Annotated in this window: 253 protein-coding genes and 2 tRNA genes (2 of these 255 only partly in view); 113 read left to right on the plus strand and 142 right to left on the minus strand. The window is 31.9% G+C overall.

The window, feature by feature from the left end; genetic code table 11:
• The 4 genes in view from Y592_RS05790 to Y592_RS05805 are tightly spaced (at most 36 nt apart) and all read left to right on the plus strand, a layout consistent with a single transcriptional unit that may run on beyond the window.
• Positions 1-616, plus strand: partial view of an outer membrane lipoprotein-sorting protein gene (locus Y592_RS05790; RefSeq protein ID WP_075666053.1) — the 3' portion only. The gene continues 140 nt to the left of window position 1, outside the view; 616 of the gene's 756 nt are visible here — the last part of the coding sequence; its start codon lies beyond the left edge, outside the window; it ends in the stop codon at positions 614-616.
• A gap of 13 nt (positions 617-629) precedes the next feature.
• The gene (locus Y592_RS05795) at positions 630-1,820 is read left to right on the plus strand and encodes a hypothetical protein (protein ID WP_075666054.1); all 1,191 of its coding nucleotides are present in this window, start codon (positions 630-632) and stop codon (positions 1,818-1,820) included.
• 36 nt (positions 1,821-1,856) lie between these two features.
• Entirely contained in the window at positions 1,857-2,345 is a 489-nt protein-coding gene (locus Y592_RS05800; protein ID WP_077287565.1) for a polyhydroxyalkanoate synthesis regulator DNA-binding domain-containing protein, read from the plus strand.
• Positions 2,346-2,349: 4 nt separating this feature from the next.
• Complete coding sequence (locus Y592_RS05805) at positions 2,350-3,096, plus strand: N-acetyltransferase (RefSeq protein ID WP_077287567.1); 747 nt, start codon at positions 2,350-2,352, stop codon at positions 3,094-3,096.
• Here the strand turns inward: Y592_RS05805 and Y592_RS05810 are convergent.
• The 4 genes from Y592_RS05810 to alr are packed head-to-tail and all read right to left on the minus strand — an operon-like array spanning position 3,081 to position 7,775.
• Positions 3,081-3,572 carry a chromate transporter gene (locus tag Y592_RS05810; protein WP_077198372.1) on the minus strand — a complete coding sequence of 164 codons (492 nt, stop codon included), beginning with the start codon at positions 3,570-3,572 and terminating at the stop codon, positions 3,081-3,083. The two genes, Y592_RS05805 and Y592_RS05810, sit on opposite strands and share 16 nt — an antisense overlap.
• Positions 3,573-3,581: 9 nt before the next feature.
• Positions 3,582-5,672: a type I DNA topoisomerase gene (topA, locus tag Y592_RS05815; RefSeq protein ID WP_077198373.1), complete on the minus strand. Its 2,091-nt coding sequence runs from the start codon at positions 5,670-5,672 to the stop codon at positions 3,582-3,584.
• 1 nt (position 5,673) lies between these two features.
• Positions 5,674-6,684, minus strand: a complete 1,011-nt coding sequence (locus Y592_RS05820; protein ID WP_075666059.1) for a 3'-5' exoribonuclease YhaM family protein — start codon at positions 6,682-6,684, stop codon at positions 5,674-5,676.
• The gene (alr, locus tag Y592_RS05825) at positions 6,681-7,775 is read right to left on the minus strand and encodes an alanine racemase (protein ID WP_075666060.1); all 1,095 of its coding nucleotides are present in this window, start codon (positions 7,773-7,775) and stop codon (positions 6,681-6,683) included. Before alr ends, Y592_RS05820 begins: the two co-directional genes overlap by 4 nt.
• Positions 7,776-7,901: 126 nt before the next feature.
• Here alr and Y592_RS09315 point away from each other — a divergent pair, with 126 nt between their 5' ends.
• The gene (locus Y592_RS09315; protein ID WP_255362970.1) at positions 7,902-8,024 is read left to right on the plus strand and encodes a hypothetical protein; all 123 of its coding nucleotides are present in this window, start codon (positions 7,902-7,904) and stop codon (positions 8,022-8,024) included.
• An 80-nt stretch (positions 8,025-8,104) separates the two neighbouring features.
• On the opposite strand, the gene rpmB is transcribed toward Y592_RS09315, so the two are convergent.
• From rpmB to Y592_RS05885, 11 genes are all read right to left on the minus strand, one after another.
• Positions 8,105-8,314: a 50S ribosomal protein L28 gene (gene rpmB / locus Y592_RS05835; RefSeq protein ID WP_075666062.1), complete on the minus strand. Its 210-nt coding sequence runs from the start codon at positions 8,312-8,314 to the stop codon at positions 8,105-8,107.
• 118 nt (positions 8,315-8,432) lie between these two features.
• The gene (locus tag Y592_RS05840; protein ID WP_233120234.1) at positions 8,433-10,919 is read right to left on the minus strand and encodes an ABC transporter permease; all 2,487 of its coding nucleotides are present in this window, start codon (positions 10,917-10,919) and stop codon (positions 8,433-8,435) included.
• 78 nt (positions 10,920-10,997) lie between these two features.
• Positions 10,998-12,110, minus strand: coding sequence for an RNA polymerase sigma factor RpoD (rpoD, locus tag Y592_RS05845; RefSeq protein ID WP_075666063.1), 1,113 nt, complete (start codon positions 12,108-12,110; stop codon positions 10,998-11,000).
• Between the two features lie 14 nt (positions 12,111-12,124).
• Positions 12,125-13,714: a DNA primase gene (gene dnaG, locus Y592_RS05850; RefSeq protein WP_075666064.1), complete on the minus strand. Its 1,590-nt coding sequence runs from the start codon at positions 13,712-13,714 to the stop codon at positions 12,125-12,127.
• Positions 13,715-13,783: 69 nt separating this feature from the next.
• Positions 13,784-14,182: a 30S ribosomal protein S9 gene (rpsI, locus tag Y592_RS05855; protein ID WP_075666065.1), complete on the minus strand. Its 399-nt coding sequence runs from the start codon at positions 14,180-14,182 to the stop codon at positions 13,784-13,786.
• A gap of 18 nt (positions 14,183-14,200) precedes the next feature.
• A complete protein-coding gene (gene rplM, locus Y592_RS05860; protein ID WP_075666066.1) occupies positions 14,201-14,650 on the minus strand; it encodes a 50S ribosomal protein L13 in 450 nt (149 codons plus the stop codon).
• A 2-nt stretch (positions 14,651-14,652) separates the two neighbouring features.
• A complete protein-coding gene (locus tag Y592_RS05865; RefSeq protein ID WP_075666067.1) occupies positions 14,653-15,195 on the minus strand; it encodes an ECF transporter S component in 543 nt (180 codons plus the stop codon).
• 12 nt (positions 15,196-15,207) lie between these two features.
• On the minus strand, positions 15,208-15,465 hold the full coding sequence (rpmA, locus tag Y592_RS05870) for a 50S ribosomal protein L27 (protein ID WP_088368975.1): 258 nt from the start codon (positions 15,463-15,465) through the stop codon (positions 15,208-15,210).
• Positions 15,455-15,766 carry a ribosomal-processing cysteine protease Prp gene (locus Y592_RS05875; RefSeq protein ID WP_075666068.1) on the minus strand — a complete coding sequence of 104 codons (312 nt, stop codon included), beginning with the start codon at positions 15,764-15,766 and terminating at the stop codon, positions 15,455-15,457. Before Y592_RS05875 ends, rpmA begins: the two co-directional genes overlap by 11 nt.
• Positions 15,763-16,083, minus strand: a complete 321-nt coding sequence (rplU, locus tag Y592_RS05880; RefSeq protein WP_075666069.1) for a 50S ribosomal protein L21 — start codon at positions 16,081-16,083, stop codon at positions 15,763-15,765. The genes Y592_RS05875 and rplU overlap by 4 nt, the downstream gene beginning before the upstream one ends.
• Before the next feature lie 175 nt (positions 16,084-16,258).
• Positions 16,259-16,912 (minus strand): DUF3298 and DUF4163 domain-containing protein, encoded by a 654-nt coding sequence (locus Y592_RS05885; protein ID WP_075666070.1) that lies wholly within the window; start codon positions 16,910-16,912, stop codon positions 16,259-16,261.
• Positions 16,913-17,005: 93 nt separating this feature from the next.
• Between Y592_RS05885 and Y592_RS05890 the strand changes: the two genes are divergently transcribed.
• From Y592_RS05890 to Y592_RS05915, 6 genes are all read left to right on the plus strand, one after another.
• Entirely contained in the window at positions 17,006-18,106 is a 1,101-nt protein-coding gene (locus Y592_RS05890; RefSeq protein ID WP_075666071.1) for an MFS transporter, read from the plus strand.
• A gap of 1 nt (position 18,107) precedes the next feature.
• The gene (ruvC, locus tag Y592_RS05895) at positions 18,108-18,581 is read left to right on the plus strand and encodes a crossover junction endodeoxyribonuclease RuvC (RefSeq protein WP_075666072.1); all 474 of its coding nucleotides are present in this window, start codon (positions 18,108-18,110) and stop codon (positions 18,579-18,581) included.
• An 11-nt stretch (positions 18,582-18,592) separates the two neighbouring features.
• Entirely contained in the window at positions 18,593-22,672 is a 4,080-nt protein-coding gene (locus Y592_RS05900) for a PolC-type DNA polymerase III (RefSeq protein WP_075666073.1), read from the plus strand.
• 123 nt (positions 22,673-22,795) lie between these two features.
• The gene (locus tag Y592_RS05905; protein WP_075666074.1) at positions 22,796-23,071 is read left to right on the plus strand and encodes a stage V sporulation protein S; all 276 of its coding nucleotides are present in this window, start codon (positions 22,796-22,798) and stop codon (positions 23,069-23,071) included.
• A 7-nt stretch (positions 23,072-23,078) separates the two neighbouring features.
• On the plus strand, positions 23,079-23,312 hold the full coding sequence (locus Y592_RS05910) for a hypothetical protein (RefSeq protein ID WP_075666075.1): 234 nt from the start codon (positions 23,079-23,081) through the stop codon (positions 23,310-23,312).
• A gap of 30 nt (positions 23,313-23,342) precedes the next feature.
• A complete protein-coding gene (locus tag Y592_RS05915) occupies positions 23,343-24,200 on the plus strand; it encodes a DUF1385 domain-containing protein (RefSeq protein ID WP_075666076.1) in 858 nt (285 codons plus the stop codon).
• A gap of 27 nt (positions 24,201-24,227) precedes the next feature.
• Here Y592_RS05915 and lysA read toward each other — a convergent pair whose 3' ends face one another.
• Both lysA and Y592_RS05925 read right to left on the minus strand, forming a co-directional pair.
• Positions 24,228-25,373, minus strand: coding sequence for a diaminopimelate decarboxylase (gene lysA / locus Y592_RS05920; protein ID WP_083638868.1), 1,146 nt, complete (start codon positions 25,371-25,373; stop codon positions 24,228-24,230).
• Positions 25,373-26,464, minus strand: a complete 1,092-nt coding sequence (locus Y592_RS05925; protein WP_075666078.1) for a M20 family metallopeptidase — start codon at positions 26,462-26,464, stop codon at positions 25,373-25,375. The genes lysA and Y592_RS05925 overlap by 1 nt, the downstream gene beginning before the upstream one ends.
• Positions 26,465-26,560: 96 nt before the next feature.
• On the opposite strand from Y592_RS05925, the gene pheS reads away from it, so the two are divergent.
• The 9 genes from pheS to Y592_RS05970 are packed head-to-tail and all read left to right on the plus strand — an operon-like array spanning position 26,561 to position 34,274.
• Positions 26,561-27,538 carry a phenylalanine--tRNA ligase subunit alpha gene (gene pheS / locus Y592_RS05930; RefSeq protein ID WP_075666079.1) on the plus strand — a complete coding sequence of 326 codons (978 nt, stop codon included), beginning with the start codon at positions 26,561-26,563 and terminating at the stop codon, positions 27,536-27,538.
• A gap of 1 nt (position 27,539) precedes the next feature.
• Positions 27,540-28,454: a tRNA pseudouridine(55) synthase TruB gene (truB, locus tag Y592_RS05935; RefSeq protein ID WP_075666080.1), complete on the plus strand. Its 915-nt coding sequence runs from the start codon at positions 27,540-27,542 to the stop codon at positions 28,452-28,454.
• A gap of 46 nt (positions 28,455-28,500) precedes the next feature.
• Positions 28,501-29,562, plus strand: a complete 1,062-nt coding sequence (gene ychF, locus Y592_RS05940) for a redox-regulated ATPase YchF (protein WP_075666081.1) — start codon at positions 28,501-28,503, stop codon at positions 29,560-29,562.
• A gap of 10 nt (positions 29,563-29,572) precedes the next feature.
• Positions 29,573-29,809 carry a DUF370 domain-containing protein gene (locus tag Y592_RS05945; RefSeq protein ID WP_083638869.1) on the plus strand — a complete coding sequence of 79 codons (237 nt, stop codon included), beginning with the start codon at positions 29,573-29,575 and terminating at the stop codon, positions 29,807-29,809.
• Positions 29,800-30,993, plus strand: a complete 1,194-nt coding sequence (locus Y592_RS05950; RefSeq protein WP_083638871.1) for a TIGR04013 family B12-binding domain/radical SAM domain-containing protein — start codon at positions 29,800-29,802, stop codon at positions 30,991-30,993. Before Y592_RS05945 ends, Y592_RS05950 begins: the two co-directional genes overlap by 10 nt.
• The gene (locus Y592_RS05955; RefSeq protein ID WP_075666083.1) at positions 30,968-31,762 is read left to right on the plus strand and encodes a carbon-nitrogen hydrolase family protein; all 795 of its coding nucleotides are present in this window, start codon (positions 30,968-30,970) and stop codon (positions 31,760-31,762) included. Before Y592_RS05950 ends, Y592_RS05955 begins: the two co-directional genes overlap by 26 nt.
• Positions 31,759-32,499 (plus strand): ZIP family metal transporter, encoded by a 741-nt coding sequence (locus tag Y592_RS05960; protein ID WP_075666084.1) that lies wholly within the window; start codon positions 31,759-31,761, stop codon positions 32,497-32,499. Before Y592_RS05955 ends, Y592_RS05960 begins: the two co-directional genes overlap by 4 nt.
• Positions 32,500-32,511: 12 nt before the next feature.
• Positions 32,512-33,591 carry a Gfo/Idh/MocA family protein gene (locus Y592_RS05965; RefSeq protein ID WP_075666085.1) on the plus strand — a complete coding sequence of 360 codons (1,080 nt, stop codon included), beginning with the start codon at positions 32,512-32,514 and terminating at the stop codon, positions 33,589-33,591.
• On the plus strand, positions 33,588-34,274 hold the full coding sequence (locus Y592_RS05970) for a YjjG family noncanonical pyrimidine nucleotidase (protein ID WP_075666086.1): 687 nt from the start codon (positions 33,588-33,590) through the stop codon (positions 34,272-34,274). The genes Y592_RS05965 and Y592_RS05970 overlap by 4 nt, the downstream gene beginning before the upstream one ends.
• Here Y592_RS05970 and Y592_RS05975 read toward each other — a convergent pair.
• The 13 genes from Y592_RS05975 to Y592_RS06035 form a co-directional block, all read right to left on the minus strand.
• Entirely contained in the window at positions 34,248-35,546 is a 1,299-nt protein-coding gene (locus Y592_RS05975) for an HD domain-containing phosphohydrolase (RefSeq protein WP_075666087.1), read from the minus strand. The genes Y592_RS05970 and Y592_RS05975 overlap by 27 nt on opposite strands.
• Positions 35,546-36,751: a sensor histidine kinase gene (locus tag Y592_RS05980; RefSeq protein ID WP_088368920.1), complete on the minus strand. Its 1,206-nt coding sequence runs from the start codon at positions 36,749-36,751 to the stop codon at positions 35,546-35,548. The genes Y592_RS05975 and Y592_RS05980 overlap by 1 nt, the downstream gene beginning before the upstream one ends.
• Positions 36,741-38,114 carry a substrate-binding periplasmic protein gene (locus Y592_RS05985; RefSeq protein ID WP_075666088.1) on the minus strand — a complete coding sequence of 458 codons (1,374 nt, stop codon included), beginning with the start codon at positions 38,112-38,114 and terminating at the stop codon, positions 36,741-36,743. The genes Y592_RS05980 and Y592_RS05985 overlap by 11 nt, the downstream gene beginning before the upstream one ends.
• Before the next feature lie 127 nt (positions 38,115-38,241).
• Positions 38,242-39,381: an amidohydrolase gene (locus tag Y592_RS05990; RefSeq protein ID WP_075666089.1), complete on the minus strand. Its 1,140-nt coding sequence runs from the start codon at positions 39,379-39,381 to the stop codon at positions 38,242-38,244.
• Between the two features lie 82 nt (positions 39,382-39,463).
• Positions 39,464-44,416, minus strand: a complete 4,953-nt coding sequence (locus Y592_RS05995; RefSeq protein WP_075666090.1) for a DNA-directed RNA polymerase subunit beta' — start codon at positions 44,414-44,416, stop codon at positions 39,464-39,466.
• 22 nt (positions 44,417-44,438) lie between these two features.
• The gene (gene rpoB, locus Y592_RS06000; RefSeq protein ID WP_075666091.1) at positions 44,439-47,957 is read right to left on the minus strand and encodes a DNA-directed RNA polymerase subunit beta; all 3,519 of its coding nucleotides are present in this window, start codon (positions 47,955-47,957) and stop codon (positions 44,439-44,441) included.
• A gap of 135 nt (positions 47,958-48,092) precedes the next feature.
• Positions 48,093-48,482, minus strand: coding sequence for a 50S ribosomal protein L7/L12 (gene rplL / locus Y592_RS06005; protein ID WP_075666092.1), 390 nt, complete (start codon positions 48,480-48,482; stop codon positions 48,093-48,095).
• An 18-nt stretch (positions 48,483-48,500) separates the two neighbouring features.
• Complete coding sequence (gene rplJ / locus Y592_RS06010; RefSeq protein WP_075666093.1) at positions 48,501-49,043, minus strand: 50S ribosomal protein L10; 543 nt, start codon at positions 49,041-49,043, stop codon at positions 48,501-48,503.
• 234 nt (positions 49,044-49,277) lie between these two features.
• Positions 49,278-50,444, minus strand: a complete 1,167-nt coding sequence (locus Y592_RS06015; protein WP_075666094.1) for a flagellin N-terminal helical domain-containing protein — start codon at positions 50,442-50,444, stop codon at positions 49,278-49,280.
• An 88-nt stretch (positions 50,445-50,532) separates the two neighbouring features.
• Complete coding sequence (locus tag Y592_RS06020) at positions 50,533-53,091, minus strand: glycosyltransferase (protein ID WP_075666095.1); 2,559 nt, start codon at positions 53,089-53,091, stop codon at positions 50,533-50,535.
• A 3-nt stretch (positions 53,092-53,094) separates the two neighbouring features.
• Positions 53,095-53,574, minus strand: coding sequence for a pantetheine-phosphate adenylyltransferase (coaD, locus tag Y592_RS06025; protein WP_075666096.1), 480 nt, complete (start codon positions 53,572-53,574; stop codon positions 53,095-53,097).
• Between the two features lie 3 nt (positions 53,575-53,577).
• Positions 53,578-54,915 (minus strand): replicative DNA helicase, encoded by a 1,338-nt coding sequence (dnaB, locus tag Y592_RS06030; protein WP_075666097.1) that lies wholly within the window; start codon positions 54,913-54,915, stop codon positions 53,578-53,580.
• 297 nt (positions 54,916-55,212) lie between these two features.
• A complete protein-coding gene (locus tag Y592_RS06035) occupies positions 55,213-56,394 on the minus strand; it encodes a TM0106 family RecB-like putative nuclease (protein ID WP_075666729.1) in 1,182 nt (393 codons plus the stop codon).
• Between the two features lie 208 nt (positions 56,395-56,602).
• On the opposite strand from Y592_RS06035, the gene Y592_RS06040 reads away from it, so the two are divergent.
• Both Y592_RS06040 and Y592_RS06045 read left to right on the plus strand, forming a co-directional pair.
• A complete protein-coding gene (locus Y592_RS06040; protein ID WP_075666098.1) occupies positions 56,603-56,974 on the plus strand; it encodes a Rid family detoxifying hydrolase in 372 nt (123 codons plus the stop codon).
• Positions 56,971-57,624, plus strand: coding sequence for an endonuclease III domain-containing protein (locus Y592_RS06045; protein WP_075666099.1), 654 nt, complete (start codon positions 56,971-56,973; stop codon positions 57,622-57,624). The genes Y592_RS06040 and Y592_RS06045 overlap by 4 nt, the downstream gene beginning before the upstream one ends.
• Here the strand turns inward: Y592_RS06045 and Y592_RS06050 are convergent.
• Complete coding sequence (locus tag Y592_RS06050) at positions 57,594-58,844, minus strand: SLC45 family MFS transporter (RefSeq protein ID WP_075666100.1); 1,251 nt, start codon at positions 58,842-58,844, stop codon at positions 57,594-57,596. The two genes, Y592_RS06045 and Y592_RS06050, sit on opposite strands and share 31 nt — an antisense overlap.
• 81 nt (positions 58,845-58,925) lie before the next feature.
• Here Y592_RS06050 and Y592_RS06055 point away from each other — a divergent pair, with 81 nt between their 5' ends.
• Genes Y592_RS06055 through asnS form a run of 4 tightly spaced genes read left to right on the plus strand, consistent with a single transcriptional unit; the run spans position 58,926 to position 62,072 of the window.
• Positions 58,926-59,309 (plus strand): methylglyoxal synthase, encoded by a 384-nt coding sequence (locus Y592_RS06055; protein WP_075666101.1) that lies wholly within the window; start codon positions 58,926-58,928, stop codon positions 59,307-59,309.
• A 1-nt stretch (position 59,310) separates the two neighbouring features.
• On the plus strand, positions 59,311-60,108 hold the full coding sequence (locus Y592_RS06060) for a Cof-type HAD-IIB family hydrolase (protein ID WP_075666102.1): 798 nt from the start codon (positions 59,311-59,313) through the stop codon (positions 60,106-60,108).
• Positions 60,068-60,757: a hypothetical protein gene (locus Y592_RS06065; RefSeq protein ID WP_232218168.1), complete on the plus strand. Its 690-nt coding sequence runs from the start codon at positions 60,068-60,070 to the stop codon at positions 60,755-60,757. The genes Y592_RS06060 and Y592_RS06065 overlap by 41 nt, the downstream gene beginning before the upstream one ends.
• A gap of 19 nt (positions 60,758-60,776) precedes the next feature.
• Positions 60,777-62,072 carry an asparagine--tRNA ligase gene (gene asnS / locus Y592_RS06070; protein ID WP_075666103.1) on the plus strand — a complete coding sequence of 432 codons (1,296 nt, stop codon included), beginning with the start codon at positions 60,777-60,779 and terminating at the stop codon, positions 62,070-62,072.
• A 28-nt stretch (positions 62,073-62,100) separates the two neighbouring features.
• Here the strand turns inward: asnS and Y592_RS06075 are convergent, their stop codons facing one another.
• The 7 genes from Y592_RS06075 to Y592_RS06105 are packed head-to-tail and all read right to left on the minus strand — an operon-like array spanning position 62,101 to position 67,915.
• The gene (locus Y592_RS06075; protein ID WP_075666104.1) at positions 62,101-63,570 is read right to left on the minus strand and encodes a carboxypeptidase M32; all 1,470 of its coding nucleotides are present in this window, start codon (positions 63,568-63,570) and stop codon (positions 62,101-62,103) included.
• Between the two features lie 12 nt (positions 63,571-63,582).
• Positions 63,583-64,431: a GNAT family N-acetyltransferase gene (locus tag Y592_RS06080; RefSeq protein WP_075666105.1), complete on the minus strand. Its 849-nt coding sequence runs from the start codon at positions 64,429-64,431 to the stop codon at positions 63,583-63,585.
• Positions 64,403-64,750, minus strand: a complete 348-nt coding sequence (locus tag Y592_RS06085; RefSeq protein ID WP_075666106.1) for a L7Ae/L30e/S12e/Gadd45 family ribosomal protein — start codon at positions 64,748-64,750, stop codon at positions 64,403-64,405. Before Y592_RS06085 ends, Y592_RS06080 begins: the two co-directional genes overlap by 29 nt.
• A gap of 2 nt (positions 64,751-64,752) precedes the next feature.
• The gene (gene folE2, locus Y592_RS06090; RefSeq protein WP_075666107.1) at positions 64,753-65,532 is read right to left on the minus strand and encodes a GTP cyclohydrolase FolE2; all 780 of its coding nucleotides are present in this window, start codon (positions 65,530-65,532) and stop codon (positions 64,753-64,755) included.
• A 2-nt stretch (positions 65,533-65,534) separates the two neighbouring features.
• Positions 65,535-65,744 (minus strand): hypothetical protein, encoded by a 210-nt coding sequence (locus tag Y592_RS06095; protein WP_075666108.1) that lies wholly within the window; start codon positions 65,742-65,744, stop codon positions 65,535-65,537.
• Positions 65,745-65,748: 4 nt separating this feature from the next.
• Positions 65,749-67,044, minus strand: a complete 1,296-nt coding sequence (locus Y592_RS06100) for a glycosyltransferase (protein WP_075666109.1) — start codon at positions 67,042-67,044, stop codon at positions 65,749-65,751.
• A complete protein-coding gene (locus tag Y592_RS06105; protein ID WP_075666110.1) occupies positions 67,025-67,915 on the minus strand; it encodes a carbohydrate kinase family protein in 891 nt (296 codons plus the stop codon). The genes Y592_RS06100 and Y592_RS06105 overlap by 20 nt, the downstream gene beginning before the upstream one ends.
• A 75-nt stretch (positions 67,916-67,990) precedes the next feature.
• Here Y592_RS06105 and dnaN point away from each other — a divergent pair, with 75 nt between their 5' ends.
• The 4 genes from dnaN to Y592_RS06125 are packed head-to-tail and all read left to right on the plus strand — an operon-like array spanning position 67,991 to position 70,688.
• The gene (gene dnaN, locus Y592_RS06110) at positions 67,991-69,094 is read left to right on the plus strand and encodes a DNA polymerase III subunit beta (RefSeq protein WP_075666111.1); all 1,104 of its coding nucleotides are present in this window, start codon (positions 67,991-67,993) and stop codon (positions 69,092-69,094) included.
• 13 nt (positions 69,095-69,107) lie between these two features.
• Positions 69,108-69,533, plus strand: a complete 426-nt coding sequence (locus Y592_RS06115) for a type II secretion system protein (protein ID WP_075666112.1) — start codon at positions 69,108-69,110, stop codon at positions 69,531-69,533.
• Entirely contained in the window at positions 69,530-70,303 is a 774-nt protein-coding gene (locus Y592_RS06120; RefSeq protein ID WP_075666113.1) for an ABC transporter ATP-binding protein, read from the plus strand. Before Y592_RS06115 ends, Y592_RS06120 begins: the two co-directional genes overlap by 4 nt.
• Complete coding sequence (locus Y592_RS06125) at positions 70,293-70,688, plus strand: GNAT family N-acetyltransferase (protein ID WP_075666114.1); 396 nt, start codon at positions 70,293-70,295, stop codon at positions 70,686-70,688. The genes Y592_RS06120 and Y592_RS06125 overlap by 11 nt, the downstream gene beginning before the upstream one ends.
• Before the next feature lie 40 nt (positions 70,689-70,728).
• Here Y592_RS06125 and Y592_RS06130 read toward each other — a convergent pair whose 3' ends face one another.
• A complete protein-coding gene (locus Y592_RS06130; RefSeq protein WP_075666115.1) occupies positions 70,729-71,889 on the minus strand; it encodes a flagellin N-terminal helical domain-containing protein in 1,161 nt (386 codons plus the stop codon).
• Between the two features lie 117 nt (positions 71,890-72,006).
• Between Y592_RS06130 and amrS the strand changes: the two genes are divergently transcribed.
• Genes amrS through Y592_RS06155 form a run of 5 tightly spaced genes read left to right on the plus strand, consistent with a single transcriptional unit; the run spans position 72,007 to position 76,086 of the window.
• Positions 72,007-72,987 (plus strand): AmmeMemoRadiSam system radical SAM enzyme, encoded by a 981-nt coding sequence (gene amrS / locus Y592_RS06135; protein WP_075666116.1) that lies wholly within the window; start codon positions 72,007-72,009, stop codon positions 72,985-72,987.
• Entirely contained in the window at positions 72,960-74,015 is a 1,056-nt protein-coding gene (locus Y592_RS06140; RefSeq protein ID WP_075666117.1) for an FAD:protein FMN transferase, read from the plus strand. Before amrS ends, Y592_RS06140 begins: the two co-directional genes overlap by 28 nt.
• 12 nt (positions 74,016-74,027) lie before the next feature.
• Complete coding sequence (locus Y592_RS06145) at positions 74,028-74,369, plus strand: YbaB/EbfC family nucleoid-associated protein (RefSeq protein ID WP_075666118.1); 342 nt, start codon at positions 74,028-74,030, stop codon at positions 74,367-74,369.
• An 8-nt stretch (positions 74,370-74,377) separates the two neighbouring features.
• The gene (locus Y592_RS06150) at positions 74,378-75,043 is read left to right on the plus strand and encodes a rhomboid family intramembrane serine protease (RefSeq protein WP_088368921.1); all 666 of its coding nucleotides are present in this window, start codon (positions 74,378-74,380) and stop codon (positions 75,041-75,043) included.
• 2 nt (positions 75,044-75,045) lie between these two features.
• Positions 75,046-76,086: a hypothetical protein gene (locus Y592_RS06155; protein WP_088368922.1), complete on the plus strand. Its 1,041-nt coding sequence runs from the start codon at positions 75,046-75,048 to the stop codon at positions 76,084-76,086.
• An 18-nt stretch (positions 76,087-76,104) separates the two neighbouring features.
• On the opposite strand, the gene Y592_RS06160 is transcribed toward Y592_RS06155, so the two are convergent.
• On the minus strand, positions 76,105-76,632 hold the full coding sequence (locus tag Y592_RS06160) for a hypothetical protein (protein ID WP_088368923.1): 528 nt from the start codon (positions 76,630-76,632) through the stop codon (positions 76,105-76,107).
• A gap of 172 nt (positions 76,633-76,804) precedes the next feature.
• On the opposite strand from Y592_RS06160, the gene Y592_RS06165 reads away from it, so the two are divergent.
• Positions 76,805-78,037: a L,D-transpeptidase family protein gene (locus Y592_RS06165; RefSeq protein ID WP_232218169.1), complete on the plus strand. Its 1,233-nt coding sequence runs from the start codon at positions 76,805-76,807 to the stop codon at positions 78,035-78,037.
• A gap of 1 nt (position 78,038) precedes the next feature.
• Positions 78,039-78,665 carry an SDR family oxidoreductase gene (locus Y592_RS06170; RefSeq protein WP_075666123.1) on the plus strand — a complete coding sequence of 209 codons (627 nt, stop codon included), beginning with the start codon at positions 78,039-78,041 and terminating at the stop codon, positions 78,663-78,665.
• Here Y592_RS06170 and glgX read toward each other — a convergent pair.
• The 7 genes from glgX to pdo form a co-directional block, all read right to left on the minus strand.
• On the minus strand, positions 78,638-80,827 hold the full coding sequence (gene glgX / locus Y592_RS06175) for a glycogen debranching protein GlgX (protein ID WP_075666124.1): 2,190 nt from the start codon (positions 80,825-80,827) through the stop codon (positions 78,638-78,640). The genes Y592_RS06170 and glgX overlap by 28 nt on opposite strands.
• Before the next feature lies 1 nt (position 80,828).
• Positions 80,829-81,254 (minus strand): OsmC family protein, encoded by a 426-nt coding sequence (locus Y592_RS06180; protein ID WP_088368924.1) that lies wholly within the window; start codon positions 81,252-81,254, stop codon positions 80,829-80,831.
• 14 nt (positions 81,255-81,268) lie between these two features.
• Complete coding sequence (locus tag Y592_RS06185; RefSeq protein ID WP_075666125.1) at positions 81,269-81,907, minus strand: cytochrome c biogenesis CcdA family protein; 639 nt, start codon at positions 81,905-81,907, stop codon at positions 81,269-81,271.
• Position 81,908: 1 nt separating this feature from the next.
• Positions 81,909-82,580, minus strand: a complete 672-nt coding sequence (locus tag Y592_RS06190; RefSeq protein WP_088368925.1) for a thioredoxin family protein — start codon at positions 82,578-82,580, stop codon at positions 81,909-81,911.
• 139 nt (positions 82,581-82,719) lie between these two features.
• Positions 82,720-82,962 carry a glutaredoxin family protein gene (locus Y592_RS06195; protein ID WP_075666127.1) on the minus strand — a complete coding sequence of 81 codons (243 nt, stop codon included), beginning with the start codon at positions 82,960-82,962 and terminating at the stop codon, positions 82,720-82,722.
• Positions 82,963-82,974: 12 nt separating this feature from the next.
• Complete coding sequence (gene trxB / locus Y592_RS06200) at positions 82,975-83,925, minus strand: thioredoxin-disulfide reductase (protein ID WP_075666128.1); 951 nt, start codon at positions 83,923-83,925, stop codon at positions 82,975-82,977.
• 12 nt (positions 83,926-83,937) lie between these two features.
• Positions 83,938-84,600: a protein disulfide oxidoreductase gene (gene pdo, locus Y592_RS06205; protein WP_075666129.1), complete on the minus strand. Its 663-nt coding sequence runs from the start codon at positions 84,598-84,600 to the stop codon at positions 83,938-83,940.
• Positions 84,601-84,769: 169 nt separating this feature from the next.
• Here pdo and Y592_RS06210 point away from each other — a divergent pair.
• The 5 genes from Y592_RS06210 to Y592_RS06230 all read left to right on the plus strand — a co-directional run bounded on the left by Y592_RS06210 (position 84,770) and on the right by Y592_RS06230 (position 86,702).
• A tRNA-Ser gene (locus tag Y592_RS06210) sits at positions 84,770-84,859 on the plus strand.
• A gap of 69 nt (positions 84,860-84,928) precedes the next feature.
• On the plus strand, positions 84,929-85,468 hold the full coding sequence (locus Y592_RS06215; protein WP_075666130.1) for an NUDIX domain-containing protein: 540 nt from the start codon (positions 84,929-84,931) through the stop codon (positions 85,466-85,468).
• Entirely contained in the window at positions 85,465-86,064 is a 600-nt protein-coding gene (locus Y592_RS06220; protein ID WP_075666131.1) for a hypothetical protein, read from the plus strand. The genes Y592_RS06215 and Y592_RS06220 overlap by 4 nt, the downstream gene beginning before the upstream one ends.
• A gap of 13 nt (positions 86,065-86,077) precedes the next feature.
• Positions 86,078-86,488 carry a flagellar export chaperone FliS gene (gene fliS / locus Y592_RS06225; protein ID WP_075666132.1) on the plus strand — a complete coding sequence of 137 codons (411 nt, stop codon included), beginning with the start codon at positions 86,078-86,080 and terminating at the stop codon, positions 86,486-86,488.
• 13 nt (positions 86,489-86,501) lie between these two features.
• Positions 86,502-86,702 carry a hypothetical protein gene (locus Y592_RS06230; protein ID WP_075666133.1) on the plus strand — a complete coding sequence of 67 codons (201 nt, stop codon included), beginning with the start codon at positions 86,502-86,504 and terminating at the stop codon, positions 86,700-86,702.
• Between the two features lie 23 nt (positions 86,703-86,725).
• Here the strand turns inward: Y592_RS06230 and Y592_RS06235 are convergent, their stop codons facing one another.
• From Y592_RS06235 to Y592_RS06260, 6 genes are all read right to left on the minus strand, one after another.
• Entirely contained in the window at positions 86,726-87,958 is a 1,233-nt protein-coding gene (locus Y592_RS06235) for a DUF1015 domain-containing protein (protein WP_075666134.1), read from the minus strand.
• 164 nt (positions 87,959-88,122) lie between these two features.
• The gene (locus Y592_RS06240; RefSeq protein WP_075666135.1) at positions 88,123-89,127 is read right to left on the minus strand and encodes an ABC transporter ATP-binding protein; all 1,005 of its coding nucleotides are present in this window, start codon (positions 89,125-89,127) and stop codon (positions 88,123-88,125) included.
• Positions 89,108-90,112, minus strand: coding sequence for an ABC transporter ATP-binding protein (locus tag Y592_RS06245; protein ID WP_075666136.1), 1,005 nt, complete (start codon positions 90,110-90,112; stop codon positions 89,108-89,110). Before Y592_RS06245 ends, Y592_RS06240 begins: the two co-directional genes overlap by 20 nt.
• Positions 90,113-90,118: 6 nt before the next feature.
• Entirely contained in the window at positions 90,119-92,641 is a 2,523-nt protein-coding gene (locus Y592_RS06250) for an ABC transporter permease (RefSeq protein WP_075666137.1), read from the minus strand.
• Between the two features lie 13 nt (positions 92,642-92,654).
• The gene (locus Y592_RS06255) at positions 92,655-94,088 is read right to left on the minus strand and encodes an ABC transporter permease (protein WP_075666138.1); all 1,434 of its coding nucleotides are present in this window, start codon (positions 94,086-94,088) and stop codon (positions 92,655-92,657) included.
• 52 nt (positions 94,089-94,140) lie between these two features.
• The gene (locus Y592_RS06260) at positions 94,141-95,964 is read right to left on the minus strand and encodes an ABC transporter substrate-binding protein (protein ID WP_075666139.1); all 1,824 of its coding nucleotides are present in this window, start codon (positions 95,962-95,964) and stop codon (positions 94,141-94,143) included.
• A gap of 149 nt (positions 95,965-96,113) precedes the next feature.
• Here Y592_RS06260 and rsmD point away from each other — a divergent pair, with 149 nt between their 5' ends.
• Positions 96,114-96,653 (plus strand): 16S rRNA (guanine(966)-N(2))-methyltransferase RsmD, encoded by a 540-nt coding sequence (rsmD, locus tag Y592_RS06265; RefSeq protein WP_075666140.1) that lies wholly within the window; start codon positions 96,114-96,116, stop codon positions 96,651-96,653.
• Here the strand turns inward: rsmD and Y592_RS06270 are convergent.
• The 7 genes from Y592_RS06270 to Y592_RS06300 form a co-directional block, all read right to left on the minus strand.
• Complete coding sequence (locus tag Y592_RS06270) at positions 96,636-97,406, minus strand: ABC transporter permease (protein WP_075666141.1); 771 nt, start codon at positions 97,404-97,406, stop codon at positions 96,636-96,638. The genes rsmD and Y592_RS06270 overlap by 18 nt on opposite strands.
• The gene (locus Y592_RS06275) at positions 97,403-98,212 is read right to left on the minus strand and encodes an ABC transporter permease (RefSeq protein ID WP_075666142.1); all 810 of its coding nucleotides are present in this window, start codon (positions 98,210-98,212) and stop codon (positions 97,403-97,405) included. Before Y592_RS06275 ends, Y592_RS06270 begins: the two co-directional genes overlap by 4 nt.
• Positions 98,213-99,304 (minus strand): ABC transporter ATP-binding protein, encoded by a 1,092-nt coding sequence (locus tag Y592_RS06280; protein WP_075666143.1) that lies wholly within the window; start codon positions 99,302-99,304, stop codon positions 98,213-98,215. It abuts the gene before it with no gap.
• Between the two features lie 11 nt (positions 99,305-99,315).
• Positions 99,316-100,338, minus strand: a complete 1,023-nt coding sequence (locus Y592_RS06285) for an extracellular solute-binding protein (protein WP_088368926.1) — start codon at positions 100,336-100,338, stop codon at positions 99,316-99,318.
• 71 nt (positions 100,339-100,409) lie between these two features.
• On the minus strand, positions 100,410-101,291 hold the full coding sequence (gene speE, locus Y592_RS06290; protein ID WP_075666732.1) for a polyamine aminopropyltransferase: 882 nt from the start codon (positions 101,289-101,291) through the stop codon (positions 100,410-100,412).
• 30 nt (positions 101,292-101,321) lie between these two features.
• Positions 101,322-101,714, minus strand: a complete 393-nt coding sequence (gene speD / locus Y592_RS06295; protein ID WP_075666145.1) for an adenosylmethionine decarboxylase — start codon at positions 101,712-101,714, stop codon at positions 101,322-101,324.
• Positions 101,715-101,735: 21 nt separating this feature from the next.
• On the minus strand, positions 101,736-102,269 hold the full coding sequence (locus tag Y592_RS06300; RefSeq protein ID WP_075666146.1) for a helix-turn-helix domain-containing protein: 534 nt from the start codon (positions 102,267-102,269) through the stop codon (positions 101,736-101,738).
• 201 nt (positions 102,270-102,470) lie between these two features.
• Between Y592_RS06300 and Y592_RS06305 the strand changes: the two genes are divergently transcribed.
• A complete protein-coding gene (locus tag Y592_RS06305; protein WP_088368928.1) occupies positions 102,471-103,892 on the plus strand; it encodes a phospho-sugar mutase in 1,422 nt (473 codons plus the stop codon).
• Between the two features lie 12 nt (positions 103,893-103,904).
• Here the strand turns inward: Y592_RS06305 and Y592_RS06310 are convergent, their stop codons facing one another.
• The 19 genes from Y592_RS06310 to Y592_RS06395 all read right to left on the minus strand — a co-directional run bounded on the left by Y592_RS06310 (position 103,905) and on the right by Y592_RS06395 (position 118,406).
• Positions 103,905-104,678 (minus strand): Rossmann-like and DUF2520 domain-containing protein, encoded by a 774-nt coding sequence (locus Y592_RS06310; RefSeq protein ID WP_075666148.1) that lies wholly within the window; start codon positions 104,676-104,678, stop codon positions 103,905-103,907.
• Positions 104,679-104,692: 14 nt separating this feature from the next.
• Positions 104,693-105,382: a DUF554 domain-containing protein gene (locus Y592_RS06315; RefSeq protein ID WP_335743681.1), complete on the minus strand. Its 690-nt coding sequence runs from the start codon at positions 105,380-105,382 to the stop codon at positions 104,693-104,695.
• A gap of 7 nt (positions 105,383-105,389) precedes the next feature.
• Complete coding sequence (gene ybeY / locus Y592_RS06320; RefSeq protein ID WP_077198448.1) at positions 105,390-105,797, minus strand: rRNA maturation RNase YbeY; 408 nt, start codon at positions 105,795-105,797, stop codon at positions 105,390-105,392.
• Complete coding sequence (locus Y592_RS06325) at positions 105,784-107,142, minus strand: HDIG domain-containing metalloprotein (protein WP_075666151.1); 1,359 nt, start codon at positions 107,140-107,142, stop codon at positions 105,784-105,786. The genes ybeY and Y592_RS06325 overlap by 14 nt, the downstream gene beginning before the upstream one ends.
• Positions 107,129-108,085 (minus strand): PhoH family protein, encoded by a 957-nt coding sequence (locus Y592_RS06330; protein ID WP_075666152.1) that lies wholly within the window; start codon positions 108,083-108,085, stop codon positions 107,129-107,131. Before Y592_RS06330 ends, Y592_RS06325 begins: the two co-directional genes overlap by 14 nt.
• A 68-nt stretch (positions 108,086-108,153) precedes the next feature.
• A complete protein-coding gene (meaB, locus tag Y592_RS06335; RefSeq protein ID WP_075666153.1) occupies positions 108,154-109,032 on the minus strand; it encodes a methylmalonyl Co-A mutase-associated GTPase MeaB in 879 nt (292 codons plus the stop codon).
• The gene (locus tag Y592_RS06340; RefSeq protein WP_075666154.1) at positions 109,029-109,430 is read right to left on the minus strand and encodes a cobalamin B12-binding domain-containing protein; all 402 of its coding nucleotides are present in this window, start codon (positions 109,428-109,430) and stop codon (positions 109,029-109,031) included. The genes meaB and Y592_RS06340 overlap by 4 nt, the downstream gene beginning before the upstream one ends.
• 10 nt (positions 109,431-109,440) lie before the next feature.
• The gene (locus Y592_RS06345; RefSeq protein WP_075666155.1) at positions 109,441-109,848 is read right to left on the minus strand and encodes a biotin/lipoyl-containing protein; all 408 of its coding nucleotides are present in this window, start codon (positions 109,846-109,848) and stop codon (positions 109,441-109,443) included.
• Positions 109,821-110,141: an OadG family protein gene (locus tag Y592_RS06350; RefSeq protein WP_077198449.1), complete on the minus strand. Its 321-nt coding sequence runs from the start codon at positions 110,139-110,141 to the stop codon at positions 109,821-109,823. The genes Y592_RS06345 and Y592_RS06350 overlap by 28 nt, the downstream gene beginning before the upstream one ends.
• Positions 110,142-110,151: 10 nt before the next feature.
• Positions 110,152-111,690 (minus strand): acyl-CoA carboxylase subunit beta, encoded by a 1,539-nt coding sequence (locus Y592_RS06355; RefSeq protein WP_075666157.1) that lies wholly within the window; start codon positions 111,688-111,690, stop codon positions 110,152-110,154.
• Between the two features lie 14 nt (positions 111,691-111,704).
• Positions 111,705-112,112 (minus strand): methylmalonyl-CoA epimerase, encoded by a 408-nt coding sequence (gene mce / locus Y592_RS06360; RefSeq protein ID WP_075666158.1) that lies wholly within the window; start codon positions 112,110-112,112, stop codon positions 111,705-111,707.
• A gap of 64 nt (positions 112,113-112,176) precedes the next feature.
• Positions 112,177-112,494, minus strand: a complete 318-nt coding sequence (locus Y592_RS06365; RefSeq protein WP_075666159.1) for a cyclic nucleotide-binding domain-containing protein — start codon at positions 112,492-112,494, stop codon at positions 112,177-112,179.
• The gene (locus Y592_RS06370; protein WP_077198452.1) at positions 112,481-113,197 is read right to left on the minus strand and encodes a hypothetical protein; all 717 of its coding nucleotides are present in this window, start codon (positions 113,195-113,197) and stop codon (positions 112,481-112,483) included. The genes Y592_RS06365 and Y592_RS06370 overlap by 14 nt, the downstream gene beginning before the upstream one ends.
• Before the next feature lie 4 nt (positions 113,198-113,201).
• Positions 113,202-115,769 carry a preprotein translocase subunit SecA gene (gene secA / locus Y592_RS06375; RefSeq protein ID WP_075666161.1) on the minus strand — a complete coding sequence of 856 codons (2,568 nt, stop codon included), beginning with the start codon at positions 115,767-115,769 and terminating at the stop codon, positions 113,202-113,204.
• Positions 115,766-116,383 carry a septum site-determining protein MinC gene (minC, locus tag Y592_RS06380; RefSeq protein WP_075666162.1) on the minus strand — a complete coding sequence of 206 codons (618 nt, stop codon included), beginning with the start codon at positions 116,381-116,383 and terminating at the stop codon, positions 115,766-115,768. Before minC ends, secA begins: the two co-directional genes overlap by 4 nt.
• Before the next feature lie 12 nt (positions 116,384-116,395).
• Positions 116,396-117,442 (minus strand): YfbR-like 5'-deoxynucleotidase, encoded by a 1,047-nt coding sequence (locus Y592_RS06385; RefSeq protein WP_232218170.1) that lies wholly within the window; start codon positions 117,440-117,442, stop codon positions 116,396-116,398.
• Between the two features lie 29 nt (positions 117,443-117,471).
• The gene (locus tag Y592_RS09280) at positions 117,472-117,807 is read right to left on the minus strand and encodes a HesA/MoeB/ThiF family protein (RefSeq protein ID WP_250636767.1); all 336 of its coding nucleotides are present in this window, start codon (positions 117,805-117,807) and stop codon (positions 117,472-117,474) included.
• A 26-nt stretch (positions 117,808-117,833) separates the two neighbouring features.
• Positions 117,834-118,124 carry a HesA/MoeB/ThiF family protein gene (locus tag Y592_RS09285; RefSeq protein WP_250636768.1) on the minus strand — a complete coding sequence of 97 codons (291 nt, stop codon included), beginning with the start codon at positions 118,122-118,124 and terminating at the stop codon, positions 117,834-117,836.
• A gap of 63 nt (positions 118,125-118,187) precedes the next feature.
• A complete protein-coding gene (locus Y592_RS06395) occupies positions 118,188-118,406 on the minus strand; it encodes a hypothetical protein (RefSeq protein WP_083638873.1) in 219 nt (72 codons plus the stop codon).
• 60 nt (positions 118,407-118,466) lie between these two features.
• On the opposite strand from Y592_RS06395, the gene Y592_RS06400 reads away from it, so the two are divergent.
• Genes Y592_RS06400 through fliE form a run of 5 tightly spaced genes read left to right on the plus strand, consistent with a single transcriptional unit; the run spans position 118,467 to position 121,113 of the window.
• Entirely contained in the window at positions 118,467-119,156 is a 690-nt protein-coding gene (locus Y592_RS06400; RefSeq protein WP_077287692.1) for a metallophosphoesterase family protein, read from the plus strand.
• A complete protein-coding gene (locus Y592_RS06405) occupies positions 119,153-119,986 on the plus strand; it encodes a DMT family transporter (protein ID WP_075666165.1) in 834 nt (277 codons plus the stop codon). Before Y592_RS06400 ends, Y592_RS06405 begins: the two co-directional genes overlap by 4 nt.
• A 25-nt stretch (positions 119,987-120,011) precedes the next feature.
• Positions 120,012-120,395, plus strand: a complete 384-nt coding sequence (flgB, locus tag Y592_RS06410) for a flagellar basal body rod protein FlgB (RefSeq protein ID WP_075666166.1) — start codon at positions 120,012-120,014, stop codon at positions 120,393-120,395.
• A gap of 11 nt (positions 120,396-120,406) precedes the next feature.
• Positions 120,407-120,820 carry a flagellar basal body rod protein FlgC gene (gene flgC / locus Y592_RS06415; RefSeq protein ID WP_075666167.1) on the plus strand — a complete coding sequence of 138 codons (414 nt, stop codon included), beginning with the start codon at positions 120,407-120,409 and terminating at the stop codon, positions 120,818-120,820.
• A 5-nt stretch (positions 120,821-120,825) separates the two neighbouring features.
• Positions 120,826-121,113, plus strand: coding sequence for a flagellar hook-basal body complex protein FliE (gene fliE, locus Y592_RS06420; RefSeq protein ID WP_075666168.1), 288 nt, complete (start codon positions 120,826-120,828; stop codon positions 121,111-121,113).
• Positions 121,114-121,144: 31 nt separating this feature from the next.
• On the opposite strand, the gene Y592_RS06425 is transcribed toward fliE, so the two are convergent.
• The 21 genes from Y592_RS06425 to Y592_RS06525 all read right to left on the minus strand — a co-directional run bounded on the left by Y592_RS06425 (position 121,145) and on the right by Y592_RS06525 (position 140,543).
• Positions 121,145-121,573 carry an Hsp20/alpha crystallin family protein gene (locus Y592_RS06425; RefSeq protein WP_075666169.1) on the minus strand — a complete coding sequence of 143 codons (429 nt, stop codon included), beginning with the start codon at positions 121,571-121,573 and terminating at the stop codon, positions 121,145-121,147.
• 16 nt (positions 121,574-121,589) lie between these two features.
• Complete coding sequence (dnaK, locus tag Y592_RS06430; protein WP_077287694.1) at positions 121,590-123,380, minus strand: molecular chaperone DnaK; 1,791 nt, start codon at positions 123,378-123,380, stop codon at positions 121,590-121,592.
• Positions 123,381-123,529: 149 nt separating this feature from the next.
• Positions 123,530-123,862, minus strand: a complete 333-nt coding sequence (locus Y592_RS06435; protein ID WP_075666171.1) for a YbjQ family protein — start codon at positions 123,860-123,862, stop codon at positions 123,530-123,532.
• Between the two features lie 14 nt (positions 123,863-123,876).
• A complete protein-coding gene (gene estD / locus Y592_RS06440; protein ID WP_075666172.1) occupies positions 123,877-125,076 on the minus strand; it encodes an esterase EstD in 1,200 nt (399 codons plus the stop codon).
• A 2-nt stretch (positions 125,077-125,078) separates the two neighbouring features.
• On the minus strand, positions 125,079-125,822 hold the full coding sequence (locus tag Y592_RS06445) for an ABC transporter permease subunit (RefSeq protein ID WP_077287698.1): 744 nt from the start codon (positions 125,820-125,822) through the stop codon (positions 125,079-125,081).
• Complete coding sequence (locus Y592_RS06450; RefSeq protein ID WP_088368930.1) at positions 125,819-126,631, minus strand: ABC transporter ATP-binding protein; 813 nt, start codon at positions 126,629-126,631, stop codon at positions 125,819-125,821. The genes Y592_RS06445 and Y592_RS06450 overlap by 4 nt, the downstream gene beginning before the upstream one ends.
• Complete coding sequence (locus Y592_RS06455; RefSeq protein WP_075666174.1) at positions 126,582-126,950, minus strand: GntR family transcriptional regulator; 369 nt, start codon at positions 126,948-126,950, stop codon at positions 126,582-126,584. Before Y592_RS06455 ends, Y592_RS06450 begins: the two co-directional genes overlap by 50 nt.
• A gap of 107 nt (positions 126,951-127,057) precedes the next feature.
• Complete coding sequence (locus Y592_RS06460) at positions 127,058-128,260, minus strand: acetyl-CoA C-acetyltransferase (RefSeq protein WP_075666175.1); 1,203 nt, start codon at positions 128,258-128,260, stop codon at positions 127,058-127,060.
• Between the two features lie 19 nt (positions 128,261-128,279).
• Entirely contained in the window at positions 128,280-128,924 is a 645-nt protein-coding gene (locus Y592_RS06465; RefSeq protein ID WP_075666176.1) for a 3-oxoacid CoA-transferase subunit B, read from the minus strand.
• Complete coding sequence (locus tag Y592_RS06470) at positions 128,921-129,571, minus strand: CoA transferase subunit A (RefSeq protein WP_075666177.1); 651 nt, start codon at positions 129,569-129,571, stop codon at positions 128,921-128,923. Before Y592_RS06470 ends, Y592_RS06465 begins: the two co-directional genes overlap by 4 nt.
• A 144-nt stretch (positions 129,572-129,715) precedes the next feature.
• Positions 129,716-131,092 (minus strand): NADPH-dependent glutamate synthase, encoded by a 1,377-nt coding sequence (gene gltA, locus Y592_RS06475; RefSeq protein WP_075666178.1) that lies wholly within the window; start codon positions 131,090-131,092, stop codon positions 129,716-129,718.
• Positions 131,083-131,919, minus strand: a complete 837-nt coding sequence (locus tag Y592_RS06480; RefSeq protein WP_075666179.1) for a sulfide/dihydroorotate dehydrogenase-like FAD/NAD-binding protein — start codon at positions 131,917-131,919, stop codon at positions 131,083-131,085. Before Y592_RS06480 ends, gltA begins: the two co-directional genes overlap by 10 nt.
• Positions 131,920-131,932: 13 nt before the next feature.
• Positions 131,933-132,760 (minus strand): carbohydrate kinase family protein, encoded by an 828-nt coding sequence (locus Y592_RS06485; RefSeq protein ID WP_075666180.1) that lies wholly within the window; start codon positions 132,758-132,760, stop codon positions 131,933-131,935.
• A complete protein-coding gene (locus Y592_RS06490) occupies positions 132,738-133,667 on the minus strand; it encodes an ROK family protein (RefSeq protein WP_075666181.1) in 930 nt (309 codons plus the stop codon). Before Y592_RS06490 ends, Y592_RS06485 begins: the two co-directional genes overlap by 23 nt.
• Complete coding sequence (locus tag Y592_RS06495) at positions 133,664-134,425, minus strand: radical SAM protein (RefSeq protein WP_075666182.1); 762 nt, start codon at positions 134,423-134,425, stop codon at positions 133,664-133,666. Before Y592_RS06495 ends, Y592_RS06490 begins: the two co-directional genes overlap by 4 nt.
• Entirely contained in the window at positions 134,419-135,276 is an 858-nt protein-coding gene (locus tag Y592_RS06500) for a radical SAM protein (RefSeq protein WP_075666183.1), read from the minus strand. Before Y592_RS06500 ends, Y592_RS06495 begins: the two co-directional genes overlap by 7 nt.
• Position 135,277: 1 nt before the next feature.
• Positions 135,278-136,537 carry a methyl-accepting chemotaxis protein gene (locus Y592_RS06505; RefSeq protein WP_075666184.1) on the minus strand — a complete coding sequence of 420 codons (1,260 nt, stop codon included), beginning with the start codon at positions 136,535-136,537 and terminating at the stop codon, positions 135,278-135,280.
• A 24-nt stretch (positions 136,538-136,561) separates the two neighbouring features.
• Positions 136,562-137,113: a chemotaxis protein CheB gene (locus Y592_RS06510; RefSeq protein WP_157648507.1), complete on the minus strand. Its 552-nt coding sequence runs from the start codon at positions 137,111-137,113 to the stop codon at positions 136,562-136,564.
• A complete protein-coding gene (locus Y592_RS06515; RefSeq protein ID WP_075666186.1) occupies positions 137,106-138,869 on the minus strand; it encodes an ATP-binding response regulator in 1,764 nt (587 codons plus the stop codon). The genes Y592_RS06510 and Y592_RS06515 overlap by 8 nt, the downstream gene beginning before the upstream one ends.
• A 4-nt stretch (positions 138,870-138,873) precedes the next feature.
• Positions 138,874-139,557, minus strand: coding sequence for a hypothetical protein (locus tag Y592_RS06520; protein ID WP_075666187.1), 684 nt, complete (start codon positions 139,555-139,557; stop codon positions 138,874-138,876).
• Positions 139,558-139,562: 5 nt separating this feature from the next.
• On the minus strand, positions 139,563-140,543 hold the full coding sequence (locus Y592_RS06525) for a CheR family methyltransferase (RefSeq protein ID WP_075666188.1): 981 nt from the start codon (positions 140,541-140,543) through the stop codon (positions 139,563-139,565).
• Positions 140,544-140,605: 62 nt separating this feature from the next.
• On the opposite strand from Y592_RS06525, the gene Y592_RS06530 reads away from it, so the two are divergent.
• Genes Y592_RS06530 through rny form a run of 10 tightly spaced genes read left to right on the plus strand, consistent with a single transcriptional unit; the run spans position 140,606 to position 150,009 of the window.
• Complete coding sequence (locus Y592_RS06530; protein WP_075666189.1) at positions 140,606-141,532, plus strand: DNA polymerase III subunit delta; 927 nt, start codon at positions 140,606-140,608, stop codon at positions 141,530-141,532.
• Complete coding sequence (locus Y592_RS06535) at positions 141,533-143,614, plus strand: efflux RND transporter permease subunit (RefSeq protein WP_232218171.1); 2,082 nt, start codon at positions 141,533-141,535, stop codon at positions 143,612-143,614.
• 7 nt (positions 143,615-143,621) lie between these two features.
• Positions 143,622-144,149, plus strand: a complete 528-nt coding sequence (locus Y592_RS06540) for a hypothetical protein (protein WP_075666190.1) — start codon at positions 143,622-143,624, stop codon at positions 144,147-144,149.
• Entirely contained in the window at positions 144,137-144,676 is a 540-nt protein-coding gene (locus Y592_RS06545) for a DUF4416 family protein (RefSeq protein WP_075666191.1), read from the plus strand. The genes Y592_RS06540 and Y592_RS06545 overlap by 13 nt, the downstream gene beginning before the upstream one ends.
• Before the next feature lie 4 nt (positions 144,677-144,680).
• Positions 144,681-145,967 carry a 30S ribosomal protein S12 methylthiotransferase RimO gene (gene rimO, locus Y592_RS06550; RefSeq protein WP_075666192.1) on the plus strand — a complete coding sequence of 429 codons (1,287 nt, stop codon included), beginning with the start codon at positions 144,681-144,683 and terminating at the stop codon, positions 145,965-145,967.
• A 1-nt stretch (position 145,968) separates the two neighbouring features.
• A complete protein-coding gene (gene pgsA / locus Y592_RS06555; RefSeq protein WP_075666193.1) occupies positions 145,969-146,490 on the plus strand; it encodes a CDP-diacylglycerol--glycerol-3-phosphate 3-phosphatidyltransferase in 522 nt (173 codons plus the stop codon).
• Between the two features lie 6 nt (positions 146,491-146,496).
• Positions 146,497-147,066 (plus strand): RNA 2',3'-cyclic phosphodiesterase, encoded by a 570-nt coding sequence (gene thpR / locus Y592_RS06560; protein ID WP_075666194.1) that lies wholly within the window; start codon positions 146,497-146,499, stop codon positions 147,064-147,066.
• Positions 147,059-148,108: a recombinase RecA gene (gene recA / locus Y592_RS06565; RefSeq protein ID WP_075666195.1), complete on the plus strand. Its 1,050-nt coding sequence runs from the start codon at positions 147,059-147,061 to the stop codon at positions 148,106-148,108. Before thpR ends, recA begins: the two co-directional genes overlap by 8 nt.
• Positions 148,086-148,475, plus strand: a complete 390-nt coding sequence (locus Y592_RS06570) for a regulatory protein RecX (protein ID WP_075666196.1) — start codon at positions 148,086-148,088, stop codon at positions 148,473-148,475. Before recA ends, Y592_RS06570 begins: the two co-directional genes overlap by 23 nt.
• A gap of 1 nt (position 148,476) precedes the next feature.
• The gene (gene rny / locus Y592_RS06575; protein WP_075666197.1) at positions 148,477-150,009 is read left to right on the plus strand and encodes a ribonuclease Y; all 1,533 of its coding nucleotides are present in this window, start codon (positions 148,477-148,479) and stop codon (positions 150,007-150,009) included.
• A gap of 23 nt (positions 150,010-150,032) precedes the next feature.
• Here the strand turns inward: rny and Y592_RS06580 are convergent, their stop codons facing one another.
• Complete coding sequence (locus tag Y592_RS06580) at positions 150,033-151,136, minus strand: ABC transporter ATP-binding protein (RefSeq protein WP_075666198.1); 1,104 nt, start codon at positions 151,134-151,136, stop codon at positions 150,033-150,035.
• Between the two features lie 11 nt (positions 151,137-151,147).
• Positions 151,148-151,402 (minus strand): type II toxin-antitoxin system Phd/YefM family antitoxin, encoded by a 255-nt coding sequence (locus tag Y592_RS06585; RefSeq protein ID WP_232218172.1) that lies wholly within the window; start codon positions 151,400-151,402, stop codon positions 151,148-151,150.
• A 141-nt stretch (positions 151,403-151,543) separates the two neighbouring features.
• On the opposite strand from Y592_RS06585, the gene Y592_RS06590 reads away from it, so the two are divergent.
• From Y592_RS06590 to Y592_RS06605, 4 genes are all read left to right on the plus strand, one after another.
• Entirely contained in the window at positions 151,544-152,992 is a 1,449-nt protein-coding gene (locus Y592_RS06590) for a radical SAM protein (RefSeq protein WP_075666200.1), read from the plus strand.
• Positions 152,993-153,033: 41 nt separating this feature from the next.
• Entirely contained in the window at positions 153,034-153,588 is a 555-nt protein-coding gene (locus tag Y592_RS06595; protein ID WP_075666201.1) for a TetR/AcrR family transcriptional regulator, read from the plus strand.
• Between the two features lie 73 nt (positions 153,589-153,661).
• Positions 153,662-153,871 carry a 50S ribosomal protein L31 gene (rpmE, locus tag Y592_RS06600; protein ID WP_075666202.1) on the plus strand — a complete coding sequence of 70 codons (210 nt, stop codon included), beginning with the start codon at positions 153,662-153,664 and terminating at the stop codon, positions 153,869-153,871.
• A gap of 63 nt (positions 153,872-153,934) precedes the next feature.
• Complete coding sequence (locus tag Y592_RS06605; RefSeq protein WP_075666203.1) at positions 153,935-154,306, plus strand: S1 RNA-binding domain-containing protein; 372 nt, start codon at positions 153,935-153,937, stop codon at positions 154,304-154,306.
• Positions 154,307-154,407: 101 nt separating this feature from the next.
• Here the strand turns inward: Y592_RS06605 and nuoF (Y592_RS06610) are convergent, their stop codons facing one another.
• The 20 genes from nuoF (Y592_RS06610) to metG all read right to left on the minus strand — a co-directional run bounded on the left by nuoF (Y592_RS06610) (position 154,408) and on the right by metG (position 173,601).
• A complete protein-coding gene (nuoF, locus tag Y592_RS06610) occupies positions 154,408-156,018 on the minus strand; it encodes an NADH-quinone oxidoreductase subunit NuoF (RefSeq protein ID WP_075666204.1) in 1,611 nt (536 codons plus the stop codon).
• A complete protein-coding gene (locus Y592_RS06615) occupies positions 156,015-156,497 on the minus strand; it encodes an NADH-quinone oxidoreductase subunit NuoE family protein (RefSeq protein ID WP_075666205.1) in 483 nt (160 codons plus the stop codon). Before Y592_RS06615 ends, nuoF (Y592_RS06610) begins: the two co-directional genes overlap by 4 nt.
• A 20-nt stretch (positions 156,498-156,517) precedes the next feature.
• The gene (nuoF, locus tag Y592_RS06620; protein ID WP_075666206.1) at positions 156,518-158,326 is read right to left on the minus strand and encodes an NADH-quinone oxidoreductase subunit NuoF; all 1,809 of its coding nucleotides are present in this window, start codon (positions 158,324-158,326) and stop codon (positions 156,518-156,520) included.
• A gap of 15 nt (positions 158,327-158,341) precedes the next feature.
• Positions 158,342-158,719, minus strand: coding sequence for a (2Fe-2S) ferredoxin domain-containing protein (locus Y592_RS06625; RefSeq protein ID WP_075666207.1), 378 nt, complete (start codon positions 158,717-158,719; stop codon positions 158,342-158,344).
• Positions 158,719-159,213, minus strand: a complete 495-nt coding sequence (locus tag Y592_RS06630) for an NADH-quinone oxidoreductase subunit NuoE family protein (protein ID WP_075666208.1) — start codon at positions 159,211-159,213, stop codon at positions 158,719-158,721. Before Y592_RS06630 ends, Y592_RS06625 begins: the two co-directional genes overlap by 1 nt.
• Before the next feature lie 171 nt (positions 159,214-159,384).
• On the minus strand, positions 159,385-160,290 hold the full coding sequence (ftcD, locus tag Y592_RS06635; protein ID WP_075666209.1) for a glutamate formimidoyltransferase: 906 nt from the start codon (positions 160,288-160,290) through the stop codon (positions 159,385-159,387).
• Complete coding sequence (locus Y592_RS06640; RefSeq protein ID WP_075666210.1) at positions 160,287-161,054, minus strand: inositol monophosphatase family protein; 768 nt, start codon at positions 161,052-161,054, stop codon at positions 160,287-160,289. Before Y592_RS06640 ends, ftcD begins: the two co-directional genes overlap by 4 nt.
• Complete coding sequence (locus Y592_RS06645; RefSeq protein ID WP_075666211.1) at positions 161,047-162,651, minus strand: penicillin-binding transpeptidase domain-containing protein; 1,605 nt, start codon at positions 162,649-162,651, stop codon at positions 161,047-161,049. The genes Y592_RS06640 and Y592_RS06645 overlap by 8 nt, the downstream gene beginning before the upstream one ends.
• The gene (gene gltX / locus Y592_RS06650) at positions 162,641-164,023 is read right to left on the minus strand and encodes a glutamate--tRNA ligase (protein WP_075666212.1); all 1,383 of its coding nucleotides are present in this window, start codon (positions 164,021-164,023) and stop codon (positions 162,641-162,643) included. Before gltX ends, Y592_RS06645 begins: the two co-directional genes overlap by 11 nt.
• A gap of 5 nt (positions 164,024-164,028) precedes the next feature.
• Complete coding sequence (locus Y592_RS06655; protein WP_077287717.1) at positions 164,029-164,538, minus strand: hypothetical protein; 510 nt, start codon at positions 164,536-164,538, stop codon at positions 164,029-164,031.
• The gene (locus Y592_RS06660; protein WP_075666214.1) at positions 164,535-165,176 is read right to left on the minus strand and encodes an initiation factor 2B; all 642 of its coding nucleotides are present in this window, start codon (positions 165,174-165,176) and stop codon (positions 164,535-164,537) included. Before Y592_RS06660 ends, Y592_RS06655 begins: the two co-directional genes overlap by 4 nt.
• On the minus strand, positions 165,169-166,119 hold the full coding sequence (locus Y592_RS06665; RefSeq protein ID WP_075666215.1) for an elongator complex protein 3: 951 nt from the start codon (positions 166,117-166,119) through the stop codon (positions 165,169-165,171). The genes Y592_RS06660 and Y592_RS06665 overlap by 8 nt, the downstream gene beginning before the upstream one ends.
• Positions 166,116-166,547: a GatB/YqeY domain-containing protein gene (locus Y592_RS06670; protein WP_075666216.1), complete on the minus strand. Its 432-nt coding sequence runs from the start codon at positions 166,545-166,547 to the stop codon at positions 166,116-166,118. The genes Y592_RS06665 and Y592_RS06670 overlap by 4 nt, the downstream gene beginning before the upstream one ends.
• Positions 166,540-167,496, minus strand: coding sequence for a histone deacetylase family protein (locus tag Y592_RS06675; RefSeq protein ID WP_075666217.1), 957 nt, complete (start codon positions 167,494-167,496; stop codon positions 166,540-166,542). The genes Y592_RS06670 and Y592_RS06675 overlap by 8 nt, the downstream gene beginning before the upstream one ends.
• A 1-nt stretch (position 167,497) precedes the next feature.
• On the minus strand, positions 167,498-167,935 hold the full coding sequence (gene rpiB, locus Y592_RS06680; protein ID WP_075666218.1) for a ribose 5-phosphate isomerase B: 438 nt from the start codon (positions 167,933-167,935) through the stop codon (positions 167,498-167,500).
• A 12-nt stretch (positions 167,936-167,947) separates the two neighbouring features.
• A complete protein-coding gene (locus Y592_RS06685; protein WP_075666219.1) occupies positions 167,948-168,286 on the minus strand; it encodes an STAS domain-containing protein in 339 nt (112 codons plus the stop codon).
• A gap of 12 nt (positions 168,287-168,298) precedes the next feature.
• Complete coding sequence (lexA, locus tag Y592_RS06690) at positions 168,299-168,898, minus strand: transcriptional repressor LexA (protein WP_075666220.1); 600 nt, start codon at positions 168,896-168,898, stop codon at positions 168,299-168,301.
• Positions 168,895-169,263, minus strand: a complete 369-nt coding sequence (locus Y592_RS06695) for an archease (protein ID WP_075666221.1) — start codon at positions 169,261-169,263, stop codon at positions 168,895-168,897. Before Y592_RS06695 ends, lexA begins: the two co-directional genes overlap by 4 nt.
• Positions 169,256-171,679, minus strand: a complete 2,424-nt coding sequence (gene gyrA / locus Y592_RS06700) for a DNA gyrase subunit A (protein WP_075666222.1) — start codon at positions 171,677-171,679, stop codon at positions 169,256-169,258. The genes Y592_RS06695 and gyrA overlap by 8 nt, the downstream gene beginning before the upstream one ends.
• 14 nt (positions 171,680-171,693) lie before the next feature.
• Positions 171,694-173,601, minus strand: coding sequence for a methionine--tRNA ligase (gene metG, locus Y592_RS06705; RefSeq protein ID WP_075666223.1), 1,908 nt, complete (start codon positions 173,599-173,601; stop codon positions 171,694-171,696).
• A gap of 217 nt (positions 173,602-173,818) precedes the next feature.
• Here metG and Y592_RS06710 point away from each other — a divergent pair, with 217 nt between their 5' ends.
• From Y592_RS06710 to Y592_RS06730, 5 genes are read left to right on the plus strand one after another with little or no spacing between them, the layout of a single operon-like run.
• Complete coding sequence (locus Y592_RS06710) at positions 173,819-175,318, plus strand: ABC transporter substrate-binding protein (protein ID WP_075666224.1); 1,500 nt, start codon at positions 173,819-173,821, stop codon at positions 175,316-175,318.
• Between the two features lie 47 nt (positions 175,319-175,365).
• A complete protein-coding gene (locus Y592_RS06715) occupies positions 175,366-176,373 on the plus strand; it encodes an ABC transporter permease (protein WP_075666225.1) in 1,008 nt (335 codons plus the stop codon).
• 11 nt (positions 176,374-176,384) lie between these two features.
• Positions 176,385-177,257 (plus strand): ABC transporter permease, encoded by an 873-nt coding sequence (locus tag Y592_RS06720; RefSeq protein WP_075666226.1) that lies wholly within the window; start codon positions 176,385-176,387, stop codon positions 177,255-177,257.
• 4 nt (positions 177,258-177,261) lie between these two features.
• Complete coding sequence (locus tag Y592_RS06725) at positions 177,262-178,224, plus strand: ABC transporter ATP-binding protein (RefSeq protein WP_077287720.1); 963 nt, start codon at positions 177,262-177,264, stop codon at positions 178,222-178,224.
• Positions 178,221-179,195 (plus strand): ABC transporter ATP-binding protein, encoded by a 975-nt coding sequence (locus Y592_RS06730; RefSeq protein WP_075666228.1) that lies wholly within the window; start codon positions 178,221-178,223, stop codon positions 179,193-179,195. Before Y592_RS06725 ends, Y592_RS06730 begins: the two co-directional genes overlap by 4 nt.
• A 17-nt stretch (positions 179,196-179,212) precedes the next feature.
• Here Y592_RS06730 and Y592_RS06735 read toward each other — a convergent pair whose 3' ends face one another.
• A complete protein-coding gene (locus tag Y592_RS06735; protein ID WP_075666229.1) occupies positions 179,213-180,778 on the minus strand; it encodes a bifunctional aspartate carbamoyltransferase catalytic subunit/aspartate carbamoyltransferase regulatory subunit in 1,566 nt (521 codons plus the stop codon).
• 56 nt (positions 180,779-180,834) lie between these two features.
• Positions 180,835-181,860 carry an HD-GYP domain-containing protein gene (locus Y592_RS06740; protein ID WP_075666230.1) on the minus strand — a complete coding sequence of 342 codons (1,026 nt, stop codon included), beginning with the start codon at positions 181,858-181,860 and terminating at the stop codon, positions 180,835-180,837.
• Positions 181,861-182,113: 253 nt separating this feature from the next.
• Here Y592_RS06740 and Y592_RS06745 point away from each other — a divergent pair, with 253 nt between their 5' ends.
• Genes Y592_RS06745 through Y592_RS06775 form a run of 7 tightly spaced genes read left to right on the plus strand, consistent with a single transcriptional unit; the run spans position 182,114 to position 185,639 of the window.
• Positions 182,114-182,524 carry a Fur family transcriptional regulator gene (locus Y592_RS06745; RefSeq protein ID WP_075666231.1) on the plus strand — a complete coding sequence of 137 codons (411 nt, stop codon included), beginning with the start codon at positions 182,114-182,116 and terminating at the stop codon, positions 182,522-182,524.
• Position 182,525: 1 nt separating this feature from the next.
• Complete coding sequence (locus Y592_RS06750; protein WP_075666232.1) at positions 182,526-183,164, plus strand: peroxiredoxin; 639 nt, start codon at positions 182,526-182,528, stop codon at positions 183,162-183,164.
• A gap of 19 nt (positions 183,165-183,183) precedes the next feature.
• Positions 183,184-183,345 carry a rubredoxin gene (rd, locus tag Y592_RS06755; RefSeq protein WP_075665548.1) on the plus strand — a complete coding sequence of 54 codons (162 nt, stop codon included), beginning with the start codon at positions 183,184-183,186 and terminating at the stop codon, positions 183,343-183,345.
• A 44-nt stretch (positions 183,346-183,389) separates the two neighbouring features.
• A complete protein-coding gene (locus Y592_RS06760; protein ID WP_075666233.1) occupies positions 183,390-184,547 on the plus strand; it encodes an FprA family A-type flavoprotein in 1,158 nt (385 codons plus the stop codon).
• Between the two features lie 15 nt (positions 184,548-184,562).
• Positions 184,563-185,072: a ferritin gene (locus tag Y592_RS06765; protein ID WP_075666234.1), complete on the plus strand. Its 510-nt coding sequence runs from the start codon at positions 184,563-184,565 to the stop codon at positions 185,070-185,072.
• 4 nt (positions 185,073-185,076) lie between these two features.
• Positions 185,077-185,262 carry an HTH domain-containing protein gene (locus tag Y592_RS06770; RefSeq protein WP_075666235.1) on the plus strand — a complete coding sequence of 62 codons (186 nt, stop codon included), beginning with the start codon at positions 185,077-185,079 and terminating at the stop codon, positions 185,260-185,262.
• Positions 185,259-185,639, plus strand: a complete 381-nt coding sequence (locus tag Y592_RS06775) for a desulfoferrodoxin (protein WP_075666236.1) — start codon at positions 185,259-185,261, stop codon at positions 185,637-185,639. The genes Y592_RS06770 and Y592_RS06775 overlap by 4 nt, the downstream gene beginning before the upstream one ends.
• A gap of 23 nt (positions 185,640-185,662) precedes the next feature.
• Here the strand turns inward: Y592_RS06775 and Y592_RS06780 are convergent, their stop codons facing one another.
• Positions 185,663-187,318, minus strand: a complete 1,656-nt coding sequence (locus tag Y592_RS06780; RefSeq protein ID WP_075666237.1) for an HD domain-containing phosphohydrolase — start codon at positions 187,316-187,318, stop codon at positions 185,663-185,665.
• A gap of 109 nt (positions 187,319-187,427) precedes the next feature.
• On the opposite strand from Y592_RS06780, the gene Y592_RS06785 reads away from it, so the two are divergent.
• The 4 genes from Y592_RS06785 to Y592_RS06795 all read left to right on the plus strand — a co-directional run bounded on the left by Y592_RS06785 (position 187,428) and on the right by Y592_RS06795 (position 190,908).
• Positions 187,428-187,790, plus strand: coding sequence for a PadR family transcriptional regulator (locus Y592_RS06785; RefSeq protein WP_075666238.1), 363 nt, complete (start codon positions 187,428-187,430; stop codon positions 187,788-187,790).
• Positions 187,791-188,237: 447 nt separating this feature from the next.
• Complete coding sequence (locus tag Y592_RS09105) at positions 188,238-188,426, plus strand: hypothetical protein (RefSeq protein WP_077287733.1); 189 nt, start codon at positions 188,238-188,240, stop codon at positions 188,424-188,426.
• A gap of 132 nt (positions 188,427-188,558) precedes the next feature.
• Entirely contained in the window at positions 188,559-189,113 is a 555-nt protein-coding gene (locus tag Y592_RS06790; RefSeq protein WP_075666239.1) for a thymidine kinase, read from the plus strand.
• Positions 189,114-189,117: 4 nt separating this feature from the next.
• Positions 189,118-190,908 (plus strand): 5'-nucleotidase C-terminal domain-containing protein, encoded by a 1,791-nt coding sequence (locus tag Y592_RS06795; RefSeq protein ID WP_075666240.1) that lies wholly within the window; start codon positions 189,118-189,120, stop codon positions 190,906-190,908.
• 28 nt (positions 190,909-190,936) lie between these two features.
• Here the strand turns inward: Y592_RS06795 and Y592_RS06800 are convergent, their stop codons facing one another.
• On the minus strand, positions 190,937-191,578 hold the full coding sequence (locus Y592_RS06800; protein WP_077287735.1) for a lactate utilization protein: 642 nt from the start codon (positions 191,576-191,578) through the stop codon (positions 190,937-190,939).
• A gap of 13 nt (positions 191,579-191,591) precedes the next feature.
• Positions 191,592-192,215 (minus strand): redox-sensing transcriptional repressor Rex, encoded by a 624-nt coding sequence (locus Y592_RS06805; protein WP_075666242.1) that lies wholly within the window; start codon positions 192,213-192,215, stop codon positions 191,592-191,594.
• A 299-nt stretch (positions 192,216-192,514) separates the two neighbouring features.
• Here Y592_RS06805 and Y592_RS06810 point away from each other — a divergent pair, with 299 nt between their 5' ends.
• The 15 genes from Y592_RS06810 (at position 192,515) to Y592_RS06880 (ending at position 203,872) form a co-directional block, all read left to right on the plus strand.
• Positions 192,515-192,997: a Na+/H+ antiporter subunit E gene (locus tag Y592_RS06810; protein ID WP_075666243.1), complete on the plus strand. Its 483-nt coding sequence runs from the start codon at positions 192,515-192,517 to the stop codon at positions 192,995-192,997.
• Positions 192,994-193,251, plus strand: coding sequence for a cation:proton antiporter (locus Y592_RS06815; RefSeq protein ID WP_075666244.1), 258 nt, complete (start codon positions 192,994-192,996; stop codon positions 193,249-193,251). Before Y592_RS06810 ends, Y592_RS06815 begins: the two co-directional genes overlap by 4 nt.
• Entirely contained in the window at positions 193,248-193,568 is a 321-nt protein-coding gene (gene mnhG / locus Y592_RS06820) for a monovalent cation/H(+) antiporter subunit G (protein WP_075666245.1), read from the plus strand. The genes Y592_RS06815 and mnhG overlap by 4 nt, the downstream gene beginning before the upstream one ends.
• Positions 193,565-193,804: a Na(+)/H(+) antiporter subunit B gene (locus tag Y592_RS06825; protein ID WP_075666246.1), complete on the plus strand. Its 240-nt coding sequence runs from the start codon at positions 193,565-193,567 to the stop codon at positions 193,802-193,804. Before mnhG ends, Y592_RS06825 begins: the two co-directional genes overlap by 4 nt.
• Complete coding sequence (locus Y592_RS06830; protein ID WP_075666247.1) at positions 193,801-194,520, plus strand: Na(+)/H(+) antiporter subunit B; 720 nt, start codon at positions 193,801-193,803, stop codon at positions 194,518-194,520. The genes Y592_RS06825 and Y592_RS06830 overlap by 4 nt, the downstream gene beginning before the upstream one ends.
• Before the next feature lie 2 nt (positions 194,521-194,522).
• Entirely contained in the window at positions 194,523-194,864 is a 342-nt protein-coding gene (locus Y592_RS06835) for a sodium:proton antiporter (RefSeq protein WP_077287737.1), read from the plus strand.
• Positions 194,861-196,210 carry a complex I subunit 5 family protein gene (locus tag Y592_RS06840; RefSeq protein ID WP_075666249.1) on the plus strand — a complete coding sequence of 450 codons (1,350 nt, stop codon included), beginning with the start codon at positions 194,861-194,863 and terminating at the stop codon, positions 196,208-196,210. The genes Y592_RS06835 and Y592_RS06840 overlap by 4 nt, the downstream gene beginning before the upstream one ends.
• Positions 196,211-198,052, plus strand: a complete 1,842-nt coding sequence (locus Y592_RS06845; RefSeq protein WP_077287739.1) for a proton-conducting transporter transmembrane domain-containing protein — start codon at positions 196,211-196,213, stop codon at positions 198,050-198,052.
• Between the two features lie 3 nt (positions 198,053-198,055).
• Positions 198,056-198,937, plus strand: coding sequence for a respiratory chain complex I subunit 1 family protein (locus tag Y592_RS06850; protein WP_075666250.1), 882 nt, complete (start codon positions 198,056-198,058; stop codon positions 198,935-198,937).
• A gap of 12 nt (positions 198,938-198,949) precedes the next feature.
• Positions 198,950-199,492: a NuoB/complex I 20 kDa subunit family protein gene (locus Y592_RS06855; RefSeq protein ID WP_075666251.1), complete on the plus strand. Its 543-nt coding sequence runs from the start codon at positions 198,950-198,952 to the stop codon at positions 199,490-199,492.
• Complete coding sequence (locus Y592_RS06860; protein WP_075666252.1) at positions 199,473-200,003, plus strand: NADH-quinone oxidoreductase subunit C; 531 nt, start codon at positions 199,473-199,475, stop codon at positions 200,001-200,003. The genes Y592_RS06855 and Y592_RS06860 overlap by 20 nt, the downstream gene beginning before the upstream one ends.
• Positions 199,996-201,099 (plus strand): NADH-quinone oxidoreductase subunit D, encoded by a 1,104-nt coding sequence (locus tag Y592_RS06865; RefSeq protein ID WP_075666253.1) that lies wholly within the window; start codon positions 199,996-199,998, stop codon positions 201,097-201,099. Before Y592_RS06860 ends, Y592_RS06865 begins: the two co-directional genes overlap by 8 nt.
• Positions 201,100-201,111: 12 nt before the next feature.
• Positions 201,112-202,962, plus strand: a complete 1,851-nt coding sequence (locus tag Y592_RS06870) for an FAD-dependent oxidoreductase (protein WP_075666254.1) — start codon at positions 201,112-201,114, stop codon at positions 202,960-202,962.
• Positions 202,962-203,465 (plus strand): ferritin family protein, encoded by a 504-nt coding sequence (locus Y592_RS06875; protein ID WP_075666255.1) that lies wholly within the window; start codon positions 202,962-202,964, stop codon positions 203,463-203,465. Before Y592_RS06870 ends, Y592_RS06875 begins: the two co-directional genes overlap by 1 nt.
• Positions 203,466-203,560: 95 nt before the next feature.
• Positions 203,561-203,872, plus strand: a complete 312-nt coding sequence (locus Y592_RS06880; RefSeq protein WP_075666256.1) for a ferritin family protein — start codon at positions 203,561-203,563, stop codon at positions 203,870-203,872.
• Here the strand turns inward: Y592_RS06880 and Y592_RS06885 are convergent.
• From Y592_RS06885 to Y592_RS06925, 9 genes are all read right to left on the minus strand, one after another.
• Complete coding sequence (locus Y592_RS06885) at positions 203,869-204,441, minus strand: nucleotidyltransferase family protein (protein ID WP_075666257.1); 573 nt, start codon at positions 204,439-204,441, stop codon at positions 203,869-203,871. The genes Y592_RS06880 and Y592_RS06885 overlap by 4 nt on opposite strands.
• A gap of 62 nt (positions 204,442-204,503) precedes the next feature.
• Complete coding sequence (locus tag Y592_RS06890; RefSeq protein ID WP_075666258.1) at positions 204,504-204,770, minus strand: 4Fe-4S binding protein; 267 nt, start codon at positions 204,768-204,770, stop codon at positions 204,504-204,506.
• A 4-nt stretch (positions 204,771-204,774) separates the two neighbouring features.
• Positions 204,775-205,098, minus strand: coding sequence for a NifB/NifX family molybdenum-iron cluster-binding protein (locus Y592_RS06895; RefSeq protein WP_077287743.1), 324 nt, complete (start codon positions 205,096-205,098; stop codon positions 204,775-204,777).
• A 9-nt stretch (positions 205,099-205,107) separates the two neighbouring features.
• Positions 205,108-205,452 carry a NifB/NifX family molybdenum-iron cluster-binding protein gene (locus Y592_RS06900; protein ID WP_075666260.1) on the minus strand — a complete coding sequence of 115 codons (345 nt, stop codon included), beginning with the start codon at positions 205,450-205,452 and terminating at the stop codon, positions 205,108-205,110.
• Positions 205,449-206,330 carry an ATP-binding protein gene (locus Y592_RS06905; RefSeq protein WP_075666261.1) on the minus strand — a complete coding sequence of 294 codons (882 nt, stop codon included), beginning with the start codon at positions 206,328-206,330 and terminating at the stop codon, positions 205,449-205,451. The genes Y592_RS06900 and Y592_RS06905 overlap by 4 nt, the downstream gene beginning before the upstream one ends.
• A complete protein-coding gene (locus Y592_RS06910; RefSeq protein ID WP_075666262.1) occupies positions 206,327-207,175 on the minus strand; it encodes an ATP-binding protein in 849 nt (282 codons plus the stop codon). Before Y592_RS06910 ends, Y592_RS06905 begins: the two co-directional genes overlap by 4 nt.
• A gap of 128 nt (positions 207,176-207,303) precedes the next feature.
• Positions 207,304-208,647 carry an FAD-dependent oxidoreductase gene (locus Y592_RS06915; protein ID WP_075666263.1) on the minus strand — a complete coding sequence of 448 codons (1,344 nt, stop codon included), beginning with the start codon at positions 208,645-208,647 and terminating at the stop codon, positions 207,304-207,306.
• Positions 208,648-208,789: 142 nt separating this feature from the next.
• Entirely contained in the window at positions 208,790-209,140 is a 351-nt protein-coding gene (locus Y592_RS06920; protein WP_075666264.1) for a PadR family transcriptional regulator, read from the minus strand.
• Positions 209,141-209,142: 2 nt separating this feature from the next.
• Positions 209,143-209,592 (minus strand): methylated-DNA--[protein]-cysteine S-methyltransferase, encoded by a 450-nt coding sequence (locus Y592_RS06925; protein ID WP_075666265.1) that lies wholly within the window; start codon positions 209,590-209,592, stop codon positions 209,143-209,145.
• 99 nt (positions 209,593-209,691) lie between these two features.
• Between Y592_RS06925 and Y592_RS06930 the strand changes: the two genes are divergently transcribed.
• The 14 genes from Y592_RS06930 (at position 209,692) to Y592_RS06995 (ending at position 223,156) form a co-directional block, all read left to right on the plus strand.
• A complete protein-coding gene (locus tag Y592_RS06930) occupies positions 209,692-211,494 on the plus strand; it encodes a beta-N-acetylhexosaminidase (RefSeq protein WP_075666266.1) in 1,803 nt (600 codons plus the stop codon).
• An 89-nt stretch (positions 211,495-211,583) separates the two neighbouring features.
• The gene (epsC, locus tag Y592_RS06935; RefSeq protein ID WP_075666267.1) at positions 211,584-212,150 is read left to right on the plus strand and encodes a serine O-acetyltransferase EpsC; all 567 of its coding nucleotides are present in this window, start codon (positions 211,584-211,586) and stop codon (positions 212,148-212,150) included.
• Between the two features lie 16 nt (positions 212,151-212,166).
• Positions 212,167-213,021, plus strand: coding sequence for a PLP-dependent cysteine synthase family protein (locus tag Y592_RS06940; protein WP_075666268.1), 855 nt, complete (start codon positions 212,167-212,169; stop codon positions 213,019-213,021).
• A 187-nt stretch (positions 213,022-213,208) separates the two neighbouring features.
• Positions 213,209-213,661, plus strand: a complete 453-nt coding sequence (gene purE, locus Y592_RS06945; protein ID WP_075666269.1) for a 5-(carboxyamino)imidazole ribonucleotide mutase — start codon at positions 213,209-213,211, stop codon at positions 213,659-213,661.
• A 12-nt stretch (positions 213,662-213,673) separates the two neighbouring features.
• Complete coding sequence (locus Y592_RS06950) at positions 213,674-214,360, plus strand: phosphoribosylaminoimidazolesuccinocarboxamide synthase (RefSeq protein WP_075666270.1); 687 nt, start codon at positions 213,674-213,676, stop codon at positions 214,358-214,360.
• On the plus strand, positions 214,336-214,584 hold the full coding sequence (gene purS / locus Y592_RS06955) for a phosphoribosylformylglycinamidine synthase subunit PurS (protein WP_075666271.1): 249 nt from the start codon (positions 214,336-214,338) through the stop codon (positions 214,582-214,584). Before Y592_RS06950 ends, purS begins: the two co-directional genes overlap by 25 nt.
• A complete protein-coding gene (gene purQ, locus Y592_RS06960; protein WP_075666272.1) occupies positions 214,581-215,213 on the plus strand; it encodes a phosphoribosylformylglycinamidine synthase subunit PurQ in 633 nt (210 codons plus the stop codon). The genes purS and purQ overlap by 4 nt, the downstream gene beginning before the upstream one ends.
• A complete protein-coding gene (purL, locus tag Y592_RS06965; RefSeq protein WP_075666273.1) occupies positions 215,210-216,988 on the plus strand; it encodes a phosphoribosylformylglycinamidine synthase subunit PurL in 1,779 nt (592 codons plus the stop codon). The genes purQ and purL overlap by 4 nt, the downstream gene beginning before the upstream one ends.
• Positions 216,989-217,411: 423 nt before the next feature.
• Positions 217,412-219,034 carry a phosphoenolpyruvate carboxykinase (ATP) gene (locus Y592_RS06970; protein WP_232218173.1) on the plus strand — a complete coding sequence of 541 codons (1,623 nt, stop codon included), beginning with the start codon at positions 217,412-217,414 and terminating at the stop codon, positions 219,032-219,034.
• A 41-nt stretch (positions 219,035-219,075) separates the two neighbouring features.
• Positions 219,076-219,828 (plus strand): protease complex subunit PrcB family protein, encoded by a 753-nt coding sequence (locus Y592_RS06975; protein WP_232218174.1) that lies wholly within the window; start codon positions 219,076-219,078, stop codon positions 219,826-219,828.
• 11 nt (positions 219,829-219,839) lie between these two features.
• Positions 219,840-220,718, plus strand: a complete 879-nt coding sequence (locus Y592_RS06980) for a pseudouridine-5'-phosphate glycosidase (RefSeq protein ID WP_077288053.1) — start codon at positions 219,840-219,842, stop codon at positions 220,716-220,718.
• A gap of 99 nt (positions 220,719-220,817) precedes the next feature.
• Entirely contained in the window at positions 220,818-221,369 is a 552-nt protein-coding gene (gene yfcE, locus Y592_RS06985; protein WP_075666276.1) for a phosphodiesterase, read from the plus strand.
• The gene (locus tag Y592_RS06990) at positions 221,366-221,959 is read left to right on the plus strand and encodes an IMPACT family protein (protein WP_075666277.1); all 594 of its coding nucleotides are present in this window, start codon (positions 221,366-221,368) and stop codon (positions 221,957-221,959) included. The genes yfcE and Y592_RS06990 overlap by 4 nt, the downstream gene beginning before the upstream one ends.
• 3 nt (positions 221,960-221,962) lie before the next feature.
• Entirely contained in the window at positions 221,963-223,156 is a 1,194-nt protein-coding gene (locus tag Y592_RS06995) for a pyridoxal phosphate-dependent aminotransferase (RefSeq protein ID WP_075666278.1), read from the plus strand.
• A gap of 12 nt (positions 223,157-223,168) precedes the next feature.
• Here Y592_RS06995 and purB read toward each other — a convergent pair whose 3' ends face one another.
• Positions 223,169-224,446: an adenylosuccinate lyase gene (purB, locus tag Y592_RS07000; RefSeq protein ID WP_075666279.1), complete on the minus strand. Its 1,278-nt coding sequence runs from the start codon at positions 224,444-224,446 to the stop codon at positions 223,169-223,171.
• A 143-nt stretch (positions 224,447-224,589) separates the two neighbouring features.
• Here purB and Y592_RS07005 point away from each other — a divergent pair, with 143 nt between their 5' ends.
• The 5 genes from Y592_RS07005 to Y592_RS07025 all read left to right on the plus strand — a co-directional run bounded on the left by Y592_RS07005 (position 224,590) and on the right by Y592_RS07025 (position 227,398).
• Entirely contained in the window at positions 224,590-224,880 is a 291-nt protein-coding gene (locus Y592_RS07005) for an ArsR/SmtB family transcription factor (protein ID WP_231450368.1), read from the plus strand.
• On the plus strand, positions 224,873-225,748 hold the full coding sequence (locus Y592_RS07010; RefSeq protein WP_075666281.1) for a cation diffusion facilitator family transporter: 876 nt from the start codon (positions 224,873-224,875) through the stop codon (positions 225,746-225,748). The genes Y592_RS07005 and Y592_RS07010 overlap by 8 nt, the downstream gene beginning before the upstream one ends.
• Positions 225,749-225,774: 26 nt before the next feature.
• Positions 225,775-225,851, plus strand: a tRNA-Pro gene (locus tag Y592_RS07015).
• 67 nt (positions 225,852-225,918) lie between these two features.
• Complete coding sequence (gene queD / locus Y592_RS07020; RefSeq protein ID WP_075666282.1) at positions 225,919-226,287, plus strand: 6-carboxytetrahydropterin synthase QueD; 369 nt, start codon at positions 225,919-225,921, stop codon at positions 226,285-226,287.
• Positions 226,280-227,398 (plus strand): MalY/PatB family protein, encoded by a 1,119-nt coding sequence (locus Y592_RS07025; protein ID WP_077287756.1) that lies wholly within the window; start codon positions 226,280-226,282, stop codon positions 227,396-227,398. Before queD ends, Y592_RS07025 begins: the two co-directional genes overlap by 8 nt.
• Here the strand turns inward: Y592_RS07025 and Y592_RS07030 are convergent.
• The 5 genes in view from Y592_RS07030 to tpiA are tightly spaced (at most 49 nt apart) and all read right to left on the minus strand, a layout consistent with a single transcriptional unit that may run on beyond the window.
• Positions 227,388-228,869: a TrkH family potassium uptake protein gene (locus tag Y592_RS07030; protein WP_075666284.1), complete on the minus strand. Its 1,482-nt coding sequence runs from the start codon at positions 228,867-228,869 to the stop codon at positions 227,388-227,390. The two genes, Y592_RS07025 and Y592_RS07030, sit on opposite strands and share 11 nt — an antisense overlap.
• A gap of 1 nt (position 228,870) precedes the next feature.
• Complete coding sequence (locus tag Y592_RS07035) at positions 228,871-229,530, minus strand: potassium channel family protein (protein WP_075666285.1); 660 nt, start codon at positions 229,528-229,530, stop codon at positions 228,871-228,873.
• A complete protein-coding gene (locus Y592_RS07040) occupies positions 229,527-229,952 on the minus strand; it encodes a potassium channel family protein (RefSeq protein ID WP_075666286.1) in 426 nt (141 codons plus the stop codon). Before Y592_RS07040 ends, Y592_RS07035 begins: the two co-directional genes overlap by 4 nt.
• Entirely contained in the window at positions 229,939-230,529 is a 591-nt protein-coding gene (locus Y592_RS07045; protein ID WP_075666287.1) for a response regulator, read from the minus strand. The genes Y592_RS07040 and Y592_RS07045 overlap by 14 nt, the downstream gene beginning before the upstream one ends.
• Before the next feature lie 49 nt (positions 230,530-230,578).
• On the minus strand, positions 230,579-230,686 hold the end of the coding sequence (gene tpiA / locus Y592_RS07050) for a triose-phosphate isomerase (RefSeq protein ID WP_088368932.1). 1,845 nt of this gene lie beyond the right edge of the window; only the last 108 of its 1,953 coding nucleotides appear in the window; its start codon lies off the right edge, out of view — the gene reads right to left on this strand; its stop codon occupies positions 230,579-230,581.

Genomic DNA, 230,686 nt, shown 5'->3' on the forward strand with positions numbered 1-230,686 from the left:
TGATGAAAAGGGAAACGTACAACGAAAAGAATTTACTATTTACATGTACAAAAAAAGTGAAGATGTTGTATATGCGATAATTAGATTTAAAAAACCTGCATCTGATAGAAATTTAACGTTATTGGTAAGAGGTTCGGACAATATATATTTGTACATGCCGGCATTTAGAACCACAAAGCGTATAAGTGGTGCGGCAAAAAACGATAGATTTGCAGGTTCAGATTTTACATATAAAGATATTGAGCTTGTTTATAAGGTAAGTGATAGAAATTATAATGCAGAGTTAACTAAAGAGGATGAAAATTATTATTATTTACATATTACACATAACGATTCAGAACTTGATTTTAAAGAGTTAAATATGAAAATTGATAAAAAATTACTTTTACCAGTTTACATAGAATTTTTCAACTGGCAAGGTGAAAAGTATAAAACTATAACGTTTGAAAAAATTCAAAACATAGATGGTTATAACGTCCCAACAAGTATTGTTGCAAGAAACTTAAAAGAAAATACAGTAACAGAAATTATCCTTAAAGATGTAGAGTTTGATATAGGTATTCCTGAAAAATTCTTTTCGCCGATTACTATATCAAAACCCATTTTAAGGTATTAAGGAGGTGTAGTTTATGAAAAAATTATCTGTATTATTCTTATCAATTTTAGTTGTTTACGCATTTTCATTTACTTTGAACTTGGAAAGTGGGTATCTTTATCTTGATACAAATTTAGTTGATATAGGACAGTATAAAATGTATTTTCCATTAACATTTAGTAGTGATACAAAGTTTGATAGGACTTTTTATACAAAATCAACACTTATTTTTGATCAGGTTTATGATAGTTCTTATATTTATTTTGAAGGGGATTTCTATTCAATTTTATATCCTGCACCATTAACTTTAACCACTTTAAAAGAAGCATATGCGGAAGCTTATACAAAATTTGGTGATATAAGGGTTGGAAAATTTATTGAGAGATTGCCTGATTCAGAGATTTTCAAAGTTTATGACAAAGTTGGAAAATTTTTTGAAAGTGAAAAACTTCCAACAATAGGTGCAAGGTATATGTATAATACTGATTTTGGAAGTATAAGGTTAAATGTTTTTTCAAATTTTGTCCAATTTGAAAGACCTGCAACTTATACGTATACAGTTAAAACAGACTTACCCGACGATTCACTAATTTTAGCCTTGTTGAACACACCTTCAACTCCCGTTTTAGATGGATTAAGGCCCATGTTATCGTATGGAATGGGTTGGTTTGGTAATATTCTTGGTGTGGATTATTCTCTATACCTTACATACAAAGGAGCAGATTATTTTGTAGTAGATAAAATTTCAGAAGAAGGGTTAGTTGTTAAAAGACCTTTTGTTTTTACAATTTCAAATAGTTTAGTCTATCAGATCCCAAAGACTTCATTTTTGGTACATAACTATTTAGGTTTTGAATCTGGAAATGTTTCAGATTTTGAAATACCTGTTTCAGGTGTTGGAGATGTAAAAATTGAAGAGAAAGTACCAAGCTTGTTAGAAAACGTTTCAGGAGTTGAATATCAAATAGGTAGTAATGGATTAGTAGGTGTTGATGGGTATATTAAGTTAGTAGACCTTAAATACGATAGTTTTTTAGTGGGAATATATGGCAATTACTCAAAAGATAACTTTAATGTAAAAGGTATGGTAAAATATAATTTAGAGGATTTTGATGCGTTATACGAATTGGGCTACAACTTTGATGATTATACAGGTATTTTCTTAAGAGGTAAATGGAACAAGGATATAACTTTAGTAATGGTTGGACTAAAGTCAGAAATATAAAACCTGCGGTTTTTTTGGTTTACTATGGAGGGAACATTGCGGTTAATAAAAAAATATAAAAATAGGAAGTTATACGATACCTTAGATAAGCAATTTATTACATTGGATGATATTGCTAATTTTGTTAGAAATGGTGAAGTTATAAAAGTTGTGGATAACCTGGGTAATGATATTACCCAGGAAATTTCTTTAAAAGCGAGAATTAAGGGAAAAGTATTTGGTGGGTTAAAAAGGGAGATTGTTGAAAAATTGATACATGCTTTTATAAGGTTTTTTAATGGAAGTTCTGATGAATTTGTTGAGATTTTGTTGGATCTTGTTGATCAAGGTGTTTTAACGTCTGAAATGGCAAAGGACATAGGAAATTCGGTTATTAAACATTTTAACGAATTTAATGATAAATTAAAAGCGGATATATTAAGCGTTATAAGTTCTGCAGGTTTTGTTCCAAAGGAAGAATACGAGAAGTTAAAATTAGAATATGAGGAATTGAAAAAGAGATGCGGTAAATTAGAAAGGAAGTGAAAATTTGTATATTTCAGATAAGGCAAAGATAGGAAAAAATGTTAAATTTGGGCACAATGTGGTAATTGAAGATGGTGTCATTATCGAGAACAATGTGCAAATAGGTCATAACGTAGTTATTAGAGAGGGAACTATCATAAGGGAAGGTTCTGTTGTTGGTGATAACACAGTTCTTGGAAAGAAGCCATTTAAAGCCAAAGTATCTGCAACAACGGAGGAAAAAGAATTACCACCACTTGTTATTGGAAATTTTGTTACAATAGGGGCGTTATGCGTAATCTATAGAGGTGCAATTTTAAGTGATTTTGTTTTTGTAGGTGATCTTGCAAGTATACGCGAAGATGTGAAAATAGGAGAGTATACTATCATTGGTAGAGGGGTAACGGTAGAAAATAAAACACAAATAGGAAAGTATGTAAAAATTGAAACAGAGGCATACATAACTGCAATTTCAAATATTGAAGATTTTTGTTTTGTTGCTCCTGAAGTAACGTTTACAAACGATAATTTTTTAGGAAGAACTGAAAAGCGAAAAAGATACTTTAAAGGACCTACTTTAAAAAAAGGTGCGAGAATTGGTGCAAACGCTACAATTCTTCCAGGAATAGTAATTGGTGAAGATGCATTGGTAGCTGCAGGTGCAGTTGTTACAAAAGATATACCTTCTAAAAAAGTTTATGCAGGAGTTCCGGCAAGAGAACTAAAGGATGTGCCTGCAGATGAGTTATTGGAAAATCAAAAAAGAAAGTAGCCAATTATTCCAGATAGAAGTATAATGTATATCGGATCAATTTTTGTTTTCGTAAATAGTATAAAAGCCAACAATATCAGTATTATTTGAAAGGCATTATCAATACGCAAAGCAAGAGATTGAATGGTAAGAATTATTAGAAAAATTACTCCAAATTTTAAAGCATTTATAAGCTTGTTGGAAACTTTATTCCTAATTAGGAAAAATATAGTGGTAAAAGTAATAGGTGCAACAAGGACTGAAAAGGAATTTAATATAGCCCCCTTTATACCGTACATTTTAAGTCCCAAATATGTTGCAAGGTTCAAAAAAACAGGGCCCGGGGTCATTTGGGCCACTGATAATATTTCTTTAAATTGTTGTGGAGTAAGCCAATTATTAGACAAAACGGTACTTTGAATGATTCCTATTATTGACCATCCACCACCAAATGCTAAAAATCCAATTTTTGCAAAGGTCATGAATAGTTTTAACAAATGATCACCTCATTTGGGTTCATTCCATGACATATAATCACAGTCTGGATTTGCGCATGCCCAATATGTTTTTCCATTTTTGCTTCTTTTCATTACTACTATTGAGTTGCATTTGGGACATTTTCCGCTTGCAATTTTATAACCAGATATAGTGAAATCACAAGAATCACATTTAAAGTAATAACCAAATTTTCCTTTTTTTCTTGTAAGATTACCACCGCATTTTGGACATGCGTTTTCAGAAACTGTTATAGAGATGTGGTTCTCAATTGCTTTGTTAATATAGGCTTTATTTTCTATTATTACTGCATTTATTGTGTTATCAATACTTTTATTTTTTTGGCATGATTCACAATTTAAATACAGGCCAAATTTTCCTATTTTCAGTTTATAAGTACCTTCACAGTCTTCGCATTTTAAATCAGTTTCGTAGTTTACGGTGTAAAATTCTTTTTGTGCTTTTGAAAGGTACTTTGAAAAATCTGAATAAAATTCGTTAAGTACGCTTTTCCACTGCTTTTCACCAGTCTCTATTTTATCCAGTTCTGCTTCCATTGTTGCGGTAAAATTTTTGTCTACTATTTCTGGGAATTTTTTTGTTAAAAAGTCTTCTACTACAAAGCCAAGAAGTGTCGGAAGAAGTTCTTTCTTTTCCTTTATTACATATTTTCTTTGCAAAAGAGTGGAGATTATCGTTGCATAAGTACTTGGTCTTCCTATTCCTTCTGTCTCTAATTTTTTTACAAGTGTTGCTTCTGTAAACCTTGAAGGAGGTTTTGTCATGTCTTTTTCGGTGTTTACCTTTGAAACGTTATATGTTTTGCCTACTTTAAGATTTAATTCATTTTCTTTTTTTTCCTTTGTATTGTAAATTATCTCAAATCCATCAAATATACGGTGAGATATTGTGGTTCTAAATTCGTATTTTCCACTTTGAAATATATAAGTTTTGTCTTTATAAATTGCGTGTTTCATTTGCGAAGCAAGAAATCTTTCCCATATAATTTTATATAACTTGTATTCATCTTGATTTAATAAGTTTTTGGCAATTTCCGGAGTTATTTCTATGTTTACAGGTCTTATACATTCATGGGCATCCTGAACTTTCTTTTTCTGTTTTTTTGTTTTTTTTCCGCCTTTATATTCATTTCCAAATTTCTTTTCAATAAAATCTGTTGCCATGTTTTTTGCTTCTTCAGAAACGCGTGTAGAGTCTGTTCTCATGTAAGTAATAAAGGCAATGTGTTGACCATCTTTTGTATTTACGCCTTCATATAGTGATTGTGCTATTTTCATGGTTTTAGATACGGGGAACCCCAGTCTTGTTGCTGCATCTTGTTGAAGTGTACTTGTTATATATGGTGAGGGAGGTGATTTTTTTCGTTCTTTTTCTATAATGTCTTTTAAAATTACTTCTTTAACATTTTCTTTTATATCATTTGCTATTTTTTCCGTTACATTTTCTTGTTTTATCTTTTTTCCAGAGATACTCCACAAGCTTGCTTTAGTTTTTTTTACCTCAATAGAGACCTTGTAAAACTCTTTTGGTTTAAAGACGAATCTTTCTCTTTCTCTATCGCAAATTATTTTTAAGGCTGCAGATTGAACTCTTCCGGCACTCATTGCACCTTTTATAATTTTCCATAATAGAGGACTTATTTTGTAACCAACTATTCTATCTAAAATTCTTCTTGCAAGTTGTGCGTTTACTTTTTTTATATCTATCTCTCTTGGAGATTGTACGGATTTTTTAATAGTATTTGGTGTAATTTCGGTAAATATTATTCGATTTTTTCCGGAAAGGTTTAATATATTGGAAAGGTGCCATGCGATAGCTTCACCTTCCCTATCCATATCTGAGGCTATTAAAACTTCTTTTCCTTTTACTTCTCTTTGTATCTGTTCAACAACCTTTTCTTTGCCAGGGATTATTTCAAATTCAGGTTCGAAATTTTCGAGATTTACTCCAAATTTCTTTTGAGGTAAGTCCCTAACATGTCCTTTTGATGAAATAACTTTGTAATCTTCCCCAAGTATTTTTTCGATAGTTTTTGCTTTAGCAGGTGATTCTACTATGATTACCTTTTTTTTCTTTCCCACGTTATCCCCTCTCAGTGTGTTTTAGTAATAATCTTCTTCCTAGGTTTGGATCAAAATCGCTCCATTTTTTATTTGGATTTGTTTCCAATTCTTTTTCTTTTATATTTTGGATTCTATTTAATTTGGAGTCTAAATTTTCAATCATGTGTAATACAAAAGCTTCCGGCGTTTTTGGGAGAATAGGAGAACCCCATTCTAATTCTCCGTGATGTGAAAGGATCATATGGAGAAGTTTTTCCGAGATTCCTCTTAGGTTTAATTTTTTTATTTTTTCGTTAACTATTTCATATCCCATAACAATATGACCTATTAATTCACCTGTTTGGGTAATTTCTATACCCTTTGAATTGATCTCATAATCGTAAATTTTTCCTATATCGTGCAAAAGTGCACCAGTTATTAAAATGTCTCTGTCAAGCCATGGATATATCTTTGCTACATTATCACACATTTTTGCCACTGTTATGGAATGTTCGGCAAGACCTCCTATATAGTTGTGGTGTACTTTTAATCCCGCCGGTGAATTTTTAAATTTATTAAAAAGCTCCTTGTCATTTTTAAATATTTCCTCTAAAAGTTGTTTTAATTTTTTATTTCTTATAGATTCGATAATTTCGAAGAGCTTACTTATAATTTCATCTACGGGAATTTTTGATTCAGATACGAATCTTTCATACGAATATTCATTTTCATTTAATACAATTAAATCCGAGTCTTGATGAACGTTTAATTGAAGTCTTCCATCGTATAAAACAATTTTGCCGTTTACCCTTACCACATTGCCAACATCCACTTTTGAGTTGTTTTTTTCTGCGTTAAACCAGTCAATAGCTCTTAAAATCCCTGTTTTATCTTCAAAAGTTATTAGTAAATATTTTTTACCATTTTTATTCTCTAGGAGTCTTTTGCTCTTTACTTTTACAATTAATTCAACATCTGAGTTTATATAATTTTCGAGTTCAGATATGAAAGGTTCTTTGAATTTTTCTATCAATTCTTTGGGTAATTTCAAAATTCCACCCCTTTGTATATTTTTGGGACTCTACTGGATATTCTGCAGGTTACTTCGTAATTTATTGTTCCCACTTTTTCTGCAATTTCTTCTGCACTTATTTTTTCTTTTCCTTGCATACCTATTAATACTACTTCATCACCTATTTTCACATCATCATCGACTTCTACTACAAATTGATCCATGCAAACCCTGCCCAAGATTCTTCTTCTTTTGCCGTTTATCAAGACCTCTCCTTTGTTTGATAAATGCCTCCAATATCCATCTGCATATCCAACGGGAATTGTTGCAATTTTCATTTTTTTTGGTGCTTTAAATGTTCTACCGTAACTTATTGTTTCTCCTTTTTCAATATATTTTACGTGAGAAACCATACTTTTCCATGAAAGTACAGGTTTGAGATTTTCATCTGTTACTTGTAAACTTGGCATAAGACCGTAACTTGCAATTCCAACTCTTATATAGTTTTCCATGGGTACTAGCTTTGAGATTGCACCTGCACTATTGTTTACGTGTTTTATTTTAACATCTAAATTTGTATTGGCAAATAATCTATATTGCTTTTTTGTAAACTCTATATCTTCTTTATCTTTGGAATCTGCAACGGCAAAGTGAGTGTATGCACCTTCAACTTCAAAATTATTTTTAATAAGTGCCTTGAAAAACCTTTGAGCTTCATTTGGTTTAATTCCTAGCCTATTCATTCCGGTATTGATGTTTATGTGAACTTTTGGTTTTCTTTTTAAGTTTTTGTATAATTGAAGTTGTTCCCAAGAAAACATTGTAATGGTTATATTATTTTTTACGGCAATTTCGACAAAATCTTTATCTATGTAGTTAAATACAAGTATATTTGCTTTAATTCCATTTTCTCTTAATGTTAATGCCTCTTCTAAAAAAGCCACGGCAAAATAGTCAATTCCAATTTTTTCCGCTGCCTTTGCAAGGAAAACAGCACCATGGCCATACCCATCAGCCTTTACTACAGGCATTATTTTTGCAGGAGCACATTCTTTTTCAAAATGTTTTAGATTATGTATATAATTTTTAAGATTTATTTCGGCAAAAGTTCTTCTACTTTCCGTAAATATCCCCCCATTGGTGGAAAAGCATAAGTTTTACCTTCAGACCTTATTTTAACACAAAATATAGAATAACGAAAATATTCGATTTTTGATATAGAAATGGATTTTTCGTAAAAGAGAGAACTAATTTCAATGAAATCTCTATTGAGATTAACGGAAAAAGTAACGGCTTCCAAAAAGAGGGAAGTTATAGTAAAGTATGAGGAAAAAGTTATCACAAAAACAGGAAAAGAAATGGGGAATTTTAATATGTAGTATAAAGGATAGTGTGAAGATAAGAAAAATAAAATTACCAATATTTTGTACATAAAAACAAAGCGGGGAATACCCGCTTATTACGCCTCCACGCTTTTGCTAACGTATCTTCTAACTTTCCCCGCGCTTAGACAGCTCGTACATACCCACATTCTCTTTACTTTTCCTTCATCTGTTATTACTCTTACTTTTTGTAGGTTAGGTTTGAACCATCTATTTGTTTTTCTGTTTGAGTGTGAAACGTTCTTGCCGGTAACGGGTCCTTTACCACAAATTTGACATCTTGCCATTTTCATTCTCCCCTTTCTTTTTTATTTTATCTTTATATATTTTCTACTTTAATACAAACTATATTTTACACTTTTGTTTTCAATGTGTCAATTTTAGAAATGTAAAAAGTGTGTTTCATTAATCGAAAACCCTAATTGCTTCTGATGCTTTGATTTTTTGAGCAAGATTTGCAGGATATATGGTAAATATAGTTGTAATAAGATAAACGCCCAATAGTACTAATGAAATTTGTCCCCAAGGAATTGTTATTTTGAAATTAGGTATTTCAGAAGATATCATTTTAAAAATATCAAGCGTTATAAAAATATTTGTAAATATTGCCGTGATGATTGCTATCGTGACTATCAAAAAGGTTTCCGTCAAGAAGGATTTGAATATGATTTTTTTATTTACACCTATTGCCTTTAGTGCACCGATTATCCTTCTTCTTTCATGTACATTTTTTAAACTTAGTATGGTTAGTCCGGAAAAACCACTAATAAATCCAAAATAAAAAAGTTGAATTGCTATATTAACAAAATACTTTATACCGGAAAATATCTTGTTTAATTCTTCTGTTATGTACAAAGGAGAATCAAATTTTTCGTATACAATTTTCTTTGCCTTTTCAGCAAATTTTTCTTTTATTATCCCTGCATATCCCGTAAGTGCTCCGGAAATTTTTTTGTCGTAAACAAATATTGCATCAAGTGGTACAAGTAGTTCTTTTGGATCATATGTATCAACTACGTTAAATGTTTCATTAAATCTTGCACTTATACCAGGTAGTATACCTGTTAGAAGGATGGTATTTGTTCCATTTTTAAGTATGTTTTTATTTCCTAATCCATCTTTTAACTTTAATTTTGGGATATCTTTTCCTTTTATCTTTAAACTTTTACATATATTTTCTGATGCTAGTATTACTACCAGGTGTTTTCCATTTTTCCTTGCGTTGACAAGTTGTATTTTTGAGATATTTTTAAACATAGATTTAAATTCTTCATCATAATTTGAAAAGCTAAGGAAACTTTTTAATGGATTTTCGATTATAATAAAATTGTGTCCTAGTATACCAGTGTTTAGCTTTTGGTTGATATATTTAAAAATGCTTGTGGGTATAATAGCGGTTAGTATGATTACGAGTGTAATGATTGCATAGACAAGGAAAACAACGTAATTTCTTAATTTTTGTTTTTCAATGTATGAAATTGAAAGTATAGATGTTATGCTGTGAAATTTTTTTAAGATGCTCTTTAATATATCTAAAATCGAAAAAACTAGATATATACTTGCAATTAAAAATATGATAGAACGTATTAAATAGTCCCAATTAACCCCAGTTCCTATTTGAAGGAGTGTCAATAATATAGCAGAAATTCCAGAAATTACCAGGATATAGTTTTTTTTAATGAATATTGGAAGTGTTAAAATTAAGAATATTAAGAAGTAAAATCTGTTGAAATTTAAAATAGTTAAAAGTCCCACAAATAAAAGGAAATACAAGTATTTTTTCTTTGGTAAAATTTCTGTATTGGAAAGTAACACAACAGGAGGTAATTTTGAAAAAGAAATTGAACGAAAGATAAGTAGTAATAATGGTACAACTATAGAAACTGATATTCCCAATAATATGGTTTTTGTAGTTATAAAGAAAGTTATCTTTTCTGGAATCATAGTATTAGATGATAATATTTCCGGTGCTTTATTTACTAAGCTTAATAAGTATTTTCCAAAAAGTATTCCCAAAGTAGCCCCTATTAAAGACGAGAAAATTATATATATAGCTCCTTCTAAAAACAACAATCCTCCAATTTTGTATTTGGAAAATCCCAAAGCCCTTAAGGTACCAAATACCTTTTTTCTGTCTTCGGCTAGTACACCAAAAAAGTTTGAAACAAATAAAAAACTACTTAAAAGTGCAAAGCCACTAAATCCTAAAAATAAATAGCCAATAACTTTATTAAGAGGAGAATACCTTAAATTATACTTAGTAGGAGTAGTTCTAAGATTTGTAAGTTTTGATATTTCTGCTGAAATTTTAAGATGATTTTTTATAGGACTTTTTAAAGAAATAAATACTGTATTTGGTTCTTTATACGTGTAAATTTTGAGGTTTAACATAAGATCTTTAGGGAGAAATATGCTTCCATTTGTCATACCAGTTTCGCCTCTAAAATTAAATTCTTCAGCTCCTATTTCGTTTATTTCCACAACTTTTTTTCCGTTAAGGGTGATTAAATTTATTTTATCACCTTTTTTTACGTTTAAAGTTCCTGCTAGGTCTTTTGATATTATTACTCCATTAACAATTTTTTTGGAAAAATTAAAAAAATTTTTATCGTATCCTATTGCGAATACATCTATAAATTTTTCATCAAATTGTATTCTAGTGGATATAAGATTAACGAATGTGTAGTCTTTTATTTTTTCTTTCTCTTTAAGTTTGTCAAGATACTTAGATATCTTTGTGATATTGAGTGTTTTTGGAAAGAAAAATGTATCACTTTTGTCCTTTGCCACTATGTCTATATTTCCAAAATTGTTTTTAATTTTGTTTGCAAACCAATTATTTACAGAGTCATTTAGTGATAGTGCTCCCACCACTAACATAGTTGCAATCATACTTCCGAGAATTACCAAAAGGGATTTTTTCCAATTTTTAATTACATTTCGAAAGGGTATTTTAAACATTGCTCTCACCTATGATTCATCAGACATTTTAAATAAAAGTTTTAAATATCTGCTTCTAGATGGATGCCTTAATTTTCTAAGGGCCTTGACTTCTATTTGTCTAATTCTTTCACGTGTTACGTTAAAGTATTGTCCCACTTCTTCAAGGGTTTTTGATTTTCCATCAATTAAACCATATCGCATCTTTAAGACCAATTTTTCCCTATCATTTAATGTTTCTAATACTTTTTCCACTTCTTCTCTAATAAGCATTCTCATAGCCTCTTTTCTAGGGGAAGCTATACTTTCGTCTGCAACAAAATCACCTACAGTAGAATCCTCATCTTCTCCAACAGGAGCTTCAAGTGAGGTTGTTTCTTTAGCAGCTTGGAGTATTTCTTCTACTTTTTCAACGGGTTTCCCAATTTCTTTTGCGATTTCTTCTAGAGGCATTTCAGTTCCGTGTTTTTGATAATAATCTCTCATTATCTTTTGTACTTTGTTTATAGTTTCAACCATGTGGACAGGGACTCTAATAGTTCTCGCTTGATCTGCTATAGCCCTTGTTATAGCTTGTCTAATCCACCATGTGGCATATGTTGAAAATTTATATCCTTTTCTCCAGTCGAATTTTTCTACTGCTTTTAGTAACCCCACATTTCCTTCTTGGATTAAGTCAAGAAATGACAATCCTTTTCCGATGTATCTTTTTGCAATACTTACAACTAATCTTAAGTTTGATTCAACTAATTTTTGCTTGGCTCTTTCATCACCTTGTTGGGCGCGTCTTGCAAGTTCTCTTTCCATTGATTGACTGAGAAGAGGTATTTTTCCTATGTCTTTCAAGTACATTTTTATCAAATCCTTAGTTGCCATGTTATCGTAAAATTTTGGGGATTCTTCTAGAAAATCATCTAATGAAACTTCATCTATTTGTTCATGAGGATTTGTTTCGGTTATTAAGATGTTATTTTTTTCTAGTTCTTCGTAGACTTTTTCTAAAATGTTTCCATCAAAATCGTCGGTTTTATCGGGCGGAAATGTTTTATCAATATCATCGTATGTTACGAAACCTTTTTCTTTTCCGATTTTTACTAGTTTTTCTATTTGTTTATCCACGGAAAACTTTTTGCTTCTTGCCATCAGGAGATCACCTCCTAAATATTTTTGAGCTTTCGAATAAGCTCTATTCTTGTTTGTAGAAGAATTCTTTTTTCATCATCACTTGCGTTCTTTATATATTGATCTATTTCCTCTATTCTTTTTTCAATATTTTTTCTTTTGATTTGTTTCTTTATGTTTTTAATAAATTCTTCAGTAATTTCCACATTCTCCATTTTTTTTAATACGTCTTTTACATATTCTTGCAAATCTTTAGACATGTTTTCAAAGGAAAAGTTTTTTAAATATTTTAAAATTTCTTGTAAACGTTTACTTAATATTTTTGGGTTTAAATCCAATTCTATATCTGGATAGTTTATTATGAGATAGATTATCATATCATCTAGTGTTGGGAGGTTTGAATTTTTTTGGATTATTCTTCTTGTAAAGATGTTGCTTCCGGATATTTCTTTTACTTTATCTTTGAATATTTCTAGTTTTTTTGGAAATTTCTCAAAAATAATCTCCCAATTCCTTATTTCACTGATAAATAGTGAAATTGCGTTTGGATTTTCAAGGTTGTAATTTTTACTTAGTGCAATGGGAATAAATTTTTCTGCTGGGATAGATTCTTTTATAAAATTATAAAGACCATCTTTTCCGCTCGATTTAAATATTTCATCGGGATCTTTTTTTGAAGATTTATTTGCCACCATTACGTTAAAGTCCATAGTAAGAAGGATTTTTATGCTTTGCAAAGTAGCCTTTATGCCAGCTTTATCCGTATCAAAAGAAAGTACTACATTTTGTGTAAGTTTTTTTAGTTTGTATGCGTGAAATTTTGTAAAGGCAGTGCCGAGTGTTGCAATAGAATTTTTAAGATCTGCTCTATGAAACGCAAGTGCATCGAAATATCCTTCACATACAATTGCAAAATCTGCATTTTTGATTTTTTCCTTTGCCCTATCTAACAAGAATAAGGTCTTTGATTTTTTGAATAAATCTGTATCAAATGAATTTAAATATTTAGGTTGACCTTCGCCCAATAATCGGCCGCCAAATGCAATTGTTTTACCGTATTCATCTTTAATAGGGATAATTAATCTTCCTTCGAATAGATCCTTTGAGGTGAATCCAAATTTTCTCAAAATTTTTATTCCCAATTGTTGTGATATCTTTAATGGTATAGAGGAATTTAAAGGAGAAAATCCAAATTCGTATTCTAGTATTTCCTCATTTGAAAACCCTCTATTTTTAAGATAATCTAGTGCAATGGTACTTATTTTCAATTGATTTTTATACTCTTGGTGTACAAGTGAATAGAACTTGTAGTATAATTGTTGAAAAGTAGAAGTTTTAACGTCTATTTTTACATTTGCTTCTTTTGCTAGTTTTTGAAGAGCCTCGCTAAAGGATATATTTTCTATTTTTTCCAAGAAGCTAAACACATCCCCTGACGCACCGCAACCAAAGCAGTGGAACGTCCGAAAGGATGGGTTTACGTAAAATGATGGTGTAGTTTCGGTATGGAAAGGACAGAGCCCACGATAATTATTTCCTACTTTTTGTAGGCTAACATATCTTGAGATAAGTTCAACGATATCAATTTTTGATTTGATTTCCTCAATAATTTGCTTGGAGTACATAGATCACCTCTTTATTTAAAACAACAAACGTGGCAGCAAAAAGCTGCCACAAAGGAAAATGTGGGAATATTAACGTTTGGAGAATTGTGGAGCGCGTCTTGCTTTTCTAAGGCCGTATTTTTTCCTTTCTACCATTCTCGGGTCTCTGGTTAGCAGACCTTTTTCTTTTAATGTAGGTCTTAAATCTGGATTGTATTGTAAGAGTGCTCTTGCGATTCCCAATCTAATTGCTCCTGCCTGACCTGACTTTCCTCCACCATTTACTCTAATTAACATATCAAAGGAACCTTCTAGACCAGTCACTTTTAAAGGTTCCATCGCATGAAGGGTCCAGACGGAGTTTTCAAGATAACCATTTAGATCTTCGTACTCTTTATCATTAACTATTACTTTTCCATTTCCCTCTTTTAAATATACCCTTGCAACTGATGTTTTTCTTCTACCGGTTCCCATGTAGTATTCAGCCATCTTCCTTTCCCCTCCTTATTAAAAACTCAATTCAACTGGTTTTTGAGCTTGATGTGGATGCTCTGAACCTGCGTAAATTTTAAGTCTTTTTAGTGCTCTTCTACCTAGAATTGTTTTTGGGAGCATTCTCTTAACTGCAAGTTGAATTAATTTTTCTGGGTTTCTTTGTAAAAGTTGCCTTGCGGTAAACTCCTTAATACCACCAGGATATCCTGTATGTCTGTAATATTTCTTTTGAGTCCATTTCTTACCTGTAAGTTTTATTTTATCGGCATTAACAACGACTACAAAATTTCCGCAATCTACATGAGGAGTCCAATTTGGTTTATTTTTTCCCATTAAAACTAGTGCAATTCTTGTTGCAAGTCTTCCAAGTGTTTGTCCTTCGGCATCTATTACATACCAATCTCTCTTGACTTCTTCTTTCTTTAAAAGTGTTGTTTTCTGTATAGGCAAAGGTCTTGCCATTGTTATTCCTCCCTCCTTATATTTTCGTCAGGTTCTAATATTCCTTTAACTTTTTTGTGTATTATTGCGTTTACGACCGAGTCTATGAAAAACTTTATTGCGTTAAATCCTATTATCCATGGTAATAATTTAAAAACATCAGATAAAGAAATTTTCCAATAATATGGTACAACTACTATGTTTAGAAGTGCCATACCACCCGTTGCAGCTGTTATACCAACTATATACCCTAGTATTTCTCTAACTCTCCCCTTATTTGCATATATCATGGCTGTTGGAACTATAAAAAGTGCGCCTGCAGCAAAGTTCATTGCAATTCCTACTATATCTCCTGATTTAAATATGAAAAATAATATATCCTTTATTGCAAGTACTATTAATCCTACTGTTGGGGAATATATGAAAGAAACTAATAATGCAAGTATATCACTTGGATCGTATTTTAGAAAATTTACAGCTGGAAATATGGGAAATTCTATATACATTACAACAAATGAAAGCGCAGCAAACACCCCGATAATTGCCACTTTTTTGGCATTTTTCACCTTTAATCCCCCTTAATACACGCTAACGTATTTTCTGTTATCTCTTACTTCAAATTTTACTTTCCCATCTTTTAGGGCAAATAATGTGAAATCTCTTCCCATTCCTACGTTTTTACCTGGCCATATTTTTGTTCCTCTTTGTCTAACTATTATAGTACCTGCGGTTACTACTTGACCATCAGATTTTTTTACACCTAGATATTTTGGATTACTGTCACGACCGTTTCTTGCGGTACTACTCTTTGCAAAGAGTTGTATGTTAATCTTCATCATTGGTCACCTCCATTTTTATAAATTTAGAAAATTGCAAAGAAAGATCTAAAAGCGTTTCCGTTAGTTCTTTAACAAAAATTTGAGATATCTCGTCGTTTGGAATTTTTTCTACCATTAAGTATCCATCTTTAATAGTTGCTTTTGCACCTTGTTTTTCTAAAAAACGTGCCGTATGTTGAGAAACAGTACTTACCGCTGCGCAAATTATGTCTTTTCCTTTTTCTTCATACATAGCATGTCCTGTTATTAAAAAGTTTTCAAATACCCCGTTCTTCTTTGTGAAAATACACTTAATCATTTTACCTCTATATTTTCAACCTTTATAGCGGTATACCATTGTCTGTGACCTTTGATTCTTTTGTAATTTTTCCTTGGTCTGAATTTTCCAACTATAATCTTTCTTGCTCTACCATGTTCAACAATTGTCCCAGTTATTGAAACATTTTCAAGGTATGGTTTCCCGACTAGAACTTTTCCATCATCGGTTTTTACCATCAATACCTTGTCTAGCGTTATAGAGTCTCCTTCGTTTTTTCCTAGAACTCTTTCTGTGAAGAATATTTTTCCAGGTTCTACACGAAACTGTTTTCCACCACTTTCAACAATAGCGTACACAAACTTCACCTCCTCGATATTTTTGAAATAAACACACGCTGGAACATGTAGCCCTCTTGGCATTTACGACACGTTCCAGGCGTCTATAACCTCAAATATTTTACCACTTTTAACAAATTGAAATAAAAAAATTCTGTTAATGTTATTTTTCTAAAAGCTTAACGTTATTCTTTTTTCATTTTTTTAGCTGTATATCTTCTAGTTTAAACGTAAATTCTGGGATCCCGGAAGAATATGGTGCAATTTCATACTGGTTAAAATATACTACCAAACCTTTGTTTGTGAAATAAAATTGCTCAGAAGGTAATTCATCGAGTAGGGTTTGAAAATATCTTTTTTTGTCTAATTTAATTTGATTATTTATGTATTTTAACATTTTTTCAATAGAATCACGTGTTACTACATCGTGTAATTTTAATAATTTCCCTTTGATTATATCAAAATTGTATGCTTTTCTTTTTGTATTTCCGTGGGCACCACCGGTATATTCGTAGTAGTCTATTACCAAACTTATTATATTATCCTTTAAATATGTGACTTTATAATTTACAACTACATTACCAGGTCTGTATTGTATATCGTACTTTTTTGCATCGTGATACGAATAATTCAAAAAATCGTATAAATTCCTTATGTAGTTGTAAATATCATTATAAATCATATCGTTTATGTACTTTTCTACTGCAAAGTTTTCCACGTCGAAGAACATGGGGTATTTTACATTTAACCTCCAAATTTCGTTATCAAGTGTGGATGAAAATTCAACATATTGAATGGAAAATAAAAAGAGTGTTTGAAAAATTAATAATAATATAACAAGTTTTTTCATAAAATCCCTCCTTTGATTAGCTTTGCGAAATATATGGACATGTTAGATTTTCGTTGTTATAATTATTATATCAGAAAAAGGAAGGTGATAAAGATGGAGTTTGTAACGGCTATTTTTCATTTTTTTGCGGATTTTTTTAATGCTTTTGTCAAACCGCTTGCCCCATATTTTATTGAAAATTTAAATATAGACAATAGGACTTTTGCTAGTTTTATGGCACTTTTAGGGGGGCTTACTTCCTTATTTCAAGTATTTTTTGGAATGTATTTTGATGGTAAAAAGAGAGACGGTTTGTACATAAGCGTTATAGTGTTACTTGAAATCTTCTTTGTTTCATTTTTAGGATTTGTAAACTCTGTGTTTTTATTTTTCTTTCTTGTTGTTATAATAAGGGTTTTAAATTCTATTTTTCATCCAATTGGTGCTAGTTTTGCTGGAAAGAGTGAAAAGGGAAAACATATTGCCATTTTTTCGGTAGCAGGGACATTGGGTGCAGGGCTTGCGCCACTTTTTATAACAATTTTTCAGGGATATGTAGGGATAAAAAAATTGTATATTTTAACGTTTAGTGTTTCTATTTTCCTTTTAGTATTATCAAGAACCATATTACATTATGAAAAAAAGGCAGTGAGAAAGAATTTGTCTTTTAGGGGTGATATTCTAAAGTTATGGCCTATATTTTTGATAGTGGCTTCAAGAAGTTTTTCTATGGATATTTTTCATACGTATATACCTATTTATATGAATGAAGTTGGAAAATCTTTGATAATTGGTGGTTCAATACTAACATTTGGTATGATTCTTGGTGTATTTACCAATTTTTTTGGTACAATTGTGCTTGAGAAGACAAATGATATATTTACAAATACTGTGGGATTTTTGGGAATGGGATTTTTTGGTTTATTATTTGTACTTGTTCCGAATTTATATCTAAAGATTGTATTTTTCATTCTATTTGATGGTTTTAGCTTTTTTACCATGTCTTCTAACATAGTTTCTGCTCAAAAACTATTACCCAACAATAAGGCATTGGCTTCTTCAATTTCTATGGGGTTCTCATGGGCAATTGGTAGTTTTTTGTCTAGTGGTTACGCCGCAATTTTTGGTAATAATACCATGCTTATGTTTTTAAGTGCAAGTGTGTTACCTGTTTTAACAATCTTTGTTTATAATCTTTCATTGCGGAGGGAATAACTTGATAATAATAGGTATTGATCCGGGATATGGTATACTAGGGTATGGAGTTTTGGAAAAAAATAGAAATAAGATTTCTCATGTAGCTCATGGAGTTATTACAACAGAAAAAGATATTTCCATGTCAAAGAGACTCCAAATTATATACGAAGAATTTGTTAAATTACTTGAATATTATTCTCCAGATGCGTGTGCAATCGAAAGTTTGTTTTTTTATAAAAATGTAAAGACTGCTATCCATGTAGGTGAAGCAAGAGGAGTAATATTACTTGCAACATCTCAAAGAAATTTGCCGTTATATGAGTTTACCCCGTATCAAGTAAAAAATAACATTACCGGTTATGGAAGATCTGATAAAAAACAAGTACAAAAAATGGTAAAAATGCTTTTGAGATTGGATAAAATTCCGAGACCTGATGATGCAGCTGATGCATTAGCTGTCGCTTGGTGTTTAGCAGTGGCATTAAGGTTGTAAGGAGGTATGTTATGAAGTACGTTTTTGATGAACTAAGTTATCCAATTACAAATATAGCTGAATATTTTAATATTGAGATAGATGGTGAAGTTACAAAAGTGATTTACGACCAAAGTAACCGCCTTTTGATTTTCTATATAAAGAAGGGAGTTGGGGATTTTCAGTTACTTAGGGAAAAGTTAAGGGTTTTTTTTGGAATCGATGTTGAATTTGAATATGAACTTCTTGAACTAAAAAAAGAGGAAATTTTAGAACTTTTGAATGGAACGGCGCCTTACGTAAAAGATGTGGAGGTATTTGAAAATGAGATTTTGGTAAAAACTTTTAGTGAATTTGCCGTGAAAAAAATAGAGAAAAAGTTAAAGAACATAGAGAAAATTACGGGCAAACCTGTAAAGATTGAATTTGTTAAAGAAAAATTTGAACCACCAAGAGTTGTTGAAGAAAAAATAAAAACTTTTACCGATAAAGAGAGATATTATTTTCCATCCAATATACCTTTGAATGCTAAAAAAGTATTTTTAAGGGGAAAGGTGTTCAAGTTAGAAAAGTCAGATTATTTATCAACTATTTTAGTATATATCACCGATAAAAAGGAGTCTGTTTTGGGAAAGATTTTTGATGAAAAATTTGAGTCAACACTTAGTGTGGGAAATTGGTATTATTTTAAAGGTTCTATGAATGTCAGCAAAAAAGGAGAATATTATTTTGGGATTTCTGAGATCTATGAAGATCCAAACCCTATTGAACGACAAGATATTTCGGATATGAAAAGAGTAGAATTACATCTTCATTCAAAAATGAGTGATTTAGATGCTATTATAGATATTAAAGAATTGGTAAAAAAAGTAAAAAGATGGGGTTGGAATGCAGTTGCAATTACGGATCACGGTAATGTACAGTCCATTCCTTATTTGTTTGAGGAAGCGGAAAAAAATGGTATTAAACCTATATTTGGTACGGAAATGTACATATTAAATGAAACAGGGGATATAGTAAAAAATTTATCGGATGATTTTGATTTAAGTGAGGTTACATACACTGTATTTGACCTTGAAACAACGGGTACGAATGCTAGATTTGATGAAATTATTGAAATAGGTGCGGTAAAGTATAGAAATGGGGAGATTATCGATAAATTTTCTACTTTTGTAAAACCTACAAAAAAAGTCTCAGATTTTACTCAAAAGCTTACAGGTATTACAAATGAGATGTTAGAAGATGCAAAGGATATATATGAAGTTTTTCCAAAATTTTTGGAATTTATTGAAGGTACAGTTTTAGTAGCACATAATGCAGATTTTGATTATGGATTTATAAGAGAAGTTTATAGAAAGTTACACAAAAAAGACTTAGTTCTTCCCTATTTGGATACTTTGAAACTTTCCAAAGAAGTTTTAAGAGGGAAGGTAAAATCTTTTGGACTTGGAAGGCTTGTGGAATACTTTAAATTAGGCCCATTTAAACATCATAGGGCTTTTGACGATGCCAGTGTAACTGTAAAGTTGTTTGAAAAATTATTAGAACTTGTTATAAGACGCGGTATAAGGACTTTAAAACAAGTAAATAACTTAAAGAGTAGCTCTTATTCTAGTATTAGAACAAAGAGACAATTTAATCATCTGACTATACTTGTGAAGAATAAAGTGGGGTTAAAAAATCTATATAAACTTGTATCTGACGCGCATGTAAAATACTTTAAATATGTACCATTTATTCCAAAGAAAGAGTTGATAAGATACAAAGAAGGACTTTTATTTGGTACTGGATGTGAAAATGGTGAGATTTTTCAAGCATTAACGGGTTCTTCAACAGATGAAGAAATTTTAGAAATGCTAAAAGAGTATGATTTTGTGGAGATTTTTCCGATAGATACCGTAGTAAATGTTGAAAAAGATGTTGCAAAACAGGTTTTTAGAAGGTTATACAATTTAGCCAAGAGATTGGATTTACCCGTGGTTATGGTTAGTAATGCACATTTTTTAGAACCAGAAGACATCAAAGCAAGACATGTACTACTTGCACCAGTGGAAAAAAGTAATCCAAATGATGATGATTTAAAAGATAAAAATGCAATGTTGTACCTTAGAACTACTCAAGAAATGCTAAAAGAGGCAATGGAAATTTTTGAAGATGAGGATATAGCAAGAGAAGTTGTAGTTGAAAACACCAATAAAATTGCAGATATGATTGAATATGTAAAACCAGTGAAAAGAAAATTGCATCCTCCAATTATTGAAGGTGCTGATGAAAATGTAAGGAATTTATCTATTACCCGCGCAAAGGAACTTTACGGTGAGCCGCTTCCAGAGATTATTGAAAAACGTTTGGAAAAAGAATTAAAAAGTATAATCGACAACGGCTACGCGGTGTTGTATGAAATTGCACACCTTATAGTTAAAAAGGCAAACGAAGACGGTTATGTAGTTGGCTCGCGTGGTTCAGTTGGTTCTTCGTTTGTCGCATACCTTATGGGAATTACAGAAGTTAATCCTCTACCGCCTCATTATCTTTGTCCTGAATGTAAATATTTGGAATTTTCAAAAGAAGTAGGTTCTGGATATGATTTGCCTAGTAAAAAGTGTCCAAAATGTGGAGTAGAGCTTGTGAAAACGGGGCAGGATATACCTTTTGAAACTTTCATGGGATTCAAGGGGGATAAAGTACCTGATATAGACTTAAATTTTTCTGGAGAATATCAAGATAGAGCTCATAACTATATTGTTGAACTTTTTGGAAAGGACAACGTTTTAAGGGCGGGAACTATTAGTACAATAGCGGAACGAAGTGCTATTGGTTATGTGAAAAGTTATATGGAGGTAAAAGGTGAAAGTTTACAAACTGCAGAGCAAATTAGATTAGCTGAAATGGTTGCCGGTGTTAAGAGGACAACCGGTCAGCATCCAGGTGGATTGATGATAGTTCCAAAAGATATGACTGTGTATGATTTTACACCTATACAGTATCCCGCAAATAAGAAAGATTCAGGAATGTGTACAACGCACTTTGCATATGAATCCATACACGATGATTTGGTGAAATTGGATGCATTGGGCCACGATGATCCCACAATGTTAAAGCTTTTGCAAGAATATACAGGTATTGACCCTACAAAAGTCCCAATGGATGATAAAGAAACATTGCAAATATTTTCTTCTTTAAAGTCTTTGAAGATCAAGGCGAATGATTTAGGTACTGATGTTGGAACGATAGGTATTCCAGAATTTGGAACAGATTTTGTGCAAAAAATGTTGAAAGAAACTAGACCAAAAACATTTGCAGAACTTGTAAGGATTTCTGGACTTTCACATGGCACAGATGTATGGCTTAATAATGCACAAGATATAATAAGTTCTGGAAAAGCAACTCTTTCAGAAGTGATATCATGTCGCGATGATATAATGATATATCTCATAGATGCAGGGGTTGATGAGTCTAGAGCATTTAAGATAATGGAAAACGTGAGAAAAGGAAAGGGTATTTCAGAAGAAGATGAACAAATAATGAGGGAAAAGAATATCCCAGAATGGTTTATACAATCTTGTAAAAAAATAAAGTATCTTTTTCCTAAAGCCCATGCTGTTGCTTATGTAAGTATGGCCTTTAGAATAGCGTATTTTAAGGTGCACTATCCACTTGCATATTATGCTGCGTTTTTTTCTATAAAAGGTGATGAATTTTCTGTGAAAACTATTCTAAAAGGTAAAAAGGCAATAAAAAAACGACTCGTAGAATTAGGTGCACAGATAAAAAAAGATGTAAAAGAGAAAAATGAAGAAAAAGTACTAGAAGCAGCTCTTGAGATGTATTTAAGGGGATTTGAATTTTTGCCTCCTGATATATTTAAGAGTGATTATAGAAGATTTATTATTGAAGATAATAAATTAAGGATACCTCTAAATAAAATTCCAGGCGTTGGAGATAGCGTTGCTCTATCCATTTTACAAGCAAGAAAAGGAAAGGCCTTTACTTCAATTGAAGATTTAAAAAGAAGAACTAAATTAAGTAAAGCACATATTGATACTATGAAAAAATTAGGTGTTTTGAAAGATTTACCTGAGACTGATCAATCTTCTTTGTTTGATTTTTAGGTTTTTATCAGATTAAAATAAAAAAATTTTTGGTAAAATTTTGTTTTTTTGTAATTTTATGTTAAAATATACTTGTGTTGTTACAGTTCTATTAATATTTGTTCAAGGAGGAGTGGTATAGCTATGGAAACACTTAAGGTTAGTTCGAAATCAAATCCTAACAAGGTGGCAGGTGCTATTGTAGGTTCGCTTAATAAGAATGAAAAACTTGAGATTCAAGCAATTGGTGCTGGGGCTGTTAACCAGGCGTCGAAGGCTTTAGCAGTGGCAAGAAGATTTTTAGCGGAAGAGGGAAAGGATCTATATGCAGTACCTGGGTTTATAGAAGTTGAAATTGATGGTGAAACAAGAACGGGGATTTCCTTTAGAGTATATCTTACTAAAAAGAAGGCGGAATAAATCTTGAATGGGTGAATTGGAGTATATAGCTCGAAATTGTAGAGATGATAAAAGGTTGTTGAATATAGTAGAAGATATAGCAAAGATGACGCAGGAAGAGAAAGATGAGTTCGCAAATAAGATGCGTAGTTACTTTATGAATAAAAATACGGAAGAAGATAGGAGTGCGTATAGGTTTTTTAAGGTAGTTTTAGAAAATGATAATGCAAGGAAAATTTTGGAGATGTTGGGGGATATTTGACCCCAATTTCTTTATTATGGGAGGAATGATATGAAAGTAGGAGGACAGGCGATAATAGAGGGTGTCCTAATGATGGGTAAAAAAATAGTTATAGCCGTTAGGAATGAATCTGGGGAAATAGTTAAGGAGGAGATTGGAAAGATAAAAAACAAAAAGATACTAAAAGTTCCATTTTTGAGGGGGTTATTTAGTCTTTTTTACTCAATGTACTTTGGATTGAAGGGTTTAGATAGGTCAGCGGAAATAGCAACAGGTGAGGAAATGAAAAAGTCTGAGACATTTTTTTCTATTTTTCTTGCAATTGTTTTGGGAATAGGATTTTTTGTTATGCTCCCCGTCTATTTAACAGGATTGATAGGAATAAACAATGATGAATTTTTATTTTCAGTGATAGATGGGTTTATAAGGTTGGGATTTTTCCTTTTGTATGTGTGGATAATTTCGTTTATGAAAGATGTAAAAAGGGTTTTTCAATACCATGGAGCAGAACATAAAACTATACATGCGTATGAAAATAATGAAGAATTAACAGTTGAAAATGTAAAAAAATATTCTACTATTCATCCAAGATGTGGCACGAATTTTGTAATGATTTTTTTTATTGTTGCCATAATATTATTTAGTTTGTTTGGAATATACAGACCTTTGACATGGCTTGAAAGGATAGTTGTTAGAATTGTTTTTATTCCGATAATTGCTTCGGTTTCATATGAGCTTTTAAAGTTATTTGATAAGGTAAAGTTTTTGAGATTTTTGGCTTTTCCTGGGCTTCTTTTGCAAAAACTCACTACAGCAGAACCGGATGGATCACAAATTGAGGTTGCAATTGAGTCTTTAAAATTTGCACTTGAGGGTGAAGATGAAGAAGAAGTGGAGTATATTGGTTAAAAAATGGGGCAAATATTTGCCCCATTTCTATATAATTACATTTTTATACAAGTCGGAAATCTCTTCACCTTTTCTTATGATCAAGTCTTTTCCGTCTTTTTTTATCAATATTTCCACAGGTCTGGTTGTCCCATTATAGTTATTTGCCATTGAATATCCATATGCCCCTACGTTCTTAACAATTAAAATATCACCGGGGTTTGGCTTTTTTATTTTCCTGTTTTTAGCAAGAAAATCTCCAGATTCGCATAATGGACCAACCACATCTGCAGTTATGTTATCTTCTTGGTTGTTTAATACCTCTATTTCATGGTATGCGTTATATAATGCAGGTCTAATTAAATGATTCATACCACTTTCCGTTACTACAAAATTCTTGTTTTCTGTTTCTTTTACTAGTATAACTTTGATTGCCAAAATACCTGCTGGAGCGATTATAAACCTTCCAATTTCGTTTATTACCATTTCAAAATTTGTCAAAATAGGTATGATTTCTTTTTTGTATTTTTCAAGGTTTAGTTCATTTTCTTCTTTCTTGTATTTAATTCCCCAACCTCCACCTATATTAATTTTATTTATGTTATATTTTTGTGCAAGTTCTAATGTTTTTTCGATAGCTTCTTTAAATGGTTCAATTGTTGTGATTTGAGAACCAATGTGTATGTGTAAGCCTTGTATTTTTCCGGTTTTAAGTATTTTTTCTGCTAAGTCAAAAGAAACACCAAATTTGTGGTTTTTAAGTCCTGTTGAAATATATGGGTGTGTTTTTGCATCGATATCTGGATTTACACGTAAAAATAAAGTAAACTCGTCATCATTTTTCCAGAGATTTTCAAATTCTTCAACACTATCGATATTTACATATTTTACACCATATTCTTTCATTTTTTCTTTTTGTTTTGTTGTTTTTCCATTTCCATTCCAGACAATTTTATCTCCAGGAATACCTGCAAGTTTACAAGCGTAAAGTTCTCCTTCTCCTAAAATATCCATTCCAAATCCGTTTTTGTGTATTATTCTTAGTAAATTTGGATTGTTATTTGCCTTGACGGCAAATGTCGGGAAGAAATTTACGTTTTTAAATACTTCTTTTACTTTTTTTATCCTTTTTTCTATTACTTCTTCATAGTATATGTAAAGTGGAGTGCCATATTTTTCTATTAATTTTTTCACTATATCAACTCCTTAAGAAATTCAAAAATAACATTTGAATAGTAAGGAATAACATCATCTTTAGGAAGAAATTGTGGATGGTGAAGTCCATATTTTTCACCTGTTCTTGTACCTACCCAGAACATAAGCGATGGAAATTCTTGTGAAAAATATCCAAAATCCTCTCCAGTGAATTTCATACCGCAATCTACAAAGTTTATTTCTTTTTCTACCAAGAAGTCTTTAAATTTTTCGTACAATTCTTTATTTACTACAACAGGAGGATATTGACTGCCTTTTTCTATATAAAAACTTCCATTTGTTTTCTCTGTTACTTCTTGTGCTAATTGTGCTAATGTGTTAATTATTTTTTCGGTGTTTTGAACGGATATACTTCTTATGCTTCCCATCAAGGTTGCTTCAGGAGAAACGATATTTCTTGCATTTCCACCAACTATTTTTCCAAAACCAACTAATGAATTTTCAAATTTTGTAGAGTAAAATTTACTTAGAAAAAATGTAGCCATTTTTATCGAGTCTATTCCTTTATCGTAGAAGGCTATGTGAGAAGGTTTCCCTTGAAAAACGATATCTATTTCTGTTGCAGCTGCGAAAAGTATCCCATTTGTTGTGGCAATAGTTTTAAAATCGTATTCGTCTGTTACGTGCAATGCAATAGCGTATTTTACTGGAAGTTGTTCTATTTCATCTAAAACATATCTTGCACCTGCGCCCGTTTCTTCTCCGGGTTGAAAAATAAAGGCAAAGTTTTGTTTTAGATTGTATTTTAAAATTTTCTTAATTAAATCAAATGCGATTGCCATGTGTATATCATGACCACAAGCGTGCATGTTGGAATTTTTTGATGAAAATTCCCAATTTGTTTTTTCATATATGGGAAGTCCATCTATATCCGCACGGTAGATTATAAACGGTTTATCTTTTTCAACCTCATATAGTGCAATCACACCTGTACCGGCAATTTTATAAATTTTTAATCTATTGTCATTTAACGATTTTAATGCATCTAGTAATATTTTTTGCGTTTCAAATTCTCTAAAAGAGACTTCTGGATTTTGGTGTAAAAGATGCCTCAATTCGATTGCATCCATTATTTTCACCTCCTTATTTTGTTTTAATAATAGCATATGTATGTTATAATTACTATTGAATTTCGTTTCATATAAGTTAAATTTGGAGGTGTTTTAATGAAAGAAGTAAAAGAACTTTTGATAGAAGCTAAAGATGAGATATCTTCTGCTAACGATATGGCTTCTTTAAACAATATAAGAATCAAATATTTGGGAAAAAAAGGTCTTGTTACTTTGGAAATGAAAAAATTAAAAAAACTTCCACAGGAAGAAAAACCAAAATTTGGTGCGGTTATCAATAAAGTAAGAAATGAAATAGAGAAATTATTAAATGAAAAGATGGAGGAGATAAGGAAAAATGAAAAGATTAAAAAGTTTGAAAAAATTAGAGTGGATGTAACATTACCAGGTGCAAAAAGGGATAAAGGTCATTTGCATATATTAACGAAGGTTCAAAGGGAACTTGAAGATATATTTATTTCCATGGGATTTGAAGTGGTTGAAGGTCCTGAGGTAGAAGATACATGGCATAATTTTGATGCTTTAAATACTCCAGAATGGCATCCTGCAAGGGATGCTCAAGATTCATTTTATTTTGACGAAAAAACGTTACTTAGAACTCATACATCACCTATACAAATAAGGACTATGCTTGAAAGAAAACCACCGCTTGCTATAATTTCACCGGGAAGGGTTTTTAGAAGGGATTATGATTCAACTCACCTTCCAATGTTTACCCAGATGGAGGGGCTTTATGTGGATAAAAATGTTACCGTTAGACATTTAAAATACACTTTAGAGGAAATGGCAAGAAGAGTTTTTGGAGAGTCTGCCAAAGTTAGGTTGAAACCTAGCTTCTTCCCATTTACAGAACCAAGTTATGAAGTAGACGTGTGGTTTCAAGGTAATTGGCTCGAAATATTAGGTGCAGGGATGGTGGATCCAAATGTATTTAGGAATGTGGGGTATGATCCAGAAACTTGGTCTGGATTTGCCTTTGGGCTTGGACTTGAGAGGATTGCAATGGTAAAATACGGTATTAAAGATATAAGAGATTTTATAAGAAATGATGTGAGATTTCTGGAGAATTACTGATATGATGGGCTTTTTAAACGTGTACAAACCAAAAGGTGTTACTTCGCATGACGTTATAGATGAAATAAGAAAAAAATTAGGTACAAGAAGAGTAGGACATGCAGGAACATTAGATCCCTTTGCAGAGGGAGTTTTGGTGGTTGGAATAGGAAGTGCAACAAGACTCTTAGAATATTTGCAAGTAGAGAGAAAAAAGTATTTTGTAAAGATACTTCTTGGGATTACAACGGAAACTTTTGATATAACAGGTGAAGTTGTCGAAGAAAGGGTATGTGATAAAGCAGAAGAAGAGATAATAGAGACAATAAAATCATTTAAGGGAAGGTACAAGCAAGTTCCCCCTGCATATTCTGCAAAAAAGTATAAAGGTGAAAGGCTTTACAAACTTGCACGAAAAGGAAAAATAATTTCTCTTCCACCTGTTGAAGTAGAAATATATTCGATAGAAAACATCAAAATAAATATACCACATGTAACACTTGAAGTGGAAGTTTCAAAAGGAACGTATATAAGAAGTTTATGTATGGATATAGGTTATAAACTTGGATGTGGTGCAACGGCGGAGGAATTAGTGAGAATAAGCGTTGGAGATTTTGAATTGAAAAATTCTATAAATCCATTTGAAACAGGAAAAGACAAACTACTAAAAAATATGTTAAATGTTGAAAAGGTTTTAAATTTGCCAAAGGTTGAAGTTTACAAGGATTCTGTGGAAAAAATCTTCAACGGAATTCAACCGACAATGGATTTTCTAAAAACAATATTTGATGATTTTCCAAAAGAGCAAGATGTTATGTTATTGTGTGAAGGAGAATTAATTGCTGTTGCAAGGGCAGAAAGAAGTTCAAAATTTATTGAAAAGAATTATCCAAAGGGAAAGATATTTAAATTGAAGAAAGTTTTTAGGGAAATATGAAAGGAGGTGTGTCTGTTACCAAGGTAAATTTGGTAACAGGAAAATCTTGAAGATAGGAATTATAGGGCTTCCACAATCTGGTAAAACTACAATTTTTTCTTTGTTAACTGGTATTGATGTTGATCCTTATTCGCCTGTTCATCAGAAAGGTGTGGCAAAGGTTTATGATAAAAGGGTTGAACTACTTTCAAATATGTATAATCCCAAAAAAACCACATACGCTACTTTAGAATTTTATGATACACCTTCACTTGATCCTTCTGATAAAAAGAGTAGGACACAAGTCTTTAATATGGTTCAAAGTGCAGATGCGTTACTTTTAGTTTTAAGGGCTTTTGAAAATGAAAATGTGCTTTTTCCAGAGGAAAATGCCTATAAGCAGTTGAGAGTAGCCCTAGACGAATTTATCTTTAGAGACCTTGAAATAGTTGTGAATAGAATTGAAAAACTTGAGAACTCAAAAAGAAAATTAGACAACAGAGAAGAAATAGAACTAAAACTTTTAAAGGAATTGAGGGAAGTTTTAGAAAATGAAGAATTTTTATCTAAGCATGAATTAACTGAAGAACAAAAGAAGATGATTTCAAGTTATTCTTTAGTTACGTTGAGACCAATAATTATTGCTGTAAATTTAGATGAGGATCAATTTACAAAAGGAAAGTATCCTGAAAAAGAAAGAGTTTTAGATTTAGTGAAAGATTATAATTTTGCGTATATAGAATTATGTGGATTGATGGAAAAAGAGATACAGGAGCTTAACGAGGAAGAACGTCAGGAATTTTTGAAAGATTTGGGAATAGAAGAAAGTGGTATAGAAAGACTTTCTAGGGTTGTATATGAGCAACTTGGCCTTATTTCATTTTTCACGGTAGGTCCAGATGAAGTTAGAGCTTGGACTTTAAAAAAAGGAAGTAGCGCCGTTGAAGCGGCAGGAGTTATCCATACGGATCTTGCTAGAGGATTTATTAAAGCAGAAGTTATAAAATATGAAGATTTAATAAATTATGGTAGTGAAAAAGAAGTAAAAGAAAAGGGATTAATGAAATTAGTTGGTAAAGATTACATAGTTGAGGACGGAGATATTCTTACCATAAGATTTAATGTTTAGGGGGGGAATTGTGAAGCAAGTGATTAAAATTTCCAAAAACTTATTTATTCCAAGAAATAGAATTATTGCAATATTGCCTGTTTCTTCAACCGTTGCTAGGAGATTAAGGGGAATGAATAAAGTTGGTGGGAGAATTGTTAACATGACTTTTGGTGAAGAGTCAAAAACTATTTTGATTATGGATAGTGGTCATGTTTTTGTGATAGCTAAGACTTTAGAAGAGGTTGATGAGGCCTTGTGGAGTTAAAAAGAATATTATTTAGATACACACAGACAAATAGATACAGTATTACTGCACTTGTTGCATCTATCTATTCTTACAAAAAAATTGTGAAAATGTATGAGATAAGGAATTTTGATGATATTTTTTCTTTTTCTAGAGAGGGGACAGTTGTCCTCTATTCTTTCATGAGTTTTGACCTTAAAAATGTAATATCCGAAGTGAGAATATTAAAAGAAAAGGGTTACATGGTTATTGCCGGAGGACCACATGCAACGGCAAATCCTACGCAACTTTTAGATATAGGTATTGATTACGTTTTTACAGGTGATGGTGAGGAAAATATAAGGAGATTTTTGGATGGTTTTTTCCCGAAAAATCGCATATTTGATGGTGTGAAAAATAGAGTTGATCTTTCAAAATATCCACCTTTTTGTCCGCAAAAGAATTTATATATGCCTATTGAAATAACACGTGGTTGTCCATTTTCATGTGGATATTGTCAAACTCCTAGACTTGCCGGGAAGATAGTTAGACATAGACCTGTGGAACAGATAGTGGAATATTCTAGACTTGGAGTGAAAAACGGCAGAAAAATTGCAAGGTTTATTTCACCAAATTCATTTGGATATGGTAGTAAAAATGGGGTAACGCCAAATGTGAAAGTAGTTGATGATCTTTTATACAATTTGAAAAAAATAGGTGTTGAAGAGATTTATTTTGGAACTTTTCCGTCAGATGTAAGACCTGAAAGTGTAAGTAGAGAGATCTTGAAAGTTATAAAAAAATATGTGAACAACAAGTATATTGTTATAGGAGCGCAGAGCGGAAGTGAAGATGTATTGAAAAGGATACGCAGAGGGCATAATTTAGATGAGATAGAACGTGCTTTAGATTTGTTAAAGGAATTTGGTTTTATACCAAGAGTAGATTTTATTTTTGGTTTCCCATTTGAAACCGAGAAAGATGTGGAAGAGACGTTTGAGTTTATAAAAAAAATAGTTAAGAAATACGATGCAAAGGTACATGCACATACTTTTATGCCTCTTCCGGGTACGCCACTTGCAAATGTAGGACCTGGAAGACTAACCAAAAAACATTATAAATTTCTCGGATTATTAACTTCACAGGGCTATCTTGATGGGTATTGGTTGAAACAAGAAGAACTTGCAAGGAGGGTTGCAAATGTTAATAGCAGCAGCCCAATTTGAACCTAAACCTGGAAAATTTGAATATAATTATTTAAAACATGTACAATTTATAGAAGAAGCCGGAAAATTGGGAATAAGATTGATATTGTTTCCGGAGTTATCTATTTCGGGATACACGTATGATAAAGATATCTTGCTTTCTTCTGTGAAATTTTTCAAAGAAAAAGAAGAAGAGTTAATATGGCTTTCTAGAAAGTACAATATAGCTATAGTAGGTGGCGTACCTCGAGTAGTACTTTCAGAAATTAGAAATTCTGTATTTGTTGTAAAAAAGAAAAAAGGTGTTTTATTTTACGATAAAACACATCTTTTTAGAAAAGAAAAAGATGTTTTTTATCCTGGGGAAAAGTTTTTGGTTTTTAAGTTTGATGGTGTAAGGTTTGGTATATTAATATGCTATGAAATAGGATTCCCTGAGATATCCAGGATTTTGACAATAAATGGTGCGCAAGTTTTACTTGCACCATTTGCTTTTGGAAGGGAGAGAAAACACATATATGATATTGCTACAAAGGCGCGAGCATTGGAAAACGGAGCATTTTTAGTAACGGCCTCTACATCTGGAAAGGGTTTAATGAACTTTATAGGTAGTTCAAGAATAGTAGGGCCAGATGGTAATGTAATTATTAGTGCGAGAAAAAAAGAACAGTTAATTTATCACGATGTGGACGTAAAAACTTTAGATTATTTTAGATTTGAAGAGAAAGGAATCTCACATGCGTACTTTTTAAATAGAAAAAAAGAACTATATAGGGGGTTAGCAAGATGAATCGCTTCCTTTATGGAATTTTGTTAAGTTCAGTCGCAGGTATGGCAACATCCCTCGGTGCAATTCCATTTTTGTTTTTTAGAAAAGGAGTAAATGAAAAATTTATAGACGCACTTTTGGGAATGGCAGCTGGTATAATGCTTGCCGCAAGTGCATTTAGCCTGGTTGCTCCATCAATAGAGTTAGGAGGTCTTTTGAGATTTGCATTTGGTTTTTTCTTAGGAGCAATTTTAGTTGATTTGATGGATAAGTATTCACCCCATGAACACTTTTTAAAAGGACATGAGGGAGCAGAATTAAAGAGGCTAAGCAAGATATGGCTTTTTGTAATTGCAATTACCATTCATAATTTGCCTGAAGGAATGGCAGTAGGTGTTAGTGCTTTTTCCGATCAAGCTTTAAATATTGCATTTGCGATAGGTGCTCAGAATATTCCTGAAGGAGCAGCAGTTGCTGCTGCACTTTTAAATGCTGGATATTCCATTAAAATTTCTTTTTTTGTTTCTTTTTTGACTGGTCTAGTTGAGATTTTTGGTGGGTTACTTGGGGCTGGTATTGTAAGTATTTCTCAGTCATTACTTCCATACATGATGGCTTTTGCTGGTGGAGCAATGATCTTTGTAATCAGTGATGAGGTTATACCTGAAACACATCTTAGGGGGAACGAAAGGTTATCTACCTATTTTTTGATTATTGGCTTCTTTTTAATGGCTGCGCTTGATGTAGCTTTGGGCTAAGGAGGAATAAAGATGTTAAGAATGGCATTAATAGGATGCGGAAGGATAGGAACAAAGAAACATATAGAGGCATTGATTCAAAACACGGATAGAATTGAAACAGTTGTACTTTGTGATATAGAAAGAGAAAGGGCAGAAAAGTGTGCAGAGATAATAGAAAAGAGGATAGGTAGAAAGCCTGAGGTTGAAAAAGACTATGTGAAAATCTTAAAAAGAGGAGATATAGATGCAGTTGCGATAGCAGCAGAGAGTGGAAAGCACTATGAAATAACGATGGAAGCATTAATAAACAACAAACATGTACTTGTGGAAAAGCCAATAGCACTATCCACAAAACATGCAAGTGAAATGATAGAGCTTTCGAAAGAAAAAAACTTAAAATTGGGTGTTTGTTTTCAAAACAGATTTAATCCTCCAATACAGGAACTAAGAAAAAAAATAGAAGAAGGGGCATTTGGAAAGATACACTATGGAGTTGCAACAATAAGGTGGAATAGGAATGAAGAATATTACAAACAAGCAAATTGGAGGGGAACATGGGCTCAAGATGGAGGTGCATTAATGAATCAATGCACACATAATATAGATTTGTTGCAGTGGATGTTAGGAGGAGAGATAGAGGAAGTATATGGAATAATTAAAAATTTTAATCATCCATATATAGAAGCAGAAGATTTTGGAGGAGCAATAGTAAAATTTAAAGACGGGAAAGTAGGAATAATAGAAGGTACGACAACGATATATCCAAAGAACTTACATGAAAAATTAGGGATATTTGGAGAAAAAGGAACAGTGGTGATAGGAGGACTTGCGGTAAACAGGATAGAAGAGTGGAGATTTAAGGGCGAAGAAGGACATCCTTTTATGAATTTGCCTGATCCAGATACGGTATATGGATTTGGACATGTACCGTTATACAAAGACTTTTACGAAGCAATAGAAAAAGATAGAAAACCATATATATCAGGAGAAGATGGGAAGAAGGCGGTAGAAATAGTACTTGCAATATATAAATCTGCTTTAGAAGGAAAACCTGTAAAGTTTCCTTTCAATTTTTCCACCAACGATATGAAGGGAGTAATATTAAAATGAAGAAAATGATTTACTTTGATTTGGATAATACTATTTTAGATTTTGATAAATCCGAGGAGTATGCTTTAAGAAAAGTGTTTGAACATATTGGTGTTTTGTATAAAAAAGAATATTTAGAAATTTATAGACCGATAAATGAAAAATGGTGGAGGCTTTTTTCAGAGGGAAAATATGAGAAAGAAATTATAGTTGTTGAGAGATTTAGGGAATTTTTTGAAAATGTAGGTATATCTTTGAAGGATTATAATGAAATTGCAAAAATTTACCTTGAGGGTCTTTCAAATTCTGCATTTTTTATAGATGGTGCAGAGGAATTTTTGGGAAAGTTGAAAAAATTACAATTGAAAATGGCTGTTTTAACTAACGGTGTTGAATATGTGCAACAAAGACGTTCAAAACTTGCAAGGTTAGATAGATTTTTTGAATTTATTTTAACATCGGAAAAAGTCGGAAATCCAAAACCAAATCCAGATATTTTTTACTATGCACAAGAGCTTTCAAATGTACCTTTGAAAAATTCTATATATGTTGGTGACAATGTAGAGACGGATTTTGAAGGTGCAAAAAATGCAAATGTAGATTTTATCTTGTTTGACTATAAAGGTAGGTATAAAGAAGTAAATTGTAAAAAAGCTAAAGATTATGAGGAACTTTATTTAAAGCTCCTTGATTTTATCAGATAAATCAAAGAAAATTTTTACTAGTTTTGGATTAAATTTTTTCCCAGAATTTTCCTTTATATATTTAAATACTTTTTCTTTTGGCCATGCCTTTCTGTATATTCTGTCATTACTTAGTGCATCATAAACATCGGCTATGGATACAATTTGTGATTCAATTGGAATCTCTGAATTTTTCAATCCTTTTGGATAGCCGCTTCCATCCCAATTTTCATGATGGTAAAGGGCTATATTTGCGGCAATTTTGAACAATGAATTTTCAACAGAATTTAAAATTTTGTATCCTATTTCAGTATGAGTTTTCATTATTTTCCATTCTTCATCTGAGAGCTTATTAGGTTTATTTAAAATTTTATCAGGGATGGCTATTTTTCCTATATCATGAAGCATAGAAGCAAGACTTACAGTTTCTATATGTTCTTTGTTATCAAATATTTTTTCTGATATGAGTTTTGTTATTGTACTAACTCTTTTAACATGTTCCCCGGTTTCCAGTGAGCGAGTTTCTGTTATTTCAGAAAGTATGTATATGAGTTGGTATAAAGAATTAATTCTTTCTTTATAGAGTATGTTGTTTTCAAGATCTAAAATTAATTTTTCAAAAGCAATGGTGAATAAGTCTCTGTTATCCATATTGTTTGAAAAGTTTATTGTATAACTTCTTTTATTTATTTTAAACAAAATTTTATTGTTGTCTTTCCAATATATTTTATTTTTTATATCTTTATCAGTTTCAGCCTTTGTTATAACGACTGAAGTATTCAAAGTATCCTCAAGAATCCTTTTTAAATCGTTTATAGACACAATTTTACTTGAATCTATAGTATCGAATTTTTCTAATAAATTTTTTTGAGAATATAACTTTTTTATTTCAGAGTATTCCCTAAGCCTTGCAATGACCATTGTAAAAAGACCGTTGCTTGATAATTCACTTTTTTCTCTATAGTCATTGATGTTGTATTTTAATATGATATCACGTGGAGGAGCATATCCTGGTTGACCTGTTCTTATTACTATTCTCATAATTTGGTTATTTAAAGTTTCTCTAATAAATTTTACTAACTCAAGTCCAGAGTTTTCATTCTCCATTACTATATCAATTATTGAAAGAGAAACATCTTTTTCTTTTATTAATAACTCTTTTGCTTGTTTGGCAGAATAGGCACTTAGTAATTTTATACGTTTATTTTTAAATTTAATGTCTTTTAAGATTATTGATGTTAAAGCGTGAATATCCTCTTCATCATCGACAAGTAAAACTTTCCATTCATCCATTATTTCACCTCTACGGGAATAATTATTTTAAAAATAGTTCCTTTACACTTTTTACTTTCAACATTAATAACACCTTTTAGTATTTCTGTCACAAGGTGGTACACAATGCTTAAGCCTAAACCACTTCCTTTTTCTTTGGTAGAATAAAAAGGTTCGAAAATTTTTCTTTGAATTTTTTCATCTATTCCCTTACCATTATCCTTTATGGTTATTTCTAATTTTTTAGATGAGATTATATGTGCGGAAATGGTAATAATATTGTTATTTTTTTTGTCAAAGGCATGAAAGATTGCATTGTCTATTAGATTAATCAAAATTTGTGAGATTGCTCCTGGATTTGAATATACAGACACATCATCTATATCTTTGATTATCTTTATATTTTTTTCTTTTAATTTTGGTGAGATAGTTGTGATTATATCATCTACAAACTCTTTTATATTAATTTTAGACTTTTCATTTGTTATTTCGTAAAATGTTGTTTTTTTTAGACTCTTTATTAAATTTGATATTTTTTGGGAGTTTTTAATAATTATTTTTACAAGTTCTTTTAGATCATCATCATTTATTCTATTTTCAATTTCAGTTGCTGCAGAATATATAATACCAATTGGAGTGTTTATATCATGGGCTATGCTTACCATTAATTTTCCAATAGCCGCCATTTTCTCTGAAGTGACAAGAGATTGCTGTGTTCTTTCAAGTTCTTTTAAATTTTCTTCAAGTTCTTCATTGGTTTCAAGTAACTCTTCATTTGTTTCAAATAATTTTTCGTTTATGTTTACATTTTTCAATAGTAGTAAAGCTATGATATAAAAGAGTGCAGATATAAATATTAAATATGCAGAGGTAAATATAACTTTTTTATAGGATACATAAAATATTACATTTCCTATAAAGATATTTTCAAAATAAATAGGAAATGAGTAATTACGATAAATTACTGGTAGATTTTTTATTTTTTTAATTAATTTATTGCCGTTAAAATTAAATATTTCAACGCCAAGTATTTCACTGTCATTTGTGATTAGTTTTAGCGTTCTTTCCAGCTCTTCATTATCTAAAAGCCAAAGAGGATATTCAATGGATTTTGTGTAAATTTTTAGTTTTTCATTAATTTGATTTTTCCAAAAAGAGAAATATAAAAATATTGTAATAACAGTGATTAAAACAACCAAAAATGTCAAAGATTTTTTATTTACCATTTTTATCCTCCTGGAATATTAAATTGTATTTTTGATATATTTTTTCATATGTACCATCTTTTCTAAATTTTAAAAGGACACCTGAAATTTTTTCTGATAAGAATTTTCCTAAGTAACTTTTTGAGAAACCTACGTAATATTTAAAGTAATCTATTGGAATGGAATATTCAACATCTATATTTAATTCTTTTGCGTAAAACAAACCAACGTACAAATTTGAAACAAATAAATCTATTCTCTTTTTTGAAAGCAGCAACATACCGTTAAAATCATTATTAACAGAAACTAATTTGTATCCCATTTTGAATATTTTTTCATTGTAGGCGTATCCTTTAACATAACCGAGTATTTTTTTTTCTTTATTATTTTTTATTGAAAAAATAACATCTATACCATAGCTAATAGGAATTTTCGTAAAATATATATATTTACTTCTTTCTTCTGTGTTGCGTAATGTTAAAGTTCCGTCTATTGCTTTTGATTTTATTAAATTAAGACATCTTTGCCAGGGATATTTTTTTGTTACTAGTTTAAATCCTAAGTTTTCGAGAGAAACTTTGAGTAACTCATAGTCGATACCTTTCCATTCACCATTTTCTTTGTATTCGTACGGTGGCCAGTCAATTAGAGCAAAATATACATTATTTCCAGGTGAAAAACCTGAAAAATCTTTGAATATATTGTTATATTCATGGGAATTGTATAATTCTTTTATAGCGTTGTTAATTATGTTTACTATTTGATTATCAACATTTTTTGAAAATGCTATGTATTGTCTGTATCTTTCAGATTCAAATGGGATGATTTTTAGAGAATAAATTTTTGTATAATAATTTAAAATTCCGCCGTTGTATGCGACATAGTCTATTTCTTCGTTTAATAGATCCTTTATTGCAAGTTGGATATTTTCATAAGATTTAATAGCTAAATTAGGAAAGATATTTTGGAATAAAGTTTTCGTTTTTGATGAATTTATTAGTCCTATTTTTTTATTTTTTTCCGTTAGTGTTTTTTCTTTTTTTGAAATTATTAAAAGCTTTGTATTCCAGAGTGGGAAAGTTGTAAATTTGAATTTTTTGATTCTTTCTTGTGTTTTGGAAAGCCCTACAAATATTTGAATTTCGTTATTTTCAAGTGAGGAGAGAATTTCAGAAAGAGATTTGGGTGCGTTTGATTTAAATTCGATTTCAATGTTGTAGTTTGAAAGCTTTTTGTTGAGTATTTCTATAATTTTACAACTTATACCATTAAGATTTCCATCTTTATCTAAAAACTTTGCAATAGTATCTTGAGGATATGTGTAAAGAGTTATGGAATAAAAGATAGTATAAATCAGAAGAAATACAACGATTAATTTTTTCATTAACTCACCCCTATAATAATATTCTACCACAAATTTTGTGATATGATAAAGGTTTGATAGGAAGTGAGGGGAGAACAGAAAATTTAAATGTACTTATAAAATAAACGGGAGATTGTGTTCTCCCGTTTTAATCTTTGTAAACTATTTTTCCTTCTATGAAGACCATTTCTGCTTTTGCTTTGAAATCAAAAGGATGGGTATTCCAAACTACAATATCTGCATCTTTTCCAACTTCAAGTGAACCTACCTTGTTATCTATTTTTAATATTTTGGCAGGGTTAATGGTTAGCATTTTTAAAAGATCTTCTTCTTTGGCACCGTATCTTAATGCAGTAGCTGCTTGAATATTGGTGTGTTCTAAATGTATTACGGGATGGTCACACATTAAAGCAGCAAGAATTCCATGTTCATTGATAATATTTATGGCTTCATATGTTAAATCTGTGAGTTCTAATTTTGTTCTAAATCCAAATAAAGGTCCAAGTACAACTGGGATTTTCTTTTGCTTTAAAAATTTTGCAATTTTATATCCTTCTGTTGCGTGTTCAATAACAATGTCAAAATTAAATTCTTCAGCTATACGTATTGCAGTAACAATGTCATCTGCTCTGTGTGCATGACATCTTGCTGGAATTTCTTTTTTTAATACTTTTACTCCCACTTCCAATTTAAAATCTATTGGGGTCTTTGGGTCTTCCTCCCTTTTTTTCATATAATCTTTTACTTTCGAAAAATATTCTCTAATAATTGCTGCAACGCCTAGTCTTGTTGTTGGCATTTTGTTTTTTGAACCGTATACTCTTTTTGGATTTTCGCCAAATGCCATCTTTAATCCCGCAGGTTGTCTTACAATCATTTCATCTACAATGTCAGATTTGAACTTTAATATAAAACCCTGCCCCCCTATAGGATTTGCGCTTCCTGGGACTACCATTACCGTTGTAACGCCCCCTGAAAGAGCCCGCTTTATAGCACTGTCACCTGGATAGAAAGCATCTAATGCTCTAACATGAGGAGTTAAAGGATCTGAATATTCATTACCATCTTGATAATAAAATTCTCCAACACCTTCTTCAAATACTCCAATATGAGAATGTGCGTCAATAAATCCAGGGAAGATGTATTTTCCACTTACATCAATAACTTCTGTTCCTTTTACTTCAAGGTTTTCGCCAATTTCTTTTATAACTCCATCTTCAATTAGAATATCCCCTTTAAATGGTTTCTTTGTTATAGGATAAATTGAGCCATTTTTTAATAATACCATATTTCTCACCTCCGATAATTATTATACCATATTGTTCGGTATCCAAACAAATATCCCCCTCTTTAAAGAGGGGGATATTTGTTTACGCCATTTTTTCTTTATCTTTAGTAGCCATTCGAGGTGTTTCTTCAATTTGTATATTTGCGAACATGTCCAACCCAGTTCCTGCAGGTATTAGTTGTCCTACAATTACGTTTTCTTTTAGACCTAGTAATAGATCTTCTGAACCTTCAATAGCTGCTTCAGTTAAGACTTGAGGTGTTTGTTGGAAACTTGCTGCACTTAACCATCCAACTCTTTCAAGTGATGCTTTTGTTATTCTAAGTAATTTTCTCTTGTATTTTATAGGTTCTTTTGGTAATATTTGATAATTTATTACTTCGCCTTCGCCGTTTTGAACAATGATTTCTTTTATTCCCAACTTTATAGCTTTTTCAAGTATTTCCTCGGTGATTTCTGCTCCTTCTGGAGCAATTTCAACTATCTGACCATTCTCATCTTCAGCTATTAGGTGTTGATGTAATATCTTTCCTATTACCCGTTTTCTGTTTGTTTCCACATGTGTATTTCCTTCGAGTAATTCTCTATTTATTCTTTTTACAGTTTGAAGTCTTAAAAGATCTCCAGGTAAGTAATCTGTATCACCTGGATCAACAACCTCAACTTTGTCGAGCATTTGTTTTATTATAATCTCAAAATGTTTATCGTGAATATCCACACCTTGTTCGACGTAGACCTTTTTAATCTCTTTTAGCAAGTAAAGAGCTGTTGCATCAACGTCAAGTGTTTCAAGTATCTTCCTAGGTCTAATTGCGCCTGTAGATAAAGATTGTCCTGGAAGTACTTTTTGACCTTTGTTTACTGCTACTTTTACCTTTGTTGGAATTTCGTATTCGTGGATATCTCCTGCTTCATCTTCAAGATAGATTTTTTTCTTACCAGTTTCGTCTTCAACAATATCTTTTACATAACCTTTTACTTTTGAGAATACACCTTCTGGTTCTTTTAGTTTCTTCCTAGCTTCGAATAGTTCTTCTGCTCTCGGAAGACCTTGTGTAATGTCTGCAGTAGTGGCAATACCACCTGTGTGGAATGTTCTCATTGTAAGCTGTGTGCCTGGCTCTCCTATTGATTGTGCAGCTACTACACCTACTGATTCACCAACTCCTATTATTTTGTGATTTGAAAGGTCCATACCGTAACATTTTGAACATACGCCATGTTCTGATTCACAGGTTAATACAGATCTTACAATTATTTCAGGTCTTACCAATACGGATTTCACGTTGTTTTCTTCTAATATTTTTGCGGTTGTTGGCATTATTAATTCTTCATCAACTATTAATTGTTTCATGTCTTTTTGATTTACAATTGTTTCAACTGAAACTTTTCCAACAATTGGATACTCTTTAACTTTTAAACTTGTTATGCCAGCATTTCTTGCTTTTCTTATGATATCCCAGTTTACTTCTGTTCCGGCATCGTAATGTATGTCTTCATATATGAAATCATCTATTAGTTCACAGTAGTTTTCAGGAAGTTCTGGATTTTCAATATTAAGTACTACTTCTCTTGATACAGGAATTCTTACCGAGTAGTTTCCTAAGAATTTTGCATCATCATCGTCTATCATAGTATTTCTTGTGTACTGTTTACCATTTTCAGGATTTGTAAGTATGTTATTTGTCTTTGGATCAAATACATCTTTTGCAAGAACTCTTCCAAATAGGAAGTTTTCTAGCTTTTCAACTGTTAATCCATCACTGCTTTTTAGAACAGTTGCTCTTATACCATTTTGTGTACCACAATCTGTAGTAGTTACAACAACTGATTGAGCAACATCGACAAGTCTTCGTGTAAGGTATCCTGCAGAACTTGTCCTTAATGCTGTATCAGCTGAGCCTTTTCTGGCACCATGGGTACTGATAAAGAATTCTAGCACAGAAAGGCCTTCTCTAAAGTTTGAGATAATTGGGATCTCAATAGTTCTTCCAGATGGATCAGCCATAAGACCGCGCATACCTGCAAGTTGTTTGAGTTGGTCCTTGTTACCTCTTGCACCTGAATCTACCATTATGTATACTGGGTTAAATGGATCCTTTCCTATATATTTGAATGTAGCTTCTTGGACTTTTTCTGTCGCATCTGCCCATATTTTTATTGTTTCTCTATATTTTTCTTCATCTGATAGGAATCCTAGAGCAAATAGTTCTTCAACTTCAGAGATTTTCTTTTTAGCATTTTCAATTATTTTTTTTCTTTCAGGTGAAATGTAAAAATCAGTTATACTTACCGTAAGTCCAGAAATTGTTGCATAGTGAAATCCTAAATCTTTTATATCATCTAATAGATCTGCTGTTCTATCAACTCCATATTTTTTGAATGTTTTATAAACCAAATCTTTAATAGCACCTTTTCCATATGTTTTGTTATAATCTCTAAATTCCTTTGGAACAATATTTGTAAATACAAGCCTTCCATATGTGGTTTTAATAACTTTATTATCAACTTTAACAAGTATAGGATCGTGGAGATTGATATAACCAAATTCATATGCAAGTTCTGCATCATCTATAGAAGAGAATTTCCATTTTATATTTTCCTTTTCAATTTCATCAAAATTTTTGTCAACCATTGTTAAATAATAGACACCTGCTACAATATCTTTTCCAGGCATGGATATAGGTTTGCCGTGTGCCGGGGAAATTATATTGTACCTTGAGAGCATCAAGAATTTTGCTTCAGCTTGTGCAGCAGCGGATAGAGGTACATGAACTGCCATCTGGTCGCCGTCAAAGTCTGCATTGAATGGCGGACAAACAAGAGGATGCAACTGGATTGCGTTACCTTCGATTAGTTTAGGTTCAAATGCTTGTAATGACATTCTGTGTAATGTAGGTGCCCTGTTGAGAAGTACCGGATGCCCTTTGATTATTTCTTCTAGTACTTCATATGCTTGAGGCATTTCTTTTTCAATTATTGCCTTTTTCATTTTTCTTGCTGTTTTGCTTGTTTCATCATCTTTGTTTAAAAGTTCTGCCAAGACAAATGGTTTGAAAAGTTCCATAGCCATTTTCTTTGGAAGACCACATTCGTGAATTTTTAGGTGTGGACCTACAACGATAACGGCACGTCCGGAATAATCTACACGTTTACCTAGAAGGTTTCTTCTAAATCTTCCTTTTTTACCTTTTAAAAGATCAGTAAGTGATTTTAGAGGTCTTCCGTTTCTATCTGTAACTGCTTTACCCATTCTACCGTTGTATATAAGACTATCTACAGCTTCTTGGAGCATTCTTTTTTCATTTTTGACTATGATTTCCGGTGAATTCATTTCGTATAATTTTTTTAACCTGTTGTTTCTGTTAATAACTCTTCTGTAAAGGTCATTTAAATCAGTAGTAGCAAATCTCCCACCTTCAACTTGTATCATAGGTCTAATATCAGGTGGTACCACAGGAATTGCTTCCAAAACCATCCATTCAGGTTTTGTTTCGCTTTTTAATAAATCTTTTACTATTTTTAATCTCTTTAGAAGTTTTTTGGCTTTACCGCTACTTTTAGAAAGCCTCTTTAATTCTGCTTCTATTTCCGCTTTTAATTTTTCAAGATCTAAATTTTGGAGAAGTTTCTTTATTGCAGCTGCTCCAGATTCGGCTTCTATCTTTTCTCCATAAAGCGTTTTATATGCGCTGTATTGGTGATCCGTTATTATATCTCCGACTTTTAAATTAGTTTCAACCGAAACATCATCATCTATTTTTGTAATTACGACTATGGGTCTATCATTTTCCACTTCTGATTCTGCGGTAAACATAGCAGGATAATGTTGTTCAAATATTTTATATTCTTCAAGTGTTAGATATTCATCTTCAAATAAAAACCTATCTGCGATTGTTTGACCTTCTGAAACTTCATCACCATCTTTTACGTAAACAAAGGCACCTTCAAACAAAGGATAATGTTTTTCTTCTACAATATTTTCAACATATACATTTCCGCTTGTTAATACTTCATATTTCCCATTTTCAAGAGGCCTAATGTTAAGTTCTTTTCCAAAGCTTATTGTCCCACTTACAGATGCAATAACAGCAGGCAAAACTGTTCCATTTGTTAATTGGTCTCCTTTTTTTACTTTACTACTGTTTGAAATTAAGGGTTTTACGCCATATGGCAAAGAAAAGGTAACAGGCATATCTTTACTTGTAGTAAGAGGTCTAACAGTTATAGTATTTGAAATTTCATCTATCTCAATTGTCCCATCAAAAGGGGCATATATTGGGTCAACTTGCATTTCAGAAACAATTTCATCACCTTGATTTACGTAATCACCGTTTTTCACATTTAAAACCATTCCAGTATACACTCTGTGCTCTGCTCTTGAAATTTTTCTTATATCAATCCAGGTGATTTCTCTATCTGTATGAGTTTTTTCGTGTCTTATTTTTACTTCACCTGATATATCCGATATAACTGGGGTAGTAGGGGACTTAATGATAACTCCAGGCATTACCTCGAAATCTAACTTTTGACTGTAAACTTCATACTCTGTTTGGTAGAGAAGCGACCCTTTGATGAAATCTGTATCTTTGGGATCAGTAACGATTAATATCTTTTCAATTATTCTTTTACCACCATAATATATGACGTTTTCAAGTTCTTTCGCTTGAATATCAAGCAACGCTGATAGTATACTTGGACTACTTTTTAAGTACCATACATGAACTACTGGGGCAGACAAATCAATATGTCCCATTCTTTTTCTTCTTGCTTCTTTTGATTCGACCCTTACTCCACATCTTTCACACACGGTACCTTCGTATTTTTTTCCTTTATATTTACCACATGCACATTCGTAATCTTTTGTTGGACCAAATATTTTTTCACAAAATAAACCATCTTTTTCCGGTTTGAATGTTCTATAGTTTATAGTTTCGGGCTTTTTAACTTCACCACTTGACCAACTTCTTATAACTTCTGGTGAAGCAACTTTAACGGTAACTTTAGCGATTTTTCTCTTAAAAGTTGAACCCATTTTTTTCCCTCCTTATGGGGCATTATAACTTTTCAATATCTATCTCATTACCTTCTTCATCGTATACTCTAACATCTAGAGCGATTCCCCTTAGTTCTCTTATAAGCACTTTGAAACTTTCAGGAAGACCAGGTTCTGGTATATTGTTCCCTTTCATTATTGCTTTGTATACTTCATTTCTTCCCCTGATATCGTCACTTTTTACCGTTAACATCTCGTTTAGAGTGTGTGCAGCACCATATGCTTCTAATGCCCACACTTCCATTTCACCAAATCTTTGACCGCCAAATTGTGCCTTACCGCCAAGTGGTTGTTGGTGAATAAGTGAGTATGGACCTGTGGATCTTGCATGTATTTTATCCCTTGCTATGTGAATGAGCTTCATTACATACATGTAACCTACCAAGATAGGATGATCAAATTCTTTTCCAGTTCTACCATCGCGCAAAATTACTTTTCCAGACGGATTTTTTTCATTATCACCTGCTTCAAGTCCCATTTTTTTTCTTGCTTTATATAGCTCAGGTAAGATATCTTTTTCTTTTGCACCATCAAATACGGGAGTTGCAAACCATCTATTTGTTAGAACTGCTAACCATCCAAGACTTGTTTCTAGTATTTGTCCAACATTCATACGTGATGGAACACCAAGAGGACTTAATACTACTTGTACAGGTGTACCATCTGGTAAGAATGGCATATCCTCTTTTGGCAATATCTTTGAAACGACACCTTTGTTACCATGTCTTCCTGCTAATTTATCACCGACTTCAAGGGGTTTCCTGATTGCAACATATACCCTTATTAATTTGTTAACACCTGGGCCTAAATCTCCATCTTTTTCCTTATCAAAAACGTGAACAGCAATTACCCTTCCTTCTATTCCATGTGGAACCCTTAACGAAGTATCTTTTACTTCTTTACCTTTTTCTCCAAAAACTGATCTTATTATTTTTTCTTCTGGGGTTGTATCACTTTCACTTTTTGGTGTTACTTTACCAACTAAAATATCTGTTTCCTGTACGTATGCGCCTATTCTGACAATACCATCTTCATCCAAATTTCTTAGTTTTTCCTTACTAACATTGGGAATATCAGGTGTTATTTCTTCAGGACCAAGTCTTGTATCTCTTGCTGTTGTTTCATACACTTCAATATGTATGGAAGTATACGTTTCTTTTTCTAAAAGTTCTTCACTTATTAAAATAGCATCTTCAAAGTTGTAACCTTCCCAAGGTACAAAAGCCACAAGTACGTTTTTTCCAAGGGCTAACTCTCCCATATCTGTTGCAGGACCATCTGCTATTGGTTCGTCTTTTTTGACAAACTCTCCAACATTAACTATAGGTCTTTGATTAATACAAGTATCTTGGTTCGTTCTTGTGAATTTCATGAGTTCGTATATATCAAGAATTGGATTTCCCATAGAATCGTACATTTCTTTTCCATTTTTATCTATTCTGTGTATAATTATCTTTCTTGCATCTACTTTTTTAACTATTCCATCGTGTTTTGCAAGGATAAGAGTACCAGAATACTTTGCAGCGTTCCATTCCATTCCTGTACCTACTCTAGGTGCTTCAGTTTCAATCAATGGAACACCTTGTCTTTGCATATTAGACCCCATTAGCGCTCTGTTCGCGTCGTCGTGTTCTAGGAATGGAATTAAAGAAGTGGAAACACTAACGATCTGGTTAGGAGCAACATCTAAAAATTGTACGTTGTTTTTATTCACGTAAAGTACTTTTTCTTCGTATCTTACAGTAACATTTTCTGGAATGATATTTCCATTTTCATCAACAGGAGTTGTTGAAGGTGCTATTTTGTAATTTTCTTCTTCATCTGCTGTTAAATAGACTACCTCATTAGTAACTTTACCTTTTACTACTTTAACGTAAGGTGTTATCAAAAATCCGTATTTATCTATTGAAGAGTAGACTGATAAAGAGGTAATAAGACCTATGTTTGCACCTTCAGGTGTTTCAATAGGACACATTCTTCCATAATGGGAATGGTGGACGTCACGTACTTCGAATCTTGCGCGTTCTCTTTTTAAACCTCCAGGTCCAACGGCAGTTAACCTTCTTTTGTGTGTTAATTCTGCAAGTGGATTAGTTTGATCCATAAATTGTGAAAGTGGATTTGTTGCAAAAAATGAATTTATCGTTGCAATAATTGATTTAACGTTAATTAAGCTTTGTACTGAAATTTTATCAAGTGATGTATATGTTGCAAGTTTTTCTTGAATCATGAAAACAGCTTTTGAAAATGCCCTTTCAAATTCGATTCTTATAAGTTCACCAACGGTTCTTACTCTTTTGTTTCCTAGATGATCTTTTGTATCCATAGTTCCAGGGTGTTTGTCTATTTCTATTAAATTTCTTGATGCAAGCACGATGTCCATTGGAGTTAAAACGTTTGAAGTTTCTGTATACTTAGTATTTTCAACTTCTTCGGGTTTTTTTCCTTCGACATCTATCAAGTATTTTCTATAAGCTTCTTCGAGTCTGTTATTCATTTTGAATCTTCCGACTTCTGAAAGTTCAAACCTTTCTTCGTTGAAATAAAGGTTTTTTAAGAATATTTTTGCGGCATTTATTCTTGGAAGTTCACCAGGTCTTAATTTTCTGAAGATTTCTATATATGCTCTATTTTCTTCTACATTTTCTCCATACATATGTTTTAATTTTTCTAAAGTATTTACCGCATATCTGTGAGCAACTTTAATCTTTTCGATATTTGAATTGGAGAGTTTTTCAATAAGTCCTTGTGTAATAACATCTCCACGTTTTGCCAATATTTCGCCGTTTTTCATTTTAACATCTTCAAGTATTACAAGTCCTTCTGAATGTAATAAAGTATATTCGTCTTCAACATCGATCCAATGTGGGAACAACGATAGTAATTCCAAGTCATCTCCATATCCAAGTGCTTTTAGGAGTAAAAATAAATTTATCCTTCTTTTTCTATCAATTCTTGCGTAGAATACCTCATCGTTTAAATTGAGTAATATTTCAAGCCAAGCACCTCTTACTGGTAAAAAGTGGGCAACGTATATAGGTCTTGTCCCAGAAGTTTTTTTGGCTTCTTCCACAAAATAAATTCCAGGGCTTCTTACTAATTGATTTACAACTACCCTCTCTGCTCCGTTGATTATGAAGGTAGTTCTTGGAGTCATGTAAGGAATATAGCCAAGAAATGCTTCTTCTTCAATCATTTCGTTAGTACTGTTATCAGTTATACGAACTGTTGTATAAACCGGAACAGTATAAGTTAATAGTCGTTCTTTACATTCTTGAACAGTGTTTTGAGGTTCTCCGATTCTTACAGAGATAAATTCCAGGGAGAATCCCTTTTCTTTTCTTAGATCGGATTTTGATGAAGTTATGGGTGAGAATTTTTTGAGAACCTTAAGTATCCCATTCTCGAGGAAATCTTGGTAAGATTTTGTCTGTATTTCCACGAGGTTGGGAACTGGGATAGGTGCTTGGACCCTACCAAATGAATAGCGGGTCCTTTTTCCACTTTTAATTTCTTTCATCCTATCACCTCAGTTAGAAAAATTTAGGGGGGTAAAATTACACCAATTATATATTAAAACACAAAAAAACCCCCTACACAATACTGTGTACGGGGTTGATACAAAATCTTTTCTTTTTAGAAACTTATGTTACTATTATTTAAGTTCTACTTCTGCTCCAGCTTCTTCAAGTTTTTTCTTGATTTCTTCTGCTTCGTCTTTGTTAATGCCTTGTTTAATAACAGCATCAGGTGTGCCTGCTTTTTCAACTAATTCTTTTGCTTCTTTAAGTCCAAGACCTGTGATTTCTCTTACTACTTTTATAACGTTAATCTTCTTTGCACCGAAGCTCTTGAGTACTACATCAAATTCTGTTTTTTCTTCTGCTGCTGCACCTCCACTTGCAGCTGCACCTGCGACTGGCATTGCCATTACTGGTGCGGAAGCACTTACACCGAATTTGTCTTCTAACATCTTTACAAGTTCTGCAAGTTCTGCAACTGTTAATTGTTCAATTTCATTTACAATTTGTTCTAATTTTTCCATGAATAAACACCTCCTGAATTATTCTGATTTTTTATCCTTAATAGCATTAAGAGCATAAAGTAAGCTTTTAAGAGTGCCTGAAAGTACGTTAACAAATCCTCTAATTGGTCCTTGTACTCCACTAACAACCATTGCAAGAAGCTGTTCCTTGGATGGAAGTTTGGAAAGATTTTCCACTTCGTCTGCTCCGAAGAATTTACCATCTAAATAAAGACCTTTAAAGGATGGGAGTCCTTTCATTTCTTTTGAAAAATCGTAGATAATCTTGATAGCTTCTATTGGGTCACCATCTTCAACGTATAGTATTGCAAGTGGTCCCGAAAAAACGTCTTCGATTTCCTCTACGTTGTATCCAGCCTTTTTTAATGCAAGATACGCAACACTATTCTTGATAACTCTGTACCTTGCACCATCTGCTAATTTTTCTCTTAAATTTCTTCTTAGTTTTGTAATTTGCTCAACGTTTAATCCTTTATAATCTGAAAAAAGGATTAGCGAGGATTTTTCAAATACATCGCTTAATTCTTCAACAAGTTGCTCTTTTTGTTTTCTTGTCAGCAATTCTGTCACCTCCTAAAAAAAATAAACGACCTCGGGTACCTCCGAGGCAAAAAACAAGGAAGAAACTCTTCCTCTTCTGCCTCGGGCAGGCGGCACAAGCCATTATCTAACCTACCGTCTTCAGCATCGCCTAAATTTTATCATATATTTTTCTTTTTACAAGTATATATTGTGTAAACAATATGTAAAAATAAAGTGGGCATTTTGCCCACTTTATTTTTGATAAACTAACTATTATCTTAACAATTGCAATACATTTTGTGGTTGAGCATTTGCCTGTGCAAGCATTCCCATACTGCTTTGTAAGAGTATCTGTTGTTTGGTAAATTCCATCATTTCCTTTGCCATATCTGCATCTCTTACACGGCTTTCTGCTGCTGTTAAGTTCTCTGCTGCTACTCCTAAGTTGGATATTGTATGCTCAAGTCTGTTTTGTACAGCACCTAATGCCGCCCTTTGTGAACTTACTTTGTGTATTGCAGCATCTACTACCATTATTGCTCTTTCTGCTCCATCTTGCGTTGTGACATCTAAAGAGGTTGTTGTAAGCCCAAGAGCTGTTGCACTCATATCATCAATACCTGTGAGCATATTGTGACCTTCGTTAGCACCAATTTGGAAGATTAATTGATTTGCAGCTGTATTTATAGCTTCTACTCTGACAACTGCACTGTCTATCACTTCACCCTTTGGTAATGCACCACCAAAATCTGAAAGGCTAAATACACTTGAATCCCATTTAAAGGAAATATTTCCAAATGAAGCGGAATTTGCACCAAGTGTTGTAATTGTAGAACTTAGTGAGCCGGAGTTGTCAATAAGCGTAATCTTAACATCTAAAGCTGATGTTTCAGAACCATTTAATTGTCCAACTTCAACAACATATGTTCCTTCTTTTGCTGCAGAACTGACTGTACCGAGTTGCAAATTAACGTTACCACCAGTAACAACTTTTGCATCAACATTTGCCCTAAAACTTTCCAATTTACCATCGAGTAATTTTTTGGTGTTGAATTCAGTAGTTCTGGCGATTCTGTCTATTTCTTCTCTTAATTGGTCAAGTTCAGCTTGGATTTGGTTTCTATCAACATCGGTGTTTGTATCAGATGAAGCTTGTACAGAAAGTTCTCTCATTCTTTGCAAGATAGAGTGAACTTCAGTTAAAGCACCTTCAGCGGTTTGAATTAAAGAGATAGCATCTTGAGAATTTTTGATAGCCATGTTGATACCTTTTATTTGGCCTCTCATTTTTTCACTGATAGCAAGACCAGCGGCATCATCACCAGCTCTATTAATTCTAAGACCAGAAGAAAGTCTTTCAAGAGTTTTAGACATAGCAGTATTTGTTTGACCTATACTTCTCCAAGCGTTTAACGCACTTATGTTATGATTAATTCTCATACCTTACCCACCTCCGTGTGTGTTATTTTTTAGCCCAAGGCACTCTGCAAGAATATTATCGGAAGTACAAAAGGAAACTTTAATTTTTTTAAAATAGTATCACTCTAAAATATTTTTTTGAAATTATTTCAGATATCGTAAACCCCATTTTCTCAAGTTCTAAAGCTATTTGTTTTGTAGATTTTAAGATCCTTATTTCAGGGTTATACCATATGGGGTTATTTTTATCATTAAAATCTGGCATCAAATAAATCAATGCACCTTTTTTTGTATTTTTTGGTAAGATAATTTTCGGATTTGTATTTATTATATTCATTCCCAACACCGCTTCGCTTTCTTCGTCTATTATTGAAAGTTCGTTTAATATATTTTTTGGTACTTTTTCATCAATGAAGTTTATTTTGTTACTTTTTAACTTTTGAAGAATTTCAAATAGTAGATCATTGTCGATATCAAATGGCCATTTATCTATAATTTTTTTTCTTCTTTCTTTTACGAGTTTAATTGAATCATTTGTGGGATATGGATAAGTATACAAGAAATTTGAAGATCTTTTCCATACACGTATGGGATTAATTATTCCGAAACCAGAGAATTTTTCAGAGATATTCCCACACCATATTATTTCATCGCTACTTTTTGAAAATTTTGGTGTTGTATATAAATAAAATCCATCGTATTCGTATTTTCCAAGTGACAGATCTCCAATTTTTGGATTTTTTTCACAGGATTTTATGTGATATTCAAATGCCTTTTTAAAATCTTCCTTTTCTTCAAATATTTTTGCAAGTCTGTAGTAGTAAAATGGAAAATCATCAATATTTTTTATATTTGATAGTAATCTTTTCTTTCTTTCAAGGTCTTTTGTGTTAAGTGCTGCAACGTATTTTGCATAATCTGAATCCGATATTAAGTTTAGGTATTCTAGTTCTTCATTTTGAGCATTTATTTCAAAAATTAATTCCTTTAATGAACCAAAATAGTCCATTATTTCTTCAAATGTTCCATCTATGTTTTTATCGAGTTTGGTTTTTAAATCATCGATGACGGGTTTGATAAACTTTGAGACAGTTTTATTTAATTCAATTGCCTTTTTGTAATATGATATTGCTGCGTTAAAGTTTCCAAGTTTTAAATAAACGTCACCGATTAAAGAAAGTATAATTCCCTGATTTTCTTCGTCGAATTTTTTTCTTATATTTGCAAGTATTTTAAGTAGTTTTTCTTTATTTTCAGAGTAATACTTAAAGAAGAACAAAATTTCTTTAATTGAATGGATATCCTCTTCTGGTTTTTCAAATATAAAGTTAACTAGGTAATCTTTTTTGTCAAGAAGTTTTTTTACTACAAATTTTTGGAATCGCGTTTCTGCGAAATGTTCTATTCCCGATAAATGTATACCATTGTCTAAATATTTATAGATGGTGTTCCACACATTAATTTTTAAGTTATTTCTCAATATGTATTTTAAAAGATCATTTACAATGTAGTGTATATCTTTCAGAAATTTTATGTTGTGTATCTTTGATATTTCTTCAAATATATTTGAAAGAAATCTTTTAATGTTTTCGCCGGTTCTTGGGGCAATTTCACAAGATTTTTTTATATGATATTCAAATTTTTCTTTATCCTGTTTTATCAAGTAATATTTTGCAAGTATTGTATGTGCAGTAGCTTTATATTTGAATCCCACGATTGTCCATTTGAATTTTTCTGGTTTTTTTTCGGCGTATTTTATTTTTTCTAAAAAGAGTTTTGCATATTTAAATTGATTTTCCAAATCATCCATTTTTTCATATAAAGCCATTAGTCCGAAATATGGATCGGGATATTCAGGTGAAACTAAAGCTTTTTCAAATAACTCTTTTGATAGATTGTATAGTCCTTTATTTAAAGCGTCGATGCCAAATAAAAATAGAAATTCCACACCAATTCCAGGGACTTTTTTTAGTTTGTTTATTTCATTTAGTGTTTTTAAACCCACTTCGTATTTTCTATATTTATATTTTGATATTGCTTCGGTTTTGTAAAGCTGTACAAGATAATAAATTTTTTCAAGTGGGTTAATATTCTTATTTTCAAGGTGTTTTAAAATTAAATTTCTTGTTCTATTATATTTTTTTTCTCGAAGTTCTCTTGTCCAAATATAACCATAATGGTATATAATAAAAGGTGCATCAATAACTTTTCCCTTGTGGATAGGTTGATTGTGCACAATATTTTGGTATTTTACTGTTCCATTTCTGAAAATTCTGGGGGTAGAAGCGGTTTCCGTTTTTTTTAGGTCCCAATCCAGATAACTTAATGTGGGAAGATATACGGTATTGATATCTTTTGGGAGTGTTTTCAAAAATTTTCTTATTTGTTTGAAATCTTCTTTTACTTCTTCATCTGCGTCAAAGACCATTACCCATTCACATGTTGGATATTTTAAAGAATTATTTCTCGCTTCTGAAAAGTCCCCTTTCCATGGATGAAAATATAATTTATCGGTATATTCTTTTACAATATCTGGTGTTCTGTCCGTTGATCCTGTATCTACCACTATAATTTCGTCAGCAATATCTTTTATGCTTTCAAGTGCTCTTCTAATATTGTGCTCTTCGTCTTTGACTATCATGGCAACAGATAGAAGACATTTTTTCATTTTTTACACCTCTTTTATTTTTCTTAATAGTTTTCTTTCAACGTTATGTGGTACCCACGTTGATATATTTCCTCCAAAAAATGCCACTTCTTTCACTAAACTTGAAGATATAAAAGAATATTTTTTGTCTGTCATCAAAAAAACCGTATCTACAGTCGGGCACATTTCTTTATTTGCCATGGCCATTTGAAGCTCATATTCGAAATCTGTAACGGCTCTTAACCCTCTGATAATTACATCGATTTTGTGTTTTTTTAAATAATCTATTAATAATCCTTTATAATAATCTACCTTGACATTTTTTATGTCTTTTGTACAGTCTTTAATCATTTCTATTCTTTCATCTAGTGAAAAAGTATATTTTTTTCTTTTATTTTCCATTACTACCACAAATACTTCTGAAAATATCTTTGTTGCCCTTTTAATTATGTCTAAATGCCCATAAGTTATAGGATCAAAAGAACCTGGATAGATTGCCTTCATATTTTAACCTCCATGTGAAATGTCTATATTGTAAAATGCAGTATATTTTGGATCAAAGGATAGTTTTACAGTTCCAATTGGGCCATTTCTTTGTTTCCCGATTATTAGTTCTGTTATATGAGGTTCTGTAGTTTTTTCCTTTTTGTAATATTCCTCACGGTAAAGAAAAAGTACCATGTCTGCATCTTGTTCAATTGAACCAGATTCTCTTAGGTCACTTAGTCTTGGTCTTTTATCTTCTCTTTGTTCTACCGCTCTTGACAATTGAGAGAGTGCAACAATTACTATATCTAACTCTCTTGCTAAGAGTTTTAGCGAACGTGAGATTTCGGATATTTCTTGTTGCCTATTTTCTCTGTATGATTTAGTGCTCATCAACTGGAGGTAATCTATAAATATCACTTCTATTCCGTACTCTTTTTTCATTCTTCTTGCCTTTGCACGCAAAGATCTGGGATTAAGATTAGCTTCGTCATCAACTATGATATTGGTTTTGTATAGTTTTCCCGTTGCGGTAAGTAGTCTTTGCCATTCTTCATCTGTAATATTTCCCCTGCGTAATTTTTGAAGTTCGACAAATGCTTCCATGCCTAGAAGCCTTTGTACAAGTTGTTCTTTACTCATTTCAAGACTAAATATTCCAACAGGAATATTAAAATCAAGTGCCATATTTTTGGCAACGTTGAGTGCAAAAGCGGTTTTACCAACGCTAGGTCTTGCGGCTAAGATGATAAGATCAGATTTATGAAATCCAGAGGTCATTTCATCTAAGAATTTATATCCCGTGGGAATGCCTGTTACCACATTTAGAGTACCACTTTTGTTTTTTCCCCTTAATGTTTCCAGATTTTCAAACACTTGGTGTAGTATTGTATTCATAGGTAGATAGGTTCTAGAAGTTTTTGATTCGGCAATTTCAAATATTAATCTTTCTGCATTATCGAGAATATCATCTACGTCTCTATCTGAGGTAGCATCTTCAACAACTTTAGATGCCGCTGAGATTAAAGAGCGTAAAATAGATTTATCTCTTACTATTTGAGCATATGTTTCAATATGTGCAGAAGTTGGAACAACATCTGCAAGTTGGGCAACATAAAGTTCACCGCCAATAAAGTCGAGTTTTCCCTTAGTTTTTAATCTGTCGCAAATAGATATAACATCTATTGGAGTACCTTCATCGTATAATTCTTCTATTGCTTTAAAGATTTCTGCATTTTTTTGATCATAAAAATCTTTTGAGCTAACGATTGGTATTATAGATTCTATGGTTTCAGGATCTATTAGAATACTACCAATAACAGCTTGTTCTGCTTCTAGATTGTGAGGCGAGTTTCTCATTTTTTTCCTCCTTTTCCTAGGAAAGATTATATCATAAAATAAGACCCCAGATTATACAATCCGGGGTCTCTATTTCTTGGAAAACTGGTTCCAAGGGGGGATAGGGGGTCGCTGCTCACAACTAAAATAACACATGTTTTGTTACATCTCAAGACATGTGAAAAAAAGATTAAGTTAAAAAAGTTAAAGTTCTGTGAGTTTCGAAATATTAGGATAAGCAGCATTATATGTGTTTTACAGTCAAAATTGCAGAAAAATTTACTTTTTCGATGTTAACAATTGAAGAAGAATGAAAAATTAATCTGACAATTTATTAACGATGTTAAATAATAGTTTGGTGGCATTTACATCATCTTCGTTGTATTTCAAAATTTCATCTAGTATTTTGTCATCTTTTGTTTTTAGGAAGTCTTCAAATTTATGTACTACGATATTTCCGTTTAAATTTGTCCTCCAATTAAATCCCAAATATTTTGCTATGGATTTAAGAGAGTAAGATATTGTTGGGATTGCAATATGATTGTGGTAGATTTTATATAAATCTACAAACTCAATATTTGTTTTTTTTAAGTTGTATTTTTTAAATAGTTTATTGATTTGTATAGGTTCATAATTGTAGTAATGATATACGGGAAGTTTTTTATTTGATAGAAAACTTATAAGTTTTTTGAATTCTGTTTTTTCATCTTCTCTTTTAAGTGATAAAAATGGAATGTATCTATCTTCATACAAAACACCAAAGAGAAAATTAAAGTTTTTGTAGCTTTCTATGTCAAGAAAAATACCTGGTTTTAATTTTTTAACAGGGTTGTATAGAATGATTTTTTTGTATATAAAAGCCTTTGCTTGTGCAATTATTTTGTCCGATTTTTCTCCAAATATTTCTTTTACAACCTCTTTCATTTCTATTATATCGTCTAGTTTTTCAATACCCTTTTCTTTTAAATTTTTAAGTCTAAACTTTCCAATTCCTCTGATCAATGAAAGATCTTTTGATTTAATTAGTTCATTAGTACATTCTAAACTGTATTTGCAAAATTTACATTCTGGATTGAGAATTGGTTTGGGAACTTTTTTGTTTAAAAAATCGTAAATTATATTTTTAAAGGAATCTACATGTTTTTTCCAAGGAATTTGTGATGTATAGTATTTACTCTTGAATATGACATCTATTTTTTTGTCGGTATAGCTTGAAACTACAAATGCATATCCTGCAGCCTCAAGGTAATGATATTGGTAAAGTTTTTTCCCTCTTCTATGGGAAATAATTGTTATCTTATTATCATCTATTTTTAGATCTATGTTTTTAGCATAAAGGGTTAGACCGTAAATTTCAAGTGAGATTGATACGTTTTTTAAAAATCCGCTTTTGTTAATTTTTTGTGTTATAGTTGATTCTACTTTTTCATCTTTGGATTCCAAGATAAACTTTCGTGGGCAAAAGAGATATGTTCTAATCTTTGAAATACAAAAAAGCATTTTTTCACCCAATCTAGATATAAACAACTTATCATCCTATTATATTATAAACGATATATTAATTATTACACTTTCTTCTGAATTTTTCAATATATGCATCAAAGCACGTTATTGATTGTTGGTTGTTATAGCGACTAGTTTATTTTTTCGAAAAATTCAAGGAAAATGATATAATAGATGTAAATCATAACATGTGGGGGTGGTTAAAGTGGAATTAATTAATCCTAAAAATGCTCCAAAAGCAGTAGGTCCATATTCTATAGCAGTAAAGACGGGAAATTTAGTTTTTGTTTCTGGTCAATTACCAATAACGGAAAATGGGGAATTGGTAAAAGGAGATATAAAAAGGGAAACTGAAATAATAATGAAGAATATAGAAATAATATTGAAAGAAGCGGGGAGTGCCCTTGGAAAAATTGTAAAGATAAATGTCTATATCAGGGATATGTCAAAGTTCTCAGAGTTTAATGAGATATACGAAAAGATGTTAAATGGGCACAAACCAGCGAGAGCTGTGGTTGAGGTTTCAAATCTTCCAAAAGATTCGGATATTGAAATTGAGGCGATAGCAGAGGTATGAATTTTGAAGGGCTATATGATGTATTAAAGGCTACCTATGGTAATCTTGGAAAATGGTGGCCCGGTGATAAAGAAGAAATATTAATAACTGCAGTTTTAACGCAAAGTACGAATTGGAAAAATGTAGAATATGCAATGGAAAATATTTACAAGCTTACAAATAAAGAAAGACTTTTGGGTTTTCTTTATAAACTTCCAAAGGATGAACTAGCAAATCTTATAAAACCGGCAGGTTTTTTTAATATTAAGGCAGAGAGATTAAAAAATTTATTGGAATTTTTCAAGAAATACAATTTTAATTTAGATACAGTTTCGAGAGAAGAAAATTTGAGGGATAAATTATTGAAAATAAAAGGAGTCGGCAAAGAAACAGCCGATTCCATTTTGTTATATGTTTTTGAAAAACCCGTATTTGTTGTGGATGCATATACGAAAAGGATATTGAATAGAATATACAATTTAAGATTAGAAGATTATGATGAAATACAAGAGCTATTTTATAAGTATTATCCAAAAGACGTACAATTGTACCAAGAGTTTCATGGGTTAATAGTTGAGCATGCAAAAAGGTATTGTAGAAAAAAGCCATTATGTGATTCTTGCTTTTTCCACAATTGTGCCTATTTTACATCACCTTTTCTAACATATTGAAGTGTAAATGTTGCTAGAATAAACGATATTATCGAAAAATACAACAAAGAATCATAACCTAGTTTATCTATGAAAAATCCTGAAACAGGTGGTGCAATTATATTTGCACTCATTGAAAAGAAATAGTACAAGCCTGTGTATCCACCTAGTTTTTCTTCACTTGTCATATCGACTACTGTTGGGAGTGAGTTAACATTTACCATTGCCCATCCCATACCGCCTAGTGAAAAGTATATAAATAGCAAATAGGTTATAATCTTGGGGGAGTTTAGTAAATACACGGACAAAACTGTAAGCATTGAAATTAAAGTGACTATTAATAGACCAATGGTCATTGTTTTTTTTCTGCCAATTTTTGAACCTATGAATCCAGCCGGAATAGAGAATAACATAAACGTAAGAGAGAAAAACCCCAATATAAACGCCCCTGTACTTTCACTTATCCCAATTCTAAATTTTGCGTAACTTGTAAAAAATGTTTCAAGAGCGTTATATCCTGTAAACCAAAATAATATGGAAAGTAAGATCATTAAAAGGCTTTTTTCTTCTGACAAAAATACGTCTTTTAGATTTATCTTTAATTCATTAAAACTTTTTGAAAAAACATTTGAAAGCTTTATATTATCGCCTGTTTTAATTTTATATTTGCTGTCTTCTTTAATAAATATAACGACAAGAAGTGAAGCAATTACCATGATTATAGCTCCAACCCAAAATGGAAGAGCGTAATTTTTGTCGTATAAAGGTTTTCCCGCAAAATATGCAAGTAAAGCGCCTAATCCTCCCATGAAGTTTATTATTCCGTTAGCTTGGCTTCTAAATTTTGGTGGTGTAATGTCGGGCATTAAAGCAATTACAGGGGATCTAAAGAGTGCCATAAAGAAGTTCATGAGGATAATATTTAACATGAAGAACCAAAGAATATGTAAGTTTCTAGATAGAGGTATCAAAGAAAAGAAGATGGCTCCAAGAGGTGCTCCAACAAGTATGTAAGGCATTCTTCTTCCAAGCTTTGTTCTTGTTTGATCACTTAATACTCCGATGAGAGGTAACATAAATATTGCAAAAATATTGTCGATAGTCATTATAAATCCGATACTTGTGGATGAAAGAGAGAAATCTTTTAGAAAGATTGGCACGTATGCATTATATAATGGCCAGAGAATGCTTATTCCAAAAAAACCAAAACCAAGTAAGAACAGCTTTTTATGATTTTTCACTTTATCCCCCCTTAAAGAATTTTTCAAATTTTATTATAACATACCTATGATATAATAAATAAAAATGTGAGGGGTGAGATAATGTTGAAAGTTGCTTTAATTGCACATGATAAGAAAAAATTGGATTTGGCAATGTTTGTAAAGGAATGGAAAGAAGTATTTGAAAAATGTGAATTGTTTGCGACTAGAACAACAGGAAAGATAATAGAGGAAAAAATAGGACTTAAGGTAAACAAGTTAGAATCGGGACCATATGGTGGAGATTTACAGATAGGAGCTTTAATTGTCAATGGTGAAATTGATTTTGTTGTATTCTTACGTGATCCATTAACTGCACAGCCCCACGAACCAGATGTTTCGGCGCTTTTAAGGGTATGTGACGTACATAATATACCACTTGCTACTAATTTGTCTACTGCTGAAGGGTTAGTACTTGAAATAAAGAGAAAACTAGAAGGAGGATAATATGGTATTTGTGTTTGATTTAGATGGAACTTTGTTGAATAATAATTATACAATTTCCGAAAAAACTATTAACTTTATAAAGTCTCTTGAAAAATGTGGTCATAAGTTGGTTTTTGCAAGTGGTAGAATGTTGATTTCAATAAAAAAGGTGGTTGAAAAATTCTTTGAAAAAGAATACCCTATAATAGCGTATAACGGTGGAATGGTTTATTTACCAGAAGAGGGAATAGTGTTTGAGAAGTTTTTAGACTTTTCAAGTGCAAAAAAAGTTATAGAATTTTTAAGAAGCGAAAATGTACATAGACAAATATATGTGGATGATAAATTATATGGAGAAGAGGACAATGACGAAATAAAGTTTTACGCCAAACACGCAAGTGTAGATTATTATATAGTAGATGATCTAGTAAAATTGCTAAGGAAAAAATTACCGGTAAAAATTCTTTCAATTGTAGATAAAGAAAAAATAAAATTGTTAAAAGATAAACTAAACAGTTTAAATTTAGAAATTGATGTATTTAAGAGCATGGATATATTTTTGGATATAGTCCCAAAAGACATAAATAAAGGTGAAGCTTTGGAGTTTTTGATAAAAAAATTGGATCTAAAAGGAGAAATAGTGGCCTTTGGTGATAATTATAATGATATTCCCCTTTTTAAAGTAGCAAACATTTCAATTGCCATGGGGAATGCAAGTAATGATGTGAAAAGGGAGGCAGATTATATTGCACCGTCAAATAATGAAGATGGTGTTTATAGTGCTCTTGTTGAGTTATTTTCAGATTGTATTTCCTGCTAAAATTTCAAATCAACCTCTTGAAGATATTTTAAATGATGTTTCGCTGGTTTGTCTTGGAAGTTTAGGGGATTTGACCTTGGCATATGATGCGGGAAAGGCAGCTGGTTACTTGTTAAAAAAAGAAGGGTATGATGCGTATATTGTAGGAGTATTGGATACCTTAAGTTTAGATGATAAAGAGCCTTTTCATCGCGTTAATAATTCGGCGTTTATAACTGCGCATGTCTATTCTTTATTTTCAAAGGGTTTGTTAAGTGCAGGAATAATTCCAATATTTGATGGTAGAGTTATAGATAAGGAAATAATCTATTCTTTAAATACGAGGAATGCAACATACCCTATTGTTGTTGAGACTGAATCTGAAAAAGAAAAATTGGATAAGTACAAAGGAAATGTTATTTTAAAAGATGAATTGGAATGTTATATTGATAGGGTAAAGTTGTTTTGGAATTTAAAGGAAGTTGATGTAGAAGCTATAAGGATGAAAATTTTAAAGAATTCCATAATTTGGCTTGGCGGAGAAAAGAAGATATACGTAAATCAAATTTTTAGAAATGATGGGCTTATAATATTTTCAAAAGATATCCTAGGTTATGCGAAAGATGTGCTTGAAGGATATGAACCTGCTACTGGAAGAAAGCCATGGTAGAAAATGGGAGGTGTAGATTGTGTGGGTATATATAAAAGATCTGAAAGATTACATTGGAAAAGAAGTGGAGTTAAGAGGATGGGTATGGAGAAGTAGAAGTAGTGGAAAAATTGCTTTTATTAATATGAGAGATGGTACGGGGATAGCTCAAGTGGTAGTTGAAGCATCTTCTGTTGATGAGGAAACTTTTAAAAATTCCAGAAAACTTAGAATGGAATCTTCTTTAATAGTTAGAGGAATTGTCAAAGAAGAAAGAAGAGCACCAGGTGGGGTTGAGCTTCATGCAAAAGAAGTTATTCCCATCCAAATTCCAAAAGAAGATTTTCCAATAAATAAACCGGATCATAGTATTGAGTATTTGATGGATCATAGGCATCTTTGGTTACGTTCAAGAAGGCAGATGCATATTTTATACATAAGAGATGCCGTGTTAAGGGCTATAAGAAAATTTTATTGGGAAAATGGTTTTGTACAAGTGGATACTCCAATATTCACTGGTGCAATTGGTGAGTCGGCAGGTAATTTGTTTGAAATAGATTATTTTGATTATGGTAAAGTATACCTTGCTCAAACTGGTCAATTATATTTGGAAGCTGCGTGTATGGCACTTGGGAGGGTGTTTAATTTAGGGCCTACCTTTAGAGCGGAAAAATCTAAAACAAGAAGACATCTTATTGAATTTTGGATGAATGAAGCGGAAGTTGCGTATTTTGAACACGAGGACAATTTGAAATTGCAAGAGGGCTTAGTATCGTACATAGTAAAGTATGTGCTTGAAAATGCAAGAGAGCATCTTGAAGCGTTAAATAGAGATATTTCTAAATTAGAAAAGATAGAAGCTCCATTCCCGAGAATTACTTATACAGAAGCGGTAAGCCTTCTTCAAAAGAAAGGATATAATATAGAATGGGGCGATGATTTTGGAGGCGATGAGGAAACAGAGATTGCAAAACAGTTTGAAAAACCTGTGTTTGTAACGCATTATCCAAGAAAAACCAAAGCATTCTATATGCAACCTGATCCAGATAATCCAGATGTGGTTTTATGCGATGATTTAATTGCGCCAGAGGGATATGGAGAAATTATAGGAGCTTCTCAAAGAATCCACGATTATGATTTGCTTGTAGAAAGGTTGAAAGAATTTAACTTACCCGTTGAAGCATACGATTGGTACCTTGATTTGAGAAGATTTGGGACTGTTCCACATAGTGGGTTTGGTTTGGGAATAGAAAGAACAATAGCCTGGATTGCAGGGTTAGAACATATTAGAGAAGCAATACCATTCCCAAGAACACTATACAGGATTCATCCATAAAGTAAGTCCAAGCCGTTGTGGCTTGGACTTATTTTTTATATACCTTTGTGAATTTTTCCTTTACGTATTCAATAAAGTATTTTGGATTAAGTTCTTCGTTTGAAATTTCCTTTATAAGTTCAATTGGCATAAGGGTTTTTCCTTTGGAATGTACTTTTTTGCGCAGCCAGGAAAGTATTTCGATAAATTGGCCTTTTTCTATTTTTTCTCCAAAATTCGGGATATCCTTTTTCATTGCATAGTAGATTTGAGCAGCGTATAGATTTCCAAGCATATATGAAGGGAAATAACCAAAAGAGCCGTGAGCCCAGTGAACATCTTGTAATACTCCAAGTGCATCATTTTTTGGGACTATTCCAAGGTATTCTTTCATTTTTTCGTTCCACAACTTGGGTAGTTCATCAACGGTTATCCTATCGTTGATTAATGCTTCTTCGAGTTCAAATCTTAACATTATATGTAAATTATATGTTACTTCATCTGCTTCGGTTCTTATTAGGGACCTTTCAACTGTGTTGATAGCTCTCCAGAATTCTTCTACTTTTACGTTTTTGAAATTTGGAAAGTATTTTGTAAATTTAGGGTATATAAATTTCCAAAACTCCAAACTTCTTCCCACAATATTTTCCCAAAATCTCGATTGACTTTCATGAATGCCCATGGAAGCACCATCACCAATGGGAAGACCTCTGAATTGCTCTGGAATACCTTGTTCATACAAAGCATGGCCACACTCGTGAATTGTACTAAATATCGAATTTTTGATATCGTATTTGTCGAATCTTGTGGTTATTCTTATATCGTTATGTGAAATAGATATGGTAAATGGATGTGCGGAAATATCTAATCTACCTGCACCAAGGTCATAATTTAAAATCTTTAAAAGTTCCATAGAAAATTCCTTTTGTTTTTCTATACTGTATTTGCCTTTTAGAATTTCCGTGTTTGGTTTATTGCCACTATCAAGTTCGTTGATAAATTCAACTAAAAATTTTCTAAGCTCTACTATTATGCTTTTTAGTTGATCTGTTTTAAGACCAGGTTCATAGTCGTCGAGTAGAACATCGTATTTGTTACTTTCATAACCTATACATTCTATTACTTTTTTCTCTAAATCTACCACTTTTTTCAAATGAGGTTTAAATATTTCAAAATTATCTTTTTCTTTTGCCTTTTGCCATGCTTGTTGGGATAAAGCTGTTTCAAATTGTAATTCTTTGAAAAGTTCAGGTGGTATTTTTTCATGTTTTTCAAATTCTTTTTTTACTAATTTTAAGATTGCTTTATCTTCATCATCCTCTGGGGTAGCAGATTCTAGTAACTCCTTTGTTTTCTCTGAGATAAATTCTTTAAAAACATACGTTGAAATTTCACCAATAATTTCCGCCCTTTTTTCAGCTGCCTTTTCAGGCATATATGTTTCCATGTCCCAGTGTAATAAAGAAAGGGCGTTTTCAAATTTTGATAATCTTTTTAGATGTTTTTTTAGTTTTTCCATTTTTGTCCCCCTTTACTGCAATTTTTTGTGCATTTCAGATTGTATTAAAAGTGATTCAAATCCGTTTTCCACTAGTGCAGTATACATGGGATCATCTTCTGGGACGGAAGTTGCAGAGATAATTTTACAGTTTGTTTCATTTCTCAAAAAAGCTATTGCAACTTTTGCAATTTCATCCCATTTTTCTTTGTCTTTTGTTCCAAGATCAACTATATAAGTGGTGTTATCTTCGTTTTTCCCCCACACAAGATAACCTTCAGTTTTGTCGGTAATCAATCTTACATGGTTATATCTTCCATTTGCAAGAAGTAAGGTTACAGGTTCACGTTGCCAATTTGGTTTTCTACCAGACAATTGAAGGTTTAGTGATAGAGTGTAGATATACCTTGGTTCGACTTTGATAGATCTAAAATATATATCTTTACTTTTTACATTTTTATTAACTAAGAGATGTAATTTTCGTCTTTCTCTAAAACCATGTTTTTCGTAAAATCTATATGCCCTTGAGTCTTTCGTTATAACTTCCAAAGATATTGTTTGAATGCCTTTCCATTTAAGATAGTTTGTTGAATGTTCGAGGATAAAGCTTGCGGTTCCAGTTCCTCGTTCTTCTTTAACGACCCCCATTGCATCGATTCTAGCCCTTTCATGTCTTATGCTGTTAACTATGAATCCTACGGGCTTGGTGTCTCTCAAAAATATGAAACTATCTTCAAGAGATATGGAATTTTCTCTGACATCCATTTCAAAATTTACTACATTCCAATTTACAGGAACAGTGTAATCTTGGAAAACCTTGTTTACAAAGTTCACAAAATCAATTAAAGAATATTCATTCAGAGTTAATATTTTTAGATTCATTTTTCCCCCCCTCTTTTGAAAAATTCAAAATACTTTTCGCCATGTTTTCGTCTAATATTCCTAGTACGGCAATGTTTAGCATTCCAGTTGCTTTGGATAAAGTTTTTTTATCCGCAATTTCAACGAAAGGAACGTTTGATATTTCACATCTTATTTTTATATCTTTTTTTACCCTTTGTCCTGTATCCTTAGCTATTAATATTACTTTTGTTTTTATTTTAGGGTTTTTAATGTATTCACGTATATTATCTTTTCCATATACCAATTTTTTTGCTTTTGATGCAAATCCAAGAAGAGTTAAAATTTTTTGCTCATTCACACTTACACCTCCATATTGTATGAATCTACACAAGCAAATGCATTGTGATTATGTATAGATTCGTAACTTTCCACCTCGACTTTGAACCATTTGAGCTTGGGGTTATTTTTTAATTCAAGTGCAATGTCTCTTGCAACATCTTCTACAAATTTAGGGTTTTCGTATGCTTTTTCTGTTAAAAATTTTTCGTCAGGTCTTTTTAAGAGAGAAAATAATGGTACGCTTGAGTGTTTTTCAGCAATTTCTATAAGTTCTTCAAACCATACGAGGTCTGATGTTTCTACTTCAATTCTTACGTGTGCCCTTTGATTATGTGCGTTATATTTGCTGATCTCTTTTGAGCAAGGGCACAAAGTTTGCACAGGCACTTCAACTACAATGAAAAATTCGCATTTTTCTGGTCCATCATATGCTTTAAAACCACAAGTATATTCCATATAGCTTTCTATTTTTGTTACAGGCGCTTTCTTTTTGATAAAATATGGAAACATTATTTCAATTTTTGCACTTTTTGCCTTTAGAGTTTTTTTTAAATCATCTAGAATCATCTTAATATTTTTGGGATCAATTTTTAAGTGAAATTTGTTAAAGACTTCTAAAAACCTACTCATATGAGTGCCACGAAAGTCTTTTGGAAGATCTACATACATGTTGATTTTTGCAATTGTGTTTTGTACTTTATTTTTTCTGTCGAGCACTTGAATTGGATATTTTAAATCTTTGATTCCTACATGTTTTAGTGGGATTTCCCTTGTATCTTTTTCACTTTGTACATCCCTCATAACTACTTCCTTTCTAATAGATATTTTAATTCGTTTAAGTTATTTTCGTTTATATATTTTTCAAATCTTAAATCACCATTTACGTACATTTCGTACGCTTTGTTTAGCTTTTTTGAGTAATTTAGTTCATTTTTAATCTTTTCGTATGAAAAAAAGGTAAATAAAAATAAAAAGGCAAAAATTGTAATTAGTATAAGATAAAATTTTTGCATGTGCTCACCTCAATTGCGCATCAAAAAAACTTGGAAGAATTATATTTTTATTACTTTTCAAATGCATATGTATTTTTGATAAGTATTCTTTTACACAAATTTCCCAAGTGTACTTATTTATTACCCTTTCATAGCTTTTTTTACTAAATAGTTGGTGATTTTTTTGTAAATCTAGTGCTGCTTTTCTAAATTCTTCTTGAGTTGATACCAAATATCCATATCTTCCGTTGTCTAGTATTTCAACAGGACCGCCACTTTTTGTTGCGATCACTGGAAGTCCACAGGCCATTGCTTCAATAATTGCAAGTCCAAAAGGCTCGTAGTGTGACGTTAATGCAAAAATTCCATTATGTTTTGCAGCCGAATTATAAAGTTTTGCCAGTTTTTCTTGAGATGTGATTATTAAAAACTTTCCCCCTGCTTTTTTTGTTTTTTCTATTATTTCCCTTTGATAGCCAGAGTACTCTTTTGGTTTTTTTCTTAGTACCAATATTAGTGTGTAATCTTTTTTTAGATAGTTTTCAAAACTTTCTATTACAAATTCTATATTTTTTTTGGGATCTATTCTACTTGAAATTATTATTGGTGGTTTGTTTTGAAAAACATCTTTAAATTCATCTGATTCATCAATATGAAATATTTTTGTGTTTACACCTGGAGGTATCACAAAGATTTTATGTTTTATATCTTGATATAAATCTAAATACTCATTGTGTGTATATTGATGTTGTTTTTCTTGTGATGTGCTTGCAACAATAAAATTTGCATATTTCATTGCACATCTTTCTGCACTTATACGTATTGAGAATCTATACTTTTTTTCTGCGTCTTTACTATGTTTAAACTTGTCTTTTTTTTGGGCACCAAGTGAATGCGCAGTAAATGAATACGGAATATTTGTTAGTTTTTTAAACATTGCTCCGGAAATTCCACCATCACCGTAGTGAGTTGTAACAAAATCAGGTAATCTTTCTTTTTGGTAAAATTGGTATATCTTTTTCACATATTCTCCCAAAAAATCCCAGAGTTTTTCTTTGTTGAGAAAATTTTTTCCTCCAAATTCTATCCTAACAATTCTTACGTTTTCTGCATCTTCATAATAATCAAAATCTTTTGAAAATTCTGGCCATTTTTCATCTGTTATTTTTCTTGTTATTATATCTACTTTATGACCAAATTTTCCCATTGCCTTTGCAAGTTCTTTAACGTAAATTAATTGTCCTCCAAAATCTGGGTGCTCAGTTAAATGACTGTCATTTTTATCAAAATTCCCTTGAGGATTAAAAAATGCTATTTTCATACTTTTCCACCTCTTTGAGGTAATCTGATATATCTTTTAATTTAATAACTCCACCAATTTCTTCGATAACGTGAATTGAGATAACTGTACCGAGTAAAGCTGCTTTGAAAATTGAGAAATTGTTTAATAGTCCATAATATACACCACTCCAGAAGGCATCCCCTGCACCAGTGGTATCTACTACTTTTTTTGGGGATAGTTTGATGTGCTTTATCTCCTTACCATCTGAAACTAACGAGCCTTCTTTACCCATAGTTAGTATAACGTATTTTATACCAAACGTGTGTAATAACTCTATATATCGCTCTTTGGGTAAAATTCCAAATATTTCCTTTGCATCATCTAGCGATGGTTTTATAATATATGTGTTTTTTAATATTTCGTATATTGGATCTAAATCTATTTTTTTGCACGGAAATAGTTTTTTCCTGCAGTTTGGATCAAATGCAATTTTTATATTTTTATTTGCTACTATTTTCTTAATTTTTTCAGTTTTGTGTGTTATTGCCCAGCAACTTACGTGTAGAAATTTTATATTCTTTAAGTTAAATCTTTCAGGTATTTCTAAATTTTTGTCTTCATCTCTAAAAGGAATAAAATCTGGAGTTTTAGACGATGCTAAAATAATTACCGTTGAAGTGTTTCCAGGACCTATTTGAATGTATTTTGTTTCTAAATTCTCAGATTTTAAGGTTTCAATGATTTCTTTTCCAAAAAAATCATTTCCTACTCTTGAAATTATAATGGGTTTTATTCCCAGTTGATTTAAATTTCTCGCGATGTTTAATGGACTTCCACCTATTTTCTTTAAAAATGTTTTTCCGTCCGTTGAAATTAGGTCTATTAAACTTTCACCCAAAAATGCTATCATTATTTCACCTCTATTTTTTATTTTATCATAGATTTATGGTAAAATATTAAAAAAGGTATTATAAGGAGGGATTAGATGCTAAAATTTACTATAAGCAAGGAGGAATTAGAGAAAAAAATAGCAGTTGCTGCAGATGCAGTAGGTTCAAGAACTGTTGATCCTATTTTACAGTGTTTACTCTTTTCCTACGAAGATAATTCTTTGAAGATTTACTCTGCAGATATGCAAACTTTTGTTATCTCAAAGCTTAATGTTTCAGAGATAGAAGGTAGTGGGAAATTTGCCGTAGATGCAAAATTGCTAGAAGAGATTGTAAAAAATTTGGAAAATGAACAGGTGTTATTTGAATATGATACAGGAAAATTAAATTTGAAGAGCGGAAAGAGCTCTTTTAATCTTTCAACATATTCCGATGCGGATAAATTTCCACAGATTAATATAGAAGATTCTGGGATAAAGTTCGAACTTGAAACTTCAATTCTATCTGAAATGATAGATAGAGTTTTGTTTTGTGCATCTACTGAAAGTACAATGAGGGCATTGAATGGAGTTTATTGGGAAGTTAAAGGAAATTACTTAAGATTAGTGGCAAGTGATGGGTATCGTTTGGCACTCACAGAACAAAAGGTGGATATTGACACAGATATAGATTTTATTCTATCGCTAAAGAGTATGAAAGAATTGGATAATTTAATTAAACAAACCGATGAACCTATTTTAACTGTTAAGTTTGATCACAAAAAGATGTCAGTTACTGCTGGTGACATAGCGGTAATAATGAGAATAGTTGAAGAAGTTTTCCCAGACTATAGGAGAGTTTTGCCAAAAGCCTTTAAAACAAGGATAGTATTTAATAAAAACGAATTTTTAGAAGCATTGAAAAGAACAATGATAATTTCAAAGAGGGGGAGCGAAAAGGTACAATTGCAAATTATAGAAGATATACTTGTTTTAAGCAGTCAAAGCCAAGAGTACGGAAAAGTAAAAGAAGAAATTTCCGTAGAAAAAGAGGGAGAAGATTTGAAAATAAACTTTAATCCTAAATTTTTGAACGAAGCAGTAAAAAAAGTTGAGGAAGATGAGGTGGTATTTAACTTTGTGGATGATTTGAGCCCAATGCAAATTAACTCAAAAGATGTAAATGAATATTTGTATATAGTATTGCCTGTAAGGGCATGAAAGGATGAATAAGATGAAAAAAGGTTTTACTTTGATAGAATTGTTAATAGTTTTAGCGGTTATTTCTGCTTTGCTTTCTGTTGCAACTCCTCTTGCGTTAAGATCTGTTGCCAAAGCAAAGGCCACGCAAGTTGCTATGAATCTTAGAGCGCTATTAACCTCTATTGAACAGGCTATTTTGTTGTACCCCGATGAATTCAACGTTCAAGAATTAGATGGTCAAGACATTGTTTTAAAGTTGTACGAAAAGGGGTTTATCAATACGAATTTGTCGGTAAAAGGTTATAAGATTGATATAGATAAGCCAAATAATAAATTTGTTATTAAATATACAGGAAAAGATATAGATCTTACATTGGTTAAGAGTAGTTATCCCGCTGTGAAAACTGGAGTAGAAAATGGTGAAGAATATGTTTATGTGGAGGTTAATATTCCGTGATTAAGTTAGAAAACGTTGGAAAAAGATATGGGAAGAGTTGGGTGTTAGAAAATATAACTTTTCATACAGAAGAGGGCAATGTTATTGGAATTATAGGGAAAAATGGAAGTGGAAAAACTACACTTTTGAAAATTATTTCCGGTATTTTGAAGCCTACAGTGGGCAATGTTTATTTAAAGTCTAAATTGATTTCATATATTCCAGAGAAACCTATACTTATACCTGAATTAAGCTTGAAAGAAAATTTGAATTATTTTGCAAAAATGAGAAATGTAGAAAGCAAAAGAATAGAAGATGAAATAAAATTTTTTCGCTTGGAAAAGCATGTGTTAAAAAAACCAAGTGAACTATCAAAAGGGTTAAGACAAAGACTTTCTATGGCAATTTCCCTTTTAATTGATCCTGATATTATTTTACTTGATGAGCCTACAAGCGGTTTAGATGCTGAGTCCAAGAAGATAATATCGAATAGAATAAAAAAGTTAAAGCTCAACAAAAAAACTGTTTTGTATATAACTCATGAAGATGAAGAAGTTGAAAGTATTTGTGATAAAGTCCTTATATTAGAAGAAGGTGAGATTAAATTTTTTGGAACGGTTGAGGATTTTTGGAGGAAATATGAAAGATTTGTCTATGTGACTTTTTCTCAGACTAAAGAAATAAAACTTTTAAAATTAGAGGAATTAAAAAACGTTAAGGAAGACTTATTACATGTAAGGAGTGTTGGAATAAGAGAATTTTTATCTGGAGGTATGGTATATGAAAGATGAGATAGAATTATTAATTAGTCAGAAAAGTATGGAGTATAAAATGGATGTTGAGGTAGTATCAGGTGAGGAAAAAGTCGGAGATATTTTTTTAGAAAATTTGGATTGGATAAACCGAAGTTGTGAGTTAAAATTGGAGATTAATATGAATTTTTTTGATGAAGTTACAAGAAAAATAATAAAATATGGCTTTGAATATTTAAATTTGAATAGAATTTATGTTAGAATTCCGGAATACGAAAAAGATCAAATAGGGATTCTTAAAAATAACGGTTTTCTAAAAGAGGGAGTAGAAAGGCAGGGAAAATTTTTTAAGGGAAAGTTTTGGGATGTGATAAGGTTTTCAATACTTGCGGAGGATTATTGGAGGCTTAGTTTAGATGAATAAAGTGGGCATTTTGCCCACTTTATTTTTGATAAACTAACTATTATCTTAACAATTGCAATACATTTTGTGGTTGAGCATTTGCCTGTGCAAGCATTCCCATACTGCTTTGTAAGAGTATCTGTTGTTTGGTAAATTCCATCATTTCCTTTGCCATATCTGCATCTCTTACACGGCTTTCTGCTGCTGTTAAGTTCTCTGCTGCTACTCCTAAGTTGGATATTGTATGCTCAAGTCTGTTTTGTACAGCACCTAATGCCGCCCTTTGTGAACTTACTTTGTGTATTGCAGCATCTACTACCATTATTGCTCTTTCTGCTCCATCTTGCGTTGTGACATCTAAAGAGCTTGTTGTAATACCAAGTGCACCGGCACTCATATCATCAATACCTGTGAGCATATTGTGACCTTCGTTAGCACCAATTTGGAAGATTAATTGATTTGCAGCTGTATTTATAGCTTCTACTCTGACAACTGCACTGTCTACCACTTCACCACTTGGTAATGCACCGCCAAAGTCCGAAAGATTCACGTCAAATACGTTCGTGTTCCAATCTATTTGTACTCCGCTTATTGTTGCAGAACCTTGATTATATGTAGTTGTTACACTGTTTGTTCCACCGGCTGTAACAAGCGTTATTTTTACTTCGAGTGTTGTATCTGTATTAAATTGTCCAACTTCAACAACATATGTTCCTTCTGCCACAGTGGCAATTGAACTTGCGCTTATATTTATATTACCACCGGTAACCACTTTAATGTCTTCAGATGCCCTAAAACTTTCCAATTTACCATCGAGTAATTTTTTGGTGTTGAATTCAGTAGTTCTGGCGATTCTGTCTATTTCTTCTCTTAATTGGTCAAGTTCAGCTTGGATTTGGTTTCTATCAACATCGGTGTTTGTATCAGATGAAGCTTGTACAGAAAGTTCTCTCATTCTTTGCAAGATAGAGTGAACTTCAGTTAAAGCACCTTCAGCGGTTTGAATTAAAGAGATAGCATCTTGAGAATTTTTGATAGCCATGTTGATACCTTTTATTTGGCCTCTCATTTTTTCACTGATAGCAAGACCAGCGGCATCATCACCAGCTCTATTAATTCTAAGACCAGAAGAAAGTCTTTCAAGAGTTTTAGACATAGCAGTATTTGTTTGACCTATACTTCTCCAAGCGTTTAACGCACTTATGTTATGATTAATTCTCATACCTTACCCACCTCCGTGTGTGTTATTCAGAGTGCCTTGGACATTAATCTTATCGGAATTTTTGGAAAAAACTTTAAAGTTTTTTTGTGGTATAATTTTTTTAGGGTGGTGTTAATTATGAAAAAAATGGCAACGTTTTTTGATGAAAAAGATGGTGGGATTGTTTGTGAACTTTGTCCACGTAAATGTTTTTTAAAAGATGATCAAATGGGTTTTTGTAAAGTTAGAAGAAATGAAGATGGAATTTTGTATACCATGAATTACGGTGAAATAAGTGCTATTGCGATGGAGCCAATTGAAAAGAAACCGTTTTTTCATTTTAGACCAAAAGATAAAGTATTTTCCATAGGTTCTTGGGGATGTAATTTTTCATGTGGTTTTTGCCAAAATTGGGAAATTTCTCAGGTTAAACCTGCTGTAAAAACTGTTACTCCTGTACAAATTGTTGAGATGGCTAAAAATAGTAATTCAGGTGGGATAGCATTTACTTATAATGAACCTATTGTGGGATATGAATTTGTGCTTGATACTAGTAGAATTTCTCATAAGGAAGGTTTGTATAATGTTTTAGTTACTAATGGTTATATAGAATTGGAACCACTTTCGGTATTAATACAAAATATTGATGCGATAAATATTGATGTAAAGGGAAACGAGAGTTTTTACAGGGAAATTGGGGGGGATTATAATCATATTTTAAAGGTTATTGAATTTTTAAAATCAAGAGGAATACATGTAGAGGTTACAACACTTGTTATTCCAGGGAAAAATGATAATGAAGGGGATTTATCAAAGATTTTCGAAGATATTTCGAAAATTGATAGAGATATCCCATTGCATTTAACTAGGTATTTTCCAGCGTATAAATATGATATTTCTCCAACTCCTATTGAAAAATTGGAAAAATTATTTTATATTGCAAAGGAATTTTTGAATTTTGTATATCTTGGAAATGTATTTGATAAAAAGTTTGAAACCACTTTTTGTCCAGAGTGTCATACGGAGTTGATTGTAAGGGACGGTTATAAAGTTGAGGTAAAGAATCTTACAGAAGGAGGAATTTGTAAAGTATGCGGAAAAAAAATAGTAAAGATTTGAATCGACTTTCGAGAATTTCTTTGATATTTACAATTCTTTTGGTAGTGTTGATTGGTGTAGTTTTAATTACAAGTTTTTTTAAAAAAAATGTAAAGTATGAAACTTTTGAAACATTTTCTTTAGGGACATATGTACAGTTGAGAATTTCGACAAAATCCAATGCAACGATAATTGCAAGAGAGATTTTTCAAGAGCTTAATAGAATAACAAAAAAATTTGATCCGTACAATCCAGAATCAATTATTTACAAATTGAACAACAGCAACGGATGGTTAGAAGTTGACGATGAAACTTTTGCCGTAGTTGATTTGTCACTACAATATGCGAAAATTACAAATGGAAGTTTTGACCCTACTTTGGGAAGACTTGTAAAACTTTGGGGATTTGATAAGTTTGCGGAAAAAGAAAATAAAACCTTTAAAGTTCCAGCGAGAGTGGAAATTGATAAAGTGCTAAAAAAGTGTGGTTATGAAAAAGTAGAAATGGATTACAAAAATAGAAGGATAAAGACGAATGGTGTTTGGCTTGATCTTGGAGGGATTGTAAAAGGATATGCACTTGAAAGGGCTTATCAAATTGCAAAGGAAGCAGATCAAGAATGTACAGGTTTTATAGAAGCAGGAGGAGACATTAGGATATTAGGGCCCAAGTTTGGAAGAGATTATTGGATTATAGGGATTAGAAATCCGAGGGGAAGTGACAGTATAGATTATATATACCTTAAAAGTGGTGCTGTCGCAACCAGCGGAGATTATGAGAGGTTTTTTGTAGTAAATGGAAAAAGATATCATCATATATTGGATATTTCTACAGGATATCCCGCGACAAGTGCTATAAGTGCGACTGTTATTGCAGACGACGCTATAAAAGCCGATGCATTTTCTACTGCAGCTTTTGTTTTAGGAAAGAATAAATGGCTTTATACAAGGACTATTATGCCCAAAAATAATGCGGATGTATTTTTGGTTACCGATGAGTTGAAATATTTAAAAACAGATGGTTTTGTATATTATGAAAATACATATTAAGGAGGTTTTGAAATGAAAAAATTGAAAAGTTTTGGTGGAAAGAATCTTGGTGGTAAATCTATGAATCAACTTCAAAAAATTCAAGAGGAAATGCAAAAGAAACTTCAGGAAGTAGAGGGAAGTTTTGCAAATATGGAAGTTGAAGTTAGTGTTGGAGGGGGAGCAATAAAAATAGTAGCAACAGCAGATAGAAAGGTAAAGGATATAGAATTAGACGAAGATTTATTAGAAGATGGTGAAACACTTAAGGACTTGTTAATTGCTGGTATGAACGAGTTGATGGAAAAAATTGAAAAACTAAGAGAAGAGGAAATGGCAAAAATTACTCAAAGCTTTCTTCCATTTGGAATATGAGGTGAATTATGAAAAAAGAAAGTTTTTATTACCTTATATTAGTGAATGTTGTTATTTTACTCTTAATTGAAATACTGAAATTTTTTAGTTACAATGAGGTTATGTTATATTTGATGTTTGGTGCACAGTATGGTCCGTTGGTTTCCAGTGGACAGTGGTATAGAATTATTACTGCAATGTTTGTCCATGGAGGTTTTATTCATTTAATATTTAACATGTATGCTTTGTATTTTTTAGGACGTATCGTTGAGAATGTGTATGGTACTGATAAGTTTTTATCGCTTTATTTTTTGACTGGTATTGTTGGAAATGTAGCAACCCATTTGTTTTATTACAAATCTTTTTCAGTAGGGGCTAGTGGAGCCATTTTTGGATTAATTGGAGTGTTATTTGCAGCAGGGTTTAGAAGAGATACGCCATATACTTTAAAATCTCTAACTGGTAGTGCTTTATTACCGATGATTTTGGTAAATATCTTTTTAGGATTTATGCCTGGTTCTAATATAAATAATGCTGCACATTTGGGTGGTTTCTTTACTGGAATGGTTTTGGGATATTTTGTTCCTATATATGATTATTCTTGGAATGTCAGAAAAATCTGGAAGATATTAAAATGGATTTTAATTTTGTTGGTTATAATTTCGTATTTTTTATTATTCATTAATGAGGTGTAAATATGAGAAAAGTTGTATTATTTTTTCTTTTCTTTTCTATCTCTTTTTTTGGAGAACTTTTAATGCTTTATCCTGAACATGGGTTACTTGTAAAAAATATTTCTGATGGCTTTATATTACCTGAAAAGTGGAAGGTGGAAAGTATTCAAGGTAGTTTTCATGTAAAAGATATTTTTATTGATGAAAAATTAAAATATGTACCAAGTATGAAGGGAAATTTTGTTTATAAAAATGGGGAGTTTGTTTCAAATGATGGTAAGGAATACAAAATAATTGATGGATATTTTTTCGAAATAACACAACACCCCAAGGTGGTCAAGAAGATATTTTTAGATACGAAAAAGGCAACGGCAACTTTTTTGGTAGATGGAAGGTACAGTTTTTCTTATATTTTAAACGAAAATGTTTTATCTCAATTTTTAAACATTTATGCAGATGTTGATAGTGCTTTTGTTTTTGTAGTTTCAGAGCCTCAACAAAATAGATGGTTAATGAAAGGTTCAGGCGAAACAAATATTCAAGGTAAAAAAGTCTACCAATTAGGTGAAATTGAGGATTTAAGAAATGAAAGAACTATTTTGATTGATAGGATGAAAGTGGAACGCTTAGATTATAACTACGTTGAACTATATGATTATGTAACGAATTGGAATCCCACAAAAAGGATGGTATACATAAAGACATTAAGACAGTTACCTGCTGGAAAAATTACGGTTTGGTCAAAATTATATAATAGGTATTTGCCATTAGATCAGGCTTATTTGCCGGATACAAATGAAGAGATTGAAATATTTTTAGGATATTCATGGAATAATTGGTATAAATGGAATGTAAAAACATCTCTTAATTTGGGGAATAGAAAGAGAATATCTGGAGAGTTGAGTTTAAAAGGAAGAGGAGTATATAAAATAAAGATATTTGGAAAGAACATTGGTAGTATAAAAACCAACGTAGAAGTTATTGAAAAAAACGAAAGTTACATTATTTTACTTGCACATAATACTCAAACTATCTTTATTGAATATGAAAAGGATAAAAATTAAGCCTGGAAATTTCCAGGCTTAATTTTTGGCTATTTTATCTATAAATGTAAGTGTGTCAAAGACTCGAAAATAATAATTTGGGCTGTTATTCCAAAAGTTCAAAGCTTCTATTACATTAAAGTTAGTTATATTTTTCATTATAAGATATAGGTATCTGTATGCTATTCTTATTTGAAGCTGTGGAAATTTTATAAGTTCATCGTGAGGGATTTTCTGAGCAAGTGTTTTGATTTCAGGAAAGAAAATGGAAACATAATCAACAGCTGACTTGTGGAGTTGACAATAACCAACTGCATGGCCACTATCACCGTATAAATTTTTAAAACCACTTTCAGATACAATTAGTGATACAAATATTTGATAGGGTACTTGTGGAAATCTTTCGTATTCTTCAGAAACTGTATATGCGATCAATTTTGCACGTTCTTCAGAGACATTGTAGTATTTTGCAACTTTATATGTGTATTGATAAGCTTCTTTAAACATGTTATTAGAGAATAGTACTATTGATATAATAATCAATGTTAATACAATATGTTTTTTCATATCAAGTCCACCTCCATAGATATATTTTTTGTATTGTGATTATAATATATTTTTTCTTTACTTTTGTGTACACATATATACGATAAAAGAACAAAATCTTCACAAATGTTAACTAATTTGAACTAATATTAAGTTTTAAGTGTGATATAATAAAAATATGAAGAAAATTTACATGATTTTATATTTATTTCTTACAGTACTACTTTTTTCGGCGCATTATGTAGAAGTTCATACCGTCACCGCTACGGGGATTGTTTTATCCATAACACCGTATTATAGTGCTGTCAAAGCACCAAAAGTTTATATTTATGGGCCTACAGGTTTTGTAAGAGCAGAAAATATTGGGAATAATATTTACGAATTTGAGGATGGGAAATTTAGTTGGATTGTACCTATAATTTTTGGGGAAAATAGATTCGGACAGATTGTTACCGGTGTACTTCCTACGCCAATTATTGATGTGTACCAATATAAAAAAAATGTTAGTGTTAAGGTGCTTACCAACCCAAAAGATTTGTCTTTAACTGTGAAGGTGGATACAGATTATGATGTTGTTTCCGGGGATATCGATGGAGATAAAATGATTTTAATTAAGAGCGATAGTGGTTATATACTTTATACAGATAAAAAAAGAAAAGAACATCAAAATATCTTAAAAATAACTGTTAAGCTTGATGGAAAAAAGAGTAAAGATGTAACGTATAAATTATTTACTTTAAATGGTTTTACAACTTATCTTCGAGGTGATTTTACACCGTATGTTTTTAACAAAATCACTACCCATGTAGTAAAGAAAGGAGAAACATTGTGGGAAATTGCTAAAAAGTACGGTGTAAGAACGGCTGATTTACAAATTATAAACGAATTGGATGATCCTAATAAGATATATGCAGGTATGAGATTAGATATAGGAAAGGTGCAGTTTACAGAAGGATTAACATCTATAGTTGTTAACCTTGCAACTTCTAGGTTAGCGGTATATTATGCGGGGAAATTAGTAAAAATCTTTCCCGTGGCAATTGGAAGAAGTGATTCAATGCCCCCGGGAATTTATTGGATTTTTGATAAACAAATTGATCCCGCACTTTATTGGTTTGGAGAATATATTCCTCCTCGTTCACCGATTAATGGATTGGGAACTAGGTTTTTGCAACTTTCGAATCCCAAATATGGAATTCACGGAACAACAAAGCCATGGGAAATAGGTAGGAGAATATCACATGGTTGTGTTAGAATGTTTAATAGAGATGTTGAAACATTAGATTCTTTTGTTGATTTGGGAAGTCCCGTATTTGTGGTAAAAAATTTTAAAGATTTTCCGGAGAATTTGTCTAATATTCCTGAGTTTGTTAAATTTAAGATTCAAACGAAAAAAATAAAAAACAGGGAGGATAAGGGAGGATAGTATGAATATATTAATTACAGGGGCAAATAGGGGAATTGGTCGAGCATTACTCCTTGAAGCACAAAGACGGGGATACACAACTATTGCCACAATGAGAAATCCGGTTGAGAGTGCATATTATTTAGATTTATCAGAAAAAGATTCAATAGATAAATTTGCAGATGAGTTGGTTGAAACTGTAGATATCTTAATAAATAATGCAGGAGTTTTGTATAAGGATAATTTTGGTAATTTAGATTATGAAAATTTCATAAAAACTTTTAAAGTTAATACTTTGGGAGCTTTGTTTCTTACAGAGGCTCTGTATAAAAGAGGAAAATTAAGACAGGGAGGGAAAGTTGTAAATATTTCTTCCGTGTTGGGATCTATCGAATTGACAAGTGGAACGAATAGTTTTTCGTATTCCCTTTCTAAAGCAGCCCTTAATATGGTAACCAAACTTTTATCGAATAAATTGAAAGGTATATCAGTTATTTCCGTACATCCAGGTTGGGTAAAAACAGAGATGGGAGGAAAAGAAGCACCAGTCTTACCAAATGATTCTGCAAAGGGTATATTGAATGTAATTGAAGAGATAAATGATACAGGCGTATTTGTAGATTATACAGGTAAATTGCTGCCTTGGTGATTTTTTTTACTAATTAATATAACCGAACTTCTAGGTTGAGCGGTATATTTAAATCCTATTTGTTCAGGTATATCTAAGAAATCATTTGGTGAATCTTTAGATGTATCAACAACACGATACCAAGTTTTTTCGTGCAATATGGGGAGTGTAAAGGTAAGTGGTTCTCTCCATTGGTTCAAGATAACAAATATGTCATTATCCTCCGTGGCATTTTCACACAAAAAGTCGTTTCCACTTATCATAAAGGCCAAAGAATGCGAATGGTAGGACCAATCTGGTTCAAATGGTTTTATACCGTGCCAACTAATATCTGCAATACCATCACCAGTTAAGTCTTTCCCGGTGAAAAAGTGTTTTCTACGAAGGGCATGGTGTTTTTTTCTAAAATCAATCATTTTTTTGAAAAATCTAAAAATATCGTAGTGTTTTTCTTTAAATGTCCAATTAAGCCATGTTTTTTCATTGTCTTGACAATACGCATTATTGTTTCCGTATTGTGTTCTGTATATTTCATCTCCCATTAAGATCATAGGTGTGCCATGCGATATCATAAGGATTGTTATAAAGTTTTTTACTTGACGCTTTCTTAATTTTATAATTTCGGGATTATCTGTTTCACCTTCAACTCCATAATTATAACTAAAGTTTTCATTAGTGCCATCTTGATTATTTTCTCCATTTTCTTCATTGTGTTTTTCGTTGTAACTTACTAAATCTCTCATTGTAAAACCGTCGTGGCAAGTTATAAAATTTATACTAGCGTGTGGATTTTTCTTCCCGTATAAGTCTTTACTCCCTGTTATTCTTTGTGCAAGTTCAACAATTACCCCCTCATCCCCCCTAACGAATCTTCTAATTGTATCTCTGTATTTTCCGTTCCATTCTGCCCAACCTTTTGGGAATTCGCCTAAGAAATATCCTCCAGCTGCATCCCAGCCTTCTGCAATAAGTTTTAGGTTATGTAAAATTGGATCTTCTGCTATGTCCTTTAAAAGTGATAAATCTCCTATCCATCTTCCATCTGGAGTTCTCCCAAGTACTGCGGCAAGGTCAAATCTAAAACCATCTACATGCATTTCAGTTGCCCAATATCTTAAACTGTCTATAATCATTTCTTTTACAACTGGATGATTACAATTTAACGTGTTACCGCATCCTGAATAATTAAGGTAATACCTTTTGTTTTTAGGATTTAGCATATAGTATATTTCATTGTCAATTCCCCTGAAATTTAAAGTTGGCCCCAATTCGTTTCCTTCACCTGTGTGATTGTAAACAACATCTAGAATAACTTCAAAACCATTTTTGTGCATTTCTTTTACAAAATCTTTGAATAAGAATACTTGCTCACCAAGTTTTAAACCTATTGAATAGTTTCCGGTAACTGCAAAAAAACTCAAAGGATTATATCCCCAAACATCTTTAAGTCTTTCACCAGTAATAGGATTAATTCTATCAATGGAATTAACGTTAAATTCAAAAATAGGCATTAATTCAATTGTAGTTACTCCTAATTCTTTTAAATGATCTAGTTTTTCAATAATTCCAAGAAAGGTTCCAGAAAATTTTATCTTAGAAGTAGGACTTATTGTGAATAGTCTAACGTGCATTTCATAGATTATAGTGTCTTCCCAAGGTATATGCAATTGCTTGTCATTGCCCCAATCGTACTTTGAATCATCTATTACAATTGATTTTGTTGGACTTTTTGCAGAATCTTCTGTGGAGAAAGATAAATCTTTTAAAGGAGAATTTATATCATATCCGTATGCAGAAGATGAATCCCAATCAAATGAACTAGAAATAGCTTTGGAATATGGATCGACTAGTAACTTGTTATGATTAAACCTTTTTCCATTTTCTGGATCATATGGGCCAAATATTCTCCAACCGTAATATTGTCCATGTTTTACACCGTATATGTAAATATGCCAAATATCCCCTGTTTTATTTGATACAGGATCTAATTCAAATCTATGAGAAGGTTCATCGTCATAGTAGTTTTGATAAAGTTCCAAAACTACTTTTTCGGCATTTCTGGAAAAAATACCAAAATTTACACCTGTATCATCTGGTGTAGCACCAAGTTTTGGATATCCCTTTTTTGTTTTTAAAATAATACTTGAATCGGGATTGTTATACTGTAGAGGATAATCTGCCATATTATTCGTATACAATCTCGTAAGTAAATTCTGGTACTACTTTTTTCAACATTGCAGAGACTGCGCAGTATCTGTTCTGAGAAAGATTTACTGCTTTTTCTACTTTTTCTTTTGGAGGTTCTCCGTTGAATTTGAATATGTATTTTAAATGAATTTTGGTATATACTTTTGGATGTTCAGATGCGTTTTCATAATCTGCTTCTAACTTGAAAGATTCCATTTGGTCAATAACTCTCATTTTTCTTAATAATGAAACTACATCCATTCCAGTACATCCCATAAGAGAGTATAAAATTAATTCTTTAGGTCTTGCTCCTGCATCTTTTCCACCTACATTTTCAGAAGCATCAAGGATTAAATCATGACCTGATGTCGTTTTTGAATAAAATAACATACCATTGTAAAAATTCATTTCAGCTTTTGCCACAAAAATCACTCCTTTCAAACTACCATTTTTCCAAACATTATTAGAACACCAAGTAATATTAAAAAGGTTCCACCAATAATTCTTAATGTGAGCTCCCATCTAGGTGCTTTAAAACTTGCAGTCATTAATTTTGATATAGATGATCCAATAGTCAAAAAAGGTATTGATATACCAAGAGAATATACAAAAAGAAGGACAGCACCTTTTAGCGAATTTGCACTTGCAGCGATTGCTAATATTGACCCTAATATTGGACTACTACATGGGATCCAAATAATGCCAATAACTCCTCCAAGTAAAAAACCAGTAATAAAACTGCCGCCTTTGAATTTCCACACATTTACTTTCCTTGGTTTTAGTAGTTCTTTTTGAAAAATATATAATGTCCCCATCAATATGATTATAGAACCAAATACATAATTAATTATACTACCATACTTTGCAAAGAAAAAACCAAAAATTGATGAAAAAACACCGATAACTGTGAAGAATATGGAAAAACCAGATAAAAAGCCTAAAAGTTTAAGAAGTTTATTTTTAGCAGTAAAAAGTATTCCCAAAAATGCAGGAATTAATGGTAAAATACATGGACTAAAAAAAGATAGTATACCATGACCTAGAGCTACCCAAACACTTATATCTTTATAGAACATATTACTCCTCCAATATAAGTACTCTTAAGGCGCCATTTTTACTTAATTTTTTAGCAATATCTTTGGATTTAGTTAAGTAGACGTTATAGGGATTTATATCTTTATTTAAGCTATCTAAAAATATTGAGTTTTTATCGTTCTCTTTTACAAAATCAAAGTCATCTTTTGAAACAGAAATTATTTTTTTATTCCCTAAATAGAAATCATCTTTTTTTGAGTATACCTTAAAAGTTTCTTTGTAATCTTCGTATAAAAATCTTAGGATATACATAAGTGCTTTTTTAAAGTCGTTTAATGGCATATAACCAGGTATTGAGGTAATCGCCTTATCTTGATGCCAAAATACAAATGTTGGAGTTCCCCTAATACCAAACGCCGAAAAAAGTTCGTTGTTTGTAAACTCTTTGTCTAAAAACACTGTTTTTTTATTGTTTGGATTTATTTTTACAAATATATATGCAGCTTTCAAAATTTCTTGAAATTCTTTTGATGATAGTACTTCATTTTCAAACTTTTTGCAGTAAATGCACGAAGGAGAGGAGAAATATATTAAAAGGGGTTTGTCTTCTATGTTTGAAATTTTGTGTGCAATACCAAGGTCATAGAAAGTATAATCATATGAAAATACAAAAACTGATGTAAGTACCAACAAAGATAGTAACATATTTTTCATGGATTTACCTTCTTTCTTACTTTAAATTTCCTCATTCCAAATTTTTTAAAAAAGCTTATAACGGGACATCTCATTTTCAATTTTTCAAAAAATTTCATACTATCACTCCTAAAAAACTAAGGGCAGGTGTAACCCTGCCTTAGTTTATATTTAATAACCTGTCTATTTTAGCTTTGTCGAATCCTACAATAACTTGATTTCCAATCTCAATTACAGGCACACCAAGTTGTTTGCTTTTTTTGTACATTCTTTCAGCGGCTTTTTGATCTTTTGAAACATCGTATTCTTTAAATTTTAATCCAAGTTGCTTAAAATATTGTTTTGCCTTTTTACAATATGGGCAAGTTGGAGTGGTGTAAACAATAATTTTAACGTGTTGCATTACCCCACCTCCTTAGAAGTATTTTTTTGCAGCATGTTCAACGGCAATTGCCCCATCTGCGGCAGCTGTTACAATTTGTCTGAGATTTTTCTTTCTTACATCTCCGACTGCATAGATTCCTGGGATGTTTGTTTCCATATTCTCGTTGGTAATTATATACCCATAGTCGTCAGTTTGGACTATGTCTTTGATTAAATCACTATTCGGTTTAAGTCCAACATAGATGAATACTCCTTCAGCTTTAATAACTTTTTCTTCTTTTGTTTCGTTGTTTACTATAACAACCTCTTCAACTTTATTAGTTCCTCTGATTTCTTTTACTAGAGAGTTGAGGATTACTTTTACGTTCTTGTTTTGCATAAGCCTATCTTGAAGTACTTTTGCGGCAGTAAGATAAGGCAAATTTTGTACCATAGTAATGCTATTTACCATTTTTGCAAGAAAATGTGCTTCATCACATGCACTATCTCCACCACCAACTACAACAACGTCTTTTCCAGAGAATAAATAACCATCACATGCTGCACAGTAAGTAACACCTCTACCTCTAAATTTTTCTTCTCCGGGAACACCTAATTTTCTTGGAACAGCACCTGTTGCGAAAATAATAACCTTTCCTTTAATTTTCTTACTGTTATCAAGTTCGACGTATTTGTGCTCGTTATCGTATGAAATCTTTACTACTTGTGCTGTAACAATTTCCGCTCCAAAAGCTTTTGCATGCGCTGCAAATTTTTCTCCAAGTTCGCCACCTTCAATTTTAATAAACCCTGGCCAGTTTTCTACAATATGAGTTTGTGTTACAGCACCACCTTCTAATGCTTTTTCAAGAACAACGGCGGATAACCCCGCACGTCCAGCATAAATTGCTGCGGTAAGACCTGCTGGTCCTGCTCCGACAATAATAACATCGTAATATTCCTTTGGCCCGGAGGATATATTTCCCAAGTCAAGGTGAATCATATTTTCACCTCCTTATCTAATAGCTTTTAATACTTCTTCAAGGTATTGCGGCTCAGGATATGCTCCTATAAAGAATGTATTTGGATTTCTGTTGATTACTATATGAGGAACTGATGATACACCAAATTGATTACTCAATTCAAAAAATTCATTTGCTTCAATCATTTCGGCTTTTATAAGTGGATTTACTAATGCAAAGTTATGAGCTGTTAACACTGCACGTGGACAGTATGGACATGTAGGAGTTACAAAAACACTAATTGTAACGGGCTTGTCAATTGATTTGAGTTTTTCAATTGTTTCTGCTGAAAGCTCTGGTGTAGCACCTTTTCCAAAAGTTACAATGTCTTGTACAAGTGTGCCGAATTCGTGACCAGATGGTATGCCATAAAATCTTACACCTTTATCTTCACCATCTTCAAGTGTTAGGATAAGTGCAGGGGTCATTTCGACACCAAATTTTTCTGCTAAATCTTTGTTTTCAATTACGTTATATTTCTCCACAACTATCTTATCGGAAAGATTACTTGCTTCATCTAAAATTTGCTCTTCAAGTTCGCAATATTCACAATTTTCCTTTGAATCGCCAAAGTAAATGAGTTTTACAGTGTTTTTAAGTTCTTTTGAAAATAAATCTTCAAGGTATTTCTTGTCTTCGTTTGATAAAAGTGCCATAATATTACACCTCCAAAAAAATTAATTAATTTCTCCCAGGTTTGGGTCCCTTTTATTATACACCAATTTATGTAAATTAGTCTAAACTTAATGTTACAATTTCGGATATAATTTGTCGGGTTTAAATGTTGTTGAAATTTTTATAATTTATGGTAATATATTGATGATTGGAGGCGTGCACCGAATTGGCTAAGGGGCCGGTCTCGAAAACCGGTGGGCATTTTTGCCCTTGTGGGTTCGAGTCCCACCGCCTCCGCCAAATGGCAGGGTTATCCCTGCCATTTTTTGTAGTATAATTAAGATGAGAATAGATAAGAGGGGGAGAATAATGGAAAAACTTTTAAAGAGCCAAGAAATTTTTAAAGGAGTATTATTACACGTGAAAAAGGATGAGGTACTTCTTGAAAATGGTAGAAAAAGCACAAGAGAGTATGTGTTACATCCTGGGGCAGTTGCAGTTGTTCCAATTTTGGACGATAATAAAGTTGTGATGGTGAAGCAGTATAGATATCCAATTGGTAGAGAGTTACTTGAAATACCTGCGGGAAAGTTTGATTTTAAAGGGGAAGATCCACTTGAATGTGCCAAAAGAGAACTAAAAGAAGAGACGGGTTTCCAGGCAAAAGATTATACGTATTTGGGATATATACATACTACCCCGGGTTTTTCAAATGAAGTGATTTACATATATCTTGCTAGGAATTTAGTGAAGGGAGATGCCGAACCAGATGAAGATGAGATAATCAAGATAGAAGTCAAGGATATCGAAGAAGTTTTGGAGAAATGTATAAGTGGTGATATTACAGATTCAAAGACTATAATAGGTATTTTTAAAACGTATTTTTTCTTAAGGAGTGGAAAAGAATGATAAAGTTAGTGGTAAATGGGAAGGTTGAAAAATTCGAATCTTCGAAATATGCGAATTTTGGAGAGCTTTTGGACAAAGTTTCTATGAATTTAAAAGGAATGGTTTTAAGTGAAGTAAAGATTAATAAAAAATTGGTTCCGATTAGTAGAATTGATGAATTAAGAAATGCTATTTTAGATGATGAACTTGAAATTGAAATGAATTTTGTACCGCTACAAGAATTTTTTATAACAACCCTATCAGATGTTATTGAATATATCGATAATATCACAAACCTTCTTGGTAAAGTTTCAGATAATATATTGTTAGGGGATAATGAAGGATTTAGCAATATTGTGGATCTTGCAGAGGGTATTTCTTCTATGGAGAATTTGAGGGTAAATTCCATGAAAATGACGGGTTTTTCACCTTCTGATTTTCAATTAAAAGTAGATGGTAATGAAGTCGCAGATATATTGAGAAATTTTGTGGAAGCCCTTGAAAGTAAAGATTTACTAGAACTTTCGGATCTATTGAAGGAAAAGATACCTGTTGTTTTAGATTACTATAAAAGTTATTTTCAAAATATTTTAAAAACCTTGAAACAAAATAATTAGGGAAGGTGAAATGATGGATTATACAGAACAAATGGTGAGAACTGCTAGTCCAGCAAAGTTGATAGAAATGTTATACCAAAGGGCTGTAGAGTTGTTAGATTTATCTATCGAGGGTATTAATAAAAAAGATTTTCTAAGTGCGAACGAATACATAAAGAAGTGTCAGGATATTATTACCGAACTTAATTTGTCGCTAGACATGAAGCAAGGAGGAGAAATTGCCAAAAATTTGAGGGCATTATATAATTACATGTTTAAAGCATTAGTGGAAGCAAATATTAAGAAGGATATAGAAAAAATAACAGAAGTTAGGAATTATCTTTTTGAGCTTTTAGAAACGTGGAAAGAAGCCATGAAAAACGTAGGAAATACGGCAAATAAATTACCTGATCCCAATAGACCAAGACTTAATGTGAGTCTTTGAGGGTGTGAAAGATATGAAATTTGTTTCGAATATTTTCTTTGTTTTAAGCATTGGTTTATTTATAATTTCTGCCGTGTTTTTTGAGATTTCATTGAGATATATGAGAAGGCAAAATGAAAAAAAGAAAAAAGAAAGTGCAAATTTAGGAATAAAGTTTTTAGTATTTGGAGGTATAGTTTTTGTGATTTCAGGTATTTTTGCTTTTTTTGCCTAAAAAAACCCCCAATCTGGGGGTTTTTACATTAAATGTACAATTATTCCGCTTTTTAATTTTGGCTCAAACCATGTAGATTTTGGAGGCATTGTTTTTTCTTCGTCAGCAACTCTTAAAAGATCTTCGATATCCGTTGGGTATAATGCAAATGCCACTTTATATTCTCCGTTGTTTACCAGCCTTTCAAGTTCTTCAATTCCTTTAATTCCACCAACGAAGTTAATTCTTTTGTCTGTTCTTGGGTTTTCAATGCCTAATATAGGTTTTAATAGATTTTCTTGTAATATCGAAACATCTAGTGAGGAAACCACGTCATTTTCGTTGTATGTTCCCTTTTTAGCTGTTAATCGATACCATTTTTCATCAAGGTACATGCCAAATTCGTGTTTTTTAGATGGTTTAAATTTTTCTGTTTCTTCAATGTTGAAATTTTCACTTATTTTTTTCAGGAATTCTTCTTTTGAATGTCCATTGAGATCTTTTACAACTCTATTGTAGTCCAATATATGAAGTTGTGTGTGAGGAAATAGTACTGCAAGAAAATAGTTGTATTCTTCTTCACCTGTATGATTTGGATTTTCTTTTGCTAGTTCTTCGGCTGCTCTTGCAGCAGCAGCAGCTCTATGGTGTCCATCTGCAATGTAGAATGCGTCTATCTTTTTGAATGCTTCAACAATTTCGTTGATTTCATTTTCATTTTTAACTATCCAAAGTATATGGTGTATACCGGATTCATCTGTATAATCATATTCCGGTTCTTTTGATGTGTGCTTTATTATTAAATTGTCGACTTCTGGGATGGAACGGTACATTAGAAAAACAGGACCAGTATGTGCTTTCATTAATTTTACATGTCTTGCTCTTTCGTCTTCTTTATCTTTTCTTGTAAGTTCATGTTTTTTGATTTTTCCATCTTTGTACTCTTTGGTTGAGAAAGTTGCGTAAATTCCCGTTTGTGAGTATCCCTTCCATTCTTCTCTATACACGTAAATAGCTGGTTTATCTTCCAATATCATTATCCCATCTTTTTGGAATTGTTCCAATACCTCTTTGCCTTTTAGAATGACTTCATCTGAATGTGTATCAACCTCACCATCAAAATTAATTTCTGGCCTTGTTATTTTATAGAATGTATATGGATTTTTTTGTGCTTCTTTTCTTGCTTCTTCGGTTGTTACTACATCATATGGTTTTGCAGCTACTTTTTCAATCATGTCTCTTCTTGGTCTTAAACCTCTGAAAGGTCTTACTATCATCTTTTCCCCCTCCTTTTTTTATTTTCAGAAAGATTTTAGCATACGAGTTATACATTTGCAATTTTGGTTAGGAATAAAATTTTAAAATAATCAAGTGCTAGCTTATTTTTTCTAAATTATACAGTTTTATGTATAATAAAAGTCCTAGTTCTTTTGAACTAGGACTAAATTTTTCCTTCTTCAACTAAATAGCAAGAAACATAATGTTCATTTCCCAAGTTTTTTAATGGTGGATGTGGATTGTCTTTACAAAGATTAGTTCTAAATGGGCATCTATTGTAAAATCTACACCTTTGAGGAGGATTTATTGGTTTACTTACAGAACCGATTATATTTGGTTCTTCTTTTTTATAGTCTGGGTCTGGAACTGGAACCGCGGAAAGCAATGCTTTTGTGTATGGGTGTAATGGATTGAACAATATTTCTTCTGCATCTGCATACTCAACGATTTTTCCCAAATACATTACTGCTATTTTATCACACATGTATCTAGCAACTGCGAAATCGTGCGTGATATACAAATAGCTCATATTATATTTTTCTTGTAAATCCATTAGAAGGTTCATAACACCTGTTCTAACTGAGACATCTAACATTGAAGTTGGTTCATCTGCCACTATAAAACTAGGTTCTAGTACAAGTGCCCTTGCTATTGCAACCCTTTGTCTTTGTCCACCAGAAAGTTCGTGTGGATATCTCCACAAGAAACTAGATGGAGGAGTAAGACCTACGTCTTGTAATAATTTTTCAACTTTTTCTTCTCTGTCTTTCAATGTTCCTATGTTGTGTATGTTTAGTGGTTCTGCAATAATATCAAATATTGTCATTCTTGGATTCAAAGATTCATATGGATCTTGAAATATCATTTGTACTTTTTTGTGATATTCCAGATGTGAAGAAAATTGATGTATTTCTTTACCTTCAATGTAAACTTTTCCATCGGTTGGTTTTTCAAGCCCTACAATGACCTTTCCCGTTGTGGTTTTTCCGCATCCAGATTCACCAACAAGTCCCAATGACTTACCACGTTTTATTTCAAATGAAACATCATCGACTGCGTGAACAAAATGATGTACTTTTGAAAATAACCCCCTATCTGCCGGAAAAAATTTTTTTAACCTTTCAACTTTTAATATAGTATCGACTTTATTAGAGCTTAGTTTTTGCATTTTTTCTCACCTCTTCATTTAAAGGATACCAACATGCTACAAAGTGCCCATTTTCAATTTCCTTGTATTCAGGTTCTTCATTTTTACATTTTTCAGTTGCCCACGGACATCTTGGAGCAAACCTACAACCTTTTGGTGGTTTTAGAAGGTTAGGTGGTTCACCTGGAATTGTTAAAAGTTTTTTCTTTTCACCTACAGTACTTGGAAATGCGTTCATTAGCAAAAATGTATAAGGATGCATTGGATTTTTGAATATATCATGGGAGCTTCCAAGTTCAACAAATTTTCCCGCGTACATAACCGCAATTTTGTCACTTACTTCGGCTATAACTGCTATGTCATGGGAAATGTAAATCATAGCCATGTTTAATTGTTTTTGAATTTTTTTCATTTCTTTTAGTATCTTATCTTGAACAATTACGTCAAGAGCCGTTGTTGGTTCGTCGGCTATTATAACTTTTGGGTCACAAGATAAAGCTAGTGCTATAACTGCTCTTTGCTTCATTCCACCACTGTATTGATGAGGATATTGTTCCATTCTTTTTGGATCAAGGCCTACGAGTTCAAATAACTTTGCTACTTTATTTTTTGCGTCATCAATACTCATTTCCGGATAGTGTGTTAAAATAGCCTCTACGATTTGATCACCAACCTTGTATACGGGATTTAAGGAATTCATAGCTGCTTGAAAAATCATTGCAAGACCTTTCCATCTGTATTTCCTCATTTTATCTTCTGGAAGCGAAACAAGATCAACCATCTTTCCATTGTCGTTAAAAAGCACTTGACCTTTCTTGAATTCGCCATTTTCTGGTAATAGTCTTAGCATTGTCATTGAAACAGATGTTTTTCCGCATCCGGATTCTCCTACTATTCCTAGACTTTCGCCACTATTAAGGGTAAAATTTATACCATCGACGGCTTTAACGTACCCCATTTTGGTTTTGTAATGCATTTTTAAGTTTTTTACTTCAAGTAACGCCACTTTAAATCACCTCTTTCTAAGTCTTGGGTTTACAATTTCTTCAAGTCCTCTTCCAAGGAAGTAGAAGCCAGAACAGAATATAGTTATTATTAACCCTGCTGGGACCCATAGCCACCAGTATGATCCTATATTTCCAGATGAAAGATATCCTGACGTCCACGCAGTGTTTATCATTATACCCCAACTTATTCTTATTCTTAAAAGTCCAAAAAAGCTTAAAGAGGCTTCTGAAAATACCGCACCTGTTACATTAAACATCATATAAAGGAATGAAAGAGGCATTACATTGGGAATTATGTGGTTGAATATAATATATCTATTACTTGCACCTGCAACTTTTGCAGCTTCAATGTATGGTTTTACCTTTATTGTTAGTGCTTGTGCTTTAATTACAAGTGTTATCCCACCAAAACCGCCTAGTAAACCAAGTATCAATGCAAGCCAAAATAGGTTTAATTTGAAAAATCCTGATAAAACAATCAAGAAAGCAATACCTGGGAATAGTAACATTAAATCGGCAAGTCTCATAAAGAAAGTATCTATAAATCCACCATAATATGCTGCAGTAGTACCAATAATAGTACCAATTGTTACGGTTATAATTGCAGCTAAAAAACCAAGCATAAATTCACTTGGGGTGCTTCTCCAAAGTTGCATAAAGATATCTCTACCACCTGGATCAGTTCCCAAAATATGCCACCTGTTTGGAGGTAATGGATGTTGAATTCCAAGCTTGGATTCAAGGGCAAGTTTGTTGTAGATTGATACTATAAGTTTTTCTGCATCTTTTTTTGATAATTTGATCGGTTTGTTTAAGTGTTCAACGGCTTTTGAAAGATCAGTTTGAGTGTTTAATACATCACTATATTTTTTTACCCAATAACTTTTGTCGTTTAATTTGGATATATATTTTTCTAAAAGAGATTTAAGTAAGTATTTTGATATTACATAGTAATCATTGAATTTATTTAAAAAGTTTATTTCTTCCGTTAGTTGTGGAGTTTTTTCTAATTTTTCAACTATATCCAATCTTTGATAATTAATATCTCCTGCGCTTTTAATGTTATTTATTATAAGATCAAAGTGTTTTGTACCTTTGGTAGCGTATGACAAAAGATTTGTCATAGGAGAGTCAAGTTCTGGAATCAGCTTGGTGTAATCAAGTGAAAGGTAAATTTCGGGTATATTTATTTTGTCAATTGGTTCATTATAAATATTTGATATTATTGTGAGCATGAAAGCTCTTGAGTTTGCAACAATTTTGTAAAGTTCTTCTTGTTTTTTTCTAAAACTTTTTTGGATTTCCGGATATTTTTCTAAGTTATTTTCAAGTTTTGCTTTAGTTTCCGGAGAAAGGTCAAAAGAAATAATGGCAAGGTTAATACCAGAAAGGTTATCTAAAATTATTTGTGGATGATTTAAATCAAATGTTAGATCAAGTTTTTCAAAAATTTTCTTAAGTTCTGAGAAATATTGATTAATTCTATCTAAGTTTGAATTTTTGTTTTCCGGATTTTCTAAGTTAGGTATTTTTTCTTCAGCCAATTTTAGTAAGTTTTTGTAATGTGAATTTTCCAATTTTGATATTATGTTTTTGTCCTTTTTTATTTTTGCGTATGTTAATATGTCCACTAACGTATTGAAAATGGTTGATTTTGCTAAATCAAATGTAGGAATCTTATTTGTTCTGATGATATTTTCAAGGTCATTTTGGCTGTTAACAGAAATTTGTATCTCTATGTCACCATTTTTTACAAGCTCGTTAACTGCGGAGAAGATTTTGTTCTTGGCTTCTGATTTTTCAAATTCAGAATATGTGTTTTTCAACATTTCGTTAAATTTATTCCTTTCATTTTTTCCTTTTATTATTTTTATCCATAAACCTATTGTGGAAACTTCACGACTGTTTTTGTATTCTGAAAGTGCAATTGCTAATGTTTTTGTATCTGCTTTTTTCAATAATTTTTTAAATGAAATTAGTGAAAACTTTTTCCTATTACCAATTTCAATAATGTTTGACAATGGTTTAATTGAAATAAGATTATGCTCTAAAAGTTGAGAAACTTGGGTTTGAAATCTCATTCTTTCTTTTATTGGAAAATAGCTGTCAACGATGGTATCTAAAATATGTCGAAAGGCTTGAGCATAATCAAGGTTTACAAATTGTCTTTGTGCGGCGTCTATTTTTTGTTCTATTTGTTTTTTGAAATCTTCTCCTTGATCTAAAAATGAATACGTGAAGATTCTTGCAGGTGGAATTTCTATGCCTTTAATTACATTTTGTGGAGACATGTATTTTGATATGTATGAAATATCTTGTACCCTTGGATCCGTACCAGTAACAGGATTATAGATACTGTGATCTACAAATTGCCAAGCGATAGGATATGTTAGTGCAAAAATTCCGAAAATTATAATTATTGATAAACCAAAGATTCCCATTTTATTTTCTTTAAATAAATTCCAGTTCTTTTTAAAATTTCTCAAAAATAGCTTAAATTTAATTTTTGTAATGGATTCATTTGCCATCTATTTTCACCCCTCAATATCTAATTCTAGGATCAAGTATTGCATATAGGATATCTGCAACCAAATGAGCTATAAGTATAAAAACACCGGTAAACGTTAAACATCCCATTGCAAGAGGTGTATCTTGGACAAGTGTGGCGTTTAAAAGAGTAAGTCCCATACCTTTCCAAGAAAACATTGTTTCGGTAATAACACCGCCACTAACTGTAGTTGCAAGTGAAAGTACAAAACTTGTAACTAAAGGTAGAAGAGCTGTTCTTGCTGCATGTTTATCTCTTACCACTTTGTCTGGAAGACCTTTAGCTTTAGCAGTTGTAATGTAATCTTCTTTTATTATTTCGAGCATGGTATCTCTCATTACTAACATACTACCTGCAAATCCCAACATTGTGAGGGATAAAACTGGTAATATTACATGGTAAATTATATCCAATGCGTAGTATCCGTATCCATTAAACAACCAGTATAATATAATAATTGAGATCCCAGAAAAGGTTATACTAAGCATAGATACTGTCTTAGATTTTTTAGTTTTCATAAATGTGGCAACAATTAGTCCAACTGTCCAGAAAACAACCATTAAAAATGCACTTAAAAGTAATCTAATAAACACATCCTGTGTTGAAAAACTTACATTTAACCACTTCGATGGTTCTATAAACCCACTAATTGGGAAGATTTTCAGAACAACACCAAAAAGCCAAATCATAATGAGCATAAAGAAAGGCGTAAATATTGTCCAAAAAATAATTCCAACAAAAGTTGCCACTTTATCTGAAATGCCACCGCGTTTCCAAGCTATTCTTTTTCCAAGATTGTATCCTAAGATATATGATGAAAGGGTTGTCATTAAAAATAGAAATACTGTTCGAGGGAGCCTTTCGGCAATGATTTCTTCAACAGGTTTTGGATATTCGGAAAATGATATGCCAAGTTCTAAGTTAAAGAAATTTCGCATATGCTTTGCGTATTTTACGTACCACGGGTCACCAACACCAAATAATTTTTTTATTTTTTCCATCATCTCAGGTTGTTTCATGATTTTTGGATCAAGAAATTTAGAAGTATAATCACCTGGCATTGCAAGGAATATGAAAAATACAACGGTTATATATATTATTAACAAGATTAACATCTGATATATTCTGTTTCTTATAAACTTAAAGAGGCCGGGTAATGGTAGTGAAAATAAGTACAAAACAATAGAAAGCAAATAATTAAATCTTGGACTAAATATAAAGAAGTATTTAAATCCAAAAAACGCTGAAAAATAAAGTAAAAGTGAAATAATCAAAAATATATAATGATGAATTTTTTTTGTATTAAATGCTGTTGTAATTATTGCGAACAGTGGTAATATTACTCCAAAAGAAGTGTATGGATGGATAAATAACAATACAAAAAATACTAATACTATTATTAACTGCATCCAAAGTTTTGTATTCATTTTCACCTCTCCTTTTTGTAGAATTCCCCCTCGAAAAACGAGGGGGGAAGGTTTATTTTACTTTCATTACGTTTTCTGGGAATCCATTGTAGTTTTGAATACCATCAAGTGTATCTGTATATGGAAATTGTATGGTATCTCTATATGCTTCGTAAATTGGTGTTGTAAAGAGTATTATATATGGAAGATCATCTGCAAGTAATTGTTGAGCTTCTTTTATGGCAGCAACAGCTTCGTCAAAATTATCAGCCATTTCAAATTCTTCAACTAAGGCATCAAATTCTGGATTGTTGTATCCTGGGGTGTTAAAACCTTCTGGAGCCATTTGGTCAGATGACCAGAAACTCTTAAAGTATGTTGGAACTCTTCCGATACCCCAACCAAGCATGTACATATCAAAATCAACTTCGTCAAATGCCCTTGTTACAATTTCATTAAAATCGGTGAGTTTCACATCGACGGGTATTCCGAGGTCTTTAGCCCATTGTTCAATGTAAATTGCCGTTGTTGCTCTCATTGGGTCATATTCTCCGGATGGGGAAAGTAATTCAAGATCTGGAACGTATTTTCCATCGGGACCTTTGAGCCCTTTTCCGCGTTTGCTTATAGGATTTGCTGGGTTATTCGGGTTAATTACAGGTTCTTGATCCCAACTAAATCCGGCTTTTTTGAGGAGTTCAACTGCTAGTTGGTATCTTTCGGCTCTTGAGAGCCCTTCTCCTATAGTCTTAACATCAGGATTAAACCAGAACGTATTTGCGGGTGGAACGGGAGTTGCAAGAGGAATTGCTTTTCCCTGAAGGACTCTGTTACAAATATAATCTCTATCTATCAACGCGGCAATTGCTTGCCTGAATTCTTTTATGTTAAATGGGAATTTTCTCATATTAAACGCAAGGTATCTGAAACCAAGTGATGGATTTACCGTTAATTTTATACCAGGTACGCCTTTCAGAGATTCAAATTCACCAGAGGTCAGACCATTTGGATTAAGAACGAAATCCACGTCACCTTTTTGAAGTGCTTGGAGCGCGACAGATTTGTTTCCGTATATTCTGTATATAATTTTATCAATGTATGGACCGTTGGCTACTTCGAGCTTTATGTTTCCATCCGGTTTTGGATTGTTGCTTGTCCATTTATAACCGCTGTTTGGATTTTCAACAACGAAACCTCCATTCTCAAAGTATATGGATTTTTCGCCTTTTGCCCAATAGAAATTATCTTCTACTTCCTTTTTAACTTCTACAAATGCACCTTTTTCGATTTTTCCAAGATTTAATGCTGTAATTCCTGGATCGACTACTTCTTGGCTTAATAACCAGTTAACTGGATTTTCTTGTTTTTTTGCCTTTTCCACATATGTTTCCCAGAAGTTTTTGCATACTATTGCAGTCATAAGGGTGTCATAGTAAATAGTCATAGTTTTTTTCTCTTCAAAATAGAACTTAACTGTCCAAGGATCAATTTTTTCAACTTTTTTTGGTTCATATGCTCCCGTCCAATTACCACCTGGGATTTGGAGTTCTTGGATGGTATTAAAGGTGAATACCACATCATCTGCGGTAAATGGTGAACCATCGCTCCACCTTAAGTCTTTTCTGATTTTTACAGTAACTGTATACATTCCGTCTTCTTCAACTATTTTTGGAATTTCAGCAGCAGCCGCTGGTATTAACATTCCATCTTTATTCATAGATAAGAGTGAAGGATATTTCCAAAGTTGTACATAAAAGTTCCAAGAAGATGAACCTGAACCAAGTAAATTCCAAATATTTGTTGTTGTGATATCTTCGAGTAAAGCATAGTTAACCACTGTTTCAGCAAATAGAAAAATACTAAATAAAATAGTTAGAAATACTAACAAACGTTTCATATAAAGACCCCCTCCTTTTAAGAAATGTAATGTTGGCAAAGTTTTGGTAACCGACATGATATATTATACATAAATTGAAACAAAAAAGTCAAATAAAATAGATAGAAATATTGATAGAATATGTTTATATTAGAGGTAGAGGTGATAGTGTGTTGTACATTGAATCTGGGAAGTTTAAAGGAACAAAAATTGAAACAGTTCCAAATGTGAAAACTAGGTATACACCAAGTATAGTAAGGTTGGCTCTCGTAAATATGTTGGATTTGGAAGGAAAAGATGTACTGGATTTATGTGCGGGAAGTGGTGTTGTGGGAATTGAATTTTTAAGTAATGGTGCAGGTTTAGTAACTTTTGTTGATGTTTCTGCAAAGTCCGTCAAGACTATTAATAAGAATATAAATAAAATTAATTTGAAAGAAAAGATTAAAATCGTAAAAAAAGATGCAAGGGTTTTTTTAAGAACATCAAAAGATAAATACGATATAGTGTTTATGGATCCACCTTTTGGTCTTGGGATAGTTAATGAATTATTACAATATACGCACAAAGTTTTAAAAATAAATGGAATTTTAGTTGTTGAACATTCTAAGAGAGAAAAAATAATACCTCCAGACGGTTTGGAGGTATTAAAAATAAAACGGTATGGAGATGTTGTTATAGATATGTATAAGTTAAAAAATATACTTTAAGTATTTTTTCATTGAAACACTTAATAGGATAGTTCCAATTAACATTATAGTTGAAATTGCGTTTATTGTTGGTGATATTCCAAATCGTATCATGGAATATATTTTTAAAGGAAGTGTTGTTGAACCGGGGCCAGCTACAAAAAATGTAATTACAAAATCATCAATTGAAAGCGTAAGTGACATGAAAAATGCGGCCAATATGCCTGGAAAACTCGCAGGAATTATGATTTTTGTCAATGTTTCAAATTTTGTTGCCCCAAGGTCATATGCTGCATCTATTATACTTTTATCAAAATCTTGTAACCTGGAAAATACTATCATCATTGCATAGGGAAGGGAAAAGGTGGTATGTGCTACAAAGATTGTAAATAAACTTAATCTTATGTTTATCATGACAAAAAATATTAAAAGAGAAACTCCAATAATAATATCGGGTATTATTAATGGTAAATATGAAAGTATCCAAATGTACTTCTTTGATTTAAATTTCTCCCAATACAATCCTATTGCCGCTAGTGTCCCAAAAGAGGTTGCAACAAAACTTGATAATAGTGCTACAAAGATTGAGTTGAAGAAGGCATGCCAAATATCGAATGCATTAAAAAATAGTTCTTTATACCAGTGAAAACTAAATCCTACCCATACAGGTGATTTTGAGTTATTAAAAGAGAAGACCACTACAATAAAAATTGGTATGTAGAAAAATATTAAAACGAGAATTGTTAATATTTTTGATAATTTTCCTGGTGTCATCTTTTTTCACCTTTTTCTGCTTGTTTTACAAATAAAAGTACACCAATGAGTGTGAAAATGGTTAATATTGCAGAAATGGCAGATGCAGCTGGCCAGTTTTTTGCAACGGTTAATTGTCTTACTATTTCATTTCCAATCATTTTGGAATTTTTTCCGCCAATGAGGTCTGGAATCGCGTATGAACCTAGTGCGGGTATAAATACAAAAATTGTAGATGTGACGATTCCAGACTTTATATTTGGTATTAATACTTTAAAAAAAGCTTTGACTTTGTTTGAACCAAGGTCAAGAGCAGCTTCTATCATTGACTTATCAATTCTATCAATGGATGCAAAAAGGGGAATTATTGCGTAAGGTAAATATGTGTACACTATGACTAAAATTACCGCAAAAGGATTATACAAGAATTGTACATAATGATTTGTGACTTTTGAAATAATTTGGTTTATAATTCCGTTATTTCCAAGAACAAATATCCATGCATAAATCCGTATAAGTGAATTTGTCCAAAACGGTATTACAACTAAAAGAAGCAAGAAATCTTTAAGTTTACTGTTTGCAATAAAATAAGCAGTTGGAAGGGCAAGTAAGACTGTAAATATAGTTGCAATCAATGATATCCAGATACTCCTCCATAGTATTTTCAGATAGCTAACAGAAAATAAAGATTTGTATCCATCTAATGAAAATGAAAAATTAATACCACCGTATAGAGATTTTTGCATAAAACTAAAGCTAAGTACTATTAAAATTGGTATGAGAAAGAAAAAAATTAGCCAGAAACTATATCCAAATGTGTACTTCATCTATTCCACCTCAACAATAAAGCTATCGTTTGGATCCCAACTTACAAATACTTCATCTTTCCAGGTTAATATCGTTTCATCCAATAGATAATTTATATGTTGTTTGTAAACCTTTAGGATGTAACCATTATCTAGTTTTACAAAATACCTAGTTTGATATCCCATATATATTTCTTCTTCAATTATTCCGTGAAAAACGTTTTTTCCGTTTAAAGATTTTTTAGAAATTTTTATTTTTTCAGGTCTTAGGGTAATTAAGATATTATCATTTGATGATACATCCTTATCTTTATAGCATATAAATTCACCGATTCCAGGTGTAGTAACTTTGATAAACTCTTCATTTATTTCTATAACTTTACTTTTCATAAGATTTGTTTCCCCAATAAAAGTTGCAACAAATTTATTAGCAGGACTTTCATAAATTTCATAGGGGGTTCCATATTGTACAACTTTTCCTTCATTCATTACTGCAACATGATCAGATATACTTAACGCTTCTGCTTGGTCATGAGTTACGTATATAAATGTTATACCCACTTGATCGTGCAAATTGTCCAATTCTATTAAGAGTTCTTGTCTTAATTTTGCATCGAGAGCACTTACTGGTTCGTCTAGTAAAAGTACTTTTGGTTCGTTTGCGAGTGCTCTTGCAATGGCAACCCTTTGTTTTTGCCCACCTGAGAGTTGATGAGGTTTTTTCATAGCATGTTCTTCAAGTTTTACAAGATTCAATAGTTTTTCAACCTTTTCTTTTATTTCAGTTTCTGAAAATTTTTTTAATCGCATAGAGAAAGCAATGTTTTCAAATACGGTTAGATGAGGAAATAGAGCATAATTTTGAAAGATAGTGTTTACCGGTCTTTTATTTGGGGGGATGTTTAACACTGAGGTGTTATCAAAAAGGATATCCCCTGTGTCTGTATCTTCAAGTCCAGCTATAATTCTTAAAAGGGTTGTTTTGCCGCATCCTGAAGGACCAAGAAGGGAGAAAAATTCTCCCTTTTTGATTTCTAAATTTATGTCTTTTAAAACTTTAAAGTCATCGAAGGATTTATTTATATTTTTTATAGTGACTGTACTCCCAATCATTTAACTTCTCCTTACATTATTATTTCTTGCCATGCTTTGTTATAAAGTTCTATTGCACTTCCTATATCATTTATAAATTCACAGTTTTTGAGGTCTTCAATTGTGTAGATGGGTTTTTCTTTAATGTATTTTCTTGCTTCTATATTTGGCGAAGGTAATACAAGAAAATCTGCTATTATAGCCGCATTTTTGGGATCTAAAATGTGGTTTATAAATTTGTATGCAAGGTCAACGTTTTTTGCACCTTTAAGGATTACCATGTTATCTATCCAAAGTGTGCCTCCTTCTTCTGGTATAAAGAAGTCAAAGTTATCTTCTTCACCTTCGGGGATTCTTTGGAATATGTCTTCACCATAGCCGTGGACAACCCAGTATTCACCATTTACAATACCATTTGCATAAGAAGATGCGTCAAATTTAACTATGTTTTCCTTCCATTTGAGTATTAATTGTTTAGCTTCTTCAATTTCTTTTGGATTTGTTGTGTTTACAGAGTATCCCAAGTATTTTAAAGCCCCACCAAAAACTTCTCTCATGTCGTCGAGTAATGTCATTCTTCCTTTTAGTTTTTGATCTAAAAATATGTTCCATGAGTGACTATAATCTTTTACGTATTTTTTGTTTACACAAATTCCCGTTGAACCCATCATATATGGTACGCTATATTCGTGATTTTCATCGTAAATAGTTTTTCCCAATATCTCAGGATCAAGATACTTGAAATTTGGAATTTTGTTAAGATCTAATTTTAGAAGCAACCCTTCTTTTTTCATTATTGAAACATGATCGCCAGATGGAAATACAATATCGTATCCACCACCGCCAGCTTTTATTTTTGCATACATTTCTTCATTTGAGGCAAATGAATCGTACACAACTTTGCAGTTATACTTTTCTTCAAAGGATTTGATAACTTCATCAGGTATATATTCTTCCCAATTGTATATATAGAGTACTTTTTTTCTAGGAACTACAAAGAAAGTAACTGCAACAAAAATAGCAATTAGCCCAAGTGTGAACCAGAATTTTTTCATGCACTTCCCCTCCTTTTCCAATAAAAACGGATGGACGTAAAGTCCATCCTCTTATTGAATTTTTTTAGGCATTATAGCTGCTCCAATTCATTTTTTAAGAATGTAGGTAAAGCAAATGCTGCTTTATGAATTTCTTCGTTATAATATTTCAATTCTTCTTGGAAAGATTTAACTTTTTCGGGAGCAAAATCTTTTAATGGATCAAGTCCTTTTGATGCAAATGTATAAGACCACATTCCACTTGGGTATGTTGGCATAAATCCAAGATAAAGTTTGGTTATAGGAAATGTCTTTCTAATTCTTGAATAAGCAAGTCTCATCCATGCACCATCATATAACCAATCTTCTGATTCAGCTGAAAGTGTACCATTTTCGGTTAATGCGTCGTAACATGCCTTGTAAAAATCTTCAGTGAATAAGTGTCCACCTTCACCAGCAGTTGGATCTGTAGAATCTATAATTATTACATCAAATTCGTTTTTGAAATTTCTGACAAATTGAGAACCATCTTCGTAAACAAGTTCTACTCTAGGATCATCAAGTTTTGAAGCTGTTACAGGAAGATATTTTTTTGCGGCTTCAACAACCATTTGGTCAATTTCACACATGACAACTTTTTCTACGCTTTTGTGTTTTAAAACTTCCCTAACACTTCCGCCATCTCCGCCACCGATTACGAGCACTTTTTTTGGATTGGGGTGCATAAACATAGGTACATGAACGAGCATTTCGTGATAGAAAAAGTCGTCTTTTTCAGTGGTCATCGTGATACCATCTAAAGAAAATACCCTTCCAAAAAAATCAGTTTCAAAAATATCAATTCTCTGATATTTACTTTGAGCAGAATATAATGGTTTGTTTATTTTCATAAATATCCCCGTGTTTCCAGGGGTATAGTATTCAAAATACCAAAGATGTCTATTAGGAACAAATCCATATTGGAAATCTTTCATTATTTTCTTTTCTATATTTTCATTCATAGTTTACACCTCCATTTTGTGTGGGGAATTTTCTGGAATACCAATCTCATCATATTTTCCTCTCAAGTGTTCTACAACATGCACTCTTTGAGATTTAAGAGATTTTTTTAAATAAGAAAATGCCTTCCAAGGATCTACATCATCGCCACAGGTAAATAAATCCACAGCTGCATAACCATACTCAGGCCAGGTATGTATGGTTAAATGTGATTCGGAAATAACTACTACTCCACTTACTCCATATGGGAGGAATCTATGGAATGAGGAGTTTACTAATGTAGCACCAGTTTCGTATGCTGCATCTTTCATTGATTTTTCAATAACTTCAACATCATCCAGTATTTCCTTATCACAGTCGTAAAATTCTGCTATAATATGTCTTCCTAAGCTTTTCATGTTAATCCCTCCCTTTCTTTTTTATTCAATATCAATCCAAATGAATTTTACTTTGGATTTATAAGGATTTTTTATTTTATGCCTTCTGTCGGCGCAATAATAAAAACAATCTCCTTCGTTTACTTTATATTTTTTTCCATCTAATATCAATTCCAGCTTTCCACTTATAACAAATCCGAATTCATCTCCCTCATGGGGTTCTTCTTCTTCAGTTTCAGAACCTGGTTCCATCTCAATTAACTTTGGATCAATTGACTTGTCTTCGATATTGTCCATTAAAATAAAACCTTTTATGCCTAATTCATCTAAATACATTGGAACTCTATCGCTTACTTTAAAAACTATCTTTTCTTGTTTTTTGTCTGTTGAGAAAAATGTTTTTAAATCACTTCCTAGGACTCTTAATATTCTTTCTAAAGTGTCTATCGAAGGTGAAACCTGGTCATTTTCAAGCTGAGATATGAAACTTCTAGAAAGATCACATCTATCCGCTAATTCTTCTTGAGTGTACCCCCTAGCCACTCTTAAAGTCCTTATTTTAGAGCCTAATTTCAACTTCCCACCCCGTTGATGTCTATAATACTAAACAAAAAATGTTTATGATACACAACATATTATATAATCTTTTCACTTTCTTTCAAGTTAATTTTGTGTAAAATAAAGGTAACGAAATAAGAGGAAAATGCGTTAAAAATAGCACTTATTAGATTTTTAGGTGTTATAATTACAAAGAAGATGATGAGAGGAGGTTTGATAATGATATTATTTGGAACTGGTGGAATTAGAGGAGTAATGAGAGAAGGAGAATTTGACGAAAAAACAGTTATGGTTGCAAGTAAAGGTGTTTCTAATTATATGAAAGATAATAATTTAAAAAGTGTAGTTATTGCATACGATACTAGAAATAATTCAAAAAAATTTGCAGATTTATCTGCAAGGGTCTTTGCATCAGATGGTCATAAAGTTTTTTTGTTTTCACAGCCGGTTCCTACTCCTGTTTTATCGTTTGCGGTAAGGCAATTAAAATGTGATATGGGGATTGTTATAACTGCAAGTCATAATCCACCTGAATATAATGGATATAAGGTTTATACTTTTGATGGAGTCCAAGCTATACCTAAAATTACAAATGTTTTGGCAGATTATGTGGAAAAAGCATGGAATATGCCTATAGAACTTTCAGAAAATTTTGAATACGTCCAAGATGAATTGCTTGATCAATACATAGAAAAAGTAACCAGTTTAATTTCAACAGATTTAAATGGACTTAAAATAGTGTATACACCGTTACATGGAACTGGTTTAAAACCAGTTATGTCTGTATTAAAAAAATTAGGTGCGCAATTAATACCTGTTTCGGAGCAGTGCACATTTGACGGAAATTTTCCCACTGTAAAATCTCCAAATCCGGAAGATGATGGAGCGTTAACTTTATTGAGAAAGTACATGAAAAAACATAATGTAGATCTTGGAATTGCAACTGATCCAGATTGTGATAGAGTAGGGGTTGTTTATAAAGGAATACGTTTAACAGGCAATCAAGTGGGAGTTCTTATATCTGATTACTTATTAAACTATGCAGATGAAGACAGTATGATAGTTAAAACTATTGTGACTACGGATATGGTGAAACCCATGTGTAAGGAAAATGGAGTAAGGTTATTTGAGACACCAACGGGCTTTAAATATATAGGCTATCTCGCAGAAAATAGTAAATATAAATTTTTATTTGGTTTTGAAGAGAGTTGTGGATATCTTACGGGAGATCTTTCAAGAGATAAAGATGGAGTGATAGGTTCTGCGTTAGTTGCCGTGGTTTCAAAGAAATACGATTTATTGGATAGATTAGAGGAACTTTATCAAAAATATGGATATTACCAAGAAAAGCTTTTAAACTTTAAATTTAAGAGTGTAAATATAGCCAAAGAAATTTATGAAAGAATAAAGAAAATGGATTTGGATATAATAGATTATTCAAAAGGATATGGTAATGTTGAACCTAACGAAACTATTCAAATAATGTTTGAGGAAGGTAAAATTTTTGTACGACCTTCTGGAACTGAACCAAAATTGAAAGCATATGTTATGACCGTATCTGAAGACAAGGAAAAATCCATAGAGAATTTAGAAGTACTTGTAAAAAAGTTTAAAGATATATTAGAAAAAACGAAAGGGTAATTACCCTTTCGTTTATTTTTCCTCTTTTATAGATAATATTACTTGGATAAATGAATCGAAAAGAGGGCATAGTTCTGGGAATTTACCACAAAATAGTTCCATTTCTGCGTTTATTATTTCCAAATCTTCCCTGACAATAGGGCCGGTTATAGTCTTAATTGTTCCGTAATTTTTGATATTTTCAATTGTATTTTTTAGCAAGCTTTCCATTACTTTAAAGAATAATTCTTTTGGTAATTTTGCATCATCGTATATCTTTTCTGCAATATATATCAAAGAATGAGTAAAGTTACTCATTATTACCGCAGAGAGATGATAGTTAATTTTAGCATTTGTTGGTATTATAAAAGATATACCACCTAAGAGGTCCACTATTTTCTTTGCTAAATCTATATTTCCTTCTATCCCAAAAGGTACATTTGTAAATTTTGTATTTTCGTTTATTACTGGACAATTTGGATGGATAGACGCAGGATTCCATTTTTCTGGAAAAATAGTTGAGGGGTAAAATCCACTAAAATGTATTACAGATGTATTAGTAGGTATAAACTTTTCTAGCATATTTTTTGCTTCAGGAAGAAATGTATCGTTGTATCCTACTAAAACTACATCTTCAAACTTAAAGGAATCGCTATATGATACGGGAGTGCCCTTTCCAATTTTTTTTGAGAATATTTTTGCTTTTTCTTTGTCTCTTGATAAAATGTATCCAATTTCAACTTTGTCTTTTAAATTGAAAAGCAGGGCAGATGTAACTTTTCCAAGTCCGGCAACATTGATTTTCATTTTTATTTTCCTCCCTAAAATAAATTAACCAAAAATACTAAAAGAGGGCAGATTAACAATGCGGGCAAAAAATTTCCTACTCTAGTATCTTTAATTTCAAGAATTTTTAGACCAATGCCTAATACCATAACACCACCTGCGGCTATTAAATCATTTAAGTAATCGGGAGTAGTTAGAAATGATAATTTTGAGGAAAAGATAACCAGTAGACCTTGAATAACAAGTACAGAAAAACCAGATAATAGTACTCCAAGGCCATAGATAGAAGATAGAACAATTGAGGAGATACCGTCTAAAAGTGATTTCATATAAATTAGTGAACCGTCATTTGTAAGTCCAGCGGTAATTGAACCTATTATTGTTAAAGGACCAACAAGGAATAAAAGAGATGATGTAACAAAACCTGTAGAAAAATCTCCTTCTTTTATTGTATCACCTATCTTTTTCAGTTTGCCTTCTATATTTATAAGTTCGCCTATAATTCCACCTATTGCAAGCGATGATAGAACGATGAGGAAATTATTTGTCTTTAGGATCATTGTTAAAGATAAACCTATTGTTGATAATCCAACTGCGTAAAATAAAATATTCTGTATGTTTTTTGGAACCCCTTTTTTTATAAATATTCCAATAAGACTTCCTATAACTATCGAAATAGTATTTATTATCGGTGTAAAAATAACATATCCCTCCTTTTTATCTATACCCTATTTATAGATTGAATTTTTTTAAGTATTTTTCGTAATACTTGTTTTGTATTTTAAACATTAATTCTGCGTTAGTTGTGTCGTATTCATGGTCATATCCACAACAGTGTAAAGAAGCATGTATTAAGACCATTAACAATTCTTTTTCAAATGAATTTGAAAATGTTTCGGCGTTTCTTTTAATAACATCTTCGCATATGTATATTTCTGCAAATAAGTCATCATCTCCGTATACAAAGGTTAGCACATCTGTCTCTGTATCCTTTTTTCGAAAGGTGTTGTTTAGTTTTTTGATTTCTTCTTTTGAAACAAAGATAATATTTATGTTTACTTCTTTTCCCAATTCATTTTTTGTAATTTCTTTAACTATCTTGGTGTATTTTTTATCTATTTCCTTGTTAGTTGTTATCACTTGATTGCACCACCTTTTTAATTTCTTCTTTTGGATATTCTATTCTACTCTTTGTAATATTAATAATCACTTTTATAAATTCATCGATTATAAGTTCCAATTCTTTAAGAGTTAAACCAGATTCATCTAGTTGTTTTTCGTTGTATATACCAGACACAATTTCTTCGACTTTGTCTTTAATTCTTTGATAGTTTGAGGTGTTTATACTCTTTAATGCTGCTTCTACACTGTCTGCAAGCATTATTATTCCTGCCTCTTTGAATTGTGGCTTGGGACCAGGATATCTAAAAGAATCTTCATCTACATTTTCTTCAATTTCTTTTGCTTTAAAGTAAAAATATTTTTGTACTCTTGTTCCATGATGTTGTGGAATTATAAACTCTATTCTTAAAGGAAGTCTATACTTTCGTGCAAATTCAACACCAGATTTTACATGATCTTCCAGGATAATATGACTAAGAAAAGGGCTTATTTGATTGTGCGGATTTTGATTTTTATCTTTCAAATTTTCGACAAAAAAATATGGTCGTACCATTTTTCCAATATCATGAAAGTACGAGGCAACTCTTGCAAATGTAGAGTTTGCACCTATTCTTTCTGCAGCAGCTTCTGCAAGTGTTGCAACCATAATACTGTGATAATACGTTCCAGGGGCTTGTATGGATAGTCTTTTTAAAAGAGGATGATTCATATTTGCAAGCTCTGCAAGACCGATATTAGAATATATTCTTGAAAAATATTCTATATAGGGAAGTACTCCAAGAATTATGACAGTTGATACAAATGGATTTAGAATAGCATATATAAAGGTATATACGTTTAGATAGAAAGGTTTAAGTGGACTTTGAGCAACGACAAGTAGAATTGCCGTTAACGAAGTAAAAGTAGCAGCTTTTGCTATTTCAATTCTTCTTACAATGTTTTTTATTAGATAGTTCATAATTACAATTTGTGGGACAAAGAAAAATAGGGAGTAAAAATTTCCAAGATGAAATGAAAGAATTACACTTTGTAATATTCCTGCAGCTATGCCTACTTCGTATGTGGTAAGTAAGGTGAGAAGAAGCGATGAAATCAAAAATGGGGAAAGACTGACATCCCAATTTTTCATTGATGGATAAGTAATCAAAATTCCTATTATGAATAAAAAATAAAATGTGTATTTATAAATTTTGTGGAGTTTGAAATAATAAATATATTTGAACAACAATTCAATGACCAAATACCATAAAAGAGTTAAAAAAATAAACTCATTTGTAGCTTTTACGAGATTAAAGTCGAATGAATTAATTATAATTACTGATATAAGCGAAACAACTATTCCTTCGAAGTCAATCTTTTTCATTTTTTTCCCCTTTTTCATATTTTTCGTATGCTTTGATTATCTTTTTTACAAGAGGATGCCTTACTACATCTGCTTCAGTTAAATGAACAAATTCTATCCCATCTATACTTTTAAGTATCTTTTCTGCCATCACCAAACCAGAATTTTCTTTTATGTCTATTTGTGTTATATCTCCGGTAATAATTGCTTTGGAACTGAATCCAATCCGAGTTAAGAACATTTTCATTTGTTCATAAGTAGTGTTTTGAGCCTCGTCTAAAATTATAAATGCATTGTTTAATGTTCTACCTCTCATGTAAGCAAGGGGAGCAATTTCAATAATATTTCTTTCCCTGTATGATATGAATTTTTCAAAAGGTATTAAATCAATTAAGGAATCAAATAAAGGTCTTAAATAAGGATCTACTTTTTCAGATAAATCTCCAGGTAAAAAACCTAACTTTTCTCCAGCTTCAACAGCAGGCCTTGTGAGTATTATTCTATTTATTTTTCCGCTTTTTAAGTAATCTACAGCAAGCGCAGATGCCAAATAAGTTTTTCCAGTACCAGCAGGACCTATAACAAAAACTATATCACTTTTTTCAACGGCTTCTATGTACTTTTTTTGGCCTCTTGTTTTTGGTTTTACCCTACCATGGATAATAGTTTTCGTGATAACTTCAGTTAATATTTCAGAGTTTTTTTCTGTTTCCTTTTCCGATACCAAATATTCAAATTCTTGTTTATCCAGTAAATGTCCTTCTCGTGTAATATTTATCATTTCATTTATTATGCCTTCAACGATTTTTATGTTTTCTTCATTTTTTCCTTTTAAAAAAACTTCATTTCCCCTAACAGATATATCAAGTCCAAATTTTTTTTCCAAATATCTAAGCCTATTGTCATACTGACCAAAAATTTCGACTATGAATATGTCTTTTGGAATTGTTATTTTTTTTATCACTCATGCACCTCACTTTTGTTCTTCTAAGTTAGTAAATAAAAAGTTTCCCTATCCCCCAAGTGTCTTTTTTAAATTATACCACATAATTTATTAAGAGTTTTTTCTACCAAAGTTGAGACTCTTTCTTCAGGTTCAATTTTGGAAATTATCTCTTTTACCTTCCTAATTACTATTGTTTCTGCATGCCTTTTTTGTCTTTGTTTTTTTCTTGTATTTAGCTCTCCATTTTCTTTGAATTTATTTAATAAATCATTTATATTTTCTAAAAGTTGTTTAATTCCTTTTCCAGAAGTAGCAATAGTTTCAACTATTGTTTTTTTAGAATTTGAGAGTGATAAGATATGTTCAAGTTGGATCTTTAAAGATGCTGTTCCATCTAAATCTGCTTTATTTATAACATAAATATCACCAATTTCCATTATTCCAGCTTTTAACAGTTGAATTTCATCTCCTGCTCCTGGCGAAAGTACGAGTGTAACTAGATCAGATACGTTTACTATATCAATTTCACTTTGGCCGGCTCCTACAGTTTCAATTAATATATAATCAAATCCAAATGCATCCATTAGTTTTATCACGTCAAAAATACTTTCGTTAAGACCTCCAAGACTATTTCCACTGCCCATACTTCTTATGAAAACACCTTTGTCAAGGAAGTGTTTTTTCATCCTTATTCTGTCACCCAAAAATGCGCCGCCGGTAAAAGGGCTTGTAGGATCTACCGCAATTACCCCAACAGTTTTTTCTGTTGCTCTAATTTCAGAAATTAGAGCATTTACTAAAGAACTTTTTCCCGCTCCTGGGCTTCCAGTAATTCCAATAACAAACGAATCATTTGTCCATAAATCGTCAACAAAATTATTTTCAGTATTATTTTCAACGTAAGTTATAAGCTTTGCAAGTGCTCTCTGATCTTTTTGTTTTAATTTTTCTAAGAGTTCTTTCAATTTTTAACCTCCGTAAAGAAATTTTGTATTTTTTTAACGATTGTGTTTAAGGGTGTCCCAGGTCCGAATACTTCTTTTATCCCCATCTTCTTTAATTCAACTGCGTCGTTTGCTGGAATTATACCACCAACAAAAACAGGTACGTTAAAATCATTTTCTTCCATTAATTTTAGTATTTTTTTACAGATACTCATATGTGCTCCTGATAATATGGAAAGCCCGATTACATCCACGTCTTCTTGTATAGCAGATTGAATAATTTGTTCTGGAGTTTGTCTTAATCCCGTATATATAACTTCCATACCAGCGTCTCTTAATGCTTTTGCAACAACTTTTGCACCTCTATCATGACCATCAAGTCCTGGTTTTGCAATAAGTACCCTTATTTTTTTTTCCATTTTCCCCCTCCTATTCAAGTTCGATTAATGCTTGTCCTGTGTCGACATTATCTCCTTCTTTTACGAGGACATTTTTCACAGTTCCTCCTACCTCGGCTATAATTTCATTTTCCATTTTCATGGCCTCTAAAATTACAACTTTGTCACCAGGTTTTACATTTTGGCCTTGGGAGATTAACACTTTTAAGACAAGCCCAGACATAGGGGCGTTAATAGTATGACTACCTGAAGATGATTTCTTTGGTTCAATTTTTTCAGTTTCAGGTTTAGATTGTGTTTTTTCCTCTACTTTTGGTGTTTTTACGTTTTCTACATTTGATGGTGTTTTTTCTTGCAGAATTTGTGTGTGAGCTTGTAAATCCTCAACTTCTACTATGTATTCTTTTCCATTTACCCTAACTTTGAACTTTTTGACCATCCTTTTACACCTCTCCATCCAGTTTTTTTCCAGACAGTCCAACCTCTGTTTTCATTTTTTTTATAAACTTTCTTTACTGTTACTGGACCTAACATACTATATATTGCAGCCATAATTGCTGCTATTTCTTCTTCTTCTTCATTATTTAAAGTTAAGTCCTCGTGTGATTCTATTTTTTGAGGCAATTTTATTGCAGCTTTTTTTGAGAAAAATCCAAATAGTAAAAAGACAAAGTACAGTATCGTAAAAACCAAAAAAACTGTTACTAATCCTATAATGGTTATTATAAACATTCATTTCACCTCATAATGGAATGTTTCCATGCTTTTTCTTTGGTCTTGGTTCAACTTTTGTTTTGCCGTATTCAATTGATTTAGCTATCCATTTTCTTGTATTTCTTGGATCAATTATTGCATCGATGTAACCTCTTGACGCGGCAACGTATGGATTTGAGAATGCGTTTTTATATTCTTCTATCTTTTTAATTCTCATTTCCTCTGGATTTTCGGCATTTGCTATTTCTTTTTTGAAAATTATATTTGCTGCTCCTTCAGGTCCCATTACTGCGATTTCTGCGGTAGGCCATGCGGCTACAAAGTCTGCACCTAGATGTTTACTACCCATTGCAATATAGGCGCCACCGTATGCTTTTCTCAATATTATGGTAATTTTCAATGTTGTGGCTTCACTATATGCGTATAACATCTTTGCACCATGTCTTATTATTCCACCGTGTTCTTGTTTTGTTCCTGGGAGATATCCAGGTGTATCTACAAATGTGATAATTGGAATATTAAAGGAATCTAAGAATCTTATAAACCGTGCAGCTTTGTCTGAGGAATCTATATCCAAGACACCTGCAAATACGTTGGGTTGGTTTGCAACTATACCGACTGGATATCCATTAATTCTTGCAAAGCCTACCACTATATTTTTGGCAAAGTGTTCGTGAACTTCAAGAAATTCTCCATTGTCCACTATTTTTTTGATTACATTTTTTACATCATAACCTTTTTTAGAATCGGAAGATACTATATTAAGTATTGAATCATCAATTTCAAGGTTACCACCACTTGATATTTCTGGCTCTTCCATGTTGTTTTGCGGAAGGTATGACAAAAGATTTTTAATTAGTAGGATGGCATCTTCTTCAGATTTTGTAATGAAGTGTGCGTTTCCACTTTTTGAGTTGTGAATAAAAGCTCCCCCTAAATCTTCTTTTGAGATTTCTTCTCCTGTTACGGCTTTGATAACATTTGGTCCGGTTATAAACATTTGGGCTACTTTATCCACCATTATAACAAAATCTGTAATGGCAGGTGAATAAACAGCACCACCGGCACATGGTCCTGCTATTAAAGTTATTTGTGGTATTACACCAGAAGCGAGTGTATTTCTAAAGAATATTTCTCCGTAACCATATAGCGAATCTACACCTTCTTGTATTCTGGCACCACCTGAATCATTTATACCAATTATTGGGATTCCCATTTTAAGGGCAAGATCCATTATTTTGGCAATTTTTTTTGCGTGCATCTCACCTAAGGAACCACCCATAACGGTAAAATCTTGTGAAAATACAGCGACTGGTTTTCCGTTAATTTTTCCAATACCCGTTATAACTCCATCTGCAGGTAATTCTTTTTTATCTAATCCAAATTGTGTATTTCTATGTTTGACGAACTTGTCAATTTCTTCGAATGTTCCTTCATCAAATAAGAGTTGTAATCGTTCTCTTGCTGTTAGTTTTCCATTTTTGTGTTGTTTTTCAATTTGTTTTTCTCCTCCACCTTTTTCTATTTTTTCTTCCATTTCCTTTAGTTTTTTAATTAATTCTTCCATGTTTTTTCCTCCTTTTAGTGATTACCTTCAACTAATTCCAATAATATTCCACCAGTGGTTTTTGGATGAATGAAAAGAACCTTTGTTCCTCCTGCTCCTTTTTGTGGTTCTTCTGATAGAGGTTTTAATCCCATTTCTTTTGCAAGGGATATAGCTTCATTTATACCGGATACATTTACAGCTATATGATGTATACCTTCCCCTTTCTTTTCTAAAAATTTAGAAACTTCCGAATTTTCATTTATTGGTTCTAAGAGTTCAAAGCGTGTTTCTCCTATTTTCACAAAATAAACCTTTAATCCTCTTTCTGGTATTGTTTCTATATGTGTAACTTCAAGCCCCAAAAAATTCTTATATAAATTTAATCTTTCTTCTGCGTTTTTGACAACAATACCAATATGATCTATTTTGTTTGTTTTCAAACTAACCACCTCCGGTTAAATTGTAACACCGGTTTTTTATATTATCAAATTTCAAAATTATTGATTAAAGCCATCCAAGTATTTTCATAGTCCTTTTAGTAAATGATTTAAGTGCTTTTTTCTCAACATCAGTTCCACTGTATAATTCTTTGAATTCATCTGGTGAGAGTTGGTTTAGTTTTACTTTTGTTTTTGCAATGGCAGTTTCAGTGTACGGTTCGTTTAATAGGGATTCTATTCCTATAACTTCGTTTTGTTGAAGAATTTCTTCAAAGTTATTGTATATTATTTTCACTTCACCTGATTTAATTATATAAATATATGTTCCGTTATCTCCTTTTTCAAAGATTTTACTTTCTTGATTTAATTCAATTGTTTTCATTTTGCATCACCCCAACGTATTTAGCGATATCTGAGTAAAATATCCACATTATATTTCCCTCTTCTTTGTATACTAATGCAAGTAAATTAAGTGCATCATGACAAATTTGTAAATTGTCGGAATAATGTAGTAATATCTTTTTACATAATAATTTTGTTATATATCTATCACCAATTGTTGAATAAACTTTTTTGGCTGTATCCAAAATTAATTCTGCTCCAGATTTTGAATCTGGGAATTTTTTTATAAAGTTTTTTAGATAATTTACCTTTGTTATTAATTTCGAATCGTCTATATTTTCTATTAAATGTAAGGCTGTTTCTTCATCATCTGGAAGTTCACCCACACTTAACGATAATAACGTTTCCATGTGTTCAATTACATTATCAAGATTTTCATCGTCTACTATGAAATCTTCAAGAGAAAAGTTTTTTTCCGTGTTTTCCTTCCTTAAGTTTATTAACTTTCTTAGAATATTTTCAAATTCTTCTGATAAAGATACTTCTTCAATTTCAGATTCTTCTATTGCTGAAATATCACCGGACAACGGAATTTCCAGTAGATATTCTGAAACTGCTATATAATCTCCTGCTTCTAATATTACAGGTCCTGATTTTTTCATTTCTCTTACTTTACCCGATTTTAATACGTATAGTTTTCTTGGGATTTCATTTACTGTAAATATTATTCCTTGGACTTTCAAATTTTCACCTCTTTACTTTTAATCTTTTTTTTCCTTTTTTGTCTACAGCTCTTCGTTTGCGCCTATTAACCAAACTAAATTCATCGTGTTGTGTGTTGATTTTTTCCAATTCTTTTTTAGATTGTCTTTCTGTTTCATCTGAAAGCCTTTGAATGTTTAACGTATAGATTATTGTCTGTTCAAAGATCCTTGACATCATTCCATCAAACATTCTGTATGTTTCCTTTTTAAACTCTATTATCGGATCTTTTTGTCCGTATGCCCTGAGGCTTACTGCTTCTTTTACATGTTCAACTTCTTCAAGGTACTGTCTCCAATTTTCATCAATTACCCTTAATGCAATAAATTTTCCTATTTTGTGGAAATCTTCACCAAATTCTTTTTTCTTTTCTTCAAACTTTTCGATTAGTTTGTTTTTCAAAAATTCTTTTAATTCTTCTCTTATGTCTGGTATCTCTCCCGTTATATTTACAATTTTTAGACTTTCTTTTACCTTGTTGACATCACAAACATTTTGTTCGCAAAATTCTTCTAATCTTCTTTCTGTAAAATCTTCAATGGCATCTTTAAAGTGCTCATCTATATTTCCTGAGAGTAAATATTCTCTGTAGCTATAAATGGCTTTTCTTTGTGCATCCAATACAGTATCCATTTGTAGAAGATTTTTCCTGATACCAAAATTTATACTTTCTACTTTCTTTTGTACTTTTTCAATGAGTTTTGTGAGCATTGGGTGGTAGATTGGTTCTCCTTTTTCTATTTTGACTATGTTCATTATTTTTTCTAATTTTTCACCACCAAATATCCTTATTAAATCATCTTCGAGTGATAAGAAAAATATGGATTCACCTGGATCACCTTGTCTTCCAGCTCTACCCCTTAGTTGGTTATCGATTCTTCTACTTTCGTGTCTTTCTGTTCCAATTATTAAAAGTCCGCCAAGTTCTTTAACGCCGGAGCCAAGTTTGATGTCTGTTCCCCTTCCTGCCATATTCGTTGCAATTGTTACTGAATTTTTTTGACCGGCTTTCGAGATTATCTCTGCTTCTTTTTCATGATGTTTTGCATTAAGAACGTTATGAGGTATGTTTTCTTTTTTTAGCATTTTGCTAAGTCTTTCACTTTTTTCTATAGAGGTAGTTCCTACAAGTACAGGTTGCCCCTTTTCGTATCTCTTCTTAATTTCATTAACAACTGCTTGAAATTTTTCTTCTTGTGTTCTATATATCAAATCGTCTCTATCTTTTCTTATCATAGGTTTGTGTGTTGGAATTACAACAACATCCATTCCGTAAATTTGCTTGAATTCTTCTTCTTCTGTTTTTGCAGTCCCGGTCATACCGGCAAGTTTTTCATACATTCTAAAGTAGTTTTGATAAGTTATAGTTGCATAAGTTATCGATTCTTCTTTTATAGAAACACCTTCTTTTGCTTCGATAGCTTGGTGGAGACCTCCGCTATACCTTCTTCCTGGAAGAAGTCTTCCTGTAAATTCATCGACAATTACAACTTCTCCTTTATGAATAATATAATCTACATCCTTTTTAAACAAATATTGTGCTTTTAATGCGTTTAGTAAAAAATACATCTTGTTTACATGTTCAGGGTCATATAGATTGTCGATATTTAACAATTTTTCCACATGTTCGATTCCTTCGTCGGTCAATATAACCGTTTTTTTCTTTTCGTCTACTGTAAAATGTTTGTCTTTAATTAGTTTTTTGGCAATTTGGTTAAATCTTTTATAATCTGAGGCCTTTGTTTTAGATGGACCACTAATTATTAGGGGAGTTCTTGCCTCGTCTATTAAGATGCTATCTACTTCATCGACAATGGCGTAGTAGTGGCCCCTTTGAACTCTATCGGAGAGGTCTATGACTAAATTGTCCCTCAAGTAATCAAAACCAAATTCCGTATTTGTTCCATATGTAATATCGCAATGGTATGCTTCTTTTCTACTTATTTCTTTTATTTCTATTTCAAATGCAAGGGTTGCATTTTTTACCTTCTTTTCTTCGGGTAAAAATTCGTCGGAAAAATCTAATGGCCATACACTTAAGTTTTCTTTTACAGCATTTTCAAAAGCTTCTTTATTTTTCCAGATAATTTCGTACGATTTGTTTTGTGTGTTTATTATTCCTACTCTTAGTCCCAAAGCAAGATATATAGGTCCCATCCACATTGCATCTCTTTTGGCAAGATAATCATTTACAGTTACAAGATGTACACCTTTCCCCAAAAGGGCATTTAGTACAACAGGCATAGTTGCTACAAGTGTCTTTCCTTCGCCGGTTTTCATTTCGGCAACTTTACTATCGTGTAATACCATTCCACCAATAAGCTGCACATCAAAGGGTCTTAATCCGATGGTTCTTTTTGCAACTTCTCTTACTATTGCAAAAACTTCATATAGATAATCATCTATGGTTTCTTGGGTAATTTCCTTTTTTATTTTGTTTATTCTTTCAATTAATTCACTAAATTTTGAATTTTCTAAGTTTATTTCGTTGATTTTTTTTACCTTTTTCCAATATTTTTTTAAAACTCTTTCATTCTTGTCGAATAATTTCACAGTTTTTCCTCCCTTTGAACGATTTCATCAAATATTAATTTTCCACCTTTTGAATATATAAAAGTGGGATTATTATATGTTTTTGATAATTGATGTTTTATATCATTTATTTGAATTAGTGGGCTATTTAAAGAAAGTGTAAGTATATATGCAGGTGTTATTCTTAAACCGGCCTTAATTAGTCCGTGACAAGAACCGAAAATTACAACAGAACCTCCTGCATTTATTTCTGAACCCACATGTACGTTTCCAACTAAAATAATATTTCCATTGTGAGTTATTTTTTGACCGGATCTTAGATTTTTAATGAGAATGATAGTCTTCTCTTTTTCTTCTTCTTTATTTTCTACAGTTACATTTTTTTCATCGAATTCATCAGTTATTATAGCTTTAGTTTTGATATTATATTCTTCTAATTTTTCTATTATTTTTGGAACATCGCAAATTTTTTCCTTTAAATTTTTCACTTTTAAAAGTACTTTTTCTCTGCCATCAAAAAAGTGTTTGATTTCTTTCATTTTTGAATCAATATTTGAGAGTAAATTTTGAATTTTATCGTACTCATCAATGTAGAAAACAATATCGGATTTAAATGCTTTTAAGTCAAATGACAAAACACTCCCCCCTTAGAAGACAATGTCTTCTATTTCATCAATCCATTCTCCTAAATCTAATTTTTCAAATGTTTTCAAATGTTTTTTTAGATCGAAAAATACGTTTCTAAATGTTATTTCTTTGTTACCTGAAAATATTTCAAGTGAGCATTCTAATAAAGCGGCAAAATAATCTGCAATTCTAACTATTTGACCTTCAAAGGTAGAAAAAGGATCCGAAACCATATTTTCGTACTTTTTCAAATATGAAATTTTTGGATTTTCCTTTAACCATTCATTAAACATTTCTTTTTCTACCATGGATACCAACATGTCTAATTCTTTTGTTTTTTTCTTGGTTGGAGTTATAACATCTCCAGTAAAAGCTTCTGGTAAGTCGTGTAATAGTGCTCTTTTTATTATGTTTTCAACACTATCTTTTTCAAGATTTAACAGTTTTGCTATTATAAATGAAATTGCCACAACAATGAAAGAATGTCCTGCAACGGTTGTTTTTATATTTCTATATATCCTATTCCACCTTACCATGGATACCATATTCAGTGCAATTGAAAAAAATATTTTTGGTATATCATCTGGGAAGTTATTATTATATTTATTAAGTTTTTCTTCAAGTTCAAGAATGGGTTTTTTAAAATCAAAAACTTTATCATTTACTTTTGCTTCAAAAAAACTTGTGTAAATATCTGCAAATTTATCAATTGGTTCAAATTTTTCGTCTGTAAGGTTATCTAGTTGGTCTTTTTCTACTATGTTGTATAGATCTTTGAATGCTTTGTCTCTTACTTTTTCCCAGACATCTGGAGAAAGTCTTTCTACGCGCTCTTTAAGTTCAAGTGAAACATCTGAAAGTACAAGTTTGGGTAGTATTCTACTCATTCTCCATTTTACCGCTTTTTCGATTTCCATATTGTAGTATTCTCTTAAGGCAAAGGAAATTAAAAGAGTTGAATAAGCATTGTCAGCTTCGGAAAATTTTACAACTGCTGGCTTGTTATTCCATCTTTGTATTGTAAATAAATTTCCCATCATAAATATTAATTTACCGATTCCCAACATTCTCCCTCCTTTGAAAATATTTTAACACATTAAATTCTTATTGTTTCAAAGTAATTGTCTTGAAGATCAAAAAAAAGTAATTTGTTTACGAGTGCATCTTCAAGATTTCCAGATAAAATTTTTATTGCTTCCAAAACTTGAAATGATGCAGTAATTAAAACAGCAGGTGGAAATACTTGGGGTGTTGTTGGAAAAACATATCCCTTTAATATATTTAATAAGGACTTTGTAACATTTGGTAAGATTACTGTTATTTGTCCAAAAAATCTTTCTACAGCACCGTGTATTAGAGGAATATTTAATTTGTGTGATAAATCATCCAGTATAAGTCTTCCTTCTATATTATCTAGACAGTCAAATATCAAATCAACTTTTTTGGAAAAGTTTTTTGTTATTTTTGAGCGAAGATTTCAACGTTGCAGTTTGGATTAATCCTTTTCAATTTTTCTTTTGCGATTATAACTTTTTGTTTGTTTACGTCGAAATAATCAAATAGTATTTGACGATTTAAATCTGGTGGATCTATACTTTTTGGATCGTATACAACGATGTTTTTAAAACCGAGTCTAACTAGCAATTCCAAATTGGTTAAACCTAACCCACCTGCACCTGCAACCAAAATTTTTTTACTTAATATGTTTTTATCAATTAGTTTTTCATGTCTTGAAATTAATTTTTTCATAATATTATCCCCCTCCAACTGGTATTAATATTATTAGTTCTCCGTCTTCTATGCTTTCTTTGTTTAGGATATTTCACCATTATTTAGGATTATAACAGATACTTTAGTTTTTATTTTATCGTTTAATAGTAAGAAAGTTTTTTCATTTTCTATCAAAAACGATATTTTCTTATGTGTTTTTTGGCTAATTTGTTTTGAAATTTCATCGAGTGTACCAAAATTTACTTCAATTGTATTTACTCCAATTATATTTCTGGCAGCTTCTGAAAATTTTATTTTCATACTTTCGCTCCTTATTTGATATATTCCTGTTAATATTATATAATTTTTCTGGTGATTTATATGATAGTTGTTTTTAGTGATATCCATGGTTGTTTTGAGCAATTTAAAAGGTTAGTTAATTATATTGAAAGAGTTTACAGTGATATAAAGTATATATTCTTGGGCGATTTTATTGATAGAGGTAATGATTCTAAGAAAGTTGTGGACTTGGTTTTAGAGATAAAAAATAAAGTGGTACTTTTGGGTAATCATGAAGAAATGATGTTAAGATACATGCAAGGGAAACCGTCTAGTTGGCTTTCTCAAAACAATGGTGGGTTAAAGACATTGAAATCTTTTGGCAAAAAACTAAACAATTATATTCCTTTTTTCCAGGAACTTAGTTTTATACACTTTGAAAAGATAAAAGATTTTAATTTTGTATTCTCTCATGCAAATATATCAATGTCATTTCCGCTAAGAGAAGCCTTAAGTTTTAAAGGAAATTTTTGGAAATTTTTAGAAGAATATAATGTACCTTTAAAGGGGAGCAATATATGGTATAGAGTACCAGAATATATAGATGGATATGTAGTTGTGCACGGTCATACCCCCGTAAATGAACCTGTTGTTTTGAAGAAGGATGGAAAAATTTATGATATTAACATAGATACAGGATGTGTTTATGGTGGTAATTTGACGGCTATGATTATTGAAGAAAATATAACGTTTATTAACGATGATCTTAAATATTTGGAGGGGAGAATATGAAAGTTGTTGCAATAATAAATTTATTGATTGTAACTTTGATTTGGGGATTAACTTTTCCCATACAAAAGATGATTTTACCAAATATTTCTCCTTTTGCGTATAATGCGATTCGATTTTGGATTGCGACTTTACTTTCGTATTTTATTTTTGGAAGAGGGAATAAATACGGTATAATTTTAGGTGTTGTGTTAGGAATATCATATGCAACTCAAACTTGGGGACTTTCAATAACTACATCTTCAAAAAGTGGATTTATTACCGCATTTTACATAATGCTTATTCCGGTGTTTTCGTTTTACATAGAAAAAAAGAAACCATCAAAAATTCAAGTCTTCTCATTTTTGATTGCTATTGTTGGTGAATATCTTCTTTCTGGAGGTATTAATAGTATAAATATTGGTGATATTCTTACGTTTTTCTGTGCTATTTTTTATGCTTTACATGTTGTTTTAGTAACGCACTATTCCAAAAAGTCTAATGAAAAGGATTTGTTAACTTCTCAGTTTTTTATGGTAGCTTTGCTAAATACTTTATTTGGAATAAAAGGTACTTGGAATTTTAGTTTAAATGTTTTATCTGTTGCCTTGTTTACTGCGGTATTTGCCACTATATATGCGTTGATTGCACAAGCAAAATACCAAAAAATTGTAGGAAGCAATACAGCTGCATTAATTTTTGTGGGTGAGCCGATTTTTACAACGCTTTTTTCCATTTTACTTTTATCTGAGAGACTTTCGCTAATGCAAGTATTTGGGATGATTTTGACTTTGTTGGCTTTGATTTTGGCTATAATTCCCAAGAAATTTTTAGGATTTTTAAGAGAGATGTAGAATGATTAGAATGAGGAGGGGAAAGATGTTTAATACGAATTTTCATACATTAAAGATTGCAATGGATGTAGCTTTAAAAAGGCAAGAAATACATTCACAAAATATTGCAAATGCGGAAACTCCAAATTATAAAAGAAAATATATAGCATTTGAAGAATTATTAAGTGAATCGAAGATGAAGTTAAAATTAAGAACTACTTCTGCTAATCATATAAGTAATATTAAGGAAAGCATAAATCCTATCTTAAAGACACAGGAAAACACCTCCTTAACTAATGATAAGAATAACGTAGATATTGATGTCGAAATGGCTGAGATGGTTAAAAATGCTTTAAAGTATCAAACACTTTCTAGACTAATGAGTGCAAACATTGAAAGGTATAACACAGTTGTAAGAAATATTAGATAAGGAGGATTTGTATGAACGAATTTAATATAATGACAATTGCTGCAACAGGTATGTCAGCTCAAAGATTGAGAATAGATGTTATTACAAATAATCTTGCAAATTCTGAAACTACACGTACAAAAAATGGGGAACCGTACAGAAGAAAGGTTCCGGTCTTTCAAGAATTGGTTAGGAATATTAAAGGTAGGGTGGAAAATGGAGGAGTTATTGTTAAAGAAATATATGAAGATCAATCTCCTTTTAGAATAGTTTACGATCCTGCTCATCCGGATGCTGATGAAAATGGTTATGTGAAATTACCAAATGTTAATGTAGTAAGGGAAATGGTTGATATGATAAATGCTCAACGTGCGTATGAGGCAAATGTTACTGCTTTTAATACCACTAAAGCGATGATTAATAGTGCGCTCCAAATTGGGAGGTGATTTGAATGATAGATAAGGTAAATGGAATAGGAAATTATGGGAATTTAAAACCAAATTCTTTGAAAAAGCAAAATAGTGATTTTACAAGTATATTGAATGATGCTATAAAAAGTGTTAATCAACAGCAAAAAAAGGCAGAACAAATGGCAGACGATTTTGCCACAGGGAAGATAAGTAATATACACGAGGTAATTGTGGAAGCTGAAAAGGCATCAATTTCACTTAGGCTTACTGTTGAGGTAAGAAATAAGATAGTAGATGCGTATAAAGAGATAATGAGGATGCAATTTTAAAAAAGGCTTCGGGAATTCCCGAAGCCTTTTTTTATTCTACCTTTATATCTATAATTTTCTTTTCTTTTTCTACTTTTTTAGGAAGTTCAATTTTTAAAACACCATCGTTAAATTTAGCGCTTATTTTTTCTACATCTACATAATCTGGTAATACAAATGCTCTTTCAAATTGACCTTCGACTCTTTCGATAACTCTGTAGTTCTTGTTTTTATCTTCTCTGTTAAATTTTCTTTCTCCCTTTATTATTAAGGCTCCATCTTCTATTGTTATTTTTACATCATCCTTTTTCATTCCAGGAAGTTCTGCCTCAATTACAACTTCATTTTCCGTTTCATATATGTCCACTTTTGGGAAGTGAATTCTGGAACTTCTTGAAGGTTCCATGAAATCTTCAAATAATCTATCAATTTCCCTTTGAAGTTCTACAAATGGATCAAAGTAACCTCTTCTTGCTAACATAGTTTCACCTCCTTTTTTATTTACTATTTTCTGATTGTTGATTACCATTTTGTTTGTATATATATTCACCTATTTTGTTTTTCTCCCTATCAAGCTCGTCAAACAACATTTTTATTCTTGGTATATCGTTTTTGTTTATAGCATCTCTTAAGTCTTTTACTAAGTTTTCAAGTTTTTGTTTTTCGTCTTGAGGAATCTTATCACCATATTCCTTTAGGGATTTTTCTATGTAGTATGCAAGGTCGTCTGCTTTGTTCTTTAATTCCACTTCTTCTCTTCTTCTTTTATCTTGTTCTTCGAATTTCTTTGCATCCTCTATTATCTTGTTAATATCATTTTCAGAAAGTTTATGTCTTCCAGAGACAACCATAGATTGTTCTTTTCCAGTTCCTAAATCTTTTGCAGAGACATGTACTATACCGTCGCTGTCAATGTCAAAAGTAACTTCAATTTGAGGGACTCCTCTGGGAGCAGGTGGAATTCCAACTAATCTAAAGCTACCAAGCAATATATTATCCGCTGCAATTGGTCTTTCACCTTGATATACTCTAACTTCTACCTCGGTTTGACCATCTTCTGCTGTTGTAAATACTTTACTCTTCTTAATTGGTATTGTTGAATTTCTAGGAATAATTGGCTCAAATAATCCGCCTTTTACTTCAATTCCCAATGTTAATGGAGTGACATCTACTAGGACAATGTCTTTACCTTGTGCACCTTCTTCTCCAGCTAATATTGCCGCTTGAATAGCTGCTCCAACTGCAACAGCTTCATCGGGGTTCACTCCTTTATTCGGTTCTTTTCCAAAAATTTCTTTGATAAAGTTTTGTACCATAGGTACTCTTGTCATTCCGCCAACCAATATTATTTCATCAATATCTTCTGGTCTAAGTTTTGCGTCTGATAAAGCTTGTTCTATAGGTTTTCTCGTCATTTCTACTAGATCTCTAGTAAGAGATTCAAACATCGAACGTGTTAGTCTCATTTCAAGATGCAACGGACCTTCTGCGGTAGCTGTTATGTAAGGAAGACTTATATCTGTTTCTAACTTACTTGAAAGTTCAATTTTTGCTTTTTCAGCTGCATCTCTTAACCTTTGTAATGCTTGTTTGTCTTCTCTAAGGTCAACACCATGTTGTTTTTTGAATTCTTCAGCTAACCAGTCAATTATTTTTTGATCAAAGTCGTCTCCTCCAAGATGGTTATTACCAGATGTTGCGATTACTTGAATAACTCCATCCCCTATTTCAAGGATCGAAACGTCAAATGTACCTCCACCTAAGTCGTATACCAAAACTTTTTCTTCTTTTCCTTTTTTGTCGAGACCATACGCAAGTGCAGCGGCTGTAGGTTCGTTTATTATTCTTAAGACTTCAAACCCAGCTATTTTTCCAGCGTCTTTTGTTGCTTGCCTTTGTGCATCGTTAAAATATGCAGGACATGTGATTACCGCTTTTTTTATTTCGCCACCCAAATATTCTTCAGCATCTCTTTTTAACTTTTTTAATACAAATGCACTAATCTCTTGTGGGGTGTATTCCTTGTCGTTGATTTTTACTTTGTAATCTGTTCCCATTTTCCTTTTAATTGATTTTATAGTCCTATCAGAATTCAAGATTAATTGTCTTTTGGCAGGTTCGCCAACCAATATTTCACCCGATTTACTAAAAGCGACTATTGATGGTGTAGTTCTTGTACCTTCAGCATTTGGAATAACCTCAACATTTGAATCTGGTTTCATCCATGCGATTACACTATTTGTTGTTCCCAAGTCTATACCTACAACGTATTCTTTCTTATTTGCCATTTTTCCACCTCCCAGTTTATATTATATGATATTAGCACTCTATTGTCAAGAGTGATAACACAAAATTCTAAAAAACAGGAAGGCTCATGAATAAACGCCTTCCTGTGTGTTAATTTATTGTTTACTTAAAATTATAGCAAACGTAATTTTTAATTGTTATTGTTGGTTGGGGATAATTTCACTGCTGTGCCATATGCTAATATTTCTGCGGCACCGCTCATTACTGCGGCGCTGGAAAATCTTATTGATACTATTGCATCGGCTCCTAGCTTTTCTGCTTCGTCGATCATCCTTTCTATTGCTTTGTTTCTTGCTTCAGTCATCATTTCTGTATAGGATTTGATTTCACCGCCGGCCAAGGTTTTAAATGCTGCGGCTATATCTTTTCCTAGGTGTTTGGAATGTACTATGTTTCCCATAACGACTCCCAATATTTTTGTTATTTTGTACCCTGGAACTTTTTCCGTGGTAGATATTAACATAATGTTCTCCTCCTTTAATTTTTTATGAATTTTATAATTTCATCAATAACTTTTGCATCAACATGATTTTCGATTAAGTATGCATTTGGTGTTTTTTCACCTGGTATAAATAAATGAGTTAATCCATTAAAGAGTATAATTTTGGTATTGTTGGTTAAGTGTTCTTTGAATATGTTGTAGTCTTTTAAAGTTACTTGATAATCATTTTTTCCAAAAAGTATTAAAGTTTTCACCTTTCCTAAGTATTTTAATGGGTTGTAGCTTCGTAAATCATACCAATATTTTGCTTTTGCGCCTAATACAAATTCGTCATTTGGTATTTTATTTTCTTTAAGCTCTTGTAGTTTCTGTAATATTTCATTATTTGTATTTTGTAGAAACTTTAGTTGATCAGCTATTACATCTTCTAAATTTCTTGCAGGTGGGGCAAGTAATATTAATCCTGAAATATTATCATTTATTGTTGCAATGTATGGGGCTACATATGCACCAAGGCTATGTCCAAGTAGATATATCTCTTTGTAGTTATAATCCTTGAGTAATTTTATTGCTTTTAGAACATCGTTTATTATTTCTTCTTTAATTGTTATATTTTCATTTGCTTGATACAAAGTTCTTTTGTTATATCTTAATACTGCTATATTGTTACTTGACAAGGCATATGCTATATCTTTAAATATTTTGTTTGGTCCAATTGTTTCGTCCATATCTTGTGGCCCTGAACCATGTATTAAAATTACCGCGTATTTTGTGTGCTCTTTTGGAATTGTTAATTTTCCTGGAAGATCACCAACTTTTACGTCTTTTTCCACAAATTTATCACTTTTAACGTACTGTGGTATTTTATATTCTACATTTTGCGCAGGAGAGAAAAACAAGCCATCGATTTTTCCTTCTTTGTTTAGAGTGATAGATATATTTAAATTGCTTTTTTTAAACTTAGATGTGAATATGAAGACTTTATATGGTGGTTTTTCTATTATTTGCAATTTTACTATCTTTTCAAATTTTCCGTATGTTGATGTTATTTGCTGCCATATTTTTTTTATTTTTTCTATTGGAAGATGTTGTTTCATTATATTGGATGATAGATTGTACGCCACTTTGTAGTTTTCATTTACAAGTGCATAAAAATAATTGTAAGCTATTTTTTCAAAATTTGATGAAAATAAAAAAGTTGAGAAGATTACAATAGAAATTATCCATCTTTTCATTTTTACACCTCCTTATTTTCAAATAAGTAATACGAAAAGGATAAAAGTATTGTTCCAATTAAAATTAGTGATGTTGAATATGTAAAGTCTATTGTGGATTCTTTAAAAATTTTGTAGCCAAGAATATATTTATAGGTGTTAAGAAAACTTATGGGTCTTAAAAATCCGAGGGTAGTTGAAATACCTAGTATTGCAAAAGAAGTTAGCAAGGGTTTAACTTGATCGTTAAAAATCACAGAGAACATAAAAGATATGGAATACCAGAAAAATGCACCGATAAAAGAATGTATGAAAAATTTTGTAGTTGTCTCAAAAGAAAGTGTTTTATTTGTGATTATGGAGTAAATATATGGAATGTAAGATAGAACAAAGATTTCTATAGAAAGTACAATAAAGCTGACGATAAACTTGTTGTAAAATATGTTTTTTCTTGATTTTCTTACAAGTAAAAATGAGATTGTTTCATTTTCAAATTCCCTTGAAAATAGTGGAAATGAAAGTATTATACCAATTATAGGAATTATTTGTCCAAAATTTTTCCCAAACCACTGTGATAATATGTAAAAATCCCAATTTTTGAGTTTTTCAACAAAATTATTTCCTACGAATCTTTGTATGACCTCTGAGTTTTTGTTTAGAAGATCTATCACAAAATTTTGAAATGGTGCAATAGAAAAAAAGAGTATTAACATTACAACAAAGGTGAGAATACTTCTAGTTTTCATATCTATCCATTCTTTTTTCATAACTTTTCCCCCTTTACAAGAGCCTCAAATATTATTTCGAAAGTTGCGGATTTTATATTCCCTTTTGCATTTTCTTTCTTGCAAAGGATTATTTTTTCATTTCCTGTTTTTTTGTATAAAAGTCCTTCGATATTTTCGTTAGTAACACATAAAACATATTTTTCTTTGATGTTATCCATGTAATCGTATTCGACAATTTTTCCATTGGACATAATTGCAATTTTGTCTGCAATTTTTTCTACTTCGGAGAGTATGTGACTTGTTAAAAATACAGTTTTTTCTTCAAATGATAGTTTTCTAATGATTTCGATTACTTTTTTTTGCATTAGAGGGTCAAGCCCCCATGTGGGTTCGTCAAAAAAGTATATATCGACGTTTTCAGATAGTACAATTGCAAGATATAACAATGTTGTCATTCCATGTGATAATGTTGCAATTTTTTCATTGAGCGGAAGTTGAAATTCATTGACAAAATCCAATGATTTTTCCAATGAAAAGTTTGAAGAAAGTTCTTTGGTTATTTCCAATATTTTTTTTACTGTTAAATATTTATATAATTCTTTTTTTTCGGGAAGATATGTATATGTTCCATTGAGTATGATTTCTCCTTTGTCTTTTTTCCTTAAGTTTAATATGCACTTTAAGGTTGTTGTTTTACCAGCACCGTTGGGACCTAAAAGTGCAAATATTTCGCCTTTGTTTACTTCAAATGAGATATTATCTACCGCTTTTTTTGAACCATATGCTTTTTTTAAATTTTTAACTTTTATCAAGGAAATCACCCCCTCTAATAAATTCACAAATTTCATTTATTGAAATTCCTGCTTTTAGGCATTTTTTTACAATTTCAGATAGTTCTTGTAGTATTTCCATATTGAATTTTTCCAAAGAATCCTTTATTACTATATATCCTTCACCGCGAACTGCTTTAATAACATTTTCGTTGGCTAATTCTCTGTATGCTCTTGCTACAGTGTTTAAATTTACATTTAGATCATTAGCTAATTTCCTTATAGAAGGAAGAAAATCACCGTTTTTTAATCTACCCTTTAAGATTTCAAGCTTTATATTTTCAACAATTTGTTTATATACAGGGATGTGAGATGAAAAATTTATACTAAACCACATATTACACCTCCTACACTGTAATATTATAATATTACAGTATGCATAAGTCAAATAAAAAAATCCAAGTAATCCTTAAAGATTACTTGGATTTATACGATTTTTGAGTGTTACTGTAAATTTTCAATTATAACGGCAGTGCCCATACCTCCACCGATACATAATGTGGCAAGTCCATATCTTAAATTTCTCTTTTTCATTTCGTATAGTAGCGTTACTATTATTCTGTTTCCACTTGCACCTATTGGATGACCAAGAGCTATTGCGCCACCATTTACATTTGTTCTCTCGAGTATCCAGTCTTTACTTACACCAAATTTTTCGCTCCACAATTTTATTACCGCAAGACTTTGTGCTGCAAATGCTTCGTTTAACTCTATTAGTTCTATATCTTCCATCTTTAAATTTGCTTTTTTGAGTACTTTTTCCGTTGCGGGGACAGGGCCAAGTCCCATTTCCATTGGATCCACTCCTGCTTGTGCCCATGCTATTATTCTTGCAAGTGGCTTTAAATTGTTCTTTTCAACATATTTTTCAGATGCAAGTACTATAGCACTTCCTCCATCGTTTATACCGCTTGCATTTCCCGCGGTTATCGTGCCGTCTTTTTTAAAAGCTGGTCTTAACTTTGAAAGTTTTTCAAGTGTTACGTCAAGCCTTGGATGTTCATCTGTATCAAAAATTTTAGTTTCTTTTTTTGTGATTATCTCTACTGGAACAATTTCGTCTTTGAATTTTTCTTCCTCTATTGCTTTTTTGGTCTTCATTTGACTTTCATATGCAAACTTATCCTGTTCTTCTCTTGAAATTTGGTATTTTTCCGCTAAATGTTCTGCGGTAAGTCCCATGTGTATGTTGTTAAAAACATCGGTAAGTCCATCAATTATCATGTGATCTATTACTTCAAAATTTCCAAACTTTACCCCATATCGTGCTTTTGAGGGGAGTAAATAAGGAGAAGCAGACATGTTTTCAATACCCGCAGCAAGAACAAGATCAGCCTCTTTGGAAATGATATCAACTGCTCCTATCATAACAGCTTTCATGCCGCTGCCACAAAGCATATTGACGGTATACCCAGGTTTTTCCTTTGGAATACCTGCATATATCCCCACTTGCCTACCAGGTCCCATACCTTGTCCTGCAGTAAGAATAGAACCAACGATAGTTTCGTCAAAATCTTCTTTTGGAACGTTTGCCTGTTCAATAGCCGCCTTAGCAGCTATTGCCCCAAGCTTTGGTGCAGGTATATCTTTTAAACTCCCCGCAAATGTACCTATCGCTGTTCTTTTTAGTCCGAGTATGTATACCATTATATCCCTCCTAGTTGGATTAAAATGTTTTTATTTCTTTGTTAATAATTAGATTTGCATCTGTTAATTTAAGTACCTCATCAATTGTAGTTTCTTCGGAAATTTCTTTTAATACTAATCCTTCATTTGTAGGTTCAATTACGGCAAGTTCTGTGACTATTAAATCTACACGTCTAACCGAAGTTAAAGGTAATGTGCATTTTTTAACAATTTTTGGTTTTCCCTTTGCAGTATGGGTCATTGCGACTATAACTTTTTTTGCACCTGTGACTAAATCCATAGCGCCACCCATACCAGGAATCATTTTGTTTGGAATCATCCAATTTGCAAGGTGTCCTTCTTCGTCTACTTGTAGGCCACCGAGTACAGTAATATCTAAATGTCCTCCACGGATTATTCCAAAGGAAAAGGCGCTATCAAAGGTCATTGCACCGGGCAATGCTGTAACATAACTTCCACCTGCATTTGTCAAATCTTTGTTTTCAAGACCTACATTTGGAGCAGGTCCCATACCGATAATACCATTTTCGCTTTGAAAAAACACGTGAATATTTTTTGGAATGTAATTTGCCACTAGAGTGGGTAATCCTATTCCAAGATTTACCAATTGCCCATCTTTCAATTCCTTGGCTACTCGTATTGCAATTTTTTCTTTTATATTCATTTTTCCACCCCCACAATGTAATCGACGATTACTCCTGGAATTTTTATTTCATTTGGGGCGAGTGAACCTGTGGGGACTGTTTCTTCTACTTCTACTATTACCATTTTGGCGGCAAGTGCCATTAGTGGATTGAAATTTTCTGCGGTAAGATTAAATACTAAATTCCCCATGTAGTCTGACTTTTTAGCTTTAATAATGGATATGTCTGCGTGTAATGGGAGTTCTAAAAGGTATTTTTTTCCATCAATTTCTAATAGTTTTTTTCCGTTTTCTACCACGGTTCCTACTCCAGTAGGTGTTAGTATTCCTCCCAATCCTACCCCAGCAGCACGGATTCTTTCGGCTAGTGTTCCTTGTGGAACTAATTCAACTTCTAAGCTTCCTTCTATCATTTGTTTTTGAGTTTCTGGATTTGTTCCAATGTGTGAAACTATTACTTTTTTACATAACTTATTTTTTATTAATTTACCTATTCCTTTGTCTTCAAATGCCGTATCGTTTGCTATAACAGTGAGACTTGAGATCTTATTTTTTACTATTTCGTCAATAATTTTTTCTGGAGTACCTACTCCAAGGAACCCACCAATCATTAAAGTAGCTCCTTCGTATATTAGTGTCTTGATTTCTGATATATCTATTACTTTCAAAAAATCTCCCCCCTTTTTTGTAAAAATGTTTCAAAGAAATTATAACGTTTTTCTAAAAATTATTCAAAAAGGAAAAGAGCAGAAAATTTAAGGTTTTTTGGTTATAAAACCTAATAAAAAAAAAACTCCAGGATTTCCTGGAGTTTAATCATTTAAGAATTCTTTAATTTTTTTTGCTGCTTTTTTTCCTGCGCCCATTGCAAGTATTACAGTTGCCGAACCTGTTACAATATCTCCGCCAGCGAAGACTTTTGGAATACTTGTTTGTCCATACTCGTTTGTTTGTATGTATCCCCATTTGTTTAACTTTAAACCTTCAAATTTTGAAAGCAAAAGTTTGTTTGGGTTTGTTCCTATAGCTTCAATTGCAATTTCTGTAGGAATAATGAATTCACTATTTTCTATTGGAATAGGTTTTCTTCTACCACTTTTATCTGGTTGACCTAACTTCATTTTTACACACTTTATGCCAATTAAGTTTCCTTCTTTGTCACCAATATAGCTAATAGGTTGTGTGAGTAGTTGGAATTTCACACCTTCTTCCTTAGCGTGGTGGATCTCTGCTTTTCTTGCAGGCATTTCTCCTTCGCTTCTTCTGTAGATTATAGTAACATTTGCTCCGAGTCTTAAAGCACTTCTTGCTGCATCCATTGCAGTATTTCCTCCCCCAATTACCACAACATTTTTACCAATTTTTACTGGAGTGTCATATTCTGGGAATTTATACGCCTTCATTAAGTTTATTCTTGTTAAAAATTCATTTGCAGAATAAACACCGTTTAATTCTGTGCCTTCTATATTCATAAATTTTGGTGTACCGGCACCAACACCAATAAAAATTGCATCATATTTTTCTAATAATTCTTGCGGTTCAATCGCATTTCCCACGGGAATATTTAAGAGTATGTTTACTCCTAGTTCTTTCAAAAAATCAACTTCTTTTTTTACTATTGATTTTGGTAAACGAAATTCTGGAATTCCGTATATTAGAACACCACCAGGCTCTGAGAATGTTTCATATACATCAACCAAAAATCCTGATTTTGCAAGTTCAGATGCAGCAGTAAGTCCAGAAGGTCCAGCTCCTATTATTGCTATTTTCTTAGTTAATTTTTTTTCAATTTTTATCTCATCTTTTATATTGTTTTTAGATGCCCAATCGGCAACAAATCTTTCTAACGATCCAATAGCTATGGGTTTTCCCATTTTATTTAATACACAGGCACCTTCGCATTGTACTTCTTGTGGACACACCCTTCCGCAAATTGCAGGAAGAGCGTTGTATTTTTTCAATATTTTGTATGATTCTTGGAATTTTTCATTTGCAATTTGTTTTATAAATCCAGGAATGTCAATGCCGACGGGACACCCTTTTACACATGTAGGGATTTTGCATTGTAAACATCGTTTTGCTTCTATTATTGCTAAATTTTCAGTATACCCCAATGAAACTTCAGAGAAGTCTTTTGCACGTTCTTTTGGATTTCTTTCGATAGGGTTTACTCTATCTTTTAAAGCCATGTTGGTTCCCCCACAATCTTTAAGTAATTTTCTAAAGCCTTCTTTTCTTCTGCTTTATATTGTGAAAGTCTTGTTAAGAAACTGTTCCAGTCAACATCTCTGCCATCAAATTCGGGACCGTCAACGCAAGTGTATTTTAATGTATCTTTTATTCTAACACGACATCCACCACACATTCCAGTTCCGTCAACCATTATGGCGTTTAATGAAACAAAAATTTTTAAATTGTGTTGTTTGGCAACCTCAGAACAAGCTTTCATCATTAAAGCGGGACCTATAGCCCATACAACATCGTATTTTTCTTCCTTTATCAACTTTTCCATTAATTGGTTAGGAAATAACTTTTCGCCTTTACTTCCATCATTAGTTGCAAAATATAAGTTTTCTGAATCTTTGAATTCATCTTCCAAAATTATAGATTCTTTGTTTCTTGCAGCTAAAATTGTATCTACCTTATTACCGACATTTATTAATGCATCAACGATTGGTGCAATTGCTGCAATTCCTACGCCACCACCAATTACCAATACTCTTCCATAACGTTTTATTTCACTTGGAGTTCCTAGAGGTCCTACAACATCCTTTATATAATCATTTTCTTTTAGTTTGCAAAGTTCATACGTGCTCTTACCAACTGCCTTTACTATTACTCTGAACATATTGCCTTTAGTTTTAGAGATAGTTAAAGGAATTCTTTCGCCACCTTCGTGAATTCTAAAGATAACAAATTGTCCAGGTTTGGCTTTTTTTGAAATTATTGGGTTTTCTATCCAGAAAAGATGTACACCATATGCCAATTTTTCCTTTTTTACTATGTTATTTAACAATAAAAGCCCTCCTTTAAATAGTAGATTTATGACTTTGGATTTTTTTTGCTGCAAATGATATGGAAAAGTTCAATATTTTTTCGATGTCCCATTTTTTTATATATCCATACAAATAAGCTGCAGAAACAGCGTCTCCAGCGCCTGTGGTGTTTACTACTTTTACTTTTTTTGCCTTTTTTTGTATCATTTGCTTTTTGTTAGCGTATAAAACACCATCTTTTCCCATCTTTAAGATAACGTTATTTGTGTATTTTAAAAGATGTTGTATATTGTCTTTTAGAGTTTGTTTTTTTGATATTTGTTGTATTTCTTGAAGATTCAAAGATACCATTTCAGGTTTGAATTTTTTAATAATTTCAAATTGGCTAGTTTCTGAAAGTTCTACAAATGAAATTTTTGAATTTTTAAGTGCTCTAATAAGGGTGTTTTCTGGAATACCTGTTTGGATAAATGAAAGTTCCATTTTTTCCGGAATTTGGTCTTCTGATAAAAATTTATTTGCTCCAAGGTTGTGAAATATTGTGTTATTTCCATTTTTATCTATTATTATACTGGTAACAGCAGTAGATGTGTTTGCAATTTTTGGAGTAAATAGTAATATATTTTCAAGTGAATTTTTAATGAATTTTCCAAAGATATCATTTCCAATACATGAGATAAGCCTTACCTTTAGACCGAGTTTTGATAAATTTACTGCAACATTTGTAGCTTTTCCGCCTGTGGAAAGAACGGTAAAATTTGAAATGTTGTTGTTTTCTAATTTAATAGAGTCTACGTAGTAAAGTATATCTAGATTTGTTTTTCCTATACATACAATATCAACTTTCTCTTTGTAAAACAATGGAAGCAGCCCCCAATATACCAGCATTTTCGACTAAAGGACTTTGAATAATTTCATATGTGTTTTTAAAAGAAGGCATTACAAGTTCATCTACCCTTTTCTTAAGTGGATTAAAGAGAATATCTCCTGCTCTTGATACACCGCCTCCGATAATTATAACTTCCGGGTTGAATATGTGGATGAAACTTGTAATACCTATTGCAAGTGCTTCTACAACTTCATCTTTAATCATATTAGCCAATCTGTCATTTTGTTTTGCTAAATCAAATATGGATTTAGCGGTAATTTCGTTATCTTTAAATATCAGTGAATCTGGGTATTTCTTTTTCCGTTCCTGTGCCATTCTTACTATCGCAGTAGCTGATGCATAGGCTTCAAGACAACCATAGTTGCCACAACCACATAAAGGACCGTTTGGATTTATTATTACATGTCCTAATTCTGTGCCGATACCGTTATTTCCAGTAATTAATTTGTTGTGAGATATAACTCCTCCTCCTACACCCGTTCCAAGTGTTAATGCCACAATGTGTTTTTTTCCTTTTCCAGCTCCAAACCATTTTTCACCTAAGACAAAAGAATTTGCATCATTTTCTATGTAGACTTTTTTATTTAATAATTTTGAAAGTTCTGGTCCAAGCTCAAAGTTATGCCAATCTGGGAAGTTTGGTGAAAACCTCACAATTCCATTATCTTTATCAATTGAACCAGGAGAACCAATTCCAACAGCGTGAAAATCACCATTTGATAATTCCAAAATTGCATCTGCAATCCTTTTGACTACGGTTTCTCCGCCAAGATGTACTTTGGTTTCTATTGATGATTTTTTTAAAATTTTTCCTGATTTTGTATCTACTAATCCGATTTTCACATATGTTCCACCAAGATCAACACCTATGATTTTCATTTTGTGGCCTCCTTTGCAAGGTAAAGTGAGCAACATCCTTTATAGTCATAGATTTTGCTTGCAGAATTTACAAAAATATCAGGAGAGATGTTGTTTAAAAGTACTTCTCTATATTTTCCATGTGGATGCATGCATCCAAGCACGACGGTTTTAAAATGTTTTTGTGCCATATCAAAAACCATTTTTACATCATTTATAGCAGGTGGCTTACAGTTTTCAAATTCGGTTTTTTTCGTTGGAATGAATATGTTTAATACTATAGAATCGAAATATTCTTTTAACATTTCCAAACTTTTTATTTCATGAGTTATTTTCCCACAGAAAATCCCGATTGTTATATGTGGTATCTTTTGTGCCTTTAATGGTAAAACAGAGTTTAGTATTTCTTCTGGGGATCTAGAGAGCTTGTATATATCTTTCATTACATCTTTATCTGAGAAAAAATCGAAACTTATGACATCCGCGATTTCGTCTATTTCAAATGGAGGATTTTTGGGAAAGCCTATGTGAAAATTGTAAATTAAATTATACTTTTCTTTTAGATCTTTTAATTTTTTGATATAACCTTTAAAGGGTATGGTACCATCAAACATCATTCCACCACTTATTAGAAATGATTTATATCGTTTTGTGTATCTTTCCATATCATCTATGTGTGTCATACTTTTAATATAAACTCCTCCACAATGTTTACAGTTTATAGGACAGGATTTTGTAACAGATATGGGTAAAGTTCCAGAAGGATTTACTATTACCACTTAAAATTCACCGCCTTAGTAGTTAATTTTTCTTTTTCATCAGTTTGTATCCATCCTTTTAATCCTAGAAGTTCCATGTATTCCACTGCTTCTGTGTATTCTGATTTTGTAATTTTTCTGCCAATAAGTGGATCGTTTTTTGCTCCAAAATGTGGAATGTACTGTGACATTAGAGAGACAGGTATTCTTGGATCAAGTTCCAATACAAATCTTAAGGCTTTGAAGTGTCCAGATACATTGTTTGGTAGTACAAGTATTCTAATTATAAGTCCTTTATTTTCAATAAAAGGACCTACTTGCTTGTACATTTCCTTTATTGCAACTTGCGCAATTTCCCAATAATTGTCAACTTTTGAGTAAATTTTACCATACATAGAGTTTGTATATCGAATGTCGGCAAGGTATATATCTACATAACCTTCAAGCATCTTTAAAGTTTCTACATTTTCATAACTTGAGGTATTATACACAACTGGTAATTTGAATCCTTTTGATTTTGCGATATTCAATGCTTCTATTATTTGTGGTACATATTGAGTTGCTGTAACTAGATCCAATGTATGTGCACCACTTTCTTGTAGCTTTAAGAATGCATCTGAAAGTTTTTCAACTGATATTTCTTTACCAATACCTTTTTGTGAAAAACCCATATTTTGACAGTATACACATTTCATTGGACAACCTGAAAAAAATACAATTCCCGCCCCATTTTTTCCGGAAATAGGTGGTTCTTCACCTTTGTGAAGTAATATATTTGCAATCTTAATTTTGGAGTCTGCTCCACAGATTCCCCGTTTTTCATATCTATTTATCATGCATTTTCTTGGGCATAATGTACATCTTTTTAGCATTTTACCCTCCTCTTTTGAGTTCTATAAAATGTTTTTCAAATTCTTGGATTTTATTTCTAACCTTATCTATAGCATCTTCAACTTGCTCAAGACCTGCATATAATTCTTCAGTTGCTTCGCGGGTAGTTTTAGAAACTTTGATAATTTTATCGATATTATTTATTGTGGAATTATTTATTTCGCTTATAGCGTTAAGTGATTCATTTACTTCCAGTATTTCTTTTGAGGCTTTTTCTGAAATTAAAATGTTTGATGTTATAATTTTTTCGATATTTGAGAGTGATTCTTTGGAATTTTTGGCAAGTTCTCTCGTGCTATTTGAAAGTTCCATTATCATCTCTGCAATCCTGGAAAGTCCTTCTCTATCGATATTTTCTCTGCTTGTTTCAATTGATGCATTTATTGCAAGAACAGTAATGGTATCTGAAATATCCGTTATTTTTTCCGTTAGATTTCCTAGAACATCTGTTAAATTTGCAAGTTTAGCACTGGATTCAATTATTTCTTTCATTTGTGCTGTGAAATCTTTGACTTTTTCTGTAGATGTTTCGATTTCAGCAGTTGTTTCTTCAATAAATGCGGCAAAATCTTCTACAGATTTGTCAAGTTCATTCATGGCATTTTCTGTATTTTCGGCCATTGATTTTATTTCAGCTGTCGAAGATGAAGTTAAGACAATATTTTCAAGTATATCTTTGAAGAGATTGTTAACTTTTTCGAAGTTTTCTTGGCTTTTTTTGTTTATAAATATACCAAATATATATCCCAAAGTTATGCTAATTATGGATATCAACGGAAGTATAACAGTATAAAATAGCTTTTTGAATTTTTTTATCATTGGAAATAGATCATCTTCGTTAACAGCTGCTACTATAAAATTTTCTCCATCGAATGAAAAAGCTGCGATCTTTTTTTTGTTTTCAAATGTATATTCGTATGTGCCTTCCTTTTTTTCTTGCATATACTTGAAGAAGTTTGGGAGAAATTTTGAAAAATCTTTTCCAATTTTTGATTTATCATTATGATTTAAAGTTATACCATCTTTAGATACTAGGTAATAATACTCCAGTGTATCTTGTTTGAATATTACATTATATGCTTTTGTCTTAGCAATTATATTTATTTTGTCTTCAAATTGTGAAACGGCGGTTTCCTTAAGCGCTCTAGAGAAAAAAGGAATAACAAAGGTAGTTGCCAATAGCCAAACAATTACCAAAAAACATATGCTAAGCGCTAATGAAAGTTTGGAAAAATTTTTCATATATATCCCTCCTGAAATAAATAATTACTTTTTATCATTGTTGAGTGAAACTATTATATTTTTCATTTTTTCAAGTGTTAGTAATGTGAAGTTCTTATTCTTTCTTATATAACTATTTGGTAAATAATTAAAATTGGCATCTTTTTGTATAAAAAATTTGACGTTTTTATTTTGGAGTTGTTCTATGTATTGTTGTCCGTCATTTCCCAAACCACTTAAAACAAAGATAAGAAAGTTTGAACTTGCATATTTTATTAAAGATCTAAATAATGTATTTATCGAAGGATGTGTAATGGTAGATTTATCTTCAACGCTTTTAACTTTGTCTTTGGATATAAATATCAAACTTTTTCCTCCATCTGGTAAAAAAATTCCCTGTGATAATTCTGTAATATTATTCACAATCATTACGTTTTGATGCGTAGTATTTCTTATATGTTCTGCAAAACTTTCCATGAATTTTCCGGTAAAGTGAATATTTATTATAACTGGTACATTTAATTTTTTATTTATATTAACTAGCTCAACTGCATTATTAGGACTACCTGCAGAACCAACTATTATAATCTTATTCATTTGCATCACCCAATAATTTATTGATTGTATTTACAATTTTTTGTGGAGATTCGTCTTTTGAAATAAATGCATCTGCCCCAGATTCAAGTGCTTTTGATAAGTTGTTCTTTGTAAGAGTACTTAAGAGTATTATAGGAATATTTTTTTTTGTTTTTTTTATTTTTTTTGTAAGTTCAAAACCATCTAAATTAGGCATTTCAACATCTGATATAATAAGGTCGAAATGTTTATTTTCAAGTTTTTTTAACCCTTCAATTCCATCTTTTGCGGTTTCGGTCTTGAATTTGGATTTTTCAAGAAAGTTAGAGATAATTTTTCTTGTAATAACAGAATCGTCTATAATCAGTATCTTTTTGTGATTTTGAGATGTTTTTACGTGTTTATTGAATTTTTCTATATCTATTACAGGGATGGGATATGGAAAAATATTTTTTACAAATCCTTTTATGTATGAAAGCTCTTCTGGAACAAACTTCCCATCAAAGATACCAATTATATTTTCTACAACTAATGCTTTGTCATTTTGGGTTATAACCACAAATTTTGGCTTTTTTGAATTATATATTACATCATATACTTTATTGCTTAATAGTATTTTACCATCTATTACTTCTTCATACTTTGAAAGCTGGATAATATCTGAAGTTTCTATTGAAAATACCATATCCTCGTCTTTTAGTATGAGTACTTTTGTAATGAAATTCTTTATTTCAAAGAAAATAGTAAATTTAGTGCCTTTATTTTTTTCACTTTCAACTTTAACGTCTCCACCTCTTAGAGTAGAAAAATTTTTAACCATATCTAAACCTATACCTCTACCGGAAAGTTCATCCGCTTCATCTTTTGAACTAAAGCCTGGTAGAAATATGGCTTCTTGAGGTGAAACATCTAAATTTAATTTTTTTATTTTTTCTTCTATTTTATTATAGTCAATTCCCCTGCCATCGTCTGAAATCTCAATAAATATTTTATTTTGTTTTATATATGCTTTTATTTCTATATTTCCAATTTCATTTTTGCCGATTTTTTTTCTTTCTTCAGGTGTTTCAATTCCATGTGCAACGGCGTTTCTTGCAAGGTGTACGAGTATGTTTATTATATCTTTTACATCTTTCTTTTCAATTTTGACGCCTTTTACGTTTAGTTTTACATTTATTTTTTTTCCATATCTTTTTGCTTCTTTTTGTACAAGTTTTTTGAAGTCATTTAAAACACTTTCTAAATCTGTAAATAAAATACTATCAAGTATTTCGAGCATGTTCTTTTTCAAGTTTTTAATTTGATTTAAGGCGGTTTTTAAATCATTTCTTATAATTGTATTTTCTATTTCCAAGATTTGTGAGATAAACTCACTGATTTCGGAAATTTCAAATATGTCTTTTTCTGAAATCATCAAATCTTCTTCTATAGAGATCTTTCCATCAAGTATATCCGAAAATTTTGAAAGTTCGCTTTCCGTTAAATCTTCTTTTTTATTTGAAATGTTGGAGATTATAGTTATGACGTTGCCCAAAAATGTATTATCGGGTATCTCTTCATTTTCCGATTTTTCTTTAAAATAACTTTCTATCTTATGGAAAAGCTTTGAAAAATTTTTCATTTCAACAAGACTTGCTGATCCCTTTAAAGTGTGAAAGATTCTATACAGATCTTTTATATAGCTTTTTTCGTTTTCTTCTTTTATTTTTGAAATAAGTTCTTTTGCTTCTTTAGATTTTTCTGAAAGTTCCGACAGAAATATTTCTGTAAAATCCATAATATCACTCCAATATTTGCAGATTACCAAAGTCACATTTTAAGATTTTCATATCGTTACTTTCGAAAACTTTTCCATTTATAAGTCTTATTTTGTTGCATTGATATGCATTATGGTTTGTGACGACTACGTGTTTGCCGTCTGTTATCTTTTTTACTGGGATTATTTTTTTGTGTTCTATAAATCCAATATACTTATCTACGGGAAATTTTATAACTTCTTTACTTTGAAGTATTGTAACTACATTTTTTTTATAAATAGCAAATTTTTCATCTAATATTAGATATTCTTTTTTATCTTTGCCGATCTTTTTTTCATTGTTTTGGGTGGAGGTCCTTATTTGGTGTGGAACAGATATTTTTTCAATATTGTATATAAAATATTCATCTTTATCAAATATCACACCTGTGTAGATATCGTTATTTTCTATTTTTTTAGGGGAGTAATTTGTTTCTTTTATTATTCTTGTTATACCAAAGGCGAATTTTTCAAAAACGAGAAAAAATTTAAGTCTAGGTTTTTTGAGATTTTTATGAGAGTATACGGGATAAAGCTTGTTAGCAAACAAACAAAAACTTACATTATCGGGTGTTTTTATTAGCTTTGAACTTATTCCTGTAATTTTTTCCTTTGGAAGAGCTATTTTGTATATTTTGTTTGTATCTTCTATTTCACATAAAAAAAACATAAAGTTCACTCCTTAAGGAGGTATTTTAATTGCCATATTTCATCATCGTTATTTTGATTTAAAAGTACTGCCACTTTATAGGATTTTTTAGCATCATTTATCTTATTAAGTTTTATTTCTAAGAAAGTTTTATATTTGAATACCATGTAGGATAGAGGAATTTTTTTAGATAGCCCCTTTATTATTCTGTAAGCTTTTTCATATTCCTCGTTTTCAATGTAATTTTCAACTAGGTGAATTTCATCTTCAAAATCAAGTTCTTTTTCGGAAATTTTTGGAACATATTTTTCTTTTATTTTTTTTGTTTTTTTCAATATGTATGGAACATCTATAGGGATGAAAAAATCATATAACGCAGGATGATATTCACCTTGACCCAAAACTACATATCCATTTTCTTTTGTTAGTTCAAAAAGTTTCTTAGCCATTCTTTTTTGCTCAGGTATATATATTAGGACTCTCCTTATAAATATTATATCAAATTTATCATTCAAAATTTCCATTATATTTTTATTGTAAAATTCGACATATTTTTTATACTTTTCTTTTACATAAAATGTATTGCCTACTACGTTAAAATATTTTCTTATTTCTGTGTTAGTAAGAAATCGTACACTCCAAAATTTGTATTTTCCATTTTTTGCTTCTTTAATTCTATCGGAATTTATATCTATACCTATTATTTTTGCATTCAAGTTTAAATCATCAATCAAAAACGACAAGGAGTATACTTCTTCTCCTTTTGAGCAACCAACACTTAGGATTTTCCAAAAATTCTTTTTTTTCATGATATTTTTTAAAAACTCAAAAGTTTTTCTATCTCTGAAAAAGTAAGTTTCTCCTATTGTTAAGTTGTCTATTACTAGTTTTTTAAGCATGTTTTCACTTAAATTTTCTACGTTTATTTGTTTTTCTAATCTTTCTACAAGTTTTTTAGAAGTTTTCAAATTTAACTCTTTTAAGATTTTTGATAGTTTTTTTCTCATTTTTCCCCCTAGGCAAATTATACTATAATTTTGTGTGATATAATACGTAAGAGGTGATTTACATGCCAATAATTAATCTTTTTGGGAACTCAGATCTTATGAAAGAAAAGTACGTCGAAAGTTTAAAAGATCGTGTTAAATCAGAATATATAAGAATATATCCAGGATATGATATACCTGTAGTAATTGAAAAATTGTCAAATTTGGGGTTGTTTTCAGAGAACGTAATAGTAGATATAATTGATTTTGATAAATTTAAAACAAGTGAAAGAAAAAAAATATTGGAGTTGAATGTTTCAGATAAAGATTTTTTGATTTTAAGGACACAAAATAAGATTAAGGGATTAAAAGTTGAAGAATTTAAGTTACCAAATGTTTGGGAAGAAGAAAAATGGAAGAAGTTGATATCAAAATTTTTAGTTGATGAAGGTTTGAAAAATGATGAAGAGCTAATTAATTTGTTATTTGAAAATGTAGGGCCTAATGAATATGCAATTTATAATGAGATAAAAAAGTTAAAAGTTTTTGGGAAAGATTTATCTATTGAATTGGCAAAAGATTTGATACACAAATATACTACTTCAAAGTTGGATGATTTTTGTTTCATGATTTCTGAGAAAAGGAAGGAAGTATTCAAATGTGTAAAAGAAATAACAAAAGATTATGAATTTCCTAAAATAGTTTACAGTTTGGCCAATCATTTTATCTCATTATACAAATTAGCGATTTATGCAAATGGTAAGGTACGCTTTAGTTGGCCCGAGATTTCAAAAATTTCAAGAGAGTTGAAAGTTTCAAGCTCAAAGATAGCAAGATTTGTAGGATTTAAGTTTAAAAATCAAAGATTTGAACCAGTAAACCACTTAATTACTTATGATTTAGACAAAATAGAGGCTATAATAAAAAGATTGTATTTTTTAGATAGAGCTGTTAAAACTGGAGGTGTTGTGGATGTTGAATTGTTGAATTTTATTAAGGAGGTGTGGTAATTGTTTTACGAAAAATATGCAAAAAAGATAATGGTATTTCTAATGATAATTAATGTTACTTTCTTTATTGGATTGTTTAGGATAAAGTTGAAAGCAGATTTTTCACTTTTTAAATTGGAAAATTCAAAGTATGAAAAAATTTTAAATGAGATGGAAAAAGATTTTTCATCTGAAAACCAACTAAATTTATTAGTAGAATTTGACTTTAATCCATTAAGTCTAGAAGGGTTAAAGAAAATTAGAGAGTTAAATGAAAAATTGGAGGGAATTGATGGAATAGGGAAGGTTGTTTCCCCACTTCCAAAAGAGATACCTGTGGGATTTAGAAAGGTGAATATTTCAAATATAACAGAAGAGAATTTTAAGTTGGCTAGATCTTTTCTTGAAAAACTTAATACGGTTTTGAAAAAGGATGGAAAGTACTATGTTATGTTTTATATTTTTCCAGAGAAAAAGGTAGTGTCAGAGATAGATAAAGTAATTAATATACCGCATTATTTTGCAGGTAGTGCATATTTGCAAGAAAAAATTTACGATTATTTGTTGTTAATTATCTTTACTATTCCGCCTATCGCAATTTTAACCATATTTATTGTGTTTAAATGGAGATTAGGTGGAATAAAGCCTACGTTATTTTCTGTTTTTCCCGCGGGAATGGGTGCATTGTGGACTCTTGGATTTATAGGTTGGACTGTGAAGGAGATTTCAATTTTGACAATACTTGCACCTATTTTCACGATAATTATGGGAAGTGCGGATGGATTGCACTTTGTTTCTCATTTTATGGATAACAAAGAGAAAAATGATAAATTTGGTGCTTTAAGGGAGACATTTAGAAGTACTGGTGTTGCAATGATTTTAACTACAATAACAACAGTTGCTGGCTTTTTATCACTAGTGATAATAGATTCTCGATCTTTAGCTCAAATGGGCAAATTTAGTGCACTTGGTGTTACTTTTGCAGGTATTGCCACTTGGTTTTTTTTGCCGGTTGTACTCCTAAAGAGTGATATAACACCTAGAAAGGAAAAAAGTAGAATATCGGTAATGTTTAAGAATTTTATAGGTAGAAAGTCTGTGATTTTTACGATATTTATATTATTAGTGTTTTTACCAGGGATGTATTTTGTAGATAATAATTTTTATATGTTGGATCTTTATAAAGAATATACTTCCGTTAAAAAAAATGTAGATGTTGTAAGTAAAGTTGCAGGTGTTTCCGTACCAGTATATGGATATTTTAAAACCAATGATTTGCTATTACCGGATTTTGCAGATAAAATATTGAATTTTGAGAAGAGTTTATCTAATGTTAAGGCGGTTTCGTTTTACGATATAATGAAAAACATAAATGAGAAGGTCCTAGGACAAAAAGGTTATCCAAAGAATATTTTTCAGGTAAAAGTACTTTTAAATTTAATTCCACCTATTTACGATAATTTTATAAATTTGGAAAGCTTGTCGGGGAGAATTTTGATTTTTCCAAAAGAAATTAACAATGAAATTTTAACTGATATAGAGAAAAAAGCTCCATCAAGTGTAAAGATAACAGGTACTCCGTACATTATGAAAGAGATGAATGAGGTATTAGTCCCTCAACAGATAAAGTCTTTATTACTTGCAGTACTTTTGGTGTTTTTGATTGTCTTGATTAGATTAAAAAACTTAAAGGAATCTTTTATTTCAATTTTGCCTATTTCCTTGTCTTTGCTAGTTATGTTTGGGTTCATGGGCTACTTCAATATAAAATTGAGTATAATTACTGCAACAATGGGAAGTATTGTGGTTGGAGTTGGTATAGACTATGCTATTCACTTTATTGAGAGTTATAACTACTATTTAAAAATTTTAAAGAATAAAAAACTTGCCATTGAAAAATCTTTTGATGTAACTTCAAAACCTATTTTGGCAAACGCATTAGGACTTGCAATAGGTCTTTCGGTTTTACTCTTGTCTCCTTTGAAAATACATGAATATTTAGTTGGAATAATGTGGGTTTCTATGATTACAAGCTCAATTTTTAGTTTGACACTTTTACCTACTTTACTGTTTATTGCAAATTCGGATAGAAATGGAGTATAATATTAATATGGATGGCTGGAAGGAAATATCATATATTTTAAAAAAAGAGGTAGCATCCTCTAAGGTTTCGTTATTAAAACTTTCAGAAAAGCTGGAAATAGATATTGAAAATCTCCGAAGATATTTTGAAGGAGACTTTTCTGGCGAGCCTGAATTTATCAAAGATGATTTAAAAAAACTGAGGTTTTTTTTTAATATTTCTGAAGACCTCACTACTTTATTTGAACTTGGGAAAAGTCAAAGAGAATTTCCATTAAAAAGGTTAAAAAATATATATGTAATTTATTTTTTGCTTTTTATCAGTGGTTTGTTATTTTTTATTTCTGTAAAATTGTTAATTGAAATTTATAAAGCTCCTTTAGTGACTTTAAGGTCGCAAAAAGAGATTGTTGTTGATGGAAAAGTTGGAAGGATATTTTCACTTGGGATAGGAGAGCATGTAGTAAATGGAAAAGCTTTGCTTTTGAAAATCAACAATGAGAAAAAGCTAATCAATATGGATAATTTTAAGGTGGTGATAAAATGGGAAAAATAAGAAAGGTAGATATGGTTAACTTAGTCATGTTTTTTTTCTCTTCTCAAGTTGAATATTGGTTTGAGGAAGTTAAGAATAGATTGATAGAATATTTTGGCCCTATTGATTACAAATCCGAGATTTTAGATTTTGAAAAATATACATTGTATTATAACAAAGAGATGGGTGAAGGTGTACGTGGAATATTAATAAGTTTTGAAAGACTTATCCATCCTGCACAACTTGCAGATATAAAAAATATTACTAATAATATTGAAAATGGATTTGCGGTGAATGGAAATAGAAGATTTAATATTGATCCAGGTTATATTCACCATATGCAATTTGTACTGGCAACTACAAAAATGTGGCCACATAGAATATACATTGGAAAAGGAATATATGCAGAACCTACATTGATGTACATTAATGGAAGGTGGAAGGATTACGATTTTACATATCCGAATTATAAAGAAGAAGAATACAAAAAAGAATTGGAAATAATAAGGTTAATGTATCTTGAAAAGAGAAAAAAGTTTTTGAGGTGAAATGATGAATTTTTATGTGGATGTTTTAGGATGTCCAAAAAATGAAGCAGATTGTGCAATATTAAAGGCTCATTTGAAAAAAATGGGAAATAACGTGGTGGATAATTTAAGTGAAGCAGATGCGGTGATTGTTGATACTTGTGGTTTTATTTTGAATGCTAAAAAGGAATCTATTGAGGAGATATTAACATATGTGGAATTAAAGAAAGAAAGGAATTTAAAGGTTTTTGTAACAGGTTGTTTAGTACAAAGATTTGGAAAGGAATTGAGAAAAGAAATACCGGAAGTTGACGGATGGTTTGGTGTTGTAGAACCGGAAAAGATTGCGGAAAATATAGGTAAAAAAAGTGTTATCCCCGATATGCCAAATGCGGTTTATAATTTTTATGGACGAGTTGATAACAAACAATATGCGTATGTGAAAATTTCAGATGGTTGTGATAGAGCGTGTAGTTTTTGTACTATTCCGTTATTCAAAGGTAGTTTTAAGAGTAGAAAAATTGAGGACTTGTTGAATGAAGTAAAGTTTTTAGTTGATTCTGGGATAAAAGAAGTAATATTGGTGGCACAGGATACAACGGGATATGGTATAGATCTTTACGGAGAGCAAAAATTACCTGAGCTTTTAAAAAGGATAAACGATATACCTGGAGATTTTTGGGTTAGGGTTATGTATATGCATCCCGATCATATCACAGATAAGATTATTGAAGCTTTTTCTTATGAAAAAGTTTTAAAATATTTCGATATGCCTATTCAATATGCAAGTAATAATATACTACGATTAATGAATAGAACTAGAAAAGTAGAAGAACTCCTATTGTTGATTAATAAAATTAGGAATTTTTACAGCAATGCCGTTTTGAGGACAGGTATAATTGTGGGATTTCCAGGTGAAACAGATGAGGAGTTTCAAAAAATGCTTGAGTTTATAAAGGAGGTAAAATTTGATAGATTAGGTGCATTTTTGTATTCAGATGAAGAAGAGGCAGCTTCCTTTAAACTAGATGGAAAAGTTCCAAGGAAATTGGCTGAAGAAAGATTGGAAGAATTAATGGATATTCAAGCTCAAATTTCTTTGGAAAAAAACGAAAAACTTGTGGGAAAGGTATTAAAAGTATTATTTGACGAAGAAGAAGCAGGAGTTTTAGTTGGAAGAAGCTATATGGATGCTCCAGAGATTGACGGTAGTGTATTTGTTAAGGGGAATTTTAAAAAGGGGTTTTTTAATGTAAAGATTACTTCTGCAGACATCTATGACTTAGAAGGAGAATTTATTGAGGAGTGGTAGTTTGAATATTCCAAATACTATTACTTGGGCTAGGGTACTTTTAACTGCTGTTATAGTTTTTTTGATTTTGAAGGGATTTTTTTTATTTGCATTTGCGTTATTTCTAATTGCAGCTATTAGCGACTATTTTGATGGATATTTTGCAAGAAAATTAAATCAGGTAACTAACTTTGGTAAAATTTTCGATCAAATGAGTGATAAGATATTTATTACGAGCATTTTGATAGCTTTTGTAGAGCTTAACTTAGTTCCAAGTTGGATAGTCATAGTTATAGTTTTTAGGGATACGTTGGTTACTACAGTAAGAATGGCAGCTCTTGTGTCTAATCAAGTAATTGCTGCAAATTACTTTGGAAAGTTAAAAACTGTTTCTCAAATGATTTGGATAGTTGTTCTATTTTTGAAAAGTATAGGATATAACGTTTATATGGTAGATGATATCTTGGCGTATGTAGTAGTATTTTTTACCATTGCTTCTGGAATTTTGTATCTTGGACAAAATATTAGAGTTTTGAAGGGGTGATTTTAATTGCGAACGTTTGTTGCACTTGATATAACTGATGAAGTCAAAAAGGTATCTGAGGAAGTTATATCAAAGTTAAAGCGTATGGGGTTTAAGGCTTCGTGGGTTTCTTCTGAGAATTTACATCTTACATTATTTTTTCTAGGAGATATCGATAAAGAAAAGGTAGAGTTATTATCAGAGAAACTTCACAAAAGGCTAGCTGGATTTCCCAGTTTTTCTTTTAATGTTACTGAATTTGGCTTTTTTAGATTCAAACATTTGCCTAGAGTGTTTTTCTTAAAGGTGGAACAAAATAAAATATTACAAACACTTTATCTTGAAATGCGCTCAGAGATGAAGAAAATGCGCATTTCATTTGATGATAAGGGAAATTTTGTACCGCATGTTACTTTGGGAAGGTTAAAGTATAGTCCAGAAAACTGGGAGGAACTTGTCAAGGATATTGACATTCCAAAGATGATTGTTCCTGTTGATAAAGTAACTATTTATTCTTCTACTTTGACACCTACTGGACCAATATACAAATGGTTGTATAGGGTGAAATTTGAAGGAGGTTTAGACAGAAATGAATGATAATAAGCAAAAAAAAGAAGTATTAAAAAAAGCCATTGGAAAAATTGAAAAGACGTATGGAAAAGGTTCAATAATGTTTTTAGGAGAAGAAAGTAGTGTTCAAAATATTGAAACTATATCAAGTGGTTCTGTGGCAATTGATATTGCTTCAGGTGTTGGAGGGTATCCAAGGGGAAGAATAATAGAAATTTATGGACCAGAGTCTAGTGGTAAAACCACAATAGCATTGCATGCAATAGCTTCGGCACAAAAAACTGGAGGTATTGCTGCTTTTATCGATGCAGAGCATGCACTTGATCCGGTTTATGCAAAAAATTTAGGGGTGAATGTTGAAAATTTGCTTATTGCTCAACCAGATTATGGAGAACAGGCACTTGAAATAGTTGATGAACTTGTAAGAAGCAATGCTGTGGATCTTATTGTAATTGATTCTGTTGCAGCTTTGGTTCCTAGAGCTGAAATTGAAGGGGCAATGGGGGATGTACAGGTGGGGCTTCAGGCAAGGTTAATGTCTCAAGCTTTAAGAAAGCTTGCTGGAAATATAAACAAGTCTAAAACTGTGGTTATATTTATAAATCAAACTCGTATGAAAATTGGTGTTATGTATGGGAACCCTGAAACGACTACAGGTGGTGTTGCGTTGAAATTTTACGCTACTATGAGACTTGAAGTTAGAAGTATAGGAAAGATAACAGAAGGGAAAGAGAATATAGGAAATCAAGTTAGGATTAAATTTGTAAAAAATAAGGTTGCGCCACCATTTAAAGAAGCAATTGTCGATGTTATATATGGAAGGGGAATTGTGAGAGAAAACGAATTGTTTAATTTAGCGGTTGATGAAGGATTAATTTCTAGAAGAGGAAGTTGGTTCTCATATGTGGATTCTTTGGATACAGAACACTCCTTAGGTCAGGGAAAGAACAATTCGTTGGAATATCTTTTAAACCATCCTGAATTGTTGAATGAAATAGAGGAAAAAATAAGGGAAAAGCATGGTTTACTAAAGAAAGGTGAAACAAGTGAAGAAGAATCCTCTAAGTGATGCTCTGAGACTTTTAAAATATAGAGCGCGTTCTGAAATGGAAATTAAAACTCGATTAAAGTCAAAAGGATATTCAACGTGTGAAATAGAAGAAGTTGTTTTACAATTAAAAGAGAAAGGTTTTTTAGACGATGAAAAGTTTGCGTATCTTTATGCATATGATTCATTGACGTTAAAAAAGAAAGGTCCATTTTTAATAAGATTGGAATTACAAAAATTGGGTGTTGATGAGTTTATAATTGAAGATGCATTGAGTAGAGTATTAGAGGAAGTGGATGTGGAGAAAATAAAAACGGAAATAACAAAGAATTTAGACGAAAGAAAAGCAAAAGAATACCTATACAGAAGAGGATTTGGAGGTGAATAAGATGTTGACATATATACTAACGGGAATAGGATTATTAATTGGTGCATTTTCGGGATATGTTATCGCAAAGAAAAAAATAGAAAAGCAACTTTTGATTACAAAGCAAGATGCAGAGCATATAATAAAAAATGCGGAAAAAGAAGCAAGTGAAATCAAAAAGAAAGCCGTTATTGAGTCAAGAGAAGAACTCCACAGGATGAGGGAAGAGTGGGAAAAAGAAAAGAAAGAAAGAGAAGAGGAAATTAGATATTTAGAAGATAGATTGATGAAACGAGAAGAAATGTTGTCAAAAAGGGAAGAACTCCTTGATAAAAAGGAAAGTTATATTGAAGAGATGAGAAAGGAATTAGATGCAAAACAAAAAGATCTAATTGAAAAAGAAAAAGAATTAACTGAAAGATTTGAAAGACTTGCTGGTATAACCCCTGAGCAAGCTAAAGAAATGGTTTTGGAAGAGGCGCGTGAAAAATATGAATATGAAATAGCAAAAGTTTATTCTCAAATAAAATCAAGGTACGAAGAAGATTCTGAAAAGTATGCTAAAAAGGTAATAGCAGATGCTATTCAAAGGTATGCGCCAGAATATGCAGGTGAAGTGACGGTAAGTACCATAATGTTGCCAAACGATGATATGAAGGGAAGGTTAATTGGTAGAGAAGGTAGGAATATAAGGGCATTTGAAAAAGTAACTGGAGTTGACTTGATAATAGATGATACCCCTGAGATGGTTACCGTAAGTTGTTTTAATCCTTTAAGGAGGGAAATTGCAAGGAGAACTATAGAAAAATTAGTAGCTGATGGTAGAATACATCCAACGAGAATAGAAGAAATGTATGAAAAATCAAAATCTGAGGTTGAGAAGGTAATAAGAGAGGCAGGACAAGAGGCAACATTCGTTACAGGTGTTGGAGGTTTACATCCAGAAGTTATTAAGTTACTTGGAAGATTGAAATTTAGAACAAGTTACGGTCAAAATGTTTTGAATCATTCTATAGAAGTGGCATTAATTGCGGGATTAATAGCATCTGAATTAGGTGTAAATGTTGAAAAAGCAAAACGTGGAGGACTATTACACGATATTGGAAAAGCTCTTGATCACGAAGTTGAGGGTTCACATACAGTAATTGGTGCAGAAATTCTAAAAAGATATGGTGAAAGCCGAGAAATAATAAACATGGTAATGGCACATCATGGAGAAGAAGAACCAATGACACCAGAAGCGGTTATAGTTGCTGCTGCAGATGCCCTATCAGCAGCACGTCCGGGTGCAAGAAGAGAAGATGTGGAAAATTACATTAAAAGACTCATCAAACTTGAAGAAATAGCAAAGAGTTTTAAATATGTGGAGAATGCGTATGCAATTCAAGCAGGAAGAGAAGTCAGAGTTATTGTTCAACCGGATAAAATTGATGATGCATTAGCAGATAAACTATCCCATGATATTGCAATAAAAATTGAAGAGGAATTACAATATCCCGGTGTTTTAAAAGTGGTAGTTATTAGAGAGAAAAGAAGTGTAGCTTATGCAAAATAAAAGGCTCCTTGTGGAGCCTTTTATTATATAATAGCTTTGCCTGTTTCTTTATCGAATATGTGCATGGTATTCATATCAAATACTACGTCGATCTCTTGTTCTTCTTTTGCCTCAGTTTTGGGATCAACAACTGCTATAAACTTGTCATTTCCAGATACAAGATGTAGTATTGTTTCACTTCCAAGTGGTTCAACAACATCTACTTTCGTTCTTGCCGTGTTTTCTCCTTCTTTTGGAGCCATGGCGAACATTTTGTCATAAATATTTTCAGGCCTTATACCAAAGATAACATCGCTGTCAATATATTTTTCCAATTTTTCCGCAATTTGTTCTGGAATTTTTAATTTTAAACCACTTGATTTAATCCAAAGACCATTTTCCTTTATAATTTTTGCGTCAATAAAATTCATTGCAGGACTTCCAATAAAGCCTGCAACAAATGTGTTTGCCGGTTTATTGTATATTTCATGTGGTGTTCCAATTTGTTGAATTACTCCATCTTTCATAACAATAATTTTGTCCGCCATTGTCATAGCTTCTATTTGATCGTGGGTTACGTAAACTATTGTAGCTTCTAATCTGTGATGTAATTTCTTTAATTCAGATCTCATTTGGACTCTTAATTTTGCATCTAAGTTTGATAAAGGTTCATCAAAGAGGAATACTTTTGGATTTCTAACAATTGCCCTGCCAACTGCTACTCTTTGCCTTTGACCACCTGAAAGTTGTCTTGGCTTTCTATCAAGGTACTCTTCAATACTTAAAATTTTGGCAGCTTCTCTAACTCTTCTTTCAATTTCATCTTTTGGGACCTTTCGAAGTTTTAGACCAAACGCCATGTTATCATAGACTGTCATGTGTGGATACAAAGCGTAATTTTGGAAAACCATTGCAATGTCTCTATCTTTTGGTTCAACATCGTTCATAACTTTTCCAGCGATTTTTAATGTACCTTTTGTGATTTCCTCAAGACCTGCTATCATTCTCAATGTAGTTGTTTTTCCACATCCAGATGGACCAAGAAGTACAACAAATTCTTTATCTTCGATTGTAAAGGTTGCATCTTTAACTGCTTCGACCTTACCATCGTAAATCTTCCATACGTGTTCTAATTCAACTTTAGCCATACGGGCACCTCCTATTTATCATCAAATATATCTTCAGGTTTTAATTTGGTATGTAATGAAGGATCACCAACTTCTAATAAATAAAGTTCCCAAATGTTTTCTAAAAAAGTCAATAATTTTTCAAATTTTTCATAGTTTATGATTACTGAGACTGGTTTTCCGTTTTTTGTTATTATTACATTATTATTCGTGGATTCTTCTACAACCTTTGAAAATTTTGCCTTTGCTTCTGCAAGATTATAATACAAATTTTTGTCTTTTAACAAAATAACACCCCTGACTATAATTATAGTCATTTTTTTGCAAAATTTTGATGTAGAACTCAAACGTAACATTTTCGAAACTTTTAAGAAATATTATAGGTGTAAAATTTGACTGAACGGTCAATAAAAAATGGAGGTGGAAATATGGCTGTAGGTGGAATTAAGGGTATGATTTATAGGCAAGCTGGTAAGATGATTAATTCGTTTGTAAGAAAAGCAGATACAAAAGCCTTTTCGAAATTGTTATTCACCGTTGGTGCATTAAGTAAAGAACCGGCAAAAAGTGGGCTTAAAAAATTGGGATTAATGGCTCAAGAAGATCATCCTATGATAAAAAAGTGGATTGAAATTTTCCAAAAGTCAAGTCCAAAGTGTACCGAAAAGATTATTAACAATCTTATTATAAATGAATTTGCAATAGGAGAGCCCTTGAGACAAAAAATAATGGAGAAAGAAAAAGTTGTTTTACCAAAATTAGGGGTCATAAGCCCTACTTATGCATGTAATCTACAATGTATTGGTTGTTATGCAGGACTTTACGGAAGAAAATACGAACTTTCAAAAGATGAAGTAAGGAGCGTGTTAAGACAAGGAGAAGAACTTGGGATTTACTTTTGGATAATTACAGGTGGAGAGCCTTTCTATTGGCCACATTTATTTGATATTTTGGAAGAATTTGATCAACATTATTTCATGATTTACTCAAATGGTATATTAATTACTGAAGAAAAAGCAAAGAGATTAGCAGAACTTGGTAATGCAACTATTGCAATTTCTGTTGAAGGATTTGAAGAACAAACTGATTGGAGAAGAGGAAAAGGGGTATTCAAATCAATTCAAAATACTTGGGAAAGATTGAGAAGATATGGCGTTCCATTTGGAGCAAGTGTGACTGCTACAAAAGTTAATCATGATACAATTATGAAAGATGAATTTTGGGATTTCTTGGAAGAAAATGAGGTTAAATATGTTTGGGTATTCCAATTTATGCCAGTTGGGATGAATCCAACTATGGATCTTGTGCCAACTCCAAAGCAAAGATACGAAAGATTCTTCAAAACAGATGAAATGAGACTTAGTGGAAGATTTGCATTTGTTGCGGATTTCTGGAATCACGGATTTTTAACACATGGTTGTCTCTCTTCTGGTTCAAAATATTTCCATGTAAATGCAAAAGGATATGTTGAACCATGTGTTTTCCAACAATTTGCAAAGGATAGTATCAGAGAAAAATCATTGCTTGAAATATTTAAATCTCCGTTCTTTGAGGCGTACAAGAGAATGATTCCATTTTCAAATAATTTGTTTAGACCATGCCCAATTATTGATAATCCAAAAGTATTTAGAGCAATGGTTAAACATTTTGATGCTATACCACAACATGAGGGTTCCGAAAGAGTTGTAACAGAACTTGCTCCAGAAATTGATAAATTAGCTGAAGAATGGAAAGAGTATGCAGATAAACTTTGGTATGAACAAGGTTATGTTGAGAGATATCCTGTTAATAGAGGAATTTACAATTATGAAACGAGAATGAAAAGGTATGCAAATAGAGAAGAAGCTTTGAAAGTAGATAAAAAATTAGAGATTTAATTTTGTAAGGGGGTACTCCCCTTACATTATGAGGTGAGTATGTGTCTAAAAGAAATACAAAACAATTGATATTAAAAGCTGCAAAGGAAGCATTTTCCAAAAAAGGATATGATGCGGTAAGTATAGATGAAATAGCACAAATTGCTGGGGTGCGAAAATCTCTTATTTATTATTACTTTCCCAGCAAGGAGGCGCTTTTTGAAGAAGTTTGGGTTAATTCCATTGAAGAATTGGAAAATGAGATTTTTGGTGTTAGCAAAGATGAACCGACTTATATTTCAAAAATAAAAAATTTTTTAAGAAGGTACATTGATTTTTTGACTAGTAAAAAAGAAATATCAGAATTGTTGAGAAAGGAAAAAGCAAAGGTACTTGATCAAGATAATTGGGTGAATGCAAAGGATAGGTACGAGGGATTTTTGAAGAAGATAGAGATGTTAATTATTGAAGGTAAAAATAAGAATGTAATAAAAGAAGATGTTGATCCCAAGGCAGCTACTGAGATGATTGCAAGTGTTGACTCTGTTCCAAGAAAGAGTTTATTAAGAGCAGTTGAAAATATGTTAATAAAAATTTTACTTAAAGATAACACTTAGACTTTACTTTAAATATTTATATGGTATAATATTGATGATATTAAATTAGGAAAATCTAGGAGAGGTGAGAAAATTGAAAAAAGGAATTCACCCGGAAATGAAATTGATTACGGTAAAATGTGCGTGTGGTGCTGAACATAAGTTTTATAGCGCAAAGGAAAATATAAGGATCGATGTGTGCTCTAGTTGCCATCCATTTTACAAGGGTGCTGGTGCTGCTGGTATGATAGTTGACACGGAAGGAAGAATTGAAAAGTTTAAGAAAAAATATAATCTAAAATAATTGCAATTGCCGGGAGCATTGCTCCCAAATTATTTTTTTAAACCATAGGGAGGTTTTGTGTATATGGAAGTTGGGCAAGTAGTAAAAGGTAAAGTAGTAGAGATACTAAAATTTGGAGCAAATGTCGAACTAGAAGATGGTGAGAAGGCATTTATTCATATCTCAAAGATTGCGCCAACGTATGTGAGGTCTGTGAACGATTATTTGAAAGTTGGTCAAGAAGTAGAAGGAAAGATTTTGGGAAAAACAAGAGATGGTAAATGGGAGTTAACACTTAAAGAATCTTCTTCAAATTCAAATGATGAGGAAAAAGGGAAAAAGTCAAATAGCGATTTTGAAAGGAAGTTAGCTAAATTTATGAAAGATAGTGACAGAAAGCATTCAGAATATAGGAAGAGATTAGACAAAAAAAGAGGAAAAAAGAATAGAAGATAAGTAGAAGGGCGGGGAAGCGCCCTTTTGTTTGTTTTCATGGGTTTGTGTTAAATAGTTAATAGTAGAAATATGGCTCCAATTATCTGGAGCCATATTTTTTATTATTTTACTTTTGATTTTTTCTTTTTAGGGACTCTTTTACATATATTTGCTATACAGTGTTTGTTTTCAATATGGTCTAAAAATTCATCTTTAAAATTATTAATCAATGAGAGTAAAGGTACTGGGAAACTTTGACCAAGACCACAAAGTGCTGTTTCTCTTGCCGTATTTGCAATTTCAATCAAGTTATCAAGATCTGTTTTAGTTGCTTGAAATTGTCCCATTTTTTCCAAAATTTTTACTGCCATTTTTGTTCCTTCTCTACAAGGTGTACATTTTCCACAAGATTCATGTCTAAAGAATTCCATTACATTTTTTGCAATATCAATAACGCAGTGGGTATCATTTACACCTAAGATTACACCAGAACCTAAACTTACTCCATATTTTGCAAATGAATCATAGTCTAATGGTGTATCAAATTTGCTTTCATCAATAAATGTACCTGCAATACCACCAGTTTGAACCATTTTAAGATTTTCACCTGATACACCGCCTGCGTATACCAACAGTTCTTTGACTGTTATGCCCATGGGGAGTTCAACGATACCTCTGTTGTTTAAGTTCCCAGCAAAACAGAAAACTTTTGTTCCTGGTGAATTTTCAGTACCAAATTGTCTGAACCAATCTGCACCGTTTAATATTATTTGTGGTATATTTGCCAGTGTTTCAACATTATTTATTACTGTTGGTTTACCAAACAAACCACTTTGCGGTGGATATGGAGGTTTCAATCTAGGTCTTCCAGCATGTCCTTCAATAGATTCTAATAAAGCAGTTTCTTCTCCACAAATATACGCACCTGCACCTAGTCTTATTGATAGATCAAAGTTAAAGCCACTATTTAGTATATTTTTGCCCAAAAAACCATATTCATATGCATCATGGATAGCCTTTTTAATATTTTCAACTGAACCGTAATATTCGCCTCTTATGTAAATGTAGCCTTTGGTTGCCCCAACGGTATATCCTGCTATTACCATTGCTTCAATTATACTATGTGGATCACCTTCCATTATTAACCTATCTTTGTACGTTCCAGGCTCACCCTCATCGGCGTTACAAACTATATATTTTTGATCAGAATTTGTTTTAAATGTAAATTCCCATTTCAAACCCGTTGGAAAACCTGCACCGCCTCGACCACGAAGACCACTTTTTTTTATTTCCTCTATTATATTTTCTGGCTTCATTTCTAAAGCTTTTGCAAGTGCAAAGTATCCGTTGTTTGCTATATATTCTTCTATATTTTTAGGGTCTATTTTTCCAATGTTTCTTGTTACGATTCTTATTTCTTTTGTTAATGATTCCTTTTTTGTAATTAAATTTTTGTGATTAATTTCAAGATCCAGGACTTTTCTCCCTTTTAAAATGTGCTCCTCAAAAATTTTTACAACATCTTCTTTTGTTTTTGCAGAATAAAATACATTATCTGGCATAACTGCAATAGTTACACCATTGTAATTGCCAAGTGTACCAGTTTCAAGAATATCTACAATATTGTCAAAGTTATAATCTTTTACTAATGATTTTAAAAGTTTTAAGAACTCTTTTGCACCCAATAATACACTGTTACTATCAACAGAAATTAATATAGTGATAGGTTTCATATATTCTCACCCCTTTTTAATTTATTTATTATTTCTCTTACTTTTTTTGGGGTGAGATCACCATAGTATTCGTTGTTTATCATTATGACAGGAGAAACACCACAAAGGCCTAAACAGCTTGTTTCTTCAAGTGTAAATAACCCATCATCTGTTGTTTGATTAAAATCTATTTTTAATTCTTCTTTTAGTGTTTTGATTATTTCCCTTCCATTTGCAACATGACATGGTAAACTAGTACATACTCTGATTAAATACTTACCTCTTTTTTTGATGGAAAACATCGAATAGAAGGTGAGAACTTCATATACTTTGGATAAGGGAATATTTAATTCTTCACTTACTAGTTTTACTGCTTCCTCTGGTATGTAGTTACCTTCTATTGTTTCTTGAATCTTGTGAAGTGTATAAATTAAAATATCTCTTTCTTCCAATCTTTCTGATTTTGCATGTGAAATAATTTTTTTGATTTCAGTGAGCATAGCGCGACCCCCTTTTTTCTTTATTCAATTGCAGGTGTTACTTTGCTTATTGCGCCAAATCTACAGACTTCTATACAACTTCCACATTTTACACAAGCTGATTGGTCTATTTCATGGACTTTCCTTACTTCGCCAGAAATACAACTTGAAGGACATACCCTAGCACAAGCTGTACAACCTACACATTTTTCTGGATCTATAACGTAACTAATAAGTGCTTTACATTTGCTAGCAGGACATTTTTTCTCTCTCACATGTGCAAGATACTCATCTTTGTAGTATCTTAAAGTAGATAGTACGGGATTTGGCGCAGTTTGTCCAAGACCACAAAGCGAAGAGTCTTTAATAACGTTACCTAGATTTTCCAAGATTTCTATATCTTCTTCTGTTCCTTCGCCTTTTGTTATTTTATCCAAAATTTCATACATCTTTTTTGTTCCTTCTCTACAAGGTGTACATTTTCCACATGATTCATCTACAGTAAATTCTAAGAAAAACTTTGCAACATCGACCATACAATCGTCCTCATCTAAAACTATTAAACCACCAGAACCAACTATTGCTCCCAGTTTTTGTAGTGATTCGTAATCAACTGGTGTATCGAAATACTCTTCTGGTATGACACCACCGCTTGGTCCCCCAGTTTGAACTGCTTTAATCTTTTTACCAGTTGGAGATCCTCCGCCAATTTCGTATATAAGTTCTCTTAATGTAATTCCCATAGGTACTTCAACCAAACCTGTATTTTTAACTTTACCAGCCAGCGCAAAAACTTTTGTTCCAGGTGATTTTTCTGTCCCCCACTGTCTAAACCAATTTGCGCCGTGGTATATAATCGGTGGAACACATGCTAATGTTTCAACGTTATTTATATTACTTGGTTTTCCCCACAATCCTTTTTGTGCTGGGAATGGAGGTTTTACCCTTGGTTGTCCTCTTTTTCCTTCAATTGAGTGCATTAAAGCGGTTTCCTCACCACACACAAATGCCCCTGCCCCAATCCTTATTTCTATGTCGAACGAAAAATCTGTTCCTAGAATATTTTCTCCCAAGAAACCATATTCCCTTGCTTGATTTAAGGCCACCGTTAATCTTTCAATTGCAATTGGATATTCAGCTCTTAAATAGACAAAACCTTTTGTTGCTCCGATTGCATATCCTGCTATGGTCATAGCTTCAATTATGGTGTGTGGATCTCCTTCGAGAATTGATCTATCCATAAAGGCGCCTGGGTCTCCTTCGTCAGCGTTACATATCATATACTTTTCGTCACCAGGAGATTTCCTTGCGAACTCCCATTTTAAGCCAGTTGGAAAACCTGCACCACCTCTTCCACGAAGCCCACTATCTTTAACAACTTGTATAACTTCCTCCGGTTTCATTTCTTTTAGTGCTTTGTGTAATGCAAAATAACCATCTCTTGCTATATATTCATCAATATTTAACGGATCAATAATTCCCACATTTCTAGTTGCTATTTTTACTTGCCTTGAGAAGAAAGGAATTTCTTTTTGTGGTTGTGGGACTATTTTTCCTTTATCACCTTGATAAAGGTATTCCTCTACAATTCTACCTTTTAGAAGATGTTCTTCAACAATTTTTTCTGCAGCTTCTGGCGTTAATTTTTGATAGTAAACCCCTTCTGGATGTATTACCATTATTGGCCCTAAACTACAAGCACCCATACAACCAGTTTCAACGATTTTTATATTATCTTGTAAATTGTATTCTTTAATTTTTCTTTCTAATACATCTTTTACACTTTCTTCACCTGCGGAAATACAGGCTCCACCAGCACAAATAAGAATTGTATTTGTTTCTAAAGGCATTATTTTTCTACCTCCTTATTCTTCTCCTTTTTTTACTATCAAATCACCTACAAGCTCACCGGCAACTATATGGGACTTTATAATTCTTCTTGCATTTTCGGGATTTACGTGTCCATAAGTAATGGGGACTTCCCCATTTATTTCCACTTTTATAGTTGGTTCAACTTCGCATAATCCCATGCAACCAGATTGGACAACTGATATATCGTCAATGTTTAATTCATTTAACGTTTCCACTATTGCATTTAAAGTATCTTTCGCGCCTGCAGCTATTCCACATGTCCCCATTGCAACTGTTATTTTTCCCCTTTTTCCTTCTTCCCTCATTTTAACTTTTTTTAATGTATCTTCTTTTATTTTCATAAGTTCTTCTAAGCTTTTTATTTTACCCATTATTTTCCCTCCCCTTGGAACTTTTTAATAATACTTGGAACCATATCGGGTGTGACTTTACCAAAAAATTCTTTTTCACCTATAAGGACAACAGGTGCCATACTACATGCTCCTAAGCACCTTACACCGTGGACTGAAAAGTTACCATCTTTAGTTACTTCGCCTTCATTTACTCCAAGTTCACTAAGAAACCTTTCCATAACTTTATCTGCACCTTTAACATAACATGCAGTACCCAAACATATCTTAATTTGATTCTTTCCTTTGGGCTTCGTAGAAAAGAAATTGTAGAATGTTACCACACCATAGACAACCGATGTAGGAATCTTAAGCTTTTCAGCAACGTGGTTTTGAACTTCTTCTGGAAGCCAACCAAATAGTTCCTGGGCTTTGTGAAGGACATTAATTAAAATACCTTTTTTTCCTTTTAATTCTTCAATATACGCATCGAGCTCCTTGTAAAGCTCGACATGTTTTTCACAAACTGCCAACATGGCCACCTCCTATTTAGTATTACCATCCAGGTAATATTATAACATTAAAAGTAAAAAAATTCACTTGTGAAATGTTATTTTTAAGATAACATTTTTTTAATTATTCACGATTAATTACTTCAGATAAACAATCCCCTGAGATATCAGGGGATTGTCCAAAATAATATAAATTTATTCAAAAAATGTATTCAATATTTTATTTTCTATTACTCTACTTTCATCAAAATCATCAATCTGTAAATACCAGTTCATAGTTTCAATTGCAGCTCTTAGTGGAATCATTCCAATGATTTCTGAATTTAATACAGGAACACCATATCTTTGGGCTTCTCGTTTTATTGCCTCAAACACTCTAAAAATTGGAGATTTTTTGTAATTTGTCAAATTCATAGAAACTTGAACAATTCTTTTTTCTTTTAATTCCACGCCCATTGCCTTTACATATCTAAAACCACCACTTATATGTCTAACTGCTTTTGCTATTTTATTTGCTATTTCTATATCATTTGTTCCCAGATTGACGTTGAATGCAATTAGGTATTCTCTTGCACCTACTGCAACTACACCTGCGGTGGGATGTACTTTGTCGGGACCAAAATCTGGCTTCCAATTTTGATCTTTGATTTTTTCAAAAAATCCTTCAAATTCTCCCTTTCTAATTTTTGATAAGTTTTCCCTTTCAGGTGAAGTAGCTGATTTTTCGTAAAGATACACAGGAATGTTTAATTCTTTTCCGATTCTTTCTCCTAATTTTTTGGAAATTTCGATACATTCTTCCATTTTTGTATTCATAACTGGAATAAAAGGGATAACGTCCGTTGCACCCATTCGTGGGTGTTCACCTTTGTGAATTCTAAGATCAATAAGCTCAGTAGCTTTTTTTACCATGTCGAATAATGCGTTTTCTATTTCATCTGGTTCACCTACAAGCGTAACAACGGACCTATTGTGATCATGATCCATGGACCAATCGAGGACTTTGACTTTTTTGTATTTTTCCGCTTCTTCGATTATCATTCTGATTTTTTCTATATCCCTTCCCTCACTAAAGTTTGGTACACTTTCGATTAATTTCATACTCCCCCTCCTATTTCATTAGTGATGTTTTTTATATCCTCTAAAATTGATGGCTTTGAAAATATATAACTTTCTCTTTCAAAAATTTTGGGTGTATTACCTTGAAAATTTATAATTTCTCCCCCAGCTTCCTTTACAATCAAATATGCAGCGGCTATATCCCATGGATTTGCACGTTTTGCAATGAAAAAATCAAATTTGTTTGCCGCAACGTAGCATGCAGAAAGAGCGGCACTTCCGAGAATTCTAATTCTTTGAACTTTATTTTCAACTTTTTCAATAAATTTTCCTGTAAATTTTCTGGAGAATCCAACACTTCCAATGGAAAATTTAAGGTCATTTATATCTTTTATTTCAAGTTTTGAGTGGTTTAAATACGCCCCCAGATTTTTCATTGCTAAGAACATTTCTTCGGTAAATGGATTGTATACTACACCAATTAGTGGTGACTTATTTTCATAATATGCAATTGATATGCAAAAATTTGGAAGACCATGGATGTAATTTATAGTTCCATCAATTGGATCAACTACCCACTGATTTTTTCCCATATCTTTTGTGTTATTTTCTTCTGCTAAAATACCATCATCTGGAAAATACTTTTTTATTTCCTGTATTATCATTTCTTGTGCTTTTTTATCGTGTTCTGTTACAAGATCCTGGAAATTTTCCTTTTCTTCAATATTTTTTGCTTTTCCAAAAAATTGCATTAGATAAAATCCAACTGTTTTTGAAATTTCAACTGCTAAATTTAGTCTATTCATTATACTCATCTCCCAATAGATAATCAAATATCTTCCTTGCAAAGGGGGCAGCCATTTCAGCGCCGCTTCCACCATTTTCAAAAAGCACTACAATAGAATACTTTGGAGACTTAAAAGGACCAAACCCTACAAACCACGAATGAGATTTTTTATTTTTACCCACTTCTGCTGTTCCCGTTTTTCCGGCAACTTTGTATTTTGCATCTTTAAAACTATTATATGCCGTACCCCTATCTCGGATTGAACCACTATGTGATGTAACTTCCAAAAGCCCTTCTTTGATTATTGTCCATATTTCTTTTGGAAGATTTATATTCGAATAAGTTGTTTGTGACTTTGCTATATGTGGAATAGGTGTTTTTCCATTATTGGCTATTGTTGTGTAAAAATTTAATAGTTGTAATGGAGTAAGTAATATATAGCCTTGGCCTATTCCTGCTAATATGGTATCACCTGGATACCATATTTCTTTCAACTTTTTTTGTTTCCATTCTCTAGAGGGAAAAATTCCTTCTTTTTCTTCAATATCAATACCTGTTTTCTTATCTATTTTAAAAATATCAGCTACATTTTTAATTTTATCAATTCCCAATTTTAATGCAATGTTATAAAAGTATACATTGCAAGAAACACGAAGAGCTTTAATAAGATCTGTTTCACCATGGCCACTTAAAAGCCAATCATTAAATATTGCAATGGTTTTTCCAGAACTTGATTTGTACTCGAATCTTCCTTTACAATTTACAGTAGCCGGTGTGCTTTCACTTAAAAGATACGCAATGGCAATGAGAGGTTTTATAGAAGAACCTGGGGAATATAATCCCATTGTAGAGCGATTTAAAAGTGGATTTTTTGGATCATTTATTATTTTTCGCCAGGTATATGTATCAATACTGTAGAATTCTTCTTCAATTCCAGGATATGAAACCATGGATAAAATTTCGCCTGTTTTTGTATCTTCTACAATGACAGAAGCAGGTATGTCGATTTCCTTCAATTTAGAATAAATGAACTTTTGAAGATTAAAATCAATAGTAGTATGTAAGTCCTGCCCATTTTCTGGGATTCTTTGTATGATTCGTTGTTTTATTTTTCCGCTTGGAGTTGAAAAAACTAATTCACTTCCTAATTTTCCATCAAGTATGTTATTGTACGTTTTTTCAAGTCCAAAATTTCCCTTTCCATTGGAATTTAAATATCCTATTATATGTAATACTTCTGGTAAGTACCTTCTGATTTCTTTGTATTGGATATAATACCCGAGTTTTTCAATACCGTAGATTTGATGATTTTCAAGTTTTACTTTCCCGCTACTAATTAACTCTGATAATTGTTTTTCTGTCAAAATATTTTTTAATTTATCCATCTCCATATCTTTAGAATAAATTAAAAAAGGGATTTTTTCGCTCCAAGCAAGTTTTATACCGTTTCTATCATAAATAGTTCCTCTTAATCCCTTTGTTAAAATAGTTTGTGTTAACAAAGAATTTAAAAATGCTCTGTGATTTTTTGATTCAAGTATTTGAATTTTTGTAAGGTAAAACACCAAAATGCTAAACATTATTAAAAAAATTACTAGAGTAGATTTATACCTCATGTTTCCCCCTTAATAACTGGGTTTTTTTAAGCCTAATAAGTGTTTTTTCTTTTCCTAAAACTTCAATTGATTCAAATAAACCCGGTGTGACAAGTTTTCCCAATAAAGCACCTCTAATTGTTTGAAAGACCTTTTTTGTGGATAAATTTGTATTTTTTGATATGTCTCTTAAAGTGTTTTCAATAGATGATATATCAAAATTGTCTAATTTTTCAAAGGATTCAATGGCCTGTACAAGTATTATTTCTGCTTCTGGTTTTTTTAAGAACTTATCTATATATTTTTCATCATAAGGGTAATTATCGTCAAAGAAAGGGTATGATATGTCAAATAATTGTTCTAGTGTATTAACCTTTTCCCTACAAATGGAGATAACTTTTTTTGCATACATACTATCTAAATCTATTTTCACATTTATTAGGCTTAGATATCCCCTAAATTTTTCAATCACCTTTTCTATTGGTAACCTTCTTAGGTGTTGACCGTTGATCCACTCTAATTTTTTATAGTTGAAAACTACTGATTTATTGGATATATTAAACGGATCAAAAGCTTTTATTTTATCTGTTATATCAAATATTTCTTCTTCTGTTTTCCAACCCAATATTGCAAGGTAGTTTAATAAAGCATTATTTAAAATACCTATTTCTTTAAAGTAATCAACTGATGTGCCACCGTGTCTTTTACTTAATGGAGTTTTATCATTTCCAAGTATAAGTGGGATATGCATAAATACTGGAGGAGTCCATTCAAATGCGTTGTAGATCATAATTTGTCTGGGTGTATTTGAAAGGTGATCTTCTCCTCTAAATACATGGGAAATTTCCATTAAATGATCATCCACAACAACTGCAAAGTTATAAGTTGGATATCCATTTGATTTTATTATTATAAAATCTTCAAATAAGTTATTTTCAAAACTCATTTCGCCTTTTAAGAGATCCTGAAATTTTGTTTTTCCTTCTTTTGGTGCTTTAAATTTTACAACTATAGAATAATCTTTAAATTTTTTTGGAAATTCGTACGATGTGAATATTTCTTTATTGTCAGAATATACAGCGTAGTATGCCAACTTTTTATCTATTAACTTTTGAGCAAAGTTATTATATATATCTAGTCGTTCACTTTGTCTATATGGTCCAAAATTTCCTCCAATATCTGGTCCTTCGTCCCAATCTATCTCCAACCATTTTAAAGCATTTAAGATTTTTTCTTCATATTTTTTTGTGGAACGTTCTGTATCTGTGTCTTCAATACGGAGTATAAATTTTCCTTTGTTTTTTCTTGCAAAAAGCCAGTTAAAAAGTGCAGTTCTAGCACCACCTACGTGTAGATAGCCTGTTGGACTTGGTGCAAATCTTAGCCTGAACAATATGATCATCCTCCCAGAATATCTTTTAGAATTTTAAAATCAAGTTTGACGTTGAAAATAAAATCTTTTTCTAATTCTTTTTTTAATAGAAAACCTGAAGCATCTTTTGTTAACGGAATTGGTGTACAAAAATATAAAAAATTGTTTTCTACAGCTATTGTATAGAAAGGAAACATCTGTGCAATTTCCCATGCAAGCATATAGTTATTGGAAAAGAGAATATTCCTTTTGTTTTCCAAATTTCTTAATTTTTTTACGTTTAATTCCTTTATTTGATATATATTTTTTGACAATTTAACGTAGTTGTTGTATATAATGGAGTAATTTTTAAACTTCATCATCTTTTTTATTTTCTTAAAAATGTTTTCAGAAATATCTTTTGAAATAATAAAAAAGACTTCATCTGAATATTTCAAAGATTTTGGTATTTTTTTAAAACTTTCTAAGTTCTTTATATAGCATATGGAAAAATTTATGTTCTTCTTCTTCTTCTTCTTTTTATTAAAAAAAATCATATTTCACCACTTATTATAGCTGTTATTAGTTTAAAAGGAATTAATTCAAAAATTTTATTTTCTATTTTTGAATCGAAAAATTTTGTTTTATCAGCTATAACAAAAAATGGTTTATCATAATATTTTGATAGTATAGCCAATGTTTTTGAACCTATTTTATTTATTACTCCGTTTTCACATACCGAGTCAGCACCTGTTACTATATAGTCTGCATCTTTAATGTATTTTTCTACTTCAAAATCATTGATTAATTTTACATTGCAGGTTGATTTTAGTTTATCATATAGTATTTTACCCTCGCCACCGGGATTAGATACGGGAACTACTATTTCCAAATTTTTTGGGTGGGTTTTAAAGTAAACTTCCAATGTTTTACTGTTGCTTATCGTAACTACCCTAGCATCAAAGTTTAAAAATTTTTGGGCATAAGATATGGTACTATTAAAGGAACTTTTTAAAATCTTTTTAATTTCTTTTATTGTGTAACCATCTTGTACCATCTTTTTAATCCATTTTATAACTCCCATTTCTTTTTTTAAATGTGAAATTTTGTCTAAAATATATTTATCTTCTTCCATCTTTTCTAAAAGCCAGAATCCAATTTCAACTGATCCGGCATTTTTTAGTAGTTCACCCATTAAATTGCCCCTTTCTAAAAGCGTAAAAAGAAGCTCTTGCAAGGTCCATATCATCAAATAACAATATGTTATCTCTAATTTTTTCCACGTTTAATTGTTTATTTCCATATGAAAAAAACCAGCTTTCATATTTTTTGGGAAAATGTACTTTTTTAATATTTAACCTTGTAATTATTTTGTAAATTGCCTTTGCTTTTACCATATCTCCAAATGACGGGTGATAGGGTCCTGCTACAATTTGGTTTCTTGAATGTTCAGGAACAAAATATCCCATTCTAATTACATTTGCATTGTTTGAATAAATTAAAAGTAACATTTCAGAAGATATATCCAGTGCCTCTTTTAAAGTTAATGGAGTATACAATTTTCTTTCGTACATTTTCTCTAATTCGGTATTTTTAAAAATTAAAGTGGGATGTATTCTAAAAATGTTTACTCCCAGTTTAAGTAATTTCATCAAAGACAATATAGATTTTTCTTTTGAATCTTTTGGGAGTCCGATCATTAAATGTGCAGAGACCTTAAAATTTCTCTCCATTAAAAGGCGTATAGATCTTTCGTTGTCTTTGACAGTATGTCCCCTGTTTGAAGCATCTAAAACATCATTGAACATGCTTTGAATTCCAATTTCTATGGTTTTAACATTGTAGTGTTTTAAAATTCCAAGATTTTCCTCTGTTATTTCATCAGGTCGTGTAGATATTCTAATTGGAACATTTAAATATTTGACAAGTTCCAAAAACTCTAATTGTTTTTCTAAAGAAAGGCCAGTGAAAGTTCCACCGTAAAATGCTACTTCGTCAATTGAAAAATTTGAATACTTTTGAATTGTATTAAGTATTTCTTTTTTTGATGGCATTTTTTCTCCGGTCATAGAATATTGGTTGCAAAAAACACAACGTTTTTTGCAACCAGCATTTGGTAAAAAAATAGGAAGAATCATCTTAGTAATTCCTTAACCACCTTACTAACTAGTGCACCATCTGCTTTTCCTTTTAGCTTTGCCATTGTTTCTTTCATAATTTTTCCAAAGTTTTTTTCTTCAATGCTACTTATGATTTCTTGAACTATATTTTTTATTTCCTCTTCGCTTAGCATTTTTGGCGCGTAAATTTTTAGAATTTCAAGTTCTTTTTCTTCTTCTTTTGCAAGGTCTTCCCTTCCCGCATTTTTGTATGCTTCAATTGATTCTTGCCTTTTTTTAATTTCCTTGAGAACTATCTTTCCAATTTCCTCATCGGTTGCCTCTTTTCTTTTTTCTACTTCAAAATTTTTTATTGCAGAATTTAAGAGTCTTATTACTCTTAATTTTATTTGATCTTTTTCTTTCATTGCAGTTTTTAAATCGTTTAGTAATTTTTCTTTAAGCATTTTCTCCCTCCTTAAATGTTGAAAATAAGTTTATTGCTGCGTTTGTGTTCGCATATTTATCATAACCCCCTTCTTGAATAAAAATAATGGGGATATCTAGTTTTTTTAAAAGCTTTCCCATTTTTTTGTAATCTTCATCTACTAAATTAAAGTATCCCATAGGATCTTTTAAGTGTGTATCAAAACCAAGTGAAACTATGAGTTTTAGTGGAGATATTTTTTCTATTATTTCAAGTGCTATTTCAAGCACAACTTTATATTCCTCCCAGGTTATCCCCTCATCTAGTGGAAAGTTAAAGTTTGTACCTTTTCCATTGCCTTTTCCTACTTCATCCCTATAACCTGAAATCCATGGGAAGAATTTTTCAGGGGTTCCATGAAGTGAAATGTAGGTTATTTGTGGATCTTCGTAAAAAATTTCTTGTGTTCCATTTCCATGGTGGAAATCCACATCTAAAATACAAATTCTTTCTTGAAAGGTACTCTGTAAGTATTTTGCAGCTATTGCGGCGTTGTTAAAAAAACAGTATCCCCCTGCAAAATTACTTGTGGCATGGTGACCTGGTGGTCTTGTTAAAATGTAAACGTACTTTGAATCAAGGTTTACTCCAGTCATAACTGTATAGTATGCGTTAATTGCGGCATTATAGGTTTTTTTGGTTATAGGTGTGCCCGAATCTAGTATACGATCCTTTAAAAAAACTTCTGGCAAATATTCGTTTTTTGCATTTTTTGATAAATTTTCCACATGTTTTACATACCATTTTGGATGTATGTTGTATAAATAATTCAAAGGATATTCTTTTGGATTTACGCATTCAAAATTGTTTTTGACAAAAATTTCCACCCCTTCCAATCGAGAAGGGGCTTCTGGATTTTTTACTAATTTTCCATTGTCAATTTCAAGAGTTGGTATATAGTCTTTGTTTAATTGCGCAACGGCCTTCATTTTATTCCTCCAGCTGGGAAATCTTATTTATCCTTCTTTCGTGCCTCCCACCTTCAAAGTCTGAATTTAAAAACGCATTAACTATCCAAGAAGCCAATTCAAAACCTATAAGTCTACCGGGAAGTACAAGGATATTTGCGTTGTTATGTTGTCTTGCTAATTTTCCCATTTCGGGAATGGTACACAATGCTGCCCTAATACCTTTTATTTTATTTGCTGCAATTGACATTCCTATTCCTGTTCCGCAAATTAATATACCAAAATCAGCTTCCTTTTTTACAACGCATTTTCCAACTTCTTTTGCAAAATCTGGATAATCAACACTTTGTATACTATTTGTTCCCAAATCTATTACTTCAATGTCTTTTTCATTTAAAAAGTCTTTGATTTTTTCTTTAAGTTCAAATCCTGCATGATCACTTCCTATCGCTATTTTCAAGATACTCCCTCCTTAGCTTTTCAAAAATTTTAATGCTTCATTTACTGAATTTTTAATATTTAATGCTTTGTCGAGGTTAGTCATTTTAAAGAGATTTTTAACGTTATCACTTAATTTTACTAATACTAATTCTCCACCTTGCAATTTAAAAGATTTGTGTAAACTTACTAAAATCCCTAATCCAGAACTATCAATATAGTTCATTTGTGAAAGGTCCAAAATACAATTCTTATTTCCTTTGTTTAAAATATTTTCCATTGCAAATTTTTTCAAGTTATGTGCATTTGAAATATCTATTTCACCAGTAATTTTTAGAATGGAAATACCATCTTTTGTTTCAAGTTCAAACATCTATTTCACCTCCTATTCGTAGAATCTTATTATCCCCACCAATTTTCCAATTACTTTTACATTACTTGTGTCACAAGTAATGGGTTTCATATTTTTGTTTTCTGGGACAAGTTCCACTTTTTCTTTTTTGTGGTAAAACCTTTTTAAAGTAACTTTGTCGTTAAAAATTACAGCAGCAATTTGCCCATTTGGAATTCTGTATTGTTTTTTTAAAATAACATAATCACCATCCATTATGTGGGCATCGATCATGCTGTCTCCTTCAACTTTTAATGCAAAATAATTGCCAAATCCGGAAATCATCCTAATGGGGATTTCTATTTCTTCATCGATTATTTCAAACATTTCTATGCCTAAACCCGCAGAGATTTTTCCTTTTACTGGAATAGAAACACTTTCAGGTCTTTTTATCAAAGAGATTGAACGGGAATTTTTAGGATTTCTTGTTATATATCCTTTCTTTTCAAGTGCAATTACGTGAATATGTGCCCCCCTTGGAGTTAGTTTAAAGTGTTTGGCAATATCTCTAATAGATGGAGAATATCCATTTTGTTGTATATATGAAGTTATAAAATCTAAAACTTTTTTTTGCTTTTCAGTAAGTTCTTTCATATGTCAAACACCACCTTTATTTTTAACATATTTTCAATTTTTTCAATTTTTAGGTTGTGATATGTTAAAGCTTTGAATCCATTGCCAGTTATACCATCAAATGGGCAAAATTTTACAGTGTAATCTGCGTATATTTCAACTGGAAAATATCCCAACTCGATAGAGGCAATCCAGTCGTTAACTATATCAAATATCGCATCTTCATTTTCTTTTAGTTTGTATTTGTAGTGCTTATAACTTTTGCAATTAATCTTTGGAGCATAATTTTCTTTAAAAATTTTTATTATATCTTTTAATATTTCAAAAAAAGATTGCGCACTTATTTCGTATGCCACATCTGCTGTGTGGTCTATTTCTTTATACATTTTCATCTTCTCCCTTAATTATTGCAACGTCTGCTATTTCATCCCCGTTTGAAAGGTTTAGTAATTTTACACCTTTTGTTACCCTACTAAGAGGTCTTAGACTACTAATGTTAATTTTAATTGACATGCCATGTTTTGTGAAAATCATTATATCTTCACGTCCCATAACATAACTTACACTTACAATTTCTCCTGTTTTGGAAACATCCGATATATTCTTGATTCCCAGACCTGCCCTTTTTTGGATCCTGTATTGTGATATTTCAGTGAGTTTACCGTATCCATACCTTGTAACTGTTAAGATGTAGTTTTTTTCGTCAGATAGAAGAGTGGAACTAACTACTTCGTCATCCTTAGAAAGTTTTATGCCAGTTACTCCCATAGCAGAGCGTCCCATTGTTCTTACTTCTGAAATGGAAAATCTTATACTCATTCCGTTTTTGGTTGCAATTAGTATTGTTTGTTCTTCACTTTCAATTTTTTGTACGGATACCAGGCTATCATCACCGTCGAAATTAATAGCTCTAAGTCCTCTTGCGTTTATATTTTCAAATTCTTTTAATGCTGTTCTTTTTACTTTTCCGTATTTTGTTACGAAGAACAATTCTCCAGAAAAGTCGTCTACTGATAACATTGTTAAGATTTTTTCATCTTTGTCAAGGTTTAAATATTTAGAAACTAATTTCCCTCTACTTGTTCTTGAATTTTCCTCAATTTGGTAATTATTTAAAAGGTAAACTTTTCCTTTTGAGGTGAAAAACAGCGTTTTACCGTGAAGATGAGTGTATATAACTTCCATTATTACATCATCATTCATCAGAGAGGAACCAGTTACTCCTTTCCCCCCTCTTTTTTGAGTTCTAAATGTGGAGAGGTTCATCATTTTCAAGTAACCCTTTTTTGTTAATGAAATCACTACTTCTTTATCTGGAATTAATTCCAACTCATCGAATTTGATTTCTCTTTCTTCATGATCCAAAATTTTGCTTTTTCTTTTATCACCGTATTGTGTTTTTATATAGTATAGCTCTTCTATTATTTTTTCATACACTTTCTCATCATTTTCGATTAATTCTTTTTCTATCTTCATCTTTTCCACAAGTTCATTGTAATCCTTTATTAGTTTGGAAATTTCAAGTTTTGTAAGTCTACCTAATCTAAGATCTACAATAGCTTTTGCTTGAGTTTCTGTAAAATCAAACATTTCAATTAGTTCCCTTATAGCACTTTCTTGATCTTCACTATTTCTTATTACAGAGATTATTGTATCAATAGAACGTGAAGCTTTGATTAATCCTTCTAATATATGTGCTTTTTTAGAGTATTGTTTATAGAAAAACTGTGCTCTTCTTCTTACCACTTCAAAACGATGTTCTACGAATGCCCACATTAATTCTTTGAGGTTCATTAGGGCGGGTTTTTTTTCTTTGTCAATTACCAATAGTTGTGCATGGAAAGTGCTTTGTAATTGTGTGTGTTTGTAAAGATTATTTATAATTATATCTTCATTTACATTCTTTGGTATTTCAATTACAATTCTTAACCCTTCTTTATCCGATTCATCTCTAATATCTTTGATTTGCAAATTTGAATTTTCTGCATATTCAACTATCTTTTTTATTAGGTCTGATTTATTTACGTTAAATGGAATTTCAGTAACAACTATTTTTTTCTTTTTCTTTTCCTCTTCGACTTGTATTATACCTCTGATTGTGAAACTTCCCCTTCCTGTTGTATACATCTCACGGATTCCTGATTTCCCAATTATCTCTCCACCTGTTGGAAAATCTGGCCCAGGAATAAAATTAATTAACTCTTCTATAGAAATTTCCGGGTTTTTAATAAGTGCTACAAATCCATCCACAAGCTCTGATAGATTATGAGGAGGTATGTTTGTAGTCATTCCAACTGCAATACCAGTCGAACCATTGGCGAGTAGATTTGGAAATTTTGATGGTAAAACAACTGGTTCTTTCAAGCTACCATCAAAGTTGTCCATCATATCTACTGTGTCTTTATCTATGTCTTCTAGTAATTCTTCTGAAATTTTTGCAAGTCTTGCTTCCGTATACCTCATAGCTGCTGGTGGATCTTTGTCAATTGACCCAAAGTTTCCCTGTCCTTCCACAAGAATATATCTCATTGACCACTCTTGTGCTAATCTAACTAGCGTATCATATATTGCGGTATCACCGTGTGGGTGGTATTTACCTATTACTTCACCAACGATACGCGCAGATTTTTTGAATGGTTTGTTGTGGCTTAATCCAAGCTCGTGCATGCTGTACAAGATTCTTCTCTGTACAGGCTTTAATCCATCCCTAACATCTGGAATGGCTCTACCAATGATAACACTCATTGAATAACTAAGATAAGACTCTTTTAATTCTTCTTCGATGGATCTATTTATTTCCATTAAATTCCCTCCAGTTATGAAATTTTTGCACCAGGTTCAATATCTCTATCTACGGTTAATACTGTTAAATCGTTATTGATTTTTGCCGCAAGTAACATACCTTGTGATTCTATTCCCATTAATTTTGCGGGTTTTAAATTAAATACCACAATTATCTTTTTACCTATTAGTTCTTCTGGAGAATAATACTTTGATATACCTGCAACTATTTGTCTTTTTCCATGTTTTCCAAGATCCACAATTAATTTTAATAGTTTTTCCGATTTTTCGACCTTTTCTGCTTCAACAATTTGTGCAACTCTAAGTTCTATCTTTTTGAAATCATCTATTGTAATTAGATTATCTAATTTGACTTCTGTTTTTTCCTCTTTTTTGATTGCAATTTTTTCAAATTTTTTCAGGTCAATTTTTTGAAATAGTGGTTTATCATGTATTACTTTATTTCCAGCAACAAGGGTATTCCACTTGTCAATAAATTTTTGAGGTTCAAAATCTTGCCCAAGTCTTTTAAACACTTTTCTTGACGAATCAGGCATAAATGGAAGTAACAAAGTTGCAATTTTTAAATATGCTTCAAGTGTATAGTACAAAACAGTTGCAAGCCTTTCTTTGTTTCCTTCTTTTGCAAGAATCCATGGTTTGTTTTCGTCAAAGTATTTGTTTACAAATCTAATATAATCCCAAATTGCTTCAAGTGCATTTGTCAATTTATATTGCTCCATGCAACTTAAGTATTTTTCTTTTGTTTTAAAGTATTCATTTGCTAGTGATTTATCTGACTCATTTGGTGTTTGGGGGACTGGAATTTTTGAATTGAAATTTTTGGATACCATCGCAAGTGTTCTATGGAGCAAATTTCCGTAATCATTTGCAAGGTCTGAATTTAATCTTTGTACAAGGTTTTCTTCAGAAAAGTCCCCATCTTTTCCAAAGACAATATCCCTTGAAAGGTAATATCTTATAACATCATTTCCATATTTTTTTACAAATTCCCTTGGATCAATAGCATTCCCAAGTGATTTGCTGATCTTTTGTCCATTTACCGTAAGCCATCCGTGTGCAAAGATCTTTTTAGGTAATGGAAGCCCTACAGACATTAACATTGCAGGCCAAATTAAACTATGGAATCTATTTATTTCTTTTCCTATTAAGTGTAAATCTGCTGGCCACCATTTTTTAAACGTTTCTTCATCATTTCCGTAACCAATTGCGGAAATATAATTTATTAGTGCATCAACCCATACGTATATAACATGTTTTGGATCATTTGGCATTCTTATACCCCAATCAAAGGTAGTCCTTGTTATTGATAAATCTTTTAAACCGCTTTCTAATATTTTCAACATTTCATTTTTTCTAAATTCTGGTTCAACAAAATCTGGATTTTCTTTAAAATGTTTTAACAGAGGTTCGGTGTATTTGGAAAGACTGAAAAAGTAATTTTCTTCCTCAACAAAATTTAGTTCTCTATTACATGTGGGACATATGTGTTTCCCGTTTTCTATTTTTATTTCGTCTTCATTCCAATATGTTTCACAAGGAATGCAATACCAACCCTTGTATGTTCCTTTATATATATCACCATTTTCCAGCATTTTTGAAACAAAAAATTGTACAGTTTCCATGTGTTTTTTATCCGTTGTTCTGATGAAATAATCGTTGGTTATATTTAAATCTTTCCATAATTGTCTGAATTTTTCAGAAAGTTTATCACAAAGTTGTTGAGGTTCTGTTCCTTTTTTCTTTGCAGCTTGTAATATTTTTTGTCCATGTTCATCGGTACCAGTAAGGTAAAATACCTCATATCCCATTAGTCTCTTATATCTTGCAATTATGTCTCCTATGATAGTTGTGTATGCACTTCCAATGTGTGGTTCTGAATTAACATAATATATAGGGGTTGTTAGATAAAATTTTTTCACTTTTACACCTCCACAAACGGTTTATTTTCTTTGTAAAATTATACCATATAAATGAAATTTACAAGATTATGAAACAAATGTATATCATTAATTTTTGGTTAATTAGATAGGCGGATATGTAAAAACAATATTACAATAAAAAATTAATGTTAAATCTTGATTTTTAATATTAAAATATGGTAAAATAATGTTACCATATTCCAAGGGAGGGGATTATATGAAGAAATTGCTGGTTATTTTGGGGTTGTTGCTTGTTGCTTTTTCTTTCGCAAGTAGTGTTATAGTTGTGGGTACAACTGACAAGATAAGGACACTTGATCCGGCGAATTGTTATGATTATTTTTCCAGTAACATTTTGCAAAATGTTTTAGCGGGACCTGTTGATTATGAAGTTGGAACTGCAAATATTAAACCGTGGTTGTTTGAAAAATGGGATGTTTCATCCGATGGTTTAGTTTATACGTTTTATATAAGAAAAGATGCCTACTTTGAAGATGGTACACAGATCGATGCAAATATTTTCAAATTTTCTTTTGATCGCGTTATGAGGTTAAATGGTGATCCCGCATTTCTCTTATCAGATGTTGTAGAAAAGACGGAAGTGGTGGATAAATTTACATTTAGAGTACATCTTAAAAGTAAATTTTCAGCATTTGTTTCGATATTAGGGTATACAGTGGCATTTCCAGTAAATCCAAAAGTGACACCAGAGGATAGATTTTCAGATATTGCTCCTTCTGCATCTGGACCATATAGAATTAGTGAATGGATAAGGGATGTAAGAATAGTTTTAGAGGAAAATCCAAAATATTTTGGTCCAAAGCCAAAGACTAAGAAGATAATTATCCAATTTTATGAAAATTCACAACAATTGAGACTTGCACTTGAAACGGGAGAAATTGATATTGCGTATAGACATCTTGATCCAAGGGATATTTTAGATTTACAAAATGTTTCCGGAATAAAGGTATATTTAGGCGCAAGTCCGCAAATTAGATATTTAGTGTTAAATGTTAAACAAAAACCGTTTGATAATCCTTTGGTAAGGCAAGCAGTAGCACTTTCTGTGGATAGGAGTGCCATTGTTAAGGATATTTTTGTAGATCTAGCAAAGCCATTGTATTCAATGATTCCAGCAGGTATGTGGAGTCACGAAGATGTATTTCCAAAACGCGATTTACAAGCAGCAAAGGAAATTTTGAAGATTGCAGGTTATAGTGAAAAGAATCCACTTGTTATAGATTTGTGGTATACACCTTCTCATTATGGAACTACAGAAGCAGACGTTGCACAAGTTTTAAAAAGTTCTTTGGAAGAAACAGGGATGATTAGAGTTAATATAAAGTATGCTGAATGGTCTACATATGTCGAATATTTCTTGAATGGAACAATGGGATTATTCTTATTAGGTTGGTATCCTGATTACCTTGATCCTGATGACTATTTATGGCCATTTTTAAGTGTTAGTGGTGCAAAATCTCTTGGTAGTTTCTATGAAAATCAAATAGTCGAAGATTTGATGGTTGCTGGTAGAGCAGCTACTAACCAAGAATCTCGTGAAATGATTTATAAACTTGTTCAGAATTATCATGCGGCAGAGATGCCATATATTCCTCTTTGGCAAGGTTCTGCAGATTGTGAAGCACATGATTACATTAAAGGAATTATATTAGAGCCTACCCAAATCTTTAGGTATTATCTCCTCGAAAGAAAGTAAATATCACCGCCCATCTTGGGCGGTTTTTTAAAAGGAGGGAGAATATAGTGTCCTTGAAAAGTTATATAATTACGCGTGTTATACTTGCGATTCCTATGATATTTATTTTATTGGTAATGATTTTTTTTATTTTGAGAATTATTCCAGGTGACCCTGTTTTGGCTATTTTAGGGGGAAAAGCTCCTTTGGAAGTTATAGAAGCTAAAAGACACGAATTAGGGTTGGATAAGCCTGTAATTGTCCAGTTTTTTGATTATATTGGAAATGTTTTTAGAGGAGATTTAGGGGTATCAACGCTTACAAATAGACCTGTTTGGGATGAAATTAAAGATAGATTTCCTGCAACGTTAGAATTAACAATATTTTCCTTTATAATCGCATTATTGATAGGGTTGTTTTATGGTGCGGAAGCTGCGTGGCGTAAGGATAAATCTTTAGATATTTCTGCAAGGGTATATTCTATATTACTTTATGCTATTCCCGTGTTTTGGCTTGGCTTAATGTTACAACTTTTATTTGGAGTTTATTTAAGATGGTTTCCTGTCGGCGGAAGATTATCTCCTAGGGTGTCTTTGGATATAAAGACTGGATTGTTAATTTTGGATAGTATTTTAAACTGGAATTGGGAGGCATTTTCAGATGTTTTAAAGCATTTATTGCTTCCTGGATTAACTTTGGGACTTGTAATTTCAAGTATTTTTTTGCGTATGGTGAGAAATAATACCGTATTGATGCTGTCAAAAGATTTTGTTAAAGCTGCAAAGGCAAGGGGATTAAAGTCGAGAGTTATTTTGTATGGTCATGCGGTAAAAAATGCATTTGTTCCTATATTTACGATTATGGGAATGCAATTTGCATTGTTACTTGCCGGTGCAGTTTTAACTGAGACTACTTTTTCTTGGCCGGGGATTGGAAGTTATTTGGTGTTGAAAATAAAATATAGGGATTTTCCGGCGATTCAAGGTACAATTGTATTTTTTGCAATGTTTGTTGTGGTTATAAGTATTGTAATTGATATAGTTAATGCACTAGTAGATCCAAGGGTTAGATACTAAGGGGTGATATTGTGAGAAAAAAGTTTGTTAGCGAGCGAATTGGCGAAATAATAAATGATTTATTTAAAACTGGAACGGGTTTGCTAACCTTTATAGGTGCAATGATATTACTTTTTTACATTACACTAGCAATTTTTGCCCCGCAAATTGCTCCGTATAATCCAATTGAAAGAGTTGGACGATCTTTAACCTCCCCAAATGATCAATTTGTTTTTGGTACGGATAATCTTGGTAGAGATATACTTAGTAGGGTAATTTATGGTGCAAGAATAGCTTTAACCATAGCATTTATTGCAGTTTTAATAGCTGCTGGTGTTGGAATACCATTGGGATTAGTTTCCGGTTATTTAGGTGGTGCATTTGATAGGGTTTTGACGTTGATAATGGATGCAATTTATTCTTTCCCAGGTCTGATACTTGCTATTGCAATAGCGGCGGTTTTAGGTCCGGGTGTTGTAAATATTTCTGTTTCTATAGCCGTTGTTTATACTCCGACGTATTTTAGGGTTATAAGGAATCAGGTTAGTTCTATTAAAAGTGAATTGTATGTTGAAGCAGCACGTGCTTTGGGCGCAAGAAATTATGAGATCCTTTTAAAATACATTTTTCCAAATGTTTTGCCATCAATAGTGGTTGTACTGTCAATGAATCTTGCAGATGCCATTATGACCGAAGCAGGATTGTCATTTTTGGGGTTAGGTATAGCACCTCCTACTCCAGATTGGGGATTTGATCTGAGTAATGGTCAAAGGTTTGTTTTAAGTAAGGCCTGGTGGGGACTACTTTATCCAGGACTTGCTATTGTGACAGTAGTATTGGGATTTTCAATGTTTAGTGAAGGGTTAAACGAGTTGTTGAATCCCACTATTAGAGAAAGAAGGTGAGTTTGTGTCAGTATTTGAAGCAAGAGGATTAAAAATATATTATAAAACAAAGCGTGGATATATAAAAGCGGTTGATAATATAAATTTTTCAATAGAGAAGGGTCAAGTTGTGGGCCTTGTTGGTGAATCTGGATGTGGTAAATCAACATTTGGACAAGGAATATTAAAAATATTACCTCCTACGACTTTTTACAATGGGGTTATGGAAATCGAAGGGAAAAATTTAGTTACAATGGGCGAGGAAGATATTAGAAAAATCAGAGGGAAAAAGATAGGAATGATTTTTCAAGATCCGATGACTTCGTTGAATCCAATAATGAAGATTGAGAAGATATTTTATGAAACATTGAAGACTCATGAGCCTGATATTACTTTAGAGGAGGCAAGGGAAAGAACAGCAAGGGTTTTAGAAAAGGTAGGAATTAAACCGGAGCGCATGAAAGAATATTCATTCCAATTTAGTGGTGGAATGAGGCAAAGAGCTATGATTGCACTTTCGTTGGTGTTAAATCCTACATTGGTAATAGCAGATGAACCTACTACTTCATTGGATGTAATTGTCCAAGCTCAAATAATGGAATTGTTAAATGAATTAAGAAGAGAATATGATATGTCCATGATTTTAATTACTCATGATTTGGGAGTTGTTGCGGAAGCTGCGGATAAAATTTGTGTAATGTATGCTGGACACATTATTGAAGAGGCAAAGAGTGAAGAATTGTATTATGCTCCAAAACATCCATATACACAACTTCTTCTTAAGAGTATTCCAAATACAAATGTAAATGATTTGGATTTAAAATATATTCCTGGTTCTCCTCCAGATCTTTTAAATCCGCCAAAAGGATGTAGATTTGCCCCTAGATGTCCGTTTAAGAAGGAGATTTGTGAATTAAAGGAACCTAAAGTTGTCGAAATCGATGGTAGTAAGGTAAAGTGTTGGTTATACAGTGAGGTGAAAGTATGATATATGTTAGAAATTTGGTAAAACACTTTCCCATAAAAAGGACAATAGGTGAAGTTTTAACAAGGGTACCGCAGCGTTTTGTGAAAGCCGTTGACGGAATAAGTTTTGATATAAAAAGAGGAGAAACTTTTGGTCTTGTTGGAGAATCAGGTAGCGGAAAAACAACCACAGGAAGACTTCTTTTAAGGTTAATTGAGCCCACTGCTGGGGAAATTCTTTTTGAGGGTACAGATGTTACCAAGTTAAGCAAAGAGGAGTTAAGAAAATTTAGAAAAAACTTTCAAATTATTTTTCAAGATCCAATGGCGGCTTTAAATCCGTATATGAAGGTTGGAGAAGCGATAAAGCATGGCCTTGAGATACACAATATTGGAAATAGTAGAATGGAAAGAAAAAAGATGGTAAAGCAAATGCTTGAGAGGGTTAACCTTTCTCCAGCTGATGATTTTTATTATAGATATCCACATGAACTTTCAGGTGGACAAAGACAGAGAATAGTGATTGCGCGTGCGTTAATTTTAAGACCAAAATTTGTAGTTGCCGATGAGGCTATAGCAATGTTGGATGTATCAGTAAGATCACAATTACTACAACTATTAATTGACTTAAAGAAGGAGTTTAATTTAACATTTTTGTTTATTACACATGACCTTGCAACAACGAAGTATATTTGTAATAAAATTGGTGTGATGTATCTTGGAAAATTAGTTGAAGTAGGTGATTTTAAGGATATTTACCTTGAGCCTTTACATCCTTATACAAAAGCTTTGATTTCAGCTGTTCCAGAACCTGATCCAAAGAAAAAAAAGAAAAAAATTATACCACAAGGAGAAGTTCCTAACCCAATTAATCCACCAAAGGGATGTAGATTTCATCCAAGGTGCCCATTCGTAATGGATATATGTCGCCAAAAAGAACCTAAATTAATTGAATATAAAGGGCGGAAGGTTGCATGTCATTTGTATAAATAACCCCCGTTTATCGGGGGCTATATGTTCCAAATTTCTTCAAATGTATGTGGAGTTTCACAGTATTTGCATACAAGCTCTCCTTTTTCGTTTTTTATAAAAAACGCTTCTGCATTTTCACCGTGCGCAGGGTTTGTTATACAATTTTCGTTTTTACATTTTAACTCTGCAAATCCATAAATATAAGGTGGAAGAGAAATTCTATATTTTTCCACAACCTTTGAGTTTTTGATAATATTAACCGTTGTATTTGGAGATATGGCAGAAAGTTTTTTTATTTCTTTCTTTGACAAATACCTGTCTGGAAGGCTTATGTACCCTTTAAAATTCCCGTCTTGTGATTGGAATATACCATCTGCACTATCAATGTCATACAATTTTAAGATTTTTCTTATTTTTACTATAGTTTCGTAGATTTGAGCTTTTGATTTTCCTTTTGCAATGTGATCTATTACCGTTCCATTTTCAATTGGTTTAATTCCCCTTTTTCCTTCTTTTAAAATTCCCTTAGTGCCATTTGTAATATTGGCTGGGATTATAAATTGTTCATCTATAATGTTATTTATTTTTTTGTCTAAATCTGTTTCAAGTGCTCCACCAAGCATAGAAAGTAAAACGGTTCTAGTCCAATATCCATTTATTGCTTGTTCTTCCCAACCGTTGAGTGGTAATGTATCCAGAAATGTGGGAATTGTCGGATACATTTTGTGCCTTGGAAGAGGGTGATAAAATTTTACATTTTTAGGTAACTTTTCCAAAAATTCCTTCCTAAATGTAACACTATTTCTTAAAACGTGTTCTTTTTCGAGGATATCTTCCCCCATTCTTTCAAGTTGTAACCTTGTGAAATACCAAATTGGGGCAATGTTTTCATTTTTTAAATAATTTTCAATTGAATCAAATAATCTAATTTCAAAACCATTTTTTTTCATTTTTTCTACATAGTGAATAGGCATAGAAAGTTCTTCTGGGGCAATTAAATCAACTAAGACATTTTTAAAAATTTTTAAACCATTTGCCTTAGAATGTACAGTTCTGCCATGCAAAAGATCTCCAACAAGTGCAATATGAATATAGGAATTATCAAAATTCAATTGTTCCAAAAATGTGAATTCATCAAGCAATTCTTGAGTTGGATGTTCATGTTTTCCATCACCTGCATTTATGAATGAGGGTTTTTCTAAACCGTGCCTTTTTGTGAATTCATATACTTTTTCATCAAGGTATTTGCAAGTTCCTTCAAGTTTTGTGCGGACTATGAAAATTGAATAATTGCTGTATCCTGTTAACATGTTAAATGTATCTACATAACTTTCCTTCTTATTAAATGAAGAATGTTCTGAATCAAAAATGTTTACTTTGGCGTTTTTGTGAAATTTTGCTGCATTAATGAATGATTCTTTTGTCCTAGTACTAGGTTCAACGAAGATGATATAAATTCCTACATCTTTTTTGATTTGAAATTTACTGGTATCTTTCTTTTCTTTCCAAAGTTGTTTTAGAAGTTTTGTTTTTTCGTACAAAAAAAGTTGTTCTTCAACTGAAAAATCGTTGATAACGGTAAGACTTCTCCCAAGAAAATTCACTTTCCCCCCACCTCCTAAATATTATTAAATTAAAAAAAAGAGCCCAAATGGGCCCATTATGCAATATCTAAATTTTCTTCTTCTTTTAATACATCTAGAAAAGCTGAGACAACTTTTGGATCAAATTGTTTGTTTGAATTGTTTATTATTTCCTGCAAAGCAAATTCATATGTTAAGGCATCTCTATATGCTCTTTTACTAGTCATAGCATCCCAACTATCTGCAACACTGATTATCCTTGAAATAATTGGAATCATCTCGCCTTTTAACCTCCCTGGATAACCTGTTCCATCCCACTTTTCGTGATGATGATATACATAGGTTGCTATATTTTTAAGTGTTTCAGACGTTGATAAGAATTCAAAACCATATATAGGATGTTTTTTTATTATTTCATATTCTTCCATAGTAAGAGAGCCTTCTTTATTTAAAATACTATTTGGAATTGCTATTTTTCCTATATCGTGAACAAGACCTGTCCAATATGCATCTGAAATTTCCTGTGAAGATAAATTAAGTTTTTTTGCAATTTTTTGGGATAACTCTGCAACTCTAAGTGAATGACCTTGGGTATATCTGTCATAATATTCTAATATTTTTATCATAGAAAGCATAAGATCAATTTGGAATTTTCCATGTTTTTTAATTAGATTTTTAATTAGTTCAGATGAAGAGATTAAAGAAGAAATTATCTCAAGTTTTTCGGTTTTTGATTTAGAAATCTTAGACTTTGAATGAAGTATTAATCTTACTCCTAATGTATTGTCTATTGTAAAGTCTTTTACAAAGTAATCTTTGTAAAAAAATAATTTATCGTTGTATTCGATTTTTTGGCCAAAAGAAGATACTTCATTAAATTTATTTCCTTCTTTTACTAAAAAAATGCCCGAATCAATTTCGGGAAATTCTTTTGAAATAAACGATAACGCTTTTATTGGAAAATCATTGTTCTCATTTGTAAGTTGATTTGTAAAATCAAACACTACTTCTTTTAAGTTTATTTTTTTACTTTTAGCTAAATTAAATAAAAATAATGTTGTTATTAGCGAGTATATGGATAAAATTATTAGCAAAAACTCCAAAGTTTATCCCCCTTCCTACGTTAATTGTACTTTTAAAACTTCTTTTTACAACCTATTTTAGAAAAATATCTTGAAACAAATTAATCAAAGTTTTTTTACGTGTAATTTAAGGTATTTGTTCGATAGTCGAATAAAAGCGTTTTTTAGGCATTTGTGTTGTCTAGAATAAAAATTATAATAAAAAAATAAAAGATATTGACAATGTCTAAAAATAGATGTATAATAAAATTGGACATGATAAAGGAGGATTAGCATGGAGAGTTATGCGAAGATTTTAAAGCTTCACGATATAAGACCAACTATTCAGAGAATACAGATTTTAAAATTTATAATTGAAAGTAAAGTACATCCATCTGCTGATGAAATATACGAAGAGTTAAAGTCAAAGATACATGCTATTTCAAGGGCTACTGTTTATAACACCGTTAATTTGTTGAGTGAGAAAGGGGTAATAAAAGAGGTAATTACACCATCTGCGATAAGATATGATTATGAAATTGTTCCACATCATCATTTTTTCTGTTTGAAGTGTAAAAAAGTTTACGATGTATTTGGTGAATTACCAGAAATTCAAAAAGTGGATAGTATAGATGGGCATTTGGTAAAAAAAATCCAGTATTGTTTAGTTGGAATTTGTAAAAAATGTTTAAATGGAGGTGAGTAGTATGAGTTTACCACTTATTGGGGAGAAGGTTCCAGAGTTTGAGGCAGTTACTACGAAAGGAGTTATAAAGTTTCCAGATGATTTTAAGGGAAAATGGGTTGTGTTATTTAGTCATCCAGCGGATTTTACACCAGTTTGTACAACGGAATTTGTTGCGTTTCAGAAGAGATACGATGAATTTCAAAAGATAAACACGGAATTGGTTGGATTAAGCATTGATCAGGTATTTTCACATATAAAGTGGGTTGAGTGGATCAAAGAAAAACTTAATGTTGAAATTAAATTCCCAGTTATAGCAGATGATAGAGGGAAAATTGCAGAAATGCTTGGGATGATTCATCCAGCAAAAGGTACTAATACGGTAAGAGCTGTATTCATAATTGATCCAAAAGGAATTTTAAGAGCTATTCTTTATTATCCACAAGAACTTGGAAGGAACATGGATGAGATTTTGAGAATGGTAAAAGGGTTGCAAACAGTTGATGAGAATGGAGTTGCTTTGCCAGCAAATTGGCCTAACAATGAACTTGTCAATGATGAGGTAATTGTTCCACCTGCAAGTAGCGTAAAAGAAGCAGAACAAAGGTTAAAGGAATACGAATGCTACGACTGGTGGTTCTGTCATAAAAAGTTAAAATGATATTTTGGAGGGGGAAAACATGAAGAGATACGTATGTAGTGTATGTGGATATGTATATGATCCAGAAGTAGGGGATCCAGACAATGGGGTAGAGCCAGGGACACCATTTGAGAAATTGCCAGAAGATTGGGTATGTCCAGTATGTGGGGTAGGCAAAGACCAATTTGAAGTAGAAGAATAAGTGGGACATTATGTCCCACTTTTAATGAGAAGGGGAGGAATAAGATGGTTAAGAAGATAGGTGATGGGGTATACTATGTAGGAGCTATTGATTGGGATAGGGAATTATTTGACGAATTAATTCCTCTTCCAAATGGGACAACGTACAATGCATATATAGTAAAAGGGGAAAAGATAGCTTTAATAGATACCGTTGATCCTGCAAAGAAAGAAGAGTTTTACAACAATTTAGAGAAATTGGATATAAAGAATATAGATTATGTAATATCAAATCATGCGGAACAAGACCATTCAGGTTTGATAAAAGAAGTGGTGGAGAAGTATGGTGCGAAGGTAGTAACGAACAAGAAATGTGCAGAATTATTGCACACACACGTACATGTAAGTAAAGAAGATATAATAGAGGTAACAGATGGAGAAGAGCTAGATTTAGGGGGAAAGACGTTAAAATTTTACTTAACGCCGTGGGTACATTGGCCAGAGACGATGGTAACGTACTTAAAAGAAGAAAAGATATTGTTTAGTTGTGATTTATTTGGTTCACACTATGCAACAAGTGACATAGAACAAGAAGGAGACGATGTATTAATAGAGATGGCAAAGAGGTACTACGCAGAAATAATGATGCCGTTTAGAAACCACGTTATAAAGAACATAGAAAAGATAGAAAAGATAGAGATAGGAAAGATAGCGCCAAGTCATGGGCCGGTATATACAAAACCAGAAAAAATAATAAAAGAATACAAAAAATGGGCGGGTAACGAGACAAAAAAAGAAGTAATAATATTGTATGTATCGATGCATGAAAGTGTAAGAAAGATGGTGGAATACGTAATGGAAGGATTAATGGAAAAGGGAGTAAGAGTAAAATTACACAATGTAGTAAAAAGCGACATAGGAGAGATAGCGATAGATTTGGTAGAGGCATCGACAGTAGTAGTGGGGACGCCAATGGTATTGGGAGGTATGCACCCAAAGATAGCAGGAGTGGTATATTTAATGAATGCCTTAAGGCCAAAGACAAAATACATAGGGATATTGGGCTCCTATGGATGGGGAGGAAGGTTTATAGAAGAATTAAAAGGAATGATAAAGAATGTAAAGGCAGAAATAGTAGGTGAAGTGGTGGTAAAGGGACTTATAACAAAAGAAGAATATGAAAAATTAGATGAATTAATCGAAAATATTTCTAAACTTAACTAAAAAAGGGGGGGCATTATGTTAAACGAAAAAATGGTTCAGGCTTTGAATAATCAAGTAAATGAGGAATTTTATTCGGCGTATTTATACCTTTCCATGGCAGCATATTTTGAAAATATTGGATTAAAGGGGTTTGCAAATTGGATGAGGATTCAAGCAATGGAAGAAAGGGATCATGCTATGAAAATATTTGATTATCTTGCAAGACAGGGTGCAAAAATTAAATTGGTGACAATAAATGAGCCACCACAAGATTTTGGAGGTATAAAGGAAATTTTTGAAGAAGTTCTTAAACATGAACAACATATTACTTCTAAAATAAATGAATTGGTTGATTTAGCAGAAAGTTTGAAAGATAGGGCTACTTTTAATTTCTTGCAATGGTTTGTTGATGAGCAAGTAGAAGAGGAAGAAAATGCAAATGATATTCTAAGCCAATTAGAATTAATTGGTGATAATAAAAACGCACTTTTCATGCTTGACAAGGAACTTGCTCAAAGGGTTTACACACCAATTGTTGCGGAGTGATATTATGAACAAAGAGAAGATAATTGAAGTATTAAAATATGAAAGAAGACCTATGAAAACTGGAGAAATTGCCGAAAAATTAGGAGTAGATACCAAACTTGTAAGTAAATTAATTAAAGATTTGAAAAACGAAGGTAAGGTGGAAAGTCCAAAGAGGTGTTATTATTCAATTAAGGAGGGAGAATCATGACAAAAAGAGGGCAAATATACAAATGTGAAAAATGTGGAAATATTGTTGAAGTTTTACACGAGGGTGCTGGAACACTTGTTTGCTGTGGAGAACCAATGAAACTTTTAGAGGAGAAGACGGCAGATTCTACTCAAGAAAAACATGTTCCGTTTATTGAAGAAATTGAAGATGGTTATAAGGTTAGAGTTGGAGAAAATGCAATGCATCCTATGGAAGAAAAACACTATATAGAATGGATAGAACTAACAGTGGATGGAGTTGTTTACAAAAAATTTTTGAAACCTGGTGATAAACCTGAAGCAATTTTTGAGGTGAAGAAGGGAAGTAAGGTTTCAGCAAGAGAGTATTGTAATATACATGGACTTTGGAGAAAGTAACCCGGGGATAAACCCCGGGTTATTTAATTGTTCTCATTTAAATTATCCCATAATTCTTTGATTTCTCTTTCATATTTTTTGAAGAGCTCTAATATTTTTGGGTTAAAATCATCAGGTGATGTTCTCCCATCACCTTTTATTATTATTTCTAATGCTTTTTCGTGTGAAAGAGCAGCTTTATATGGTCGTTTAGAACGTAGTGCGTCATAGACATCTATTATGTTAACTATTTGTGCTTCTATTGGTATTTCATCTTCCTTTAAGCCATATGGATAACCCTTTCCGTTGTATTTTTCATGATGATATAGTGCAATTTTTTTTGCTGTCTCAAGTCTTGGATCGCCATTTAATATCTCTGCACCCCATATTGTGTGTTTCTTCATTATTTCCCATTCTTCTTTTGAAAGAGGGCCAGGTTTTGATAGTATTTTTGGGGGGACTTTTATTTTACCTATATCATGCAATGGTGAATAAAGGTAAACTTTTCTAACAAGGGTTTTTGGCAATTGCAATTTTTTTGCTAGAAATTCAGATAGTATTTGTACTCTTTTTATATGATTTCCTGTAGTTTCGTCAAATCCTTCTACTATGTTTGACATTTTTTCTATAAATAATTCATAGGTTGATTCAAGTTCACCAGAATATCTTTCAATTTCACTGTATGCATCAAGCAGTTCTTCGTTTGTTGATTTAAGTTCTTGAAAATTTGCTTCAATAATGGAAATCATATCTGCTACTTCATTGATTAGAAAATCTATTTCTTTTATATTTGATGAAATTTTTGAAGAGTTAAATGTTTGGTTTGTAAGATAATTTTTAGTTTCATTTACTAGGTTTTTAATAGGTGTTGCTATTGATTCTTTAAGTTCTCTTTCAATATTTTTATGGACGGTCTTTGCAAGTAAAAAGATGAGAAGTATACTAGATATAGAAGTAAAATAATATGGCAAAAGTTCTAAAAATAAATTTTTATAAATGACAAAATATACATCACCGCGAGCTTCTTTGGATACTATTAGATAATTTTTATAAATGTAATCACCCTTTTTTATGGCAAAATCAAATTTCTTTCCAATATTTTCTGGAGTTCCATAAAGAATTGTGTTGTCATTTTTTGAGATTAACAGTGCGTTTTTGCTTAAAGTTTTTAAAAATTTTGGATTTAAATCTATTCCAATTATACCTGAAATGTTTTTTCCTTCCACGTATTTTGAAACGGTAATTACAATTTCTTTTGTAATTTTGTCAACATAAGGTTCAGTAATTTGAACTTTATCTTTTTTATTTATTGCAGATACGAACCAAGGTCTGTTTTTTGGATTTTCATTTTCTATCGAAGAGTTATGTGGATATATAATAAGATTTTTCTGATCAGTTGAGAAGTATATATATGAAATTTCTTTTGAAAATTTTTTGTATATATTTTTTAAAGCATTTTCTAATTTCTTTTGATCATCTACAAGTTGTGGGTCAAGAGAAATAAATTGTAGAATGTTTTCAAGGTTAAAAAATAAGTTGTTCCATCTTTCTGTGGATCTTTCAAGCTGAATGAATGCTTCTATTGATATAGAACGAAATCCCAAAAAAACAAAGAATATTCCAGAGACTATTGCAATAACGATGAATGGAATGATGAGATGTTTGTTAATTTTTCTTTTAAAAAAGTCATTTAAATTCAAATTATCACCCCATTACTCTTTTACATTAGTATTTTAACATGATTTTGTGAATTTTATAAGTGAAAAGAATGGTATAATTAAAATAGTAAAAGTGTGCGGAGGTGAATTTGTGCCAAGAAGACTTGGAAGAAGAGGAAGAGGATTTGTGTTAGGTGATTTTTTAACGGCAAGTTTGCTTTTATTGTTGAAAGAGAAACCTTCTCATGGTTATGAACTTGTACAAAGACTTTTTGAATCTAAATTTTATAATTTCAGGCATGATCCAGGTGTCATATATAATATATTAAGGAAATTGGAAATAAATGGGTTTATAACATATGATTTAGAAGAAGGAGATGGTCCATTTAGAAAGGTGTATAAGATTACAAAAGAAGGAGAAAAGTATCTAATGTTGATTAAAAGTGAAATAGAGAGCCTGAGCGAACAATTGGAAAATTTTTTGGATGAATTTTACAAAATGGAAGAAAGTTAATCTATTAGAGTATAACTTTACTTAATGAAAACTTTAAAGGATAGATAATTAGACAAAAAATGAAAAAAACAAACGAGTTTTTAGGAAATTTTAATAATTAGGTGTTATACTATTGTTACCCAACTAGTAATAGGAAAGGTCAGGGAAAATGTACATATGAAGCATGCGGTATTAAAAGAAACTTATTTTTATCGATGTAGTTATATATGAAAAATATGTAAAAACAGTTGTTATTGTATTAGGAAATTTTTTTTATTTGAAAGTAGAAATGTTTATAATGTACAATTGGCGTTGGTATGGAATAGAACTATAATGAAATAAAAATTCTAAAGAAAACGAGTTTTTTAAAATATTAGCAAAGGGTGAAACAAGAAAAAGGCAATATTCAAGAAAGAGGAGACTTATTTTAATGAATTAAAGGAAAGTTGAAATATGATGTTAATATGATTGTTATTACTAGGAGTTTTAATTTGTTGTTTTATAAAAAATTCCGATGTGTTGAAAGAATTAGATAATTTTCAAAATAATAGTGGTGGTGCAAAGAAAAAGGCTTTAGAAATATTAAATGAAAAATTTATTAATGGAGAAATCACAGAAGAATATCTTAGAAAGAAAAAACTTGTCGAAAAAAATTGAAAATAAGATTTGTTATATATAGGAAAATGTATTATTAAAAAATTTCAATGTATTAAATCCCTTCTTTTTTTAAAGAAGGGATTTTGTTGTGATATAATATATCTAGAATTACATTGTTTTGGAGGGAATGAAATGCCTGGTAAGATAACAGTAATTACTGGACCTATGTATTCTGGTAAAACAACGGAACTTTTGTCCTTTGTTGAGATTTATAATATTGGGAGAAAAAAGACAAAGGTTTTTAAACCAGCTATTGATAATAGATATGGAGAAGATATAGTATCAACTCATACGGGTTTTAAAGTTAAAGCATTTAAAGTTGATAAGTCCAAAGAAATATACGAATATATTGATGAGACGGTAAGTGCAATTTTCATTGATGAGGTGCAGTTTTTTGATATTGAATTAATTGATCTTGTAAAAGATTTGGTTTTTAAAGGTATAGATGTTTATTGTGCAGGATTAGACATTTCTTATCTTGAAAATCCATTTGAAGTTACAGCAAAGCTTTTAGCTATTGCAGATGAGGTTATAAAGAAAAAAGCAGTGTGCGAGAAATGTGGAGAACATAGAGCCACATATTCATACAAAATAGTTCCAGATGGTGGAGAAATAGATATTGGTGGTAAGGAAAAATACATAGCAATTTGTAGAAAATGTTTGCATAAGTTAAAAAATGGGAGGTGATGGTGTGAGGAAGATTTTTGTTTTATTTTTGTTTGTTTTTATGGTTTTAAGTTTTTCAGTCCAGTTGGTTATTTTACATACCAGTGATTTGCATGGAAACATTTTACCAATTAGTTATGCTACAAACAAGCCTTCTGATGTGGGACTTGCAAAAATTGCAACTCTAGTAAAGCAAATGAGAAAGGAATGTGGGAATGTTATTTTGATCGATTCTGGAGATTTAATACAAGGTACTCCATTGGAATACTATCATGCAAGAATTGACAACAAACCTATTGATCCTATGATTTTAGTCATGAACAAATTGGGATACTCTGCATGGACATTGGGAAATCATGAATTTAACTATGGATTGGATATTTTGAACAAGGCGGTTTCAGAGGCACAATTTCCGGCATTGAGTGCAAATATATTAGATGAAAATGGAAATCCCGTGTTTAAGCCTTATCATATAGTTAATGTAGGTGGAATAAAAGTTGGAATTTTAGGTTTGACTACAAAATTTATCCCGAATTGGGAGGATCCAAAGAATATAAAAGGATTAAAATTTGAAGATCCTGTGAAAGTTGCAAAGAAGTATGTAAAAGAATTAAGGGATAAAGTGGATGTTATTGTCGTAGCATACCACGGAGGATTAGAAAGAGATCCAGAAACAGGAACCCCAACTGAGGAATTGACAGGTGAAAATCAAGGGTATCAACTTTTACAAGAAGTAAATGGGATTGATGTGTTATTGCTTGGACACCAACACAGAACAATTGCTGCAAAAATAAATGGTGTACCAGTATCAATGCCATCAAAATGGGGAAAATACCTTGGAAAGATTGTTTTAAATTTAGAAAAAGTTAATGGAAAGTGGAAGATTATTGATAGTTCTGTGGAAGAAATACCTGTAAAAGGCGTTGAAGCTGATAATGAAGTTGTTGCTATGGCAAAGCCATATGAAGAAAAAGTTCAAGCATGGCTCGATCAACCTGTAGGTTACGCTAAAGGAGATTTTTGGATTTATGATCCATTATTTGCAAGACTACAGGATAATAGTTTAATTGAATTCGTTAATAAAGTTCAAATGTACTACAGTAAGGCTAAAATTTCTTCGACAGCTTTGTTCAATAACGACATAAAAGGTTGGAAAAGTGGACCAATAACATTAAGGGATATAAATGCCGTATACATTTATCCTAATACATTAAAGGTTATAAAAGTTACAGGAAAAGATATAAAGGAAGCTTTGGAAAAAAGTGCGGATTATTTTGCTTTTAATAATTTTAAAGTTTCTGTTAATAAAACTTGGGTTGAGCCAAAACCAAGACATTACAACTATGATATGTGGGAAGGTATAAGTTATAAGATAGTGCTAAATAATCCTTCAGGAAATAGAATAATTGATTTAATGTTTGAAGGGAAACCTATCGAAATGGACAAAGAATATGAAATTGTGTTAAACAATTATAGAGCTGGTGGTGGCGGGGGATATACAATGTTTAAAGGAAAACCAGTTGTCAGAGAGGTAATGATGGAAGTATCAGAATTAATGGCAGATTACGTCCTTAATAGAAAAGAAATAAAAGCGACAACCGATAATAACTGGGAAGCAGTTGTTAAATTTGAATATATAGTAAAACCAGGTGACAATCTTTGGAATATTGCAAAGAGATTTGGAATTTCGATAAAAGATTTAATAAGATGGAATAATATTAAGAATCCTTCAATATTAAGAGTAGGAGAAAAATTACTATACTATAAAAACTATATCGAAACTTTGCCACCTATAAAGGAAGTTTCAGGTTTTTAAAATCCAAGGGGATTTCCCCTTGGATTTTTTATAAACCCAATTCTTCCAAAACAAGGATAACTTTAATCCTTCCAGGATGTCTGTGATCAGATTCTATGATTGTGTAGTAATTACATATTCTTTGAGCCGAGGCACAATTAATGCAATATCCTGTTTGTGTGCAAGGTGTATTTAAGTCTAGACGTTTGCTATTCATTGGGGATATGTATCTTATTCTTTCCCTTGCTTCTAACAGATTTGAGACAATTTTATTTACACTAGTTACCAAAATTACATTTTTTGGTCCGTATATTACAGCTGCTACTCTATTTCCATTTCCATCTAAAAGTGCTATTTCACCATTTTCAGTTATTGCATTTGCACTACAAATGTAATAATCTGCAAAAAAAGCTTTTCTTTCTAATTCGTATTTTTCTTCTTTTGATTTAGCACTATATCTGTCATAAAAAATGTAATTCCCATTTCTTAGTGCATCTAATAGTTTGATTTGATTTAACGTTAGAGAGCCACCTGTGGCAACAGAAGAATTTTCTGGAATAAGTTCCAATACTTTTTTGAGTGCTTCATTTGTATCTTTGACTATGTATGCATCGTGACCTTTTTTATTTAAATTATCTGCAACTTTTCTTGCAAGTGAAAAGTATTTCCAAAGATAAAGATCCCTTCTCATTACTTTCACCTTCTTATTTTAAACTTCTTTCAATTTTAAAAGATAGCGCTTTAAAAGATAAAGTAATATCCACATCTTCCACGTGAAGTTTTGTTCTTAATTTTATTGGTGCAAAATTTATTAATCCTTTTACACCTAATTCTTCGAGCTTTTCAACCACTAATTGAGCAGCATTTTCGGGAACGGCAATCACAGCAATTTCTACGATATTTTTTTTGAAAAATTCTTCGATTTCAGAAATGTGTTTGATTTGAAGTTTTCCAATCTTTTTTCCAACCTTTGATCTGTCAGCATCAAATATTCCAATTATATTGAATTTTTCTTTTTTTAAACCTTCATAACTTACAAGTGCACTTCCTATATTTCCTGCTCCTATTACAACTACATTCCAAATTTTATTAACACCTATTATTTTTTCAAGACTATTCATTAGTTCGTATGTGTTATATCCCACACCTCTTTTTCCAAACTCTCCAAAGTATGAAAGATCTTTCCTTACTTGACTTGATTTAATTCCTAGTCTTTCCGCAATGTCTTTTGATGCGACAAACTCAATGCCTTCTTCGTATAGCCTGTTTAAACATCTATAGTAAAGGCCTAGTCTTTTTACAACTGGTTTTGGTATTTTCTTTTCCATCTTTTTCCTCCTTTCAATTTTGTGAAGATAGTCACAATAAATTATACTATATTTTTCACAAATAATTCAAGGGGGGATTGATAGAAATAATACTGGAAATTTTCGTTTTGTTTGTTTTTTTGATATTTGGAAATATTGTTTAAAAATAAAAAAATTTATCTATATAGAATAATTTGAATCTATTTTTGTGATTTGAATAATTTCAATTTTATGTTAAAATACACTTAGAAAGTGGACATTATAACTCGGGATTTAATAACGAATTCAAATTTATTATTCTTTATAAAGGAGGGAACGTTATGAGCTTGTCAACCTTTTTTGTGACCTATTTCACATGGATATTACTAACAGGTTATAGTAATGTTTCAGAACTTATTGTCGGTTTTTTTGTATCGCTTGTTATTTCCATGATATTTAAAAAGTATTATGGAATAAAATTTGACAAGTTATTTTTAGTAAGATTTGTGAAATTTGTGTTAATATATCTTCCTGTTTTTATATGGGAGATGATAAAGGCGAATTTTGATGTAGCTGTACGTGTTTTAAATCCTAAACTTCCTATTAATCCCGGATTTGTTAAGCTTAACACGAATTTAACAAAAGATAGTTCAAAGTTTGCGCTTGCAAACTCTATAACTTTAACTCCAGGTACTTTAACATTAGATGTTAAAGAAGATGTCCTCTATGTTCATTGGATTGACGTTAAAACTACAGAAGAAGGAGAAAAGAAAAAATACATTTCGGAAAAATTTGAAAAAATTCTAAAGGGGGTATTTGAATGATTTTCTTACAATACATTTATTTTGTGCTTGTGGGTCTTGGAGCCTTATTATCTTTTTTAAGAATCTTATTTGGACCTACAAGTGCAGACAGAGTTGCCGCCCTTGATACTTTAAACGTAGTTTTAACTGGAACAATAGTTTTTTTGGCATTGATTTTTAACAATGGATTGTATCTTGACATAGCACTGGTTTATGGCTTGTTATCTTTTGTTGAAACTGTAGTTATTGCACGATATTTGGAGGGGAAAAAATGATTATAGTGGGATATATACTGATTGTAATTGGTGCGTTTTTTTATTTTTTGGGAGGACTTGGGATTTTTAGGATGCCTGATGTTTACAATAGGCTTCAAGCTGGTACCAAAGCTACTACTTTGGGTTCATTTTCTGTTGTATTAGGTGTGGGGCTTGTTGATATTGATTATTTACCAAAAGCTTTATTGATAATAGCATTTATTGCTTTGACTAACCCTGTCGGGAGTTCAGTTTTAGCTAGAGCAGCGTATTTGAAAGGGATTAAACCTACGGAAAAAACTATAGTTGATGAATACAAAGGTGGTGGAGAAGAATGACAATCATCACTATTTTTGTAGGGGTCTTGATGATTATATCAGGAATTTATGCAGTAGAGGCAAAAAAAATACTTGATTCTTTTATAGCACTTTCGCTTTTGAGCTTGTTGTCTGTGTTTTTGTTTGTAATTATGAAAGCTCCAGATGTTGCTATTACAGAAGCATCGGTGGGGGCCGGCTTGACAACAGCAGTATTAATTTTAGCTTTTAGAAGAATAGGTGGTGAGAAAAAATGAGAAGATTTTTTTCCGTTTTAATAGTATTAGGTTTGATTTTGTTCTTATCAAATTCTTTATCTATTCTTCCAAAATATGGACAGGCAAAAATTTCTAAAGTTTCGGATGCTTATATAAATAAAAGTGTGAATAGTGAAAAAAGAGAGGTTAAGTTTGGTGAAACTAAGGATTTGGAAGATGGTGCCGCAAATGTTGTAACTTCAATAGTGGTTGATTACAGATCTTTTGATACTTTAGGTGAAGTTACGGTGCTTTTCACTTCGGCATTAGGTGTGGGTTTTGTTTTACATGGGATTAGAAGAAAAAAATATGGAAGAATGCCCAATTTTGTTTTGAGGGTATCTGTGGGGATTTTATTACCACTAATACTTTTGTTTGGAACTTATGTATTTATTCACGGCCATCTTACACCTGGTGGAGGATTTCCAGGTGGAACGATAATAGCTGTGGGAATACTTTTATTGTATTTATCAAACGAAGAATTTTCTCTTTCAAAAACATCCAAATTTATCGAAGGCTTTGCGGGAAGTCTATACGTAATTTTGGGATTAATTGGATTGGCCGTAGGAGGAGTGTTTCTTGTTAATTTCCTTCCAACAGGAGTAATAGGTACTTTGTTTAGTGCTGGTATTATACCAATTGTATATATTTTAATTGGATTTAAGGTTGGAGCGGAATTATCTGGAGTAATTGCCGATATGTACAGGGAGGGATGATAATGGTCTATTATATTGCTTTTGTTTTAATAGGAATAGGTATATACGGAATCTTAACTCAAAAAAATTTGTTTAAATTTTTAGTATCTTTAACGATTATAGATACCGCGATAAATATATTTATAATTTCTCTTGGATATATTGAAGGAAAAGATGTACCAATATATTCTCAATATACCCCTGTTGCCAATTTTGTAGATCCATTACCACAAGCATTGGTACTTACAGCAATTGTAATTAGTGTTGGAACCCTTGCGCTTGGTGCATCTTTATTGATAAAAGTTTACGAAAAATATGAAACTTTAGAAGTTGAAGAAATCGCCACAAAGGAGGCGAAAGAATGACGGCGTTGCTTGTTGTTGTACCTTTACTTTCTGCATTTTTGTTTGTACCTTTTAAGGAAAAGGCAAAATATGTCCTGCCATTTATAGTTATTATTAACCTTTTTTTATTGATGAATATTCCTGTTAATTCCACGGTGCAAATGGGAGGATGGAAGGCACCATTTGGAATTGTTTTAGTTTTAGATTCTGCAAGTTTTAACACACTTTTGGTTGTTAACATAATATTTTTAATTGTTTCGTTGATACCTCAAATTGCCAATGGTTTATCGATAGTAGTGTTGATTTTACTTTCTTCATTGAATGGAATAATTTTAACCGGTGATATTTTCAACTCATTTGTTTTCTTAGAAATAACAGCGGCTGCAGCTTACATTATTGCATCTTCAAAGAAAAATTATTATGGTGCGTATAAATATCTTATTGTTGGAAGTGTTGCAGGTGGATTTTATCTTTTAGGTGTTATATATGCATATATAGGAACAGGTTCTTTGAATTTTGCAGATATTTCGCTTAACATGAAAAGTTCATTTTTGCCTTATGTTACCCTTATGTTGTTTATAGGTTTGGCGGTTGAAAGCAAAATTTTACCATTAGCAGGTTGGATTCCAGACGTTTATGCTTCTGGATCTGCAATAACACCAACTATTTTGGCTACAAGTGTAACTTTCTCAATGTTTTACCTTTTAAGTAGGATATTTATCACAATCTTCAACGGTTATTTTTTGGATGTTTTGTATGTTTTTGGATTGATTACTTTGGTATTAGCTGAAATTGCCGCATTTAGACAGGAAAATCTTCTAAAAGCGCTTGCGTTTTCCTCTATAGCACAAGCGGGTTTAGTATTAAGTGTGCTTTCTCTCAATACATCTAACGCATTAACTGCTGCTTATTTTCATTTGTTGAATGATGCAACGTCAAAAATAATTTTGTTTGTTATTGGTGCAACCTTAATAGGAAGTTTTATGAATAACAAAACTGCAGGTATTTCCTTTAGTATTGCATCGTTTTCGTTAATTGGCTTTCCACTTTTTGCAGGATTTAGAAGTAAATTGTTAATTTTGCAAAGTGCATTTGAAAAAGGGGATTATTTGTTACCTGCGCTTTTGTTGTTTTCAACTATAATAGAAGCTGCATATTTGTTGAGGTGGAATATAAAGCTTTGGTATTGTAAGTATAAAAAAGATTCTAATATTTCATGGAATATTTTGTTAATTGCTTTGGTGTTATCTCTACTTTTAATCTATATAGGTATATACCCTGAAATGTATCTAAAGATATCTGAAAACATATCACAAGGTATAATGAGCTCTCAGACGTATATTAATAACGTTTTAGGAGGGATGTAAATGATATCCTTAACTAATTTAATTTTGGTTTTTCTTTTTGGTTCAGTTGTAAGTTATCTGTTGACAAAATCTAACAGAGTTTTAGGTTCAATATTTAACTTTTTACTCACCGCGTATGCACTTTATGAAATTTGGAATTTAAATATAAATTATAGTGAAAAACTTTTTGGACTTTTTAACAATTTAGAAAGTACATTTAAAGTTACATATTTAGGGAAGTATTTTGCTTTAGTAAGTATGATTATAATTTCTTTTGTGGCATTTTTTATAATTGAATGGATTAAGAAAAAGGGTATTAAACCTGCCGCTTTTAACGCTTTTATGTTGATTATGATTTCTGGAGTTTTAGGGGTATTTTTTGCAAATGACTTGTTAACTCTTTACATTTTTTGGGAATTAGCCGTTTTGGGTTCATTTTTGATAGTTCCCATGGGAAAAGAAGATTCAAAAAAAGCAGCTGTAATTTATGCTGTGACAAGTGCCATTGGAAGTTACATGTACCTTTATGCAACCTTTGCAATTTTTAAGAGGTATGGTGTGCTTTCGTTTGAACAGGTATCTCAACAATTAGTTAATGATTCGTCGTTGTTTAAATGGTTTATAATTTTATTTATTGCAAGTGCTGGTATAGCAAAAAGTGGAATTTTTCCACTCCATACTTGGCTTAGAATTACCCACGGTAACGCTCCAGATGCGTTTAGTGCAATCTTATCTGGGCAATTGGTAAAAATGGGATCTTATGTTTTGGCAATTGCAATATCTGTTTTTCCAACTGTTCAAATGTTTTCTTCATTTTATCATGGGATCCCACTACTTAATTACCTTTTAATTTGGCTTGGTAATATTTCAATATTAATTGGTACGTTTATGGCAATTAGGCAAAATGATATGAAACAACTAATTGCATTTTCATCTATTGCAAATGGTGGATACATCCTCGTGGGATTGGGAACTATGAATTCAATAGGTTATGCAGGTGGATTGTTTCATGTATTTAACCATGCAATAGCTGCTGCTATGATTTTCTTATCTTTTGCAGCAGTTGTGTATAGGACGGGAACTACGAAGATTGATGAAATGGGTGGATTAATTTGGAGAATGCCATGGACATTTGTTACATATCTTGTTGGAATAATTTCACTTGCGGGGATACCACCTACAAGCGGATTTATATCAAAGTGGATGATTTTTAGTGCGCTTGTCAACAAGGGTATGTTTATCACGTTGGCAATTACATTTATTGGAAGTGTCGGATCTTTTCTTTATGTTTTTAGACCATTAGCAGGTGTATTTTTGGGGCAGCTAAAGAGAAAACATGCGGATGTAAAAGAAGTCCCAGGTATTATGTTAATACCTATGTTGTTGTTTGTTGTTCTGGTGCTTTTTATTGGAGTTTATCCAAAGCCAGTTTTAGATTATATAAGTTCAATAGAGAAAGTTCTTGGAATAAAACCTATTTCATACAGTGGATTTGAGATAGTAACTCCGTTGGGTAAGTGGAATACTTTAACAGTTTTTACAATGTTTGCAGTAGGTTTTATAATCGCAACAGTTTTGTATTTGATATTCCCAAGGGGAAAGAGGGTTGAATTAACTGATCAATATACTGGTGGGGATTACTTATACAATTATGACTTGTACCACTATGCGACAGGATTTTATAGGTTTATTGAACGATTGTACGATAGACATCCATCTTTTGAAAAATTGTATGGTATGTTAGCTGTGTTCTTTAGATCAATTGGTGATATTGTAACTGATTTGATTTATAAACCAAGTCCGAGTGGATACGTTTTTTGGATTTCTGTTGTAATCCTCATAATATATTGGGTGAGGTGGTAAGAGATGACAATATTAAAGGTAATTGCAGTTTTATTAACGGGATTTTTTGTTGGATTAACTCTAGAAGGAATTGCAAGGAAAATAATGGCCAGAGTACAAAGAAGGTATGGCCCGCCTTGGTATCAGAATTTTATAGATGTTTTCAAGGCTCTTTCAAAAAGGGGAATTTCTCATGGTTGGATTTTTGATTTTGGAATCTTAATGGCATTGGGAGGAGTTATTGCAACTTTAGCTTTTGTACCATTGGGGGATTTAGTTGCATTTCCTGGACTTGACAATATTTTTATAATAGTGTATTTGTTTGCAGTTGGATCACTTGGAATGGCAATGGGAATGGTTGGTTCTGGGAATCCTAATGCTAGTATAGGGGTTGCAAGAGCTTTAACTCAAATGCTTGGTTATGAACTACCTTATTTAATTTCTATAGCAGGTGTTTTGTATTATTATAAAACCAGTTCTGTGTCTGGGTTGATGATGGCTCAGCAGGATACTTGGACTTTATTTAAAATGCCAATAGGTGGAATTGTTGCTTTTGTTTCGCTGCTTGGAATGCTGGGTAAAAAACCTTTTGATACACCTATTGCACCTGCTGAAATTGCGTCTGGTCCAATGGTGGAACTGTCTGCCAAATATATGGGACTTTTAATGTTAATGCATACTTTTTCGATATTCGTTGAAATAGGATTGTTTGTGGATATATTCCTTGGAGTAAGTAATTATTTTACATTTCTTTTGAAATTTACTATAGTTTGGATAATTGCAACATTAATTTCATCGGTTTTGCCAAGATTTAGAATAGAACAAGTTGTTAAATTTTATTGGAAAGTACCGTTAAGTTTAGCGTTTGTCCAGGTTTTATTTGTATTACTTGGTTGGGTATTTTAGGAGGTGAAAGAAATGGCCGTTGATGAAAGAAGTTTATGGGAAAAAATAGCAGATAAACTTAGAAGTAGATCATTGTGGATGCTACATTATTGTACAGGTTGTGGAGCTATGGAACTTCCTCCAACAATGACTTCAAGGTTTGATATGGAAAGATTTGGTATGGGGCCAATGGCTACTCCAAGGCAGGCGGATATTTTGTTTATAACTGGATATCTAAGTGCTAAAACACTTAGAAGGGTTATTTATACTTATGAAAAAATGGCGGAACCTAGATATGTTATTGGATTTGGATCATGTACGTTAAACGGAGGTATATATTACGATTCATATGCTACAATAAACAGATTGGATTATTACATTCCCGTGGATTTGTATATTGCGGGTTGTATGCCAAGACCTGAAGCATTACTTGAAGCATTTAATGAACTTATGAGGATGATAAGAAGAGGAGAAGCAAATGGATGGAAAAAATACAAAGAAAATTATGAATGGTATAAACAGAATCAGATAAGATCCCTTGGGGAGGTGTTTGTACATGATGAATTCCATGAGTAATACAGTAGAGAAACTAAAAAGAATAGTTAATAATTTAGATATAACAAAGGTAGACGAGAGAGAAATAAAACTTGAATTACCAAATGAACAAGTTTTACCAGCGCTTTTAGCTTTAAAAGAAGATGGATATTCACATTTATCTTTAATAACGGCAGTTGATTGGATAGATGAGGGAAAGTTTGAGCTTGTTTATATTCTCTATTCTTGGAATAATGGTGGAAAATTTTTGATTACAACAAAAATAAATAGGGATACTCCAAAATTTGTTACTGTAAAACACATGTGGCCTATTGCAAGATATTACGAAAGAGAGCTCCATGAGTTTTTTGGAATAAAGTTTGAGGGAAATAATGATATGAGGCCGCTTTTCTTAGAAATGTGGGATGACATGCCACCTTTAAGAAAGGATTTTGATCCATTTGAGTATTCGAAAAAGAAATTTCCAGATAGGGAATATCAAAAGGATGTCATTCATGAAGCTAAGATAATAAGAGGTGATATAGATGGGTGAAGTAAAGCTCTTTTTTGGTCCTAACCATCCGGGAATGCACGGTAATTTTAGTGTCCATATGTATGTTGAAGGGGATACTGTTGAAAAAGCAAGACCGTTACCTGGTTTTTTGCATAGAGGTTTTGAGAAGCTAATGGAAAGAAGACTTTGGTATCAGAATCTTGCATTAATCCCAAGGATTTGTGTGCCTGAACCAGATATTAATGAAGCATGTTATGCAATGGCTGTTGAAAAGATTGCAAAGATAGATGTTCCTGAAAGAGCCCAATGGATAAGGATGATTGTTTTAGAATTAGCAAGGATTGCAAGTCATTTAATGAGTTTTCCGGGTATTGGCGGCACTATTGGCCTTTATACAAGTTCATTTTGGGGAGTATCGGATAGAGATCGTATTTTAGATATTTTTGAAAGTTTAACTGGTGCAAGAGTTTATCATATGTACATAATACCCGGAGGAGTTAGAAAAGATTTAACTCCAAAGATACAAGATTTAATCTTTAATACTTTAAATTACATTGAAGAAAGATTGGGAGAATATGAAACTTTGATTTTTAAGAATAGGATAGTTCATACGAGATTAAAAGGAATAGCTTTATTAGATAAGGAAACAGCATTAGGGCTTGGTGTTACTGGAGTTGGCCTTAGAGCGACAGGAGTGCCGTATGATATTAGAAAAGTTGATCCTTATTTGTTCTACGATAAAGTTGATTTTGAAGTTCCTACAGCTACTGAAGGAGATGCATATGCAAGGGTATATCTTAAATATCTTGAGATATACCAAAGTATAAAAATAATTAGGCAATGTCTTGAAAAAATGCCAGAAGGAAAAATTAATGTTCCAATTAGTGAAGGTAACGCCCTTAGGTATAGAGTACCAAAAGGTCAAGCTTACGTGCATATAGAATCAACAAGAGGAGAGTATGGTTATTATATGGTTTCAGATGGAGGAGAAAAACCATATAGAGTAGCAGTACGTGGGGCTTCATATCCTCAAACATTTATAGGTATAGAAAAGTATTTGCCTGGAACAAGAATAGAAGATGTTCCAATTTGGCTTTCAACAATGGATGTTTGTGCTCCAGAGGTAGATAGATAAGGAGGGGACATAATGGCAAATAAATCAATTCCTAAAAAAGAGTTTTTTGCTCCTATAAAAGCGTGGAAATATATATTTAAAAAGCCAGTTACTATAAAAGTTCCTTATGTTAAAAGAGAGGCTGCAGAAAGATATAGGGGATTTCACATAAATGATTGGAATGAGTGTATTGGATGTGGAACATGTGCAAAGATATGTCCGACAGATGCCATTAGAATGGTTGAAGTTGATGATTTGCCACACGAATACGGTAAAAAACCCCAACGTCCTGTTATAGATTATGGAAGATGTTCATTCTGTGCGATGTGTGTGGATATATGTACTACAGGTTCACTAAAGATGACGAGAGAATATGTCCATGTTTCTCCAGAACCAGAAGATTTTATATTTGCGCCTACCGAAAAGGGAATCCATGGAATTGAGGATGTTCCTGTAGGATGGATTAGAGATGAAGGTTCTGATTTACTTGAACTTGAAAGAGTAGAAATGGAAATGATTGAAGGTGAGGGGCGTTCAAAATCTTTTATTGAATATGTGAAAGGATACAGCAAGGAGCAAGCCATGCATGAGGCAGCACGATGTGTTGAGTGTGCTTTGTGTACGGATAGGTGCCCTCAACATATGCAAATTCCAGAGTACATAAAGGCAATATGGAGAGATGATTTAACAGATGCACTAAAATGGCTTTTAAAGGGAAATGAGGAAAATAATATGTTAGGTGCAAATCCATTTTCTGCAGTTTGTGGAAGGGTTTGTACGCACAAATGTGAAGAAGCTTGTTCTTTGGGAAATAGAGGAGAGGCTATAGCAATAAGGTGGTTAAAGAGGTATATTGTTGATAACGTACCAGAGTATGATAAAGTTTTAGAAGCTAGACCGGAAAATAAAGGTAAAAAAGTTGCAATTGTTGGTTCAGGGCCTGCAGGGCTTTCAGCTGCGTACTTTTTAGCAACTATGGGATATGAGGTAGAAGTTTTCGAATCTTTGTCAAGACCCGGTGGGGTAATGAGATATGGGATACCATCCTACAGGTTGCCAGATGAGGCTCTTGACAAAGATATAGCTTTTATTCAAGCTTTAGGTGTAAAGATACACGTTGGTGTTTCTGTTGGAAAAGATATACCTCTACAAAAATTAAAAAACGAATTTGATGCGGTATTTGTATCAACAGGGTTTACTTTGGGACGTTCAACTGGAATTCCAGGAACGGAACATGAAGATGTAATTCAGGCATTACCTCTTTTAAGGGAAATTAGAGATTATCTTAGAGGAGAAGGACCAAAACCCAAGATCCCTAAAAGTTTAGTAGTAATAGGTGGAGGTAATGTGGCAATGGATGTTGCAAGATCTATGGCAAGGCTCCAGATAATGGAATACGGTAAAGTTGATGTAAAGGTAACGAGTTTGGAAAGAACATATGAGGAAATGCCTGCTGATATGGATGAAATAGAAGAAGGGGCTGAAGAAGGTGTAAAATTCTATCCGGGATGGGGTCCTGTAAGGATCGTTATTAAAAACGATAAAGTTATGGGAATAGAATTAAAGAAGTGTTTACAGGTTTTTGATGAAAATAGAAGATTTAATCCTAAATTCGATGAAAATGAAAGACAGACATTAGAAGCTGAAATGGTTGTTGAAGCTATTGGTCAAGCACCGGATTATAGTTATCTTCCTGAAGATTTAAAAGAAAAATTGGAGTTTGTCAGAGGAAGAATTTTGACAAATGAATATAGACAGACATCTGTTAAATGGTTGTTTGCGGGAGGAGATATTGTAAATGGCCCGGATATTATACACGGTGTAGCAGATGGATATTGGGCAGCAAGGGGAATTGATGAATTTCTTACAAAGGGGGTAAAATAATGTCTATTGAAGATATTTTAAAGGTTGCGGAAAATTTTGAAATAGAGGGATTTAAGTTTTACAAAGAGAAAAAAGAAGAGGTAAAAAATAAGTTGGCAAGAGAAGTGTTGGAATTTTTACAAGAAATGGAAAAAGAGCATACGGAGTATATTAGAAAGATAAGGAAAGCCTTAGAAGAAGAAGAAGAAATACCAGTTGCACCTTTAGATACGACAAAAGATTTTTTTAATGAGAGACTTAGGGGCCAAAAGATAGAAGAAACACCATCTGAAGATGATATCAAAGATTTGTCAATTTTAAGAATGGCATTGTTAATAGAAAAAGATTTTGTAAATTATTATGATAAAGCTGCAGAAAGAGCAAAGGTAATGGAAGATAAGACGCTAGAAAGTATATTAATAAACTTAAGAGAATGGGAAAAGGGACATGTAAATTTAGTTAAAGAGCTTATCTTACAGATATTTGAGAAAAACAGATTGGATTTGGGATTTTATCCATTTTAAATAAAAAAGGCACCCATTTGGGTGCCTTTGTTTATAGATGAAAATGCAGTATAATAAAAGTGTACCATAACTTAATTTTTAAAGGAGTGGATAACATGCCAGAATTTTCTAATCCATTTTCAGGGTTAAAATCTGATAGAAAATTAACTCATGATGAATTGGTTAGAGCTATTCGTTATATGATTTCAGCTGAGTATGAAGCTATACAACTTTACATGCAGTTAGCAGAATCTACGGATAATGAACTTGCAAGGGAAGTATTAATAGATATAGCAAATGAAGAGAGAGTACATGCAGGTGAATTTTTAAGGTTATTAAAAGAACTTGAACCAGATGAAGAGAAGTATTACAACGAAGGAGCTATGGAAGTTGAAGAAGAAATAAAAAAGTTAAAGGGTAAACTTTAATCGTCTATATCTCTTAAAATTCTATTTGTACTAAAGTTTACTTTTGTCAATAAAGAAGGATTTTTGTTTATTATTTGCTTGATACCTATGTCATTTTCAAGTTTAAAAATTTCATCGAAAAGTGATTTGTGTACAAAAGTTGGAAAACCCTTCTTGTTGTTAAAAAATGGAGCAATAATTAAGTGTCTTCCATTACAGTATTTTTTGAGTGTCTTTATATCTTCTTTTTTTATAAACGGCATATCTGCTAGGAAAATAGCAACATATTCGGGGAGAATGTTTGTGCTTTTTATTTCTTTTATTGCTAATTTGATCGATGTACTGATACCTTCTTTGTAATTTTTGTTTTTAAGAATAAAAAAATTGTCTGGAACCACAAAATTGTCCTTTATAAAATTCCATAAAGGATTAACAACTATGTAATTTTTATCGAAATTGCAACTTTTTACTAGGTTTATTACCATTTGAAGCATGAATTTATCACCAATAGTATGTAGCAATTTTATGCCGTTTTTATACCTTTTTCCTTCACCTGCAGCTAAAATAATTGAATATATGCTTTTTTGCATTTTTATCCCCTTTAAATATTATATCATATAAAAAATCTCTCTGCAGATGCAGAGAGATTTGTTTAATATCCTCTTCCCCTTCCATGTCCTAAACCTCTTCCAAAGCCGCGATGGCCCATTCCTTTTCCCATACCTCTAAGTGAGGGGTTTTCATAGTTTGGTCGAATTGCGTTTTTGGGACATTTTTCCATACATAAGCCGCATCTTGTACAAATGTTGTTGTTTATAAAAGGATAGCCATCATCTTGGATGAAGATAGCATTTTCCACAGGACACACATTGACACAGACCTTACATTTTACACAATCTTCTTTCTTTACCCATGGCATATTATCACCCCTGTAATTGCATTTTAACTAATTCCAACGCTTTACTTACTTCGGGTGTATCCACTGTAATTGGTATGTATCCAAGTTCTTTAAGTCTTTTTTTGGAACTTTTTCCCATAGATATTCCTACCCATACTTTGCAATCTCCTAAAAATTCAAGAATTTCATCCACTTTTGCATGTAAGTGGGTTTCTGCATATGGATTTTTCCTTTCTTCTTTTTTTATAAAATTTGTTCCATCAAATTCGTAAATCAAATAAGTATTAGAGTGACCAAAATGTTCTGGGTTCATTGTTTTTCCATCTGCTGTTCCTATTGCAACCAACATAATATCACCTTAATTTGTTGCGCTTTCTGTTTTTTCTAGTTTTCCATTCTTGAAATTTTCAATTGTATTTTTTACTGTGTCTTTTTGTGTTATATAAACATCTATTTTTGCAGCTTTAAGGACATCAAAAGCGTTCTTTCCCACACTTTGGGAAATTAATACTTTAACGCCTTTGTTTACAAGCATTTGGGAGACTTTTGGACCTTTACCATGTGCTTCTGATGAGTCGTTTTCTATAACTTCTACTATTTCATCTTTTTCAGTATCGTAAATGATAATATACTCGGCCCTTGCGTACCTATCGTTGATCATTGAATCAAGAATTTTACCTTCAGATGGAATTGCTATTTTCATACTTTCTCCTCCTTTTTTATGATTTTAATTAATTTTTTGTATATTTCCATTATTGCCTTTGCCGCTTTACTATCTTTAAATATAACTATAGGTTTACTTTCAAGGATTGCGTTTTCTACAGTTTCGTCAAATGGAATTTTTCCCAGTATTGGTATGTTTTCTTTTTGACAAAAACTTTCTATTTCTTTTGAAATTTTTTCATTAATGTCGTATTTGTTAATTACAATTGCAAAATCTCTTTTAAAATGCCTAACGGTATCTATGATCCTTTTTAAATCATGTATACCACTTGAAGTAGGTTCTGTTACAATTATGACGAAATATGTGGCGGCGATTGATGAAGTTGCTGGACAACCAATGCCAGGTGCTCCATCGATTAAAACTATTTCTTTTTTTAGACTTTTAGCCTTTTCAATTGCTAATTTTCTAACCTCTGCAACCAATCCTCCTGAAGTTTCTTCACCTGGAGTTAAATTTCCATGGACTATATTTTTTGTTTCTGAGGTAGAATAATAAAATTTACCAGATAATGATTCTTCCAATTTAATGGCATTTTGTGGGCATGAAATTACACACGCATTACAACCTTCACAGGCATATGGATCAACTTTATATGAACCATCAAATACAATTGCTTCAAATCTGCATATTTTTTTGCATATCCCACAATTATTGCATTTTTCGTGATCAATTATTGCTTTTTTTCCTCCGTAGTATTCATGTTTTTCTAATACCTTTGAATTAAACATTAGGTTTAAATTTGCCGCATCTACGTCACAATCTGCTAGAATTGCATTGTCAAATAAAATTCCAAGTGAAGAACTTAATGTTGTTTTACCGGTTCCACCTTTACCACTAACTATTGCTATTTGTTTCATTTTACCAGCTCCTTTATTGTTTCATAAACTGCTATGAATTTTTCTTGATAATCCGGAAAATATTCAGTAAATAATTTTCCTTCGGAGTAGATTTTGGCGATTTTCCTTTCAAAAGGCACTCTCATTAAAATTGGTATTCCTTTTTCTGCAGCAAAGTCATCAATTATCTTTGTTTTGGAACTATCACGATTTATTATAATGCCTGAAGGAATGTTCATTTCGCTAACAAGTTCGAAAGCAAGCTTTAAATCGTGCAATCCAAAGGTAGTAGGTTCTGTAACGAGAATTGCAAAGTCAACATTTCTTAGTGTTTCAACAACTGGACATGAACTTCCAGGTTGCGAATCAATTATTACAATTTCTGCACTGTTATCAATATGTTTTTTTAATTGTCTAATAATTTTGACACCAGAGGGCTCACCTATGTTTAACAATCCCATCCCAAATTTTAAATTTTCATTTATTTTTCCCAGCATTATTTTACCGATGCTTTTGGGATTTTCAGTTATGGCGTTTACAGGACATACCATTTTACACACTCCACAGCCATGACACAAGCTTTCAAAAACCATAGCTCCAGATTCAAAGACGGATATGGCTCCGAATTGACAGTTTTTTGAACATTCACCACATCTAATACATGTATTATTATCAACAACAGGAAGTAAAAGTTCTACATTTTCTTCGTGAGTAAATGAAATATCGAAAAAAATGTGATCATTTGGTTCTTCCACGTCTGCATCGAGTAATTGTACAGATTTTATTTTGGATAATGTCCATGCGAGGTTTGTTGAGATGGTTGTTTTACCAGTTCCACCTTTTCCGCTTAATATTGCAATCTTCATACGACACCCTCCTATATGCATTTTACATATACCTACTTTCATTATAATAATCAATGGTAAATGTGTCAAATTAATTTAATTTAACATTTATATTAAATAGCCCGTCTGAAAATAGACGGGCTACTTTTTTATTTGGATATAAAAACATTTTGTGCGGCTTTAATTAATGGGTAAGCTGTTGGCGCCGATGTTAGAAGAGGATGTGTACCAATTTGGGAAATGAATAATTCTGTAATACTTGTATTTTTTTGTATAGCTATTCCTATAACATTTATAAGTTCACCTGCGCTATCTCCGCCGACTACTTCTCCACCAATTATGACATCGGATTCTTTTGATACTATCAACTTTACGATTTGTTTATTTGCATTTGGAAGAGATCCAGGATGTTTGTCGACACCTTCGAAGTATCCTGTTTTGACATCAAAATTGTTTTTTAAGGCTTCTTCTTCGGTTAAACCTGCGGAGGCAAAAACCTTGTTTCCAATCTTTGTCGAAAAGATTCCTATGGTTCCAAGAAAACTTCTTACAGTTGAGAGTTTATACAAATTCATTCCTGCAATTCTTGCTTCAGAAGTTGCAGTTGAAGCAAGCATTATAGAAACACTTTTTCTTGTTATAAAGTCGACCTTTTGTGCACAGTCACCAATTGCAAATATATCTGGATCACTAGTACGCATATAACTATCAACTCTAATTGCATTGTATTTATTCAATTCTAATCCCATATTTTTTGCTAATTCAGAATTTGGGGTGTATCCTGTGGCAAAAATTACTGCATCTGCTTTTAAGATTTCATTATTTTCTAATTTTACCCCTTCAACTTTTCCTGAACCTGTAATTTCTGTGACTTTTGTGTTGGTTAATACTTTTATTCCCATACTTTCAAGTTCTTTTTGGGCTATATTTGCTATATCACTATCGAAGGCTTTACCCAAGATATGTGGCAAAATTTCAACAAGTGTAACATCTTTTCCAATGTGTGCTAATTGGTCAGATATCTCTACACCAATAAAGCCTGCACCTATAACTACTACTTTGTTCAATCCTTTTAACGCTTCTAACATTTTATCAAGGTATTCTTTGTTTTTTGGAACGTAAAATACGTTTTCTAAATCTTTACCTGGAATATTCGGGATAAATGGTTTTGATCCTGTTGCAAGTATTAGCTTTTCATACTCAAATTCGTTACCACTCTTTGTGAATATTTTCTTTTCCTTTCTGTCAATTTTTATTACCTCATCTTGTAAAAAGTCTATCCCTGCTTTTTCAATAGGAGCTAGTGGAATAATGTTTTTTTCCGTTGTTCCTAAAAATCCAAAAACGTATGGAATACCACATGGAACCATTGCATCTTTTTCTTTCCTAATCATTAGAAAGCTTTTGTCTGGATAACAACATTTTCCCGTTGTAGCCGCTACAATTCCCGCTGCACTTCCGCCTATTGTTATTACATCGTATTTCTGTTTCATATCAATCCCTCCTTAATTATCTGGGTGAATAAATTCACAATAAAAAGTGCCACATACTCTTATGAAGACATTTTTGTTATATATATATTGCATATATATTCGATTTTATTATAGTATGTTGCCATATATATGTCAAGAACAATTATTCGAGTTCAAGCTTTGAAACTTTTGTGATGTATTTTTCTATAATATTTTTAATCTTTGTTAATTCCTTTTTATTTAATTTGAGTTGTTCAATTCCCTTGTTGGTTATATTGTAAACTTTTTTTGAAGGACCTTGAGCATTTGAATCCCATTTAGATGTTATAAAACCTTTGTTTTCTAGTCTTGATAAAATTCTATATAAGTTTCCCATTTGGCCCAATCCAGCAAGTTCTATCCCGTATTCTGAGAGTCTATTTGCGATTTCATATCCATGGAGAGGAGTTTCTGCTATAATTAGCAATATAAATGGTTCTATAAAAGTTTTCCTGTATTTTCCTGCGCCTTTCATAATTACCTCCAATTTGTATTTTTTTCCAATTCAAGAAGATATTTTTTCCATTTCAAATCGCTATTAAATCCACCTATATTGTTTTTTCCAATTACTCTATGACATGGAATATATATTGGGAGCTGGTTTTTGTTCATAGCAAATCCTACTACTCTTGGGTTTACATCTAATTTTTTTGCAATTTCACCATATGTCATTGTTTGACCATAGGGTATATTTTTAACAAAGTCCCAAATTTTTTTGAAAACTTTTCCTCCAGATATTTTTACATTAAAATCAAGTTTTTTTCTATTTCCATTTAGGTATTCAATTATCTGTTGAGTGAAAATATTATCCTGAGTTTCTTCTTCTTCTTCTTCAATTTTGTTTGAAAGCTTGATTTTGGTTACTTTATTATCTTCAACGTATAAAATTATACTTCCAATTTCCACATTTACAAAGAATTTTTCCAAATTTTCTCCTCCATTTCCTATTTAATATTATATCACTTTTTGATGTATGATTTTTGTTATATAATATTATTATAAATGTCTTTTTAAGAGGTGATTTATATGTTGTTGGTTCCAAATCCTAAAGAATTAAAGATTAAAAATGGGTATTATGAAATAAAATCTGGTGGTTACATTTTTATTCCTACAAAATCACTTTTTGCGTCGGCAAATATGGTAAAAGAGCTTCTAAATGAAAATGGTATAACCATTAATATTACGTTATACATGGGGAAAAAAGTTTTTATTTACTCGAAGATAGATAGAAATAAGATAAAAAAAAGAGATGGATATATTCTAGAAATCAATGAAGACGGAATTTTTATAGTTGCCAATAATAACGCAGGAATTCATAATGGGTTTATGACCTTTATGCAGATTGTGAAAAACTTTGAAAATAAAATACCTTTTCTTGAAATAAAAGATTGGCCAGATATTGAGAATAGGGCATTTATGCTTGATATAAGCAGGGATAAGGTACCTAAAATGGATTTTTTCTTTGAACTTATTGACCTATTAGCACAATTGAAGTACAATCAGCTTCAACTTTATATTGAACACACTTTTGCATATCAAAATCACGAAAGGGTTTGGAAAGGATATTCGCCATTAACTGCGGATGAAATCATAATTTTAGATAAATATTGTAAAGAACGTTTTATTGAATTAATCCCAAACCAGGCTTCTTTTGGACATATGGAAAAATGGTTGATACACAATGAGTACAGTTATATGGCTGAGACTTTTGAGTTTGACACACCCTGGGGAGAACATTATTCCAAACCTTTTACCCTTTCTCCTGCTGTAAAAGACACGATATTGTTTTTAGATTCGCTTTATAGCGAACTTTTACCTCATTTTTCTAGTAAGTATTTTAATATAAATGGAGATGAAACGTTTGATCTTTGTCAAGGAAAATCAAAAGTTTTATGTGAAAAATATGGAAAAGGTAAAGTTTATTTGGATTTTATTCTAAAGATACATAAATTGGTTAAAAAACATGGGAAAAGAATGATGATGTGGGCGGATATATTAAAATATCATCCAGAGCTTTTTGAAGAACTTCCCAAAGATGTAATTTATTTGATTTGGGGATATGAAAAAACACATGAATTTGACAGAGAATGCGAATTATTTAAGAGGTTTGATTTTTACGTTTGTCCTGGGACTTCTAGTTGGAATTCGTTTTTAGGGCGAGTTGAAAATGCAATTTTGAACATTAAAAATGCCGTGGAAAATGGGTTAAAATATAAAGCTAAAGGGATTATGTTAACTGATTGGGGAGATAATGGTCATTGGCAACATATTCCCATTTCATATCCCGGGATTTTTTATGCAAGTGCTTTATCTTGGGGATTCAATGAAAATAAAGATTTGGATGTTTTTGATTTTCTTAAGCTTTATTTTGGAAAGGAAACAGCAATTCTTTTGGTAGATATGGGAAATGCGTATAAATTAACAGGTGTTGATTTTCCAAATTCAACCATTTTTGCACTTGTTTATATTTATCCTGAAAAACTCAGATATGAGTTTTTAAAAGACCTTGATTTGGAAAAACTTTTAAATACAAAGAAATTTTTAGAGGAAAAGTATGAATTTACAAAACATGTGCATGATGAATTAATAAAGAAGGAGTTAAGAAATTCTATAAAATTTTCTATTTTATCTTTAGAAATAATAATAGCATTGAAGAAGTTAGCTATGAGAACTATAAGGGAACTTCCTAAAGTTACCAAGCAAGAATTTAAAATAAGATTGGAAAAGTTAATCAGTGAATTTAAGGAAATATGGTTATCAAGAAATAGAATAGGTGGGTTGAAATCTAGTGTGCAGAAATTAGAAAAAATAAAGAAGTTTTTTGAGTAGCGCACCTTTAAGGAGTGGTTTGTTTACAAAAAAATGAAGTATGGTATAATTGAATTAGTATTTTCTAAGTGGAGGTGAAGATTTATGGGGTGCGTAGTTTTATAAGAGATTTTATTGATACTATTAAGGCTATTGAAGAAGATAGAAAGGAGCTTTCCAAAAAAGATCCTTCCATTGAGAAAGTTTACCAAATTTTTTTGCATACCGGTTTTCAGGCATTGGTTCTTCACAGACTTTCACATCTTTTTTACAAATATGATTTAAAATTTCTTGCTTTTTTGGTTCATTATATTTCAAAAATTTTATTTTCTGCAGATATAAGTCCTGCTGCTTATATTGAACCTGGGGTTGTAATTGATCATGCTATAGGAGTTGTAATAGGATCTACTGCAACGGTTAGAACGGGGACTTTGATATATCATGGTGTTACACTTGGAGCTAGAAATATTCAAAAAGGTAAAAGACATCCTGATATTGGAAAAAATGTTTTAATAGGTGCAGGGGCAAAAATTTTAGGACCTGTAAAAATAGGTGATGATGCAAGGATAGGAGCTAATTCTGTTGTGCTTGCGGACATTCCAAGTGGAACAACTTTTGTAGGGGTGCCCGCAAAAAATGTGTATGAAAAAATTGAAAAAATAGAATGGATTATATAAAGGGAGGATAAAGTGTATGGTGGAAAGTACACATTTGATATATATTGAAAAGTTAAATCTTTTTGCAAAGTTAGAGAAAAGTAATTTAGGAGGTAGTATTAAGGATAGACCCGCATTTTTTATGTTAAAAGGAGCTTTGAAAGATGGGATAAAGACAAAATTAGTTGTTGAACCTACTAGTGGAAATACGGGAATTGCACTTGCTTGGATTGGGAAAAAATTAGGATTTGATGTAATACTTACAATGCCGGAAACTATGACAAAGGAAAGGATAGATTTGATGAGAGCTTTTGGAGCAGACGTTGTCTTAACACCGGGTGAAAAAGGTATGAAAGGGGCAATTGAGAAGGCAAAAGAAATTGTAAATGAAAAAGGAGCATATATGCCAAATCAATTTTCAAATAAATACAATGTTTTGGCACATAAATTAACAACTGGGCCGGAGATCTTACGACAAATGAAGTTTGATGTTGACGTGTTTGTTGCGGGTGTAGGAACTGGTGGAACTATAACAGGTGTTGGTACTGTGTTGAAAAGTATTTTTGGTGATAAAGTTAAGATTGTTGCTGTTGAGCCAGAAAGTTCAGCAGCTCTTTCTGGAAGACCTGCAGGAAAACATAAAATACAAGGTATTGGTGCAGGCTTTATACCAGATATTTTAGATTTAAATGTGATAGATGAAATAGTTACAGTTTCCGATGAAGAAGTGTTTGAGATGTTTGGTTACTTGAATAAAAATTTAGGATTAAATGTAGGAATTTCTTCTGCTGCCAATGCGTTGGTTGCTACAAGATATTCAAAGCTTGGAAGAGTGGTTACAGTTTTTCCAGATGATGTTAGTAAATATATTTCTATTTTAACTAATTTGTAACTTCTAAAGTGTTGACCTTTTGTTTTTTTTCATGATATACTGATAGTGTAGCCTTTAATTTGGTCCAGTGAGGCCAAAAAGGAGATGAGAAAATGTCTTTAATTTTAGTTTTTTCAGGAATTAAATATGAATATTGGCTTCTACCGTTCTTACGGTAGAGGCCTTTTGTTTTTTAGGGGGTGTTAGTTTGGTTGTCATTGTTGCGGGAAGTAAGAGTGATTCTTATGTGGTTGATAAGGTAGTATCTATTTTGGATGAGTTTAAAGTGGAGTATGTGGTAAAGTATTTATCTGCTCATAGGACGCCAGAACTTTTGGATGAATTTATCAAAAAGTGTGAAAGAGATGGTGTAAAAGTTTATATTGCTATCGCAGGAGGGGCTGCGCATTTACCAGGGGTTATTGCTTCTAAAACTTTAAAGCCTGTCATAGGTGTTCCTGTGAAGTCGGAAGATTTAGGGGGATTAGATTCTTTACTTTCAATTGTTCAAATGCCCAATGATATTCCAGTTGCAACTGTGGGGATTAACAGGGGGAAGAATGCGGCTATGCTTGCAGTTGAAATGTTAGCGTTAACCGACGATGTTTTATCTAAAAAGTTAAAAGAATACCGCTCAAAGCTTGTGGGGAAGTATCTCTAAGGGGGAAACTATATGGAGGGAAAAACAAAAATAGTTGAAAATTATGGGGATTATGTTATTTTGAACTTTAAAGATGATATTACTGCGGGGGATGGAGAAAAACATAGTATTTTAGCAGGTAAAGGATCTATTTGTGCGGAGATAACGGCAATAGCAATGAAATATTTAAATTCTAAGGGGATTTACACGCAATTTTTGGATTTTGAAAAACCTAATAGAATAAAAGCTGTGCCGTTGAAAATGTTTCCAATTGAAGTAGTTGCCAGATTAAAAAAGGCGGGATCTTTTATAAGAAGGTATGGGGGAGATGAAGGAGAAGAGATAAAAGAACCTCTTGTTGAATTTTTTATTAAGGACGATACTAAACATGATCCCATGGTGTGTGATGAACACTTGGTGCTTTTTGGATTATGTACAAAGGATCAAGTAAAGGAAATAAAAAATATTACAAAAAAAATAGCTTTGGAATTAAAAAACTTTTTTGAAGAAATTGGATTTGATTTGTGGGATATGAAGTTTGAATATGGTCTAGATAGAAATGGAAAGGTTTGTCTTGGAGATGAAATTTCTCCCGATACGTTAAGACTTAGGAAAACTAAAGAAATATTTGATAAAGATGTGTACAGAAAGGATTTAGGAAATCCTCTTGAAAAATATAGGGAGGTTTTAAACGCATGCAAAAGTTTAAATTTATTGTAGATATACAATATAAGAGTAATGTAAGGGATCCACGGGGAGAAACGATTGCAAGAGTATTAAGGGAAGAAAATAACATACCCGTTGATAGTATAAGAATAGGAAAATCTATACATGGTGAGATTGAAGCAAAGGATAAAGAAGAAGCCAAAAGAAAGGTGATTGAAGCTTGTGAAAGACTTTTAGTAAACCCTGTGACAGAGGAGTATAGGGTGGAGATAGAATGAAGGCCGGTGTGGTAGTTTATCCAGGTTCAAATTGTGATAGAGACGCGTATTATGCTTTAAATTTGGCTGGATTTAAAACTTATTATGTTTCACCAAAAGATGATATAAATAATCTAGATTTGGTTGTTTTGCCTGGGGGATTTTCATATGGGGATTACTTAAGACCTGGAGCAGTTTCTGCAAGAGAGTCTAGTTCTATAAAAGAATTTGTGGAAAATGGAGGTTTTGTTATTGGAATATGTAATGGATTTCAAATTTTAGTGGAAATGGGATTGTTGCCTGGAGCACTTTTACAAAATGAATCTGGAAAGTTTATTTGTAAGTTTGTAGAGCTGGAAGTTGTTGATAATACTACTCCTTTTACCTTATTCTATAAAAAAGGTGAAAAAATAAGACTACCTATAGCCCATGGTTTTGGAAGATATGTTTCTGTAAGTAATCCAAATGTAGTGTTTAGATACACAGAAAATGTAAATGGTTCAGATGAGTTTATTGCAGGGATATATGAGAAAAATGTATTGGGGATGATGCCGCATCCTGAAAGAGCGGTAGATGAGTATTTGGGAAGTACAGATGGTTTAAAACTGTTCAGATCTGTTTTTGAATACATTAGAGGTGGTAATATATGAAATATATAGATATTTTAGAGAAAAAGTTAAATCGAAAAGCAACACTTGCAGAAAAAGAGGCTTTTACTGTAATGTGGAGTGAGCATTGTGGTTACTCTCATACAAAAAAATACATAAAATCTTTACCGTTAATTAGTTTGGAATCCGGCAATGCAGGATTGGTTTCTCTAAATGAGGACTATGTTCTTTCGTTTAAAATTGAAAGTCATAATCATCCTAGTGCTATTGAGCCATACAATGGGGCTGCAACGGGAGTGGGGGGGATTATAAGAGATATTCTTGCTATGGGGGCAAGACCTACAGCTATTTTGGATTCGTTACATATGCATAAGGTTATAGATGGCATAATAGAAGGAATAGCCGATTATGGGAATTCAATAGGGGTGCCTACAGTAGGAGGAGAACTTAGGATAAATGATGCCTATAGGTATAATCCTCTTGTTAATGTAATGGCTGTTGGAATTGTAAAACATAAAGATATAGTTCCTTCTAAGGCAACAAGACCGGATCAGGTTATTGTAATTTTTGGAGGAGCTACAGGTAGAGATGGGATTCATGGTGCATCCTTTGCATCTGAGGATTTAACTGGAAAGCGGGCAAATAAATTATCTATCCAAGTTGGAGATCCGTTTTCTGAAAAGATGCTTATTGAGGCGTTTCTAAAAATGTTAGAAGAGGGGTTAATAGAGGGAGCACAAGATTTAGGTGCCGGAGGAGTTTTGTCAGCTACTTCTGAATTAGTTGCTAAAGGTGGATTTGGGGCGGTAATAGACCTTGAGAAGTTACCGTTAAGAGAACCTGATATGAAGCCAATTGAGATTTTAATAAGCGAAAGTCAAGAGAGAATGGCAATAATAACTTCTCAAGAAAAAGTAAAAAAGGTTTTAAAAATTGCAGAGGAACATTTGTTATACGGTGCAGTTGTGGGAAAAGTGACAAATGATGGAATTTATCATGTAAGATATAAAGGAGAAACCATTTTAAAGGTTCCTGCTTCGTTATTATCAGAAGCGCCGGAAGAGGAAATTGTCGACTTTTCTGTTGATTCAATTCCAAAAGATATTTCTTTGAAATTTAAAAACGTGGATGCAAGCGAAGTTTATATGCAGTATGATTATATGGTGGGAACTAATACGGTACTTCCACCTGGGTTTGGTCCTGCTGTAATGAGAGTTAAGGAGACATCTCTTTTTTATTCGCTTTTGACCCATAGCAGAGCTGATATTGGCGAAAAAAGTCCATACTGGGGTTCATATATAGCTGTATTGGAAAGTGTTAGAAAAACTTTATCTGTAGGTGGGGAGCCACTTGGAATTACCGATTGTATAAATTACGGAGATCCAGATGTTGATCCAGTTGGATTGGCGGCTATGATGAAGGGATTGAAAGATGCATGTGAGTTTTCCGGCATAGGTGTGGCAAGTGGAAATGCTTCATTGTATAATACAAATAATGGAATTCCCATACCAGCTACTATGGTAATTGGAATGGTTGGAAGGGTAGAAAAAGTTATTAAGCCAAAAATGGGAGATTTATATTTAATTGGTTGGAACGATTTTGAACTTGAAAGGGAGAAAATTCTTTGGAAAGAAATTAAAAATCAAGTTTTAAAAGGAAATTTTGTAATTTCATCTACAAGATTTGATAAAATTACATATTTAAAGAATTTAAAATTGAAGCTCCCACCACTAAATCACTCGCCTATCCATCAATTGATCTTGGTTATTGGAAAAGATGTAAAGAGTAACCTTCCCTTAAAGAAACTTACTCCGTAAATATATTTATCTTAGAAAGTGGAACAAAAAAAAACAATTTACCAATTTTTTCACACAACATGGCTTTAGTACTCAACTGGAGCCATGTTGTTTGTTTTTTTAGGTATCTCTTTTCGTTTTCGTTTAATTTTTTTGCAAGTTATCTGGGTGAAATAATATTTTCCACTCTTTAACTATCTTTTGTCTTAATATCCGTTATAGCACTTGCAAATTTTTCTATTGTCTTTTGTTTTTAAAGTTTCTTTTTTGTGATATTTTTTTGGTTTAATGAAAAAACTGGAGATATTTTTTTAATTGGAGTGTTTATGTCCGAATATTAGAGTTTATTACATTTATCCTTTATTATATTAAACTATAATAGTTAAGTATTTGATTTTATATATATTTTTTTACTGTTATAATCTTCTCTGTGAAGGGGGAGATATGATGGCGACAAGAGAATATTTTAAGATTGATGAGATTTCAGTAAATAATCCTCTTTTTTCACCAATGCGAGCGACCATTGAGACTGCTTTTTATAGAAATAATGTAGAACTTGTTACTACTCCTAAAGAAGCATATAAACTTGCAAAAAATTCTCCGGGGACTATAGTGACTAGTTGGGAAGTTTACAATCCAGAAATGCTTGGACTTGAAAGAGGCACAAAAGTATTATTATTTAATGATGGTGCGGTAACGGGTAGATATGCTGCAGGTCGAAGAATATTAGGTACAAGTGATGATAATAAATATTTGGAAATTGTCCGTGAAGCGGTTTATAATACGAGATATAAAAAAATGTACCATGGAATATCGTTTTCAGGACTTTCAGAGGAATTTATGGTGAAAAATCATATTTTAATACCTCAAGGTCATGAAATTTTACTTTATAATTGGCTGTTAAATTTTCAATATCCTTCTCAGGAATATGAGAGCATGTATAGAAAATCTTTTAGATATAACGAAGGAGATATATATATTTTTGTAGATCCTGATTGGAAACACCCAGATTTCCCATTAGGACTTGCAATTTTTGATTCAGAACACAATTGTGCAGCTATTCTTGGAATGAGATATTTTGGTGAGTTAAAAAAGGGGACCTTAACACTTGGATGGGGTATTGCAAATAGGAATGGATTTGTAGCTTGTCATGGTGGAATAAAGATATTAAAAAATGAAAAAACGGATTTTGTAGCCGCATTTTTTGGATTGTCTGGATCCGGAAAGTCAACACTTACTCATACAAAACATTCAAAATACGATGTAACTGTTTTACATGATGATGCGTTTATTATATCAACTAATTCTTTGTCATCTGTTGCACTTGAACCATCTTATTTTGATAAAACAGCAGATTATCCGTCAAATTCAGAAGATAATAAGTATTTATTATCTATACAGAACTGTGGTGTTACAAAAGATGAAAATGGTAATTTGATTCCCGTAATGGAAGATTTAAGAAATGGAAATGGAAGGGCAATAAAATCAAGGCTTTGGTCAGCTAATAGAGTTGATAAGTTTGATAGTCCTATTAGTGCGATCTTTTGGTTAATGAAGGATCCTACATTACCACCAATTGTAAAAATTGATTCTCCAAATATGGCATCGACAATGGGTGCTTTGTTAACAACAAAAAGGACATCTGCAGAAAAGTTGGATAATGATGTTGATCCAAATGCATTGGTTTTTGAACCATATGCAAATCCATTTAGAACCTATCCGTTAAAAGAGGATTATGAAAAATTTAAATTTGTATTTGAAAAAGGAGTTCAATGTTATATTTTGAATACCGGATACTTTATAAACAAAAAAGTGCCAAAACACCTAACAATACAATTGGTTGAAGATGTAGTGGAAAATAACATTGAATGGGTAAAATGGTTTGGGACTTTTTACTTTGCAAAGATTGATGGGTTTCTTCCAAATATGGAGGATAGGGAATATATTGAATCGTTGAAAAAATCGTTTTTAAAAAGAAAAGATTTCATTCTTTCGAAAAAAGGTACTAGAGATGAACTTCCAGAAGAGGTTTTAGAAGCAATTGAACAAATTATAGGGCTGCTTTGAGCAGCCCTTTTTTGTGATATAATCAGTTTGGGGGTGAAAGTGTGAAAAAATATTTATTTTTTTTGTTTTTGTTATGTGTATCCACTTTCTTTTCTATCAATGTAATGGTGTACAAAGTTGATGCTGTTTTTCCAGACCAGATGTTTAATTTTGTTGGTACGAAAAGTAATATGATATATTATTTAAAATTATTTGATGATGGTTTACAAAAGGGGTATATAGTAAAGGGCTGGTATTTTATACCAAAAAAATTTATTGAAAAAACTACTTTAAAGATCAAATTAGAAGATGAAACAATGTATATGGAAATAAAAAACAAAAAAGATGGAATTTATTCCGTAATTTCTCCGTTCCTTTTAATTTGTCCTTCAAAATCTAGAGTATATTTGGGAGATTATGAAATTGATAAGGTTGAAAAAAATACGGAGGTAGGAGCTGTTTTAATGCCAAGATTTGAAAAACAGGGAATTTATACTGGAATTGTTACTCAAAGATTTATACAGAAAGATTCGTTTAATAGTGATGATGAAATTTATGTTGTAATTTCAATGGGATTACAAAAGACAGGTGGTTATTCGCTCGTTCTTCAAGATTATACTGTTAATGAAAACAAGGTATTGATTAATTTATATTTTAAAGAGCCAGAAAAGGGAAGTATTGTTACCCAAGCATTTTCAGTTCCATCATACAGTCTAAATCTTGGAGCGTTAAAAAGCGGAGAATATACGATAAAAGTAATTGTAAAGACAAAGAAAGGAGAAATTAGTTTTTCAAAAAATATTAAAGTAAAATAGGAGGTGTGATTATTTTAGAAATTTCTCAAATAGTGAGTGAGGCGTTAAAAAACAACAAACCAGTGGTTGCGCTAGAAAGTACGGTTTTAGCCCATGGTCTTCCTTATCCTGAGAATCTGAAGGTTTTCAGAAGGTTGGAGGAATTGGTAAAGGATAATAACTGTGTTCCAGCAACTATTGGTGTGTTAAAAGGGAAAGTAAAAATTGGGATGTCAGAAGAGGAAGTGGTTGAACTTATTAAGGATAATCCTATAAAGGTGGGTACTAGGGAGTTACCATATGCAGTTTCTTTGAAAAAATCTGCGGCAACTACTGTGAGCTCTACTGCAAGACTTGCAAGTTTTGCAAATATAAAGGTATTTGCCACAGGAGGCATTGGTGGTGTTCATAGGGGAGAGTGGGATGTATCACAAGATATCATGGAACTTTCAAATACAAATATAATTGTTGTTTCGGCGGGGTGTAAATCGATATTAGATATAAGGAGGACGTTGGAATTTTTAGAAACATTTCAGGTGTTAACTTTAGGGTATAAAACAGAATATTTTCCAATTTTTTATAATGGATTGTCTGATGAGAGGATTTACAAAGTTGAAAGCACAAAAGAAATTGCAAAAATTTTTGTGACGAAAGAAAGTCTTGGAATAAAAGGTGCAATTTTAGTAGCAAATCCTATACCTAAAGTATACGAAATAGACAACGATGAAATAGAAAGATATATAGAAATAATTGAAAAAGAAATGGAAAATGTAAAGGGGAAAGAAGTGACTCCTTATATTTTAAAACGATTGGTGGAATTATCCAATGGAAGAACTTTAGAATCAAATATAAAACTTTTAGAAAATAACGTTGAACTCGCTTGTAAAATTGCGCAAAGTTTAGAATGGTGAAGTATTTGATTCTTAAATAATTTTAAAGACTTTTGAATAAAGTAATACAGGAGTGACCTTATTTTTTTGACCTGTTATATTTAAAGAAGGGGTGAAACTGTGAAAATTCTCGTAGTTTCTGATACACATGGTTCATTGAAAAATTGGAAAAAGATAAATATAGTACAAGAAGTAGATGAAATATTCCATTTGGGTGATATATTATATCATGGTCCTAGAAATCCTTTGCCCGAGGGATATGATCCAAAAAATCTAGCAGAGGAACTAAAAAATCACAAAATAAACTATATTAGAGGAAATTGTGATGCAGATGTAGATTTAAAAGTTTTGGGTGTCCAGGAAATGCCTAAGCAAAGTATAGAATATTTTGGAAAAGTACCTGTTTATTTATTTCATGGGGAAGTAATTGAAAATGATGGATTTGATTTAATTTCTTTTGCAAAGAAGCATAACGTAAAAGTAGTTTTGCATGGGCATACACATATTCCAAAAATAGAAGAAATTGATGGAATAATCGTTGCAAATCCTGGTAGTCTTTCATTACCAAAAGGTGGTTTTCCTCCTACGTATATGGTTATCGAAAAAAATAATGAAGTTGTAATAACCATATTTGATTTAAATGGTAAAGAGGTGCTAAAGAAAAAGTTATGAATAGTTATAGGACGGTCTTTGGAAGGTATGAAAAAAAGATAAATATAAAAAGATCTATTTTTATTGCAGCTATTTCCCATGCTGATGATTCAGAAGAAGCAAGAGAGTTTATAAGAGAAATTTCAAAATCATACAATGATGCAACTCATAATTGTCCTGCGTATAGAGTGATAGAGCATGAGCAGATAGTGGAGTTTTCTTCAGATAACGGGGAACCTTCAGGAACTGCAGGACGTCCTATTTTAGGAGTTTTGAGGAAATTTGATTTACTAAATGTGGTTGTAGTGGTTACTCGATATTTTGGTGGTGTAAAGCTTGGAGTTAGGGGATTAATTGATGCATATTCAAGTGTTGTGGAGAAAGCTTTGGCGGAAATAAAGATAGTAAAAATGGTTCCAATAAAGGTTTATAGGATAAAAGTTGATTATAATAAATATGGAAAAGTAATGCAAGAGTTGCATTATTTAAATTTTGAAATAATAGGAACTGAATATTTTGGGAATTTTGCATATATTGATGTAAGAGGGAATGAAAATCTGAACGGGTATGAAATAGTAGAAGAGAAAACTATATTTGTTAAGGAGGAATGATTTATGTTGTCGAAAAGGGCAATTAGTGCTCCTGCAAGTCCGATTAGAAGGTTAGTACCATATGCAGATGATGCAAAAAAGAGAGGAATACATGTTTATCACTTAAACATTGGTCAACCGGATATTAAAACTCCAAAGCAGTGGTATGAATATATTGAAAAGTACAAAAAAGATGTGGTTTCTTATACACATTCACAAGGTATAAGAGAGCTTAGAGAAAAATTTTCTGAATATTATAATTTATGGAACATAACTGTGCAACCTGATGAGATAATGGTGACAAATGGTGGTAGTGAGGCAATAATGTTTGCACTCGGTGTTGTTTGTGATCCAGATGATGAAGTTATTGTTGTTGAACCTTTTTATGCAAATTATGCAGGGTTTGCCTCTTATTTAAATATAAGACTTGTGCCTGTAACTGCAAAGCCAGAGGAAGGCTATAGAATGCCTGATATAAAGGAATTTGAAAAGGTAATTTCTCCGAAAACAAAGGCAATTTTATTTTCAAATCCGTCAAATCCAACAGGTGTTGTTTATTCAAAAGAAGAATTAAAAACAATTGCAGAAGTTGCCAAAAAATACAATTTAGTGATAATTTCAGATGAAGTTTATAGGGAATTTACATTTGATGGTACACAGGCAATTTCAATGTTTAGTTTTGAAAATATAAAGGATAGACTAATTATTGTGGATAGTTTGTCGAAGAGATATAGTGCATGTGGTGCAAGAATTGGTACATTTCTTACCAAAAACAAAGAATTTTATAGAGCAGCTTTAAAATTTGCACAAGCAAGGTTATGCCCTGCTGAAATAACACAATATGGTGCATTAGGGCTTTTAGAAGCGGATGAAGAATATATGAAAGAGGTTATAAAGGAGTATAATATAAGAAGAGATATTGCATTTGAAGAAATGAGTAAGATACCTGATATAGTTGTTCACAAACCTCAAGGTGCGTTTTATCTTGCTGCTAAACTCCCAGTTGATGATTCGGAAGAATTTATAAAATGGATGCTCTCAAATTTTGAAGTAGATGGAAAAACTACTATGGTTGCACCTCTTTCAGGATTTTATGTAACACCAGGATTGGGAAAAAGTGAGATAAGAATAGCATATGTGTTGAGTGCAGAAAAGTTAAAAGATGCAATTAATATAATGGCAAAAGCGATAGAAGAATACAATAAAAGGTCCAAGTGATACTTGGACCTTTTATTGAAATCTTTTAAAAATTTTATTAACATTTCTTAGGTAATATTTTGGATCAAATATTTCTTTAATTTCATCTTCAGTTAGGTTAAATTTTTTCTTGACGGCATCTTTAAAAGAAGTTTTATTTTCCCAACAATAAAGTGCTATTTCTTGAACTTTTTTGTACGCTTCTTCTCGAGTTAAGCCTTTTTCCACAAGTTTTAATAAAACCCTTTGCGAATAAACTAACCCATTTGTAATTTCTATGTTTTTTTGTATGTTTTCCGGATAAATTACTAGGTCTTCAATTAGTTTTTGTGTTTTTATAACCATATAGTATAATGTTGTTGTTAAATCTGGAAACATATATCTTTCAACAGATGAATGGGAAATATCTCTTTCATGCCACAAAACTATATTTTCAAGTGCCGCATTAACATAACTTCTTATTATTCTGGACATACCAGTGAGTCTTTCGCATAAAATTGGGTTTTTCTTATGTGGCATGGCAGAAGAGCCTCGTTGTCCTTTTTTAAACGGTTCTTGCACTTCTAATGTTTCTGTTTTTTGTAAATGTCTGATTTCAACTGCCATTCTTTCAATAGCGCTTGCTACTAATGCAAAAACTTCAATTAAAAATGCGTGAACGTCCCTTGGAATTACTTGAGTTGCAACTTTTGTAGGTTTTAGAGAGAGGAAAGATAGGGCTAATTTTTCAATTTCTGGATCAATATTTGCATAATTTCCCACAGCACCTGAAAGTTTACCTATAGAAATTTCTTTCATGGCAAATTCCAATCTTTTTATATTTCTTTCGATTTCTGCATGCCAAGAGAGGAATTTTAATCCAAATGATGTAGGTTCGGCATGGACACCGTGCGTTCTACCAATAGTTGGTAGATCTTTAAAGTTTAATGCCTTAGTTAGGAGTATTTCTGACAACTTTTTAAGTTCTTCTATAATTAACTTTGTCGCTCTAACAAGTGCAAGACTGTTTGCAGTATCTACTATGTCAGAGGAAGTGAGTCCAAAATGGAAAAATTTTGCTTCTTCACCCATTTTTGACGTAGCTACTTTTATAAAGGCGATTACGTCGTGATCAACTACTTTCTCTACCTCTAAAATTTTATCAACGTTTATGTAAGCATTTTTTTTAGCTTTTTCATACGTTCCTTTTGGTGCTATTTTCAATTCTTCATAGGCACGTATAACCGATAGTTCTACTTCTAACCATCTTTCATACTGACTTTTTAAAGACCAAAGAGATTTTAAAGGTTCAAGAGCATATCTTTCTACCATCTGTTACCCCCCCACACATTTTTTTACGTATAAAGTATATCATTAATTAGAACTTAATATGATAATTTTAAGTAAATCTTTACAGAAAACATCACTTGATGTATAATATATATGAACAATTATTCATATATAGAGGTGATGATATGATATATGAATTGTCTGAATTTTTTAAAGTGCTAAGCGATCAAACTAGGCTGAAAATTTTACTTGCACTTTCTGAAAAGGAATGTAATGTTACTGAACTTCAAAAAATAACTAATTCAACTCAATCAACTGTTTCGCATCAATTGAGAATTTTAAGGCAGACCAATCTTGTAAGGTACAAAAAGATTGGAAGAAATGTATACTATAGGTTATATGATGAACATATTGTTGTGATTATTAAGTATGCGATAGAGCATATACAAGAGTTTGGAGGGAGTAAAAATGCATAGACATAGTCACGATATAGTAGAAAAAAAATTAGCTTTTTCTGTTGGTTTTAATTTAATTATCACAGTTTCGGAGGTAATTGGAGGTCTAATTTCAGGTAGTTTGGCACTTGTGTCAGATGCGTTGCATAATCTAAGTGATACAGGTGCGCTTTTAACGAGTTATTTTGCAAGGAAGATTTCCAAAAAGCCAAGAGATAGAAAGTATACATATGGATATAAACGTTCAGAGTTAGTTGCATCAATTATTAATATAGTTGTTTTACTTTCCATTTCCTTTACAATTATATTAGAAGGTGTGAAAAAATTGGTATATCCCAGTGAAATAAATACATTAGTTATGTTAGTGATAGCATATATTGGATTATTTGGTAATCTTTTTACCGCAGCTTTGTTATTTGCACATAGAAAAGAAAATTTAAACTTGAAATCTGCGTTTTTGCATATTTTCAGTGATATGTTTTCTTCAATTGGTATTATTGTAACTGGTTATATAATGAAATATTATAACCTTTGGATACTTGATCCTATAATTACTTTTGTTATTGCAGGTTATATAATCTTTGAATCAATTCATATACTGAAAGAATCAATTCGCATAGTTATGCAGGGAATTCCTGAAGGAGTTGATTTAGATAGAGTAAAAAAATTATTGGAAGAATTCGATTTTGTCGAAAATGTACATCACTTACATATTTGGTCTTTGGATGGTCATACCCTTTATTTGGAAACTCATGTAAAGGTAAATGGAGAAGAATACGATAGATATCTAGGAGAAATGAAAGGGTTGTTAAAGAAGAATGGTTTTTTTCATTCTACAATTCAACTAGAATCTAAAGAGTGTAATGAAAATTGCATTGCAGATTTTTGATTGATATGTTAGAATAGTTACGGTGTCTGGGCGTAGTTCAGATGGCTAGAACGCCAGAATCGGGATCTGGAGGTCGTGGGTTCAAATCCCGCCGCCCAGACCAAATATGCCTCCTTTATAAGGAGGCATTTTTTGTTAAAAATGATAAAATAAATGTTAGGGGTGATAGTTTGCTTCTTGTTACAAAGGAATTTACATTTGATGCTGCACATAATTTGGTAAAGTATCATGGGAAATGTGAAAGATTGCATGGACATACGTATAAATTGATAGTTACAGTAGCTGGTGAAAAAGACGAAGAAGGAATGGTGATTGATTTTATTGAATTGAAAAACATAGTAAAAGAAAATGTATTGAACATTTTGGATCATTCATACATTAATGATATTATTGAGCAACCAAGTGCGGAGAATATTGCAGAATGGATATGGGAAAGGTTGATAGAAAAGTTAAAGACAGATAGGTATTTTTTATATGAAGTAAAACTTTATGAAACACCTACATCTTATGTAACGTTAAGGAGGAATTTAGATGTTTAATAAGATACCTGATAGAAGGGGAACTAATTCATATAAATGGGATCTTAAAAGAGAAGATATAATACCTCTTTGGGTTGCAGATATGGATTTTGAAGTTTCAGAAGAAATAAAAGAGGCTATTTTGAAAAGGGTAAAGCATGGAGTTTTCGGATATACATTTAGACCTGATAGTTATTACAATGCTGTAATAACATGGTTTAAAGAATATCATGATTTTGAAATAAAAAAAGATTGGATTGTTGCTGTCCCAGGCGTTGTACCAGGTATTTCATTTGCAATACAGGCTTTTACGCTTCCGGGAGAAAAGGTTATTGTCCAGCCACCGGTATATAGACCATTCTATGAAGTGGTTGTAAACTCTGGTAGAAGAATTGTGTATAATAATTTGATCGAAAGAAACGGCTACTATGAAATGGATTTTGAGGATTTGGAGAGAAAAATAGATAAGGATGTTAGAATGTTAATATTATGCAGTCCACATAATCCCGTTGGAAGAGTTTGGAAGAAAGAAGAGTTAGAAATATTAGGAGAAATCTGCTTGAAAAATGATATAATTGTAGTTTCTGATGAGATTCATGCAGATATTATTTTTAATAATAAACACAGGGTCTTTTTAAGTATAGATGAAAAATTCTATAATAATACAATTGTCCTTACTTCACCAAACAAAAGTTTTAATATTGCAGGACTTCAGTCTGGAAATGCGATAATTCCAAATAAGCTTTTAAGGGATAGGTTTGAAAGGATAATTGAATTACAGCATTTAGGACATTCCAATATTTTTTCCATTGTTGCGACGGAAGTTGCTTATACAAAGGGAAGACATTGGTTGGATAAATTATTAGATTATATTTATGAAAATGCTTTATTTGTTAAAAAATTTTTTGAGAAAGAACTAAATATAGATGTTAATTTGCCTGAAGGAACATTTTTAATGTGGATTGATTTTAGAAGAATTCAAAATCCTCACCAAAAATTATTGAATGCAGGAGTATGGTTGAACGATGGGGTAGAATTTGGGCCAGGTGGTGAAGGATATCAACGTATGAATATTGCTACCTCCAGAGAAATTTTGAAAGAGGCGTTGAATAGGATCAAAACTATTTTTTAATGGTTTCTTTTAGATCCACGACAAGTTTTGCGATTGCGTATATGATTACTAAGAATTCTAGTCTTCCTGTAAACATTGCTATTGTTAATGTCCACATTGCACCAAGTGGCATTGTTGGTTTTGTTATGCCCACGGATAAACCTACACCATTCATTGCAGATGCAAATTCAAACATGGAACTTGTTAAGTCATAGCCATAAGTGGATAATATTATACTACCTATAAAAAATGTGAAAAAATACATAGAAAATACTAAAAATATTTCTTTTATATCGTCATTTGTAATGGTATTTTTATTTTGACCTTTCCATGCAAAAATTTTAGTAACACTTTTAGAAGGTAAAAGAAATTCTTTTATAGAATGTATTACCACTTTTATAGTTACCCAAATTCTGTACTGTTTTAATCCACCGGCAGTTGAATCCATACCACCACCTGCCATCATTAGTGAGGTTAAAATAAACATTGCAAGCCCAAAGTTAATCCACGTGGGATTAGTTAAATCGACAGTTGAAAAACCAGTACCAGTTATTGCAGATGCTGTTTGAAATATTGATTCTCTAAATCCTTCTGAAAAACTGTTAAATATTTTTCCAAATCCATTTATGCTAATTAGAGTAGAGGTTAGGAAAATTGTTGAAAGCATAAGCCAGGGCTCTCCATTTTTGATCAAGGCTTTGAAATTTCCTTTCCATAGTACATAATGAACACCAAACCCCGTACCACCTAAAAACATTAGAATTATTATAATTATTTCTAAAGACAAATTATTATATTCACCTATACTGCCATTTCTAACAGAGAAACCACCCGTTGCAAGTGCTGTTAGAGAATGATTAAATGCGTCGAAAAGTGGCATTCCAAAGATATCTAATAGTATGGTGCCTATTATAGCGTAAGAGACGTATATCAATGAAATTATTCTAGCTGATCTTTTTATATTGGGAGCGATGTTATCAACTCTTCCTTCTGCATGGTATAAACCAAACCCCTTGGGACCTATTACTGAGCCCATCATTATAAGTGCAAAGCCTGCTCCCCCTATAAATTGCATAAAGCTTCTCCAAACTAAAATCATTTTTGAAACATTTGTGACATCTGTAAACATAGTCAATCCAGTTGTTGTAAAACCACTGGTAGATTCAAAAACAGCTTGTGAGAAGGTTAAATGTTCAATAAGCATAAATGGTATAGAACCGATTAGTACAACTGAAAACCATGTAAATAGAACAATTACAGCACCTTCTCTAACAGTCACAGTTTGTTGAGAAGAAATATTTGATATTTTAAAAAGGGTATAACCCAAAATAAACGAGAAGAAAGCAGGAAATACAAATCCAAAGATATTTATCATTTCATTTGGATAGAAAAGTACCAAAAAAATGGGGAAAAGAATAATTATTGTATAGTACATTAATATTAAACCAACGTTGTATATAATGACCTTGTATTGTTCTGATTTTTTTGGCATTTTATTCCTCCGTTAATATATTTAATATTTCAGTTTGAGCAGTTGGAAGACCTACAATATAGAGTCTATCATTTGCTTTTATTTGAGTGTTACCGTGTGGAATTATAACTTCTCCTTTTCTTAGAATTCCTCCCACTACACATTCGTGTGGAAGATTTAAATCTTTTAAGTATTTTCCAACAGCTTTAGAGGTTTCAGGGATATCTACTTTCAAAAATGATAGTTTTCCTTCTTCAATTGAAAGAAATTCTTCAAGTTCTTTTCCAAAAAGAAGATTTTCTACTGCCTTTTGCAGCATGGTAGTTGTACTTACAACTGCTGTGATTCCCAATTTTTCAAAAAGTTCTATATTGTCTGGATTGTTAACTAGAGTTACTATGTTTTTTACTCCGAATATTTTTCTGGCGTATTGGGTTATTATTAGGTTTTCTTTATCTTTGTTTGTTAAAACTACGATTATATCTTCTTCTTCTATATCAAGTTGTTCTAGTAATTTCTTTTTTGTTGCATCTCCGTGTATTACTATTGCTTTTAAATCACGTGCAAAATCCTCACATACTTTTTGGTCTTTATTTACCAAATATGTCTTATATCCTTTACTCGAAAAGGATTTTGCCATAAAGTATGCGATTTTTTCGCCACCTATTATGACAACTTTCATAGCAAATCACCAACCAATATTCGCTTTAATTCACCAATTATAAGTAGAGTTGGAGAAATAATTTCAATATCGTACTCTTGAAATAAACTTACATTATCTGGATCATAGACCCTCGTAATTATTTTTTTTGCTCCAAAATAATATTTGCACATTAAAGAAATAAGAAAATTTGTATTGTCGTCGTGAGTAAGCACCAAGACATAGTCTGCTTTGTTTATTTTGGCATTTTCAAGTACGTCTTTTTCAGTGGCATCACCCACAATAGAAAATCCCGTGAAATCTGGTGATAAATTTTCAAATGAGCTTTCTTCCTTATCAATTACAACTACACTGTGTCCCATAGAAGATGCAATACTTGACACGTTACCGCCAACTTTACCACAGCCAATTATTACAAGGTAAAGTTCGTCAATTTTTTTCATTGTTTTCCTCCTCATCAAGGGCTTTTGCGGCTTTTAAATGTTTTTCGGCAAGACTAATGTTTCCCCTTTTCTTTAGTAATTCGTACATCAAATAATGTGGAATAGGCGAAGAAGGAAGTATGTAAAACATTTGTTTTATCATTTTTTCTGCTTTGTTTAATTCTCCTAATTCTAAATATTTATTTGCATTTCTTAATGCTTTATCAAATGAATCTTTTTGCTCTTCGATTAAACTTTTTACTTTTTTTGTTAATTCATCTTTTGTAAAAGGTTTTGAAAGAAAATCTACTTTGTCATATTTAAAAATTTCAGATAATATTTCTGGTTTTACATATGCAGATACAACTAAAATAGGGCACTCGTATGCGTTGTTGCGTAATTCCCTAATTAATTCCAAGCCTGATTTTCCTGGAAGTTTTAAATCGGTGATAATAAGGTCGTACTTTACTTTATTTTCCACGATCTTTTTTAAAGCTTCCTCTACACTAATGAGTGAATCAATTTCATATTCATCTAAAAATTTCTCTATAAGCAATCTTACATTTCTTTCATCATCAATAATGAGTATTTTTCTCATTAGGTACCCTCCTAAAAAAAGAAACTAGGGGGAATCCCCCTAGCTTTTATTATATCACTATTTTCATTATTTTGCCAAGTTCTATGAAACTTTCTTTTAGACTTGCACCACCCACTAAACCACCATCAATATCTGGTTGTATTATTAATTTAAAGAA

Source organism: Thermosipho sp. 1070 (genome assembly GCF_001682135.1).
GTDB classification, from domain to species: Bacteria; Thermotogota; Thermotogae; order Thermotogales; family Fervidobacteriaceae; genus Thermosipho; species Thermosipho affectus.

Coding starts and splice junctions, on each gene's coding strand:
- Y592_RS07010 (WP_075666281.1), top strand. CDS start 224,873: ATGCATAGACATAGTCACGATATAGTAGAAAAAAAATTAGCTTTTTCT.
- Y592_RS06235 (WP_075666134.1), bottom strand. CDS start 87,958: ATGATAGTAAGACCTTTCAGAGGTTTAAGACCAAGAAGAGACATGATT.
- coaD (WP_075666096.1), bottom strand. CDS start 53,574: ATGAAGGCAATCTATCCAGGTTCTTTTGATCCTATAACTTATGGGCAT.
- Y592_RS06015 (WP_075666094.1), bottom strand. CDS start 50,444: ATGAGAATTAATCATAACATAAGTGCGTTAAACGCTTGGAGAAGTATA.
- Y592_RS05840 (WP_233120234.1), bottom strand. CDS start 10,919: ATGATTGCAACTATGTTAGTGGTGGGAGCACTATCACTAAATGACTCT.
- Y592_RS06710 (WP_075666224.1), top strand. CDS start 173,819: ATGAAGAAATTGCTGGTTATTTTGGGGTTGTTGCTTGTTGCTTTTTCT.
- Y592_RS06505 (WP_075666184.1), bottom strand. CDS start 136,537: ATGAAAAATTTTTCCAAACTTTCATTAGCGCTTAGCATATGTTTTTTG.
- dnaK (WP_077287694.1), bottom strand. CDS start 123,380: ATGGCAAATAAGAAAGAATACGTTGTAGGTATAGACTTGGGAACAACA.
- Y592_RS06765 (WP_075666234.1), top strand. CDS start 184,563: ATGTTAAACGAAAAAATGGTTCAGGCTTTGAATAATCAAGTAAATGAG.
- Y592_RS06035 (WP_075666729.1), bottom strand. CDS start 56,394: ATGCTTTTTTGTATTTCAAAGATTAGAACATATCTCTTTTGCCCACGA.
- Y592_RS06450 (WP_088368930.1), bottom strand. CDS start 126,631: ATGAAATTTGTGAATTTATTAGAGGGGGTGATTTCCTTGATAAAAGTT.
- Y592_RS06195 (WP_075666127.1), bottom strand. CDS start 82,962: ATGCAACACGTTAAAATTATTGTTTACACCACTCCAACTTGCCCATAT.
- Y592_RS06520 (WP_075666187.1), bottom strand. CDS start 139,557: ATGTTTTTTTTATGTGAAATAGAAGATACAAACAAAATATACAAAATA.
- Y592_RS06815 (WP_075666244.1), top strand. CDS start 192,994: ATGATTTTCTTACAATACATTTATTTTGTGCTTGTGGGTCTTGGAGCC.
- Y592_RS06895 (WP_077287743.1), bottom strand. CDS start 205,098: ATGTTGGTTGCAATAGGAACAGCAGATGGAAAAACAATGAACCCAGAA.
- flgB (WP_075666166.1), top strand. CDS start 120,012: ATGTTTAATACGAATTTTCATACATTAAAGATTGCAATGGATGTAGCT.
- Y592_RS06670 (WP_075666216.1), bottom strand. CDS start 166,547: ATGCTTAAAGAAAAATTACTAAACGATTTAAAAACTGCAATGAAAGAA.
- Y592_RS06880 (WP_075666256.1), top strand. CDS start 203,561: ATGCCAGAATTTTCTAATCCATTTTCAGGGTTAAAATCTGATAGAAAA.
- Y592_RS06395 (WP_083638873.1), bottom strand. CDS start 118,406: ATGAAAATAAAATTTTCAGAAGCTGCCAGAAATATAATTGGAGTAAAT.
- Y592_RS05795 (WP_075666054.1), top strand. CDS start 630: ATGAAAAAATTATCTGTATTATTCTTATCAATTTTAGTTGTTTACGCA.
- dnaB (WP_075666097.1), bottom strand. CDS start 54,915: ATGAGAAACTCGCCTCACAATCTAGAAGCAGAACAAGCTGTTATTGGT.
- Y592_RS06645 (WP_075666211.1), bottom strand. CDS start 162,651: ATGAGGTATAAATCTACTCTAGTAATTTTTTTAATAATGTTTAGCATT.
- Y592_RS05910 (WP_075666075.1), top strand. CDS start 23,079: ATGGGTGAATTGGAGTATATAGCTCGAAATTGTAGAGATGATAAAAGG.
- Y592_RS05960 (WP_075666084.1), top strand. CDS start 31,759: ATGAATCGCTTCCTTTATGGAATTTTGTTAAGTTCAGTCGCAGGTATG.
- fliE (WP_075666168.1), top strand. CDS start 120,826: ATGATAGATAAGGTAAATGGAATAGGAAATTATGGGAATTTAAAACCA.
- Y592_RS06805 (WP_075666242.1), bottom strand. CDS start 192,215: ATGGAAAAGAAAATACCAAAACCAGTTGTAAAAAGACTAGGCCTTTAC.
- fliS (WP_075666132.1), top strand. CDS start 86,078: ATGGATTATACAGAACAAATGGTGAGAACTGCTAGTCCAGCAAAGTTG.
- Y592_RS05955 (WP_075666083.1), top strand. CDS start 30,968: ATGTTAATAGCAGCAGCCCAATTTGAACCTAAACCTGGAAAATTTGAA.
- rpoB (WP_075666091.1), bottom strand. CDS start 47,957: ATGAAAGAAATTAAAAGTGGAAAAAGGACCCGCTATTCATTTGGTAGG.
- Y592_RS06910 (WP_075666262.1), bottom strand. CDS start 207,175: ATGAAGATTGCAATATTAAGCGGAAAAGGTGGAACTGGTAAAACAACC.
- Y592_RS06405 (WP_075666165.1), top strand. CDS start 119,153: ATGAAAGTTGTTGCAATAATAAATTTATTGATTGTAACTTTGATTTGG.
- Y592_RS06220 (WP_075666131.1), top strand. CDS start 85,465: ATGATAAAGTTAGTGGTAAATGGGAAGGTTGAAAAATTCGAATCTTCG.
- Y592_RS06105 (WP_075666110.1), bottom strand. CDS start 67,915: ATGATAGCATTTTTGGGTGAAAGTTTAATAGACCTAATTTCAACGGAC.
- Y592_RS06845 (WP_077287739.1), top strand. CDS start 196,211: ATGATATCCTTAACTAATTTAATTTTGGTTTTTCTTTTTGGTTCAGTT.
- Y592_RS06770 (WP_075666235.1), top strand. CDS start 185,077: ATGAACAAAGAGAAGATAATTGAAGTATTAAAATATGAAAGAAGACCT.
- mnhG (WP_075666245.1), top strand. CDS start 193,248: ATGATTATAGTGGGATATATACTGATTGTAATTGGTGCGTTTTTTTAT.
- Y592_RS06270 (WP_075666141.1), bottom strand. CDS start 97,406: ATGACACCAGGAAAATTATCAAAAATATTAACAATTCTCGTTTTAATA.
- Y592_RS06280 (WP_075666143.1), bottom strand. CDS start 99,304: ATGATTGGGAGTACAGTCACTATAAAAAATATAAATAAATCCTTCGAT.
- Y592_RS06685 (WP_075666219.1), bottom strand. CDS start 168,286: ATGTTTGAACTTGAAACAAAAGATGGTATTTCCATTCTAAAAATTACT.
- purQ (WP_075666272.1), top strand. CDS start 214,581: ATGAAGGCCGGTGTGGTAGTTTATCCAGGTTCAAATTGTGATAGAGAC.
- Y592_RS05970 (WP_075666086.1), top strand. CDS start 33,588: ATGAAGAAAATGATTTACTTTGATTTGGATAATACTATTTTAGATTTT.
- Y592_RS06870 (WP_075666254.1), top strand. CDS start 201,112: ATGGCAAATAAATCAATTCCTAAAAAAGAGTTTTTTGCTCCTATAAAA.
- Y592_RS06305 (WP_088368928.1), top strand. CDS start 102,471: ATGATATTATTTGGAACTGGTGGAATTAGAGGAGTAATGAGAGAAGGA.
- rpmA (WP_088368975.1), bottom strand. CDS start 15,465: ATGAAGATTAACATACAACTCTTTGCAAAGAGTAGTACCGCAAGAAAC.
- Y592_RS06665 (WP_075666215.1), bottom strand. CDS start 166,119: ATGATTCTTCCTATTTTTTTACCAAATGCTGGTTGCAAAAAACGTTGT.
- rplL (WP_075666092.1), bottom strand. CDS start 48,482: ATGGAAAAATTAGAACAAATTGTAAATGAAATTGAACAATTAACAGTT.
- rpoD (WP_075666063.1), bottom strand. CDS start 12,110: ATGGCAAGAAGCAAAAAGTTTTCCGTGGATAAACAAATAGAAAAACTA.
- Y592_RS06075 (WP_075666104.1), bottom strand. CDS start 63,570: ATGGAAAAACTAAAAAAACATCTAAAAAGATTATCAAAATTTGAAAAC.
- Y592_RS06790 (WP_075666239.1), top strand. CDS start 188,559: ATGCCTGGTAAGATAACAGTAATTACTGGACCTATGTATTCTGGTAAA.
- Y592_RS06325 (WP_075666151.1), bottom strand. CDS start 107,142: ATGAAAAAGATTGACTTCGAAGGAATAGTTGTTTCGCTTATATCAGTA.
- Y592_RS07040 (WP_075666286.1), bottom strand. CDS start 229,952: ATGAAAAAAATTGACGAACTTTACCTTGTAATAATTGGCTGTGGTAAA.
- Y592_RS06775 (WP_075666236.1), top strand. CDS start 185,259: ATGACAAAAAGAGGGCAAATATACAAATGTGAAAAATGTGGAAATATT.
- Y592_RS06425 (WP_075666169.1), bottom strand. CDS start 121,573: ATGTTAGCAAGAAGAGGTTACTTTGATCCATTTGTAGAACTTCAAAGG.
- Y592_RS06865 (WP_075666253.1), top strand. CDS start 199,996: ATGGGTGAAGTAAAGCTCTTTTTTGGTCCTAACCATCCGGGAATGCAC.
- Y592_RS06345 (WP_075666155.1), bottom strand. CDS start 109,848: ATGGTCAAAAAGTTCAAAGTTAGGGTAAATGGAAAAGAATACATAGTA.
- Y592_RS06230 (WP_075666133.1), top strand. CDS start 86,502: ATGAAATTTGTTTCGAATATTTTCTTTGTTTTAAGCATTGGTTTATTT.
- Y592_RS06900 (WP_075666260.1), bottom strand. CDS start 205,452: ATGAAAATAGCAATTCCATCTGAAGGTAAAATTCTTGATTCAATGATC.
- Y592_RS06920 (WP_075666264.1), bottom strand. CDS start 209,140: ATGAAAGGCGCAGGAAAATACAGGAAAACTTTTATAGAACCATTTATA.
- Y592_RS07035 (WP_075666285.1), bottom strand. CDS start 229,530: ATGAAAGTTGTCATAATAGGTGGCGAAAAAATCGCATACTTTATGGCA.
- Y592_RS06905 (WP_075666261.1), bottom strand. CDS start 206,330: ATGAAACAAATAGCAATAGTTAGTGGTAAAGGTGGAACCGGTAAAACA.
- speD (WP_075666145.1), bottom strand. CDS start 101,714: ATGAAAAGCTTAGGAAGACATATTATAGCAGAATTTTACGACTGTGAT.
- Y592_RS06170 (WP_075666123.1), top strand. CDS start 78,039: ATGAATATATTAATTACAGGGGCAAATAGGGGAATTGGTCGAGCATTA.
- Y592_RS06525 (WP_075666188.1), bottom strand. CDS start 140,543: ATGAGAAAAAAACTATCAAAAATCTTAAAAGAGTTAAATTTGAAAACT.
- Y592_RS06660 (WP_075666214.1), bottom strand. CDS start 165,176: ATGGGTGAACTACTAAAAAATGCCGGATCAGTTGAAATTGGATTCTGG.
- Y592_RS06355 (WP_075666157.1), bottom strand. CDS start 111,690: ATGGAAGAATTAATTAAAAAACTAAAGGAAATGGAAGAAAAAATAGAA.
- gltA (WP_075666178.1), bottom strand. CDS start 131,092: ATGGCTTTAAAAGATAGAGTAAACCCTATCGAAAGAAATCCAAAAGAA.
- Y592_RS06530 (WP_075666189.1), top strand. CDS start 140,606: ATGCCAATAATTAATCTTTTTGGGAACTCAGATCTTATGAAAGAAAAG.
- Y592_RS06540 (WP_075666190.1), top strand. CDS start 143,622: ATGGATGGCTGGAAGGAAATATCATATATTTTAAAAAAAGAGGTAGCA.
- Y592_RS06435 (WP_075666171.1), bottom strand. CDS start 123,862: ATGTTAATATCTACCACGGAAAAAGTTCCAGGGTACAAAATAACAAAA.
- Y592_RS06590 (WP_075666200.1), top strand. CDS start 151,544: ATGGCTGTAGGTGGAATTAAGGGTATGATTTATAGGCAAGCTGGTAAG.
- Y592_RS06830 (WP_075666247.1), top strand. CDS start 193,801: ATGAGAAGATTTTTTTCCGTTTTAATAGTATTAGGTTTGATTTTGTTC.
- Y592_RS06990 (WP_075666277.1), top strand. CDS start 221,366: ATGAATAGTTATAGGACGGTCTTTGGAAGGTATGAAAAAAAGATAAAT.
- purL (WP_075666273.1), top strand. CDS start 215,210: ATGAAATATATAGATATTTTAGAGAAAAAGTTAAATCGAAAAGCAACA.
- Y592_RS06100 (WP_075666109.1), bottom strand. CDS start 67,044: ATGAAAATAGCATTTTTTAATCCTCAAGGGAATTTTGATAAAAATGAC.
- Y592_RS09285 (WP_250636768.1), bottom strand. CDS start 118,124: ATGAAAAAATTAATTTCAAGACATGAAAAACTAATTGATAAAAACATA.
- Y592_RS06250 (WP_075666137.1), bottom strand. CDS start 92,641: ATGGCAAATGAATCCATTACAAAAATTAAATTTAAGCTATTTTTGAGA.
- Y592_RS06655 (WP_077287717.1), bottom strand. CDS start 164,538: ATGATTTTTTTTAATAAAAAGAAGAAGAAGAAGAAGAACATAAATTTT.
- Y592_RS06835 (WP_077287737.1), top strand. CDS start 194,523: ATGGTCTATTATATTGCTTTTGTTTTAATAGGAATAGGTATATACGGA.
- Y592_RS06155 (WP_088368922.1), top strand. CDS start 75,046: ATGAGAAAAGTTGTATTATTTTTTCTTTTCTTTTCTATCTCTTTTTTT.
- Y592_RS06060 (WP_075666102.1), top strand. CDS start 59,311: ATGGTATTTGTGTTTGATTTAGATGGAACTTTGTTGAATAATAATTAT.
- Y592_RS06825 (WP_075666246.1), top strand. CDS start 193,565: ATGACAATCATCACTATTTTTGTAGGGGTCTTGATGATTATATCAGGA.
- truB (WP_075666080.1), top strand. CDS start 27,540: ATGATGGGCTTTTTAAACGTGTACAAACCAAAAGGTGTTACTTCGCAT.
- Y592_RS06140 (WP_075666117.1), top strand. CDS start 72,960: ATGCGGAAAAAAAATAGTAAAGATTTGAATCGACTTTCGAGAATTTCT.
- purS (WP_075666271.1), top strand. CDS start 214,336: ATGCAAAAGTTTAAATTTATTGTAGATATACAATATAAGAGTAATGTA.
- Y592_RS05885 (WP_075666070.1), bottom strand. CDS start 16,912: ATGAAAAAACTTGTTATATTATTATTAATTTTTCAAACACTCTTTTTA.
- Y592_RS07030 (WP_075666284.1), bottom strand. CDS start 228,869: ATGCCAAAAAAATCAGAACAATACAAGGTCATTATATACAACGTTGGT.
- Y592_RS06515 (WP_075666186.1), bottom strand. CDS start 138,869: ATGGATTTTACAGAAATATTTCTGTCGGAACTTTCAGAAAAATCTAAA.
- Y592_RS06445 (WP_077287698.1), bottom strand. CDS start 125,822: ATGAAAAAAGAATGGATAGATATGAAAACTAGAAGTATTCTCACCTTT.
- Y592_RS06340 (WP_075666154.1), bottom strand. CDS start 109,430: ATGGAAAAAAAAATAAGGGTACTTATTGCAAAACCAGGACTTGATGGT.
- Y592_RS06950 (WP_075666270.1), top strand. CDS start 213,674: ATGGAGGGAAAAACAAAAATAGTTGAAAATTATGGGGATTATGTTATT.
- Y592_RS06940 (WP_075666268.1), top strand. CDS start 212,167: ATGGTGGAAAGTACACATTTGATATATATTGAAAAGTTAAATCTTTTT.
- ftcD (WP_075666209.1), bottom strand. CDS start 160,290: ATGAAATTAATCGAAAGTGTACCAAACTTTAGTGAGGGAAGGGATATA.
- speE (WP_075666732.1), bottom strand. CDS start 101,291: ATGAAAGATTTCCAATATGGATTTGTTCCTAATAGACATCTTTGGTAT.
- Y592_RS06215 (WP_075666130.1), top strand. CDS start 84,929: ATGGAAAAACTTTTAAAGAGCCAAGAAATTTTTAAAGGAGTATTATTA.
- trxB (WP_075666128.1), bottom strand. CDS start 83,925: ATGATTCACCTTGACTTGGGAAATATATCCTCCGGGCCAAAGGAATAT.
- rd (WP_075665548.1), top strand. CDS start 183,184: ATGAAGAGATACGTATGTAGTGTATGTGGATATGTATATGATCCAGAA.
- rimO (WP_075666192.1), top strand. CDS start 144,681: ATGAATTTTTATGTGGATGTTTTAGGATGTCCAAAAAATGAAGCAGAT.
- Y592_RS06125 (WP_075666114.1), top strand. CDS start 70,293: ATGAAAGATGAGATAGAATTATTAATTAGTCAGAAAAGTATGGAGTAT.
- Y592_RS06160 (WP_088368923.1), bottom strand. CDS start 76,632: ATGAAAAAACATATTGTATTAACATTGATTATTATATCAATAGTACTA.
- Y592_RS06915 (WP_075666263.1), bottom strand. CDS start 208,647: ATGAAACAGAAATACGATGTAATAACAATAGGCGGAAGTGCAGCGGGA.
- Y592_RS05975 (WP_075666087.1), bottom strand. CDS start 35,546: ATGGATGAATGGAAAGTTTTACTTGTCGATGATGAAGAGGATATTCAC.
- Y592_RS06460 (WP_075666175.1), bottom strand. CDS start 128,260: ATGGTATACATACTCGGACTAAAAAGAACAGCGATAGGTACATTTGCG.
- Y592_RS06545 (WP_075666191.1), top strand. CDS start 144,137: ATGGGAAAAATAAGAAAGGTAGATATGGTTAACTTAGTCATGTTTTTT.
- Y592_RS06995 (WP_075666278.1), top strand. CDS start 221,963: ATGTTGTCGAAAAGGGCAATTAGTGCTCCTGCAAGTCCGATTAGAAGG.
- Y592_RS06730 (WP_075666228.1), top strand. CDS start 178,221: ATGATATATGTTAGAAATTTGGTAAAACACTTTCCCATAAAAAGGACA.
- Y592_RS06630 (WP_075666208.1), bottom strand. CDS start 159,213: ATGTTGGCAGTTTGTGAAAAACATGTCGAGCTTTACAAGGAGCTCGAT.
- Y592_RS06350 (WP_077198449.1), bottom strand. CDS start 110,141: ATGTTTATAATAACCATTATAGGATTAGTAACAGTTTTTTTGGTTTTT.
- Y592_RS07005 (WP_231450368.1), top strand. CDS start 224,590: ATGATATATGAATTGTCTGAATTTTTTAAAGTGCTAAGCGATCAAACT.
- Y592_RS06055 (WP_075666101.1), top strand. CDS start 58,926: ATGTTGAAAGTTGCTTTAATTGCACATGATAAGAAAAAATTGGATTTG.
- Y592_RS06605 (WP_075666203.1), top strand. CDS start 153,935: ATGGAAGTTGGGCAAGTAGTAAAAGGTAAAGTAGTAGAGATACTAAAA.
- Y592_RS06625 (WP_075666207.1), bottom strand. CDS start 158,719: ATGGGTAAAATAAAAAGCTTAGAAGAACTTATGAAAATAAAAGAAGAT.
- Y592_RS05875 (WP_075666068.1), bottom strand. CDS start 15,766: ATGATTAAGTGTATTTTCACAAAGAAGAACGGGGTATTTGAAAACTTT.
- Y592_RS06365 (WP_075666159.1), bottom strand. CDS start 112,494: ATGAAAACAATTGAATTAAATCAAGAAAGTAAAATCTTTGAAAAAGGA.
- folE2 (WP_075666107.1), bottom strand. CDS start 65,532: ATGAGGGATGTACAAAGTGAAAAAGATACAAGGGAAATCCCACTAAAA.
- glgX (WP_075666124.1), bottom strand. CDS start 80,827: ATGGCAGATTATCCTCTACAGTATAACAATCCCGATTCAAGTATTATT.
- Y592_RS06750 (WP_075666232.1), top strand. CDS start 182,526: ATGAGTTTACCACTTATTGGGGAGAAGGTTCCAGAGTTTGAGGCAGTT.
- Y592_RS06275 (WP_075666142.1), bottom strand. CDS start 98,212: ATGAAGTACACATTTGGATATAGTTTCTGGCTAATTTTTTTCTTTCTC.
- pdo (WP_075666129.1), bottom strand. CDS start 84,600: ATGGCACTTTTATCAAACGAAGACAAGAAATACCTTGAAGATTTATTT.
- Y592_RS06095 (WP_075666108.1), bottom strand. CDS start 65,744: ATGCAAAAATTTTATCTTATACTAATTACAATTTTTGCCTTTTTATTT.
- Y592_RS06400 (WP_077287692.1), top strand. CDS start 118,467: ATGATAGTTGTTTTTAGTGATATCCATGGTTGTTTTGAGCAATTTAAA.
- Y592_RS06760 (WP_075666233.1), top strand. CDS start 183,390: ATGGTTAAGAAGATAGGTGATGGGGTATACTATGTAGGAGCTATTGAT.
- purB (WP_075666279.1), bottom strand. CDS start 224,446: ATGGTAGAAAGATATGCTCTTGAACCTTTAAAATCTCTTTGGTCTTTA.
- Y592_RS06500 (WP_075666183.1), bottom strand. CDS start 135,276: ATGCTAAAAAGATGTACATTATGCCCAAGAAAATGCATGATAAATAGA.
- Y592_RS06130 (WP_075666115.1), bottom strand. CDS start 71,889: ATGAGAATTAATCATAACATAAGTGCGTTAAACGCTTGGAGAAGTATA.
- Y592_RS06240 (WP_075666135.1), bottom strand. CDS start 89,127: ATGCAAAAACTAAGCTCTAATAAAGTCGATACTATATTAAAAGTTGAA.
- Y592_RS06165 (WP_232218169.1), top strand. CDS start 76,805: ATGATTTTATATTTATTTCTTACAGTACTACTTTTTTCGGCGCATTAT.
- Y592_RS06080 (WP_075666105.1), bottom strand. CDS start 64,431: ATGAATCTAAAAATATTAACTCTGAATGAATATTCTTTAATTGATTTT.
- gyrA (WP_075666222.1), bottom strand. CDS start 171,679: ATGGAAATAAATAGATCCATCGAAGAAGAATTAAAAGAGTCTTATCTT.
- nuoF (WP_075666204.1), bottom strand. CDS start 156,018: ATGAAACCTATCACTATATTAATTTCTGTTGATAGTAACAGTGTATTA.
- Y592_RS06455 (WP_075666174.1), bottom strand. CDS start 126,950: ATGTGGTTTAGTATAAATTTTTCATCTCACATCCCTGTATATAAACAA.
- Y592_RS06045 (WP_075666099.1), top strand. CDS start 56,971: ATGAATTTTGAAGGGCTATATGATGTATTAAAGGCTACCTATGGTAAT.
- amrS (WP_075666116.1), top strand. CDS start 72,007: ATGAAAAAAATGGCAACGTTTTTTGATGAAAAAGATGGTGGGATTGTT.
- Y592_RS07025 (WP_077287756.1), top strand. CDS start 226,280: ATGTTTAATAAGATACCTGATAGAAGGGGAACTAATTCATATAAATGG.
- recA (WP_075666195.1), top strand. CDS start 147,059: ATGAATGATAATAAGCAAAAAAAAGAAGTATTAAAAAAAGCCATTGGA.
- Y592_RS06020 (WP_075666095.1), bottom strand. CDS start 53,091: ATGAAAAAATGTCTTCTATCTGTTGCCATGATAGTCAAAGACGAAGAG.
- Y592_RS06465 (WP_075666176.1), bottom strand. CDS start 128,924: ATGAATATAAAAGAAAAAATTGCAATACGAGTAGCCAAGGAATTGAAA.
- nuoF (WP_075666206.1), bottom strand. CDS start 158,326: ATGCCTTTAGAAACAAATACAATTCTTATTTGTGCTGGTGGAGCCTGT.
- Y592_RS06890 (WP_075666258.1), bottom strand. CDS start 204,770: ATGCCATGGGTAAAGAAAGAAGATTGTGTAAAATGTAAGGTCTGTGTC.
- Y592_RS05965 (WP_075666085.1), top strand. CDS start 32,512: ATGTTAAGAATGGCATTAATAGGATGCGGAAGGATAGGAACAAAGAAA.
- dnaG (WP_075666064.1), bottom strand. CDS start 13,714: ATGTACTCCAAGCAAATTATTGAGGAAATCAAATCAAAAATTGATATC.
- Y592_RS06510 (WP_157648507.1), bottom strand. CDS start 137,113: ATGAATAAGATTATAATAGTTGGTTCTGCAGGTAGTCCTAATAATGCA.
- Y592_RS09315 (WP_255362970.1), top strand. CDS start 7,902: ATGAAATCTCTATTGAGATTAACGGAAAAAGTAACGGCTTCCAAAAAG.
- Y592_RS06615 (WP_075666205.1), bottom strand. CDS start 156,497: ATGCTCACTGAAATCAAAAAAATTATTTCACATGCAAAATCAGAAAGA.
- Y592_RS06150 (WP_088368921.1), top strand. CDS start 74,378: ATGAAAAAAGAAAGTTTTTATTACCTTATATTAGTGAATGTTGTTATT.
- Y592_RS06745 (WP_075666231.1), top strand. CDS start 182,114: ATGGAGAGTTATGCGAAGATTTTAAAGCTTCACGATATAAGACCAACT.
- flgC (WP_075666167.1), top strand. CDS start 120,407: ATGAACGAATTTAATATAATGACAATTGCTGCAACAGGTATGTCAGCT.
- dnaN (WP_075666111.1), top strand. CDS start 67,991: ATGCTAAAATTTACTATAAGCAAGGAGGAATTAGAGAAAAAAATAGCA.
- Y592_RS06580 (WP_075666198.1), bottom strand. CDS start 151,136: ATGGCTAAAGTTGAATTAGAACACGTATGGAAGATTTACGATGGTAAG.
- Y592_RS06885 (WP_075666257.1), bottom strand. CDS start 204,441: ATGCAAAAAAGCATATATTCAATTATTTTAGCTGCAGGTGAAGGAAAA.
- Y592_RS06260 (WP_075666139.1), bottom strand. CDS start 95,964: ATGAAACGTTTGTTAGTATTTCTAACTATTTTATTTAGTATTTTTCTA.
- Y592_RS06190 (WP_088368925.1), bottom strand. CDS start 82,580: ATGAAAAATATGTTACTATCTTTGTTGGTACTTACATCAGTTTTTGTA.
- pheS (WP_075666079.1), top strand. CDS start 26,561: ATGAAAGAAGTAAAAGAACTTTTGATAGAAGCTAAAGATGAGATATCT.
- Y592_RS06860 (WP_075666252.1), top strand. CDS start 199,473: ATGATGAATTCCATGAGTAATACAGTAGAGAAACTAAAAAGAATAGTT.
- Y592_RS06255 (WP_075666138.1), bottom strand. CDS start 94,088: ATGAATACAAAACTTTGGATGCAGTTAATAATAGTATTAGTATTTTTT.
- Y592_RS05925 (WP_075666078.1), bottom strand. CDS start 26,464: ATGGATGCAATCGAATTGAGGCATCTTTTACACCAAAATCCAGAAGTC.
- Y592_RS06875 (WP_075666255.1), top strand. CDS start 202,962: ATGTCTATTGAAGATATTTTAAAGGTTGCGGAAAATTTTGAAATAGAG.
- Y592_RS06640 (WP_075666210.1), bottom strand. CDS start 161,054: ATGAATAGACTAAATTTAGCAGTTGAAATTTCAAAAACAGTTGGATTT.
- rny (WP_075666197.1), top strand. CDS start 148,477: ATGTTGACATATATACTAACGGGAATAGGATTATTAATTGGTGCATTT.
- Y592_RS06185 (WP_075666125.1), bottom strand. CDS start 81,907: ATGTTCTATAAAGATATAAGTGTTTGGGTAGCTCTAGGTCATGGTATA.
- estD (WP_075666172.1), bottom strand. CDS start 125,076: ATGAAAAGATGGATAATTTCTATTGTAATCTTCTCAACTTTTTTATTT.
- Y592_RS06385 (WP_232218170.1), bottom strand. CDS start 117,442: ATGTTGGGAATCGGTAAATTAATATTTATGATGGGAAATTTATTTACA.
- rpsI (WP_075666065.1), bottom strand. CDS start 14,182: ATGGCTGAATACTACATGGGAACCGGTAGAAGAAAAACATCAGTTGCA.
- Y592_RS06855 (WP_075666251.1), top strand. CDS start 198,950: ATGGCCGTTGATGAAAGAAGTTTATGGGAAAAAATAGCAGATAAACTT.
- Y592_RS06145 (WP_075666118.1), top strand. CDS start 74,028: ATGAAAAAATTGAAAAGTTTTGGTGGAAAGAATCTTGGTGGTAAATCT.
- Y592_RS06115 (WP_075666112.1), top strand. CDS start 69,108: ATGAAAAAAGGTTTTACTTTGATAGAATTGTTAATAGTTTTAGCGGTT.
- Y592_RS06800 (WP_077287735.1), bottom strand. CDS start 191,578: ATGAGAAGGGATCTTTATCTTTGGAAATACTTTTCACTTGCAAGAAAA.
- Y592_RS06285 (WP_088368926.1), bottom strand. CDS start 100,338: ATGAAAAAATTCTGGTTCACACTTGGGCTAATTGCTATTTTTGTTGCA.
- Y592_RS06675 (WP_075666217.1), bottom strand. CDS start 167,496: ATGAAGGCCGTTGCGCAATTAAACAAAGACTATATACCAACTCTTGAA.
- Y592_RS06930 (WP_075666266.1), top strand. CDS start 209,692: ATGTTGTTGGTTCCAAATCCTAAAGAATTAAAGATTAAAAATGGGTAT.
- Y592_RS06840 (WP_075666249.1), top strand. CDS start 194,861: ATGACGGCGTTGCTTGTTGTTGTACCTTTACTTTCTGCATTTTTGTTT.
- Y592_RS07045 (WP_075666287.1), bottom strand. CDS start 230,529: ATGAGAAAAATACTCATTATTGATGATGAAAGAAATGTAAGATTGCTT.
- Y592_RS05990 (WP_075666089.1), bottom strand. CDS start 39,381: ATGGTATTATTAAAAAATGGCTCAATTTATCCTATAACAAAGAAACCA.
- Y592_RS05915 (WP_075666076.1), top strand. CDS start 23,343: ATGAAAGTAGGAGGACAGGCGATAATAGAGGGTGTCCTAATGATGGGT.
- Y592_RS05890 (WP_075666071.1), top strand. CDS start 17,006: ATGGAGTTTGTAACGGCTATTTTTCATTTTTTTGCGGATTTTTTTAAT.
- Y592_RS06810 (WP_075666243.1), top strand. CDS start 192,515: ATGAGCTTGTCAACCTTTTTTGTGACCTATTTCACATGGATATTACTA.
- Y592_RS06490 (WP_075666181.1), bottom strand. CDS start 133,667: ATGAAAATCATAGGTGTTGATCTTGGTGGAACATATGTGAAAATCGGA.
- Y592_RS06310 (WP_075666148.1), bottom strand. CDS start 104,678: ATGAAAATCAATGTTGCCGGACTTGGAAAAGTTACATCTGCCCTGCTT.
- Y592_RS05985 (WP_075666088.1), bottom strand. CDS start 38,114: ATGAAAAAATTAATCGTTGTATTTCTTCTGATTTATACTATCTTTTAT.
- Y592_RS06850 (WP_075666250.1), top strand. CDS start 198,056: ATGACAATATTAAAGGTAATTGCAGTTTTATTAACGGGATTTTTTGTT.
- rplM (WP_075666066.1), bottom strand. CDS start 14,650: ATGGCAAGACCTTTGCCTATACAGAAAACAACACTTTTAAAGAAAGAA.
- Y592_RS06970 (WP_232218173.1), top strand. CDS start 217,412: ATGATGGCGACAAGAGAATATTTTAAGATTGATGAGATTTCAGTAAAT.
- Y592_RS05980 (WP_088368920.1), bottom strand. CDS start 36,751: ATGGTAAATAAAAAATCTTTGACATTTTTGGTTGTTTTAATCACTGTT.
- Y592_RS06695 (WP_075666221.1), bottom strand. CDS start 169,263: ATGTATAAAGAAATAGACCACACAGCAGATGTGGCATACGAAATAAGT.
- rpmB (WP_075666062.1), bottom strand. CDS start 8,314: ATGGCAAGATGTCAAATTTGTGGTAAAGGACCCGTTACCGGCAAGAAC.
- Y592_RS05995 (WP_075666090.1), bottom strand. CDS start 44,416: ATGGGTTCAACTTTTAAGAGAAAAATCGCTAAAGTTACCGTTAAAGTT.
- lexA (WP_075666220.1), bottom strand. CDS start 168,898: ATGAAAGAACTTACTGAAAAGCAAAAAAAAGTTTTAGATTTTATAACT.
- Y592_RS05905 (WP_075666074.1), top strand. CDS start 22,796: ATGGAAACACTTAAGGTTAGTTCGAAATCAAATCCTAACAAGGTGGCA.
- Y592_RS05900 (WP_075666073.1), top strand. CDS start 18,593: ATGAAGTACGTTTTTGATGAACTAAGTTATCCAATTACAAATATAGCT.